The organism is Chromobacterium subtsugae (genome assembly GCF_035919665.1).
In the GTDB taxonomy this organism is placed as follows: Bacteria; Pseudomonadota; Gammaproteobacteria; order Burkholderiales; family Chromobacteriaceae; genus Chromobacterium; species Chromobacterium subtsugae.
This window is the reverse complement of record NZ_CP142381.1, coordinates 501,799-723,988: the sequence shown is the minus strand read 5'-3', so window position 1 is coordinate 723,988 and position 222,190 is coordinate 501,799. Positions and strand designations below refer to the sequence as shown.

The following is a 222,190-nucleotide window of genomic DNA, read 5'->3' as shown; positions in this document are numbered from 1 at the left end:
CCACAAGGTGCCGGGCAGATAGCCCATCTGCGCGGCCAGCACCGGGCCCACCAGCGGGCCGGCGCCGGCGATGGCGGCGAAGTGGTGGCCGAACACCACCCATTTGTTGGTGGGCACGTAGTCGAGCCCGTCGTTGAACTTCTCGGCCGGCGTCAGCCGGCGCGCGTCCAGCTCCAGCACCTTGTCGGCGATGAAGCGGCTGTAGAAGCGATAGGCGATGGCATAAACCGACAAGGCCGCCACCACCAGCCAGACCGCGTTGATCGTCTCGCCCCGGTTCAGCGCCACCATCGCGAAGGCCGTGGCCCCCGCCAGCGCCACCAGCAGCCAGACGACGCACTGCTTGAGTTGTTGCATAAGGAAGTCCTGTTCTCTCTCTCCCCCAGCTCACGCGATCGGCAGCCCATCTGCCGGTCTGCATCCGGGTGTGGTTCTACATTATTGATTCTGTCGTCATGATAGGTGAAACACAAGCCTGTCAGGCATTCAAACGCGTGTTACTATTTTTGTTCGATGACGCGGAATACGTACGCAATGGCACAACACATTCTCATCGTGGAAGACGATGCCAGGCTGGCCGAGCTGATCGCCGCCTATCTGACCAAGCACGGCTACCAGGTCAGCCTGCACGGCCGCGGCGACACCGCGCCGGCGGCCATCCTGGACACGCGTCCCGATCTGGTGGTGCTGGACGTGATGCTGCCGGGCAAGGAAGGCTTCGACGTCTGCCGTGACGTGCGCCCGCACTACGGCGGCCGCATCCTGATGATGACCGCGCGCGACGAGGATGTGGACGAAATCCTGGGCCTGGAGCTGGGCGCCGACGACTACCTGGCCAAGCCGGTGGAGCCGCGCCGGCTGCTGGCGCGCATCCGCGCGCTGCTCAGGCGCAGCGGCGCCGCCCGTCAGGACGGCGGCGGCGTGGCGGTGGAGAACGATTGCATCGCCTTCGGCCAGTTCAACATCAGCCAGGCCACCCGCGAGGCGCTATTGGGCGATGAGCAGATCGAGCTGACCACCGCCGAATTCGACCTCTTGTGGCTGCTGGCCACCCACGCCGGCCAGGTGCTGTCGCGCGACGACATCATGAGCGAATTGCGCGGCATCGGCTTCGACGGCCTCGACCGCTCGATCGACGCCCGCATCTCGCGGCTGCGCCGCAAGCTGGGCGACAACCCCGACGCGCCGGCGCGGATCAAGACCGTGCGCGGCAAAGGCTATCTGTTCTCGCGCAGCGATTGGGAATAGGCATGCCGTCGAAGAACCTGCGCAGCTGGCTCAAGCCATCGCTGGGGACCTTGTTCGCCCGCTACTTCCTGGCCACCATGCTGGTGCAGCTGTTGATCATCATCGGCTTCGGCTTCCTGGTGACCAAGCTGTACGAGAAGAGCGACCAGGTCAGCAAGCTCGAATTCATGAACGGCACCATCGCGCTGCTGCGCGACCGCCTGCAGGCGCAGCCGCCGCAGGATTGGGACGCCCAGCTGGCGGCGATGGCCAGCCGCTTCAGCTACCCGCTGAAGCTGGTCGACCAGTTGCCGGCCGAACTGGAGCGCGACGCCCGCCCGCAGCTGCGGCAAGGCAAGCCTTACCTCGACGGCGACAACCAGCTGCTGTACGCCACCCTGCCCGGCAGCCCGCGCCTGCTGGCGCTGGGGCCGCTGGACGTGCAGTCCAGCGACAGCAACTGGATCAGCGAAGACATCGAAGTGCTGCTGATCTGGATGCTGCTGTCCGGCGCCACGCTGGGCACCCTGCTCTATTTCAGCCTGCAGCCCTTGTGGAAAGACCTGCTGGAAGTGCGCCGCACCGCCGAAGTGTTCGCCGAGGGCGATTTCAGCGCCCGCGCCCGCACCGCCAAGAGCCGGCTGTTCGCGCCGCTGCCGCTGGCCTTCAACAGCATGGCCTCGCGGCTGGAGCGCCAGCTGGAGACACGCCAGGCGCTGTCGCACGCCATCGCCCACGAAATCCGCACCCCGATCGCCCGGCTGCGCTTCGGCCTGACCATGCTGGAGGAAGAAGAGGATGCGGCCGAATGGCAGCGCTACCGCGACGGCATGGAGCGCGACCTGCAGGAACTGGAAGAGCTGATCAGCACCAGCATGGAGTTCGCCAAACTCAAGCGCAGTGAAGTGCCGCTGCACCTGGAGACGATAGACCTGTTCGACTGGTTCGACGACCTGATCGACCTGGTCACCCCGTTGAAGCCGCCCGGCCTGGAATTGACGCTGGACTGCGCGCGCGAAGAAGGCGCCTTCGACCGCAAGCTGATGTACATCGCCACCCGCAACCTGCTGCTGAACGCCTTCAAGTACGCGCAGCAACAGGTCAGGATGCGGGTCTACCACCAGGGGTCGCAATTGATCATCGAAGTGGACGACGACGGCTGCGGCATTCCGGAGGCCGACCGCGAGAAGGTTTTCGAACCCTTCCTGCGCTTGGACCGCAGCCGCGACCGCGCCACCGGCGGCCACGGCCTGGGCCTGTCCTTCGTGCGGCTGATCGCCGAACACCACCTGGGCCACGCCAGCGCTGGCGCCAGCGAGCTGGGCGGCGCCCGTTTCCGCATGATCATTGCGCAACCGGACGCGCGCCAGCCATAAGTCACTCACTGTCACAATCCGCCGACAGGAAGCCAACAGACCACTTGCGCCGCCTTGCGGATAATTCACACATCTAAAACGTTAAGGATTATTGCGAATGGTTTCCTCAAGACCGGCGGCATTGCTGGTGCATGGCCTGGGTGGCACCGCCTACGATCTGGGCGCGCTCGGCCGCACACTGGAAGACGCCGACATTGTCACCCACTCTCCGGTACTGCCCGGACACGGTGGCAGCCCGGAAGATCTTCTCGGCGTCGGCTGGGAAGAGTGGGTGGAAAGCATTCGCAGCGAATACCGCGCGTTGAAGGCCAAGCACAAGGTGGTGCACCTGGCCGGCGTTTGTCTGGGCGGCCTGGTGGCGCTGGAAGTGGCGCGCCGGGAAAAGCATCAGGACAAGCTGGCGCTGTACGCGCCGCCGATGTTCCTCGATGGCTGGAGCCTGCCCAAGCTGACCTGGCTGCGCCACGCGGTGTACTGCCTGCCGCAGCTGGCCAAGAAGATGCGCGTGCCGGAAGTGTCGCCGTTCGGCATCAAGAACGCCCGCATCCGCAAAGCCATCCAGCAGCGCTTCGAGCGCGGCGACCGCTTCCACTACGCCTACATTCCGCTGATGTGCATCCGCGAAGTGGACCGCCTGCGCCGCCAGCTGATGCCGCGTCTGGCCGAAATCACCTGTCCGACGCTGATCGTCCACGCCGACGAGGACGACATCACCAGCCCGCGCTCCGCCCACTACCTGCTGCAATACCTGGGCGGCCCGGTGGACTTCATGCCGCTGTCCAACAGCTACCACATGGTGATGGTGGACAACGAGCGCGCCGAGGTGCTGCAGCGCAGCCTGAAGTTCTTCAACAGCCACGCCCGCCAGCAAAGCGCCGAGCAACCCTGCGGCTGGACGGCCTTCGCCGCCGCCTGACACCGGCCCCGCCGCGCGCTGCCGCGCAACCCGCCCGCCCCTGGCCGGCGGTTTTTTTTTATCCGCCGCCCGCATCGAACATTCCTTTGGAATTGCAAATTCCATTCAAAAAATCAAATCAAAAACAATAGCTTGCAATAGTTTGCAACCAAGCGGCGTTTGAATCATAATCGCCGCCCTCGTTAACACTTCAGCAACATTTGGCACTGGAAATGAAAAAAACACTCGCTGCTTCCGTGATGGCCCTGAGCGCCCTGAGCGCCCACGCCGCCGATCTTGGCGCCTACGCATTCGGCACTGCCGGCGCATCGTATTCCACCATCGAGCGCGGCGACAACCTGCCGAGCAGCGCCAGCGTCAACTCTGGCAAGCAAACCGACGCCGCCTGGGAAATGGGCGCCGGCTATCGCTTTGACCGCAGCCTGGCCGTCGAAGTCAGCTATGCCGATTTCGGCAAGAGCGACGCCAACTTCAACTTCTGCGGGTTCCTGTCCTGCGTCAACGGCAATCTCAGCGCCGCCACCACCGCGGTGCGCGCGTCGCTGCTGACCTTCCTGCCGATCAACGACAAGGTGGAGCTGTTCGGCCGCCTCAGCCTGAACCGCGTGCAGACCAAGGTCAGCCTCGGCAGCGACAGCCAGGACTTCAACCGCACCCGCGCCGGCTTCGGTTTCGGCGCCCACTACGCGCTGAGCAAGCAACTGGCGCTGCGCGGTGAGTTCGAATATCTGGCGGGCGCCATGGACCTGCAATACAACGGCTACTCGCTGGTCAAGACCTCCGGCCAAAGCGCGCTGAAAGCCGGCCTGAGCTACCAGTTCTAAGCCCGCTCCCGATTGCCCGCCGCCCGGCGGGCAATTTTCATTGCCCCTCCGCCTCATCGCCGCGATGTCGCCTCTGCTACAATCTGCCCCAACTTCCTTGCGAGACAGATCCCACCATGAGCCACCCGCATAGCGACGCCGTCAAATCCTTCCTGCTGGATTTGCAAGACCGCATCTGCGCGGCGCTGGAGCAGGCCGACGGCGCCGGCCAGTTCGCCGAGGACGCCTGGCGGCGCGAAGCCGGCGGCGGCGGACGCAGCCGGGTGCTGAAAGATGGCGAGGTGTTCGAGCAAGCCGGCGTCAACTTCTCCCACGTCCACGGCGACGCGTTGCCGGCTTCCGCCACCGCGCACCGGCCCGAGCTGGCCGGCCGCCGCTTCGAGGCGATGGGCGTGTCGCTGGTGATCCATCCGTCCAATCCGCACGTGCCCACCAGCCACGCCAACGTGCGCTTCTTCATCGCCGAAAAAGACGGCGAGGCGCCGGTGTGGTGGTTCGGCGGCGGCTTCGATCTGACGCCGTTCTACCCGCAAGAAGAAGACGCCGTACACTGGCATACGGTGGCGCGCGACCTGTGCGCGCCGTTCGGCGCCGAGGTCTACCCGCGCTACAAGAAATGGTGCGACGAATACTTCTACCTGAAGCACAGGAACGAGGCGCGCGGCATCGGCGGCCTGTTCTTCGACGACCTCAACGACTGGGGCTTCGAGCGGAGCTTCGACTTCATGCGAGCGGTCGGCGACGGCTTCCTGGGCGCCTACCTGCCCATCGTCGCGCGGCGCAAGGACCAGGCCTGGGGCGACCGCGAGCGCCAATTCCAGTTATACCGCCGCGGCCGCTACGTCGAATTCAACCTGGTGTGGGACCGCGGCACGCTGTTCGGCCTGCAGTCGGGCGGCCGCACCGAATCGATCCTGATGTCGATGCCGCCGCTGGCGCGCTGGGAATACGGCTACCAGCCGGAGCCGGGCAGTCCGGAAGACAAGCTGTACACCGACTTCCTGCCGCCGCGCGACTGGCTGTGACGCGGCCGGCCGGTTACAAAGCATCAACGTACAAGGCCGGCCAGATCGGTTATGCTAGCCAGTTGGCTTAAACGAACAACCCTGAAGCCCGACTTCCGATGCATACCACCTCCGGCTCCGCCACCGCCCCGCACCGGGCCCTGGAACCCGCCCTATGGCTGCTGTTCGCGCTGATCTGGTTCGGCAGCCTGGGTTATCGCGGCCTGATCCACGCCGATGAAGGCCGCTACGCGACGATCTCGCTGTTCATGCTGCACAGCGGCGACTGGGTCACCCCGCGCCTGAACGGGCTGTTGTATTTCGAAAAACCCATCCTGCAATACTGGATGGGCGCGCTCAGCTTCGCCATTTTCGGCGTCAACGAGTTCGCCGCCCGCTTCTGGCCCGGCCTGACCGGCTTCCTGAGCGTGGCCGCGGTGTCCTTGACCGCGCGCCGCCTATGGGGCGCGGCCGCCGGCCGCTACGCGGCGTTGGCCGCCGGCGGCATGGCCTGGATCGTCGCCAACAGCCACTTCCTGTCGCTGGACATGGGCGTCAGCTTCTTCCTCACCGCCGCGCTGTGCGGTTTCCTGCTGGCGCAACAAGATAACGCCAGCCGCGCGCAAACCCGCTGGGCGATGTGGATCACCTGGGCGGCGATGGCCGGCGCCACGCTGAGCAAAGGCCTGATCGGCCTGTTGATCCCCGGCGCCACGCTGGTGCTGTACAGCCTGATCAACTGGCAATGGGCGTTCTGGAAACGGATGCACTGGCTCAGCGGCCTCTCGCTGTTCTTCGCTCTCACCGCGCCGTGGTTCGTGCTGGTTTCGGAACGCAACGCCGATTTCGCCCATTTCTTTTTCATCCGCGAGCACTTCGAGCGCTTCCTCACCACCGAGCACAAGCGCACCGGCGCGCCCTGGTATTTCGTCCCCTACCTGATTCTGGGCCTGTTGCCGTGGACCACCTTGCTGCCGCGCCTCGTCAAGGATGCCTGGGCCGACCGCGCCGCCGGCCTGCGCATCGGCCGCCTGCTGCTGATCTGGTGCGTGTTCATCTTCGCCTTCTTCAGCAAGTCCAGCTCCAAGCTGCCGTCCTACATCCTGCCGATGTTCCCGGCGCTGGCGCTGATGCTGGCCTATAGCTTCGGCCGGATGCGGCCGGCAGAGCTGAAAAAGCATATCCTCCTGCCCGCGCTGCTGTGGCTGGCGCTGCTGGCCGCCTGGCCGTTCGCCGGCCGCTTCGCCAACCAGGATTCGCCGCTGGACGTGATCCAGCCCTTCGCGCACTTCATCGCCGCCGGCGCGGCGGTGTTTTTGCTCGGCTCGATTTACGCCTGGCGCGCGCTGGGGCAACAGCGGATGCTGGCCGCCATCGCCGCGTTGTCCTTCGGCAGCCTGATCGCCGTCACCTTGGCCGCCAGCGGCCACGACAGCTACGGCCGGCTCAAGGGCAGCAAGGAAATCGTCAAGCAAATCCAGCCCTACCTGACCGCGGACAGCGAAGTCTACTCGGTGCGCTACTACGATCAAACCTTCCCCTATTACGTGGGCAGGCCGGTCAAACTGGTGGATTTCGTCGATGAGTTCGAGTTCGGCGAGGGACAGGAGCCGCAGCGCTGGATGCCGCGGCTGGAGCAGTTCACCGCCGCCTGGCGCGCCGCGCCCAAGGCGGTGGCGATGCTGACCGACGGCTCCTTCCAGGAATTGCAAAAGCAAGGCCTGCCGATGAAAGTGATTTATCAGGACCCGCGGCGGATGGTGGTGGCGAAGCCTTAGCCCCCTCTCCCCCAGCCCCTTTCCCCCCAGGGGAGAGGGGAGTACGTTTTGGATAGGAATGCATGAAACTGATTGAATTCGGATTGATACTGTTCGGCGTGCTGCTCAACGCCGCCGCGCAGCTGTGTTTGAAAGCCGGCGTGCGCCAGATCGGCCACTTCGACTTTTCCGCCGCCAACGCGCTGCCGATAGGCTGGTCGCTGGCCACCAACCTGCCCATCATCGGCGGCCTGTCCTGCTACGCGGTCAGCGTGGTGGTATGGATCATGGCGCTGTCGCGGGTGGAAGTCAGCGTGGCCTACCCGATGCTGTCCATCGGCTACGTGGTCAACGCGCTGCTCGCCTACTGGATGTTCGGCGAAGCGCTGGCCGCGCAAAAACTCATCGGCATCGCCGTGATCATCGTCGGCGTGGTGCTGGTCGCCCGCAGCTGACATAGAGGTTAGACATGGAATTTCTGCCCTTCACCCGTCCCGCGATAGACGAGGACACCATCGCCGCCGTCGGCGAGGTGCTGCGCTCCGGCTGGATCACCACCGGCCCGCGCTGCCAGCAACTGGAAGCCGAGCTGTCGGCCTTTTGCGGCGGCCGCCCGGTGCGGCTGGTTTCCTCCGCCACCGCCGCGCTGGAGATGGCGCTGCAAATCGCCGGCGTCGGCCCCGGCGACGAAGTGATCACCTGCCCGCTGAGCTGGGTGGCCACCGCCAACGTGATTTTGAAAGTCGGCGCCACGCCGGTATTCGTCGACGCCGACCCGGCCAGCCGCAACATCGACCTAGCCAAGGTTGAAGCCGCGATCACCCCGCGCACCCGCGCCATCATCCCGGTGGACCTGGCCGGCCTGCCGGTGGACCGCGAGCGCCTGTACGACATCGCCCGCCGCCATGGCTTGCGCGTGGTGGAAGACGCCGCCCAATCCATGGGCGCCAGCTGGCAGGGCAGGCGCATAGGCATGGAAGGCGACCTGGTGTCGTTCAGCTTCCACGCCAACAAGAACATGACCAGCGGCGAAGGCGGCTGCCTGGTGCTGAACAACGCCGACGAGGCGCGGCTGTTCGAAAAGCTGCGGCTGCAGGGCGTCACCCGGCTGCCGGACGGCACCATGGACGTGGACGTGCTGGGCGGCAAGGCCAACCTCACCGACATCGCCGCCGCCATCGGCCTCGGCCAATTGAAAAAACTGGACGGCTTCAACGCCCGCCGCCGCGAGCTGGCCAAGCTGTATTTTGCGCATTTCGACCGTGAACTGGGCTGCGAGCTGCCGCCGGCCGACTTCGAGCAGAGCAACTGGCACATGTTCCAGCCGCTGCTGCCGCTGGCCCGCATGAGCATCAGCCGCGGCGAATTCATCGCCCGGATGAAAGCCGAGCAGATTGGCGTCGGCGTCCATTATCCGGCGATGCACCTGTTCACCCTGTTCCGCGCCAAAGGCTACGCCGAGGGCGACTACCCGGCAGCCGAAGACATCGGCGCGCGCACCGTCACTCTGCCGCTGTTCCCGGCGATGCGCGACGACGACGTGGCGCGCGTCTGCGCCGCCTTCAGCCGCGTGCTGCGTCCTGTTTTAAGCTGAGACCCATGAATACAAGCATCCATCTTTCCGTCGTCATCCCGGTCTACAACGAGCAGGACGTGCTGCAGGCGCTGTTCGACCGCCTGTACCCGGCGCTGGACGCGCTGAACGTGCGCTACGAGATCGTGTTCATCAACGACGGCAGCCGCGACAAGAGCGTGGCCATGCTGTCCGAGCAATTCAACCTGCGCCCCGACGTCACCCGGGTGGTGCTGTTCAACGGCAACTTCGGCCAGCACCGGGCCATCCTGGCCGGCTTCGAGCACAGCCGCGGCGAACGGGTGGTGACGCTGGACGCCGACCTGCAAAACCCGCCGGAAGACATCGCCGTGCTGCTGGCCGAAATGGACAAGGGCCACGACTACGTCGGCTCCATCCGCCGCCAACGCAACGACAGCCTGTGGCGCCACCTGGCCAGCCGGGCGATGAACCGCCTGCGCGAGAAGCTCACCCGCATCAAGATGACCGACCAGGGCTGCATGATGCGCGCCTACAGCCGCCGCATCATCGACACCATCAATCAGTGCAACGAGCTGCACACCTTCATCCCGGCGCTGGCCTACCAGTTCGCGCAGAACCCCACCGAGGTGACGGTCGGCCACGAGGAGCGCTTCGCCGGCGAATCCAAATACTCGCTGTACAGCCTGATCCGCCTGAACTTCGACCTGATGACCGGCTTCTCGCTGGTGCCGCTGCAGTGGTTCTCGCTGATGGGCATGGCCATTTCCGCCGGCTCCGGCCTGCTGGTGGCCTACATGCTGCTGCGCCGCCTGTTCCTGGGTCCGGAAGAAGGCGGCCTGTTCACGCTGTTCGCCATCGCGTTCTTCCTGATCGGCATCGCGCTGTTCGGCATCGGCCTGCTGGGCGAATACATCGGCCGCATCTACCAGGAAGTCCGCGCCCGCCCGCGCTACGTGATCCAGGCGGTGCTGGAGCAAGGGGACAAGCGATGAGCCGCGCCGTCGTCTTCGCCTACCACAATGTCGGCGTGCGCTGCCTGAAAGCACTGATCGGCCGAGGCGTGGAGGTGGCGCTGGTGGTGACCCACCAGGACAACCCCAACGAAAACATCTGGTTCCAGAGCGTGGCCCAAACCGCGCGCGAGCATGGCATCCCGGTGATCACGCCGGACGATCCGAACACGCCGGAAGTGGCGGCGCAGGTACAGGCCTGCCAGGCCGATTTCCTGTTTTCCTTCTACTACCGCCACATGCTGAAGGCGCCGCTGCTGGAGGCCGTCACGCGCGGCGCGTACAATATGCACGGCTCGCTGCTGCCCAAGTACCGCGGCCGGGTGCCGATCAACTGGGCCGTCATCCACGGCGAAACCGAAACCGGCGCCACGCTGCATCAAATGAACGTGAAGCCGGACAACGGCCCCATCGTCGACCAGATGGCAGTGCCCATCCTGCCCGACGACAGCGCCGACGAAGTGTTCGCCAAGGTGACGGTGGCGGCGGAGATGGTGCTGTGGCGCAGCCTGCCCGGTTTGATGGACGGCAGCGCGCCGCATGTTCAGCAAGACCTGAGCCTGGGCGGCTACTTCGGCGGCCGCAAGCCGGAAGACGGTCGCATCGACGCGCAGGCCCCGGCCCGGCGGCTGCATGATTTCGTGCGCGCGCTGACCCTGCCCTTCCCCGGTGCCTTTGCCGACACCCGCGCCGGCCGCCTGCTGCTGTGGAAAACCCTGCCGGCCGGCAGCGCCGCGCCGGCCGCGGCCGCCGAGCTGTACCGCGAAGACGGCCGCCTGTGGCTGCGCTGCGCCGACGGCGGCCGTCTGGCGGTGCTGCGCGCCGAACTGGCCGGACAGGCGCTGGACGCCGGCAATTTCGCCGCGCTGGCCGGCGGCGACGCGCTGCCCCTGGGCGGCTAAACAGAATTCGACTATTCCGCCTGCGGGCGAACGAGGAAAACCCAATGAAAAAAGTACTGATCCTGGGCGTGAACGGCTTCATCGGCCACCACCTGACCAAACGCATCATCGAGACCACCGACTGGCACATCTACGGCATGGACATGCACGATGACCGCGTGGCCGAATGGAAAGACCACCCGCGCTTCCACTTCTTCGAAGGCGACATCACCATCAACAAGGAGTGGATCGAATACCACGTGAAGAAGTGCGACGTGGTGCTGCCGCTGGTGGCCATCGCCACCCCGTCCACCTACGTCAACAACCCGCTGCGCGTGTTCGAACTGGACTTCGAGGCCAACCTGCCCATCGTCCGCCAGTGCGTGCAGTACAAGAAGCATCTGGTGTTCCCGTCCACCTCCGAAGTCTACGGCATGTGCCACGACGACGAGTTCGACCCGGAAAACTCCGAACTGATCTGCGGCCCGATCAGCAAGCCGCGCTGGATCTACTCCTGCTCCAAGCAGCTGATGGACCGCGTGATCCACGCCTACGGCATGCAGGAAGGCCTGAACTACACACTGTTCCGCCCGTTCAACTGGATCGGCGGCGGCCTGGACAACATCAACACGCCGAAGGAAGGCTCCAGCCGCGTGATCACCCAGTTCCTGGGCCACATCGTGCGCGGCGAAACCATCAAGCTGGTTGACGGCGGCCACCAGAAGCGCGCGTTCACCTATGTCGACGACGGCATCGCCGCGCTGATGAAGATCATCGAAAACAAGGACGGCAAGGCTTCCGGCCAGATCTACAACATCGGCAACCCGGCCAACAACTACTCGATCCGCGAACTGTCGCAAATGATGCTGGACCTGGCCCGCGTCTACCCGGAATACCAGCTCAACGCCGATCAGGTGAAGGTAGAGGAAACCACCTCCGGCGCCTACTACGGCAAGGGCTACCAGGACGTGCAGAACCGCGTGCCCAAGATCAGCAACACCATGGCTGACCTGGACTGGAAGCCGACCGTCACCATGGCCGACGCGCTCAAAGGCATCTACGACTACTACCGCGACCAAGTCGCCGCCAGCCGCGACCTGTCCGAGTAAGTGATCGAGCCAATGCCGGGCCCCCGCCGGGCGTTGGCCGCGGTTTCGCAGAACGGCGAGCCCGATGCCGGCAGCCGTCTGTCCAGGCAGCGCCGTCATTCCCAAAGCCGTCTCTTTCCATGAACGCCATGAAAACCTTCATTCTCAGCCTGAGCGCCGCCCTGGCGCTGCTTGCCTCTTCCGCCGGCCAAGCAGCCGACGCCGCGCAACCCCAGGACAGCGGCCAGAAACGCGCCAAGCAGTACCAGGAAATGCTGGCTGTCTATCCCTTGCTCCCGCTCCAGATTCTGCAGGGGCCCACCCAGTATCTGCTCGACACCTGCAAAAAAACCTTCCCGAACGATCAAGAGAAGATCAGCGTGGCCTTCGACCAACTGCCGCTGGCCAGCTACCAGCTGGAAGTGCGCCTCAACGGCCAAACCATCCCGGCCGGCGGCCTAATGCTGGAAAACATGAAGAAAGCGATAGGCCCGATGGAAAACAATCAGGAATCGGCATTCTATTGCAAGCATCCCGATGTCTTCATACGCCAGCTGATGCGCAGCATGGGCATCCCGGAAAGCTACAAGCAGGTGCTGGACAAGGTTCTCGCCGACTCGCCAGCCGCCCCGGCGTCCCATTAAGCTTCCGCCGTCCCGCCAACGCCGATGGCTCCAGACCTCGCCGTCGCCCCCTACACCCCGGCCTGGCCACAACGCTTCCACGCCGAACGCCGGCGGATCCTGTCCGCCCTCGGCCCGCTGGCCTGCGCCTGCCGGATCGAACACATCGGCAGCACCGCGGTGCCCGGCCTCGCCGCCAAACCCGTCATCGACATCATGCTGGGGCTGCCGAAGCTAAACGATCTCGAACCGTATTTCCCAGCGCTGGCCGCCGCCGGCTTCCACCGCCAGCCGCAAATGGCCGCCGCCATGCCGGACCGGCATTATTTCACCCAGCCCGTCCTGCCGCCGCGTCAGGCTCACCTGCATGCCGTGGCGCTGGATTCGGACTTTTGGCGCGACAAGCTGGCCTTCCGCGACGCGCTGCGCGCCGACGGCCATCTTGCGGAACACTATGCCGATTTGAAACGGCGGCTGGCGGTCACCCACGGCGGCGACCGCGCCGCCTACACCGATGCCAAGAGCGGCTTTATCGCCTCCGTGTTGGCGATGACAGCCGGAAAACCGCACGGCAAGTCCGCAACACGGTAAACTCGCCGGCGATTCCGAATACTTGAACCTGCCACAACAATGAAAAAACTCGCCCTGAAGATAGACGTCGATACCTGGCGCGGCACCCGCGAAGGCGTGCCGCTGCTGGTGGACATGCTCAAACGTCGCCAGGCGAACGCCACCTTCCTGTTCAGCCTGGGCCCGGACCACACCGGCCGCGCCATCAAGCGCGTGTTCCGCCCCGGCTTCCTGTCCAAGGTGTCGCGCACTTCGGTCGTCGAACACTACGGCATCCGCACCCTGCTGTACGGCACCGTGCTGCCGGGCCCCGACATCGGCAAGCGCGAGGCCGCGCTGCTCAGAAGCGTGCGCGACGCCGGCTTCGAAGTGGGCATTCATTGCTGGGACCACATCAAGTGGCAAGACCATGTCGCCGGCGAAGACGCGGTGTGGACCCGCGCCGAAATGCATAAGGCGGCGCGCCGCTTTCAGGAAATCTTCGGCGAGCCGCCGCGCACCCACGGCGCCGCCGGCTGGCAGATCAACGACGCCGCGCTGGCTTACCAGCAGGAACTGGGCATGCTGTACGCGTCCGACGGCCGCGGCACCCACCCGTTCCAGCCGGTGGACGCCGCCGGCCGCAACCTGGGCGTGCCGCAGCTGCCCACCACGCTGCCGACGCTGGACGAGCTGATCGGCCTGAACGGCCTGACCAACGACAATGTCCACGAACACCTGCTGCGGCTGACCGAAACCTCGCCGGACACCGGCCACGTCTACACGCTGCATGCCGAGCTGGAAGGCATGCGTCTGGCCGAAACCTTCGAGCGCCTGCTGCAAGGCTGGCAGGAGCAAAGCTACCAGCTGGTCAGCTGCCTGGACCTCTTCAACAGCCTGGACCGCGCCGCGCTCCCCAGCGGCCGCGTCATCATGGGTGAAATCCCCGGCCGCAGCGGCACGCTGGCCTTACAGTCCTGAACGTGTCCCGCTCATGAAAAAACCCGCCATCCGGCGGGTTTTTCTTGCTGCGCGCCTGAACGATCAGGCGGCTTTCGGCGAAGCGCCGAACTGGTTTTCGCCCTGCTGGCTGTCCATCACGGTGAACACGAACAGGATGATGCCACCCACCAGCGGCACGCAGCTGATCAGCATCCACCAGCCGCTGCGACCGATGTCGTGCAGGCGGCGCACCAGCAGGCCCCAGGCCGGCAGGATGGTGGCCAGCGCGTATACGGCGGTCAGGATCGGCATGCCTTTGCCCAGCACGGCGATGTCCACCACCATGGCCAGCGCGATGGCGATGGTGTGGAACAGCTGGAAAAACCAATATTCGCGGCGACGCGCGCGGCCATTCAGAGTGCAATATTTTTTCAGAGCGGACAGGTACCAGTTCATTGCTTGCCTTTATTATTCAATTCACAAAAAGCCAATCTTTATTTAAAAACATCAGCATTATTTTCAAGAAGCGGCATCATAATAGACTTATGCGCTAATGTAAATTGCCTAACCGCATCCCATTCAACTCGCCAAGCGGGAGCCTGCGATGAACCGCGCCAGTCTCGAACACGTCCTGCTGTGTTGCCTCGCCATCCACTACGCCATCCTGATCCTGTGGTTCTGCCTGTTTTTCTTCCGCCGCGCCTGGCTGTACCGGCTGCACAGCCGCTGGTTCCGGATTTCGGAGCCGGCTTTCGAGCTGCTCAACTACGGCGGCATCGGCCTCTATAAAATCCTGGTTCTGGTGTTCAACCTGGCGCCGCTCTTGGCGCTGTGGCTGACCGGGTCCTGAAAACAAAACGGCGGCGGTCGAATGACCGCCGCCGTCCGGCATGATATCGCGCCGCTTCAGCCTTCGCGCTTGTTGAGGAACAGCGTCAGGCTGAGTCCGCCTTCGCCGTCGTTGACCGACTGGATGTTCTTCAGCGTGATGCCGGAGGGCAACAACACGCTGATGCCGTGGCCGACGCCGTAGCGCGACAGCGTTTTTTCCAGCTGCTTGGCCATGCCCTTGGCCGGCAGCTTCGCCTCGTCGTCCAGCTCGAAGCCATAGGATTCGGCGGCGCTGCCCAGCGCCTCTTCCACCTGCGCGCGCGGCACGAAGCGCTCGGCGGCGTCGGTCAGCGACTTGGCCGCCACCTCCTCCTGCTGGCTCTCCACCAGCGTCAACAGCTCGTCCTTGAAGCGCGCCTGCTCCATCGGGTCCTCGATCTCGCCGCTCAGCTGCTCCACCACGCTAGCCAGCATCTTGCTGCTGGACGCCTTGTCCGGCACCCGCAGCGCCTTCAGGAAATCGTCCAGCCAGAACTTGGCCTCGCGGCTGAGGCGGTCCACTGCGTACACCGTCGGGCCGTGCTCCAGGATCAGCGCGCCCTTGTCTATCAGCCGCGGATTGATGCCGGAGGCGTGGCTGATGTCGAACACGCCGGCGCCGTCGATGATGGTGAGGAAATCGTCGCGGATTTCCGACTTGAACACCCCCAGCGCGCGCATGTCGCGGTCGCCGTCGGACAGGCCGGAGAATTCGATGATCAGCAGGTCGCCGGCGCTGATGTTGGGGTGCTGCGAGCGGCCGTACAAATGCTTGGCGATGCGCTGCGACACCGCCAGGAAATCGATCTCGCCGCGGAAGAACTGCCGCGTGTAGTGGTAGATCTCGTTCAGGTTGAGATCGGTCTCATGGACGAACTGATGTTTCTTGCGATCGGAGACGATGCCCTTCAGATAGCCGTCCAGCAGCATGCCCGACACCGCCTCGTCGACCGAAGTGGTGCGCTCAGACAATTGCAGCGGCTCGCCGCGCGTCGGGTTGCCCACCCGATGCACCACCATGCATTCCACCCTGGATTCCGCTATCACCATCGCCATCGCTCCGCAAAAGAATGCGCGATTATTGTCGCCGCTCGCCGCCTTGGCAAGGACTCTATGGCCGGGCCGGCGCCAGCGCCGCCGCCAGGAAATCCACCAGCAGCCTCACCTTGGGGCTGAGCTGGCGGTTGTGCGGATACAGCGCCCAGATGCCCTCCTCCGGTTCGGCGTAATCGGCCAGCACCTCCACCAGCGCGCCGCTGGCCAGATGCGCCGCCACGTAATAATCGGGCAGCTGCGCCAGCCCCATGCCGCGCAGCGCGGCGTCGGCCAGCACCTGGGCGTTGTTGCAGCGCAGCGGCCCGCGCACCCGCACCGCCTGGCGCTTGCCGCCCGCCTGCAGATGCCAGCTATCCTGGCCCAGCAGCAGGCAGTCGTGGCCGGCCAAATCCTGCGGCCGCGCCGGCGCGCCGCGGCGCGCGAGATAGGCCGGCGCCGCGCAAATGTGGTGGCGGCGCTGCGACAGCCGGCGCGCCATCAAGGAAGAATCGGTCAGATGGCCTATCCGTATCGCCAGGTCGTAGCCGTCGTGCACCAGGTCCTGCAGTTGGTTGGACAGATTGAGGCCGACCTCCAGCTGCGGGTAGCGCTGCATGAAATCCAGCAGCAGCGGCGCGATATGGCTTTGGCCGTAAGCCAGCGGCGCGGTCAGCTTCAATTTGCCCTGCGGCGCCGCCTGCAGCCGCGACACCGCCTGCTCGGCCTCGGCCAACGATTCCAGTAGCTGGCGGCAGTGCGTCAGATACAGCCCGCCGGCCTCGGTCAGGCTGAGCTGGCGGGTGGTGCGGTACAGCAGACGCGCGCCCAGCCGCGCCTCCAACTGGCTGACCTGGCGGCTGACCTGCGCCACCGAGATCCCCAGCAACCGCGCCGCCTGGGTGAAGCTGCCGCTGTCGGCCACCGCCACGAATTCCTGGATGCCTTCCCAAGCCGCCATTATTTCCCCATGGAAAAAATCATTTACCGATTGGCCCGATTATGAATGCCGAAGAGAAAAATACAATGGCCGATTGCGCGGCGCAGGCCGCCCGACATCCCGCTAGAAAAAAGGAATCCCGCATGAGCCCGTCCGTCATCCGTTGCAAAGCCGCCGTGGCCTGGGCCGCCGGCCAGCCCTTGAGCATCGAGGAAATCGAAGTGCAGCCGCCCCAGGCCGGCGAGGTGCGCGTGAGAATGGTGGCCACCGGCGTCTGCCATACCGACGCCTTCACCCTGTCCGGCGCCGATCCGGAAGGCATCTTCCCCTGCGTCCTCGGCCATGAGGGCGGCGGCATCGTCGAATCGATCGGCCCCGGCGTCAGCAGCGTGGCGGTGGGCGACCACGTGATCCCGCTCTACACGCCGGAATGCCGCGAGTGCAAGTTCTGTCTGTCCGGCAAAACCAATCTGTGCCAGAAGATCCGCGCCACCCAAGGCAAGGGCCTGATGCCGGACGGCACCACCCGCTTCTCCAAGAACGGCCAACCCATCTACCACTACATGGGCACCTCCACTTTCAGCGAATACACGGTGCTGCCGGAAATCTCGCTGGCCAAGGTGAACCCGGCCGCGCCGCTGGAGGAAGTGTGCCTGTTGGGCTGCGGCGTCACCACCGGCATGGGCGCGGTGGTCAATACCGCCAAGGTCAAGGCCGGCGACAGCGTGGCCATCTTCGGCCTGGGTGGCATCGGCCTGTCCGCCATCATCGGCGCGCGCATGGCCGGCGCCGGCCGCATCATCGGCATCGACATCAACGAGGGCAAGTTCGAGCTGGCGAAGAAGCTGGGCGCCACCGACTGCGTCAACCCCGGTCATTTCGACAAGCCTATCCAGGACGTGATCGTGGAGATGACCGACGGCGGCGTCGACTTCTCCTTCGAATGCATAGGCAACGTCAAGGTGATGCGCGCGGCGCTGGAGTGCTGCCACAAGGGCTGGGGCGAGTCGGTAATCATCGGCGTGGCCGGCGCCGGCCAGGAAATCGCCACCCGCCCGTTCCAGCTGGTCACCGGCCGGGTGTGGCGCGGCAGCGCCTTCGGCGGCGTGCGCGGCCGCACCGAGCTGCCGGAATACGTGGAACGCTATCTGCAAGGCGAATTCCGCCTGGACGACTTCATCACCCACACCATGCCGCTGGAGCACGTCAACGAAGCGTTCGAGCTGATGCACGAGGGCAAGAGCATCCGTTCGGTGATCCATTACCGCCCGGCCGGCCAGGACGCGGTCTGATGCTGGAGAAAATCAGCGAGAACCAGGCCTTCGGCGGCTGGCAACAACAGTGGCGGCATCGTTCCGCCATGCTGGATTGCGACATGCGCTTCGGCATCTACCTGCCGCCGGCGGCGCGGTACGGCAAGGTGCCGCTGCTGCTGTGGCTGTCCGGCCTCACCTGCACTGACGAAAACTTCAGCCACAAGGCCGGCGCGCAAAGAGTGGCGGCGGAGCTGGGCATCGCGCTGGCGATGCCCGACACCAGCCCGCGCGGCGAAGGCGTGGCCGATGACGCGGCCTATGATCTGGGCCAGGGCGCCGGCTTCTACCTCAACGCGACGCAAGCGCCGTGGAGCCGCCACTACCGGATGTACGACTACGTGGCCGACGAGCTGCCGGCGTTGCTGGAAGCGCAGTTCCCGCTCAACGGCCGCCGCGCCGTCGCCGGCCACTCGATGGGCGGCCACGGCGCGCTGATCTGCTCGCTGAAGCGGCCGCAGGACTACGTGTCGGCGTCGGCCTTCAGCCCGATCTGCCGCCCGACGGCGGCGCCTTGGGGCCGCAAGGCCTTCGCCGCCTACCTGGGCGCCGATGAAAGCCGGTGGAAGGAATGGGATGCCAGCCATCTGCTGGCCGAACGCGGCTGCAGCCTGCCGCTGCGAGTGGACGTGGGCCTGGCCGACCCCTTCCTCGCCGAACAGCTGCAGCCGGAAGCGCTGGAACGCGCGGCCCAGGCCAGCGGCTGCCGGCTGGAGCTGAACCGCCACGCCGGCTACGACCACAGCTACTACTTCGTCGCCAGCTTCATCGAGGCGCAGCTGCGCTTCCACGCCCGCCATCTGTTCCCGACCTGAGCCGGACGGAAAACGCAAAAAAGCCAGGCATCGCGCCTGGCTTTTTTTCGTATCTGGTGGAGGGAGAAGGATTCGAACCTTCGAAGGCTTAGCCGCCGGATTTACAGTCCGGACCCGTTGACCGCTGGGGTAACCCCTCCAAGAGCTGGGCATTTTATTAGCCAAGCCACCAGCCGTCAAGCGCTTGCCAGCAGCGCGCTTTTCGACAGCCGGCGCGCGTCTCCGCCTTTCCCCGTTCTGCTGCGGCTTCCCTGCCGCCTCCGCAAAAATGATCATGTCATTCACATTTCCTTGCGCGGCCCGTTTTTGCATCAAATGCCGCCCACTGAAAATACCGACGACAGCACACGCCCAATCGCCGGAGAGGCCCGCCCCACGCTCAACCGCGGAAACCAAGATGCACAGCCACACAGATGTTTCGAATTCGCTGCCGCCGCCCTACCGGCTGGACGAATTCCCCCTGCTGGAAAACCTGCCTGCCGGCCTGCTGCGCCATATCAGACGCTACGCCACCCAGATCAAGGGCAAACAACGCAAGCTGCTTTTCCTGCGCGGCGACCCGGAAGACTTCATCGGCCTGGTGCTGCAGGGCAGCGTCTACCACACCTTGCAAGAGCCGGACGGGCATGAAGTCATCATTGACTACTCCCGTTCCGGCGACTTGGTAGGCGAAAGCGCGCTGCTGTATCCCGGCCTGCGCAATTACACCGCCCAGCTTAGCCGCGACTGTCAGCTGCTGTCTTTGCACCGGCGGCATTTTCGCGAACTGCAAGACGACCAGTTGCTGATGTCGCGCGTCCAGCAGTTGCTATGCAAGCGGCTGCAGCGCATCAGCAGCTTTGTCGAAACCGTCTGCCTGTATCGGCTGGAAGCCCGACTGGCCCGGCACCTGCTGGCGGAAATCGAACGGCATGGCCAAGGCGGCCCGGATGGCCCCGTTCTGCCGATCACCGTCAACCAGAGCATTCTGGCCGCCATGCTCAACGCCAGCCGGCCGCGGCTGAACACGCAGCTGAAACAGTGGCAGCACGCCGGGCTGATCCAGCTCAACCGCCAGTCGTTGCGGGTGTGCGACCCGGTTCGGCTGCGGCAAATCGCCTCTCAGGCCAGATAGGTTTGCAGGATATTTTTAAGAAAAAATATATTCATATGTCACAAACGTAACAGATTTGCCCGCCACGTCTCGCCATCCTGCAATCCCGAATGTCATGAACGGATGGCGAAATGCAAAACCAAGACACTGTCTCCCCCCCGCCAGGCCATCGCTTCGACTTGGTCTGGCGCGAAATCCATTCCAAGCTGCAACGCCGAGCCCGGCACTTGTGCAAGGGCGATGTGCACCGCGCCGACGAACTGCTGTCGGATACCGCCCTCAAGGTCCATCTCTACCTGCAGCACTCGCCGGACAAGGTGCAGAACCTGGCCGGCTTCCTGTTCCTGGCGCTGAACCACGCCTTCCTCGACCTCGTCCGCCGCAAAAGCCGGGAAAGCCGCGTCATCGATACCGATACCGACCTCGACAGCGACCCGGTCCATGCCCACGCCGGCAACGCTCCCACGCCGGAGCAGCAGCTGTCGCTGAAACAGCAGCTGGCCCGGATGGATGCCGCGCTTGCCAGCCTGAAACCGGAACAACAGCTGCTGTTCCGGCTGAAGTTCGAGCAGGACCTGCCGTATTCGCAAATCGCCAGCCAGCTGGGCATCAACGAGGCGCTGGCGCGCAAACGGGTGGAGCTGCTACGCAAGGCGCTGCGCAAACACTTGGAGGCGGACTTCGCGGCCGCATCTGCTACCCGTCCTGCCGAGCAACGGTTGAACCATTCCGTCGAGAATCAAAGGATGCCAGCGATATGAGCTGTCTCTTCCCCGCGACCTTGCCCGGCGTCCTCGCCTTGTGCGCGCTACTTGCGTCGCTGCTGGAGCGAGCTTTGGTCCGACTGCTGCTCCGCTTTGACTGCGGCTTCCCCTGGTTCGAACTGTGCGGCTTCGGCATTGCCTACCTGATGAGCTTACTGCTGTGGCTTTATCCGATGGCCACCCTGCTGCCGACACTATTGCCGCTGTCCCTGGACGCGGTTTTAGCCGCCTTGCTCATCATCGGCCTAGCCGGCCTGCTGCGCCATGGCCGGACGTTATCGCTGCCGGCCCCTTGCAGTCAGCCGCACCGCGCCTGCCGCCTGAGCAATCTGACTGCGTCCCCTTACCACTCGCAACGGGGGAGGCGGCCATGACAGTCAGAGTCTCCCCTAACTGCAAGAGGAGTTTGACAAAACCATGCACCAGCGAAAACGGGCCCCGAGATGAAGGGCAACCTAGGTCTGATAAGCGGCAAAGTCCCGCCTTAGCTGCCGAAGCATGGTGATGATGTGGGCTCGGCGGGCCAGATGCGGCATACAAGAAAGCGCGCATCAAACCACGCCATTTACCCTGCCGACACTCACAAGTCCCGGTCCCCATCGTCCCTTAAGACAATGGCGACGCAAACAGCCAGAACTCGCAACCCCATATCCTAGAAAGGACATCGCATGAGCCTTCCATTCACCCTGCCGCCGGTTGTCCCATCCGAGAACGACCGCCTGCACCCGGGACAAAGCCTGCAACCCGGCCAATACATAGACTCAGCCAATGGCCAGTATCGCTTCATCTACCAGCAAGACGGCAACCTCGTCCTCTACCGCGGCTCGCACCCATTATGGGCCGCCGCCAGCAATGGTCCCACTGGCCATTGCATCATGCAGGAGGACGGCAATCTGGTGATTTACGTCAACAACACACCAATCTGGGCTTCCGGCACCAATGGGCACCCGATGGGCACTCTGGTCATGCAAAACGATGGCAATGCGGTGATTTATGGCGCCGTGTGGGCCAGTAATACGGTACAAGCCTAAACCAACACAACGCCCATCCGGCTATGGAGTAAAAATGGTAAAAGATCAAGCAATAGCAATGTTGAATAAAAACGTATTGGTCGCGCTAGCCGATACCCATTCCAAGGCAAATGCACGCCAGTTGGCATGCGAATTGATTAATGACGGCCACGTCAAGGTTTTCTTCATCGAGTTTCCAGCGAGCGCTAAGAGCGGCAATCAAGGCATCGCAAAAAAATACGGCGACACGCTCAATGCTGCCATCTCGAAAATGCTGGAGGAGCATCTAGACAGGGATGCAGCTCGAGACAGGCTGGACAGTGGTGGCTACTTCACAGGTCTAAATAAGCAAGATGCCCAACCCAATCTATTGGACTTGGCCGCGCTTTGCATCGGCAAAGGGGTACAGGTAGTAGCTTGCGATCTGTCACCCACGGACACGATGACCAAACTGGACGAGATCGCTCCGCAGTATAAGCCTCACAGCATCCACTCTGTGGTTGAGCCTTGGGGCCTGGGCGTACGCGATAAATACGCCGCAAGTATGATAGGCAACTCTCTGAAAACTGCAAAAAACGTTACGGCCGGAAAGCTGATGATGTGGGGTGCCAATCATTTGACGCTTGATGAAAGCCAAGCTACCAAAGGGAAGAGCCAGGAAGAACGCCTCAAGGATCTGGAAACAGAGCGCGGCGCAAAACTGCTAGGGCAGCTAATCCAGGATCAAGGCATCCAAGTCCAGGTGCTGGTTCCTTAACCTCCCCACATCAAGTCAACGGCCGACAGGCTTGCCGCTGTGGTCATACTCCTGCGCCTCCACAATAAGGCTCTTTCGCTGGACTAACCGATAGCTCAGATTTGCTTTTACTCCGTCCAGGCCGCCTCGACCCAAGGGTCCGGGCGGCCTCTTAATTGCGCCATTTTCACCGTCCCACGCTGCGCGCGTGAGCATGGCCAGGCAATGGCTAGTCAGCCGGCATCCAGGACGCATATCAAGTCCATCCCGCTCAGCAGCCAGCCTTAGACACGCAGCCATCCTGAGCTGCAGGGGCCACCAATTTCCGCGACTGCATTCACACCCTCTGCGACCGGTCGTCCATCTATATGAGCCAGTCATGACCATCGTGCCCTGGCCCCGATTCATTCCATACCCTCAAGGAAAAGACCTCATGTTGAGTCTTGCCACCAATCTCCAGGAGATCCTGGCTCAATCCGCACTGCTGTCGCTGCTGCTTGAGCGTTGCTGCGCCGTATTGTTCGACCCCCCAAGGCAAAAACAGCACAGCCTGAAGCTGCCGGATACCTTGCACATCCCGCTGCCACGCGGTGCCAAACTTCGCCTGCCCTTGGCTGACGCCGGCTGCCTCGCGGCTGCTTACGCTCTATGCGCCCAATTGCCCATTCATCTCATTGCCAACATGCGCCCCAACCTACTGCCGGAGCAGGCGGATGCCCTTATCAGCGCAGCCTTCATCACCGGCCTAGCCCAACTGTGGCGGCATGCCGGCCAGCGCCTACAACCCGCGGCTACGCCTTTGCCGAGCAAAGTCCTCAGTCTAGCGGGCAGCGAGCTACCGGCCTCTCCGCAGCAAGCCGCTCCGCTGCGTCGAGCTTTCCGTCTTGGCGCTTTGCAAAGTGATGAACAGCCGGCCAACACCCAATCTTCCATCAGGAGTTGAAGATGACAGCAAAACTAAGCGGCCTGGTCAGCGGCCTGAAAAAAGCCGTGATCGAAGCCCAACGCAGCGTCAGCAACCAACATATCGAAGAGCTGCAGCAGTTCTTTATTCCCGATCAAGAACAAGGCGATACGCAGAACTTCCCTGAAGGTGCCTGGACCGCGCGCATGGTGGGCATGAATGTGCCAAGAGAGGTCAGCCGCGACGGGCAGGTGACTCTAGAACACCATGAGGTGCAAGTGCCGCTGATCACGCTGCTGCCGCTCAAGAGTTTCATGATCGAAAGGGTGGAAGTGCTGACCACGCTCAATCTATCCCTCGCAGAACAGGCGGAGCACGGCGACACGGATACGGATGCAGAGGCTCCTGAAGTCATGGTTTCGATGCACCAGCAAGACGCCAATACCGCGGAAATCAAGATCGTCATCCATAGCCTGGAACCTCCTGCCGGCTACCAGCGTATCGTCGCCGCTTATGAAAAGCTTCTGAACGCCCAGCTGCCTACCTAAAACAGCTCGCGTGCTGAAGAGCGGGGGTGCCTTGCCCTCGCTTCAATCCCAACCCGAAAGGAAAACAAATGGCAGAATCCATTGATAGCGGCCTGTTGAGCATGGCTCAGCAATTCTCCGGCCTTCCGATGAAGTCGCTGATCGGCGGCCCGCTGCAAGCCGCCGCCGAGGCTCAGCAGAGCCTCGCCATGACCCAGACCAACTACATTCTGGAAACCGGTTTCAGTCGCATCACCGACAAAAATGGCAAGCTGGTAGGCTACAAGCCGATTACCGCGGCCATCGAACTGGCCGGCACACGCCCGGTAGTCGGCACAGACGGCAAGGTCACCCCGGCCAACTCCGCTCTGACGCTGGACTTCCCGATTCTGACGATGATGCCGATCCCATCCATGGCAGTGACCTCGGTGGACATCACCTTCGACATGGAAGTGAAGTCCAGCTATACCCACGAAACCACTGACGACTCGTCCTCCAAATTGCACGTGGACTCGACCTGGGATGCCAAGGCTGGCTGGGGCTGCTTCAGCGTGGAGGTCAAGGGCTCGGTGGCTTACGACTCCTCCAACTCCCATTCCGACACGCAGAGCTATCAAAAGAGCAACGACGCCCGCTATCACGTTGAAGTCAAGGCGGAGCAACAACCCTTGCCGGACGGTATCAAGATGCTGCTGCAAGCCTTCAGCAAAAACATGGACATGGCCATGACCCCGATTACCGTGGGCGGCTAACCTGCCATGCCTTAATTTTTACGCCTTTGCCGCTCCCATTTCCACTAGGAGCGGCTTTTCCCCGCTTGCTCTGCAGCCATACAGAGGAATGCCAGGATGAATCCCATGCTCCTTCAATTCATATCCATGCCATCCGCAGTTCAGATCGCAGCCTGGGCCGCGACTGGCTGCACGCTATCTATCGCCATCTATTTTTTGATGCGTACATTCATCCCTCACCACATTACGGAACAACAAAGTGATGAAGTGGGTGTCATTATCGCTGTAGTGGGCATTTTCTACGGGTTGATCATCGCAGCGCTGCTTGTACGCGCCATCACGCATTTTGACAATTCGGTGGAGGTGGCGGAGCGAGAGGCTAATCAAACCAACGCGTTATACCGGCTGAGCGCGCAAGGACTGCCGCAGATCACCCCTCGAATCGGCCTGGGCCTACAACGCTACCTTATGGACGTGATCAATAAGGAATGGCAACTACAGCAAAAGGGAGAGGACGTTCCTGTCGCCTCTTCTGCATTAGGGCAACTCAGCCGAATATTGGCGTCGGTCAGCCCCTCTAATTCCAAGGAGATGGAATATCTACGTCAAGCTCAAAATCAACTTAACGATTTATATATCAGCCGCCATTCACGTCTGTTCAATCAAAGCATGACCATCCCTTTGGAAATATGGAGCATCTGTTTAATCGGCGAAATCCTGCTGATATTTTTTGCCTGGATGATGCATGTACCAAGCAAAGGAATTCATTTCTTTCTAACCTGTGCAATGGCCTCATCCATCTCCATCGTACTAGCCATCATTCTGATCTATGACACACCGTTTTACGGTGATATCAGCGTCTCACCCGAGCCATACCAAAAAGCCCTGCAGGCCATCGCCACAGGCAGACTGGATAATTGACCCTATTCACCAAACGGCGCTGTTGCATAAATCCTGAACAGGTCGAGGTTCCCCTTTCCCTAAACGGATTTACGCCACAGCCACCGTACAAGGACGGCCCAGCATGCTGAAGCGGTTCAAGATGGCTGCGCGCACTTGCAGCTCTGCCACTTGACCATCGAAACGCCGGGCCGTCACCCTTTCACCCAACCGTTTGAAGCAATACATCTTGGTTTCCACCAAGCTGCGGCGATGGTAGCCGCTCCAGCGCTTCCAGATCGCCCGGCCTAGTCGTTTGGTCGCCCGCAGAATCTCATTCCACGCCAGCACACCCAGTGAACTTCCTTTCCATGGCCTCGCATTCTTGCGGGTCGGAATGCACCCGATCGCGCCTCGTGCGGCAATCGCCTCATGGCATGCCTTGGTATCGAAAGCCCCGTCGCCGCTCACGCAGGCTATCGGCTCGTCGGCCGGAATTTGCGTCAATAGCGAAGGCAACATTTGCGCATCGCCCTGGCGGTTGTCCGTCACCTCGATGGCGCGGATTTGCCGGGTTTCCGCATCGATGCCCAGATGCACTTTGCGCCATTGCCGGCGATATTCAGCGCCATGCTTCTTGGTTTTCCACTCACCTTCGCCCAGCATCTTGATGCCTGTGCTATCCACCAGCAGATGCAGCGCGCCTGAGCTTTTCTGGTAGGGAATCTTGACCTGCAGCGTCTGCTGCCGCCTGGATAGCGTGCTGTAGTCGGGGACGTCCCAGTCCAGACCCGCCAACTTGAGCAGGCTTTGGATGAAGCCGATGGTTGGTCTGTCCCACTCCCCATGGACAGAGGGTTAAGCACTAAGCTCTGAACGGCGGCGTTCGAATTCAATCGGGGTCAGATACCCCAGGGTTGAATGACGTCGTTGGTGATTGTAAAAGCGGATGTAATCAAACACATCCGTACGCGCCTCCTCGTAGCTCCGGTAGTGGGTCAGATAAACACGTTCCGACTTCAATGAACGGAAGAAGCTCTCCATCGCTGCATTATCCCAGCAGTTCCCGGTGCGGGAGTGGCTCGGTACCATTCCGTGCCGTTTCAGCAATGCCTGGTAGTCAAAGGCACAGTACTGACTCCCGCGGTCCGAATGCAGAATCACCTCTCCTGAAGGCTGGCGGCGCGCCACTGCCATCGTCAGGGCAGCATGCACCAGTTCTTGCTGCATTCGATGATGCATGGCCCAGCCCACTATCGCCCGGGAGTACAAGTCGAGCACCACCGCCAGGTACAGCCACCCTTCACCGGTCCGGATATAGGTCATATCCGACACCCAACGCTGATTGATGTCGCCACCAGCAGCAAATTGTCGCTGCAGCAGATTAGGCGCCACGGGTAGAAGGTGTTGACCACCACTGACGGGTCGACAATGTTTACGAGTTCTAACCCTGATACCGTTTCGCCGCATCAGGCCCGCGATGCGATGCCGCCCGCAGGCGAAGCCCTGTGCAAGAAGTTCGGCATGAATACGCCGATGGCCATAAATACCATTGACCTCGGCATGCACCAGCCGGATTTCACGTAGTAGTTGTCGGTTCGCCATCTCTCGCGCCGAAGGTGGGCGGTGTAGCCACGCATAGTAGCCACTGCGGGACACACGAAACAGTTGGCACATCGGGGCTACCGGGTAGCGGTCCGACAGCGCCTGAATCGCGCGGAATTTCACTTCATGGGTTGCGAGAAGATGGCGAGCGCCTTTTTTAGGACATCGCGCTCCATGGTAACGCGGGCCAGTTCATCCCGCAGTCGCTTGAGCTCGGCGGCTTCACCGGTCTGTTTGCCTCGGCCAGGGAAGGCATCGGGTCCTGCGTCTTGGAGTTGACGCTTCCACTTGCCCAGCAGCGACTCGGTAATGTCGAAGGCTTGGGCAACATGCCGTAACGGGGTGCCGGCAAGTACCTGCTCAACCGCTTCGCGCTTGAGGGCCTCCGGGAAAGTACGTCTGGTCTTGATCATGAACACTGCTCCTTGGTGGGGATTATCCACCTTAAGTTAGTGTCCACGGGGAATGGGACAGACCAAACAATATCATCACCGCAAAACAAGTAGGGAGAACGGGCGGACCCAATTAGCCATACCCCCGCGCCGATCACCTCCCTTCAACACCCTTGCGTCTCCCGCCGCCACGCTTCCGACTATCCGTATCCCGATACATTCTGCGGGTATGGCCTTTGGCCAACCCACGCTACGAAATGCCACAGCCCCAATCGGCGAGATGATGCCAAACTCAGACTTCTCGGTGACCACCAGCTAGCGCGAGTTGGCTCCGGGCCATGCCCGCGATCTAGGCGACTCCTCCTCTCTTGCAGACACGTCCATCCTCCCCCTCGCCCACACGGTATGCCGCAAAGTATTGTTCGCGAGGCCTACCTGACTCCAGCCTCGACACTATTCACGACTGGCCTCCATCGCCGTCCCATCAACACCTGCCACGCGGCTTGGTGTTCGCCGCGCGCGCCATCAACCGAGATGCCCTCATGGACCCCGCCGATCAGGACAACAACACCGCCCCGCCGACCGGTCTCTTGCGCGGCAGCATTCCGGAACTGGGCAAAAGCCCGGTGCATTTGCTATCCGCCATCGTGGCGCTGGCCGCGGACAAATTGTGGGATGTGATGCTGCTGGACATGGCCAAGGCGATGGCGCTGCCGGACAAAATCCGCTTCTTCCTGCTGACCGGCCTGCTGTTGTTGCTGCTCACCATGGCCAGCGCGGCGCTGACGCAGATGTGGGTGGACAAGGACGATGCCGGCATGGCGCTGGCCAAGGGGCTGGCGATGGGCATTCTGGCCGGGCTGCCCTACTCCTTCGGCGCCACCGAGCTAGGGCTGATTTTCGTCGGCTGGTCCGGCATCAACGAGCTGCAAAAGCTGAACAAATAGACCGTCAACACCAGGAGAACCACCATGCGCCTTACCTTCTTCAAGCGCGGCATGCCCGTTGCGCTGATTTTCATCGCCAGCGGATTGGCCCATGCCGCCGCGCCGCTGCTCGCCCTGGGCGCGGACGCCAAGCAGAACACCGTGTCCGGCTTGTCTTCCGGCGCTTTCATGGCCGCGCAGTTCAGCGTGGCCAACTCCGCCCGCGTAGCCGGCGCCGGCATCGTCGCCGGCGGGCCGTTCTACTGCGCCGGCCTGGGCAGCCTGAACGGCCCGGAACGCTTCCTGATGACCGCCACCAGCCAATGCATGCGCCCGCTGGGCGCGGCTCCGTCCGGCGCGGCGGCCTGGCAGGCGGCGCAGCAGTTCGCCAAACAGGGCCTGATAGATCCGGTGGACAACATCAAGCGCCAACGGCTGTACATCTTCACCGGCGCGTCGGACAGCATCGTACTGCCCAAAGTGGTGGCGCAGACCCGGGCCTTTTACCAGAGCGCCGGCGTGCCGGACGCCCAGGTCCGCTACGTGGACAACATCAACGCCGGCCACGCGCTGATCACCGCCAACGCCTCGGACCTGAAATGCCCGGCCAACGCCGCGCCCAATCTCAACAACTGCGGCTTCGTCCAGTCGCAGGACATCCTGCGCCAGCTGTACGGCCAGTTGAAGCCGCCCGCCGCCAAACTGTCCGGCCAACTGAAGGATTTCGACCAGACAGAGTTCTCCAAGAAAGGGTATACAGGGCTGTCCGACATCGGCCACGTTTACATCCCGGCCGCCTGCGCCAAGGACAGCTGTCGCGTGCATGTGGCCTTCCATGGCTGCACTCAGGAAGACAGCCGCATCGGCAACCGCTTCTACGCCACCACCGGTTACAACGAGATCGCCGACAGCAACCGCATCGTGGTGCTGTACCCGCAGATCCGCACCGATCCCAAACGCAACCCGCAGGGCTGCTGGGATTTCTGGGGCTACAGCAGCAAAGACCCAAGCAACCCCGACTACTACGCCAAGAGCGCGCCGCAGATGTCTGCCGTCCGCGCGATGGTGGACCGCCTGAACAGCCCCCGCAAATGAAGGAGAAAGCCATGGATCCCCAATTCCTGTCCGCCTGGCTCCAGAACGTGAATGACAGCTGGCAGCGGCTGGCTCAAACCGGCCTGCCCGATGAGCGGGAGTGGAAAGGCGCGCTCAAGGCTTGGCTGGACGGCGGCCAGCGGCTGTCGGAATGGCAGCAGGAAGCGCAGCGGCAATGGACCGAAGACTGGCGCGCGCGCGCGGGCGCGGACTCGTTGCTGGCCTTCTACCGCCAATGCGACGAAGTCTGCACCGAATTCGTCCGGCAAAACCTGCTCTGGCAGCTGGAGTGGAGCGCCGGGCTGCGGCGCCAGGCCGGCGAGTTGGCGGGCTCTCTGCTGCAGACGCGGGGCGAAGGCGACGCGCTGCTGGCGCTCAACGCCGCCGTCCAGGGCGGACGAAAGGACTGGGACGAAAAACTGGAGATGTTGCAGCAGACGCTGAGCGAACTGTCGCCGGCGCTGGCGCAAAACCTGCAGCAATGGCTGGCGCCGCCGGAGAAAGACGAGCCCGCCGCGCCCCACGCGGCGGGATAGCACCCCGATCACCCTCAAATGGAGAAAACGCCATGAAAACCAACGCAGCCGGCATCAGCCTGATCAAACAATTCGAGGGCGTCCGCCTTACCGCCTATCAGGACATTGTGGGCGTCTGGACCATAGGCTACGGCCATACCGGCCCCGAAGTGAAAAAGGGCCTAACCATCACCCAGCAACAGGCCGACCAGTTGCTGGCCGCCGATCTGCAAACCTTCGAAACCGGCGTCGGCAAAGCGGTGACCGTGCCGCTGAACGCCAACCAGTTCTCCGCGCTGGTCAGCTTCAGCTACAACTTGGGCCTAGCCAATCTGCAAAGCTCAACCCTGCTGCGCCTGCTGAACCAAGGCGACTACGCCGGTGCCGCCGCGCAGTTTCCGCGCTGGGACCGGGCTGGCGGCCAAGTCGTGACCGGCCTGCTGCGGCGCCGACAAGCAGAGCAAACATTGTTCCAGGCACCGGCCATCGCCTGACTCTTCAAGCTCACCCTTCCCCTATGTTCCAATAAACAGCCTGCCAGCTCGCTGCGCGGGCTGTTTTCACACTCATATTCTCCGGAGAAATATCATACGTAACCCCTTACATGCCAAGACTGTCCAGACTTCTAACAAACGCCGGAAGGCATTAGACCAAGGCGGGCTCCCGCGTGAAAACATCCTGAGAACGATCCAGACTAGCTCGTCCAAAGCCTTGCAAGTGCAAGAAGCAGAGCAACAGGCCATTCCCAAACTGCGGGAAGGCCGCAAGATCCTATCCAAGCGACGGCTTGCTGCCATGCAGCCCATGGCCAATAGCTTGAAACCGAATAGCCCGCTAGCGATGGCGCAGATAGCCAACCATCTATTCAACCTTGCGCGCAAGCAAGGTGGAAAACTGCTTAATTTAGCCCATTGAACCAACAACGACAGGCGCTAGTAGCCCAAGTAGCCCAGAAACAAAGGAAGTCGCAGCAGCGGCCGGCACGACAGGTATCTGTGGCCAACGCCGTGCAAGCTGACGCGGCCAACCTTCACAAGCCGCATACCCCTCCGTCCATTCAGCAACACTGACAATCAGCCGTGGATAACGGCAACACCCTGGCCCAAGCCGCCGCCAATATGGGCGTGATGCAGATCTACAGCATAAACACCATGGCCGCCGCCGGCACCGAAAAAGTCTCGCAAGGCGGCATCGCTGACAACCTGACCAGCCTGCTGACCGTACTGCAGAGCTTCCGAATCGCTGATCCTCCCCCGAGCTTTCTTGTGCACTTCCCCACGCCCCGGCAACGGGGCGCTTTTTTTATCCGCCGCCGCGCGCGGCGCCCGCCTGGAAAGCCTCGGCGATGGCCTCCACCGCCGCCCGCACCCGCGCCACCCGCTGCAAATCGGGATGCAGCACCAGCCACATGTCCACCGGATCGGTCCGCTCCGGCCACACCCGCTCCAGCCCGGCGTCCTGATCCGCGAGGAAACAGGACAGCATGGCGATGCCCATGCCAGCCAACGCCGCCTGCCGCAGGGCCAACTGCGAATTGGCCTGCAGCGCGATGCGCGCCTGGTCCACGCTTTCGCCGCACAGCCGCTGCCAATGGCGCGGCACGGTGTCGCGCGGGAACATCAGCAGCTCGTGGCCGGCGAAGCCGTCGCCGGGCAGCGGCCGCCCGCGCCGCGCCAGGTAATCCGGCGACGCATACAGGCTCATGTCGATGGCGGCCAGCTTGCGCACCAGCACCTCGCCCTTGTCCGGCCGCAGGCTGCGGATGGCGAAATCCACCTCGCCGGCCGCCACATCGCTGAGCGACAAGCCGGTCAGCAGCGTGAACTCCAGCTCCGGGTGCCGCCGCGACAGCTCCGCCAGCGCCGGAATGACGAAGGCTTCGGCCACGGTGTCGGTGGCGGCGATGCGCACCGGCCCGGCCAGTTGGCGGTCGCTGTGCGCGGCCTTGCGGCTGAAGGCGTCGGCGGCGGCCTCCATCCGTTCGGCGTCGGCCAGCAGCATCGCGCCGGATTCGCTCAATTGGTAGCCCTGCGGCATGCGCAGGAACAGCCGGCTGCCGATTTCCTCTTCAAAAGCCTGCAAGCGCCGCCCCACGGTGGCTTGGTCGACGTCCAGGCGCAAGGCGGCGGAACGCAAGGTGCCGGCGCGCGCCAGCGCCAGGAAGTAACGCGCGTTGTCCCAATTCATGCGGATCCCGCCCCAGTAAGAAAATGCAAAATTGCATCACCATTCATCATAATTGTCTATTTTTTCGCATCACGTTATCGCCTAGCATCTGCCTGTCTTGACTTTGCGCGGATCCTCCCATGCCCCACCATTCCCACCCGCAAGCCGGCTTGCCGGCCCTGCTGACGCTCAGCGCCGGCATGTTCATGGCGATACTGGACACCAATATCGTCAACCTGGCGCTGCCCGAGCTGCAGCGCGGCCTGCACGCCAGCCTCAGCCAGCTCACCTGGGTAGTGGACGCTTACGTGCTGACCTTCGCCGGCCTGATGCTCAGCGCCGGCTGGCTGGCCGACCGCCTGGGCGCGCGCAAGGTGTTCGCCTGGGGACTGGGGCTGTTCGTGCTGACCTCGCTGCTGTGCGGCCTGGCCGCCAATGTGGAGCTGCTGATCGGCGCCCGCCTGCTGCAGGGCATGGCGGCGGCGCTATTCATGCCCAGTTCGCTGGGCCTGCTGCGCCATGCCTTCCCGCAACCGGCCGAACGCGCGCGCGCGGTGGGCGTCTTCGGCGGGCTGGTGGCCACCGCGGCCGCCGCCGGGCCGGTGCTGGGCGGGCTGATCCTGGGGCCATTGGGCTGGCGCGGCGCGTTTCTGGTCAATGTGCCGGTGGGCCTGGCCGCGCTCTTGGCCACCGCGCGCGCGGTGCCGGCCCAGCCGCCCGCGCCCGGACGCCGACCTGATGTTCCCGGCCAGCTGTCCGGCATGCTGACGCTGCTCTTGGCCAGCTGCGCGCTGATAGAAGGCCCGCGCCTGGCCGGCGGCTGGCAGCTGCCGGCGCTGCTGGCCGCCAGCGCCGCCTCGGCCTGCTTGTTCTGCCTGCTTGAACGCGGCAATCCGCAGGCGATGGTGCCGCCGCAACTGTTCCGCCATCCGGCTTTCGCCGCCGCCAACTGGGTGGGCTTCGCCATCGGCGCCGCTTACTTCGGCAGCCTGCTGCTGCTCAGCCTGTATCTGCAGCAAGGCTTGCGGATGGACGCGCTGCGGGCGGGACTGGCGCTGCTGCCGCTGGCGCTGTGCCTGACCGCCGGCAATATCGCCGCCGGGCGGTTGCTGCCCAGGATGGGCGCGCGCCGCCAGATCCGCGACGGCCTGCTGCTGGCCGCCGCCGGCTACCTGCTGCTGGCGCTGGCCAGCCGCCTCGGCCTGCCCTGGCTGCTGGCGGCGATGCTGCCGCTGGCGCTGGGCACCGCGCTGGCCATCGCGCCGATGACGGCGACAGTGCTGGAGAGCGCGCCGCCGCAAATGGGCAGCACCGCGTCCGCCGTGCTCAACGCCATCCGCCAGGCCGGGGCTCTGGTAGGCACCGCCGGCGCGGCGCTGGTCGCCGGCCGCTGCGCGGACCTGGGCCAGGCGCTGCTGTACGGCATGGCGCTGGCGGCGCTGCTCTCGCTGAGCGGCGCGCTGGCGGCCGGACGGATTCCCCGTCCCGACGGCCTGCGCGGCCTGGAGGCGGCCGCGCCCAGCCCCGTCACAAGATGACGCGCCTCGCCGCCGCCTCCCATTGCCGGCGCAGGCCAAGGCGGCAGCCGGCGGCGCGTTCGCGTTGAAACAACCACGGGTACAAACGGTATAGATAGCGCATCTTTGGCCGCGCCCTTCATGACATGTTGATGATGGATGTCAGAATAGCCGCTACAATGTTCCAAATAAACGCGCAATCCAGAACCAATTGTCCAGATATGAAAACAATGCCCTCCCCCGACAACCTGCTGGCCTTCGACGCGCTGGCGCGCGCCGGCAGTTTCACCGCCGCCGCCGACCTGCAGGGCTGCCACAAGAGCCTGATCAGCGCCCGCGTCAAGGAACTGGAACGCGAGCTGGGCGCGGTGCTGGTGCTGCGCAGCACGCGCAAAATGGCGCTGACCGAGGCCGGCGAGCGGCTGCGGCCCCACGCGGCGCGGCTTAGGGAAACGATGGCGCAGGCGCGGATGGCGGTGGACCAGACCCAAAGCGGCCTGGCCGGGCCGCTGGCAATCAGCACCACCTCGTCGCTGGCGCAATACGTGCTGGGGCCGGTATTGAGCGAACTGGCCACCCGCTATCCCGATTTGACCCTGTCGCTGCGGGTGAACAACCGGCTGCAAGACCCGGTGGCCGATGTGCTGGACTTCTGCCTGCGCTCGGCGCGCTCGCACAAGGTGCACGATGAAAACCTGGTGGCCAGGCTGGCGGGCTACGCCAGCGAAAACCTGTACGCGTCCCCCGGCTATCTGGCGCGCCACCCGCCGCTGCGGCAGCCGGCCGACCTGTCCCGGCACCGTTTGTTGGTGATGGAGTCGGAACAGCGCGATGGGCTGCTGTTGAAAAAGGGGGAGCAGCTGTTGCGCCAACCCATCGCGGCGCAGCTGTATCTGGATCATTACCCGCTGCGGGCGGAGCTGGCGCTGGCCAGCCAGGGCATCACCCTGCTCGCCGACTACACCGTAGAGCGGCATCTGGCGCGCGGCGAGCTGGTTCGAGTGCTGCCGGAATGGCATTGCGACTACTGGCCCATCTACCTGGTGCATCCGTTCCGCACCCCGCTCACCTGCAAATACCAGACCTTCATCGACTTCGTCTTGCCGCGGGTGGCGGCGGCATTGCCGGACAACCGCGCTCAGGCGGGCAGCGACGGCCGCGCCAGCAGCACCCGGTAAAACTCGACGAAGGCGCGCGCCGCCGCCGGCGCGTGGCGGCCAGGCGGAAACACCGCGTAGACGCCGCCCTTGGGCAAGGTCCACTGCGGCAATAGGTGAACCAGCCTGCCCTGGCGGATGTCCTCCTGCACGCTGAACGAATCCAGCACCGACACGCCGGCGCCGGCCAGCAGCAAGGCGCGCAGCGAAGCGGCCGAATCCACCTTGATCCGCGCCTTCATCCGCACCGCCTGCTCCTCGCCGCCCGGCCCGGCAAACGGCCAGCTCAGCGGCGTTTTCAGCAGCGTCAGCGCCACCCAGTCGTGCTCGGCCAGATCCTGCGGCCGCTCGGGATGGCCGCGCGCTTGCAGATACGCCGGCGACGCCACCGGCAACTGAGCGAATTCCCCCAGCTTCAGCGCCCTGAGCGAAGAGTCTCGCAGCATGCCCAGGCGGATGGCCAGGTCCATGCCGGACGCCACCAGATCCACCATATGGTCGCTGGCGTGCAGCTCCAGCTGCAGGCCAGGGTGCTGGCGGATGAACTGGGTGGCCGCCGGCGCCACCGATTCCGCCATGTGGCTGACCGGCGCGGTCAGCCGCAGCGTGCCGGACAGCGCCGCCGCGCCGTGGCCGGCCTGCAGCAGCGCGTCGCGCAAGGTTGCCAGCGCCGGCTGCGCGTCCAGGTACAGCGCCTGCCCGGCCTCGGTCAGCTTTACCCGCCGCGTGGTGCGGTTGAACAGCGTGGCTCCCAGCTGCGTCTCCAGCCGCCCCACCTGCAGGCTGACGTTGGCCTTGGTCATCCCCAGCCGCTCGGCGGCGGCGGTGAAGCCGCCGGCTTCGGCCACCGCCACGAAGATCTGCAGTCCTTCCAGATTGTTCTCTACGCCTCGCGCCATATCAACTGTCAATTTTTCGATAACAATCAATTATGGTTTCAGCCGTTTATCGAATCAATCGAAAAGCGCATGATGCATTCCATCAGCGCTGCGACGCGGCGCCCCCATCCGATAGCAAACTAAGGAGTCTCACCATGAAAATCGCACTGATCGGCGCCAGCGGCTATGTCGGTTCCGCCCTGTTGCAAGAAGCCCTGTCCCGCGGCCACCACGTCACCGCGCTGGTTTCCCGTCCGGAACGCATCGAAGCGCAAGCCAACCTGGCCGCCGCCAAAGTCGACGTGCAGGACAGCGCCCAGCTGGCGGAACAACTGAAGGGCTTCGACGCCGTGCTCAGCGCCTTCAGCGGCCACGCCCAGGCAGAGCAGTTCGACTACTTCGTCAAGGGCATCCGCTCCATCATCGCCGCGGCCAAGGCCGCCCAGGCTCCGCGCCTGCTGGTGGTCGGCGGCGCCGGCAGCCTGGAAGTGGCCCCCGGCGTGCAGCTGGTGGACACCCCGGAATTCCCTGAGCAATGGAAGGCCTCGGCGCTGGGCGCCCGCGAAGCGCTGAACCTGCTGCGCGCCGAAACCGAGCTGAACTGGACGCTGCTGAGCCCGTCGGCGATGCTGCAGCCGGGCCAACGCACCGGCCAGTTCCGCCTGGGCAAGGACCAGCTGCTGGTCGACGCCGCAGGCAACAGCCACATCTCGGTGGAGGACTACGCCGTCGCCATGATCGACGAGCTGGAAAAAGGCGAGCATCAGCGCAGCCGCTTCACCGTCGGCTACTGATCGCCCATCAACGGGGAGGCCAGACAGCCTCCCCGGTTTCCTGCAGATGGCGCCAGCGCCAGTTGGCGCCGTCCCGGAACAGCACGGCGGTCGCGTGGCGGCCGTTGCCGCTGCCGTCGCCCAAGGCCTGCGTTTCGTAGTAGGCCACCGTTGCGGTGTCGCCATCTCCCATCAGCAGCGTCATCCGCTCCAGCGTGATTTCCAGCCCCGGCCGGCTGCCTGCCGCGCCCTGGAAGAAGGCCCGCAGCCCCTGCCAGTCCAGCCGCGCGCCGTTTGGCGCCACCATGGCGAAGCCGGCGTCGAAATCCATCATCAGCGCGGCCAGCGCCTCCTCTCCATGCGGCCCGTCGCCCAGCCAGCGCGCGATCTGCGCCAAAGTGTCGCGAACCTGCGCCCATACCGCCAATTCTTCATTCTTCATCACGCTTCTCCCATTTGAGGACGATTCAATAAACGCAATACCTCCGCATTGCCTATCCGGCTGCCCAGCCACAAGGGCGGCAACATGGCCAAGGCGGCGGCCAGAAAACACAGATGGAAGGCCCGCACCGCCAACTCCCGCGCCGCGGGCGCCCCCGGATCGGCGATGCCTTGCCCGGCAAGCAGCAGATTCAGCAACACGCAAGCCAACGCCATGCCGACGCAGAAGCTCACCTGGCGGTTGATGTTCCACAAGGCGCTGGCCTCGCCCATCCGCGCCGGCGCCACTCCCAGGAAGGCCGTGCTCTGGCTGGCGCTGCTGCACAAGGTGCCGCCCAGGCCCATCAGCGCGTAGCTGCCGGCCAGCCAGGGCAGCTGCCCGGAGCGGTCTATCGCCAGCAAGCTCAGGAAACCGATGCCCTGCGCCAGCGGGCCGGCCATCAGCAACGGCCTCGGCCCCAGGCGGCGGTAACCGCGCCCGGTCAGCGCGATCGCGGCGAACGCGCCCAACGACCACGGCAGCATCAACAGCCCGGCCGCGGAAGCCGACACGCCCAGCACCTGCTGCAGATACAGCATCGCCACCAGGCTGACGCCCATGAAGGCGCCCGGCACCAGCAGATACATCAGCATCGACATCCGCAGCAGCGGATCGCGCAGCAATTCCAGCCGCAGGATGGGCCGCGGATGCCGGCGGCTATGCCGCGCGTAAGCGGCGCCCAACGCCAGGCCCGCCGCCAGCAGCGCGCCGCCGCGCGCCCAGGTGGACGGCTGCGCCAGATCGCCCAGCCCTTGCAAGGCCAGCAACAATGCCAGGCTGCCCAGCAGCAGGCCGAGCCAATCCAGGCCGGCGGCCGGCTCCGGCTCGCGCTCGTCCCGCAGCCACCACAGCGCCAGCACCAGCGGCACGATGGCCAGCGGCAGGTTGAGCCAGAAAATCCAGCGCCAGCCCAACGCGTCCAGCGCCAGCCCGCCCAGCGTCGGCGACAAGGCCGGCGCCAGCTGGCCCACCAGCAAAATCATCGCGGTCAGGCCCGGCCGCTCCGCCGGCCGGTACAAGCGATAGGTCATGGTCTGGCCCAGCGGAATCAGCAAGCCGCCGCCCAAGCCCTGCAGCGCGCGCCAGGCGATCAGCGCGCCGAGCGAGCCGGCCTGCGCCGCGCCGGCCGAGCCCGCCATGAACAGCAGCAGCGAGGCGACGAACACCCGCTTGCCGCCCCAGCGCGCCGCCAGCCAGTTGCCCAACGGAATCACCGCGGTCAGCCCCAGAATGTAGGCGGTGCCCACCCAGGCCAGCTCCGCCACATCGCGATGAAAGGTGCGGGCGATGTCGGGAAAGGCGACATTGCCGACGAAAAGATTGGCCAGATCGATGAAAAACCCCAACAGGTACACTGCGGCCACGCGTTTGCGATACTCCATGCATCCAACCTCCTTGCTTGACGGAGGCCAGCTTAGTCTCGCCCGATGGCCGGAAAAACCACTGGCAATCGATTAAACTGTCAAAATAATTTTGACAATAAGGTCCTTCTGGACATGAGCCTGCAACGCTTCCGCATCTTCGCCGCCATCGTGGAAAGCGGCTCGCTGACCGCCGCCGCCGAGGCGCTGGGCCACAGCAAGGCGGTGGTCAGCTTCAACCTGAAACAGCTGGAGGCCGAGCTGGGCGTGGCGCTGCTGACCCGCAGCACGCGCCGGCTGCAGTTGACCGAAACCGGCCGGCGCTTCTACCAGGACTGCCTGCATGTGCTGCGCATGGCGCAGACGGCGATGGACGATGCGCGCCGCGGCCACGGCGGCCTGCAGGGCACTCTGAGCGTGAGCACCACACCGGAATACGGCCGCCGCCGGGTGATACCGGCGCTGGCGGCCTTCTCCCTGCTGCATCCGCGGCTGGCGGTGCGGCTGGAGTCGTCGTCGCGGCATGCCGACCTGATTTCGCAGCAAGTGGACGTGGCGATCCGGCTGGGCTCGCTGAGCGACTCCAGCTACCGCGCGCGGCTGCTGGAGGAATTCGACATCTGGCCGGTGGCCTCGCCCGGCTATCTGGCGCAGCCGGACAAGCAAGTGGAAAGCGTGGACGGGCTCGCCCGCGCCGACTGGCTGGCGCACAGCCGGCTGGCGGCGCCGCTGCGCTGGAAACTGACGGGAAAAGACGGGGAAGCGATGCTGGACGCGGGCGACGCGCCGCGCATCGTCGCCGACACCTCGGGCGCATTGCTGGACTTCGCGCGCCAGGGCTGCGGCGTGGCGCTGCTGCCGGACTGGCAGGTAACAGACGATGTGGCCGCCGGTGCGCTGGCGCGCCTGCTGCCGGATTGGGCATTTCCACGCCAAGGCGTGTACGCGGTCTACCCGGACACCCGCCACCTGCCGGAAAAAGTGCGCGCCTTCATCGACTTTTTCGCCGACTACCTCGCGCCGCGGCAAGGGGAAGGCTGAGCCTTCCACCTTCCTGCAACCGGTCATGGTTGTGAATCCGCTACGCGGATAATGCTTTTCATAGCCGGGCCTGCCACCCGGCGGCAGGCTTGAAGGGGCCGGTGGCGCACCAAATACGCGGTTTCTGACCAGCCAAGCCTAAAAAACGGGCAGAAGATCGTTAGCAGATTCTTACAGCTTGAAGCGCGACACCACGCCCTCCAGCGACTGCGACAAGCGCTCCAGATCGGCCACCACCTGGCCGGCGCGGCCGATTTCGGCGTCAGATTGCAGCGCCTGCGACGACATCTGCTCGGCGGTGCGCGCCATGTCTTCGGTGGCCTTGGACTGCTCGCTGGCGGCGTCGCGGATTTCCGCCGCCTGGCGCACCACCAGCTGCATGCTGGAACGGATCTCGGCGATCTGGCGCTGCGCTTCTTCGGCCAGCTCCACGCCGCCCTGCACCGCGCCATAAGTCTTCGCCACCCGCTCGCGCGCCTGGCCCGAGCCCTGCTGCATGCCGCCGACCATGTCGTCGATCTCCACCGTGGCCTGGCTGGTGCGCTCGGCGAGCTTCCTCACCTCGTCCGCCACCACCGCGAAGCCGCGGCCCTGCTCGCCGGCTCGCGCCGCCTCGATCGCCGCGTTCAACGCCAGCAGATTGGTCTGGTCGGCGATGTCCTTGATCACGCCGGCGATGCTGCCCACCTGGGCGGAGCGGCGCTCCAGCTCTTCCATCACCGTCTTCACCTCGTCCATCGACGAAGCGACAGAGCCGATCTCGACGCTGACCTTGCCCACCGCCTGCGCGCTCTGTTCCGACAGCGCGCCGGCCTGCTGCACCGCCTCGGCGGTGCCGTGGCAATTGCCGGCGATGTGGCTGACGCTGACCGACAGCTGCTCGATGGTGGCGGCGGTGGTTTCGCTGAGGTCGGCGTTGTGGCGCGAGCCGGCGGACAGGCGCTCGGTCATCCGCGCCAGCTCGCCGGCGCTGCGGTGCAGCTGGCCGCTTTGTTCGCGCACCTGCAGGAACATCGCGCGCAGCTGCTCCATGAACTGGTTGAACGCCGCCGCAACCTGGCCGGTTTCATCGCGGCTGTCGGCCGGCAGGCGCATGGTCAGGTCGCCGTGGCCGGAGCTGAGCGCGCGCATCGCGTCGCGCAGTTGCACCAGCGGCCGGCTGATGAAGCCGGACACCTGCCAGATCACCAGCAGCGACAGCAGCAGCACCACCGCGTCAATCGCCGCCACCCACCAGATGGTGCGCGTCACCGCGCCGTAGACTTCGCCGGCGTCCATTTCCACCACCACGAACCAGTCGGCGTTGGGCATATAGCTGGAGGCGGCGATGGTCGGGCCATTGGGGCCGTCGAAATGCGCCAGGTTGAAGCCGGACTTGTTCAGCAGCTGCGGCGCGATCGCCGACAGGCCAGGCAGCTCTGCCAGCATGGTTTTCTTCTGCATCGCCGCCGGATCGCGGTGCAGCCGCACCTGGCCGGCGGCGTCCACCACGTAGACCTGGCCGCGCTCGCCCACCGCCATCTTGCGCACGCGCTCGGCCATCTGGGTGACGTCGAAGCCTAATGCCGCCACCGCGCGGTGGCCGGCCTGGCCCTTGTTGGCCAGCACGTTGACGAACATCATCACCTGCTGCTTGCCGGTTTCCGAGCCCAGCGTGAACTGGCTGTCGCGGCCGGAGGCCAGGAAGTCGGCCAGCCACTTGTCGTTGCCCTTGGGGTCGGCCTTGACCGTGGCGTGGTCGATGTAGATGTTGAGCGTGGCTTCGGAAGTCCAGGAGATGATGGACGCGCCCGAGGTCTGCATCAGCGCCTTGGCGTAGCGCTGCCAGGGGCCGACGCCGGATTCGGGCTCGCCGGCCGCGGTCCAGTCCAGCAGATAGGTGTTGGCCGCCAGCTGGCGGGTCTGGCTCAAGGGCAGCGCGATGGAGGCGTCCAGCTCGTTGCGTATGCCCTCCACCGTCGCCTTCAGCTCATGCTGCTCCAGGCGCTCGGTCAGCGCCGCCTGGAACATGCGGGTGGAGACCGCGCCGGCGATGGCCAGCGCGATGAGCAGGATCAGCGCGACGCTGACCAGGATTTTCTGTTTGACCGACCAGTTCTTGAACATGCTTGCGGCTTACCCGAAAAAGGACTGAAACCGTCCGGCGCCAGGCCCGGACACAACAGCGGCCGGCCGCGGCCCTTGGGTTTGCCACCCAAGCGGACCGCGCCAGCCGGAAGAATGCGGCGCTGCGCCGCATCGGCAGGCACAGCCAGCTTGAAGCCGCGCCTGCGGAATATCGGCGGCAATTGTAACAAGCCCGCCTATGTTCAATATGAATATTTGCGGCAAAACTTCTTCAGATTGAGGGATTGGCGCAACACCGCCTCAAGCGCGGCGCGCCGGCTCGCTGTCGTGCAGGAAGCGGGTGTAGATGTCGCGTGGCGGCTGCAGGCCGCATTCGGCCAGCACGCGGCCCGCCGCGCCGCGATGGTAGCCGCCGTGGGTGATCACCTGCAGCAGCATCTCCGCCCGGCTCATCCGGCCATGGCCGCCATCGGTGAAGGTGAAATCGATGGCCTCGGCCAGCTCGGCCGCGGTCAGCGAGGATGAGTATTCCACATACCAGGCATCGGTTTCGCGCACCGCGGCCAGCAGCGCCGCCAATTCGGGCGTGTCCGGGGTGTTGGTGGCGGCGTAGCAATGCGGCTGCCGCGTCAGGTTGCCGCGGAAGATCCGGTCCACCACGTGGATGTGGTTGAGGATGCGGATGGCGAGATGGCGCTTGTCCGGATGGGCCGCGCCATCCAGCCGCGCCGCCTCCGCATGCAGCTCTTCATCGGCCCAGGCCTTGTAACGGAACAAGGAGGGAAACAGCTCGGGGAAACTCATCTTGCGGCCTTTCGCGCCGGGCGGCGCTGGGGTGGGACAAGTTTCCCATTGTCTCACAGCGGACTTTCCGATGTCATCGCGCGCCGTAGGCGATCAGGAACACCTCCACCGCCGACGCCACCCAGGCTGGCCGGCTCTCCTTGGGCGCCAGTTGATCCACCAGGCCGGTGATCAGCGCCACCTGGCATTCGGCATGCACCAGGCCGTGGAAATGCATCGCCGCGGTCCACGGCGAGGCTTCGCGCAGGCGGCCGGCCTGCATCTCGGCGGCCATGAACTCGGCCAGCTTGCCCCAGCCGACCTTCGGCCCGTTTTCATAAAACAACAGCCCCACCTCGGAGCGGCTGCCGCTGCCCATCACGATGGCGCGCAGCGCGCGCAATTCAGGACTGAACAGATTGTCCAGGTAGGCCTCGCCGAAATCCTGCAGCACCGCCGCCAGATCGCCGCCGGGCACCAGCTTGACGTAGACCTTGGACATTTCCCCGGCCAGGCAAGCCATCACCTCCAGGAACAGCTCTTCCTTGGACGAAAAATAGTTGTACAGCGTGGCCTTGGAGCCGCCGGCCCGGGTGGAGATTTCCGACATCGACGCCGCCTCGTAGCCGCGCTCCAGAAACACCTCGGTCGCCGCGGCGATGATCGCCTGACGCTTGCTTTCGCTTTTTGTGCGCATACCCACCTTAATACTGAACCGTACGGTTCAATTTTCCTTGACATCGCCGCTAGCTTGGAAATATAACTATACCGTACCGTACAGTTAAAACCAACAGCAAACGGATCGAGACCATGAGAACCGCTAAATTTTTCCCGCCGCGGCCGCTGTCCATCGGCCTATTGGCCGCGCTGGCGCTGCTGGGCGGCTGCGCCGCCGTGCCGGACATGGGTCCGGCGCCGCAGATCAAACCGCTGCAACCATACCAGAATACGCAAAGCCTGCCTTCTGAACAGGGTCAATGGGCCGCTGGCCAATGGTGGCGCAAATACGGCGATGCGCAGCTGAACAAGCTGATGGACGAAGCGCTGAGCCAGGCGCCCGACCTCGCCGCCGCCCGCGCCCGCGTCGAGCGCGCCGAGGGCCTGGCGCAGCAGGCCGGCGCCGCGCGGCTGCCCAGCGCGGACCTGAACGCGGCGATCAACCGCGACAAGCAAAGCTACAACAACGGCATGCCGGCGCCGATAGGCTTCAACAGCAGCGGCCGCGCCACGCTGGACTTCAGCTACGAGCTGGACTTCTGGGGCAAGAACCGCGCGTCGGTCGCCGCCGCCACTTCCGAGCTGACCGCGGCCCGCGCCGACTCCGCCCAGGCGCGGCTGATGCTGACCACCTCGCTGGCCGCCGGCTACGCCGAGCTGGCGCGGCTGTTCGCCGAGCGCGACGCCGCCGCCCAGGCGTTGGACGTGCGCAGCCACACCGCGCAGCTGATGAGCGAACGCCAGCGCCAGGGCATGGAAACGCTGGGCAGCGCGCGCCAGGCAGAGTCGCGCGAGGCGGCCGCCCGCGCCGACCTGGCCGCCGCCGACGAAAACATCGTCCTGCAGCGCCATAGCCTGGCGGCGCTGATCGGCGCCGGGCCGGACCGCGGCCTGGCCATCGCCCGCCCCGCCGCCGGCTTGTTTCGCGAACAGCGGCTCCCCGACACGCTGGCGGCGGAACTGCTGGGCCGCCGACCGGATCTGGCGGCCGCCCGTCTCCGCGCCGAAGCCGCGGCCAAGCGCATCGATGCCGCCGAGGCCCAGTTCTACCCCAACGTCAATCTCACCGCCTTCGTCGGCGCCCAGTCTTTGGGACTGGGACTGTTCGACAAGGCCGGTTCCGGCATAGCCGGCGTCGGCCCGGCGATCAATCTGCCTATCTTCCGCGGCGGCCAGTTGCAGGGCCAATACCGCGCCGCGCGCGGCGACTACGACGCCGCCGTCGCCAGCTACGACGCCGCGCTGAGCCAGGCCTTGCGCGAAACCGCCGACGCCGTGGCCAGCCAGGCCGCGCTCACGCCGCAGCTGGAGCAGCGCCGGCTGGCGCTGCAAACCGCCGACGAAGCCTACCGCGTCAGCCAGAACCGCTATCAGGGCGGGCTGGCCAACTACCTGGACGTGCTGAACGCCGAAGACGGCGTCATCGCCAGCCGCCGCAGCCTGGCCGCGCTGGACGCGCGCCGCTTCGCGCTGGACGTCGCCCTGATCAAAGCCCTGGGCGGCGGCTACCAACAAACCGAACCACAGGCCGCCCGCTGAGGCCGCCGGCAATCCCACACAAGGAATCCCCATCATGAGCGAAAACGTACAAGCCCTGCCGGCCTCCGAAGCGCCCGCTGCCGCAGGCCGTCCCCTGCAACGCAAGAAGCTGTTCACGCTGCTGTTCGGCGCGGTGGCCGCCGCCGCCGTCGGCTACGGCGGCTACTGGACACTGGTCGGCTCCCACCATGTCAGCACCGACAACGCCTATGTCGCCGCCGAGATCGCCCAAGTGACGCCCGAAGTGGCCGGCACCATCCAGCAGGTGAAGGTGGTCGACACCCAGCCGGTGAAAGCCGGCGACGTGCTGGTGGTACTGAACGACAGCGACGCCAAGCTGGCGCTGGCCCAGGCCGAAGCCGACCTCGCCCGCGCCGAGCGCCGGGTGAAGGGCTACTTCGCCAATGACGAGGGCCTGAGCGCCCAGGCCCAGGCGCGCAGCGCCGACGAGGCCCGCTCCGCCGCGCAGCTGGCCTCGGCCCGCGCCGACCTGGAGCGCGCGAAGCTCGACCTGCAGCGCCGCCAGGCGCTGGCGAAAAGCGGATCGGTGTCCGGCGAGGAACTGAGCAACGCGCAAAACGCCTACGCCACCGCCGCGGCCAGCCTGAAAGCCGCCGAAGCCGCCAGCCAGCAAAGCGCGGCCAACTACCGCGCCGCCGTCGGCAGCCTGAAAGCCAACCAGACGCTGACCGCCGACACCACGGTGGCAGACAACCCGGAAGTGGCGCTGGCGCGCGCCAAGCGCGATCAGGCCAGGCTGGACCTGGCGCGCACGGTGATCCGCGCCCAGGTGGACGGCGTGGTGGCCAAGCGCCAGGCGCAGGTGGGGCAGCGCGTGCAATCGGGCACGCCGCTGATGTCGGTGGTGCCGCTGCAGAACGCCCACGTCGACGCCAATTTCAAGGAAGTGCAGCTGAGCAAGGTGCGCGTCGGCCAACCGGTGGAGCTGACCGCCGACCTCTACGGCGGCAAGGTGGTCTACCACGGCAAGGTGGCCGGCCTGTCCGGCGGCTCCGGCGCCGCCTTCGCGATGATTCCGGCGCAGAACGCCACCGGCAACTGGATCAAGGTGGTGCAGCGGCTGCCGGTGCGCGTCGCGCTGGACCCGGCCGAGCTGAAGGCCCATCCGCTGCAGGTGGGCTTGTCGATGGAAGCCACCATAGACGTCAGCGAGTGAGGCCCCCATGTCTAGCGCGAATCCCGCCGTCCAGCAGCCGCTGACCGGCAATATGCTGTGGCTGGCGGCGCTGGTGCTGGCCGCCGCCAACTTCATGGTGGTGCTGGACACCACCATCGCCAACGTGTCGGTGCCGAATATCGCCGGCGGCCTGGCGGTGTCGTCCAGCCAGGGCACCTATGTGATCACCTCCTACGCGGTGGCCGAGGCCATCATCGTGCCGCTGACCGGCTGGCTGGCGGCGCGCCTCGGCACCGTGCGGCTGTTCGTCGGCTCGATGCTGCTGTTCGGCCTGTTCTCCATGCTGTGCGGCCTGGCCGGCTCGCTGGAGACGCTGGTGCTGTTCCGCGTGCTGCAAGGCCTGGCCGGCGGCCCGCTGATGCCGATGTCGCAGACGCTGCTGCTGCAGATCTTCCCCAAGCAGAAGGCCGGCGCGGCGATAGGCCTGTGGAGCATGACCACGCTGGTGGCGCCCATCATGGGCCCCATCCTCGGCGGCACGCTGTGCGACCAGGCCAGCTGGCCGTGGATCTTCTACATCAACGTGCCGATCGCGCTGGGTTGCGGCTTTCTGGGCTGGAGCCTGCTCAAGCGCTACCAGAGCCAGGTGCTCAAGCTGCGGATAGACGTGGTGGGCCTGGCGCTGCTGATGGTGTGGGTGGCTTCGCTGCAGCTGATGCTGGACAAGGGCAAGGAGCTGGATTGGTTCGGCTCGCCCATCATCGTCGGCCTGGCCATCGCCGCGCTGGTCGGCTTCGCCGCCTTCCTGATCTGGGAGCTGACCGAGGCGCAGCCCATCGTCGACCTCAGGGTATTCCGCCACCGCGGCTTCTGGGCCAGCGTGCTGACCATCTCCCTGGCCTTCGGCTCCTTCTTCGGCGCCACGGTGCTGACGCCGCAGTGGCTGCAGGCCTATATGGGCTACACCGCCACCCAGGCCGGCTACGCCACCGCGATGAGCGGCATCCTGGCGGTGATGGTGGCGCCGGTCGCCGCCAAGCTGTCCACCAAGCTCGACCCGCGCAAGCTGGTGTTCTGCGGCGTGATGTGGCTGGGCTGCGTCACGCTGTACCGCAGTTTCTCCACCACCGACATGGGTTTCTGGCAGGTGGCGCTGCCGCTGCTGTTCCAGGGCCTGGGCATGCCGTTCTTCTTCGTGCCGCTGACCGGCCTGGCGCTGGCCAGCGTCGAGCCGGCGGAAGTGGCCTCGGCGGCCGGCCTGATGAGCTTCATGCGCACGCTGTCCGGCGCCTTCGCCACCTCGCTGGTGACCACCGCCTGGGACGACAAGGCCAATTACAACCATGCCGAGCTGGTCGGCATGGTGGACGGCGGCGGCGACGCGCTGCGCGCGCTGACCGGCAGCGGCCTGTCCGACAGCACGGCCTGGGGCACCATCGAGCAAGCGCTGCAGGCGCAAAGCATCATGCTGTCCACCAACCAGATCTTCTGGCTGGCCGGCCTGTCCTTCATCGTCGCCGCCTGCGCGATCTGGCTGGCGCCCCGGCCCAGCCGCGTCGCCGACACCAGCCAGGCCCACTGAGCCATCCCGTTTTCACCAGCTTGCCCCGCGCCCTTGTGGCCGGGGCTTTTTTTCGTCCTGTATCGAAGGCCAGTCTTTACATACGGCCACCATCTTGTAACAGACGTTTACATATACAGCGTGCTATCAATATGCCGACAAAATAACTCATGCCGGCGCTGCCGGCGGCGCCTCCGCCTTTCATTCAACGCAGACAGGAAACCCCCAGCAATGAAACATTCGATCCAGCGGCTGGCGCTCGCCGCCGCCGCCGCCGCGCTCGCCTGCCAGGCCGCCGCCGCCGCGCCGCTGCAGCCCATCCGCCATGACGCCTTCGCCCAGGCCTGCCAGGCGCTATGGGGCAGCGCAAGCGCCCGCAGCCATTGGGTGAAGGACGACGGCCAGGGCGGCCTCGCCTATGCGCCGCTGAACGGCGACGGCGACCGCATCATGGACTTCTCCAGCGCCGGCTACATGGGCGGCGGCGTGGCGCTGCCGGCCGCGCCGGTGAAGGCGACGGTTAAACCCAGCGGCAACGCGGCCGGCGACCTCGCCAACATCCAGGCCGCCATCGCCAAGGTGGCCGCCTTGCCGGCGGTGAACGGCGTGCGCGGCGCGGTGCTGCTGGCGTCCGGCACCTTCCTGCTGAATGGGCCGATTCAACTGAATCAGGATGGGGTGGTGCTGCGCGGCAGCGGCTCCGGCGCAGGCGGCACCGTGCTGAAGGCGCAAGGCAGCGGCCACGCGATGCTGAGCCTGGGCGGCGCCAGCGCCAGCCTAACGCCGGTCGGTTCCACCGCCATCATCAGCGACAGCTATGTGCCGTCCGGCAGCCGCGTCATCCACGTGGCCAGCGCCTCCGGCTTCCAGCCCGGCGACGCGGTGATGGTGCGGCGCCGCGCCAGCGCCGAATGGATCCACTTCATGGACATGGACCAGCTGGTCCGCGACGGCCAGGCCCAGACCTGGATCAACGCCGGCAACAACAACGAAATCTGGCTGCGCACCGTCGCCGCCGTCAGCGGCAACCAGCTGACGCTGGACATCCCGCTGTCCGACTCCTTCGACAGCGGCTACCTGGGAACGAACGGCGGCAGCGTGCAGAAATACCAGGCCAGCGGCATCGCCGCCCAGATCGGCGCCGAACACCTGGCGCTGGAAGGCCTGCCCAACGGCAGCGGCACCGACTACGGCGTCGCCAACCTGGACAATCTGGCCGACGGCTGGCTCAACGACATCCAGGCGCACAACTTCACCAACGGCGTGGTGGTCGGCAAGCAGGCGCGCCGCCTCACCTTGGAAAGCATCGCGCTGAATCACGACCACAACAACGTCGATTGCAAGGGCGCCAAGGCCTTCGAATTCAGCATCGCCGGCAGCCAAGTGCTGGTGGACCGCAGCGCGTCCACCGGCAGCAAGAAGTCGTTCTACTACGCCACCCAGGCCCAGGCCGGCGGCCCCAACGTGCTGCTGCATTTCAGCGGCCGCGCCGAAGCCTGCGGCAATATCGAACCGCACCAGCGCTGGGCCACCGGCCTGTTGGTGGACAACGCCGACATCAGCGGCGCGATCGCGCTGGGCAACCGCGGCGCCGATGGCAGCGGCCACGGCTGGAGCATGGGCTGGGGCGTGGCGTGGAATGCCAAGGCCGACCAGCTGGCCATCGCCGCGCCGCCCGGCGCCACCAACTGGGCGATCGGCAGCAGCGGCGCGCTGACGCCCAATGTGCCGGACGCCCAGGGCGTGCCGGTGCCGCCCAAGCTGGGGACAGTCGACTCGGTCAACGTCCGCGTCGGTCCGGACAGCCTGTACCTGATGCAGCTGTGCCAGCGGCTGGGGCCGCAGGCGGTGAAGAACATCGGCTATTGATGGATGTTTGAAATGAAATGATAAGAGGCCCAAACGGGCCTCTTTCGCGTTCAAAACGGCGCGCGCCTCAGTGCAAGTCTCCGTTTTCCCACATCTGCGCCAGCCGCTCCGGCCAGAACAGCTTGGGCAACTGCAGCACCGCCGGCGTCGACGGATGGGTCAGAATCGGATACCAGCGCCCGGTGATGCGCGCATTCGGCGCATAACGGCGGAAGAACATCGCGGTGGACGCCTCGACGGGACGCTCGGACCAGGCCTGCGGCAAGGTCATGCTCAGGCAGCGGCCCATTTCGTCGGTCACCAGCTGGGCCAGCCGCGCCCGCTCCTCGTCCGCCTGCTCAGTGTTCTTCAACTGGTACAAATCGCTGGCCAACACCGCCAGCGCTTGCGGCTGGCGATCGAAATACGGGTCGCCGGAATGCAGCAGCAACAGCGGGTGATCATAGCCGCCAACCTCGAACAGCAAGCGGTTGGCCTGCACCAGCGCGGCCCAGCGCACGCTGCCGTGGTTGAACAGCAGCCTCTGCTGGCGATAGATTTCCTGCAGGCCGTCCTCTGCCGCGATGAAGGTTGGCGGATGGGTGTACAGCAGGCGCCCGCACACGCCGTGCCACCATCTGGGACGCTTGGCGAAATTGCGCCGGGTTTGCGCCAACAGCTCGCCCATCGAGGTATCGACAAAAAACTCCGGCTTATTCATCGCGCGTCAGCACTTCCAGCAACTCGATCTCGAACACCAGATTGGAATGGGCCGGAATGCGGTCGCCGATCTGGCGCTCGCCATAGGCCAGGTGCGCCGGCACCCACAGCTTGCGCTTGCCGCCCACTCTCATGCCCATCATCCCCTGGTCCCAGCCCTTGATCACGCGGCCGGTGCCGATCACGCACTGGAACGGCCGGCCCTTGTCGATGGAGGAGTCGAACTGGGTCCCATCCTCCAGCCAGCCGGTGTAATGGGTGGTGATCAGAGCGCCGCGCACGGCTTCCTTGCCCTCGCCCACCACCAGGTCTTCCATCTTCAATTCTTCGCTCATTGCTCTTCATCCACCAACGCCGCGCGGGCGCAAACCGCTATTGTACTCCGCGCGGCGAGCGATGGATCAGGCGTCCCAGGCCGGGGCGAAATCCGGATCGGCGATGCGGCCGCCGTCTTCCAGCTTGGCGATGCGCGCCATGTCGTCCTCGTCCAGGCGCAGCGTCAGCGCGTCCAGATTGGCCGCCAGATTGGCGCGTTTGGTCGACGACGGAATCACCGCGATGTCCTGCCGCAGCTGCCAGGCCAAGGCCACCTGCGCCGCCGTCGCGCCATGCTTCTGGCCGATGGTTTGCAGAACCGGATCGCTGACAACGCGACCGTAGGCCAGCGGCATGTAGCCGGTCAGCGCGATGCCGTGCTCGCGGCAAAAATCGCGCACCTTCAGGTTTTGCAGGTAGGGATGCACTTCCAGCTGGTGGGTGCCGATGGCGTCGGCGCCGACGGCGTCCATCGCCTGCTTCAGGTGGGCGATGGTGAAGTTGGACACGCCGATGTCGCGGGTCAGGCCCAGTTGCTTCGCCTCCGCCAGCTGCTCCATGTACACCGCCACCGGCACTTCGTCCTTGGGCGACGGCCAATGGATCAGCGTCATGTCCACGTTGTCCAGGCCCAGCTTGTCCAGGCTCTCGCGCAGGCTGGGGATCAGCAGGCCGGGGCCGAACTTGTCGGTCCAGATCTTGGTGGTGACGTAGAGTTCGCCGCGCGGCACGCCGCCCTTGGCGATGGCGCGGCCGACATCGGCCTCGTTGCGGTAGATCTGCGCGGTGTCGATGTGGCGGTAGCCCAGCTCCAGGCCCATCGCCACCGATTCTTCAGCTTGTTGATCCTTCAGGCGGAAGGTGCCCACGCCCAGTTTCGGCATTTTCATCATGCGTTTCCTTTTGCGATGTGAGGCCGAGCGGCGCGCGCCCGGCGAGAGAATCAGATGCGGCCGGCGGCAACCGTCATGCCCGAAGCATGGCCGGCATCCAGCCTACCCGACCAGGCGGTCAACAGCCAGGCCCCCAGCACGATCAATGCGCCTATCCAAGGCGTGGCCATCAGCCCCAGGCTGGCCACCACGTGGCCGCCCAGCCAGGCGCCGCCGGCTATGCCGACATTGAAAGCCGCGATATTGAGGCCGGAGGCCACGTCCACCGCCTGCGGCACCCGCGCCCTGGCCTGCGACACCACGTACAGCTGCAGTCCGGCCACGTTGCCGAAGGCCACCGCGCCCCAGGCCAGCACCGTCAGCGCCACCAGCCACTTGGAGCCGGCGGTGAAGGTCAGGGCCAGCAGCACCAGCGCCAAGCCCGCGAAAATGATCTTCAGCGCGGCCACCGGCCCCTTGCGGTCGGCCAGGCGGCCGCCCCAGATATTGCCGATGGCTACCGACACGCCGTACAGCAGCATGATCAGCGCCACCGCGCCCGGCGCGAAGCCGCTCACAGTCTCCAGCATCGGCGCAAGGAAAGTGAAAGCGGTGAAGGAGCCGCCGTAGCCCAGCGCCGTCATCGCGTACACCAGCAGCAGCCGCGGCTGCGCCAGCACCGCCAGCTGGCTGGACAGCGAAGCCGGCGCCGGCTTGGGCAGATTGGACGGCACCAGCGCCAGGCTGCCCAGCAGCGCCACAACACCCAGCAGCGACACCGCCAGAAAGGTGGCCTGCCAGCCGAAATGCTGGCCGATGAAGGTGCCCAGCGGCACGCCGGTCACCAGCGCCACGGTCAGGCCGGAGAACATCAGCGCGATGGCGCTGGCGCCCTTGTCCTTGGGCACCAGGCCGGTGGCCAGCGTCGAACCTATCGAGAAGAACACGCCGTGCGCCAGGCCGGTCAGCAGCCGGGCGGCAATCAGCGCCTGGTAGCCCGGCGCCTGCCAGGCCACCAGATTGCCGACGGTGAACAAGGCCATCAGCCCGATCAACAGCCATTTGCGCGGCAGGCGGCCGGTCAGCGCGGTCAGCAGCGGCGCGCCGACGGCCACGCCCAGCGCGTACAGGCTGACCAACAGGCCGGCCGACGGCAGCGACACGCCGAGGCTGGCGGAGATGGTGGGAATCAGGCCGACGATGACGAATTCCGTCGTGCCGATGGCGAAGGCGCTGAGCGTCAGCGCCCAAAGTGCGAGAGGCATGATGCGCTCCGGTTGGGAATCAGGACGCCGATTGTCCGCGCTTGCCTTCCGCGGAAAAATGGGCTGTAGTGACAAGATCTTTTGCGTAAAAATTGATAATGCTGAGCACGGAAAGCCTGATTACCTTTATCGCCATCATGGATTGCGGCTCGTTCACCGCCGCCGCCGAGCAACTGGGCGTCACCGCGTCCAATGTCAGCCGCAGCCTGGCGCAGCTGGAAAAGCAGCTGGGCGTGCGCCTGCTCACCCGCACCACGCGGCGGCTGGAGCTGACCGAGGAAGGCGCCTGGCTGCTGGAGCGCGCCCGCGCCATCGCGCAAAGTCTGGACGACGCCGAACAGCAGCTGCAGGCCGCGGCGGCGCGCCCGTCCGGCCTGGTGCGCGTCAACGCCGCCATCCCAGTGCTGAATCATCTGCTGGCGCCGCTGCTGGCCGGTTTCCAGGCGCGCTATCCCGACATCCGGCTGGAGCTGACCGGCGCCGAAGCCGTGGTGGATTTGATAGAGGAACGCGCGGACCTGGCGATACGCGTCGGCCCGCTGGCCGACTCGACGCTGAACGCGCGGCTGCTGTGCGAAAGCCCGCTGCGCATCGTCGCCGCGCCCGGCTATCTGCGGCAACGCGGCCATCCCCGAAGCGCGGCGGACTTGCCGGGCCACCGCCTGCTCGGCTTCACCAGCCCGGCCACGCTGAACCTGTGGCCGCTGGGCGCGCGCGGCCTGAAAGTGTCGCCGTCGCCGGCCGCCTCCAGCGGCGCCACGCTGCGCGCGCTGGCGCTGCAAGGCTGCGGCATCGCCTGCCTGGCGGACTTTCTGGTGGGGCCGGACATCGCCGCCGGCCGCTTGGCGGACATCCGCTTGCCGGAACAGCAGGACTGGAAACAGCCGATCTGGGCGGTGTTCTACAAACAGGGCCGGCCGCAACCGCGCGTCGCCTGCCTGGTGGACTACCTGGCGGCGGCGCTGGCGGAGCCGGCCGGCGGCTCCCCGCCCGCAAGCCAGCACGCCGCCGCGGCCGCCAACCCTTCCCCCGCCCATCCAACATGAAACGGCTGCCTCCCCTGTTGCTGGCCTGTTGGGCCGTCAGCGCCACTGCAGCCTCGGTGGTGGTGGGCGTCGGCGACCAGGCGTTTCCGCCATACAAGCTGGGCAACCAGACGCTGGACCCGCGCCGCCCGGGCCTGTCGGTGGAGCTGGTTCGCCTCGCCAGCCAAAGCTGCGGACTGCAGGCCGATTTCCGGCTGCTGCCCGGCGCCCGGCTGTTGAAGGAATTGGAAAACGGCAATGTCGACGCGGTGATGATGCTTTCCTACACGCCTGAACGCGCCCGCTTCGCCGTCTATCCGCTGCGCAGCGGGCTGCCGGACGAAGCCCGCCGGCTAGCGACGCTCAGCTACGTGCTGTACGCGCTCAAGGGCAGCCGGCTGGCCTGGGATGGCCATCATCTGTCCAATCAAAAACGCGCCATCGGCACCAACGCCGGCTGGTCCATCAACCTGGATCTGCAGCGCATGGGGATTCCGGCCGAGGCCGCCAACAGCGTCGAACAGAATTTCGACAAGCTGCTCAGCCGCCATATCGACGGCTACGCGGTGCACGAATCGCTGGGCGACGCGTACCTGGCGCGCCATCCGGCGCTGCCGGCGCGCAAGCTGTCGCCGCCTATCAGCACCAAGCCCTACTTCCTGCCGTTTTCGCGCCGCTACGCCGCCACGCAGCCCAGGCAGATGCAGTGCGTCTGGCAAGCCATCGCCGCCAATCGCGACGAATTGCTGCGGCGGCGCATCGCCGCTTATCTGGACGACAAGCGCTGAAACGGGGCGATATTCGGTCAGCGGAGCGATAACACTGCCCGCCGGGATGAAAAACACGCCGGCGCGACGGCGCCGCGGGCGATAGCGAACCTGGGAAAATTAGAACAAACAACAGCAAACGCCGCTCGCAGGCCAGCGAACAGCCAAACGCCAACAGGCGGATATGAAGGATATGAGGCGGAATTTACCTGCGCTGCTTAAGCTGCACCAACGCCATCACGATCAGCAACAGCAGCAGGATGGCTGCCACGCCAATAGGCGCCAGCCCCCACCAAACACTGTTGCCGGAAAGATACGCCACCAGCGCAATCAACAAGCTCAACAAGATGAAAATCTTCATTCGCATACACTACCTGGGGCCCCGCCATGACAGTCGAACGACGCCTCGACACAGCCTGGCCCGTGCTGGAAAAACAAAAATAGTTACACTTATTCAATATGTTACATCAGAAACCAGCCATCGTTCCCTCTATGGCGGCATTCAATAATAGGTACTTAAAATAGTATGCATTGTGAAATATGATATCACGCCAAACCTACTGACGGCTGATGCCATCCGCGCGCTTGCGCCGACACGCATAGCCATCATTCTGCCAGTCGCCCCACCCCGCATGCTACAGACGGCTCATCTCCCGCGCGGCTCCACCAGCCGTCATTGCCGCTAAGCTCTCTCCCCTGCACTACAATACCAAAAGCATAAATCTCCCTATCTTTGTCCGCGGGAACTTCGCCGGAGAACGCACTTCCTAGCAATAAGCGCGCCATCAGCAGCACCGTATCGCCATACCGCATCCATCCCGGAATCCACTGGAGAAACGCCATGCAATTGAACGGAAAAGTCGCCCTGATCACCGGAGCCGCCAGCGGCATAGGCAAGGAAATCGCCATTGTGTACGCCAAGGCCGGCGCGGCGGTGGCCATCGCCGACATCAATCTGGACGCCGCCCGCAAGACCGCCGACGAAATCGCCTCCGCCGGCGGCAAGGCAATCGGCGTGGCGATGGACGTCACCAACGAGGACGCGGTCAACCAGGGCACCCAGCAGGTGGTGGACGCCTTCGGCCGGCTGGACATCCTGGTGTCCAACGCCGGCATCCAGATCGTCAATCCCATCGTCAACTACAGCTTCGCCGACTGGAAAAAGATGCAGGCCATCCACGTGGACGGCGCCTTCCTCACCACCAAGGCCGCGCTGCAGCACATGTACAAGGACAAGCAAGGCGGCGTGGTGATCTACATGGGATCGGTGCACTCGCACGAGGCCTCGCCGCTGAAATCGGCCTACGTCGCTGCCAAGCACGCGCTCTTGGGCCTGGCCCGGGTGCTGGCCAAGGAAGGCGCGCCCTACAATGTGCGCTCGCACGTGATCTGCCCCGGCTTCGTGCGCACGCCGCTGGTGGACAAGCAGATTCCGGAACAGGCGAAGGAGCTGGGCATCAGCGAGGACGAAGTCGTCAAGCGCGTGATGCTGGGCAATACCGTCGACGGCGTGTTCACCACGGTGGACGATGTGGCGCAGACCGCGCTGTTCCTGGCCGCCTTCCCCAGCGCCGCGCTGACCGGACAATCTTTCGTGGTCAGCCACGGCTGGTTCATGCAATAAGGGGCCGGCATGGCGCAAACCAAGCTCAACCCGGCCTGCCACGTCGACGCCGGCATCCACCACAGCCCCGCCCTGCCCGCCGGCCACCGCTACCAGGTGGTGGCGCTGGTGCTGCAAGGCGGCGGCGCGCTGGGCGCTTATCAGGCCGGCGTCTACCAGGGGCTGGCCGAGGCGAACCTGCACCCCAACTGGGTGGCCGGCATCTCCATCGGCGCCCTCAACGCCGCCATCATCGCCGGCAACCCGCCCGAAACGCGCGCCGACAAGCTGGAGCAGTTCTGGAACACCATCAGCCGCCAGCCGCTGCTGCCGCCCAGCCCGCACAATCTGCTGGACCTGGGGCAGACGCTGCCGCCGTCGCTGCAGGGCCTGTTCAACGGCTGGGAAGCCTGGCGCGCGCTGACCGAAGGCCAGAACGGCTTCTTCGTGCCGCGCAAGCTGGTCGGCGCCGGCAGCCTGCTGCGCCCCGGCAACGCCAGTTTCTACGACACCTCGCCGCTGAAGAGCACGCTGGAAAAGCTGGTGGATTTCGACCGCCTCAACGACAGCGGCGAAATGCGGGTGTCGGTGGGCGCGGTGAACGTGAGAAGCGGCAACTTCGTCTACTTCGACAACACCCGCGAAAGGCTGCGCGCCGAGCACTTCATGGCCTCCGGCGCGCTGCCGCCGGGCTTTCCAGCGGTGGAGATAGACGGCGAGCACTACTGGGACGGCGGCATGGTGTCCAACACCCCGCTGCAGCAGGTGCTGACGGCCCAGCCGCGCAAGCATTCGCTGGTGTTCCAGGTGGACCTGTGGAACGCGCGCGGCGCGCTGCCGGAAGACTTGTCCAAGGTGGCGCTGCGGCAGAAGGACATCCAGTTCTCCAGCCGCACCCGGATGATCACCGGCTATATGCAGGAAGCCCAGCAGTTTCGCCAGATGCTGCGCGAAGTGCTGGAACTGGTGCCGGAGGAGAAGCGGCAGGCGCCGGCCTACCGACGCGCCGCCCAGCAAGCCTGCGACCGGCTGTTCAACGTCATCCACCTGATCTATCAGGACAAACCCTGCGAAGGCCACTACAAGGACTACCAGTTCAGCGCCAGCACCATGCGCGAACACTGGCAGAGCGGACTATCCGATATCCGCCGCAGCCTCAGCCACCCCGACTGGCTGCAGATGCCGCCGCCGGACCGGCCCTTCACCACCCACGACGTGCACCGGCTCCACCAAGCCTGAGTCCCGCCTGCCCGCCGCCGCTTTGCTATGCTTGAGCGGTGGCGATCAGCGGATGGGCGGTGACAAGCGTGGCGGCCTGGCTCAAAACGATGGTGGCGGCCGCGCTGGCGCTGGCCTGCCCGGCGAGCGCCGCGGCGGAGCCGGTCTGGCTGCTGACCGAAAACGACGCGCCATTCAACCTGCCCGACAAGCGCGGCGGCGTCACCGGCATCATCAGCGAAATGGTGATGGAAATGTTCCGCCGCGCCGGCATCGCCTACCGCATCGACCTGCTGCCCTGGGCGCGCGCCTACCAGCTGGCGCAAACCGATCCCCGCGCCTGCCTGTTCGCCACCACCCGCACCGCCGAGCGGGAAAAACGCTTCGTCTGGATCGGCCCGCTGCTGCAAAACGACTGGGCGGTTTTCGCCGGCCCGCGCAGCCCGGCCGGCCCCCAGGACATGGCCAGCCTGCGCGGCTACGCCATCGGCGGCTATCGCGGCGACGCGGTGGCGCAGTATCTGATAGACCGGGGATACAAGCTGGACATCGTTTCGGACGACGTGCTGAACCTGCGCAAGCTGCAAGCCGGCCACATCGACTTCTGGGCGTCCGGCGTCTACCACGCCCACTATCTGGCTGAACACGAACACCTGGGCCCGCTGCGCCAGGTGGCGGTGTTCTCCACCAGCTACCTCTACCTGGCCTGCCATCCGCAAACGCCGTTCCGGCGCGTGTCCCGCCTGAACGCCGCGCTGGAAGCCATGCGGAACGACGGCTTCATGGACAGCGTCAAAAAGCGCTATCTGGACCCGCCCTGACACCGCGCCGGCGCGGCATCGCCCGCGTCAAACCCCGCCACGCGCAAGAAGGACAAAACGCATCAGGCTGCCGCGCGCAACGCCCGCGCCACCCGGCAACGGCTGGGCTTGCCGCTTTCGGCCTGGCGCAGCAGCCAGTAGCCATAGCCCTGAGCCAGGCCAAACGCCGCTTCCATCGCCGCAAATCCCCAAACGATGGCGACGCCGTCCATCGCCAGCAGGTAGTACAGCTGCCAGGCAAAAAACAGGCCGCGGGCGAAAGCATCGTACAGGCCGAACTCGGCCTCCGGCCGGCGCAAACGCAGCACCGACCAAACCACCACCACGCTGCCCAGCAGATTGGCGAACAGAACGTGGATGGGCGCAAACGCCGGCAGAGGCGAAATCTTTCCCAGCAGCGCATGCACGACAGCGAATGTCCACGGGGTGGCGAAGGCCGCCGTGGCGATCAGGTCGTAGATCGCGCTGAGCCGGACGAGCCGCAGGTATTGGGTACGCATAGTCGAATCCTTGCTTGTTCAGAATGAGGGGCTTGAAGCTTTCCGGCTTCAGCATGGGAAGAAGCTAGCCTGGCGGCAATGCCGCGAGAGCCGCCGATATCCGCGAACGGCGCGCAGGCCTGGCGTTTCAGCGCCGTCCAGCGCAGCTGCGCGGGCCTTTCGCTCCTAGCCGCGACAATTATCTAGAGCAAATATTCTTTTGCCAATCCTGCATGGCGAATATCTTCGCCGCGCTTCCTCCACCTGGCTTGCCCGTGCTCGATATCATGGACTGACCCGGCGCGCGCAGGCATTGCAGTCATCCCGTCGCAATACGATCGGCAAAAAACGCTATGCCCAAATTCACCGGATCCCGGCTACTGACAGAAACTGTCAGCGCCGGCGAATACGATGGCATCGCCTTAGGTCAACCATTGGAATATGAACCATGCGTCTTTACTACCATCCTCTTTCTTCTTGCAGCCGCCGTCCGCCTAGGTCGAAAAGCGGACATCTGAAGAATTGATATGACATAACTAAAGAAGAAGGGGCCAGCGGCCCCTTCTCTGTTGTCAGGCTCCGACGAACTTTATTCGGATCCGACGGACTTTATTCGCTCTAGTCAAAGCTGAAATACAGCGCTTACTCCACTGTCACCGACTTCGCCAGGTTCCGCGGCTTGTCGACATCCGTGCCGCGCGACAGCGCGACATGGTAGGCCAGCATCTGCACCGGGATGGTGTGGACGATGGGGCTGAGGATGCCGACGTGGCGCGGGGTGCGGATCACGTGCACGCCGTCGGATTCGCTGAAGTGGCTGTCGGCGTCGGCGAACACGAACAGCTCGCCGCCGCGGGCGCGCACTTCCTGCATGTTCGACTTCACTTTTTCCAGCAACGCGTCGTTGGGGGCGATCACCACCACCGGCATGTTTTCGTCCACCAGCGCCAGCGGGCCATGCTTGAGTTCCCCGGCCGGGTAGGCTTCGGCGTGGATGTAGGAGATTTCCTTCAGTTTCAGCGCGCCTTCCAGCGCGATCGGGTAATGCAGGCCGCGGCCGAGGAACAACGCGTCGTCCTTGGCGGCGAAGCGCTCGGACCAGGCCTTGATCTGCGGCTCCAGATTCAGCGCATGCTGCACGCTGCCCGGCAGGTGGCGCAGTTCGTCCAGGTATTGCGCTTCCATTTCAGCCGATACGCGGCCGCGGGTCTTGCCCAGGGTGGCGGCCAGCGCGAACAGGCCCACCAGCTGGGTGGTGAAAGCCTTGGTGGAGGCCACGCCGATTTCGGCGCCGGCGCGGGTGTAGAACACCAGATCGCTGGCGCGCGGGATGGCGGATTCGCGCACATTGCAGATGGACAGCGCGTACTGGTGGCCCAGTTCTTTGGCGTACTTCAGCGCCTCCATGGTGTCCAGCGTTTCGCCGGACTGGGAGATGGTGACGATCAGGTACTTGGGGTTGGCGAAGGCGTCGCGGTAGCGGTATTCGCTGGCGATTTCCACATCGCACGGCAGGCCGGCGATGCTTTCGATCCAGTATTTGGCGGTGAGGCCGGCGTAGTAGCTGGTGCCGCAGGCCAGGATTTTCACGCCTTCCAGCTGCGGCAGGATGCCGGCGGCGGCATCGCCGAACAGCTCGGGGTTGAAGCCGTAGTCCTGCACCGCTTCGATGGTGTCGGACAGCGCCTTCGGCTGCTCGTGGATTTCTTTCTGCATGAAGTGGCTGTACGGGCCCAGTTCAAGGGATGCCAGCGACACGTCGGACAGATGCACCGGGCGCTCGATGGCCTGGTCGTACTTGTCGATCAGCTTGACGCCGTCGCGGGTGAGGTGGCCGATGTCGCCCTCTTCCAGAAAGATCACGCGGCGGGTGGCGGACAGGATGGCGGAGACATCGGAGGCGATGAAGTTTTCGCCTTCGCCCAGGCCCACCAGCAGCGGGCAGCCCATGCGGGCGCACACCAGTTCGTCCGGGCGGTCCAGCGCGATCACGCCGATGGCGTAAGCGCCGGTCAGCTCGCGGGTGGCCTTTTTCACCGCGTCGAACAGGCTGTCGCCGGCCTGATAGTAATGATGCACCAGATGGGCGATCACTTCGGTGTCCGTTTGCGATTCGAAGGCGTAGCCCAGATCCTTCAGGCGCTGGCGCTGCTGTTCGTGGTTTTCGATGATGCCGTTGTGCACCACAGCGATCTTGCCGAAGGAGATGTGCGGATGGGCGTTGTATTCGGTCACGCCGCCGTGGGTGGCCCAGCGGGTGTGGCCGATGCCGAGCTGGCCTTGCAGGCTTTCCTCGGCGGCGGCGCTTTCCATTTCGGCGACGCGGCCGACGCGGCGCACCCGGCGGATTTCGTCGCCGGCCAGCACGGCCACGCCGGCCGAATCGTAGCCGCGGTATTCCAGACGCTTCAGGCCATCCACCAGGATGGGAACGATATTACGCTTGGCGATGGCGCCAACGATGCCACACATTATTTTCTCCTTGCACTGCTGTCTTGAACTGCGGGCGCGCAAATCAGCGTCACGCCCTTCGCTTGAATCTTGTCTCTGGCGTCCTGCGCCAGGCCGTCGTCGGTCACCAGGGTGTGGATCTTGTCCCACGGCAACTCCAGATTGGGAATGCGGCGGCCTATCTTTTCCGACTCCACCATCACGATCACCTCGCGCGCCACTTCGGCCATCACGCGGGACAGGCCCACCAGTTCGTTGAAGGTGGTGGTGCCGCGCGCGAGGTCTATGCCGTCGGCGCCGATGAACAGCTGGTCGAAATCGTAGGACCGCAGCGCCTGCTCGGCGATCTGGCCCTGGAACGATTCCGAATGCGGGTCCCAGGTGCCGCCGGTCATCAGCAGGATGGGTTCGTTCTCCAGCTCGCGCAGTTGGCCGGCCACATTCAGCGAGTTGGTCATCACCACCAGGCCGCGCTTGCTGCCCAGCAGCGGAATCATCGCGCTGGTGGTGGTGCCGCTGTCGACGATCACGCGGTTGTGGTCGCGGATGCGTTCCGCCGCCGCGCGGGCAATCGCCTGCTTTCTTTTCGAAACCTGCCCGACATCCGGCTCGGCCGCCATTTCGCTGGGCAACGACACCGCGCCGCCATAGCGGCGCAGCAGCAGGCCGCCGGTTTCCAGCAGCGCCAGGTCCTTGCGGATGGTGACCTCGGAGGTGGCGAAACGCTGGGTCAGCTCTTCCACGCTGACCTCGCCGCGCTCCTGCACCAGGGTCGCGATGGCATGGCGGCGTTGCTGGGTGTTTCGTTTCGTCATATTAAGTTTCGTTTCGAAAGTTTTTGCATGATAACGCTCAATCGCATGAAAGACAAGATGTCCCTAAAGCCCGCTCTCCAAGACCTTGCCTCCTCGGTCTCAGCTATCTGGACATAATTCATTCGTCATCGAAAAATCAAAATCCTGCCTATTCACCTCATGCAAAGGGAGCCCGCCATGTTCGGCCAGCCCGCTTCGCCCACACCTTCCCAACGAGAGCAGGCCCTGCAAATCCTGGCCCGGACCGGGATCGGCAAAGCCAACTATGCGCCGCCATTATTCCGGCTGCTATGGCGCTTGCAGGCGAACTGCCCGCCGCCGCATTTCCTGCCGTTCTGGCAGGCAGCTCTGCTGTTAGGCTTATTTCTGGGCCCAAGCTGGGCCGGATTGATGTGGCTGTTGAGCCATCTACTGGCGTGGCCGCAGCCAAGCCTGCCGATTTTGTCCGTCGCCGCACTGGTCATCGGCGCGCTGTTTGGCTTGAGCATGGCGCTTTATTACGCATATGGCCGCCGCAAATACCGGCTGCCAACATGGGAAGCGCTCGCATCGCCCCTTGCCGCCCACAAGCGAGCATGAACATCGCGTCCAAAGAAAAACGCCCTGTTCCGGGAGGGGGAAACAGGGCGCTGCGGCGTGAGTGAATGGCGGCAATTGCCGCTGTCAGGCCTCAGGACTTTTTCTGCGGCCGCTTCCAGCCCGGAATCGTCACCTGGCGCGCGCGCGCCACGGTCAGCTCGCCGGCCGGGGCGGTCTTGTTGATCACCGAGCCGGCGGCGATGGTCGCGCCGTCTTCCAGCGTCACCGGCGCCACCATCAAGGTGCCGGAGCCGACGAATACATCGTCGCCGATCACGGTCTTGAACTTGTTGACGCCATCGTAGTTGCAGGTGACGGAACCGGCGCCGACGTTCACCTTGCGGCCGATTTCCGCGTCGCCGATATAGGTCAGATGGTTGACCTTGGAGCCATCGCCGATCTTGCTCTTCTTCACTTCGACGAAGTTGCCGATGTGCACATGGCCGGCCAGGTCGGCGCCAGGACGCAGGCGGGCGTACGGCCCGATCCGGCATTCCTCGCCTACCGTGGCGTCTTCCAGATGCGAGAACGGCGCGATCTGGCTGCCGGCGGCGATCTTGACGTTTTTCAGCACGCAGTTGGCGCCGATAAGCACCTTGTCGCCCAGCTCCACCACGCCTTCGAACACGCAGCCCACGTCGATGCTGACGTCCATGCCGTGTTTCAGCTCGCCGCGGATGTCGATGCGCGCCGGATCGGCCAGCGTCACGCCGGCTTCCAGCAAGGCGCGCGCCTGGTTGGTCTGCAGGATGCGCTCCAGCTCGGCCAGCTGCAGCTTGTTGTTGACGCCGGCGGCTTCCCAGCTGGCATCGACGCTGGCGCTTTCCACCGCCACGCCGTCTTTCACCGCCAGCTCCAGCACGTCGGTCAGATAGTATTCGCCCTGGGCGTTGCCGTTGTTCAGCGCGTTCAGCCAGCCGGCCAATTGCGCGTTCGGCAGCGCCATCATGCCGGTGTTGATCTCGCGGATGGCCAGTTGCTCCGCCGTGCAGTCCTTGTGCTCGACGATGGCTTTGAGCTTGCCGTCGGCGCCGCGCAGCATGCGGCCGTAGCCGGTGGCGTCGGCCAGCACGTCGGTCAGCACCGCCATGCCGCTGCCGGCAGCGTCGATCAGCCGTTGCAGCGTGGAGGCGCGGGTCAGCGGCACGTCGCCGTACAACACCAGGGTTTTGCCGTCTTGCGGCAGGTGGGGCAAGGCCATTTTCAACGCATGGCCGGTGCCGAGTTGTTCGGTTTGTTCGGCCCAGACGATATCGGCGTCCGGAATCCGGGCGCGCACCTGGTCGCCGCCGTGGCCGTACACCACCACCAGGCGGGAAGGATTGAGGCCGCGCGCGGTGCGGATCACCCGCGCCAGCATCGGCTCGCCCGCTATCGGGTGCAGCACTTTCGGCATAGTGGAATACATGCGCTTGCCTTTGCCGGCGGCAAGAATAACGATGCTGAGACTATCCATGATGATTTTTTTGCTTGGGCCAAAAACGGAAAAAGGCTGCCACTTGCGTGGCAGCCTGCACTATACACGATTACATCTCGCGCATTCAGTGAGCGCGCTTCTTGAGGTAGTCCAGCGTCTTGAGCTCGGCAATCGCCACCGCCAGTGCGGCGTGGGCTTTGGCCGTGCTCATGTCGTCGGTCGCGTGCTTGAGGGCGTCCTCGGCAGCGCGTTTCGCCTCATTGGCGCGGGCCTCATCGAGATCCTCGCCGCGGATCGCCGTATCGGCGAGCACGGTGATCAGGCTCGGCTGCACTTCCATCATGCCGCCGGACACCGCCACCAGTACTTCTTCCTTGCTGTCCGGCACGCGAAGGCGCAGGACACCAGGCTTGATACGGGTCAGGAGCGGCACGTGTTGCGGGTAGACGCCGATCTCGCCTTCGGTAGCCGGCGCGACGACGAATTCCGCCTCGCCGGAGAAGATGAGTTGCTCGGTGCTAACCACTTCCACACGCATCTTGGACATCCGCCCTCTCCTTAGTTAAGGGTCTTGGCTTTCTCGGCAGCTTCTTCGATCGAACCCACCATGTAGAACGCTTGTTCCGGCAGGTGGTCGTATTCGCCAGCGAGAATGGCCTTGAAGCCCTTGATGGTTTCGCGCAGCGGCACGTATTTGCCCGGGGAACCGGTAAACACTTCGGCTACGTGGAACGGCTGGGACAGGAAGCGCTGGATCTTACGGGCGCGAGCCACGACCAGTTTGTCTTCCTCGGACAGTTCGTCCATACCCAGAATCGCGATGATGTCGCGCAGTTCCTTGTAGCGCTGCAGGGTGGACTGCACGCCGCGGGCGATGGTGTAGTGCTCGTCGCCTACGACCAGCGGGTCCAGCTGGCGCGAGGTGGAGTCGAGCGGGTCCACGGCCGGGTAGATACCCAGCGAGGCGATGTCGCGCGACAGAACCACGGTTGCGTCCAAGTGGGCGAAGGTGGTCGCCGGAGACGGGTCGGTCAAGTCATCCGCAGGGACGTATACGGCCTGGATGGAGGTAATGGAACCATCCTTGGTCGAGGTAATACGTTCTTGCAGACGGCCCATTTCCTCGGCCAGCGTCGGCTGGTAACCCACCGCGGACGGCATACGGCCCAGCAGAGCGGACACTTCGGTACCGGCCAGGGTGTAGCGGTAGATGTTGTCCACGAACAACAGAACGTCGCGGCCCTTGCCGTTTTCGTCCTTCTCGTCGCGGAAATGCTCGGCCATGGTCAGGCCGGTCAGGGCCACGCGCAGACGGTTGCCCGGCGGCTCGTTCATCTGACCGTACACCATCGCTACCTTGTCCAGAACGTTGGAGTCCTTCATTTCGTGGTAGAAGTCGTTACCTTCACGGGTACGCTCACCCACGCCAGCGAACACGGACAGACCCGAGTGGGCCTTGGCGATGTTGTTGATCAATTCCATCATGTTGACGGTCTTGCCCACACCGGCGCCGCCGAACAGGCCTACCTTGCCACCCTTGGCGAACGGGCACAGCAGGTCGATTACCTTGATGCCGGTTTCCAGGATGTCGGAGGCGGCCGACAGTTCGTCGAACTTCGGCGCAGCTTGGTGAATGGCGCGACGCGCTTCGGTCGCTACCGGACCGGCTTCGTCCACCGGGTTGCCCAGTACGTCCATGATGCGGCCGAGGGTGGCGGCGCCAACCGGCACCGAAATCGGTGCGCCGGTGCTGGCTACGGCCATGCCACGCTTCAGACCGTCGGAGCTGCCCATCGCAATGGTACGGACCACGCCGTCGCCCAGCTGTTGCTGAACTTCGAGCGTCAGGTCGGCGTCTACCAGCTTCAGGGCATCATAAACCTTCGGCATGGCGTCGCGCGGAAATTCCACGTCGATCACCGCGCCAATGATTTGTACGATTTTGCCTTGGCTCATTATCGCTTCCTAAAAATAAACTTTTACAGTTCCGTTGACGGTTACACCGCCGCGGCACCGGCCACGATTTCCGACAGCTCGGTCGTAATCGCCGCTTGACGCGCCTTGTTGTACACCAGGCGCAGCTGCTTGATGGTGTTGCCCGCGTTGTCGGTGGCGGCTTTCATCGCCACCATCCGCGCGGCCTGCTCGGAAGCCATGTTCTCGGCCAGAGCCTGGTACACCACCGATTCCAGATAACGGCGCACCAGGAACTCCATCAGCGTCGGCGCATCCGGCTCGTACAGGTAATCCCACGAGTGCGAATGCTCCACCACCATGTGGTGCGGGGTCAGCGGAAGCAGCTGTTCGAGTGCCGGCTCCTGCTTCATGGTATTCACGAAGCTGGAGTAGACGATGTAGACCGCGTCCAGTTCGCCTTCGGCGTACTGCTTGAACAGAACCGTAAGCGGGCCAATCAGTTTTTCCATCTTCGGCGTATCGCCGAGATGAACCGCGCTTGCCACCACGTTCAGACGAGCGCGCTGGGCAGCTCCCAGGCCTTTTTGGCCCAGGCAGCAAACGTCGATTTCGACGTTCTGATCCTGCAGTTCCTTGACCTTGGCGAAGAAGCGCTTGAACGAGTTCACGTTCAAGCCGCCGCATAGGCCCTTGTCGGAGGAAACCAGGATGATGCCGGCGCGCTTGATCGTCTCGCGACGGGCAAGCAAGGGGTGACCAAGTTCCGCGTTCGCCTGAGCGAGGTGCGCCATAACCGTGCGCACCTTCTCGGCGTAAGGACGGGCAGCGCGCATACGCTCTTGCGTTTTGCGCATCTTCGAGGTCGACACCATCTGCATAGCGCGGGTGATCTTCTGCGTGTTTTGCACGCTGCGGATCTTGGTGAGAATCTCTTTACCGACTGCCATATCCTGAACCTTTCTTTAGCAACGACTTATCGTCTAAGGCTCAGTTGAAGCTGTAGCCAGCCTTGAACGATTCCATCGCCTTGGCCAGTACCTTCTCGTTGTCGGCAGACAGATCACCGGAAGCGTTCACGGCCTGCAGCACTTCGGCGTGGTTGGCACGCACGTTGGCCAGGAACTCGGCTTCGAAGGCCAGGGCCTTCTTCACCGGAACGTCTTCGTACGAGCCCTTGTTCACCGCCCACAGGGTCAGCGCCATTTCCGCGGTCGACAGGGTGGAGAACTGCTTCTGCTTCATCAGTTCGGTCACCACTTCGCCGTGCGACAGCTGCTTGCGGGTGGCTTCGTCCAGATCGGAAGCGAACTGCGCGAACGCAGCCAGCTCGCGGTACTGGGCCAGAGCCAGACGGATACCGCCGCCGAGCTTCTTGATCACCTTGGTCTGAGCGGCGCCGCCCACGCGCGATACCGAGATACCGGCGTTGATGGCCGGACGGATGCCCGCGTTGAACAGGTCGGTTTCCAAGAAGATCTGGCCGTCGGTAATCGAAATCACGTTGGTCGGAACGAACGCGGAAACGTCGCCAGCCTGGGTTTCGATGATAGGCAGAGCGGTCAGCGAACCGGTTTTGCCCTTCACGGCGCCGCCAGTCAGCTTCTCCACTTCGTCTTCGTTGATGCGCGCGGCGCGCTCCAGCAGACGGGAGTGGAGGTAGAACACGTCGCCCGGATAGGCTTCGCGGCCCGGCGGACGGCGCAGCAGCAGCGAGATCTGACGGTAGGCGACGGCTTGCTTGGACAGGTCGTCGTACACGATCAGCGCGTCTTCGCCGATGTCGCGGAAGTATTCGCCCATCGCGCAGCCGGAGTACGGAGCGATGAACTGCAGGGCGGCGGCTTCGGAAGCGGTGGCGGCCACGATGATGGTGTGACCCATCGCGCCGTGCTCTTCCAGCTTGCGAACCACGTTGGCGATGGAGGAAGCCTTCTGACCTACGGCTACGTAGATGCAGATGACGCCATTGCCCTTCTGGTTGATGATGGCGTCCAGCGCCACGGCGGTCTTGCCGGTCTGACGGTCGCCAATGATCAGCTCACGCTGGCCGCGGCCAACCGGAACCATGGAGTCGATCGACTTCAGGCCGGTCTGCATCGGCTGCGATACCGATTGACGCGCGATCACGCCCGGAGCGATCTTTTCGATCGGGGACGATTTCGTGGCGTTGACCGGGCCTTTGCCGTCGATAGGCTGACCCAGAGCGTTGACCACGCGGCCAATCAGCTCCGGACCCACCGGCACTTCCAGAATGCGGCCGGTGCACTTGACTTCGTCGCCTTCGGAGATGTGCTCGTACTCGCCCAGAACCACGGCGCCGACAGAGTCGCGCTCCAGGTTCATCGCGAGGCCAAAGGTGTTGCCCGGAAATTCGAGCATTTCGCCCTGCATCACGTCGGCCAGGCCGTGGATGCGGACGATACCGTCGGTCACGGAGATAACCGTGCCCTTGGTGCGAACTTCAGCGCCTTCAGCCAGATTCTGGATCTTGGCCTTGATCAGATCGCTGATTTCAGAGGGGTTCAACTGCATGATCTCTCCTAATTCTTGAGGCTTGCTGCCATTGCTTGCAGTTTGCCGCGCACGGAAGCGTCGATGACATCGTCGCCAACCAGCACACGCACCCCGCCAATCAGGTCGGGGTTTTCACGCACGTCAAGACGCACGGTCTTGCCGTACTTCTTGGAAAGCGTGGTGGTCAGTTCGGCTTGTTGTGCATCGGACATGGCAAAAGCGGACTCCACCTGGGCGTCCACTATGTCTTCCGATTGCGCCTTCAGCAGTTCAAACTGCGCGGCGATTTCCGGCAGCAGCGTCAAACGGGCGTTCTCGATCAGCGCGGCGATGAAGCGTTTCACGTCTTCGTTGCCGCGGCCGCCGAGCACATCCAGCATCAGCGCCTCAACCTCTTGTGCGGTATGTTTCGGATTGGTGACTACCTGCGCCAGATCCGGGTTGTTCACCATGGCAGCCAGCCACGACAGCGCATCCGACCACTGATCGAGGCTACGCTGTTCGGTGGCCAGGCTGTATACCGCTTCGGCGTAGGGCCTTGCGACGGTAATGAGTTCTGCCATGAGTTAATTAAAACTCCGCTTTGATGGAGGCAAGCAGGTCGGCGTGCTTGGCGGCGTCGATTTCCTTGCGCAGGATCTTCTCTGCGCCGGCGACGGCCAGTTCGGCCACCTGCGCGCGCAGGGATTCCTTGGCGCGCAGCACTTCCTGATCGATTTCCGACTTGGCGTCGGCCACGATGCGGGCACCTTCGGTGCGGGCCGCGTCCTTGGCTTCGTCCACGATCTGGTTGGCGCGCTTCTCGGCTGCAACCACGATCTCGGTAGCTTGCTGCTTGGCCTTGCGGATTTCGTCCGCAACGCGCTTTTCAGCCGCTTCCAGATCCTGCTTGCCGCGTTCCGCAGCGGCCAAGCCATCAGCGATACGCTTGGCCCGCTCATCCATCATGTTGGTAAGCGGAGGCCAAACAAACTTCATGGTGAACCATACCAGGATGGCGAACGTGATCGCCTGGCCCAGTAGTGTTACGTTGAATTCCACGCTTGTTTTCCTCCAGAGTATGACTACAACAACCGTTTACACGTATCCGTAGGCAGACGGATTAGTGGGCAGCCTTGACAACGGCCAGAGCGGCAGCCAGGAACGGGTTGTTGAAGGTGAACAGCATGGCAACACCGACACCAATCATGGAGATCGCGTCAAGCAGACCGGCGATGATGAACAGCTTGGTTTGCAGAACCGGGATCATTTCCGGCTGACGAGCGGAGGACTCGAGGAACTTGCCGCCCAGAATGGCGAAACCGATAGCGGTGCCCAGAGCGCCCAGACCAATGATCAGGGCTGCAGCGATAGCGGTCATCGACTGGATCTGAGAAACGAGTGCTTCCATTGTGTATCTCCTAAGACTTAAAGCAAGGATGGTTGGTAAAAAAGTATGGTGAATCTACAGGTAAATCAGTGCGCTTCCACTGCCAGGCTCAGGTACACGATGGTCAGCATCATGAACACGAAGGCCTGCAGGGTGATGATCAGGATGTGGAAGATCGCCCACGGCGCGCCCAGCACCCACTGCAGGCCCCAGGGCAGCAGCGCGATCAGGATGAAGATCAATTCGCCGGCGTACAGGTTGCCGAACAGACGAAGAGACAGCGAAATCGGCTTGGCGGCCAGCTCTACCAGCTGGAACGCGAAGTTCAGCGGGGCCAGGATCACGGCGCCCACCGGGTGGGAGCTGTGGAACGGCGCGGTCAACAGTTCCTTGCCCCAGCCGCCCAGGCCCTTGGCCTTGATCGAGAAGCCGACGATCAGGATCAGCACCGACAGCGACATGGCGAAAGTGGAGTTCACGTCGGCGGACGGCACCACGCGGAAGTACACGTGATGCGGCTCCAGGCCGAAGAAGGTGTAGCCGATCCATTGCGCGGCCATCGGGAACAGATCCACCGGGAACAGGTCCATGAAGTTCATCAGGAACACCCAGCAGAAGATGGTCAGCGCCAGCGGGGCGATCATCTTGCTCTTGCCGTGGAACACTTCGCGCACCTGGGTCTGCACCAGCTCGATGATCATCTCGACGAACAATTGCAGACGGCCCGGCGCTTCGATGCTGGCGCGGCGCGCCACCATGGCGAACACGCCTACGAACAGGAAGCCGAGCAGCAGGGAGATGGAGAAGGTGTCGACGTGCAGGCTCCAGAAGCCGGCCGACGGGTCCGAGTTCCAGAACGTGAGGTGGTGCTTGATGTAATCAGTTGCGTTGCTTGCCATCGCTCTTTTCTCAATTTTTGATTAGAAGCCCGAAACCGTAGCCGGAGATGGCGGCAAAGAACCCACCGAGAAAGCCGACTACGGACAAATCCTTGAAACCAGCCAAAACCGCGCCACTTAGTAGTACGGTCAGGCAAAACTTTACCGCTTCGGCCAGAAAATGCGCCTTGATCAACGCCGCGGGAGGAACATGCCGCTTGGCATAGGCGATCCTGGCGTACACCAGGGCCGGCACCAGCACCACGATCCCGCCCAGCAAGGTGGACACTGCCACCACCAGGCTGCCGGCGCCGACAAGCAGCGAAATCAGCACTGCCAGCCCGACCAGGCTGGCCTGCAGGCGCAGCACGCGCCTCACTTCCGGATTTACCATGACTGCCAGTGCAAAAAAACCGCTGGATTATAGGCTTTGCGCTTGAGTTGCGTCAACTTCGCCGCCAGGCCTATTTTGCGGCGCAACATTCTCATTTTTGAGGTTTTTTCTGCAGTTTCTCCAGCAGCGCGTCCAGCTCGTCCAGGCTGGCATATTCTATGACCAGCCTGCCGTTTCCGCCGTTTGCATGACGAATGCTGACCTTGGCGCCTATCGCTTCCGACACCTGGTTTTCCAGCCGCTCGACATCGGGATCGACGCGATTTTGTTGCGCGGCAACTGTGGTTTTTTGCGCATCATGCTGTTGCACTCGGCGCTCCACCTCGCGCACCGACATCCCCTTGCGCACCACCTCCTGCGCCAGCTCCAGCTGCGCGACGGTGGGCAGAGACAGCAAAGCGCGGGCGTGGCCCATCTCCAGTTGGCCTTCGTGCATCATCTGCTGCAGCGGTTGCGGCAGCACCAACAGGCGCAGCAGGTTGGACACCGCGCTGCGCGAACGGCCGACCGCGTCGGCGGCGGACTCGTGGGTGAGGCCGAATTCGTCGATCAGGCGCTTGATGCCCTGCGCCTCTTCGATCGGATCCAGCTCCTGGCGCTGGATGTTCTCGATCAGCGCCATCGCCAGCGCCGCTTCGTCGGGCACGCTCTTGATCACCACCGGCACTTCGACGAGACCGGCCTTGCGCGACGCGCGCCAGCGGCGCTCGCCGGCGATCAGCTCGTAGTCGCCCAGGCCCAGATCGCGGACGATCAGCGGCTGGATGATGCCCTGCACGCGGATGGAAGCCGCCAGCTCCTCCAGCGCGGTTTCGTCCATGAAACTGCGCGGCTGGTATTTGCCGGGGCGGATGCTGTCGATGGGAAGGGAAGTCAGTCTGTCGTCCACCGTGTCGACGGTGGACAGGAGCGCGTCGAGTCCGCGCCCCAATCCTTTGAGTTTGGCCATATTGTCAGACGGTGGGAGTTGCGGTTGCGGGTTCTAGTCGTTCAATCAGCTCTTGCGCCAGCGTCAGGTAAGCCTGCGCGCCGCGCGAGTTGCGATCGTAGACCAGCCCCGGCAAGCCGTGGCTGGGCGCCTCGGCCAGGCGCACATTGCGCGGGATGACGGTCTGGAACACCTTGTCGCCGAAGTGGCGCGCCAGCTGCGCCGACACTTGTTGCGACAGATTGTTGCGGGCGTCGAACATGGTGCGCAGCAAGCCCATGATCTCGATCTTGGGGTTGACCGCCAGCCGCACCTTGCGCAGCGTGGACACCAGGTCGGACAAGCCTTCCAGCGCGTAGTATTCGCACACCATCGGAATCAGCACGCTGTGCGCGGCTACCAGGCCGTTCAGGGTCAGCAGGTTCAGCGACGGCGGGCAGTCGATCAGCACGTAGTCGTACTGGTCCTCCACCTCGGCCAGCGCGTTCTTCAGCCGCGCCTCGCGCGCCAGTTCGTTGACCAGCTCCAGCTCGGCGCCGCCCAGATCGCGATTGGCCGGCAGCACGTGGTAGCCGCCCGCCTTGGCGTCCTGGCGCGCCTCCTCCACGCCGGCCTCGCCCAGCAGCACGTCGTAGCCGGATTTCTCCAGCGACTGCTTGGCGATGCCGCTGCCCATGGTGGCGTTGCCCTGCGGGTCCAGATCGACGATCAGCACCCGCTTGCCCAGCTCGGCCAGTCCGGCCGCCAGATTGACGACGGTGGTGGTCTTGCCCACCCCGCCCTTCTGATTGGCCACCGCGATCACGCGTGGATTCATTGCAGCACCATCCTCACCAGATGGCGTTCGGCGTCCAGCCCCGGCACCGTTACCGGCAGCACCTCCGAAACCGCCACGCCTTGCGGCAGCAAGGCGATTTCCTCATACGGATACACGCCCTTCATCGCCACGTACTGGCCGTCTTCAGCCATCAGGTGGCGGGTCAGCTTGACGAACTCGGCCAGTTCCGAGAACGCGCGGCTGGTGATGCGATCGAACTTCTGCTCCGGCTGATAGGCCTCGACGCGGCCGGTCACCACCTGGACGTTGGCCAGGCCCAATTCCACCACCACCTGGCGCAGGAAGGTGGTTTTCTTGTGGTTAGAGTCCAACAGCACCACCTGCATATCCGGCCGCGCGATGGCGGTGGGAATGCCCGGCATGCCGCCGCCGGAGCCGACGTCCAGCATGCGCGCGCCGCCGGCCAGGTGCGGCACCAGGCTCAGGCTGTCCAGCAAATGATAGCTGACCATCCGCTCTTCCTGGCGGATGGCGGTGAGATTGTAAGTCTGGTTCCATTTCACTAGCAGCGCTAGGTAGCGCTGCAGCAAAACCTGCTGCGATTCAGTGAAGTCCAGGGCCAGCGCGGCCAGCCCTTGCTGCAATTCTGCGATATGTTGTGTCATGCGGTTTTCGTGGCGTCGGTGAAGCCGCGCTTCAGGTGCACCATCAACAGGGCGACGGCGGCCGGGGTGATGCCCTGGATGCGCGAAGCCTGGCCCATGGTTTCCGGGCGCTGCTGGTTCAGCTTCTGCTGCACTTCCTTGGACAGGCCCTTCACCAGACTGTAGTCGATGTCGCCCGGCAGACGGATGTCTTCCAGATTGTCGCGGCGCGCCAGCTCTTCGTTCTGGCGGTTGATGTATCCCTGGTATTTGACCTGAATTTCCACCTGCTCGGCAACCACCTCGTCAAGCTCCGGCGCGCCGGCCGCGGCGTCCGGCACCGACATCAGGTCGCGGTAGGCGACATTGGGGCGCTTGAGCAGGTCGGACAGCGTGTATTCGCGTTCGATGGGCTTGCCCAACACGTTCGCCAGCGCGTCCGGGGCCTGCAGTTTGGACGGATGCAGCCAGGTAGTCGCCAGCCGCGCCTTTTCCGCCTCGACGGCATCGCGCTTGCGGCAGAAGGCGTCCCATTGCGCATCGCCGACCAGGCCCAGCTTGCGGCCCATTTCGGTCAGGCGCAGGTCGGCGTTGTCTTCGCGCAGCTGCAGGCGGAATTCGGCGCGGCTGGTGAACATGCGGTACGGCTCGGACACGCCCTTGGTGATCAGGTCGTCGACCAGCACGCCGAGGTAGCCCTCGTCGCGGCGCGGGCACCAGGCGGCTTGCTCACGCACGTACAAGCCGGCATTGAGGCCAGCCAGCAGGCCCTGGGCGGCGGCTTCTTCATAGCCGGTGGTGCCGTTGATCTGGCCAGCGAAGAACAGGCCCTGAATGGCCTTGGTCTCCAGCGAGGCCTTCAGGCCGCGCGGGTCGAAGTAGTCGTACTCGATGGCGTAGCCGGGGCGCAGGATGTGGGCGTTTTCCATGCCGCGGATCGAGCGCACGGCGGCCAGCTGGATGTCGAACGGCAGACTGGTGGAGATGCCGTTCGGATAGAATTCGTGGGTGGTCAGGCCTTCCGGTTCCAGGAACACCTGGTGGCTGTCCTTGTCGGCGAAACGGTTGATCTTGTCTTCGATCGACGGGCAATAGCGCGGGCCGACGCCTTCGATCACGCCGGTGAACATCGGGCTGCGGTCGAAGCCGCTGCGGATGATGTCGTGGGTGCGCTCGTTGGTGTGGGTGATCCAGCACGGCAACTGCTTGGGGTGCATGTCGCGCTTGCCGCGGTAGGAGAACACCGGCTCCGGCGTGTCGCCCGGCTGCTCTTCCATCACGGAAAAATCGACGCTGCGGCCGTCGATGCGCGGCGGCGTGCCGGTTTTGAGCCGGCCCACCGGCAGGTTCAATTCGCGCAGGCGCGCGCCCAGCGTGCTGGCCGCCTGGTCGCCGGCGCGGCCGCCGGTGTAGTTTTCCAGGCCGACGTGGATCTTGCCGGACAGGAAGGTGCCGGCGGTCAGCACCACGGTCTTGGCGCGGAAGGTGATGCCGATGGCGGTGATGGCGCCGGCGACGCGGTCGCCGTCCATCAACAGGTCGTCCACCGGCTGCTGGAACAGCGTCAGGTTGGGCTGGTTTTCCAGCATCTCGCGGATGGCGGCCTTGTACAGGATGCGGTCGGCCTGCGCGCGGGTGGCGCGCACCGCCGGGCCTTTGGAGGCGTTGAGCGTGCGGAACTGGATGCCGCCGATGTCGGTGGCCAGCGCCATCGCGCCGCCCAGCGCGTCCACCTCTTTCACCAGATGGCCCTTGCCGATGCCGCCGATCGACGGGTTGCACGACATCTGACCCAGGGTCTCGATATTGTGCGTCAGAAGGAGGGTGGCGCACCCCATGCGCGCCGCGGCCAGCGCGGCCTCGGTGCCGGCGTGACCGCCGCCCACCACTATCACGTCGAAGCTTGTCGGATAAATCATGGCTGAAAGAGCAAATCTGGCGGAAAAACGGCCTATTCTACGCCAAAACGGTTTAGCTGATAAGTCCTTGATTTCAATAAATCCAAGCGCGTAACGCTATCGTCAAGCCACGGTCATCACAAGGTCATCGCGCGGACATTAGCGCGTCAAACAGCCCCCCTAGCATGTGGCTCATCACCACAGGGGGCAAAACATGCTGCTAAATGAACAGCTTGCAGGCAGAAGCAAACCGCGGCTGGCCGTGCGCCTGGCCGCCGGCGCCGAAGACATCCGCCGCGCGCAGAAGCTGCGCTACGACATTTTCGCCGGCGAAATGGGCGCGGAACTGGCGTCGCGGGATTTGGGCATAGATTGCGACGAATACGACGAGCTGTGCGACCACCTGATCGTCGAGGACCACAACAGCGGCATGGTGGTCGGCACCTACCGAATGCTGTCCCCCGCCAACGCGCGCCGCGCGCCGCGCCTGTACTCCGAGCATGAATTCGACCTGTCCCGCCTTTCCCATCTGCGCGATGGCTTGATTGAAATGGGACGTTCCTGCGTGCACCGCGACTTCCGCTCCGGCGCGGTGATCGCGCTGCTGTGGTCGGGCCTGGCCGACTACGTGAGCCAGCGAGGCGGCGAATACCTGGCCGGCTGCGCCAGCGTGTCGCTGACCGACGGCGGCCACCAGGCGGTCAGCCTGTATCGCCAGCTGGAGGGCCAATACCTGGCGCCGGCGGAATGGCGGGTGTTTCCGCACTTGCCGCTGCCGCTGGACCGAGTGGTGGACGACACCGCGCCGGTGCCGCTGCCGCCGCTGATCAAGGGCTATCTGCGCGCCGGCGCCCACGTCTGCGGCGAGCCGGCCTGGGACCCGGACTTCAACTGCGCCGACTTCTTCATGCTGCTGCCGATGAGCCGGCTGAACGCGCGCTACAACAAGCACTTCATCGGTTGAGTCCGCGGGGCGCGCGCCCCGCGCCGCGGCCCGCGGATGCTACAATCCGGGCATGACTTACGCTTTCGAAGCGGTGGGCGTGATCCGCTCGCCCTACCGCGAAAAATTCGGCATCCCGCGCCAGCCGTCGCTGGTCAACGCCGCCCGCGTCACCCTGGAATTGCTGCCGCCCTACAACCACCCCGACTGCGTGCGCGGCTTGTCCGAGTTTTCCCATGTCTGGATCAGCTTCATCTTCCACCAGACCATGGCGCGCGGCTGGCAACCGCTGGTGCGCCCGCCCCGCCTGGGCGGCAACGCCAAGGTGGGGGTGTTCGCCAGCCGCGCCACCCATCGGCCCAATCCGTTGGGCTTGTCGCTGGTGGAGCTGGCAGGCGTGGAGTGCGGCAACGGCGTGCGGCTGCATCTGGCCGGCGCCGACCTGCTGGACGGCACGCCGGTGGTGGACATCAAGCCTTATATTCCGTTCGTGGAATCGCGGCCACAAGCCCGCGGCGGCTTCGTCGACGGCCCGCCGCCGCAGCTGACGGTGCGATGGAGCGAACAGGCGCTGCGGCAGCTGGCCGCGCTGGCCGCGCCGCCCGATCTGGCGCTGCTGGTGGAGCAAGTGCTGGCGCAGGACCCACGGCCCGCTTACCAGGACGACCCCGGTCGCGTCTACGGCGTGTCGCTGTATTGCTACAATATCCGCTTCGGCATCCGCGAAGACATCGCCACGGTGCTTGAAATTATTGAATAAAACCAAAACTAATTCGCATCTCCCCGGTCATACCCGGGCAACTCAAACCACTCAGGAAAATAAAACATGACCACTCGCGCGAAGACGATCGTACTCGCCTTCACCATGGTTTCCGTGTTGGCCACTCCCTTTGCCGAAGCCGCGCGCCTCGGCAAGGGCAAGAGCGCAGGCATGCAGCGCTCCGCCCCCACCCGCACCTATCAACCCAGCACCCCGGCGCCGCAACCGATGGCCGCGCCGGCTCCGCGTCCGGGCGCGCCGGCCCAGGCCGCGCCGCAGAAATCCGGCCCGGGCATCGGCACCGCGCTGGCAGCCGGCGCCGTCGGCGCCGCGGCCGGCTACATGATCGGCTCTTCCGGCAACGAGAAGCAGGCCGCTCCGGCGCAGCAAAACGCCGCGCCGGTCGAACAACCCGCCCAGCAGGCCGCGCAATCGGCCCCGGCCCAACAGGAAAAAGGCGGCATGCCCTGGGGCATGCTGGCGCTGCTGGGCCTGGCCCTGGTCGGCGGCATGATGTTCTTCCGCCGCAAAGCGGGCAATCCGGCCGCCAACGCGCCGCAACCGGCCGGCATGCCGCAGGGCATGAACAGCCAGGCCGGCGGTTTCGACGCCGTGCCCAAGATCGGCTCCGGCCTTGACAACGGCAACAGCGGCTTCGGCGGCGGCTTCAACAGCGCGGCGCCGGCCGGCGGCGCGCCTGCGCGCCTGCCCGACGGCACCGAAACCCCCAACTTCCTGCGCCAGGCCAAGGCTACCTTCCTGCACCTGCAAAGCCTGAACACGCCGGAAAGCCTGGAGGAAGTGCGCAAGTACTTGACGCCGGAACTGTTCGAAGCGCTGCGCGGCGACATCGCCGACAACGGCGCCGTGGCCGACTTCCCGCAGCTGGACTGCCAGCTGTCCGACGCCAGCGTCGAGAACGGCCGCTACATCGCCAGCGTGCGCTTCTCCGGCCAGGTCAGCGAAGAAGTGAACGCCCCGCTGGCGCCGTTTGGCGAAACCTGGCACTACATCAAGGATGGCAACACCGGCGGCAAGTGGCTGGTGGCAGGCATCCAGCAAGACTGAGGCTGGCCCGGCGGGATGTGGTTTTTCCCGCCGGCTTAACACTCGTTGACGACGGGCCCTGGGGCCCGTTTTTTATTTTAACGGCCATGCACTAAACTGGAATGCCGATTGCTTGAGCAGCGGGGATACGGACCAACAGAGCCCGGACACAAGGAGGCAGTATCGCCATGACAGCATTCGAGCACGCCGGCCTGAAAATCGGCAGCCACTTTCAGCCCATCTACAGCCTGGCGCATCGGCGCAGCATAGGCGTGGAGGCGCTGTTGCGTGCCGAGCAGGGCGATGTCGCGCTCAGCCCCGCCGAGGCCTTCTACACCGCCGTCTCGCCGGAAAAGCGCCACCAGCTGGACCTGGCCGTCTGCCAGGCGCACATCCAGCGCTTTCTGCAGCTGCCGTCCGATCAGCCGCGCTGGCTGTTTCTCAACCTCGACGCCGCCTCGCTGTCGCGCCCCGACCGCGCGATGGCGCTGGTCAACAACATCCGCCAGGCCGGCCTGGAGCCGCACAAGGTGGTGCTGGAAGTGCTGGAGCACGTGCTGGAAGTGGACGAGGCGCTGATCGAAGGCGTCAACATCCTGAAGAACAACGGCTTCATGATCGCCATCGACGACTTCGGCGTCGGCCACTCCAACCTGGAGCGGGTATGCCAGCTGGAGCCCAGCCTGGTGAAATTCGACCGCCAGCTGCTGCGCAACGCCATCCAGCAGCCGCGCAGCCGCAGCCTGCTGACCAGGCTGGTGCGGCTGATGCACGAGATTGGTGCGATGGTGGTGGTGGAAGGCATAGAAACCGAACGCGACGTGCTGGTGGCGATGGATTCCGGCTGCGACCTGATCCAGGGCTACTTCATCGCCCACCCGGCCGAGCAGCCTACCAGCGACGAGATCATCACCCCCAAGCTGGACGAACGCTGGGACGAACTGATGGCGCACGCGCTGCTCAAGCGCAAGCTCACCCGCCGCCAGATCGAGCTGGCGCGGCAATGCTTCGTGCAAAGCGCCATCTCGCTGATGCAGGGCACCCCGTTCGACCTGGCCGCCAAACCCATGCTCAGCCTGCCGGACGTGATCCGCTGCTTCCTGCTGGACAGCGAGGGCCGGCAGATAGGCCGCAACCTCAACAGCCGCCAGTCCACCGCCGCCACCGACCCGCGCTACGCGCCGCTGGCCGACACCACCGGCGCGGTGTGGTCGCGCCGCAGCTATTTCCAGCACGCGGTGGACCAGCCCGGCGTGCTGTACATGAGCGAGCCCTACCTGTCGATGACCGACCCGCGCTCCTGCGTGACGATGTCGATGGCGATAGAGATCGACGAATACATGCACGTGCTGTGCGCCGACCTGCTGGTGCCGCAGGCCAGCACCGTATGAAAAAGGGCGGCCTGCTGGCCGCCCTGCCGTCCGGCTAGATCACCTCAGCCGGCAGCTTGATGTCTTCCATTTCCTGCAAAATCGGCTTTTTGCCGGAACAATACACCGTAGCCGCCCACTTCTCTTTCACATACACATGCACGCCGGCCTCGACCGGCAGGCTTTCGACATTCCTGTCAACACCCCAGAAAACGGTGTAAACCGTATCGCCGTTCGGCACATTCACGGTATAGGACGGCGAACCCACGCCAGTCCACTGCCCCGTGCTCGCGCGCTTGCGCTCCACGCTCAGCGCGATTTCCGGCGCGCCTGGCTTGCCGAAGGCATAGCGGATGGTTTTGCCCGCATCGCACAGCTCCACCTTCTTGCCGGCCTTGGTCGTGCAGGCGAACACCGTCTTCGCCCCGGCTCCGCAGTCCGCCCAGGCCAAAACCGGCAGCAAGGCCAGCGGCAACAACAGCTTGTTTTTCATTTTTCTCTCTCGTTTCATCACGCAGCAGGGCCGATGCGCCCCGCAAAAAAAACGGCGGCCCGCATGGACCGCCGCTTCCCTTGCCCCGCCTTACTGCGCCGGGGTCACATCCTGGATGTATTCGAACAGCGTCACCACCTTCTGCACGCCGGCGGTTTCGCTGGCCACCCGCGCCGCCTCGGCGCCCTCGCCCTGGGTCACCAGGCCCAGCAGGTAAACCACGCCCGCCTCGCTCACCACCTTGACGTTGTTGGGATTGACGCCCTTGCCATCCAGCAGCCGCGCGCGCACCTTGCTGGTGAGCCAGGTATCGTTGCTGCGCTCGGAAAAACCGGATACCGGCGCCACCACCGTGTAGTTGTAGACGCGGCGCACATTGGGAATGCCGCGCACGATCAGCTCGGCCTGCTGGCGCGCCTCATCGCTGGGCACTTCGCCGGTGAGCAGCACCGCGCGGTTGAAGCTGGTGCGGTTGACGTGGGAAGACGGCAGGCGGCTGGCAATCTGCTCGCCGGACTTCAGCTCGATCGCCTGATCGTCGACATAGGCGCCGCTGGTGCGACGGTCGGACGCCACCAGCGCCCCGCCGGCTGCGCCCGCGGCCACCAGGCCGACGCAACCGCTCAACACGCTGGCGCAACCGGCGGCCAGCAACCATGCGAATACGCTACGCTTCATTTCATTCCCCTCCCAACAGCATGCAGTCGATGGCGTCGCACAGCGCGTGGATCAGCAGGATGTGCACTTCCTGGATCCGGCAGGTGCGCAGCGACGGCACGTTCAAATGAATATCTTCCGGCGACAGGATTTCCGTGATCTTGCCGCCGTCCTTGCCGGTGAGCGCGATCACGCTCATGCCGCGCTCGTGGGCGGCGTAGATCGCCTCGATCACGTTGGCGGAGTTGCCGGAAGTGGAGATCGCCAGCAGCAGGTCGTTGGTATGGCCCAGCGCCCGCACCTGCTTGGAGAACACCATGTCGAAATCGTAATCGTTGCCGATGGCGGTGAGCGCCGACGTGTCGGTGGCCAGCGAAATCGCCGCCAGGCCCGGACGCTCCTTCTCGAAACGGCCCACCATCTCGGCGGCGAAATGCTGGGCGTCGGCGGCGGAACCGCCATTGCCGCAAGCCAGAATCTTGCCCTCGTTCATCAGGCAGGCCACCATCCGCTCCGCGGCGGCCGCCACGCCAGGCGACAGCAGCTCCATCGCCTCCTGCTTGGCGGCGATGCTTTCCAGGAAATGGCCGTTGACCCGGTCAATCAGATCCATTGGGGGATCCCTTCTCTCAAACTTACTGCGTGAAAATGTTCTTCAGCCACTGCGGCTTGGCGCCGCCCACGCTCACCACCGCGTCAAAGCGGCAGGGCGCATCGATCTTGTGGCTGGCTAGATAGACCTCGGCGGCCAGCAGCAGTTTCCGCTGCTTGGCCTGGGTAATGCTGTCGGCGGCGCTGCCGAAGCGGCTGCCGCCGCGATGGCGGACTTCGATGAACACCAGGCACGCGCCCTCGCGCATGATCAGGTCGATCTCGCCGCCGCGGCAATGCCAGTTGCGCGCCACCAGTTGCAGGCCCTGGGCCTGCAGCAGCGCCAGCGCGCGGTCTTCGGCTTCGCGGCCGGCCTGGTTCATCGCAGCGCGTTGCCGCCCATCACGCCGGCCGGCAGCTGGCGCTCGAACACCCGGTCGCGCCCCAGCTTCAAGTCGCCGGTCACGCCATCCAGGCGGATGACCGCGCCGGGGCGGGCGGCCGCCATCTGCACCGCCAGCCGGTAGGCGTCGATGCCCAGCGCGTACAGCCGCTCGGTTTGCGGCGTCAACGCGGCGGCCGGGCGCGGGTAGCGCTTCACCGCCGGATGGTCCGGCATCAGGAACCACGGCATGTCGATGAAGCGCACGCCGGCCAGCTCCGGCTGATTGCCGCCGATATTCAATTGCGAGGTGCCGTACACCGGCATGTCCGGCGTCAGCGCCGCCTTCAGCTTCGCCGCCTGGGCGGCGTCCAGCGCAAGCGCCAGCGCATCGGCCTGGCCGCTGGCCTCCAGCAGCGCCGGCAGGTTGCCGCCGTCAAACGGCCGGCGCTGCGCGTCCTTGCCGGTCAGCGCGCGCCATTCGTCGGCAAACGCCTTGGCCAGCCGCTGCGACAACGCGTCGCCGCCCTCCACCAGGAGCGGATTGACGCGGCCGTCGTCGCGCATCAGCCGCGCCAGCTGGCGGGCTTCGCCCTCCACCACCAGCGACAGCGAAAACAGCTTGGGATTGGCCGCCGCCTGGCGGTCGATCGAATTGAGCGCGATGGTGGGCACCGTCACCGCTGGCGCCAATTGGGCGATGGCCTCGCGCGACAGCGGGCCGATCACCACGTTGACGCCGTCGGCCACCGCGGCGCGGTAGCGCTGCACCACGTTGTCGGTGGTGGCGTCCACGCTCACCAGCTCGGCGTTCTGCTCCACCTGCGCCGCCGCCTCCACGCCGCTGCGCACCACCGCCGCGGCCTCGCCCAGCGCCGACGATTCCATCGGCAAGATCACGCCTATGCGCACCCGGGCGCGGGCCGCGCTCCTGGCCGCCGGCGCGCTGGCTAGCGCCGCCAATGGCGCGGCCGCCACGGGTTGGGCCGGCGCCAGCCGCGGCGTCTGGCCCGGCGGCGCGCTCAGCGCGCGGATCGGCGCGCTATTGCTTTGAATGATATAGTCGGGGGTTTGCGCCATCGCCGGCGCCAACCAAGTCAACAAGACGCCAACCAACAGCGGAGTCAGTCTTTGCATACGTCGTTCGCCCACCTGCTTGATGCTGCCAGGGAAAGTTTCTGTCGCGGCACATTATATGTGGTGGCCACGCCCATTGGAAATCTGGCCGACATCAGCGCCCGCGCCCTGGCGGTCTTCGAAGCGGCCGACGTCGTCTGCGCCGAGGATACGCGGGTTACCGGCCAGTTGCTATCCGCATATGGCATCCGCGCCAAGCGCCTGGTCAGCCTGCGCGAACACAACGAGCGCGGCATGGCCGAACAAGTGGTGCGCTGGTTGGGCGAAGGCCAGATTGTGGCCCAGGTGTCCGACGCCGGCACCCCGGCGGTGTCCGACCCCGGCGCGCGGCTGGTGGAAGCCGTGCGCGCCGCCGGCCACCCGGTGCGCCCGCTGCCCGGCGCCAGCGCCGTGATCGCCGCGCTGTCCGCCAGCGGCTTCACCGCCCCCACCTTCCTGTTTCACGGCTTTTTGCCGCCCAAAAGCGGCGAGCGCCGCAAGACGCTGCAGCAATGGCTGGACGCGCCCCACCTCACCATCTGCTACGAAGCGCCGCACCGCATCGTCGACGCGCTGCAGGACATCGTGGCGGAACTGGGCGGCGAACGCCGGGTGATGATAGCCCGCGAGCTGACCAAAACCTTTGAAACCTTCCACGCGCTGCCGGCGGCGGAACTGCTGGAATGGGTGAAGGCCGACAGCAACCAGCAGCGCGGCGAAATCGCGCTGATCCTGGACGCCGCGCCGGCCGCAGCCCCCGGCGCAGACGACATGCCGGCCGAAGCGCTGCGCGTGCTGCAGCTGCTGGCGGCGGAGCTGCCCACCAAGCAGGCCGCCACCCTGGCCGCCCAGATCACCGGCGCCAACCGCAAGCAGCTGTACGACCACGCGCTAAAACTGAAAAAAGACTGAGCGCCAACTATTTACAAGCCGTTGGCGCAAGGTTAATATCCGTGTCTCGCAGGTGTCGCCCGGATGGCGAAATTGGTAGACGCAGGGGATTCAAAATCCCCCGCCGCAAGGCGTGTCGGTTCGAGTCCGACTCTGGGCACCACAAGACATCATGCAACGCAAAACAACCGCACGGCGCAAGCCCTGCGGTTTTTTGTTGTCTATCTTAGGCCGAAGCCTCCTCCTAGGCAGGGCTGAGATGTTGCCTTCCCCCCGCATTCCACCTGGCATGCCTCAATCGAAGCCATTCCTATCGACTAGCGCGGCTCGCGCCCTGCCCCGATCTACTAGCATCAACGGTTGCCAACGCTCACTGCGCTTAGACCCGCTAACAAAACCTGTCGATAAATCGCAGGCATATCAATGAGAAAGCCAGCTTGAGCAAGGCGTAATGCGTATCCAGCCGCCGCTCGAAGCGGATGCGCAATTTGCCGAAGCCAGCTAGCCAAGAATGGGTACGCTCTACCACCCAGCGATGGCGACCTAGTCTCTCGCTGCTTTCCACCCCGCGACGAGCAATTCGCACCAAGATTCCGCGTCGGCTCAGGTGTTCACGGCAACGACGGTAGTCGTAGCCTTTGTCGGCATGCAGCTTGTAAGGCTTTTGCCTGGGCCGTCCTGGCAAACCAGGAACGGCAGGAATCGCATCGACCAAAGTTTCGAAGACCATGGAGTCGTGCCGGTTGGCGCCGGTAATGCTCAGTGCCAGTGGCAAACCTCGGCGATCTACGATGATGTGCCGTTTGCTGCCGCATTTACCTCGATCGGTGGGGTTGGGGCCGGTCTCTTGGCCCCCCGGGGGCTGGCAACGCTAGCCCCATCAATGCTGGCCCGGCTCCAATCAATTTGATCGTGTTGGCGCAGTTGTATCAGCAGAGCCAGGTGTAGGCGGTCCCAAATGCCTTGCGCTTGCCAATCCCGCAGCCTTCGCCAACAGGTCATTCCACTGCCAAAGCCGAGTTCCTGCGGGAGGTCCTCCCAAGGAATGCCGGTGGTGAGAACAAACAAGATGCCGTTGAGGACTGCAAAATCATCCAGCCGCGGCCGCCCACCCTGGCGGGAGCGCGGTGGCGGAGGAAGTAGCAGCTGCAAAGACTTCCAGAGCTTCTGACTGACGACTTTTCGTTTCATCCTCGCTAGATGTGGTTGGGCCTATCTGGCATCAAGGGGTTTTGTTAGCGGGTCTTAGGGTAAAATCCACGGTTTCGGGGGGATTTTAGGTGTGTGTGCCTGGCTGGGCGGCAGGGAAGACGCGGTTTACAATCGATAGCTAACGGCCAAAAGCAGCCGCACAATATTAAGGTCAAGAGTTGGGGGCATTCGATGGAACACGTTATTATATATTTTACGCACAGTATCCGAGACATTATTCCTTATAGCGATTTTATTAATAAGTTACGCCCAATTCTTGAGAAAAACGGGGTTAGAGAGTATTTGGGAGATGACATGGCAATTGACGGTGGAGATGCCGAGGCGGTCTTTTCCTGTCATAGCGCACAAACCCTCTATGACAGCATTCAAGGTGATCTTGAACTACTTCCATTCATGAGAGGTGCAAAGGTTACTTTTTTCTTTGGGGCACTGGATTTAGACGTTCCCCAAGAAGAGTTCTTTATATAAAACTTAGCTCTCATTGGCATGTACATTCCCCCATTGGGTCGAAGACAATCGTGTTAAATGAAGGTAATGATGGCAGCTAGCGGCCAGAAGCCACCCTTCTGGACTGCACTCGAAAGCAGCCACTCCATCTGTTATATGGACCCCAGTGTCGGTATAAAAACTGTTAGCGATTTTTTATGACAAATCTTTCTATCGGCATGACTCTCCAAGTAATCGAAATAGATCAGTCAAAAATTGTTTGTGCCGATTGGCTGAACGAGCGCGGGCCATGTAAAGGCGATGTGGTTCTAGTCGAAAACGTTTCTGATATGGATGGAGAAAAAACAATTCGCTTACTTTGCGAGCCCCGGGTGGGCTTTCTTGAGTGGCGTATCGATGTTTGCGAGTCAGGGCTTCAGTTTGAGGCGATTTGAGCCGTTTCCCGATGCATTAGGCCACTCCCTCCTGTCGCTGGATGCTGCGCGATAAAGCACCACACAGTGCCCTTTTCCTTTTAGGTTCCTGAACGTCCGCGTCTACAGGTCAGCAACAACCGACTTGGGTCGCCTGCAGCCACTAGCTTTAGACCGCTCCCGGCTAGAAGCAGCCAGTGGGAAAGTCACCCAAAATGATTAAGGATTTAGCCAAAACTGACATCACATGGGAGGTTAGGATAGCTAAATGAGTTATCTAGACTCAAACTGTTTTCTTTGGAAATAGGTACGTTAAATAACCGCTATGAGAATTGAGTGCAACTGAATTGTTTAGAAAATTTTTTGGCGAGAAGCCTGTTCAAACGCTTGAACAAAACACCTCTGCAATTGAGATTGTAGGCGACATCCAGGGGCAAGGAGTAAATGCCCTTCGTATGGAGCTTGCCATCCGCCTATTACGCTTTCCGGCCATACAAAATGCATACCTGGCTCGAGTCAAGTACAAAAGCGAGCAAACAATTCGAGTATTGTTTGTAATTTCAGCTGAAGGTATCACTGAGGCCAAGAAGCATGAAATCGCAGGCGCATGCTCTGGCGTTATTCCGTTGGATATTCTGTTTCTAGAAGCCCTGCCAGAACACATGGCGAGCGATATTAAAACCAATTGCAATCCATTGCTCATTGAAGGCCTGAGTCTATTCGAGTGTCCGCTAATTGTGTGCCGCGGTGCTAACACTGAGATGCCATCTGACTGGCTAGAAGCAATTGCTTTTTATTATGTTTCTGCTGAGAACTATGAAAATGCACTGATCAAAGCAGTCGAGCTTATTCGCTCAGAAGGTTACGAATTCAAAACAGTCTTCAACGGCAAGGTTAATCAGCTTGACCCAAAAAAATGGTGGGAAGAGCACGTCCTGGCAACAAAATGGAGTCAATATGCAGAGCATTTTCCTTCGCAGGCTGCAATGGACGCCATAGTAGCCACCGGTGGTGTGTTCAAAGCCCCTATGCTCGGGTGGAAAAATAAGGAACCCCAATAAAGTTCCACTCAAGCTTACCGACAGTCATTGAACGAACCGTTCACCGCATAATGACTGCTTTTGGTCGAAAGCTGCCATTTCAGAATGTGTATATTTTTCGTATAGACCCATTTCCCACATCATTAAAAAATAAATAATAACAATGATTTAATCAAACTTTTCGATAGAGACTCTGGCACCACAAGACATCATGCAACGCAAAACAATCGCACGGCGCAAGCCCCGCGGTTTTTTGTTGTCTGTTTCGGGCCGGGGCCCCTCCCCCTAGGCAGGGCTGAGATGTTGCCCTCCCCCGCATTTCCCTGCCCGACATGCCTCAAGCGAGGCCATACCTATCTACTAGCTCGGCTCGTGCTCTGCCCCAATCCACTAGCAGCTACGGTTAACTAACGCTCACTGTGCTTAGGTTGTCTCGGTAAACGTTGGGCTTCGTGTTACTCAGCCCAACCTTGTATCTTGCAATCGGTAGTGGTGAGCCGCCACTGCCTGGAGCCGAAGCAGCTTGGGCCCAACCTTAAGGCCAGACCTTGAGCCGTAGATAAAGCCTTCGACTCCACCTCATCGCCAAATCCGACACTGAACGGTAGCCAAGGGTTCGACCCTGCATGCACAAGGCAAATGGGCGATTAGGCATTTTCCGTGAGGACCCGCTTTATGCATTATCTCGGAATAGACGTAGCCAAAGCCAAACTGGACTGCACTCTTTTGCTGGATGCCGCCAACAAACGCAAAGCCAAATGCGTGAGCAACGATAAAACCGGCATTCATGCTCTGTTGTCATGGCTGACCAAGCAAGGCCTGGAGCCCCGGCAGGTTCATGCCGTGATGGAAGGCACCGGCGTGTATCACGAACAAGCAGCCATCGCCTTGTGCGATGCCGGTGTGATCGTTTCCATCATCAACCCGGCGCAAATCCGCGACTTCGCTAAAGGCTTGGCGATTCGAACCAAGACCGATGGCGTAGATAGTTTGGTCCTGGCGCGTTATGGAGCCTTGCTCCAACCTATGGCCTGGATTCCTCCCAGCCGGCAAGCCCGTGCGCTACAGGCGTTGCTGGCTCGGCGCGAGGCGCTGCAGCAGGATCTTCGCCGTGAGCTGAATCGGCAAGAAAAAGCCGAAGCCACCGATACACCAGAGCTGATTCAGCAGTCGCTGATCGAGTCGATTGCGTTTATCGGAACACAACTGGCCAAGTTGCAGCAGGATATCGACGACCATATTGACCGTCACCCGGAATTGAAAGCGGACCTGGCCCTGTTGAGCAGCATTCCGGCCATTGGCCCGCAGTCGGGCAGCAATCTTCTGGCCATCATGCATACCCATCATTTCGTCAGCGCCGAGCAATTGGCCGCATATCTCGGTTTGGTGCCAGTGGAACGTCAATCAGGCAGTTCGCTCTTGGGCCGAGCTCACCTATCCAAAGCTGGGCCAGCGCGCCTTCGAGCCGTGCTGTATATGGCAGCAGTGGTCGCCATACGATACAACCCACATGTTAAGGCGCTGTATCACCGATTATTAGCGCGGGGCAAGACGAAAATGTCCGCCCTGGGAGCAGCTATGCGCAAGCTTGTCCATCTGTGCTTTGGCGTGCTGAAAACACGCCAACCTTACCGGGCCGACTACGCAAGAGCCGCTTGACGTGAAAGACGGTATCTACGGCCCTGGCTTTGGCAAGTTTTTATTTAATGTATCACTCCGCTTTTGTTGAATCTTTCCATCTTTATCTCTATGACGGCCATCCAGTCCAGGCTCTTTCATTTCGCACCATTCCTTTCATAAAAACTTCTCAATGACAAACAGCCATATCATTTTAGATTATCATTTTTTAAATTCATAATAGATGTTGAAATTTAACAAAAACAGCTTTCCGATCAGGCTTAGATAAATTTAGATTAATTTATATGCTTTAATTAAACCATTAGAAAAATTAAAATCTCCCTTACTCATCATTTCAATATATTCACCGCGACTCTTAAAGCAAATCGTTTACAGCTAAAAATTATATAAAATAGCTTTCTTCAATCTTTATATCAATTTTAATCTCTTGAAAATCACACAAAGGCAGCTATTATTTGAATAATATGAAGTAAAGGAGATCACCTTGAGAAACTCACTTATTAATAAAAAATTCCGCAGAGAGGTGACAATATATCTTCTAAAAGATAGATATAAATCAGATATAGAGAAAAAATTCCCACCCCACAATGGAATACAACTTTCAGAAAAACTTCCATTTTCCGGATACTTTTTCCCAATGCCATCAGCTCCGGAAACACCTGAATGGGTTTTAATAATACAAACAATTCTAAAAGATGATTCATTTGAATTAAAAGGACAACATCCAGGAGGGATAATATTTCTTCATTACAAATTAAAATTCTATGCAATTACATTTGGTCATGCTTGGTCTTCAATAAAACCAAATTGGGCAGAACCGGATTTTGGGAAAAGAGTTACCTTGAATGCAATCACGCGCAACAAGCTTTGCGAACTAAAAGCAGAGCAAGTTTTTGCTGCCTGGCACTCATCCAATGAACGAGCACCAGTACCAACTGATTTTGCGACATTTGACATTGCGGCGGATCGAGATTTAGTTTATTCAATAGAAGGGCAGCCAGAAAAAAATATAGCAGAAATCCTAGGTCACTCAATTAAAGGAGGAGCATCTTTAAAAGTGACAATTGATTTTTCAGAAATAACGGATGCTCTTAACTTGATTTTCGAACTTGAAGAGTCTAAAGACTACAAGGAAAGATGGCCAGAACTAGATAACTTAACCATTATAAAAGACAATGAAATCACAAAAAAACTTGATGAGATATTAGACAATGAGATTCAAGATGCTGACGCTGTAAAAAAAATAATCTTAACAGTGCCAACAATGAAACGTAGTGAATCATTAACTCCAAGTGGTTATTACATAGGGCCACTAAGAAAGAAGGGGAAACATACTCACCCCACTAATTACTATTTAACAATACAAAGCTGGCTAAGTATGTTAAGTAGCAAAGGAAAAAAGGCCAACATTGACAACGCTAACCATACAACCGTGCACATTTTCAACTCTGAGAATAAGGAAATATCAAAATGTACTTTATATGAATGCATTGCATTTGAAACTTGCCTAGAAAATAATGGAAAAAATAGAAGCTACATTCTCTCAGGTGGAAAATGGTATGAAGCATCTGATGATTTCATAAAAAGAATCAATCGTGAAATTGAGAAAATACCAGCCATTGAAAACCACCCACTAAGAGAATGGGGGAATGAGTGCGAAAAAGATTACAATGAACTTTGCTCTAATCCAAGCAAAGGAGTTTACAGCTTTGATGCTAAAAATATTTTCGTCGGAGACAAAAAATCTCAATTTGAGTTTTGCGACATATTGGACATGCAATCGAAAACACTTTTTTTTGTCAAAAACATAGGTGCATCAAATCACTGCAGCCATCTTAGCGAGCAAGTCAACAGAACAGTTGATCTTTTTTTCAGTCTTGATGATTTTTTTAGAAAAAAACTAGCCGAGAAGGTAGAACAGAAATACCCAGAACTTGGGACCGAATGGCTAAAAGACAAACCGCAATCATTTGACTACACACTTTGCTTAGTCTCAATGGGAAGAGATATTAACAACTTGCCTTTATTTGCAAAATGTAGTCTTGCAAGATTATTTAAAGAGCTAAGTATAAAAAATTATAAAGTTTATTTTATTCGCGTATAAATATTTAAACTTACTCATCCAAACTAGATTAAAATAGTAATGGGAAAAATTTAAAAATACGCATTCAAAATTAAATGAATCTACTAAGGAACTGAGACAAATCACCTCGACGAAGACAGTACCTTGACTTGATTATGGTCAATAAACTCATCAAGACAGCAGAGCTTTTGTTAGCCTACCGTCACCAAGGCTAAACCCTTGGGGTACATAAGAGGTATTTAACAAAAATAAATAAAATATAAATCAATTCAATTGTTTGTAATTTTAAGTTGATTCCTGTCGAGGGCCATGGAATAGCTTTCAAAAATTAAACTAAATAAATTCAATACATTAGAGAACTAATTCTATCCTTTCAAAGACTACCGACCTTCACACCGTCTTGAGTCCAATCAAGCTGACTTTGACCAAAGGCGCATCAATGTTGGTACATTTGTTGGTATTTAATTTTTAAAATTAGAAATAATCCAACAATTTCAATTGCTTGAGTAATGTTTTCGAGAGAGACTCTGTCCCGCGATGTTTGCGCAGGGCGAGTTCAGCCTCACCTCGAGCCTTGGCCCCCCGCGGGCGCCCAAAGCCAGACTAGGATATTTGGCGGTGGCACATCCGGGTAAATATCCCTCCCTGCCGCCGGGCAGTCCCGGCTATGAAAATCATCATCCGCGCAGCGGACTCTACGTACTGCCTCAAAGCACAGCCCTATTCCTGCCCCAACTGCTTGCCTGGCAAGCCTTCCAGCCGGATAATCTCAATCGTGCCGTTCAATAGCGGCACCGGGATTGGCGTCCCGCATTCAGGCGGACTTCTGTGCAAGGCTGAGCCTTGTCGCGTCCGTACACCATTGCACGTCCTCTATGGCGGGCCATGGTGGGAGCATCTATGATGTGCCGCTCCTGGATCGGTACGCCAATCCCGCCATGTGCCTGCCACCCCTACTTGGCGTTGGGGTTGGCAGGGTTAAGCACCTATCCAGGAGGGTTTTGCCATGCCTTGCATCACCCGCAGTCCGTCGCACCTCGCGCTTTCCCTGAAGAACCGTCATCCCGCCCGCAGCCGCTGGCTGCTGCACAACCAAGCCCCCACGCATCCGCCCAGCCTGCTGGCGATGACCCGGCTGCACGAAGCCTTTGCCGCCTTGCAGGCGCAATTGGCCGGCCAGGATCAATCCATGGTTAGAGAGCCGGCCGCGCGCGTCGCGCATTTGTGCCACGACATCGAGCAGGCGGTGGTGGAGTCCATTTGCCACCTGTCCCATGGCCAGTTGGGCTTGCAATCCGTGATCGATTTGCTGGCTTGCCTGGGAGATGATGTGCGCCTGCCATCCAGCCGCATCACGGAGTTGCTGTCGCCGCTGGACAAGCGCATGCATGAGTCGCTAACGCTGCTTACCCGCGTGCTCTAAACCCCGCCTCGTAAACACAACAGCCAGCCCGCTTCAATGGGCTGGCTGTTTTGGTTTTGGCGAAGCTTGGAGACGGCGCAATGCCACGCGGGAAAGGCGGCTGCATCGGCAGGTTTCTAGCCGGGTATGCACCCTACGCTTGCTGACGCCACGGCAACGAGCCCCATTCACAGCGCGGCTGCGTCACGCCGCCCATGGCCCGTCGGCCTGTTTATCGTCATAATCCGCCGTTTCACATCAAGCGGCGCCGCCCATGAAACCCCTCATCGCCACCTTCCTGCTGCTGTGCTGCGGCTTCGTCCAGGCTCAGGACTTTCCGGCCGGCGTATACGGCCACGAATACACCGCGCAAGCTGGCGAACCCGTCTGGAACATACGCAAGGTTGGCGATGGACTCGCGTTGAGCGGCAATGCCGGGACCGCGCCTGTATTGCTGCACAGCTTATCGGCAGAGGAACGGGCCGTTTTCTGGCAAAAAATGGGATGGCCGGCGGCGGGCAGCGCGGCGGCGCAATGCGCCAGCAATGGCGACGATCTGTTTTGCCAGGTGCCCAAGCGCGTTCGCGCCGGCATTGCCTGGCTGAAAGACAATGAGTCAGACTTTTTCTATTACAGCGAGATCGGCGGCGTGATGGAAATCAGCCGGCTCCCGCCGCGCTGATTCCCCCGCCGCCTCCCCGCTCAAACAGGCGGGGCGGCCCACCGCCGCGTCAGCGCCCCATCTTGCGCAAGGCCGCCGCCCGCGCCTCGAACTGGGCGAAGCGCTGGTCCAGCCGCTGCCGTTGTCGCGCCTTGTCCGCCGGGCTGAGGAAAGCATAGCGGATGCTGTTGTAGACGGTGCGCTTCAGTTCGTCGTACGAGGGCTGGTAGCGGCTGACGTACAGCAGGTATTCATTGCTGATGTCGCTGCGCGACACGCCTTCGTCGTCGGTGGAGATCACGAACGGCACGCCGTACTTGCGGTACAGCAGGATGGGATGCGCGGCGCCCTGCACGCCCAGGATGAACTGGTTGCTGGTGAGGTTGATTTCCACCGCCACGTCGCGGCGGCGCATCTCGTTCAGCAGGCTGTCCGGCCGGCTTTCGTGGCCGACGTCAATGCCGTGGCCTATCCGCTGCGCGCCAGCCAGCTCCACCGCCAGCCGGATATGGTCGCGCAGGCCCTCCGGCGGCACCATGCCCAGCACCAGCTCGCCGGCGTGCAGCGCCAGCTTCACATCGGGAAAGCGCTGTTTGAGGAAATGGATCATGCGCATGTGCAGCGCGTAATCGCGCATCGCCACAATGCCGTTTTCCGGGCCGACGATGTTCAGCCCCACCACCAGCGGGTTGTCGTGCGCGGCGGCGAAGCCGGCGTAGAGGCCGGCGAAGGTGGCCGACGGCTTGTTGTTGCGCGAGACATAGGTCTGGAAGCGCAGCGTGAAGTCGTCGTCGTCCATGCCCTGGGCGAAGCCGGCCAGATCCTGCCGGTAACGCTGGACTTGCTCGGCGGTGGAGGCGTCGGCCGCCAGCGCCGCCGCGGCCAGGCCCAGCGCCTGCTCGATGGCGGCCGGGGCGGCGTCCGGGGCCAGGCTGTCCAGATTGGCGGCCAGCGCGCTGTTGCCGGACGGCGCGCCGCGCAGCATGGTTTCCAGATATTGCAGGTTTTCCGCCTTGGCCCGCGTTTTCAGCAGTTGCAGGCCTTCGCGCGGCGAATAGCCGGAAACGCCGCCGAAATAGCCGAAGGTATCGAAAAACTGCTTGTCCGGCGGCGGCTGGTCATGGCTGTGGTTGTCGAAATCCTTGTCCGACCAAAGCGTCAGCAACTTGCGGTACAGCGCGTTGTCGTCCTTGATCTGGCTGCCGCTCAGGCAGGGCGCGCCCGGCTGCGCCTGCTCCGGCTTGGTTTCTATTCTCAGCGTGGCCTGGTAGACGCAGTACTTCTGCTTGTCCACCCAGTCCAGATAGGTTTCGGCGTACAGCGCGCCGGTGTAGTGGTGATGCAGATCGCCGCCCTTGGGCAGCATGTTCATCAGCATGCCCAGTTCGGCCACCCGTCCCTTGTCGGCCAGCAGCTGCTGGTAATAAGCGCGCGCCGCCTGGTAATTCGTCTTTTGCTGCGCCGCGCCCAGCGGCGCTTCCGCCCGCGCGCCCAGCGGCAGCAGCGCCAGCGACAGTTGCAGGCAGGCCAAAGCCAGTATCGATTTCACATTCGCTCCCATTCGCATTTTGACGACGGCATAACCGTAACAGCAGCGCAGGGAAACCGGAAGGATGGCGGCGTGGCAGCATGGCCAGCTGGACAAAGGCCAAGCGGCCAGACAAGAAGCGTACCAGCCGTAACAAAAAATAACGAAAACAGCTATTTAGGCCAGCTATAAAAGACCGATATAAGGCACAAGCAGTCCCGATCATCTCACCATGGAGCGATGCATAGCGGCAAACTCAGGCGAACCTTCCGATCCCGCACTTTGATTGGTTGCGCCGCGCCACACCGCCATCCGCAGCACCCACCAGACCGCTATTCCGGCCAGGACTCCGGCAACGGTCACACTGCGAGACGACAGGCGGCAGCGACGCCAGATTGCCAGCGCTCTGCGCGACAACATCAACTCAGGCCATCCCAGCAGGATGGCCTTTGTTATGGCCAGGCGGGCCATGCCCCGCGGGTTTTACCAAACTTTTACCGTTTGCGCCGGCACTCGGCGGCCGGCGGCGGTCTATTCCTGTTTCGCCATCTTGCGCAGGAAAGCCGCCACATGCTGCAAAACTACTTCCCCATCCTGTTGTTCATTCTGATCGGCCTGCTGGTCGGCGTCGTGCCGCTGCTGCTGGGCAAGCTGCTGGGCCCCAACCGGCCGGATGCGGAAAAATTGTCGCCGTACGAATGCGGCTTTGCCGCGTTTGAGGACGCGCGGATGCGCTTCGACGTCCGCTACTACCTGGTGGCCATCCTATTCATCCTGTTCGATCTGGAAGTGGCCTTCATGATTCCGTGGGCGGTGACGCTGAAAGACGGGCTGGGCCTGTTCGGCCTGGGCGCGATGGCGGTGTTCCTCGCCATCCTCACCGTGGGCTTTGTCTACGAATGGAAAAAAGGCGCGCTCAATTGGGATTGAGCGCGCCAAAGAGGCCATCCGGGGCGGGATGGCCTGGAGCCCGGTTTATCAGGCCAGCAGGTGGCCCAGGAAGGCGTAGGCCAAGCCGAAGTAGATGAACACGCCCAGCATGTCCATGATGGAGGTGATCAGCGGCGAGCTGAGCGTGGCCGGGTCGGTGCCCAGGCGCTTGGCCAGGAAGGGCAGCATCGCGCCGATCACGCCGCCGGCCAGCGTGCACAGCATCATGCTCAGGCCCACCACCAGCAGGATGTCGGCGCCGACGCCCTTGCTGAAGTGCGACAGCACCATGTCCAGCAGCGCCACCGCCACGCCCAGCGCCGCCGCCACCGGCAGTTCGCGCCGGATGACGAAGGCGACGTCGCGCCAGTTCAGCTTGAGCTGGCCCAGCGCCATCGAGCGGATCACCAGCGTGGCCGACTGGCTGCCGGCGTTGCCGCCCATGTCGACGATGGGCGCGATGAAGGCGGCCAGAATCACCACATTGCTCAGCAGCTCTTCCTGCTGGGCGACGAAGGTGCTGGTGATGGCGCCGAACACCGTCAGGATCAGCAGCCAGAACACCCGCACCGAGAACATGCGCCGGACGCTGGAATGCACCACGTCCAGATTGCCCTTGTCCAGCGGCGCGGCGCCGCCGAAGCTGGCCAGCCGGCCGGTGTCGTCCTCGCGCTCGATGTCCATCGCGTCGTCGATGGTGACGATGCCTATCATCCGCTGCGCCTCGTCCAGCACCGGCAGCGCCAGCAGCTCGTAATGGCGGATCAGGTCGGCGGCGCGGTGGCGCGCCCAGCCGGCCTCGGCGTAGGCCGGATTGTGCTGCATCAGCTCGGCCACGCTGGTTTCCAGCGGCGCCAGCACCAGCTCGCGCAGCGGCAGCGTGCCCAGCAGCTGGTGCTCGTGGCCGACGATGTAGATCACCTCGATCTGCTGCCGGTCGCCGGCGCGCAGCGCGGCCATCGCCTCCGCCGCGGTCAGCTGCGGCGAGATGGCGGCGTAGTCGGAGCTGGTGACCGAACCCACCGTGTCCTCGCCATAGCTGGCCAGCTTGAGAATGTCGTCGCGCACCATCCGCCCCAGCGCCGGCAGCAGCCGGCTTTGCTCGTTCTGGCTCAGCCGCTTGTAGAGGTCGGCGCGCAGGTCGGACGGCAGGCGCTCGAACACCGCCACCACCGCCGGCTGCGGCAGCCGCTGCAGCAGCTCGTCCTGCTGCTCGGCCGGCAGCAGCGCCAGCACGTCGGCGGCCAGCTTGGGCCGCATCGCCTGCAGCAAGCGCGACACCGCCTCCGGCGGATGCGCACCCAGCGCCTCCACCACGTCGGCCAGCGGCAGCGCGCGGGTCAGCCGGTCGAAAGCCTGGTCGTCAAAAGCGCGCAGCTGGGCGCGGATCGATACTTGCAGTTGTTCCTGGTTCATCGCTTGGTCCTGTGCGAATGTCCGCGGCGCGGCCGATAACACCGGCGCGCCGGGGGAAGAAATGCTTGCCGCAATGAATGAGGCGCGACAAGCCGCATCGCCCTATTCGCGCTGGCGATGTTTATTTCTTCCGCAATATTGAATACGGGGTGGTTTTATCAGTCGACAAGCCAATTAAAAACCGATGCCAGGCCATTGAATGGAAATTCAAAAGCAGCCATGCATCAGGCATTGCGCAAACTGAATGGGCGGGGTCGGCCGGGCGCTGCGCCGGCCGCCGAAAAGGCGGGATCAGGCGGCTGGGCGCGCGGGCCGACACGGTCGAGGTTCTGGCTCTTCTGGCATCGCTGCCTCCGTGTGGTGTAGAAATGAAACCCTGCCGCGGGCGCTGCGCCCGGAGCGAGGGAAATTATTTAATGTTCAGGAACAACGAGATAACGACACGACATAGGCGCAGCGAGGCCTGGGTGCGTCGCCGCCGCAGGGGCGGAATCGGGAAGGGCGCGATCTGGCCGATGGCCATGGGCATCCGCATCCTGGCTTTGCAGGATGCGGCAGAAGAAATCAGTTCTGCGGAATCCGGCAAAGCGGCGTGGCGATCGAAGATCGACTACTGCCGTCGTTGTTCACGATGAACCTTTGCTTTGTGGATAATGGCGCAAACTATAAACCAGCTATTAATTCGAATCAAACTTTGTAATGGCGGTTTTACATTTCTCTTATTTAATGGGCGGATATTATATTCCCCCTCTTTATTCAGCCATGCCATGGCGATGAGGCTCGCCATTTTTCATATCCATTCTTTATTTCAAATAAATAACCATACGCCGCAAACTTGCCGCTCGCCATGCTCGGCAAGCGGAAAATCAACTGTCATTCCGCTGTGATATCATGGCTCCACACCACTACAAGCCATGTCCGAATGGCACACGCTCCGTGAAACCCATCGCTCGCGCCAACCTTATCCTGATGGCGGCCGCCCTGCTGTCGTTCGCCTGCGCGCCGCTTCGCGCCGCCGACGCTAGCGACGCCGCCCATGCCGCCAACCGCCCCGCCGCGGTGTTCAACCACGGCGTGGCGGTGTTCGAGCAGCAGCGCGAGCTGGCGCCGCGCGCCAGCCTGCGCTTTCGCGTGCTGCACGGCGGCGGCGGCGCGTTGACGCTGTGGCTGAAAAGCCCGGCCGGCCAGATGCCCTTGCCGCTGACGCCGGACTCCACCTTCAACCCCACCGCGCTGTCCGACGGCCAAAGCATCGTGGCGGCGCCGGACAACCATGCCGGGCCGCTGGCCTGGCGGCCGGACATCCGCAGCCCCGGCCTGCCGCCGCACAGCCGCCGGCTGGGCGATTTGCGGCTGGAATGCCTGGTGGACCAGCAAAGCGGCCTCAATCCGCAGGAGCCGCGCGCCAATTGCCTGCCGCCGGCGCGCCAGGCCGACTGCCTGGAACAGATGGGCGATTGCCTGCGCGGCGCCTCGCTGGCCCTGCTGGCGCAATGGCACGCGATGCACCGGCTGCAATGGGCCCGCGCCACCGGCCAGCCGCAGCCGGCGCGCTACCTGTTCATCGCCAAGCATCCGCTGGCCGCCATCCAGCTGGCGCACGGCGAGCATAGGCTGACGCTGCCAGCCGGCTGGCTGCACGGCGGCGGCGCGCAAAACGGCGCGTCCTGGCCATACCCGCGCGAATACCTGTATTCACTGCCGCTGGACGCGGTCGAGTGGCCGGACGACACGCTGGTGACCTTCGGCGACGCCGCCAAATCCTGACGCGGCGTGGACGCGCCGATACAGTCAATACGCGGATAATTGTGTAACATTCAGCATCATCCCCCCGCAGCCCGCGCCATGATCGTCCGCAACACCTCCTCCTGGTTCCGTCTGCTGTTCGTCTGGCACGGTTCGGTGCTGCCGCGCATCCTGCCGCGGTTGCTGCTGGTTTTCGCGCTGGCCATCCTCGCCTCCTCCATTCGCCATTGGTGGCTGACCAGCCTGGCCGATTCGGCGCTGAGCATCCCCACCTTCACACTGCTGGGGGTGTCGCTGGCCATCTTCCTGGGCTTTCGCAATTCGGTGAGTTACGACCGCTTCTGGGAAGCGCGCAAGCTGTGGGGCAGCCTGGTGATCGCCAGCCGCTCGCTGGCGCGGCAGATGATTTCGCTGACCGGCGCCGGGCCGGACAGCCGGCGTGTGGCCGACGGCTGCTGCGCCTTCGCCTACGCCTTGAAGGAACAGGTGCGCGGCCAGCAGGACGACGCGCCGCTGGAAAGGCTGCTGCCGGCCGACGTGTTCCAGCGGGTGCGCGCCGGCCGCTATCGCCCGGCTTTGATTCTGCTGTGGCTGGGCGAGGAAGCCGCCCGCCTGCAGCGCGAAGGCGCGCTCAGCGAGCGGCAATGGCAGGCGCTGGACCGCAGCCTGAATACCCTGTCGGAAGTGCTGGGCGGCTGCGAGCGCATCGCCACCACGCCCATTCCCTTCACATACCGAGTGCTGCTCAACCGCACCGTCACCCTGTACTGCCTGCTGCTGCCGGCGGGGCTGGTCAGCAGCATAGGCTGGCTGACGCCGCCGATCGCGGTGTTCATCTCCTACACCTATTTCGCGCTGGAGCAGATCGCGGAAGAGCTGGAAGACCCGTTCGGCTTCGAAGGCAACGACCTGCCGCTGGCCGCGCTGTGCCACGGCATCGAGTCGTCGCTGCGCGAGATGCAAGGCCTGCCGCTGCTGGACGAGCCTGCCCCGCGCCAGGGCATTTACCTGCAGTAAGCCGGTCAGCGCAGGCGTTCGCGCACCGTTTCCTCGCGCAGCAGCAAGTGGCTATTGGCCAGCAGATCGGCCAGCGACACGATGCCGACCAGCCGCATGCTGTCCGGGCCGTCCACCACCGGCAGCCGGCCGACGCCCAATTGCGCCATCCGCCCGGCCGCGTGGCGCGCGCTCATGCCGGCCAGCAGCGCCTGATCGCCGGATAGCGGCTCCGCCCACACCACGCAGGGCTGGCGGCTGGCCGCCGCCTCCTGCAGCCGCCGGCGCAGCAGCACCCCCACCACCTTGCCGTCGCGCAGCACCGGATAGCCGTTATGGCCGCGCGGGCCGAAGAATTGGCGCCAGGCGTCCGCCGCCGGCAGCGCGCCGTCTATCGCCACCGCCGCGCGCGTCATCACGTCGGCCACGTTCAGCCGCTCCAAGGGATCGACGCTGTACTCGCGGTGGATGTGCAGACCGCGGCGGGCGATCTTCTCGGTCATGATCGACCGTTTCAGCGCCAGCGCCGTCACCGCGCAGGCGACGGCGGTGGTCAGCGTCAGCGGCAACAGCGCCGTGGCGTCGCCGGTCAGGCCGAAGGCGAACACGATGGCGGCGAGCGGCGCGCCCAGCACGCTGCCCAATACCCCCGCCATGCAGGCCAGCGCCCATAATTCCGGCGAACCGCCCGGCAAGGCCGGCGCCAGCGCCGCGCCCAGGCCGGCCCCCAGCATCAGCAAGGGCGCCAGCACGCCGCCCGAGGTGCCCGAGCCCAGCGCCAGCAGCCAGATCACGGCTTTCACCGCCAACAGCGCCAGCAGCGCGCCCAGCAGCAGCCGGTTGTGCAGCAGGTCGCCGATCACGTCGTAGCCCACCCCCAGCGCGCGCGGCTGCAGCCTGCCGCCGATGCCGACCGCCAGCCCGCCCAGCGCCGGCCACCACATCCAGTGCAGGCGCAGCTTGCCGAAGCCGTCCTCCACCCGGTACAGCCCCCAGGTCAGCAAGGCCGCCAGGGCGCCGCAGGCCAGGCCGGCCAACAGGCAGGAGCCCAGCGCCGCCAGCGTGGCCGGCGGCGTGCTCAGCGGAAACAGCGGCCCGGCGGCGAAGCACAGCCCGCGCAGAAAGCCGGCGCAGGCGCAAGCCAGCGCCACCGGCAGCAGGCTGCGCGGCCGCAGTTCGAACAGCAGCAGCTCCACCGCCAGCAGCATCGCCGCCACCGGCGTGCCGAACACGGCGGTCATGCCGGCGCAGGCGCCGGCCACCAGCAGCGTCTTGCGCTCCGCCGCGGTCAGGTGCAGGCGCTGCGCCAGCAGCGAGCCCAAGGAGCCGCCGGTCATGATGATGGGGCCTTCGGCGCCGAACGGCCCGCCGCTGCCGATGACGATGCCGGACGACAAGGGCTTGAGCAGCGCCACCTTGGGCGACATCCGGCTCTGGCCGAACAGGATGGCCTCCATCGCCTCCGGAATGCCGTGGCCGCGGATCTTGTCGCTGCCGTAGCGCGCGATCAAGCCCACCAGCAGCCCGCCCGCCACCGGCGCGGCGATGGCCCAGGCGCCCAGCGCGTGGCCGGCCGGCCCGCGATCGGCCAGCGACAGCGTCTGGTAATAGAACAGATTGGTGCACAGCCGGATCAGGTCCAGCAGCGCCGCCGCCGCCAGCGTGCTGACCGCGCCGGCCAGCAAGGCCAGTCCGGACAGCAACAGCAGCCGCCGGTCCACCGAATAATCGCGCCGCGCCGCGCTCATTTGCCGCCGTCCCCGTCGTTGAAGGCGGTGATGCGCGACACCCGGAACACGTCGCGCAGCGAGCGCAGCTCCGCCTCGTGCCGCGCCGCCAGCCGCGCGAGATGGCCTTCGCCGGCCGCGGTCAGATGCACCTCCACCTGGCGGCGGTCGTGCTCGCTCTTGCGCCGCGCCACCAGGCCCAGTTCCTCGCAGCGGGTCAGCAGCGCCACCGCGCCGTGATGCAGGATCTGCAGCCGCTCGGCCAGTTCGCCCACCGTCGCCCAATCGCGCCCCGGCACCCCGCGCACATGCAGCAATAGCAGGTATTGCTGCGGCGTCAGTCCCTCGCTTTTAGCCGCCTCTTCGCTGAAATGCAGGAAGCGGCGCAGCTGATAGCGGAATTCCGACAAGGCCTCGTATTGCTGCTTGCCCATGCCGACAGCCGGCGCGGCGGTGTGTTCCATGGCGTTTCCACGCTCCACATATATCATAATATGATATTTATACCCGACCGCGCCTTAGCCTGCAATATGCATCACAATATGATATATATGCCGGTCACGGCCGCAAACGGCATGGAACCACACCACGATGCGACATCTGAAACGGCACTGCGGCGACTGGCTGCGCGGCTTCTGGCCGCAAGCCATCGCAGCCAGCCCGCGTGACCGGCTGGCCGGCAGCCTGGGCGCGGCTTTCGGCCTGATCGCCGCCGCCTGGCTCAGCCGCCACGCGCTGGGCGAGGCCAATCCCTGGTTCATCGCGCCGATGGGCGCGTCGGCGGTGCTGCTGTTCGCGGTGCCGGCCAGCCCGCTGGCCCAGCCCTGGTCCATCATCGGCGGCAATCTGTGCGCGTCGCTGGTGGGGGTGAGCTGCGCGCGGCTGATCGGCGACCCGGCGCTGGCCGCCGGCGCGGCCGCCGCCCTCGCCATCGCGCTGATGTTCCCGCTGCGCTGCCTGCATCCGCCCAGCGGCGCGGTGGCGCTGACCGCGGTGCTGGGCGGCCCGGCGGTGGCCAGGCTGGGCTACGGCTTCGTCTGGCATCCTGTGCTGCTCAATTCGCTGCTGCTGGCCGCGGCGGCGCTGCTGTTCAATCGCCTGGCCGGCCGCCGTTACCCGCATAACCAGTCCGCGGCGCCCACCCCCAGCGAGCGCGTCGGCGTCAGCCGCGCCGACCTGCACGCCGCGCTGGCGGAGCGCGGCGAAGTGGTGGACGTCAGCGAGGACGATCTGGAGGACATCCTGCAGCGCGCCGAGGAAAGGCTCCACCAGCGCCGCTTCGGCGCGCTGCGCTGCGCCGACTTCATGGCGCGCGAGGTGCTGAGCGTAGGCGCCGACGCCCGCTGCGCCGACGCGCTGGCTTTGTTGCGAGCCCACCGTTTCGAAGCGCTGCCGGTCACCGCGTCCGACGGCAGGCTGCTGGGCGAAATCACCCTGCGCGGGCTGCTGGCCGAAGCCGTCCGTCCCGACGCCCGCGTCGGGCAATGGATGGACCCGCGTCCGCACACCTCAAGCCCGGACGACCCGATCGAGCGGCTGATCCACCCGTTCGCCGACCGCGGCGTGGCGCGCAGCATGGTGGTGGACGCCGATGGCCGGCTGCTGGGCCTGGTGGGCCAGGGCGACCTGATCGCCGCGCTGTTCCGCGAGCAACTGGAGCGGCCGGCCTGAACGCCTATCGGCTATACCGAAATCTGCCGGACGCCATCGCGCCGCTGGCCATGACAATGGCCTTTGCATAGAATGTGCACTCTCAAACCGCCGCGCCGCCAAGACCCGCCCATGAGCCTGCCCCGCCTGCTGTTTTCCTTCGTCCTGCGCCATCTGCGCCCCTACTGTCTGGCCGCGCTGATGCTGGCGGCGGTGGCGGCGCTGACCGTGATGATCCCGCGCGAAGTCGGCCGCATCGTCGACGCGCTGGTGGCGCACCGGCTGGCCGGCGGCGATCTGCTGCGGGAGCTGGCCAAGCTGCTGGCCATGGGCCTGGCCATCTATTTTCTGCGCGTGGGCTGGCGGCTGCAGCTGTTTTCCACCTCCTACCAGTTGGGCGTGGAGCTGCGCACCCGGCTGTACCGCCAGCTGTCGCGCCAGGGGCCGGCGTTTTTCCAGCGCCAGCGCACCGGCGACCTGATGGCGCGCGCCACCAATGACATCGATTCGGTGGAGATGGCCGCCGGCGAGGCGATACTGGCCGGCTTCGACGGCCTGCTGACCCTGGTGCTGGTGCTGGCGATGATGACGCTGAGCGTGGATTGGCGGCTGGCGCTGGCGGCCTTGCTGCCCTTCCCCTTCATGGCCTGGGCTTTCTCCCGCATTTCCAACCACATCCACCGCGAATGGGGCGAGGCGCTGTCGCGCTTCGGTCGGCTGAACGACCACGTGCAGGAAACATTGAGCGGCGTGCGCACGCTGCGCTCGCTGGGGCTGGAGGCGCGCAACGACGCCGAATTGTCGCGGCTGGCCGCCGCCGCCGCCGACAGCAGTTTCGAAGCGCAGCGCTGGGAGGCGGCGTTCGAGCCGGCTGTCGGCGTGTCGCTGGTCAGCGCCTCGGTCATCGCGCTGTCGGTCGGCGGCTACCTGGTATGGCATGGCCAGCTGACCATAGGCGCGCTGACCAGCTTCAATATGTATCTGGTGCAGCTGATCTGGCCGATGTTCGCCGCCGGCTGGGTGCTGTCGCTGCTGCAGCGCGGCTCGGCCGCCTGGCAGCGGCTGCAGCCGGCGCTGGAGGCCGAGCCGGACGTCGCCGACGCCGGCGGCCGCGCCGAGCTCGTCCCCGGCGCGCTGCATTTCGACAGTCTGACCTTCCATTACGCGCCCGAGGCCGCCGCCGCGCTGAGCCAGGTTTCGATCGACCTGCCGCCGGGGCGCACGCTGGGGGTGGTCGGCCCCACCGGCAGCGGCAAGTCCACGCTGCTGAAGCTGTTGCTGCGGCAATATCCGCTGCAGCAGGGCGCCATCCGCTGGGACGGCGCCGACATCGCCGACTATCGCCTGGCGACGCTGCGCGCCGCCATCAGCTGGGTGCCGCAAGAGGCCTTTCTGTTTTCCGCCAGCGTGGCGGAAAACATCGCGCTGGCTCGGCCCGACGCCAGCCAGGCCGACATCGAGCGCGTGGCGCGCCTGGCGGCGGTGCACGACGACATCCTGCGCCTGCCCCAGGGCTACGCCACCCCGGTGGGCGAAAAGGGCGTGGCGCTGTCCGGCGGCCAGCGCCAGCGCGTCGCCATCGCCCGCGCGCTGCTGGCCGACGCGCCGCTATTGCTGCTGGACGACGCCTTGTCGGCGGTGGATACCCAGACCGAGACGCAAATCCTGCAGCACCTGCGCGAAGCGCGGCGCGGCCGCAGCGTGATCATCGTCAGCCACCGGCTGTCGGCGGTGGCCGACGCCGACCACATCGTAGCGCTGCACCACGGCCGCATCGCCGAACAAGGCAGCCACGAGCAACTGCTGCAACGCGACGGCTGGTACGCCAGCCAATGGCGCTATCAACAACTGGAGGCCAGCCTGGATGAAATCTGACGCCACCCGCACCCAAAGCCGCGAGGCCGTCGCCCTGCTGACCGACGCCGCCCGCCCCGACCTGCGCCATCTGTGGCTGGGCGGCGGCTGGCTGCTGATCGCCGCCCTGCTGGAAGCGGCCGCGCCGCTGCTGGGCAAGATCTTCATCGACAGCTACCTGCTGCCGCACCGGCTGGAATGGTCGCCCGTCGTCGGCCTGCTGGCCGGCAGCCTGGCGCTGGGCGTCATCGCCGCCGTGCTGCGCTACCGGCAGCTGGTGCGGCTGGCCGGCGTGGCCATGCGCGCGGTGCTGCGCCTGCGCGAGCGGGTGTACGGCCATGTGATCCGGCTGCCGATGGCCTTCTTCGACCAGGCCATCACCGGCCAGCTGGTCAGCCGCGTCACCAACGACACCGAGTCGGTCAAAGCGCTGTACGTGCAGGCGCTGTTCGTCATCCTCAACAGCAGCATCGTGGTGCTGGGCGCGCTGGCGGCGATGGCCTGGCTGGACTGGCGGCTGATGCTGGTGACGCTGCTGCTGTTCCCGGCCACTTTCTTCATCGTCTGGCTGTACCAGCGGCTGAGCGCGCCGTCGGTGGCGCGCGCCCGCGCGCTGCGCAGCGACATCAACGCGCAGATGGCGGAATCGATAGCCGGCATCGCCGTGCTGCAGGCCAGCAACGCCGAGAGCCGCTTCGTCTCCCGCTTCGACGACACCAACCAGCGTTATTACCAGGCGCGGCTGCGCGAATTGAACGCCAACGCCTGGCTGCTGCGCCCGGCGCTGGACCTGTTGAACGTGCTGCTGTTGATCGCGGTGATCTACAGCTACGGCCAGCGCGAGCTGGGCGGGGTGGAAATCGGCGTGCTGTACGCCTTCGTCGGCTACATCGGCCGGGTGGTGGAGCCGCTGATCCAGATCACCTTGCAGTTCGGCCAGCTGCAACAGGCGGTGGTGGCGGCCAGCCGCGTCAGCCACCTGCTGCGGGAAACCGCCGCGCCGCAGTCGGCCGCCGACGGCGCCATCGCCGCCGGCGCGGTCAGCTTCCGCGGCCTGCGCTTCGGCTACCAGCCGGAACACCCGGTGCTGCACGAGCTGAGCCTGGAGATTCCGGCCGGCGGCTTCGTCGGCATCGTCGGCCACACCGGCAGCGGCAAATCGACGCTGCTGTCGCTGCTGCTGCGCTTCTACCGGCCGCAGCAGGGACAAATCCTGATCGACGGCCAGCCGCTGGACGATATCGGCGACGCCGCCTTCCGCGCCGGCGTCGGCCTGGTGCCGCAAGACCCGTTCCTGCTGGCCGCCAGCGCCCGCGAAAACATCGACATGGGCCGCAACCTGCCGCAGAGCGAAATCGAGGAAGCCGCCCGCGCCGCCGGCGTGCACGAGCTGATCCTGTCGCTGGAGAACGGCTACGACAGCGATATGGGCGAGAGCGGCGCGCGGCTGTCCAGCGGCCAGAAGCAGCTGATCGCCATCGCCCGCGCGCTGGCCGGCAAGCCGCGCATCCTGCTGCTGGACGAGGCCACCTCGCACATCGACAGCGAGACCGAGCGGCTGGTGCAGCAGGCGCTGGCCAAGCTGGCCGGCAAGATCACCCTGATCTCCATCGCCCACCGCCTGTCCACCATCCGCGACGCCGACGCCATCATCGTGCTGAACCACGGCCGCATCGCCGAAACCGGCGACCACGAGCAGCTGATGCAGCTGGGCGGCATCTACCAGCGGCTGTACCTGCTGCAGCAGATGCAGACCGAGGACGAGGCGTGAGCCTGGATGCGCGCGCGGCCATCCGCGCCGAGGTGGCCGCCATCACGCCACTGGACGCGCTGGAGGCCCAACACCGCCAGGCCGCGCTGGATTGGATAGACTCCGGCGCGGAATTGTGGCGGCGAGCGAAGCCGGCCACGCCGCCGGTGCATTTGTCGACCTATTTCGCGCTGAAGGACGATGCCGGCCTGCTGCTGGTGGACCATCGCATCGCCGGCTTGTGGCTGCCAGCCGGCGGCCACGCTGAACCCGGCGAGCACCCGCGCGATACGGTGGTCCGCGAGCTGTTCGAAGAACTGGGCGTGAAAGGCTTGCCGGTGCCAGCCGCCTCGTTTCTCACTTGCACCAAAGTCGCCGGCGGCCATACCGATGTGACGCTATGGTATGCGCTGCCGATTTCGCGCTCCCTGCCGCTGCGCCATGGCCAGGAAGAATTCCGCGAAGCGCGCTGGTTTGATTTCGACCAGATGCCTCCCGCCAGCGAGCCGCATCTCGCGCGCTTTGCCGCCAAACTGGCTAAGATAGACGCCTGAACGCGGGCCCTGGCCCTTTCACACTACCGGAGCCCCCATGTCCCGCCTGCCCTTCCTCGCCAGCCTGCTCTTGCTGTCGCTGGCCTCCCTCTCCTGCCGCGCCGACGACGGCAAGGACCTCGACCTGTCGATCAGCACCGAGCTGATGACCCGGCAGACCGCTTACGGCAATTCCTCGCGGCTGCAGCCCAGCGTGGACATGCAGTACCGCACCCGCTTCGGCGCCTTGTACATCCAGGATGGCGAAGGCGGCTGGGCGCTGCCGGCGCCGGCCGGCTGGGTGTCGCTGGGCGTGGCCAGCGAGCCTGCCTGGAGCCTGGGCGGCGGCGTGTCGCAGAGCCTGGCCATCGCCCGCTACGGCTTCGACCTGCCGCGCGACGGCAGCCTGTCCTTCGGCTACGCCAGCCGCATCGGCGACAGCCACCCCGGCCAACTGCTGGTGGCCAGCCTGGACGCGCCGCTGGGCGACTGGATGGGCCAGAAGTTTTCAGTGCTGGGCTGGGCCAGCCTGGCCAACCAGAAGCGCCGGCTGGGTTTGAATCACCATGACGACGGATCTGGCTGGCAGCTGGAGCAAAGCAATCTGTTGCTGGTGATGTCGCACCCGCTCTCCCGCCACTGGACGCTGGACCTGGGCGCCGGCAGCCGCTGGGCGGCGGAAAACACCGGCGAGCATACCGCCGGCTGGCAGACGCTGCTGGGTTTCACCTGGAAACTGTGATGCGCTTCGATCCGCTGCCGCCGGAGGACTGCCTGATAGACAGCCACTGCCACCTGGACGCGCCGGAGCTGGCGGCGGACGTGGACGGCGTGGTGGCGCGCGCGCGCGCGGCCGGCGTCGGCCAACTGCTGGTGCCGGCGGTGACGGCCGGCACTTTCGCCGACGTGCTGGCGATGCGCGAACGCTACGGCTGCTGGATCGCCTTCGGCCTGCACCCCATCTATCTGGACCAGCACCTGGACGAGCACTTGGCGCTGCTGGACGCCGCGCTGGCAGAGCACGCGCCGGTCGCCGTCGGCGAGATCGGACTGGATTTCTACTTGCCCGAGCTGGAGCCGGCGCGGCAGGAAAAACTCTTGGTCGAGCAATTGAAGCTGGCGCGCAAGCACGGCCTGCCGGTGGTGCTGCACGTGCGGCGCTCGGTGGACCGGGTGCTGAAACACCTGCGCGAACAGAAGGTGGAATGCGGCATCGCCCACGCCTTCAACGGCAGCGAACAGCAGGCGCAGGCCTTCATCCGCCAGGGCTTCAAGCTGGGCTTCGGCGGCACGATGACCTACAGCGGCTCGCGCCGCATCCGCGCGCTGGCCGCCACCCTGCCGCTCTCCAGCCTGGCATTGGAAACCGACGCGCCCGACATCCGGCCGGAATACGCGCAGGACACGCCGAACGAGCCGTTCCAACTGGCCCGCTTCGTCGAGGTGCTGGCCGAATTGCGCGGCATGGCGGCCGCGCCGCTGCGGCGGGCGCTGCGCGAAAACACCCTGGCGGCGCTGGCCTTGCGCTGAGCGCCGGCCCAGCGAAAAGCCCCGGACCTGCCGGGGCTTTTTTGCGACGGGCGCAGCCGCGGCCGCTCAGGTGCGGAAACGCTGCAGGCAGCCGTCCAGTTCGTGCGACAGCGTCTGCAGCCGCGACGCCAGCGTGCTGGCTTCGCCGGCGGCCTGGTTGGTCTGGCCGTTCATCTGCGCGATCTGCTCGACGTTGCGCGCCACTTCCTGGCTGGCGTGGCTTTGCTCGGTGATGGCGCTGGCGATGTCGGTGATGCGCTCCACCGAATGCTCGGCCAGCTCGCGGATCTGTCCCAGCGCGTCGGCGACGCTGGAGGCGCTGACCACGCCGGTTTCGATGCGGCTGTTGGCCTGCTGCATGCTCTGGTAGGCGCGCTGGGTGTCGGCCAGCACGCCGTCGATATGGCTGGAGATCTCGGTGGTGGCCTGGCTGGTGCGTTCGGCCAGCTTGCGCACTTCGTCGGCGACGACGGCGAAGCCGCGCCCCATCTCGCCGGCGCGCGCCGCCTCGATCGCCGCGTTCAGCGCCAACAGATTGGTCTGGTCGGCGATGTCGTGGATCACCCGCACGATGTCGCCGATATCGGCCGAGCGCTGGTTCAGGCCTTCCATCACCGCGGCGGTTTCGGTGATGCTGCTGGCGATCTGGCGGATTTCGCCGGCCGCCTTCTGCGCCAGCTCGTTGCCCGCCGACGCCTGCTCCATCGTCAGGCGCGCCTGGCGCTCCACGTCCTGGGTGCTGTCTGCCACCAGATTGATGCTGACCGACATCTGCTCGATCGCCGCGGCGCCGCTGGCGGCGGCCTCGGACTGCCGCGCCGACGCCGACGACACGTGCTCGCTGACCTGGCTGAGCTGGCCGGCGGCCTGGGCCAGGCTGGTCGAGTGGCCCTGCGACTCCACCACCACCGCCCGCACCGTGTCCACCAGTTTGGTCAGCGAGCCGGCGACGTTGCCCAGCTCGTTCTGGCCGAAATCGGGCAGTTGCAGCCTGAGGTTGCGCTGGTCGGCCAGCTCATGGCTGCTATCGCGCATCTGCAGCAGCGGCTGGCGGATGGAGGCGATGATGATCCAGGCCACCAGCGCGCCGGCCGCCAGCGCCACGGCGATTTCCACCAGCAGCTGGTTGCGCACGCTGGCGGCGGTGGCGTCGATCTGGTCGTCCAGCTGGCCCACCGCATCGGCCGCCACCTTGCCCAGCGCCTCGCTGACGCTTTCCATCTGGTGGATGTTGTCCTTGTACTGATCCAGCTGCTTGTTGGCGTCGGCGGTGGCGGTGACCTGCTTGCCTTCCACCATGCCGGACACCTTGCCGACGCCGTCGGCGTAGCCGGCCAGCAGCGTCGACAGCTTGTTCAGCTGCTGAGCGGCGTCGTCGTTGAGCGGATGGCCGCCGGCCTGCTGGATGGCCTTCTGCGCGCCCGCCTGCGCGCTCTTCCACTTGCCCAGGTATTCGGCGCGCTTGGCGTCGTCGGCGATATTGATGAAGTAGTCTTTTTCGAAGCGGCGCAGATTGCCCATATTGCGCTGCAATTCGACGATGTCCGTGTAGAACAGCAGGTCATGCGAGCTGACCTCCTCCACCCGCTTGGAGATCTTGTTCAGACCCAGCTGGGTCAGACAACCGGTCAAGATCAGGGCCGCCAACAATAGCCCGAAGCCCAGGGTGATCCTGGCCGCGATAGACAAATTCCGCATGGTATTTCCCCATACCCGATGAGATTGAACCTGGCCGGGCTGAGCCCGATCCGTTTTAGTGCTGCGATTCTAGTTGACGACTGTCGTTACAAACCAGTTACAACATCCCCAACGGTTAAATTCACGCCGTCGCAGTATCAAAAAGCTCAAAAAAAAGCCGGCAGCATGGGCCGCCGGCTTTTTCGCGCGCGTGTCGCAGCTCAAGCTCTGCGCTTGAAGCTCCTGGCAAATCCCAATACACAGATAAAGAATAGTGTACTAAGCAGAACTTCACCCAAGGCAAAGCGTCCGGCGAGGCCGGGGTCCGCCCAGCCGCGCATCACCCCTTCGCTGAAAAAAGCCAGGATGAACATGCTGGACCATTGATAGGTATAGAGCCGGCCGGCCAGGATGCCGCGCAGCGGCAGCAACAGCAGCAAGGCCTTGAACGCCAGGAAGGAGCCGCCCGGACGCAGCGGCGCCAGCCACAGCTCCCAGGCCAGCGTCAGCAGGATCAGCGCGATCAGCGCCGCCGACGCGCCGCGGCGGAAGAAGTCGCGGCTCATGGCGCCGATTCGGCCTGTTCGCGCGCGCGCGCCTTGCGCTCCATCAGCGCCGCCGCCAGGACCCCCACTTCGAACAGCAGCCACAGCGGCACCGCCAGCATGGTCTGCGACAGCACGTCCGGCGGCGTGACGATGGCGGCCACCACGAAGGCGCCGACGATCACGTAAGGCCGCGCCTCGCGCAGCTTGGCCACCGTCACCACGCCCATCCGCGTCAGCAGGATCACGATCACCGGCACCTCAAAGGTGGTGCCGAAGGCGAGGAACATGCCGAGCACGAAGGACAGGTATTTGTCGATGTCGGTCATCATGCTCACCCCCGCCGGCGTCACCGCCGACATGAAGTGGAACACCACCGGAAACACCAGGAAATAAGCGAAGCTCATCCCCAGGAGGAACAGCAGCAGGCTGGCCAGCACCAAGGGCAGGACCAGCTTTTTCTCATGGCTGTAAAGCCCGGGCGCGACAAAGGCCCACACCTGGTACAGCGTGTTGGGCAGCGACACCAGGAAGGCCACCAGCATGGTCACCTTCATCGGCACGAAGAAGGTGGACGTGACTTCGGTGGCGATCATGCTGCCGCCCTGCGGCAGCGCGTCCAGCAAAGGCTTGGCCAGCAGATGGTAGATGTCGGACGACCAATGGAACAGGCCGAGGAAGACCAGGGCGATGCCCAACAGGGCGCGCACCAGCCGGGTGCGCAGCTCGATCAGGTGCGCGAGCAGCGGTTGTTCGTTCATTCGCGGGCTTGGGAGGCGGAGGGTTGGGAAGCGGGCGGATGGTGCGGCGGCAGATCGTCGAACAGGTCGAGCTGGTTTTCGTCGCGCGGCGCGGCGGCTTCGGCCGCGGCCGGCGCCTCGGCCGCTTCTTCGGGATGCAGGCTCTGGTGTATCGTGCGCTCGGCCTCGAACAGCGGGCCGGCGGCCTCGTCGACCAGCGCGCGCGCTTCGGCGGCATGGCCATCCACCGCCTGCCGCACTTCATTCACTTCCGCTTCCAGCTGGCCGCGGAAGGTATGGGCGGCATCCTGCAAGTCCTGGCGCAGGCTGTCCAGCCCGCTCAGGTTGGCCTGCTGGTGGATGTCGGCCTTCACCGTGGCGACGAAACGCTGCGCGCGCGCCACCAGCGCCCCCACGGTGCGGGCCACGGTGGGCAGGCGCTCCGGCCCCAGCACCACCAGCGCCACCACGCCGATCAGGACGAATTCGCCGAAACTGATGTCAAGCACGCCGCGTCACCGTGCTTATTTCTTGTCGGCTTCGCCGTCGATGATGCGGCCGGTCTGCTCGGGAGGCTGCTGCGCGCCGCCCTTGCCTTCGTTCATGCCTTCCTTGAAGCCCTTGACCGCGTTGCCCAGATCCTTGCCGATATTGGGCAGCTTCTTGGTGCCGAACACCAGTACCACGATCAGCAGCACGATCAGCCAGTGCCAGATGCTGAGAGAACCCATTTTCACTTTCCTTATTTCAGAAACGGGCGGCGCCGCGCGACGCCCAGGCGCGCTCAGCCCTTGTGGCCGAACACGTGCACATGCAGGTGGAACACTTCCTGGCCGCCGCCGCGGCCGGTGTTGATGCCGGTCTTGAAGCCGGACTCCAGGCCCTGCTCCTTGGCCAGCTTCGGCGCCAGCGTCAGAATCCGGCCCAGCACCGCCTCATGCTCGGGACCGCAATGGGCCAGCGAATCGACGTGCAGCTTGGGAATGATCATGAAATGCACCGGCGCGATCGGACGAATGTCGTGAAAGGCCAGCACGTCGTCGTCTTCGTAAACCTTGTTGGCGGGAATCTGTCCCGCCACGATCTTGCAGAAAAGGCAGTCGCTCATCTTGTATCCCGTATCAGGCGGAGGGTTTGCGCGAGGCTTTCTCGTCCAGCCCGGAAATGCCTTCGCGGCGATGCAGCTCCATCACCACGTCTTCCGGACGCAGGCCATGATATGTCAACAGCACCATGGTATGGAACCACAGATCGGCGACTTCGCGCACCAGGTGCAGTTTATCCTTGTCCTTGGAGGCCATCAGCGTTTCCGCGGCCTCTTCCGCCACCTTCTTCAGGATGGCGTCCTCGCCCTTGTGGAACAGCGAAGCCACGTAGGACGATTGCGGAGCGGCCTCGCGCCGCGCCTCCAGCGTATCGGCGATGTTTTTCAACACATCCGGGGTCATATCGATATCCTTTGCGCCGAAATCCGGCGATTATGCGGGCCCGGCATGGCGCGCTGATGACAGCGCGGCCCGGCCAGCCATTCTAACCCGTCCGCCTGCCGCGGCGTTGATCGGCGGCAACTCAGCCGTGATAGATGCTGTGCGGATCCTTCAGCACGGCGTCGACGATGGTCCAGCCGCCATTCTCGAAACGGCGGTAAAAACAGCTTTCCCGTCCGGTATGACAGGCGATGCCGCCGATTTGTTCTATCTGCATCACGATGACGTCGCCGTCGCAGTCCAACCGCAACTCCTTCACCGTCTGCAGGTGGCCGGACTCCTCGCCTTTTTTCCATAGTTTCTGCCGCGAGCGGCTGAAATAATGCGCGATGCCGGTGTCGGCGGTCAGCTGCAGGCTTTCGCGGTTCATCCACGCCACCATCAGCACCCGGCCGCTGGCCGCGTCCTGGGCGATGGCGGTCACCAGGCCCTTGTCGTCCCACTTCACTTCATCCAGCCAGCTCATAGCCGCACCTCGATGCCGGCGGCGCGCATCGCCTCTTTGGCCTGGGCCACCGTGTATTCGCCGAAGTGGAAGATGCTGGCGGCCAGCACCGCGTCGGCGTGGCCTTCCTTCACCCCGTCCACCAGGTGCTGCAGATTGCCGACGCCGCCGGAGGCGATCACCGGAATGCCCACCGCGTCGGACACCGCGCGCGTCAGCGGCAGGTTGAAGCCGGACTTGGTGCCGTCGCGGTCCATGCTGGTGAGCAGGATTTCGCCGGCGCCCAGCTCTTGCATCTTGCGCGCCCACTCGACGGCGTCCAGCCCGGTGCGGTTGCGGCCGCCGTGGGTGAACACTTCCCAGCGGTCGTTCTCCGGCGTCACCGCCTTGGCGTCCAGCGCCACCACGATGCATTGGTTGCCGAAATGGTCGGCCGCCTCCTGCACGAATTCGGGATGGGTGACCGCGGCGGTGTTGATGCTGACCTTGTCGGCGCCGGCGTTGAGCAGGCGGCGGATATCTGCCAGCGTGCGCACGCCGCCGCCCACCGTCAGCGGGATGAAGACCTGGTCGGCCACCGCCTCGATCACGTGCAGGATGATGTCGCGCTGGTCTGAGCTTGCGGTGATGTCGAGGAAGGTGAGTTCATCGGCGCCCTGCTCGTTGTAGCGGCGGGCGATTTCCACCGGGTCGCCGGCGTCGCGCAGGCCGACGAAGTTGACGCCTTTGACCACCCGGCCGGCGGTCACGTCAAGACAGGGAATGATGCGTTTGGCAAGCATGTGAGTATCCGCAAAACCGGCAGCGCGCCGACGCCGGGAACGCTCCCGGCGGCGGACGCGCCGCCTGCAGCCGTTTTTATTCGGCCAGTTCGTCCGCCAGCGTCTGCGCGGCAGCGAAATCAATGCTGCCCTCGTAGATCGCGCGGCCGGTGATGGCGCCTTCGATGCCCTCTTCCTCCACCGCGCACAGCGCGCGGATGTCGTCGAGGTTGGTCAGGCCGCCGGAGGCGATCACCGGGATGGTCAGCGCCTGCGCCAGCTTGACGGTGGCTTCGATGTTGACGCCGTTCATCATGCCGTCGCGGCCGATGTCGGTGTAGATCACCGAGTTGACGCCGTAATCCTGGAAGCGCTTGGCCAGATCGATCACATTGTGATTGGTGATCTTGGCCCAGCCATCGATCGCCACCATGCCGTCCTTGGCGTCCAGGCCGACGATGACCTGGCCGGGGAAGGCGTCGCAGGCGTCATGCAGGAAGCCCGGCGTCTTGACGGCGGCGGTGCCGATGATCACATAGGACAGGCCCATGTCGAGGTAGGCCTCGATGGTGTCCAGATCGCGGATGCCGCCCCCCAGCTGCACCGGCATGTCCTCGCCGACCTCGCCGAGGATGTCGCGGATCACCGCCAGGTTTTTGGGTTTGCCGGCGAAGGCGCCGTTGAGGTCCACCAGATGCAACCGGCGCGCGCCCTGGTCGCGCCAGTGGGCGGCAACCTTGACCGGATCGTCGGAGAAAATGGTGGCATCGTCCATCGCGCCCTGTCTCAGGCGCACGCATTGACCGTCTTTCAGGTCTATCGCGGGTATCAGCAGCATGGTGCTAAGTCGAAACGTAAGTTAAACATTGCCGTCCCAGGCCAGGAAGTTCTTCATCATCTGAAGTCCGGCCCGGTGGCTCTTCTCGGTGTGAAACTGTGTGGCGAATATATTGCCACGCCCGACGATACAGGAAAAACGCTCGGGATAATCACTTTCCGCCAGGCTCAGCGACGCGTCGCCGGGCGCAAAGTGGTAACTATGCACAAAATAGAAGCGCTCGCCATCGGCGATGCCGGCGAACATCGGGTGGGCGCGGCGCTGGTAAACCTGGTTCCAGCCCATGTGCGGCACCTTCAGGCGCTCGCCGCCGGCGACCAGGCCGTCGGCGAAGCGCACCACCTTGCCCGCAAACAGGCCCAGGCCGGCTGTGTCGCCTTCCTCGCTATGATCGAACAATAGCTGCGCGCCGACGCAGATTCCAAAAAACGGCTTGCTCTGCGTGGTTTCACGGACCGCGTCGGCCAGGCCGTGGCGGTTCAATTCGCGCATGCAGTCGGGCATCGCGCCCTGGCCGGGGAAGACCACCTTGTCCGCCTTCACCACCGCTTCCGGGTCGCGGGTGAGGAAAATATCGGCGCCGGTTTCGTTGACGGCCTGCAGGGACTTCAGCACCGAGTGCAGATTGCCCATGCCGTAGTCGATGACTGCGACTTTCATCTTGCTACCTGCTCATATTCGGGTTGGAACCACTCCGCGGCGCGGCTCATATGCTCAGCGTGCCCTTGGTGGACGGCGTGATGCCGGCCATCCGCTCGTCGTGCTCGCAGGCCATCCGCAGCGCGCGGCCGAATGCCTTGAAGATGGTTTCGGCCTGGTGGTGGCTGTTGTGGCCGCGCAGATTGTCGATGTGCAGCGTGACCATGCTGTGGTTGACGAAGCCGTGGAAAAACTCGGAGAACAGGTCGACATCGAACTGGCCGATGCTGGCGCGGGTGTAGTCGACGTGGTAGACCAGGCCCGGGCGGCCGGACAGGTCGATCACCACCCGGCTCAGCGCCTCGTCCAGCGGCACGTAGGCGTGGCCATAGCGGCGGATGCCCTTCTTGTCGCCGATGGCGCGGGCGAAGGCCTGGCCCAGCGTGATGCCGATGTCTTCCACCGTGTGGTGGGCGTCGATGTGCAGGTCGCCCACCGCCTTGACGTCGAGGTCGATCAGGCCGTGGCGGGCGATCTGGTCCATCATGTGGTCGAGGAAGGGCACGCCGGTTTCAAAGCGGCCCTGGCCTGTGCCGTCCAGATTCAGCATGACGGTGATCTGGGTTTCCAGCGTGTTGCGGGTGACGGTTGCGGTTCTCATGGCTTCAGGCGAAAAAACGTTGGATGGCGGACAGCAGCGCGGCGTTCTCATCCGGACTGCCCACGGTCAGGCGCAGGCAGTGGTCCAGCAACGGGTGGCTGCCGTGCAGCTGCTTGATCAGGATGCCGGACGCCTTCAGGTGCTGGAACAGCGCCGGCGCGTCCGGCGCGCGGACGGTGAGGAAGTTGGCCTCGGACGCGAACACCGCCAACTGCGGCAACGCCGACAGCGCATCGCTCAGGCGGGCGCGTTCGGCGCGCAATTCGGCGGCCTGGCGGTTGAACACGTCCAGGTGCTTCAGCGCGAACTTCGCGGCGGCGAGGGTCAGCACGTTGACGTTGTACGGCGGCCGCACCTTGTTCAGCTGCTCGATCCAGGCCGGGCTGGCCGCGGCGTAGCCGAGGCGGATGCCGGCCAGGCCCAGCTTGGACAGGGTGCGCATCACCAACAGGTTGTCCAGCTCGCCGGCCAGATCCATGAAGCTGTCGGAGGCGAAGCTCTGGTAAGCCTCGTCCACCACCACCAGCCCCGGCGCGGCGCGGCAGATCGCCAGCACCTCGTCGCGGGCGTAGCGCGGACCGGTCGGGTTGTTGGGATAGGACACGAACACCACCGCCGGCTGTTCGCGCTCGATGGCGGCCAGCGTGGCCGGCAGGTTCAGCGTGAAATCGCCGTTCAGCGGCACGCCGACATACTGCAGGCCGGAGAACAGCGCGTTCATCTTGTACATCACGAACGACGGCTCCAGCGCCAGCAATTTGGCGCCGGGGCGCGCCAACGCCTGGGTGACCAGCGTGATCAGCTCATCCGAGCCGTTGCCGAGCACGATGTCGGCGCCGGCCGGAATGGCGAAGGCGGCGCGCAGATCGTCCTTCAGGCCGCCGCCGTTGGCGTCCGGATAGCGGTTCAGCGCCACCTGGGCCAGTTCGGCGGCCAGCGCGTGCTGCAATTCGATCGGCAGCGGCCACGGGTTTTCCATCGCGTCCAGCTTGATCAAGCCGGCGGCCGGCGCCACATGGTAGGCGCCGATGGCGGCGATCTCGTCGCGGACGAGTTGCTTGGCGGTCAGTTTGGTCGTCATCGTGTGTCTGCGGCGCGGCGCGCCGTCATGAGCCCGCGGGCGGGCAAAAAAACATCGTAACGCGTCGGCGCGCGGCGGGCTACCGCCGCGCGGCCAGGAAGCCGCGCCTGTTGCGGCGCGGGCACGGCGCTTACTTGTCCAGCCGCAGTTCGGCGGCGCGGGCGTGGGCGGTCAGGCCCTCGCCATGCGCCAGCAGGCTGGCGATGCGGCCGAGCTTCTGCGCGCCGGCCTGCGACACGCGGATCAGGCTGCTGCGTTTCTGGAAATCGTACACGCCCAGCGGGCTGGCGAACCGCGCGGTGCGGCTGGTCGGCAGCACGTGGTTGGGGCCGGCGCAGTAGTCGCCCAGGCTTTCCGAAGTGAAGCGGCCCATGAAGATGGCGCCGGCGTGGCGCAGCTGCGGCAGCAGCGCGTCCGGATCGGCCACCGACAGTTCCAGGTGCTCCGGCGCGATGTAATTGCTGATCTCGCAGGCTTCGGCCAGGTCGGCCACCTGGATCAGCGCGCCGCGGTTGCCGAGGCTGGCCTCGATGATGGCGCGGCGCGGCATGGCCGGCATGAGCTTCTGGATGCTGGCTTCCACCCGCGCGATGTAATCGGCCGACGGGCACAGCAGGATGGCTTGGGCAATCTCGTCGTGCTCGGCCTGGCTGAACAAGTCCATCGCCACCCAGTCCGGATCGGTGTCGCCATCGCAGATCACCAGGATTTCCGACGGGCCGGCCACCATGTCTATGCCCACCACGCCGAACACCCGGCGCTTGGCGGCGGCGACGTAGGCGTTGCCGGGGCCGGTGATCTTGTCCACCTGCGGCACGGTTGCGGTGCCGTAAGCCAGCGCCGCCACCGCCTGCGCGCCGCCGACGGTGAATACCTTGTCGACGCCGGCGATATAGGCCGCCGCCAGCACCAGATCATTGCGCTCGCCGCCCGGGGTCGGCACCACCATGATGATTTCGCCGACGCCGGCCACTTTGGCCGGCAGCGCGTTCATCAGCACCGAGCTGGGATAAGCCGCCTTGCCGCCCGGCACATAGATGCCGACGCGGTCGAGCGGCGTCACCTGCTGGCCCAGCAGAGTGCCGTCTTCGTCTTCATAGCTCCAGGAGTGGGCCAGCTGCTTTTCATGGTAGCGGCGCACGCGTTCGGCGGCGGCGGTCAGCGCGTCGCGCACGTCGGCCGGCAGCCGCGCGAACGCCGCCTCCAGCTGCTCGCGCGACAATGTCAGGTCGGCCATGGAGGCCGCCTGCATGCGGTCGAAACGGTTGGTGTACTCCACCAGCGCCGCGTCGCCGCGATGATGGACATCGGCGCAGATGGCCGCCACGGCGGCGTCCACTGCGGGGTCCTGCGCGGTTTCGAAGGCCAGCAGCGCTTGGAGGCGCGCGGCGAAGTCGGGCTGGGAGGAGGACAGTTTCAACATGATGATTCTCTGATGCTTGGAGTCTGAACAGTTGGCAACGCCGGCCGCAGGCATACGGTTGACCGCTACCCGGCCGGCATGCGGATGAATCAGGCCGGCACGGCGCCGGCGAAGGCGTCCAGCACCGGCTGGATCGCGTCGTATTTCAGTTTCAGCGCGGCCTGGTTCACCACCAGGCGCGAGCTGATGTCGATGATGTGCTCGACCGCCGCCAGCTTGTTGGCGCGCAGCGTGCCGCCGGTGGACACCAGGTCGACGATGGCGTCGGCCAGGCCGACCAGCGGCGCCAGCTCCATCGAGCCGTACAGCTTGATGATGTCGACGTGCACGCCCTTCTTGGCGAAGTGCTCGCGGGCGATCTGCGGGTATTTGGTGGCGATCTTCAACCGCGCGCCCTGGCGCACGGCGGCGTCGTAATCGAAGCCTTCCTGCACCGCCACCATCATCTTGCACTTGGCGATGTTCAGGTCCAGCGGCTGATACAGGCCGGCGCCGCCGTGCTCGATCAGCACGTCGCGGCCGGCGATGCCGAGATCGGCCGCGCCGTACTGCACATAGGTGGGCACGTCGGAGGCGCGCACGATCACCAGCTGCACGTCCGGATGGTTGGTGCCGATGATCAGCTTGCGCGAGGATTCCGGGTTTTCCGCCGGCACAATGCCGGCAGCCGCCAGCAGCGGCAGCGTTTCTTCAAAAATGCGGCCCTTGGACAGGGCGATGGTCAGCTTCATGATGTTCTACTGCGGTAAAAGTATGTGGATCGTGTGGAATCAGCCGACCAGCGCCCGGCGTTCGCGCTCCAGGAAGCCGACATAGCGCTGGATCAGGGTTTCCATCTGCGGCGTGAGGTTGAGATAGGAGCAGCCTATCCGCATCGCCTCGTTGCCGTTGCGCATGCGCGCGGTCAGCCGGTGGCGCACCTCGATGCCGAGGTTGAGCGTGCCGAACGGCTTCAGGTCTATCGTGCATTGGCGGTACTGCTGGCCGATGTCGAAACCGGTGGTGGACACGCCGGGCAGCCACAGACTCATGCCGCCCAGGCTGATGTCGAACAGCGCCAGGTCGATCGCGCGCTGGCCGAAGTCGGCGACATGGCAGAACACCGGGGTGCCCAGCGGCGTCTGGATGCGGAAAAACTCGCGCCGCTGCAGCTTGATCACCTGTTCGGGCAGCTTGCAGAGAAAAGCCGGCCGCCCCTCCAGCATCACCTTGCTCACCTGCCCGGTGACGAACTGGGTTTTCACTCCTTCCGGCGAGCAGACGAAGACATTGCGCTCGCTGTTCAGCACCTGGGCATTGGTATCCTCTTCCGCGCCCCAGTCAAACGTGAACAGACCTGTCTGGAAGTCGACATCGAGCAGGCGCGTCAGGATGAAGCTTTTCCCCTTGTTGGCGAAAACCGTCACCATGTGGCCGTGCTTGGCGATGCTCGCCAGGTGCTGCGCGATCTCCGCCGGCGTGGCCAGGGTGAACTTGGCCAGATCCAGCGGCTGATGCGAGCCTGTCGGGCTGCCGGGAGAGGTGTCGTTGCTCACGATGTTCCGACCTTCATGTCTGCGAATGAGAGTGATACGCCCAGTTTAGCGTAACAACTGCTGGATATCATAAGCAAGGTTGGCTGCCGGCGTGCCATAAGCCTGAAACACCCTCAGCTTGCCTTTCTGGTCCAGCAGATAGGAACCCGCGCTGTGGTCCACGCTGTAGCCGCCACCCGGCGTCGGCACTTTCTGCGCCACCACCTTGTATTGCTTCTTCACTTTTTCGATCTGCTCCGGCGTGCCGGTCAAGCCGATGAAGCGCTTGTCGAAGTGCGGCACGTAGCCGGCCAGCACCTTGGGCGTGTCGCGCTCCGGGTCGACGCTGACGAACAGCACCTGCACCTTGTCGGCGTCGGCGCCCAGCTGCTTCATCACCGACGCGTATTCCAGCATGGTGGTCGGGCACACATCCGGACAATTGGTGTAGCCGAAGAACAGCGCCACCACCTTGCCATGGAAAGCCTCCAGGCCAAGCGGCTTGCCGTGGAAATCGGTCAGCGTGAAATTGCCGCCCATGGAATCGTCATCGATCGCCGTGCCTTTGAAATTGACGGCGGGCGCACAGGCCGACAGCGCGAACGCCGTCAGCAGGCCAAGCAACAACTGCAGGAATTTGGACATCAGGTAAGCGGTATCAGACAGTAGTGGTCGATCAGTAAAGCCGCGAACAGCCAGGTCAGATACCAGATCGACCAGCGGAACGTGCGGCGCGCCAGAGCGTCAGCATACTGGCGATGCAGGCTGACAGCAAGAAACAGCAGCCTGGCGTCCAGCAGCAATACCGCTGCCATGTAAATCCGGCCCGACTCACCCAAAGCCACTGGCAGCAAGGTGATCGCCGACAGCAGCAGCGTGTACAGCACGATGGACAAGGTGGTGTAGCGCTGGCCGTGGGTGACCGGCAGCATCGGCAGATTGGCGCGGGCGTAGTCGTCGCGGCGGTACAGCGCCAGCGCCCAGAAATGCGGCGGCGTCCAGGCGTAGATGATCAGGAACAGCACCAGCGCGAAGGCGCTGATCTCGCCGCTGACCGCCGCCCAGCCCAGCACTGGCGGCATGGCGCCGCTGGCGCCGCCGATCACGATGTTCTGCGGCGTGTTCGGCTTGAGCAGCAGGGTGTAGACGATGGCGTAGCCGACAAAGGTGGCCAGCGTCAGCCAAGCCGTCAGCGCGTTGCAGCCGGCAAACAGCAGCAGCAGGCCCATGCCGCCCAGCGCCAGCGCCGCCAGCAGGGTTTCCAGGCCGCCGATCTCGCCGGTGACGGTGGCGCGCCAGGCGGTGCGGCGCATGCGGGCGTCGACGCCGCGCTCCACCAGGCAGTTGATCATCGCCGCCGCCGCCGCCACCAGCGCGATGCCCAGAGTCGCCGCCGCCAGCACCGCGGGGTCGGGCAGCCCCGGGCTGGCGAGAAACATGCCGATCACCGCGCAGAACACGATCAGCGCCACCACCCTGGGCTTGGACAGCTGCCACAAGGCCTGCGCGTGCTGCCGCCACAGCGGCAAACTCAATTCGCTCATCTGCCCTCTCCCGGTCTGGTGACGCCGGTCATGACGGCCGGCGTCACCCGCGCCGCCGGCCTGAGTTCAGCCGCGCGCGGCCGCAGCCGCGACAGCAGCAATAAAGCGGCCATCAGCAGCAGCGCCGCGCCGGCGTTATGCGCCACCGCCAGCGGCAAAGGCAGCTGCAGCAACACGTTGGCGATGCCCAGGCCCACCTGCAGCAGCCAAGCCGCGGCCAGCCAGGCCAGATGGCGCCGCAGCGGCGGCAGCCGCCAGCCCAGCGCCAGCACCGACAGCAGCAGCAGCGACACCAGCAGCGCGCCCAGCCGGTGCAGCCAATGGATGGTCACCAGACTGGCGAAATCCAGCAGGCTGCCGTCCGGCGCCTCGCCCAGCTCGCGCAGCAGATGGAAGGCATGATCGAACCGCAGGGCCGGCCAGGCGTCGCCGTTGCAGCCGGGAAACCCCTGGCAAGCCAGCGCCGCGTAATTGCTGGACACCCAGCCGCCCAGCGCCAGCTGCAGCGCCAGCGCCGACGCCAGCAGGCCGGACAGACGGCCCAGCAGCGGCGGCGCTGTCACCGCGGCCAGCCGCGGCGATGCCGCCATCCACGCCAGGATCTGCAGCACGCCCATGCCGCCCAGCAGATGCGAGGTGACGATGGCCGGCTTCAACAACAGGGTGACCGTCAGCATGCCCAGCAGGCCCTGCGTCAGCACCACACCCAGCAACAACGCAGCCGGCAGCCGCTGCCGGCCGGTGCGCCAGGCCTGCCAAGCGATCAATACGATCAGCGCGCCCAGGCTGCCGGCCAGGTAGCGGTGCAGCATCTCCTTCCAGGCCTTGTCCAGGCTGACCGGCCCATCCGGCGCCAGCGCCTGGGCCTGCTGGATGGCAAGCGCCGCATGCGACGGCGACAACTGGCCGTAGCATCCGGGCCAGTCTGGACAGCCGAGGCCGGCATGGGACAATCTGACATAGGCGCCGAACGGCACCACGACCGCGGCCAGCAGCAAGGCCAGCCAAACCAGTTTTCGCATGGCAAAAGTCCCCTATCGCGCAACGCGTCCGCCGGCCAGCCGCCGGCTCAGCCCAAGCCGTTGTTCACCTTCAGCACCTTCGCCACTTCATCGATGATCCGCCGCGGGTCGGCGCCGTCCTGGTAGAACATCACCTGATTGCCCAGCGGGTCCACCAGGTAAAAGCCCTGATTGCCCGCCGGCAGCGCCTGAGCGGAAATGTGAGGCAGCCTGTGCGGAACATCGTCCATCGCCGCCGCCCGCGGCGACACCAGCAGCGCCACCCGGGTCAGCCGGGATGCCGCCTCTCCTTGCGCCCGTTCGATCTGCCGCATCGCATACCAGCGCTGCCGGCAGCGGTTATGGCAGTCCGCGCCCAGCACCGAGGCCAGCACCCACTTGCCGCGCGGCCACTCCGGCTGGCCGGACGCGGCGAAGGGATGGGTGGGCAACAACTGGCCGTAGCTGCGTCCGCCTCCCGGCGGCAGCAGCGCATAGGCCAGCCACGCCGCCACCACCGGCGCCAGGCATAGCAGGGCCATCGCGATCAGCGCTCTTTGTCCGCGCTTAATGGACTTCATGTCGGCGTCTCCACATCAGCCAGCTCAAGCCGGTCAGGCAAAATCCCAACAACAGCCACTGGATGGCGTAGGCGTAATGTCGATCCGGCATGAACTCCGGCACCACCGGCCAGTGCAGCAGCGGGTCGGGAGAGTTCTCCAGCACCACCACGCCCTGGAACCAATGCCCGGGGTAACGGCGGCGCAGCGCCGCCTCGTCCACCTCGTCCACCGGTCCCGCCGTGCCCTTGGCCGCGCCGGACAGGACGAAATGATGGGGCGTCGGCATCCGGTAGCCCTGCGGCTGAATCTGTTCCGGCGGAAAGTCAGGCATTTTGGCGCCGTCCACCAGCCATCCCAAATCCAGCAACACCAGTGAACGGTCCGGCCCCTGCCGCCAGGGCTGCAGGATGCGGCGGCCGCTCTGGCCGCCCAGATAGCTGTTGCGCAGCTCGATGACCGGTCCGGCCGGCTCGCCCTGCGCCAGCCGCACCCGGGTGAAGGCCGGCGGCGGCTCCGCCTCCCGGTACACCAGGCCAACCGGCGCGGTGCTCATCGCGCTGGTCAGCGAGCGCATCAGCACTTCCTTGTCTTGACCCCGCTGCCACTGCCATACTGCCAATGCATAAGGCAATAAGGTGATCAGCAGGAGCAGCAGCCATAGCGTCCGCTGCCACCCTGGCCGGCGCTGCTTCTTTTCCGAATCGGAATGTGTGGAGGATACGGTCATGAAACTCGTCATCCTGTTCTTGCTTGTCTGCATCGTCCTGGCGTTGTTCTGGGGGCTGACCGGACTGCTCAAAGCCGAGCATGGCTCCCAACGTCTGGTCAGATCGCTGACCCTGCGGGTCGGGCTCTCCATCGGCCTGTTCCTGTTATTGCTGCTGGGCGCGCTGTTCGGCTGGTGGCGCCCGCACCAGGTTTGACTGCCGCCCCCCGTTCATAGCCAGTAAACGAAGATGAACAGCAGCAGCCATACCACATCGACGAAGTGCCAGTACCAGCTGGCCGCCTCGAAGGCGAAATGCTGGCTGGCGTCGAAATGCCCGTTCAACGCGCGCAACCACACCACCAGCAAGATGATGGAACCCAGCAGCACGTGCAGGCCGTGGAAGCCGGTCAGCATGAAGAAGGTCATGCCGTAGGCGCCGGAAGCCAGCGTCAGATGCAGCGTGGAAAACGCATGGCCGTACTCGTGCAGCTGCAGCGTCAGAAAAGAGAAGCCCAGCAGCACCGTCAGCAGCAATCCCAGCTTGAATTGCTCGCGCTTGCCTTGCAGCAGCCCCCAGTGCGCCCAGGTGACGGTGGCGCCGGAGCTGAGCAGGATCAGCGTATTGAACGCCGGCAGCCCCCAGGCCTCCATCGCCTGGTAAGCCTCGGTGATGCCCGGCCCGGTGGCCAGCGGCCACGACGCCTGGAAGTCCGGGTACAGCATCTTGTAGTCCAGCGAGCCCAGCAGCGGCACCGACACCGTACGCACCCAGAACAGCGCGCCGAAGAAGGCGCCGAAGAACATCACCTCGGAAAAGATGAACCAGCCCATCCCCCAGCGGAAGGACATGTCCTCGCGCCCTAGGTAAACGCCATGGCGGCTTTCGCGGATCACATCGCCGAACCAGCCCACCAGCATGAACACTAGGATCAGGAAGCCCAGCCCCAGCGACAGCTTGCCCAACAGCAGGCCGTTGACCGCGAAAGCCGCGCCCAGGCCGATGAAGAACAGCGCCACCGCCCCCACCATGGGCCAGCGCGACGGCGGCGGCACGAAATATCGGTCCTGCTCGGCGACGGACGCCATTTGCTCAGTTGACATGTCTTCCTCCTAGCTGGTCACCCAGGACACCACCAACAGCAACAGCGCGATCAGCCCCGCCATCAGCAGCAGGGCCGTCGCGATCAACTGCCACGGCTTCAAGATCTGATCCACCCTGGCCGCGGAACCCTTGCGCACGCCGATGAAAGCGCCCAGCACCGCCCGCACTCCTTGCACCCAGCTCATGACTTGCCTCCCTGCCCCGGCACATCGAACACGGTGTAAGCCAGCGTGATGCTGGCGATCGAGGCCGGCAGCTTGCGGTCGATCACGAACACCACCGGAAAGGTGCGGGTCTGTCCCGGCAGGAAACGCTGCTGGGTGAAGCAGAAGCACTCCAGTTTCTTCACATACTGCGCGGCCTCGCCGGGCAGGTAGCGCGGCAGCGCCTGGCCGACCACCTCGCGCGGGCTGGCATTGGTGATCTGGTACTGCACCTGGACGAAGGTGCCGGGTTTGACCTTCAGATGCCTGGTCAGCGGTCTGACCTGCCATGGCAAGCCCGCCTGCACCGTGGCGTCGAAGGTCATGTCGACTTCGGCGCCGCCGGCCGCCAGGTCGCCGCTGGACAGCTCGTCCGCCTTCACCACATCGTTCAGGCCGGTCTGCTCGCAGACGATCCGGTACAGCGGAATCATGCCCCAGGCGAAGCCGAACATCAGCGCGGCGATCACCATCAACCGCCCCATCAGGCGGAAGTTGCGGCGCTGCGTCCTGGCGGCCGTGTCCATTGCGTCATCCTCAATGCGCGCGCGGCTCGCCTGGCAGGTGGGACAGGATCACGCCGTTCTCCCCGACCTCGAGCTTGGGCGCCTGCTCGAAGCTGTGGTAGGGCGCCGGGGTCGGCAGCTCCCACTCCAGCGTGTTGGCGCCCTCCCACGGCCTTTGCGGCGCGACCGCGCCGTGCCGCAGCGAATGCAGGATGTTGTACAGGAAGATCAGCTGGCCCAGGCCGAACATGAAGGCGCCGACGCTGGCGATCTGGTTGAATTCGGTGAACTGCAGCGCGTAGTCGGGAATCCGCCGCGGCATGCCCGCCAGCCCGAGGAAGTGCATCGGGAAGAAGGTGACGTTGAACCAGATCATCGACCACCAGAAATGCAGCTTGCCCAGCCTCTCGCTGTACATCCGGCCGCTCATCTTGGGAAACCAGTAATAGATGGCGGAGAACAGGCTGAACAGCGCGCCGGCCACCAGCACATAGTGGAAATGCGCCACCACGTAGTAGCTGGCGTGCAGCTGGATGTCCACCGCCGCCACGCTGAGGGTGATGCCGGACAGCCCGCCGATGGTGAACAGCAGGATGAAGCCGATGGAGAACAGCATCGGCGTCTCGAACGTCATGCTGCCTTCCCACATGGTGGCGATCCAGTTGAACACCTTTACCCCGGTGGGCACCGCGATCAGCATCGTCGCGTACATGAAGAACAGCTGGGCGGTGGCCGGCATGCCGGTGGCGAACATGTGGTGCGCCCACACCATGAACGACAGCACGCCGATGGAGCTGGTGGCGTAAACCATCGAGGTGTAGCCGAACAGGGGCTTGCGCGCGAAGGTCGGAATCACCTGGCTGACGATGCCGAAGGCCGGCAGCGCCATGATGTAGACCTCGGGGTGGCCGAAGAACCAGAACACATGCTGGTAGAGAATGGGGTCGCCGCCGCCGGCGGCGTTGAAGAAGTGGCTGCCGAAGTGGCGGTCGGCCAGCACCATGGTCACCACCCCGGCCAGCACCGGCATCACCGCGATGATTAAATAGGCGGTGATCAGGCTGGCCCAGGCGAACATCGGCATCTTCATCATCGTCATGCCCGGCGCCCGCAGGTTGAGGATGGTGACGATGATGTTGATCGAGCCCATGATGGAGCTGATACCCAGAATGTGGATGGCGAAGATGGTCATATCCATCCCCACACCCATCTGGGTGGACAGGGGCGCGTACAGCGTCCAGCCGGCTGCCGCCGCGCCGCCCGGCACCGCGAACGACATGAGCAGCAGCAGCGCCGCCGGCGGCAACAGCCAGAAGCTCCAGTTGTTCATCCGCGCGAAAGCCATGTCCGGCGCGCCTATCATCAGCGGCAGCATCCAGTTGGCCATGCCGGTGAAGGCCGGCATGATGGCGCCGAACACCATGATCAGGCCGTGCAGCGTGGTCAGCTGGTTGAACAGCTCCGGCTGGAAGAAGCGCAGGCCGGGGCTGAACAACTCGGCGCGTATGCACAGCGCCAGCACGCCGCCGGACAGGAACATGGTGAAGGAGAACCACAGGTACATCGTGCCGATGTCCTTGTGGTTGGTGGCCATCAGCCAGCGCGCGATGCCGTGCGGCTTGCCGTGGTGGGCGCCGCCGGCGTGGGTGGTTTCTGCGATTGCCATGACGTCTCCTTATGCCGCTTTGCCGCGCGCGGCCTTCACTTCTTTGGGCTGCACCGCCTGGCCGGTATGGTTGCCCCAGCTGTTGCGCTCGTAGGTGATCACCGCCGCGATGTCGGTATCGGACAGCTGCTTGCCCCAGGCCGCCATCGCCGGGTTCTTCTTGCCGCCGAACAGCACGATCTCGATATGGGCGGCCTTGTCGCCGGTGGCGATGGGCGAGCCGTCCAGCGCGGGGAAAGTGCCGGGAATGCCCTTGCCGTTGGCCTGATGGCAAGGAATGCAGTTCTGGGTGTAGATCTTCTCGCCGCGGGCCTTCAGGTCCTCCAGCTTCCACACCTTGTTGGGATCGTCGGCGCTGGCCGCCATCTGCTTGATCTTGGCCTCGCGCCACTTGGCGTAGTCGTCCGGCGACTTGGCCACCACCACGATGGGCATGAAGCCGTGGTCCTTGCCGCACAGTTCTGAACACTGGCCGCGGTAGGTGCCCGGCTGTTCTATCAGCATCCAGCTGTCGCGCAGGAAGCCGGGCACCGCGTCCTGCTTGACGCCCAGCTGCGGCACCCACCAGGAGTGGATGACGTCGTTGGCGGTCAGCAGCAGGCGGATCTTGCGGTTGGTCGGCACCACCAGCGGCTCGTCCACCTCCAGCAGGTAATTGGCCGGCCGCGGGATCTTGCCCTCTATCGCCTCGCGCGGCGTGGACAAGTGGCTGACGAAGCCGAAGTTGTCATCCAGATAGTCGTAGCGCCACTTCCACTGGTAGCCGGTGACCTTGATGGTCATGTCCTCGTTGCGAGTGCCTTTCTGGGCCAGCACCGCCCGGGTGGCGGGCAGGGCGATCAGTACCAGGATCAGCAGCGGCACCACGGTCCAGATGATTTCCACCGTGGTGTTTTCGTGGAACTGCTTGGCCTGGTGCCCGGCCGACTTGCGGTGGCGGATGATGGAGTACAGCATCACCAGGAACACCACGGCGAAGATGACGCCGGTGATGATCAGCAGCAGGGTGTGCAGATGGTATTCGGTGCGCGCCAGCGGGGTGACCGGCGCCTGCAGGTTGAATTCCGCCGCCGCCGCGCTTTGCGCGGCCAGCAGCAAACAGCACAGAATGCGCAAACAAGACATGTCGCCCCCCTGGTGGTCAAATGACCGACACAATGAAATGCATGCACAGCCGCCGGTTAGGCCCGGCATGCTTTCATCGTAGGAGCTAAGTCAGGAAAAACAAGAAGCTGTCATGACGCGGCGCAATGCCGCGGGACAAGAGGATAAGCCGCGGCCTGAACGCTGCCGCCGCAGCCGATCGGGCCCGTTGCGGCACAGCCATTCGCCGGGCGGCGCGCGCCGCCGCGTCGGCATGCCAGGCCTCGGGCCATCCGGCGGCGCGTTTGGACGCGGCCCGCCAACATGCGCCTGCTGGCCGGAGTGACAGGCCGGATGCGAGTCGCACAGCGGCCGTCATCGCCTAGCCATGGGGTCAGCGGCGCTTGCCGTCGGCCAGCCCATCCGCCAGCGCGGGCAGTTCCTTGAGAAAGGCCTCGCGCGAGCGCACGCCTGGGGTGCCCGGCAGTTTGCCATCGTCCTGGATCAGGCGGGCGAATATCAGCCGGCGCTCTCCCTGCTCGGCCCAGCCGACGAACCAGCCATACGGGTGCGCCAGATCCTGCTTGCCGTTCCGCAGCCAGGGGTAAGCCATGCCGGTTTTGCCGCGCACGTTCCAGCCGCCGGGCAGCGCGGTTTGTTCGACGATGCTGCGCGCCAACCGTTGCGCCTCTGGCGAGGCCGGCAGCCGGTGGTGCAGCAGATTGTCGAGGAAAGCCACTTGCTCCAACGGCGACACTTTCAGCGAAGAGCCGATCCAAGCCCGCTCCAGGCCATTGTTCTTGCCGGGATCGCCGGAGAAATCGGCATTGCCGTAGCCGAATGCCCCCGCGTAGCGGCCCAGCGCCTCGGCGCCCAGGCGGTGGGTGATCTGCTGCGAATACCACACTACCGAATATTTCAGCCAGCGCGTCGGATCGGTGTCCTGCCGCCACGCCTCGCCGCCCCAGTCGACATAACCCTGGCGGTAGGGCAGCGCCGGCGCATGCTCGCTCTTGAGAAAGCCGGCATCGTATCCCATCACCGCCAGCGGGATCTTGAATGTGGACGCCGGCGAGACGCGATCGCGGCAATCGCCCTGCTGCAGCAGGATGGCGCCGCTGTGGCCATCGGCCACCGCCGTGCAAATCGTCTTGGCCTGGGCTGGCGCGAGGGCGCAGACGGCTGCCAGCCAGCCTGCCGCCAGCGCGATCGGGTGCTTCATTGAATTTCCTTGTCCGGATGATCAGAGTAGATATCTGTCAGCCAGCCGGCGCGGATGTTCCCGACGCCGCGGCGAATCATGGCTGGTACGGGATTTCCAGCAGCATCGGCGCCGGGATATGGCGCTTGAGGGTTTCCAGATTCTCGTCATACGCGGCCTGCCGCGGCTGCGGACAATTGGCCACCCAGCCGGCCAGCGCCAGGCCGCTGCCCTGGATGGCGCGCGCCGTCAGCAACGCGTGGTTGATGCATCCCAGCCGCATGCCCACCACCAGGATCACCGGCAGGGCCAAATCCCGCGCCAAATCCTCCATGAACAGCGCATCGGTCAATGGCGCCAGCCAACCGCCCGCGCCTTCGACCAGCACGATGTCGGCCTGCGCCGCCAGTTGCTCATAATGCTGGCGGATGCGCGCCAAGTCGATCTCCACTCCCGCCTGGCGCGCGGCGATGTGCGGCGACACCGGCGGCAAAAAGCGGTAGGGATTCATCAGCTCCAGATCGGTTTGCCCAGTGGCGGCGGTCAAACGCGCCACATCGTCGTTATGCCAGCGGCCATCCGGCAAAATCTCGCAACCGGACGCCACCGGCTTCATCGCCAGCACCGATCTGCCTTGCCCCCGGTAATGGCGGATCAGCTCGACTGCGGAATGGGTTTTGCCGATCTCGGTATCGGTGCCGGTGATGAAATAGCCCTGGCTCATTGCGGTATGTCCTGTGGTGAAACCGCCGGAAAACGGCGAAACAGCGGCAGTTCTACACCAGCGCGCGCCAGTCTTCCAGTATTTCCACCATCGATTCGCCCGCATCCACCCTGACATTCACCCCCAGCGGCAGGGTGAGCATCGGGTGGGTATGGCAGCAGTCGAAGTCGGCGAGTATGGGCAGCGGCAGGCCATCCAGCACCTCCAGCAGAATGTCGGACGGTCTGCGGCCAGTGCCGCAATCATCGAAACCCTCATGCTTGCCCAGCAAAACCGCGCCGGCTTTGTCGAATATCCCGGCCAGCTTCAGCATGGCGAGGTTCTTCTCCACCGTGGCCGCATCTTTCAGGCCATCCTCCAACAACAGGATGTCCCCTTGGCGGATAGGCGGAAAATATTCGCTGGCGAGAAAGCCGTACAGCGTATTGAGATTGCCGCCTATCAGGCGGCCCTCAGCGCGGCCAGGTTGAATGCAGCGCCACTGGTTGGCTTGCAGCGTCTTGGGCCGATCCTGGCTCTCCCACGGCAGACGTTCATCGCTCCAATGCGCGGGCATCCGCAATGCGTATGGATAGGACGGCTCCCCCATCGCCAATGCTGCAAAAGCCCGCCAGGTCTCCTCCACCAGCGGCGGAAACTCGCCCAGCGACGCGACCAGCGCAGGGCCATAAAAAGTCGGGACTCCGGTTTTCGCATACAGGGCCAGCAGGATCGCGGTGGCGTCGGAATAGCCGACCACGATCTTGGGATCGCGGCGGAAGGCGTCATAGTCCAGATAAGGCAGCATCGCATTGCTGTTGCTGCCGCCAATGGTGGACATGATGCAACGCACCTCGGGGTTGCGCAGCAAGGCATTGAACTCCGCCGCCCGCTCGCGGGCGCTGCCGGAACGGTAGCCGTCGTCGGCGCCGGTCAACGCGCCGGGCAGGAAACGCAATCCCTGCCTGCCGACAAACTCCACCGCGCGCCGGTAACGCGCCGGCTGCCTCGCCGTGATGGGAAAAGAAGGACTGAAACAGGCGAGCATATCGCCCGGCTGCAAATGACGCATCGCGCTGTCTCCGGATAGTGGCATAAATCCTAGGTCTAGCCACAAGCAATAACCCGAACGTCATGCAAGAATCAAGCTCCACAACTAATCTATGACAGAGAGGAGCCGGATATGAACGAAAACGAAGCCTTCGCGACGCTGGCCGGCATGGGCATCATGATGCTGGTGGTCGCGGGCGCGCTGGCGCTGGCGGTCAGCATCTTCTACTACCTGACGCTGCACCAGACGATGAACGCGATCAGCGAGGTCAACCGGCCGCTGGCCGGCGGCCTGGTCTGGCTGGCGCTGATCCCCTTCGTCGGCGTGATCTGGTACATGGTCTACATCATCCTGCTGTCCAACGCGCTGAAACGGGAGGCGGCGCAACGCGGCCTGCCCGGCGACGGCGCCGCCGGCGTCAGCCTGGCGCTGGCCATCCTGCTGGCGCTGTGCTTCGTGCCCTACGCCAATCTGATCGCGGTGATTCCCGCCATCGCGCTGTGGGTGATCCACTGGGCGAGGATGGCCGGCTACCGCAAGCTGCTGCAGGCGGCGCAGCCGGCATTGGCGACCTGATGGCAGCGCCGGCGGCATGGCAACGCCGACCTCGTGGGTCGGCGCTGTGCCGTCTGCCTTGTGAGCCGTGGCGCAATAGGTTGGCCGGATAGGCCTGCGGATTTCACGCGGGATGGAGTGAAAGCCTGTTCGGTCTGGCAGGGCGGGCCGGCGGGCGCAACGACAAGAACGGGATGGAAAACCTTGCCGCCTCCCCCGGTCCGCGCTGCCGCGCCGGGAAATCGAAAAATCAGACTATGGCCTGGGCGTGCACCTTCACTTCGCTGGAGAGCTTGTTCAGCGCCGACAGATAGGCCTTGGCGCTGGCGACGATGATGTCGGTGTCGGCGCCCTGGCCGTTGACGATGCGGCCGTCCTGCTGCAGGCGCACGGTGACCTCGCCTTGCGACTCGGTGCCCTTGGTGATGGCGTTGACCGAATACAGCTGCAGCTCGGCGCCGCTGTGGGCGATGCTTTCTATCGCCTTGAACGCGGCGTCCACCGGGCCGGAGCCGCTGGATTCGGCATGGCGCTCCTGGCCGCTCTCGGCGAACACGATGCTGGCCTGCGGCGCCTCGCCGGTTTCGGTGGCGATGCGCAGCGACACGAACTTGTAATGCTCCTGCTCGATCGCCACCATTTCGTCCGACACCAGCGCGTGCAGGTCTTCGTCGAAGATCTCGCGCTTCTTGTCGGCCAGCTCCTTGAAGCGGGCGAAGGCGGCGTTCAGCGCCTCTTCGCTGTCCAGCACGATGCCCAGCTCGGCCAGCTTGGTCTTGAAGGCGTTGCGGCCGGACAACTTGCCCAGCGTCAGGCGGTTGGCGCTCCAGCCCACCGACTCGGCCGACATGATTTCATAGGTTTCGCGGTGCTTGAGCACGCCGTCCTGGTGGATGCCGGACTCGTGGGCGAAGGCGTTGGCGCCGACGATGGCCTTGTTCGGCTGCACCGGGTAGCCAGTGACGGTGGACACCAGCTTGGATGCCGGCACGATCTGGGTGGCATCGACCGCGCTGTCGACGCCGAACACGTCGCGGCGGGTCTTCACCGCCATCACGATTTCTTCCAGGCTGGCGTTGCCGGCGCGCTCGCCCAGGCCGTTGATGGTGCACTCCACCTGGCGCGCGCCGCCCAGCACCGCCGCCAGGCTGTTGGCCACCGCCATGCCCAGATCGTTGTGGCAATGCGCCGACCACACCACCCGGTCGCCGCCCGGCGTGCGGGCGATAAGCTCGCGGAAGAAAGCCTCGGTCAGGCGCGGCACAGCGTAGCCGACGGTGTCCGGCACATTCAGCGTGGTGGCGCCGGCCTTGATCACTTCGCCGAAGATGCGGGCCAGGAAGTCGATGTCGGAGCGCAGCGCGTCCTCGGCGGAGAACTCGACGTCGTCGGTGTATTCGCGGGCGATCTTCACCGCCTTCACCGCCGCGTCCACCACCTCGTCCGGACTCATCCGCAGCTTCTTTTCCATGTGGATGGGGCTAGTGGCGATGAAAGTATGGATGCGGCCGCGCGCGGCCGGCTTGATGGCTTCGCCGGCGGCGCGCACGTCGCGCTCGTTGGCGCGGGCCAGGCTACAGACGGTGGATTCCTTGATCACCTCGGCGATCGCATGGATGGCGTCGAAGTCGCCCGGGCTGGCGGCGGCGAAGCCGGCCTCGATGATGTCCACGCCCAGCCGCTCCAGCTGGCGCGCGATGCGGATTTTCTCTTCCTTGGTCATCGATGCGCCCGGCGACTGCTCGCCGTCGCGCAAGGTGGTGTCGAAGATGTAAAGACGATCGCCCATATTGATAGCTCTCCCTGCTCCCTGTGCCGGCTCGCCGACCAGATAGTCGTTGAAATCAAAGCGCCTGCCCTGGCCGGCGGCCAGCTGCGCCAGTCGGCTCAGCTGCGCCAGCGGCAGGCTGCCGCGTTCCCTCCATTTGTATATCGCCGCCCGGCTCACCTGCTCGTCTGGGAACAACCGGTTCAATTCATCCGCCAGCCGCCCCGGCCCGCCGAAGTCCGCCACCAGTCGTTCTATATCCACTTGCATCGATGTGCTCCTGCAGCATGTTTTACACCACACTAACCAGAGAAGGACATGTCGTCAAATTTAATGCCAGATTTCTGTGTAAAATTCGTCACACCCAATGTCCAAACTACACAAATTAGACATTTAGTAGAATAAATCGGCAATTAGCTATCGAAAACCACCGCCTCCGTTAGCGCTTCCGCCCGTGGACAGCCGATTCGACTGGCGCCGCGCGCCATGCCGTCTCGACAATTGCGCCGCAACATGAATTCAATTAGCATTTGATTATCAAAAACATTATGTTTAACGACTGGTAGCAGCCGGCCCGCCGGATGCTGCGCCGCCCATACCAACTCATAGAGACTGATCGATGCGAAAGCTTGCCTGCCTTGTACTGATGGGAATGCCGCTGATGGCCTGCGCGGAAGGAAACGACGGCCAGACCGGCGGCGGTTTTTCCGGATCGCTGGGCTTGGGCGTCGGCTATTACCGGGTGGAAACCAATTTCTTCAAAACCCCCAGCGATGACCAGCGTTCGATTTCCAGCCTGAATTCATCCCCGGCAACGCAGCATTACGTCACCGGCGTGCCGTCCGCCAACCTGCGCTACGCGCTGCCCGGCAGCGGCACCCAGCTGTTCCTGAGCGTGGAGCCGCTGGCTACGCTGGGCGAGGGCGGCGGCCTGCAAGCCGGCGTGCGCCAGACGCTGCCGGGCGCCGGCACCCTATCTGCCGCGCTGAAATACGACCAGGCCAGCGTCTGGCGCGACCCCTACGCGCTGAATACCGAGCGCAGCGACGACAAGCTGAAAACCTACGGCTTCGCGTTCGGCTGGCACGGCATCATGGAAACGCCGTTCAGCGCCAGCTTCAGCTACGGCAAGGTCAAGATGAACCAGGAGCAAAGCGGGCAGAACCTGGGGCTGTCGGCGGCGAACCAGGCCCTGCTCGACCGCAACGGCAAGCAATACGGCGCGCAGCTCGCTTACACGCTGAAACTGGATCCGGCCGGACAGCAAAGCCTGAGTCCGGCGTTGATTTATGTCCGCAACGATCTGGACGGCAAGGCGATGAGCACCACCCGCAGCGGCCTGCAACTGGCCTATGCCTACAAGGGCGACCTCAATGAGCTGAGCGCCGCGCTGGCCATCGCCCGCACCGGCTACCAGGCCGGCAATCCGATTTTCGCCGGACGCAAGGCCGACAGCGACGACTACCTGCTGACCGCCACCTACACCCGCAAGCAGCTGTTCGGCGCCAAGGCCTGGTCGGCCTTCGTCAGCGGCGTGTATGGCCAGTCCAATTCCGACATCAGCTTCTTCGACGCCCAGGCCCGCGCGCTCAACGTCGGCATCGGCTACCGCTTCTGACCCGCTACCGGCCGCAGCCCGGCGCCAGTCCGGACTGCGGCCGCGCCCCGCCTCAAACCGGCAATGCGCAACGCCATGCGTTATAATCCGCCGTTTACATTAAATATTTTGAGAACGCCCGTGTCCGAGCGCCTGTTTGTATTGTCCCAGCACGTGATGCCCAAGCTGGCCCTCACCCGTTTCGCGGGATGCGTCGCCGGCTGGAAGGGCGGCAGCCTGACCACCGCGCTGATCCGCCGCTTCATCGCCCGTTACAACGTGGACATGAGCGAAGCGCAAAACAGCGACCCGGCGTCCTACGCCAGCTTCAACGATTTCTTCACCCGCGCGCTCAAGCCCGGCGTCCGCCCGCTCGCCGACGCGCGACAGGTCTGCCCGGTGGACGGCGCGGTCAGCCAGTTGGGGGCGATAGACAACGGCCGCATCTTCCAGGCCAAGGGCCGCGACTACAGCGCCACCGCGCTCTTGGCCGGCGACGCCGAACTGGCCGCCCGCTTCGCCGACGGCCACTTCGCCACCATCTACCTCAGCCCGCGCGACTACCACCGCATCCACATGCCCTGCGCCGGCCGGCTGCTGGAAATGACTTACGTGCCGGGCGAGCTGTACTCGGTGAACCCGGCCACCGCCCGCGGCGTGGATAGGCTGTTCGCGCGCAACGAGCGCGTGGTGTGCCTGTTCGAGGACGAGCAGGGGCAGCCGTTCGTGATGGTGCTGGTGGGCGCCACCATCGTCGGCAGCATGGCCACCGTCTGGCACGGCGTGGTCAACCCGCCGCGCCGGCCGGCGCTGGAGAAATGGGATTACCGCAGCCAGGACATCCGCCTGGCCAAGGGCGAGGAAATGGGCCGCTTCCTGCTCGGCTCCACCGTGGTGCTGCTGTACCCGGCCGGCCCGCTGCGCTTCAACCCGCAATGGCAGCCCGCCAGCCCGGTGCGGCTGGGCGAGAAAATGGCCGACTGAGCCAACATCCACAACGGCGCGCCAGCGCCGTTTTTTTTGCGCCCGGCAGCCCTGCCACGTCCCTGTCATCCGCGAACTGCGTTCCTGCTTACGTAAAAATAACTATCAAGTAGGAATACTTGATTGCCTATCCAAAAATGACAAGGCACGCCCGGCTCATGCCGCCGGGTCGGCAATCGATCAACGCCGGAGGCAGCCATGCACATCACCGATGTTTTGCGCAAAACCATCCACAACCCCGCCACCTGGAGTCAGCAGGAGCTGTACGACAATCTGCAGGCCGCGGTGGACGTGGAGCTGTGGACCATCCCGCTGTACCTGACCACCCTGTATTCGATGCAGGGCTTGAACGCCGACGATCAGCAGGCCTATCCGGGCGTGGCCAAGCTGATCGAAAGCGTGGTGATCCAGGAAATGCTGCACCTGGAGCTGATTTCCAATCTGTGCAACGCGCTGGGCTACGCGCCGCGATATCCATTCCCCAGCTATGAAGAAACCGAGGGCATTCCCTTCCTCAAACCCGACGTGCCGCCGCAATACGCCGGCTATCAAGTCAAGCTGGGGCCGCTGGACATCAACCAGCTCAAGCTGTTCTGTGTGATCGAGTTGCCCGAGCCGCCCGGCAAGCCGGACTGGAACAAGCAAACCCGCTACAACTCGATAGGCGAGCTGTACCAGGCGCTGGAAATCGCCGTCAAGGTGCAGTGGAAAGACCTGTACGTCGGCGCGGCCGCCAACACCAAGCAACAGGCCAACTTCACCGACTACGCGCAGAAAAACCAGCACGGCGCCGGTTTCAGCCAAACCATCAACAGCCTGGAGCAGGCGCTGGCGGCGATGCAGGCCATCGTCAAACAAGGCGAAGGCAACCGCGCCACCGCGGAAATCCCGCCGCGCGACCAGCCGCCGGCGGAAAATCCGGCCAATTACGACCCCAGCGATTTCGATCCGGCGCAGAGCCATTTCCTGAAATTCAATGAAATCCTCGACATCCTGCGCCTGGGGCTCACCCCCTGGATTCCCGCCGTCTACCCGCTGATTCCCCGCCCCGACAAGCAACAACTGGCGGAGCAGGAAACGGCCCAGCGCCAATTGCAGGCCGGCTTCCGCGCCTTCATGGCGCAACTGCAAACCGGCTTCAACACCGCGCAGCCCAATCAGCAAATGCCGGGCAGCTTCTACAACAGCATGTTCAATCTGCAGAACCTGATCACCGCGGTCTGGCAAACCGGCGCGGTGCCGGCCTTTCCCAGCGAGTGAGCCGGCCAGCCGCCGCCATGAAAAAAGCCGGGCATCGCCCGGCTTTCTGTTTGCCAACCCGTAAACCGATGGGTCAGTTCTTGGACTGGTCCACCAGCTTGTTCTTGGCGATCCACGGCATCATCGCGCGCAGCTCGGCGCCGACCTTCTCGATCGGGTGGGCGGCGGTCAGACGGCGGCGGGCGGTCATGGACGGGTAGTTGGTCTTGCCTTCCAGGATGAACATCTTCGCGTATTCGCCGCTCTGGATGCGGTACAGCGCCTTCTTCATCGCTTCCTTGGTGGCGGAGGTCACCACTTCCGGACCGGTCACGTACTCGCCATACTCCGCGTTGTTGGAGATCGAGTAGTTCATGTTGGCGATGCCGCCTTCGTACATCAGGTCGACGATCAGCTTCAGTTCATGCAGGCACTCGAAGTAGGCCATTTCCGGCGCGTAGCCGGCTTCCACCAGCGTCTCGAAGCCGGCCTTCACCAGCTCGACGGCGCCGCCGCAGAGCACGGCCTGCTCGCCGAACAGGTCGGTCTCGGTTTCCTCGCGGAAGTTGGTTTCGATCACGCCGCCCTTGGTGCCGCCGTTGGCCGCGGCGTAGGACAGCGCCACGTCGCGCGCCTTGCCGGATTTATCCTGGTAGACGGCGATCAAGGTCGGCACGCCGCCGCCCTTCAAGTATTCGGAACGCACGGTGTGGCCCGGGCCTTTCGGCGCCACCATGATCACGTCGACATCGGCCGGCGGCACGATCTGGTTGTAGTGGATGTTGAAGCCGTGGGCGAAGGCCAGCGCCGCGCCCTTCTTCAGGTTGGGGGCGATGTCCTTGTGGTAGACGTCCGGCTGCGATTCGTCCGGCAGCAGGATCATCACCACGTCGGCCTTCTTCACCGCCTCGGCCACTTCCTTGACCTTGTGGCCGGCCGCTTCGGCCTTCTTCCACGACGCGCCGTCCTTGCGCAGGCCTACGATGACGTCGACGCCCGATTCCTTCAGGTTCTGCGCGTGGGCATGGCCCTGCGAGCCGTAGCCGATGATGGCCACTTTCTTGCCCTTGATGATGGAGAGGTCGGCGTCTTTGTCGTAATAAACTTTCATTTCTTTGTCCTTGGTATTGGTTTGCCAAGGGGCTTGCAGCCCCCTGCTTAAATTTTCAGAACCCGTTCGCCTCGACCGATGCCGGATGCGCCGGTACGGACCGTTTCCAGGATCACTGTGCGGTCCACCGCCTCGATAAAGGCGCCGAGCTTGTCGCTCGTACCAGTCAGCTCGATGGTGTAGGTCTTTTCCGTCACGTCGATGATGCGGCCGCGGAAGATGTCGGCCATCCGCTTCATCTCCTCGCGGTCCTTGCCTACGGCGCGGACCTTGATCAGCATCATCTCGCGTTCGATGTGTTCGGATTCGTTGAGGTCTATCACCTTGACCACCTCGATCAGCTTGTTGAGCTGCTTGGTGATCTGCTCGATGACTTCGTCGGAACCGTGGGTGACGATGGTCATCCGCGACAGCGTCGGGTCCTCGGTGGTGGACACTGTCAGCGAATCGATGTTGTAGGCGCGGGCCGAAAACAGCCCCACCACGCGGGACAAGGCGCCCGCTTCGTTTTCCAGAAGTATGGATAAGATGTGTCGCATGCCGGCCGCCTTAGCACATATTGCCGTAGTCACGGTTGTTCTCGAAAGGCACCTGCTGGATGTCGCGCATGTGCGGCGGCAGGTCCATCTCATCCAGCCCCTTGCCGTTCTGGATCATCGGGAACACGTTTTCCGACTGGTCGGTGCGGAAATCCAGGAACACCAGACGCTCCTTCAGCTTGTCGCTGAACGCCTCGCGCAGCACCGGCTCGACGTCGGCCGGGCTCTCCACCTTGAAGCCGACGTGGCCGTAAGCCTCGGCGATCTTGACGAAGTCCGGCAGCGCGTCCATGTAGGACTCGGAGTAGCGGGTGCCGTAGAAGAACTCCTGCCACTGCCGCACCATGCCCAGGTAGCGGTTGTTCAGCGCCACCACCTTCACCGGGGTGTGGTACTGCTTGGCGGTGGACAGCTCCTGGATGTTCATCTGGATCGAGCCCTCGCCGGTGATGCAGGCCACCTGGGCGTTGGGGTTGGCCAGTTGCGCGCCGATCGCCGCCGGCAGACCGAAGCCCATGGTGCCGAGGCCGCCGGAGTTCAGCCATTGCTTGGGGCGGTCGAACTTGTAGTACTGCGCCGCCCACATCTGGTGCTGGCCGACGTCGGAGGTGATGATGGCCTGGCCGCCGGTGATCTCGTACAGCTGCTGCACCACCATCTGCGGCTTGATCAGCTCGCTGGACGGCGTATACAGCAGACAGTCGTGGCCGCGCCATTCCTCAATCTGCTTCCACCACTGGTTCAGCGCCGAGCCATCCGGCTTCTGGCCGGACTGCTTCAGCTGCTCCAGCATTTCCTTCAGCACCAGCTTGACGTCGCCGACGATGGGTATGTCGGCGCGCACGCGCTTGGAGATCGACGACGGGTCGACGTCGATGTGGATGATCTTCTTGGGACGGCCGAGGAAATGCGACGGCACGCTGATCACGCGGTCATCGAAACGCGCGCCGATGGCTACCAGCACGTCGCAATGCTGCATCGCCATATTGGCTTCGTAGGTGCCATGCATGCCTAGCATGCCGAGGAACTGGCGGTCCGAGCCCGGATAGGCGCCCAGGCCCATCAGCGTGTTGGTGCACGGCAGGTTCAAGGAGCGCACCAGCTCGGTCACCTCGGCCTCGGCGCGGCCCTGCACCGCGCCGCCGCCGACATAAATGAAGGGACGCTTGGCCTCAAGCAGCAGGTTGACTGCCTTCTTGATTTGTCCGCTGTGCCCGCGGGTGGCCGGCACGTAGGAGCGGATGTGCACGCTTTCCGGGTAATGGAATTCCGCGCGCTGCTGGGTGATGTCCTTCGGGATGTCCACCACCACCGGGCCAGGCCGGCCGCTCTTGGCGATGTAGAACGCCTTCTTGATGGTGGCGGCGATCTCGTTCACGTCCTTGATCAGGAAGTTGTGCTTCACACAGGGACGAGTGATGCCCACCATGTCCACTTCCTGGAACGCGTCCAGGCCGATGGCCGGCGACGGCACCTGGCCGGAGATCACCACCATCGGGATGGAGTCCATATACGCGGTGGCGATGCCGGTGACGGCATTGGTCGCGCCGGGACCGGAGGTCACCAGCGCCACGCCCACCTTGTCGCTGGAGCGCGAGTAGGCGTCGGCGGCATGCACCGCGGCCTGCTCGTGCCTGACCAGCACGTGTTTGAACTTGTCTTGCCGGAAGATGGCATCGTAGATTTCCAGTACCGCGCCGCCCGGATAGCCGAATACGAATTCGGCCCCCTCTTCCTGCAGGCAGCGGACTACTATTTCGGCGCCCGATATCTGCATATCGCCTCTATTTCATGTTGATTTCATCCCGTTTGCTCAAAGACCTTAGCGTATTGCTCAAACCATGGTCAAGCGATTTTGTGCAGGTGCAAAAAAGCGCTAAATCACGGTTATTTCAGGAGAAAAACTCGTACTAGCCTAGCGATTCCTGCTCTGTTACCATCGCAGGTTGGCATCAACCTGAAACGCACAGATGGCAAGCCGCAAGGAAATGGCCGACTTTCTGCAGTCGGTGGAAAAACGCGCCTTCAAGCAGGCGCTGTACGCGGTGCGCCAGGAAGACAATGCGCTGGACATCGTGCAGGACTCGATGATGAAGCTGGCCGACCGCTACGCGCACGCGCCTGCCGACGAACTGCCGCTGATCTTCCAGCGCATCCTGCAGAACACCATCCGCGACCACTACCGACGCAGCAAGGTGCGCAGCTTCGTCAGCACCCTATTGTCCTCGCTGATCCCCACCCATGCCGAGGACGACAGCCCGGATCCGCTGGAAACCCTGGACGTGGCCGCCGACGAGGCGCACACCAATCCTGAGCAGTGGTACCAGCGCAAGGAAGTGGCGCAGATGATAGACGCCTCCCTGCAGCTCCTGCCCGCCCGTCAACGCGAGGCCTTCCTGCTGCGTTACTGGGAAGGACTGGATGTTGCCGAAACCGCCCAGGTGATGGGGTGCTCGGAGGGCAGCGTGAAGACGCATTGCTCGCGCGCCAACCACACCCTGGCCGCCATTCTTGCGCAAAAGGGAGTACTGCTATGAATCACGCCAACGATAGCCAAGGCGACCATTTGCCGTCCCACATCACCCGCATTCTGGACACCCCCACCGCCGAACCCACCCACGCCCAGATGGAGCGCCTGAAAGTCGCCCGCGCCCGCGCGCTGCAGCGCTTCGACCAGCGCGCCGCCGAACACATCAGCCTGCAGGAAAGACTGGCGATCTGGGCACAGCGCCATACGCTGCTGCTCAAGCGCGGCGGCGCCGCGCTGGGCTTCGCCGTGGTCACCGGGGCCGGCCTGATGCTGCTGGACGGCCTGCTGGTGGAGAGCGAAGCGGTCGACGCCGCGGTGCTGTCGCAGGACCTGCCGCTCAACTCCCTGCTGGAGCCCAATTTCAGCCGGGGGCTGCATGAGTAAGACCAGACGCCTGGCCTGCTCGCTGGGCCTGGCCAGCCTCTTCGCCGCCGCCTTGGCGCAAGCTTCTCCCCTGGCGGATCCCCGCTGGGATCAATTGAACAGCGAACAGCAGCAGGTGCTGTCGCCGCTGGCGGCGGAATGGAACCGTTACGCGCCCAACAAGAAGCAGAACCTGCTCGCCATCGTCCCCCGCTTCATCGACCTGCCGCCCAAGCAGCAGCAAAGAGTGCGGCAGCGGCTCAAGGCCTGGTCGGAGCTCAGCCAGCCGCAACGCGACGAGATCCGCGCCAACTGGAAAAAATTGCAGCAGCTGCCGCCCGAGCAGCGCGAGCGCGTGATGCGGCGCCTGCGCGAGGGCGGCGCCAAACCGGAAACCCCGCAATAAGATGAACGACTTTCCCGTCCCCAGCCTGCTCCGCTGCCTGGCCAGCCTGTGCTACGAAACGCTGGTGCTGGTCGCCATCATGCTGCTGGTCGGCGCCGCGCTCACGCCGCTGCAGTTGGTGCTGGGCCAGGATTCGGCGCTGCTGCACGCGCTGATCCAGCTGGGCGTGGCCGCCGCGCTGTTCGCCTATTTCGGCTACTGCTGGACCCGCAGCGGCCAGACCGTGGCGATGAAAACCTGGCATATCCGCCTGGTGGCGGCCGATGGCCGGCTGCTTGGCTGGCAGCAGGCGCTGATGCGCTTCGCCATCGCCGCCATGCTGTTCGTCGGCCTGCCGGTGGTGTCCTACCTGGGCTGGCAACGCAGCTACGGCGACCATCCCGCCGTCAAATGGCTGGCGCTGATCTGGTGGCTGCTGCCTTTCCTCGCGCGCTACTACGACAAGGACAAGCGCCATCTGCACGACCGCCTGGCCGGCACCCGCCTGCTGGTGCTGCCCAAGCCGCCGCGCCGCTAGTCATCCCCGCAATTGCGGCGCGTCGGCCGCGAAGTCCAGCAGCGCGTCCAGCACCGCCCGCACCCGCGCCGGCAGCGCGCGCCGCTGCGGCCACACCGCGTAAACCGGCCGGGCGGCGATCTCCCACTGCTCCAGCACGCGCACCAGCCGCCCTTCCGCCAATTGCCGGTGGCAGATGCTGAGCGGGCTGACCGCGATGCCGGCCCCCGCCTCCGCCAGGCGGCGCGTCAGCAGCATGTCGTTGGCCTGCAAATCGGGCTCCGCCGGCCAGGCGGCCTCCTCGCCGGTTTCCGCATGCCGCAGCCGCCAACGCTCAAACGGCTCGGCCAGCAGCAAGCGGTGCGCCGCCAGATCGGCCGGCCGCTCCAACTTGCCGTGCGCAGCCTGATAGTCCGGCGCCGCCACCAGCATGGTGCGCACCATGCCGACCTTGCGCTGCCGCAGCGCGGCGTCCGATTGCTCCCCCACCCGCAGGGCCAGATCGGCCATGCCGCTGTATAAATCATCCAGGCTGTTGTTCAGCTTCAATTCCAGCTTGAGCCGCGGATGCTCGCGCAGCAGGCGCGTCCACACCGGCAGCAGCATGTCGTTGGCCATGCTCAGCGGCGCCAGCAGCCTCACCACGCCCTCCACCCGGTTCAGCATTCCATCCAGCGCGGCCGTTTCCCGCCGCAGCGCCGCCAATAGCGGCTTGCAGCGCTCGTAGTATTGCCAGCCCTCGTTGGTCGGCGCCAGCCGGCGCGCGCTGCGGTTCAGCAGCTTGCAGTCCAGGCCCGCCTCCAAGGCCTGCAGGCGGCGGGTCAGGGTCGGCGCCGGCATCCCCAGCCGCTTGGCCGCCGCGTTCAGGCTGCCGGCATCCACGATCGCCACGAATAGTTCCAGATCATCCAGCATGATTGCAAAAACGGAATTTGAGATTGATTTTTTGATTCTATTTTCATAATCCATGTTTGGCTAGACTGCGTTCATCCAATCGAAACCAGCCAAACCATGAACCCGACGCCGCGCCCACGCCTGCCCCTTTCGACGCGGATGCCGCTGGGCCTGGCCGCTGCCGGGGCGCTTCGATCCATCCGCCGACGGCGCTTCGGCCCATCACGCAACAGGAGCAAGACCATGAGAGTCGATTACACCCAACTGTCGCCCAAGGCTTACCAAGGCCTGCTGGCCTGCAAGAACGCGCTGGCGGAAAGCCCGCTGGGCCTGCCCTTGATCGAATTGGCGTATTTGCGGATCGCCCAGCTCAACGGCTGCGTGTTCTGCCTGAAACTGCACAGCCATGCGCTGCGCCGCAGGGGAGAAAGCCAGGAGAAGCTCGACGCGCTGGCCGGATGGGATGTGGCGGAAGAAAAGCTGTTCACGCCGCGCGAAAGAGCCGCCATCACCTGGACCGAGGCAGTCACCCGCATAGGCGAAAGCCGCGCGCCGGACAGCGTCTACCTGCCGCTGCGCGAACACTTCAGCGACGCGGAGATTTCCGACCTGACGCTGGCCATCGCGCTGATGAACGCCTTCACCCGCGTCGCGGTGGCGGTGCGGCAGTAAGCTTCAGCCTGAATGGGCCGGGTGCCACACCAGCACCCGGTTCGCCGCCGGCAGCCATGCCCGCAGCGTCAGCAAGGCCTGTTGCCGGGCCGCGTCTTCGGCAGCCGCCGGAGACAACGCCAGCAAGTCCAGCGCCTTGCGGCAATCGCCCAGATCATGCCATTGCCAGCGGCCGCCCTGCCACGGCGCGAACAGGTTCAGCCAGTAAGTGGCCGGGTCGATGTCCTGCAGCACATTGCCGCTGAAGGGCAGATTGATCTGCGGCGCGAAAATCCAGAACCAGGGAAAAGGCATGCGGCCTCCATGCGGAAGGCGGCAGGCCCGGATGGCCGCGCCGCCTCCGCTTGGTATAAGGCCGCGCGCGGCCAGGCGAAATACGTGCAAACACGATGCGCGGCGCTTATCCACAGCTTTGGCCATGGCGCGGACTTATCCACAAAAAGGCGCAGCCGCCTCGCCTGGCCCCGCGCCCCAGCCCGATTTACGCCGCGCGGCGGTACACCTCGCGGCCGGCGACATAGGTGGCCGCCACCGCGCGGTCGTCGCCCAGCATCATCTGCACGAACAGAGCCTCCGACAAGTCGCGCGCGTAGCGCATGCGGAAATCCAGCAGCGGGGTGGAGCGCAGGTTCAGCACCGCCAGGTCGGCCTCCATGCCGACCGCCACGCTGCCCACCTTGTCGGCGATGCCCAGCGCCTCGGCGCCGCCGCGGGTGGCCAGATAGAAAGCCTGCGCGGCCGACAGTGGCTTGCCGTGGCTTTGCGCCGCCATATAAGCGGCGTTCATCGTCTGCAGCATCGAGAAGCTGGTGCCGGCGCCTAGGTCGGTGCCCAGCCCCACCGCCACCGGCCGGTCGCCCAGCACGCAGCGGCGCAGGTCCAGGCTGCCGGAGCCGAGGAAGAAATTGGAGGTCGGGCAATGCGCCAGCGAGGCGCCGCTGGCGTGGAACATCTCCAGCTCGGCGTCGGACAAATGAATGCCATGGCCATAGACCGCGCGCGGCCGCAGCAAGCCGTAGCGCTGATAGACGCTGGCGTAATCGCGGCAGCCGGGGAACAGCGCTTTGACCCAGGCGATCTCGTCGAGGTTTTCCGAGATGTGCGACTGGATCGGCACGTCGGGAAACTCCGCCGCCAGCGCGCCCAGCATTTCCAATTGGCCATGGCTGGACGTCGGCGCGAAGCGCGGGGTGATCACGTATTCGGCGCGGCCCCGGCCGTGCCAGCGCTGGATCAGCGCGCGCGAATCCTCATACGCGGTCAGCGGCGTGTCCAGCAGGGCGTCCGGCGCGTGGCGGTCCATGCACACCTTGCCGGCCAGGATGCGCAGGTCTATCCGCGCCGCTTCCTGCAACAGCATCTCCACCGAGGCGGAGTGCACGGTGCCGAACACGCAGCCGGTGGTGACGCCGTTGCGCAGCTGCTCGGACAGGAACACCTGCGCCACTTCGCGCGCGTGCACTTCATCGGCGAAGCCCTGCTCGGTGACGAAGGTGTAGTGATGCAGCCAGTCCAGCAGCTGCTCGCCGAAGGCCGCCATCATTTCGGTCTGCGGATAATGGACGTGGCAGTCGATGAAGCCCGGCAGGATCAGGTGCTCGGGGTAATGCGTCAGCCGGACATCCGGCGTCAGCGTCGGCAACAGCTTGGCCGCCGGCCCGCATGCCGCGATGCGGCCGTTTTCCATCACCACCAGCGCGTCGCGCTGGAATGCCAGGCTGTCCTGCTCGGCCTCCCGGAACGGGTTGCCCCGGAAAGTCAGCACATCGCCGCGTACTGCTGTTTTCAAGCTTCGCTCCCGCCGCGTCAGGCGGCCTTGTCGCGCCGGTGCGGAAGCCTCGGCGCATTTATCTTCACATAAAGAATCTTCATGTATAAATATAGCCGCGTTTCACGCCTCTGGCAAATCCGCCGCCGCGGCGCAAGCGCCAAAGCGCTGATCTTCAACAACTTGTCTTTAGATGAAGATAGTATATTTTCAAGTCGTGATACTCTTGCGCCCGAACCCGTTTGCCGCGTTTACCTTTGGATCAGGAACCAGCAGCATGCAGCAAGTACCAGACCAGATTGACCGTATCGTCGCCCTGTGGAACGAGGTCCGCCCCGACCTGGACACCTCGTCCACCCAAGTCATCGGCCGCATCGTGCGGATGGAATACTTCATCACCCGCCGGGTGCTGCAGGACTTGTCCCGGCACAATTTAAATGTAGGCGAATTCGACGTGCTGGCGGCGCTGCGCCGCGGCGGCGAGCCCTACCAGCTGTCGCCCAACCAGTTGCAAGGCATGGTGCTGATTTCGTCCGGCGCGCTGACCAACCGCATCAACCGGCTGGAAGAAGCCGCGCTGGTCAGCCGCTCGCCCGATCCGGACGACCGCCGCGGCGTGATCGTCACCCTCACCGCCAAGGGCCTGCAGGTGATAGAAGACGCCGCCGGCCACCACCTGGCGGCGGAGGCGGAGCTGATGGAAATGCTGGACGCCGACGAGCGCGACACGCTGGCGCGGCTGCTGAAGAAGATGCTGCAGGCGCAGGAAGACTGATTCCGCGAACAGGCCGCCCCCGGGCGGCCTTGATTTCGCCCTTCGCCCGGCAAGACGACGCCACGCCGCTCACCCCAAGAGCAGCGCGCAGTTGGCGGCCAATATCAGCCAGAACAGACCCCAGCCGCAGACGACTACCCAGCGCGGCGCGGCGTGCGCGCCCATCAGCGCCCTGTCCCCGGTCATCCGCAGCAGCGGCCACATCGCCAGCGGCAGCTGCAGGCTCAGCACCACCTGGCTCCACACCAGCAGCGGGCCGACGGCACTCTCCCCCCACCAGCCGATGCCTCCCGCCGCCGGCAGCAAGGCCAGCGCGCGGGTGATCAGCCGCCGCTGGTAGCACGGAATGCGGATCTTGAGGAAGCCGTCCATGATCACCTGGCCGGCGACGGTGCCGGTCAAGGTGGCGCTTTGGCCGGCGGCCAGCAAGGCGACGCCGAACAGCAACGCCGCCAGCGAGCCGGCCAGCGGGCGGATCAGTTCGTGGGCGTCGGCGATGTCGGCCACCGCGGTATGGCCGGCGGCATGAAAGGCGCTGCCCGCAAGCACCAGGATGGCGCCGTTGACCAGCATCGCCAGCAGCAGCGAGGCGATGGTGTCGATCCGGCACAGCAGCAGCGTCTGCCGCAACGCGCCGTCTCCCCCCTCCACCCGCCGGGTCTGCACCACCGACGAATGCAGGTACAGATTGTGCGGCATGATGGTGGCGCCGACGATGCCCAGCGCCAGCACCACGGCCTTGTCCATGTCGTGCGCCGGCAAGCTGGGCGCCAGGCCGGCCGCCACCGCCGGCCAATGGGTATCCAGCAGCGCCAGTTGCGCCAGAAAGCACAGGGTGATGGTGGCGATCAGCCCCAGCACGATGGCCTCCAGCTGGCGAAAGCCCCGTCCCTTCAGCCCCAGCACGATCAGCGTGTCGAACGCGGTCAGCGCCACGCCCCACAGCAGCGGCACGCCGAACAGCAGTTTGAACGCCAGCGCGCAGCCCAGCACTTCGGCGACGTCGCAGGCGACGATGGAGACTTCGGCGCTCAGCCAGTGAAGCAGGCGGCCGGCGCGGCCGTAGCGCGCGGCGCTGGCCTGCGCCAGGTCCATGCCGGTCACCAGCCCCAGCCCGGCCGCCAGCATCTGCAACAGCATCGCGGCGATGCCGGACAGCATCACCACCCACAGCAGCTGGTAGCCGAAGCGCGAGCCGGCCTCGATGTCGGTCGCCCAGTTGCCCGGGTCCATATAGCCGACCGCCACCAGCAGGCCGGGGCCGGCGAAGCGGCGCAGGCGCTGGCTGAACGAGGCGCGCGCGTCTATGCGTATGCTGCCGTTGACCTCGGCCGGGCAGAACGGCGCGGTGGCGGTGGTGGGGAGGGAGAACATGGGGGCCGCGGGGAGAGTTCAGTTCCCCGCCAGCATAACGCGGATCAGCGGGCGCGCGGCAGATTGTCGCCGACCGCCTGCAACGCCGGCGGCGCGCTCCAGGACCACTGGCGCTTCCAGGCGCCCATCACCTGCCCCGGATATTCCGGCTTGCCCAGGCTGCCGTTGTAGCGGCCAAGCGCGCGGTAAAGATTGCCGTGCTCGATGTCGAGATAGTGGCGCAGGATGGTGCAGCCGTAACGCAGGTTGGTGGTCAGGTCGAACAGATTGTGGCGCGGATCGCCGATGTGGCGCACCCAGAACGGCATCACCTGCATCAGGCCGCGCGCGCCGGGGCTGGAGAGCGCGTATTTGTTGAAGCCGCTCTCCACCTGGATCAGTCCCAGCACCATCTGCGGATCCAGGCCGGCGCGGGTCGCCTCGTACTGGACCGCGGTGAGCAGGCGCTCGCGCATCCAGGCGTCGGGAATGCGCTTTTGCAGCCGCGCCGACATCTCGGCGAGCCAGGCCTGGCCGACGCGGGGATCGTCGAACACCAGCCTGGGCGCGTTGACGTCGGAAATCGAACGGCTCATCGCCGAGGCGACATTGGCCGACAGGGCCTCCTCCTTCTGCGCGCCGGCCCGCGCCGGCGCGTGCAGCAGCGCCAGGCAGCAGAACAGCGGGAGGAGGAGGCTCGTCTTCATCAGGCCAGCTTGGAGAGGACATGCTCCAGAATAGCATCGGCGGCGACGGCGGTGGCTTCGCTGTCGCGGCGGTGCTGGTACTCGACCTTGCCTGCCGATAGGCCGCGGTCGCCGATGGTGACGCGGTGCGGCGCGCCGATCAGCTCCCAGTCGGCGAACATCGCGCCCGGGCGCTCGCCGCGGTCGTCCAGGATCGCGTCGACGCCGCGGGCCAGCAGGTCGGCCAGCAGCTTGTCGGCGGCTTCCTTCACTGCTTCGGAGCGGTCATAGCCGACCGGGCAGATCACCACCGCGAACGGGGCGATGGCATCCGGCCAGATCATGCCCTTGTCGTCGTAGTTCTGCTCGATGGCGGCGCCCAGGATGCGGGTGACGCCGATGCCGTAGCAACCCATCTCGAACGGTTTCGGCTTGCCGTCTTCGTCCAGGAAGGTGGCGTTCATCGCCACCGAGTACTTGGTGCCCAGGTAGAACACGTGGCCGACTTCGATGCCGCGCTGGATCGCCAGCACGCCCTGGCCGTCCGGCGACGGGTCGCCTTCCACCACGTTGCGGATGTCGAACACTTCCGGCTCGGCGCAGTCGCGGCCGAAGTTGGCGCCGGTGTAGTGCTGGTCGTCCTCGTTGGCGCCGATGACGAAATCGGCCATCTTGGCGACGGTGCGGTCGGCGATCACTCGGCCCTTGAAGCCCACCGGGCCCAGCGAGCCGGGGTTGGCGCCGAAGGCGTCGCGGATGGCGGCCGGGCTGGCGAACGCCAGCGGGTTCTTGATGCCGGCGATCTTCTGCGCCTTCACCTCGTTCAGTTCGTGGTCGCCGCGCACCAGCATCAGCACGGCCTCGTCCTCTTCGCCTTCCACCACCACCGCCTTGACGGTCTGTTCGATGTCGATCTTGAGGAAATCGACCAACTCGGCGATGGTCTTGACCTTGGGCGTATGCACCTTGGCCAGCGCGGCCGCGGCCGCGGCGCGCTCGCCGGCCGGGGCCACCGCCTCGGCCAGCTCGATGTTGGCCGCGTATTCGGAAGCGGGGCAGTAGACGATGGCGTCTTCGCCGGTATCGGCGATCACCTGAAACTCATGCGAGCGGTCGCCGCCGATGGCGCCGGTATCGGCCGCCACCGCGCGGTAGGTCAGGCCGAAGCGGTCAAAGATGCGGCGGTAGGCGGCGTACATATTGTCGTAGCTCTTGCCGGCGTCTTCGGCGCTGCGGTCGAACGAGTACGCGTCCTTCATGGTGAATTCGCGGCCGCGCATCACGCCGAAACGCGGACGGCGCTCGTCGCGGAACTTGGTCTGGATCTGGTAGAAGTTCTTCGGCAGCGCGCGGTAACTGCGCAGCTCGCGGCGGGCGATGTCGGTGATCACTTCCTCGGCGGTCGGCTGCAGCGCGAAATCGCGCTCGTGGCGGTCCTGGAAGCGCAGCAGCTCGGCGCCCATCGCATCCCAGCGGCCGGTCTCCTGCCACAGCTCGGCCGGCTGCACCACCGGCAGGCTCACCTCGATGCCGCCGGCGCGGTTCATTTCCTCGCGGATGATGGCTTCCACCTTGCGCACCACGCGCAGGCCCATCGGCATCCACGAGTAGATGCCGGCTGCCTGCTTGCGGATGAAGCCGGCGCGCATCATCAGCTTCTGGCTGGTGATGTCGGCGTCGGCGGGGGCTTCTTTCAGCGTGGAGATGAAAAACTGCGATGCGCGCATGGTGCGTCCTTGGAATTCGGCTAAATGGCTTCGATTGTAGCGTTGACAGGGGCTGGCGGCCAAGCCTCGGCGGCGACGCGCGCCGGCTCGCACAGCTTTTGGCCAGTTGTTGCAGTACAACAATCGTGCGCGCACCGCGGACGCCTGCGCTTGGCTCGCCCCGGCGTCTGGAGTAACCTGCGCGCAGCCGGACCGTTTATGGCTTTTTTATTCCGCCTCCATCATCAACAATGAGGGGATGGCGGCAGCCATCGACGCCCCTCCGGGTCCCCACGCCGCTGCGGCAGCGCCAGCAGCGACGCATAACCGTTATGGAAGCTTATGCAGGATCACAATAAACAGGCGATGGCTGGCCTGACCCTGGCCGCGCTCGGCGTCGTCTACGGCGACATCGGCACCAGCCCGCTCTATACCTTGCGCGAGTGTTTCGTCAGCCAGAGCATCCCCACCACCCCGGACAACATCTTCGGCATCCTGTCGCTGATCTTCTGGTCGCTGATCTTCGTCGTGTCGATCAAGTACGTGGCCTTCGTGCTGCGCGCCGACAACCGCGGCGAAGGCGGCATCATGGCGCTGATGGCGCTGGCCCGCCATTACACCACCCATGCCGCGCGCTGGAAGATCGTCATGCTGGGGCTGTTCGGCGCGGCGCTGTTCTACGGCGACGCCATCATCACCCCGGCGGTGTCGGTGCTGTCCGCCGCCGAGGGCATGGAAGTCATCTCCTCCGGCATGGAGGCCTACGTGCTGCCGGTGGCGGTCGGCGTGCTGGTGGGGCTGTTCCTGCTGCAAAAGCACGGCACCGCCAGCGTCGGCCTGCTGTTCGGTCCGGTGATGATGGTGTGGTTCGCCATCCTCGGCATCCTCGGCCTCAACCAGATCCTGCAGCAGCCGGCGGTGCTGCAGGCGCTGAACCCCTGGCACGCGTTCGCCTTCCTGCACCAGCACGGCTTCCACGCCTTCCTGACGCTGGGCTCGGTGGTGCTGGCGCTGACCGGCGCCGAGGCGCTGTACGCCGACATGGGCCACTTCGGCAAAACGCCGATCCGCCGCGCCTGGTTCGCGCTGGTGCTGCCCGGCCTCGCGCTCAACTACTTCGGCCAGGGCGCGCTGTTGATGCGCGATCCGGCCGCCATCAAGAACCCGTTCTTCCTGCTGGCGCCGGACTGGGCGCTGCTGCCGATGATCGTGCTGGCCACGCTGGCCACGGTGATCGCGTCGCAGGCGGTGATTTCCGGCGCATACTCGCTGACGCGCCAAGCCATCCTGCTGGGCTACTGCCCGCGGCTGGAGGTGAACCACACCTCGGAGAAGGAAATCGGCCAGATCTACATGCCCTTCATCAACTGGGCGCTGCTGATCGCGGTGCTGGTGGTGGTGCTGACCTTCAAGAGCTCGTCCAGCCTGGCCGCCGCCTACGGCATCGCCGTCACCGGCACCATGCTGATCACCACCATGCTGTTCTTCGTGGTGGCGCGGGTCAACTGGCGCTGGCCGCTGCCGCTGGCGCTGGGCATCACGCTGCTGTTCGGCGTGATCGACACCGCCTTCTTCGCCGCCAACATCCACAAAGTGGCCGACGGCGGCTGGCTGCCGCTGGTGATGGGCATGGCCATCTTCACGCTGATGAGCACCTGGAAGCTGGGCCGCGAGCTGCTGTTCAAGCGCCTGCGCGAACAGGCGCTGCCGCTGGACGGTTTCATCCAGAACCTGGAAGCCTACCCGCCGGCGCGGGTGGAAGGCACCGCGGTGTTCCTGACCAGCACGCTGCACGGCGTGCCCCACGCGCTGCTGCACAACCTGAAGCACAACAAGGTGCTGCATGAGCGGGTGGTGCTGATGACGGTGCGCACCGAGGACGTGCCCTATGTGGCCGAAGACGAGCGGCTGGAAGTGGTGCAGATGTCGGCGTCGTTCTGGCGGGTGGTGGCGCGCTACGGCTTCAAGGAAGATCCGAACGTGCTGCAGGTGATGGAAATGTGCGCGAAGGAAGGCTTCGAGCTGGAGCTGATGGACACCTCGTTCTTCCTGTCGCGCGAAACCATCGTCCCCACCGAGCGGCCGGGCATGGCCCGCTGGCGCGAAAAGTTGTTCGTCTGGATGAGCAAGAACGCGATGCGCGCCACCGACTTCTTCCAGGTGCCCACCAACCGGGTGGTGGAGTTGGGCGCCCAGGTCGAACTGTAAGCCCGGCGGCCATCGCCAGGCTGTTTGCCGCGACGCGCCGCTTCCGGCGCGTCGCCCGCTTGCCCGCTGCTAGCGCCTGGCCACCCGGCGCAGCGGGCTCTCCCGCCGCGCGCCCCAGCACAGATATTGCTCGTACGCCGTGCAGAAGGCGGCCAGCACCTGCGCGATGGTCATCGGCCAGATCCTCTCCGGCAACGGCTGCACCCCCATCAATATCGGCCATTCCACATTGTCCGGCGGCATCAGGTCGCGGCGTTCGGTCGCCAGCAGCCTGGCGTCGGCCATCGCCAGCATCGCCCGGTCCTCTCCCGACAGGCTGAGGCCGAAACGGGCTTCCACCGCCGCGCCCACCCGGCCCTGCAGCGGCGAGCGTTCGTAGGAGTCCGCCCTCACCACCTCGCCGGCGTAGGCCTTGGCCGCGCCGTACAGCAAGCCGGCCAGTTGCAGCCGCGGCGGCAGGATCTCCGCCATCCGGATCGCATGCTCGGCCTCGCTGTAGAACTGGCGGCAAGCGCCGCCGAAGCGGCACAGATGCGCCAGATGATGGGCGATGTCGGCGATGTCGATATCGTCGGGCCGCGGGTCCAGCACATTGAGATAGCGGCCGGACACCGTCTGAATAAATGCATTTCTCATCAACCGCTCCATTGACTCGGCCCGCCGGCAGGCAGGCCTGCTTCACGCCCATTCCCGCGCCCGGCCGCGCCGCCGATGCCCGCATGAGCGCCATTCCGCCTCGGCCGGCCACGCGGCGCGGCGACGAAATTTATTTTGATTTAATAATTGAAATAATTAATTCCAATAGAATAGAATCGGTTCGCCCCAAATAACCGAATCTCCAGCGCCATTCATGCAACCACGCTGGCGATAAAGCCTCCATTGGAATGAACTCCGGTGTTCCGCCGACGTAAAACATTCAGGAAGAATGGCGACGGATGCCGAATATGTTCTAAGAAAGACTAATAAAACAGAAACTTGCTATGACACCAGTCATAAACCCGAAATTTAGCACAGCGCCGAACTGATTTTCCAGTGCCATTCCGGGCAGGATATTCGCGACGCTTCAATTAACGTGAATTTCTAAATTCGTAATATCGAAATTAAAACCTATTCTTGATGAGGATTCGTGTCATGCACGCAAAAGACCTCCCTAAAAACAATACTTCGCTGAATGAATTCAAGCTGAAGGCCATCAAGAAAATTCACGATCAAAAACTCACCATCAGCGCGCTGGCCCGAATGACCGGCATCAAGCAGTCCACTTTGCACAAGGGCTTGTTCGAAGAAAGGGAATTATCGTTCAGCAATGCCCACGCCATCGGCAACGCGCTGGACATCAGCCTGTCCGGCCATGGCGCCGCGCCGGGCCGGATGGCGCCGGTATTGACCCATTTGAGCCAGCTGCCGTCCTTGCGCGGCCCGGGCCTGCCGATATGGGATGAATACGTGCTGCTGCAGCATGCGCCGGGCGAAGGCGAAGCCGTTCTGGCGATAGACCGCTCGCTGTTCCGCCCCGCGCTGTTTCCGGCCCGCGCCGTCGTGCTGGTGCAAACCGGAGAGCGCGACGGGGCAAACCTGGTGTACCCGCACCACGACGCGCTTTGCCTTGGCGACAACGGCAAGCCGCCGCTGGGCAGAATCATCGGCATCACCTTCAGGAAAAACCAATGAGAACCATCAGAGAACTGGCCGGCAAATCGCTGGCCGCGGTCGACCCCATCGTCATCCTGTCCTTTTTGATCCTGATTTCCGCGATTGTGTCCAATCTGACCTCATACAAGGTCATCCAGATTTTCGGCACGGAAGCCAGCCTGGGCACCTTCACCATGCCCATCATCCTGATGCTGCTCAACCCCATCGCCGAGGTCTACGGCAAGAACCGCTCCAACCAGATCCTGTTCGCCACCTGCCTCGCCGAGATCGTCTTCGCGGTCTCCTTTACCGCGCTCAGCCAGTCGCAGCGCGACTGCGGACTGCTGCCGCTGGCCGAACGCGACCACTGCGCGGCGCTGAACCAAAGTTATGTGCTGATCAGCGAACATATCGTCAGGGGCTCGATCTCGTTCGCGCTGGGCTGCCTGATAGGCAGCCAGTTCAACACCCGTTTCCTGCTTTACCTGAAACGGCTGTGGTCCAGCCGCTTCTACTTCGTCCGCGACGTCTTCTCCTCGGTGATAGGCGAGGTGGTCTACACCGCCATCTGCTTCATGATCGCCTTTTACGGCGTGTTCCCCTTCGCCACCATCGTCAAGATCTTCGCCTTCAGCCTGATGTTCAAATTCTCGTCCACCGTGCTGCTGTCCTGGATTTCTCAATACATCGTCCAGTTGCTGTACCGCTACCAGGCCTGGCTGGAGCCGGCGCCGTCCAGCAAGAAAATCAAATTCTCCTCGCGCTACCTGCAAGTATGAAACCCATCGTCCTTGATCACCGGCCCCGCGCCGGCCAAACCGCCGCCGCGCCATTGTTCGCGCTGGAAAGCAATTACGACTACACCCGCAAATACCGCCGCCAATCGCGGCGGGTGGAGCGGGCGTCGCTGACGCTGCTGTTTTTCGCCGACCGCGTCATGCTGCTGCCGCGCAGCGCCAACGGCCTGGCCATGCTGCGGGCGCTGGCGGAGCGGCTGCCGCTGCGGCGCGACGGCGACGCCTTCAGCCTGGCGCTGGACGCCAGCGCGCCGTTGCGGCGGCGGCTGGCGCAGCTGCTTGGGCTGCTGCAGCCGTTCCAGGCCGATGCCTGCTTCGGCCTATACGGTTTCTTCACCTACGAGCTGCTCCATGCCGAACTGGGCCTGCCCTGCGATTTGCTCGGCCTGTTCCACCTGCCGGAGCAGTTAAGCGTAGACGGCCAGCCGCATGGATACTTTGTCGACCCCGAAGCCGACGACGGCCCGGCGCCGCCGCCCGACCTGGCGCGCTTCATCGATCTGGACCGCTTCGCCGCCGGCCGCAACGCCGAGCATGGGCCGATGTACCGCGCCGCCAGCCAGCAAATCGCCGACGGCCAAGTGCGCTCGGTCAACCCCAGCTTCGCCATCCGCCGCCCCACCGCCCGCAGCGCCTACCAGATTTACCAGGCGCTGCAGGCGAAAAACCTGGCGCCGTACAATCTGTTTTTCGACGCCGGCCCCTTCCAGCTGGCCGGCGCGTCGCCGGCGATGTTCCTGCGCATCCGCGGCGGCCGGGTGGAGACCAGCCCGATCTGCGGCACCGTCGCCCGGGGCCGCGACGAAACGGAAGACCGCGCGCAGATCGCCAAACTGCTGGCTTCGGAGAAAGACGATTTCGAACTGGCGGAATGCGTGCGCGCCGACCTGGCGGCCAAACAGGCCAGCTGCCGCGACGCGACGCTGCTGGCGGCCAAGGAAATAGAGAAATTCGCCAACGTGTTCCACACTTCGGCGCACGTGGCGGCCACGCTGCGGGAAGGATGCACGGCGGCCGACGCCATAGCCGACCACCTGTGGCCGGCCACCATCCTGGGCACGCCGGCCGCCGCCGCCGCGCGGCTGCTGGCCGAGCATGAAAGCCGCCACTGGTACGGCGGCGCCTTCGGCTATCTGACCGCCGCCGGCGAAGTCGACCTGGGCACCATTATCCGCAGCGCGCTGCTCCGCGACGGCGTCGCCACCACCCGCGTCGGCAGCACCCTGACCCGCCATTCCAGCGCGCTGGCTGAGCAACGCGAACTGGAAGCCAAGGCGGCGCTGATCCTGGGCGTGCTATGAAAGCGCTGACGATAGAGGACATCAGCGGCGAGGCCATCACCATCCGGCTGGTGAACACCGCCAAAACCTACCGGGTCGGACTGGACCGGCCGGTGCGGCTGCAGGATATCCGCGGGCTGGCCAAGGACGAGATTCTGCTGGCCGGCGTGGTGGCCGGCAAAGTGGCGCGCGGCAATGCCGCGCTGCTGGCGCAGTACGACTTCAGCCAGGTCGCCATAGCCGGCGACTTCCGGCTGCAAAGCGTCATTTTCGACCAGAATGTGGCCTTCGTCGCCGACGAAAACGCCAGGATCGCCATTCCCTACCGCGACCTGCCCAGCAATCTGGACGTGATCGGCAAGCTGTCCGACGAGCTGGCCTTCTACATCGGCTTCCTGTACGCCGCCTTCACGCTGCCGGACGAGGAGCTGACCTTCCAGGATCACCCCCGTCCCTACCTGACGCTGAAATAGCGCCGCTACAGCGCCAGGCCGCAGTCCGCCTGCGCGCGCGCCCAATCGAACCAGGGGCCGGGGTCGGTCTTGCGGCCGGGCGCGATGTGCTCGTGGCCGGCCAACGCCGATAGCGGCAGGTGGCGGCGCAATTCCGCGCCCAGCGCCGCCAGCGTGCGGTATTGCGCCTCGCTGAACGGCTCGAAATCGCAGCCCTCCAGCTCCACGCCTATGGAAAAGTCATTGCACTTCTCGCGGCCGCGCCAGCAGGACACCCCGGCATGCCAGGCGCGCTGCCCCACCGGCACGAACTGCAGCAATTGGCCGTCGCGGCGGATGAAGAAGTGCGACGACACCCGCAGCTGGTGGATGCCGCGGTAATACGGGTCTTCGTCCGGGTCCAGGCTGTTGCCGAACAGCTGCTGCACGCCGGGGCCGCCATAGCGGTAAGGCGGCAGGCTGATATTGTGTATCACCAGCAGCTCCGGCGCGCAGCCCGGGCTGCGCTCGTCGCAATTGGGCGAGGCCTGCTGCAGCGCGCCGCGCATCCAGCCGTCCGGGGCCAGCGACAGGACCGGCGGCGCGGCCGGCCGGTAGTCCATCCGCCACAGCGCCAGCCCGTCCGGCACGCTCCAGCGCCGCTCCAGCACGAAGCCCGCCTTGTGGTAGAGCGCGATCGCCGCCTGGTTGACTTCGGCGGTGTCGACGCTGGCGCGCGTCTCGCCGTGCAACGCCCGGTTGAGCAGCCGGTAGCCCCAGCCGCAGCCGAAATGCGCAGGGTCCACCACCGTGCGTTCGATGTGCAGGCCGCCGTCCAGCCGGCGCGACGCCACCACCAGCCCGCGCAGCTCGCCGCCCTCGAACGCCGCCAGGATGCGGTCGCGGCAAGAAAGCAACGCCGCCAGGTCCGGCCACAGCAGCGGCAGCGCCGGATAGTCCAGCCATTCCACCTCGACGCGGTGGGCGGCCAGCTGCAGCCGCAGCGCCCGCTGCGCCAGCTCCGCGTCGCCGCGGTCCAACTCCTTCACTTCAAACGGCAAATCCATTCTGCTCCTCGATCGTCTATGCCCCGGACGGCATCGTACAAATCCGGCTTGTGTTCCACCGCGCAAAGCGGTATCAAGAACTTGCGTCGCGCATCGCGTAAGCGGCCGTCTTTTCCGCCGCATCGAGTTTACGCTTGAGGCGCATCATGTCCACGGTTTCGGCATGGCGTCACAATCATGCCAGAACCCACGCAGGAGACCACCCTCATGCTTACGCTCGACACCCTTGGCGGCGCCGCGGCGCCCAGCTTCGAACAGCCGCTGGAAATGCTGCAGGCCTGTCACGACAAGATCCGCCGCTTCTGCGACACCCTGGACAAGCTGCCGCCCTACATCGAAGAGCACGGCGTCGACGAAGCGGCCCGCAACGCGATCAACGACGTGGTGCGCTACTTCGACGTCGCCGGCCCCGCCCACCATACCGACGAGGAAGAAGAGCTGTTCCCGCTGATCGAGGCGCGCGTGCCCGCCGCCGCATCCAGGCTGGAGCAGCTGGCGGCCGAGCACGGCTACCTTCACTCGTGCTGGAACGCCATCCGCGACGACCTGCTGTCGCTGCGCGACGGCCGCATCCGCCAGATCAGCAAGAACGAGCTGCAGGAATTCGCCCGCCAGTACCGCGAGCACGCCGCCGCCGAGGAGGCCTGGCTCTTCCCCGCCGCCGCCAGCGCGCTGAGCGCGGAAGAGCTGCGCGCCGCCGGCGCCCGCATGGCCCAGCGCCGCCAAACCGGCGGCTGAGCCGGCGCGCTAACGCAAAACGGGTTGCCCGCTCGCGCCGGCAACCCGTTCCTTCCCGCCAGGGCGGCCGCTTAGGCCGTCAGTTTCAGCAACTGGGCGAAAGCGTCCTCGAACAGTTTCAGGCCGTCCTGCTGCAGTTTTTCGCCGACAGCGGCCAGATCGACGCCGGCGGCTTCCACTTCGGCCAGCAACGCCTGCGCCGCGTCCATGCCTTGCGGCAGCGTCAGCGCGGCGTCGCCGTGGTCGCGGAAGGCGGCCATCGTCGCGTCCGGCACGGTGTTGACGGTTTCGTCGCCGATCAGGCTTTCCACGTACAGCACGTCGCGGTAAGCCGGGTTCTTGGTGCCGGTGGACGCCCACAGCAGGAATTGCGGACGGGCGCCGGCGGCGCGCAGCTTGGCGAACTCCTCGCCGTGGAAGCGTTGCTGGTAGCGGGCGTAGGCTGCCTTGGACAGCGCGATCGCCACCTTGCCCTTGTGCTGCTCGGCCACTTGCGGATCCAGCAGGCTGTCGACGCGCGACAGGAAGAAGCTGGCCACCGCCTTGACGCCGGCCACCGGCTGGCCGTCGGCCAGGCGCGCGGACAGGCCGGCGATGTAGGCATCCCATACCGCTTCCACTTGCGGCAGCGAGAACAGCAGGGTGATGTTGACGTTGACGCCTTCGCGGGTCAGCGTCTGGAAGGCGCGAATGCCCTCGGCGGTGGCCGGAATCTTGATCATCGCGTTGGCGCGGCCGATCTCGGCCCACAGCCGGCGCGCGGCCGCCAAGGTGCCGGCTTCGTCGCGCGACAGTTCCGGCGACACTTCCAGGCTGACGTAGCCGTCGTTGCCCTGGCTGGCTTCGTATTGCGCCAGCAGCAGATCGCAGGCGGCCTGGATGTCGGCCACCACCAGCGTTTCGTAGCGCGCTTCGGCGGACAGCGCCGCGTCTTGTTTCAGCACGGCCAGCTCGCCCTGATAGCTCGCGTCGGAGCTGATCGCCTTGTAGAAGATGGCCGGATTAGAGGTGACGCCGGCGATGCCGTCTTCGGCCAGCAGGCGGGCCAGTTCGCCGGAGGCGATCAGTTCACGGGACAGATTGTCCAGCCAGATACGCTGGCCGAACGGACGGATGGCTTGCAAACGGTTCATGGTGAGGCGTCCGGGAATTGCTTGAGGTAAAGACAGACATCGTAGCGCGCCGCAACCGCCGCGCCAAGAAAATTGTCGCGGCGGCTTGCGCTGGATCGAAGACCGCTCAGGCGGCCTGGCTGTCGTTGCGGCGTTCGCGCGGGAACACCACGCTGAAGGTGCTGCCCTTGTCGGGCTCGCTCTTGATTTCCAGCCGGGCGTGATGGCGCGCCAGCACGTGCTTGACGATGGCGAGGCCGAGGCCGGTGCCGCCGCTGCCGCGCGAACGGCCGCGGTCCACCCGGTAGAAGCGCTCGGTCAGCCGCGGGATATGCTCGCGCGGGATGCCGATCCCAGTGTCGCTGACCGAGAAGCGCAGCTGCTCGCCCTCCTCCTGCCAGGCCAGCGTGATGCTGCCGCCTTCCGGCGTGTAGCGCACCGCGTTGGACACCAGGTTGCCGAAGGCCGAATGCAGCTCCTGGCCGCTGCCCCACAGGCCGGCGTCGCAACAGCCGGACAGCTTGACCTGATGCCGCCCCTGGGACAGGCCCTCGGCCTCCACCATCAGCGTGTCCAGCATGTCGCGCATGTCCACTTTTTCCGAACTCGCCGCCTTGGGGCTGTTCTCCAGCCGCGACAGCGCCAGCAGATCTTCCACCAGGCTTTGCATCCGCCGCGACTGCTCCAGCATCATCGGCAGGAACTGGCGGAAGGTGCGGTCGTCCACCTCCGGCATGTCGCCCAGCGTCTCCAGGAAGCCGCCCACCACCGTCAGCGGCGTGCGCAGCTCGTGCGAGACGTTGGCGACGAAATCGCGGTGCACCGTTTGCACCCGCTCCAGCTGGGTGATGTCGCGGGTCAGCAGCAGCTTGCGGGTGGAGTCGAACGGCACCAGCTGCAGCGAAATCACCAGTTCGCGCGGCTGGACGAAGTTCAGCACCAGCGGCTGGCTGAAGCTGGCGTTCTTCATATAGCTGTGGAACGATGGCTGGCGGATCAGGTTGAGGATCTGGTTGCCGACGTCGCGCTTGCGGTCCAACCCCAGATGCTCCACCGCCATCGGATTCACCCATTCGATGCGGTCATGCTCGTCCAACACCACCACGCCGTCCGGCATCGCCTCGCCGGCGTTGATGAAGCGCTCCAGCACGTGAGTCAGCTTCTTCTTGCTCTGGCTCTGGTTGCGCATGGTGCGGTACAGCGTCATGAACACCGAATGCCAGACGCCGAAGCCGTCCGGCACCCGCTCCGGCACCGGATGGCGCAGCCAGCGCAGCAGCAGCGCGATGTGGTAGAGGTTGAAGGCCAGCCATGCCCCCAGCGTGATCGCCAGCGCCAGCAGCGCGTCAGTGGCCGAGGACAGCGCCCAGAAGCCGCCGCTGACGACGACGATGCCCGTCAGCCACAGCAGGGTCCGTTGCAGAAATTCGCGCATCAAGCCTCACTGTTGCACGGAGAAGCGGTAGCCGGTGCCGCGCACGGTCTGGATCAGGCCGTCGTGCTGAGTGCCCTCCAGCGCGCTGCGCAGCCGGCGGATGTGCACGTCCACGGTGCGCTCCTCGACAAAGACATGATCGCCCCACACCTGGTCCAGCAGCTGGGCGCGCGAGTGCACGCGCTCCGGGTGGGTCATGAAGAAATGCAGCAGGCGGAATTCTGTCGGCCCCAGGTCGATCACGCTGCCGTTGCCGGTGACGCGGTGGGTCACCGGGTCCAGCCGCAGGCCCTGCACGTCCACCGCGTCGTCGGTCATCTGCGGCGCGCGGCGGCGCAGCACCGCCTTGATGCGGGCCAACAGCTCGCGCGGCGAGAACGGCTTGGTGATGTAGTCGTCGGCGCCGGTTTCCAGGCCGACGATCTTGTCCTGCTCATCGGAGCGGGCGGTCAGCATGATAATGGGAATGTGGCGGGTGCGCTCGTCGGCGCGCAGGCGCTTGGCCACGTCGACGCCGCTGGCGCCCGGCAGCATCCAGTCCAGCAGCACCAGGTCGGGCAGCGCGTTTCTGACCAGGGTCAGCGCGGCTTCGGCGGTGCCGGCGCGCAGCACATGGTGGCCAGCCTGGGCCAGGTTGAAGGCGATCAGCTCCTGAATCGCCGGTTCGTCTTCGACAAGCAAGATATTGGCGGCCATGGTCGGCTATCCTCGTTTGATTGTGTGGCAAGGATACAAACGCTTGATGACAGTAATATGACATGTCTTGGTCAGTTCCCGCGCCCGGATTGTCCGCGATCCGGCCCGCCGCCGCCAGACAAAAAAAACGGGCCTGCCAGATGGGCAGACCCGGAATGGTCGTCGTCAAAAACGTTTGATCTGACAAGAGACCAGGGACAAAGAGATCACCAGGACAGTCTCAAATGAGGGGGTCGAGCGACTCGCTCATCCGCAACCAATCTTGGACGGAGACCGCGGCGGGACGTGCCGCTTTCTCCTTGATACGGGCTGCATTCTACGTAGCAAATGCCGGGCCATACCCATTCATTCATTGGATTTTTTCTTTTTTTGCCTTCTTTTTGATGTTTATTTTGTCATATTTCATTAGAATCGAAACATGGACAGATTTGATCGCAAAATCCTCGCTGCACTGCACGAAAATGCCAGAATCAGCTTCGCCGAACTGGCGCGCCGGGTAAACCTTTCCGCCCCCGCGGTGGCCGACCGGGTGGCCAAACTGGAGCAAGCCGGCGTGATCACCGGCTACCGCGCCCAGATCGATCCCGGCCGGGTCGGCCTGCCGATTTCCTGCCTGATCGAACTGACAGTCAAGCATCTGGAGTACTACCTGGTGATCGAGCAGATCCGCAACACTCCCGAGGTGATCGAGTGCGCGTCCATCACCGGCACCAGCGGCCTGATGATCAAGGTGGCGGTGGACACCATGGCCTCGCTGCAGGCATTGATCGCCCGGCTGATGCAGTTCGGCGACACCAAGACCTCCATCATCATCGACATGCCGGTGGCGCCGCGGATGCCGGCGCTGCAGCAGGACGACTAGGCGATAAAAAAGGCCGGGGCCCTCGCGGGCGCCGGCCGGAACAGAGTACAACTCTCCCTTACATACTTCTCAACCCGCCACGTGCCGCACGAAGCGCAGCATATTGCAGGTGTAGCCGTATTCGTTGTCGTACCAGGCCACCACCTTGATGAAGGTCTTGTCCAGCGCGATGCCGGCGTCGGCGTCGAAGGTGGACGGCGCGGTGTTGCCGACGAAGTCGGTGGACACCACTTTTTCGTCGGTGTAGCCCAGCACGCCCTTCAGCGCGCCCTGGGACGCCTCTTTCATCGCCTTGCAGATGTCGGCGTAGTCGGCTTCCTTCTCCAGCTCCACCGTCAGGTCCACCACCGACACGTCGGAGGTCGGCACGCGGAAGGCCATGCCGGTCAGCTTCTTGTTCAGCTCCGGGATCACCTTGCCCACCGCCTTGGCGGCGCCGGTGGACGAGGGGATGATGTTTTCCAGGATGCCGCGGCCGCCGCGCCAGTCCTTGCTGGACGGGCCGTCAACGGTCTTCTGGGTGGCGGTGGCGGCGTGCACGGTGCTCATCAGGCCGCGCTTGATGCCCCAGTTGTCGTGCAGCACCTTGGCCACCGGAGCCAGACAGTTGGTGGTGCAAGACGCGGCGGAGACGATGGCCTCGCCGGCGTATTTTTCGTGGTTGACGCCGTAGACGAACATCGGGGTGTCGTCCTTGGACGGCGCCGACTGCACCACTTTCCTGGCGCCGGCTTCGATATGCTTCTGGCAGCTTTCCTGGGTCAGGAAGAAGCCGGTGCATTCGATGACGATGTCGGCGCCGATCTCGTTCCATTTCAGGTTGGCCGGGTCTTTTTCGGCGGTCAGGCGGATGGTCTTGCCGTTGACGATCAGGCTATTGCCTTCCACCTTGACCTCGCCGTTGAAGCGGCCGTGCACCGAATCGTACTTCAGCATGTAGGCCAGGTATTCCGGGTCGAGCAGATCGTTGATGCCGACTACTTCGATTTCAGGAAAATCCTTGGCGATTGCGCGGAACGCCATGCGACCGATACGACCGAAACCGTTGATACCGACTTTGATAGTCATGAGGAAGTCTCCTTATCACCTTGTAATGCTCAATGAACGACCCGGCGGCGATCCGTGCCGCGGCCGCCGAGAATGCCGATTCCGTGGGCGGGCGCCCTTGCCGCCAGGCGGCGGACTGTGGCCGCCGGCCGCGCCGCGGCGCCCGGAAAACAAAACAGCGCAAGGCCATCTCGTGCCTTGCGCTGTCACTTTCCACCCATTTGACCTTGTAATCAACTCGCTACATCAAGAGTTGGCGAAATTGCCGTTTCATCCTTGCAAAACAGCGGCGTAGGGGCTTGCGTCTCCCTGCAGAATGATGTGCAGCAGCGTGGCCGAAACTGCGGTGACGCCGCTGGCGCCCAGCTGGCGCAGCGCGTCCTGGTCGACGCGGCCGCTGTCGGCCACCTCCACCCGCAGCCGGCTGCCGGCCACCGCCTCCACCTTGCGCACATTGTCGGCGCCGCCCAGCGCGGCCAGCCAGCGCACCTTGTCTATGCTGGCGCCGTTGGCGGCGGCGGTGGACACCAGCGTCTCGGCGGCGGCTTGCGGCGCGGCGGCGGCCGCGCCCAGCGCGTTGCGGATCTCGTCGGCGATCAGATCGGCCTCCGGCCCCAGCACCACCTGCACGCTGCCGGCGGCCGGACGGATCAGCCCGCGCGAGCCCAGCGCCTTCAGCGCGGCCTCGTCCACCTTGTCATTGCTGACCACCAGCAGGCGCAGCCGGGTGGTGCAGGCGTCGACGTTCTTCAGGTTGGCGGCGCCGCCCAGCGCGGTGATGAAGCCGCGCGCGCGCTCGGTGCCCTTGACGCCGGCGGCAACGGCCACCGCGCCGTCCTCGCGGCCCGGGGTCTTCAGGTCGAACTTCTTGATGAAGAACACGAACAGGCCGTAGTACACCACGAAGTAGACCGCGCCCACCGGCAGCAGATACCACGGATGGGTGGAGATGCCGAAGCCCAGCACGTAGTCGAACAGGCCGGCGGAGAAGCCGAAGCCAAGCTTGACGTCGAGCGCGTGCATGATGGCCATCGACAGGCCGGTCAGCAGCGCGTGGATCGCGTACAGCGCCGGCGCCAGGAACATGAAGGCGAATTCGACCGGCTCGGTGACGCCGGTCAGCATCGCGGTCAGCGCCAGCGAAAACAGCAGGCCGCCGACCGCCGCCTTGTTTTCCGGCTTGGCGGTGCGATACATCGCCAGGCAGGCCGCCGGCAGGCCGAACATCATCACCGGGAAGAAGCCGGCCATGAACATGCCGGCCGTCTTGTCGCCGGCGAAGAAGCGGGTCAGGTCGCCGTGCACCACCTTGCCGGTGGCGTCGGTGAAGTCGCCCAGCTGGAACCAGAAGATGTTGTTGAGGATATGGTGCAGGCCGGTGACGATCAGCAGGCGGTTGAGCACGCCGAACACGAAGGCGCCGACTTCGCCCAGGCCTATCATCCAGTGGCCGGTGTTGTCGATGGCGTTCTGCACCGGCATCCAGATGTAGCCGAGCGCCGCGCCCAGGATCAGCGCGGCGAAGCCGGTGGCGATGGGCACGAAGCGCTTGCCGCCGAAGAAGGCCAGGTAGCTGGGCAGCGCGATGTCCTTGTAGCGGTTGTACAGCGCGCCGGCCACCAGGCCGGACAGGATGCCGGACAGCACGCCCATATTGATCTTGGCGTCTATCGTCTTCAGCACCGCGGTGATCACCAGGTAGCCGATGGCGCCGGCCAGGCCGGAGGTGCCGTTATTGTCCTTGGCGAAGCCGACCGCCACGCCGATGGCGAAGATCAGCGCCAGATTGCCGAAAATGGCGTCGCCGGCCTGGGCCATCATCTTGATGTCCAAGAGGTCGGGCTGACCCAGCCGCAGCAGCAGGCCGGCCACCGGCAACACGGCGATCGGCAGCATCAGGGCGCGCCCCAATTGCTGGATGCCGGCAAACTTGTTCAGAGTACTCACAACATATCTCCCAGGTTAATCTGGCGCCGTCTTGTCTCGCGGCGGCTCACCAGCACATCACGCAACGCTCCTCACGCCCGCCTCAGGCGGCGGGCCACAACTCCACTATCCTGCCGCGCACTTCCTGCGCGGAGCTCAATCCCAGCAGGCGCTCGGCCTCGCTCTGGCATTGCCGTTGCGACAAGCCGCGCACCAGGCTCTTCACCTCCGGCACCAGCCGCGGGCTGACCGACAGCTCGGCCACGCCCAGCCCCAGCAATACCGGCACCGCCTGCGGATCGGACGCCATCGCGCCGCACACCCCCACCCATTTGCCGTGCCGTTTGGCGCCTTCCACCGCGATGGCGATCAGGCGCAGCAGGCCCGGATGCAGCGAATCGATGCGGGCGGCCAGCGTGGCGTTGCAACGGTCCATCGCCAGCGTGTACTGGGTCAGGTCGTTGCTGCCTATCGACAGGAAATCGGCGTGCTTGGCCAACTGGTCGGCCAGCAGCGCCGCCGACGGCACCTCCACCATCACCCCCAGCTGCGGCCGTTCGGCCAACTGCATTTCCACCGCCAGCTGCTCGATGCGCTCGCGCAGCCGGATCAGTTCGCCGACGTCGGCGATCATCGGCACCAGGATGCGCAGCCGCGCCAGCGGCTTCACCGCCAACAGCGCGCGCAATTGGGTGTCCAGCATCTCCGGATAGGCGAAGCCGGCGCGGATGCCTCTTAGGCCCAGCGCCGGATTCGGCTCCGGCGGCAATTGCAGGTAAGGCACGTCCTTGTCGCCGCCGACATCCAGCGTGCGGATGATGGCGTTGCGGCCGTCCAGCGCGTCCAGCACCGCCTGATAGGCGGCGGTCTGCTCGGCCTCGGTCGGCGCGTCGCGGCGGTCGATGAACAGGAATTCGGTGCGCAGCAGGCCCACCGCGTCGGCGCCGTGCGCCACGCCTTCGCGGGCGTCGTCGGCGTTGGCGATGTTGACCGCCACCTCGATCGCCACGCCGTCCTGGGTGATGGCCGGCGCGCTGGCCGACGCCTGCATCGAGCGCAGGCGCGCCGCCAGCTGCTCGATTTGCGCGCGCGCGGCGGCCAGCTCGGCCGCGTCCGGCTGCGGATTGGCGAGGCCGGCGCGCGCGTCCAGGATCAGTTGCTGGCCGTGGCGCAGCGTCAGCGCGGCGGGGCCGCAGGCCACCAGCGCCGGAATGCCCATCGCCCGCGCCAGGATGGCGACGTGGCCGCTGGCGCCGCCGGCGGCGGTGACGATGCCGGCCACCTTGCCGCGCGGCAGGCGGGTCAATTCGGACGGCGCCAGATCGTCGGCCACCAGGATGGACGCGTCGAACAGCTCGGGCGCGGAGCCGGCGTCGCCGTACAGCGCGCGCAGCAGCTGCCGCTCGATGTCTTTCAGATCGGCCACCCGCTCGGCCAACAGCTGGTTGCCCAGGCCGGCCAGCACCTCGCATTGCGCGCGGATGGATTGGCGCGCGGCCAAGCCGGCGCTCAGGCCGGCGTCGATGCCGCGCCCGGCCGCCGCCAGCAGCTCCGGATCGTCCAGCAGAGCCAGATGGGCGGCGAAGATGTCGCTCTCGGCGGTGGCGCCGCGGCGCAGCGCCTCGTCTATGCCGCGCTGAATGTCGGCGCGCACCGCCGCCTGCGCGTCCAGCAGCGCGGCGCGTTCCGCCTGCGCGCCGGCGCCGCGCTCCGGCAGCGGCATGTCGAAAGCATCCAGCCGCACCGCCTGGCCGATGGCCAGGCCCGGCGCGGCGGCGACGCCGGCGATGCGGCCCGCCACCTGGGCGGCCGCGGCGCTAGCGGCCGGCGCGTGGCCGGCGCCGCTATGGGTTTGCAACACGGCTATCACCGCCGCCAGCGCGGCGTCGGCGTCGGCGCCGCTGGCGGCTACCGCCACCACGTCGTTTTCGGCCACCCCCAGGCTCATCAGCGCCACCACGCTGCGCGCGTTGGCCTGCTTGCCGTTGAATTCGATGACGATGTCGGCGGCGAATGCCTTGGCTGCCTGCTGCACCCGCGCCGACGGCCGCGCGTGCAGGCCGCCCTCATGGCGCACCACCGCCTCGCCGCGGCGTTCCGGGCCGCCGGCGGCGCCGCGGGGGGAGACATCCCCGCGGGCCGCCAGAGTCAGGAAGCGCGTCCGGCCGGCTTCGACCAAGCCTTCGGCGCGGAGGGGAAAATCAAACTGCTCGGAATTGGCGATCACCACCATGGTCTGCAGCGACGGCGCGCGGCGCGCCACCGCGTCCAGGTCCACCTCGATCAGCGGCTGGCCCTGGAACACGCGCTCGCCGGCCCGCACCAGCGGCTGGAAGCCCTGGCCCTCCAGCTTGACGGTGTCGATGCCGATATGGATCAGCACCTCGGCGCCGTTGTCGGCGGTCAGCGTCAGCGCGTGGCCGGTACGGGCCAGCTGGCTGACCGTCCCGCTACAGGGCGCGAGCAGCGTGGACGACAGCGGCTCCAGCGCCAGGCCGTCGCCCGCCATCAGGCCGGCGAACACCGGATCGGGCACTTGGGACAGCGGCACGGCCGGGCCGGTGAACGGCGCCAGCAGATCTAGCGTGGTGGTCATCGCGATTCCTTATTCCATTCTTTTTATTCCGGGACGCCGCGGCGTCCCGGCGGAAAACCCGCCCCGCTCAGCGGGTGCAGGTGACTTTGGACAGATGGCGCGGCAGGTCCGGATTCAGGCCGCGCGCCTCGGACAAGCGCGCCGCCATCAGGTAGAAGCTCTGGATCGCCAGCAGCGGGTCCAGCGCCTCGTCGTCGGCCAGCGCCAGCGTCAGGTCGCGGCTGGCGACATCGGCCGGCGCGGCCAGCAACACCTTGGCGCCTCGGCCGCGCATCTCGGCCGCCAGATCGATCAGGCCCTGTTGTTCCGGGCCGCGCGGCGCGAAGATCAGCAGCGGGTAGCCGTCGTCGATCAGCGCCATCGGGCCGTGCTTGATCTCGGCGCCGGAGAAGGCCTCGGCCTGGATCGCGCAGGTTTCCTTGAATTTCAGCGCCGCCTCCAGCGCCACCGCGAAGCCCAGGCCGCGGCCGACCACCATGATGCGTTCGGCCGGCTGCAGCACCTCGATGGCGGCGGACCAGTCCTGGGCGGCGGCTTCGGTCAGACGCTGCGGCAGATTTTCCAGCGCGGCCAACAGCGCCTCGTCGGCCTGCCAGTGCGCCACCAAGCGGGCGACGGCGGACAGCGCGGTGATGTAGCTCTTGGTGGCGGCGACGCTCTTTTCCTCGCCGGCGCACAGCGGCACCGCCCAGTCGCTGGCCTCGGCCAGCGGCGACTGCTGCTTGTTGACCAGCGCCACGGTGTGCGCGCCGGCCGCGGACAGCGCCTTGACGGTGTCCACCAGGTCCGGGCTTTGGCCCGACTGCGACACGGCGACCGCCAATTGCCCTTCCACCGCCAGCGGCGCGCGGTGCAGCGTCACCAGCGACATCGGCAGCGACACCACCGGAATGCCGAGGCGCTGCATCACCAGGTAGGCGAAGTAGTTGGCCGCGTGGTCGGAACTGCCGCGCGCCACCGTCAGCGCGAGCTTAGGCGCGATGCGGGCCAGCTCGCGCCCCAGCGCGGCCAGGCCTTCATCGGCGTACATATGTTGCGCGGACACCGCCTCGGCGGCGTACAGCGCTTCTTCAAGCATCAACGAGGCCAATCTCTTCTCCCTCTACGTAGACTTGCTGCAAATTCAGGTCGGCATCCAGCGCCACGATGTCGGCCCAGGCGCCGGGGGCCAGGCGGCCGCGCTCGGACAAGCCCAGGTAGTCGGCCGGGTACAGCGACAGGCGGTGGCTGGCGTCGGCCAGCGGCAGGCCGATCTTCACCAGGTTGCGCAGCGCCTGGTCCATGGTCAGCGTGCTGCCGGCCAAGGTGCCGTCGGCCAGCCTCACCCCGCCCATGCATTTGGTCACGGAGTGGGAGCCCAGCTTGTACTCGCCGTCCGGCATGCCGGCGGCGGCGGTGGAATCGGTCACGCAGTAGAGGCGCGGAATGGCGCGCAGCGCGGTGCGGATCGCGCCCGGATGCACGTGGAGCAAGTCGGGGATCAGCTCGGCGTATTCGGCGTGCGCCAGCGCGGCGCCCACCACGCCGGGCTCGCGGTGATGCAGGCCGGTCATCGCGTTGAACAGGTGGGTGAAGCCGGACGCGCCCTGCTCCAGCGCCTCCACCGCCTGCTCGTAGCTGCCCAGGGTGTGGCCCATCTGCACCCGCACGCCTTGCGCGGACAACGTGCGGATGATGTCGAGATGGCCGGGGATTTCCGGCGCCAGCGTGATCAGCGAGATCGGGGCCAGCGCGCGGTAGGCGTCGATTTGCGCCATCGCCGCCTGACAGGCGTCGTCGGGCTGCGCGCCCAGCTTGCCCGGGTTGATGTACGGGCCTTCCAGGTGCACGCCCAGCACCCGGCTGCCCGCCGGCGCCCTTTCCTTGCAGTTGCGGCCCAGATCGGCCAGCACGCGGCTGATTTCCTCCGGCGGCGCCGTCATGGTGGTGGCGAGCAAGGAGGTGGTGCCGAAGCGGGCATGCAGCCGGGCGACATGGGAGATGGCGTTGCCGCCCTCCATGATGTCCACCCCGCCGCCGCCGTGCACGTGCAGGTCGATGAAGCCGGGCAGGATATAGCGTTCCGGCTGCCGGCCAGACGCCAGCTTGGCGTCTATCTCTGCGATGCGGCCATCGGCCGCCAGGCGCACGACGCCGTCCATCCACCCGGAGGCGGTGAGGATGCGGCCCTGCAAGGTCAGGTTCTGGGTCATCGTTTCAGTTCGGCTACAAAATCGTAATAATCGTTGCGGCAGTAAGTGTCGGTGAGCTCGATCGCCACATTGTCGGCATTGAAGCCGATCCGGGTGATCAGCAGCATCGCCTCGCCGGGCCGGATGCCGGCCAGCGTGGCGACGTCGCCCGAGGCGTTCACCGCCCGGATGTGCTGCAGCGCGCGCACCACCGAATGTCCCGCCGCGTCCAGGTGGGCGTATAAAGACGTGCCCACCGCCTGCGGATCCGGCAGATACGCCACCGGCATCGTGCTCATTTCAATCGCCATCACCACGCCGTCGGCCAGCCGCTGCCGCTTCAGCCGCGCCACCATCGAGGTCGGCGACAGTCCCAGGCGGATCACTTCCTCGTTGCTGGGCGGGAACACGCCGCGCTCAAGCCACACCGACGACGGCACGAAGCCGCGCAGCCGCAGCTGCTCGGTAAAGCCGGTCAAGCGCGACAGCGGCTGCTCCAGCCTGGGCGTGATGAAGGTGCCCGAGCCCTGGCGCCGGCGGATCATGCCCTGCTCCAGCAGCACATCCATCGCCTTGCGCGCCGTGACGCGCGAAATGCCCAGCTCTTCCGAAAACGTCCGTTCCGACGGCAGCGCCTCGTCCGCCTGCCACCAGCCGGCGTTGATCGCATCGGCCAGTTTGCGCGACAGCTGCAGGTACAGCGGGGTGCTCAGGTTTTCATCGGGTTTCAATGCCAGCCAGCGGTTTTCCATGGTCGTCTGCAAGTGGTCTGAAAATTGCAGTGTAAGCCTAGTCTTCCGCCTCCGGTATCCCGCAGCCGCCGCAATGGCTGGCTTACCCTGCGGAAGTTAATACCACATTAATACCACGTCAATACCATTTGTCAGATCATCGCCGCTTAATATCGGCCGCATGGCAACAAAACGACAGCGCGCGGATTCATGGCGGGGAAAAGTGGAAATTTGGCCAGGGAGAGGCGGGAACGCAGGACTGGCGCGGCGCGATCTTTGCAAGAATCAAGCCAGCGTGGCCTCACGGCCAGTTGGCCGTCATTAATACCAGTTTGTAAACTTGCATTTAAAATTTGCATCAAATTTTAAATCGCCAACTCGTTTTGGCGTACTGGATCAGCCCCGCTGATGACTGTGCATTTGCATACCACTACAACAAGGAGCTTGTAATGAAACTGCATTGGCAACTCCCCGCCGTGATGACGCTAAGCTGCCTGAGCGCGCCGCTATGGGCGCATGGCACCATGGAAGTTCCGATCAACCGCACTTACAGCTGCTTCCTGGAAGGCCCGGAAGCGCCGAAAACCGCCGCCTGCCAGGCGGCCAGGCAAGTCGGCGGCACCCAGGCGATGTACGACTGGAACGGCATCAACCAGAATCCGCAGGGCGACAACCACCAGGCGGCGGTGCCGGACGGCACGCTGTGCGGCGGCGGCAAGGCCGAATTCAAAGGCTTCAACCTGGCCCGCCGCGACTGGCGCGCCACCAGCATCGTGCCGGACGCCAACGGCAATTACGAATTCATCTACAAGGCCACCGCGCCGCACGCCACCAAGTACTTCAAGTTCTACATCACCAAGAACGGCTGGAATCCGGACCTGCCGCTGAAATGGTCGGACCTGCAACTGTTCGGCACCGTCAACGGCAATCCGCAGCAGGACGCCGCCAAGCGCTACCACATGACGCTGAAGCTGCCGCAGGGCAAGACCGGCCAGCACATCATCTTCAACGTCTGGAAGCGTTCCGACAGCGAGGAGGCCTTCTACTCGTGCTCCGACGTCAGCTTCGGCGGCGGCGACGCCGCGCCGCCGGCCGCCAATCCGTGGAAGGAAATCGGCAACGTCGCCGCGCGCGAAAACCTGCCGGCCGGCAGCAGCGCCACGCTGCGGGTGTTCGACAGCCAGGGCCGCGACGCCGAGAAGCACTCGGTGGCGCTGAACGCCGCCAGCGGCCAGGCCGCCAACTGGCCGTACGCGCTGGCGCTCAAGGTCAACGCCGCCTCGCCGGCCATCCGCATCGGCGTGCTGAAATCGCAGCAGCGCGCCGTATCCATCGTGCCGGTGAAGGATGCCACCGCCAACCGCGTCTACCTGAACGACAGCTACAAGGGCTACAGCTTCGCGGTCGATCTGAAGAAGGGCGACGGCGGCGCGACGCCGCCCGCCGCCAACGCCTGGCAGGAAGGCGGCAAATACGCGACCGGCCAGGTCGTCAGCTACCAGGGCCGCCAGTACCGCTGCCTGCAGGCCCACACCGCCTGGGCCGGCGCCGGCTGGACGCCGTCCACCCAAGCCACGCTGTGGCAGGCGCTCTGACGCTCCGTCCATGAAAAACGCCGCTCCGAAGAGCGGCGTTTTTTCGTCATTTGCGCCAGCTGATCAGCACCACCGCGGTGACGATCACCACCATCGCCAGCATCTCGTGGACGCCGACCCGCTCGCCGAGGAACAGCGCGCCCAGCAGCACCGCGATCACCGGATTGACATAGGCGTAGCTGGTGGCCGCCGCCGCCGATACCGTCTTCAGCAGGTAGAGGTAGGCGCTGTAGGCGATCATCGAACCGAACACCGTCAGGTACAGCAGCGCCCCCCAGCCTTCCACGCCGGGCCAGGCGGCGAGGCGCTCGCCGACGGCGCAGCTCGACGCCAGCAACGCCAGGCCGCCGAAAATCATGGTCCAGGCGCTGCCCATCGCGCCGGCCGGCTGCGGCAGCTTCTTGCTCCAGGCCGAGCCCAGCGCCCAGCCGGCCGAGGCCAGGATCAGCAGCGCCGCGCCGCGCGGGCTGGCGCTGAGGCTGGAGCCCAGGTTCAACAGCACGATGCCGCATACGCCCAAGCCCATGCCGGCCCACTCCAGCGGCCGCGAGCGGTGGCCGAACAAGCGGGCGAACAGCAGCGTGAACAGCGGCACCGTGGCGATCACCAGCGCCGCCACGCCCGACGACACCTCGCGTTCGGCCACCGTCACCAGGCCGTTGCCTATCGCCGGCATCAGCACCCCCAGCAGCGCCGCGCCGCCCAGCTGGCGCGCGTCCGGCCACGGCGTCCGCTTCCACGCCAGATACCCCAGCACCAGGCTGCCGGCCAGCAAAAAGCGGATGCCGGCCATCAACAGCGGCGGCCAGGATTCGACGCCGATGCGGATGACCAGATAGGTGGAGCCCCAGACCAGGTAAAGGGCGAGGAAAGCGGCCAGCGTCAGCGGCGCGAGACGTGAAAAAGGCATGGTTCGATCCGTAAATTCCAAGATCAAACCATGCCGGATGCAAGCCGAAACGGCAAGGGTCTTAACGCGTCGCCAGCCGCTGCAGGATGTTGGAGAACTCTTCCATATAGGTGTCGAAACGGGTGGCCAGGCGGTCGACGTCGGTGGCGAAGCGGTTGTAGGCCACCACCGCCGGAATGGCCGCGAACAGGCCGATGGCGGTGGCCACCAGCGCCTCGGCGATGCCGGGTGCCACGGTGCTCAGCGTGGCCTGGCCGGCGTTGCCCAGGCCGATGAAGGCATGCATGATGCCCCACACCGTGCCGAACAGGCCGACATAGGGGCTGACCGAGCCGACCGTCGCCAGGAAGGAGGTGTGGCTGTCCAGCGTATCCAGCTCGCGCTGCGCCGCCGCCCGCATCGCCCGGCGCGAACCGTCCATGATGTCGGACAGCTCGGCGCCGCCGCGGCCGCGCTGCTTGAGAAATTCGGCGAAGCCGGACTGGAAGATGCGCTCCATGCCGGCGGTGTCGCTGCGGCGGCACACGTCTTCGTACAGGCGGTTCAGATCCGCCCCGCTCCAGAAGTTGCGCTCGAACTCCTCGCTGTGGCGCTTGGCGGCGCTCAACGCCGCGATCTTGCTGAAAATCAGCGCCCACGACAGCAGGGAAGTCAGCGCCAGTCCCGCCATCACCAGCTGCACCATCAGGCTGGCGTTCAGGATCAGGCTAATAAATGAAATCTGTTGCACGGCGTTTTCCTCAATTCACATGCGGCCTAGCGTAACACGCGGCCGCTTTCCAGATCGATGATGGTGGACGGTTTGCGACGCTTGCCGATGCGGCCCGGCAAGGTCAGCACCCTGTCCTTGAAGGCCATGCGACAGGCGCGCGCCCGCTTCAGCGATTTCTGCCCGGCGCGGTTGGCCGAAGTCGACACCAGCGCCGTCCCCAGGCTGCGGCACAGCGCCGCCGCCTCGCCGTGGGCGGTCACCCGCACCGCTATCTTGTCGTGCCGGCCGCGCAGCGCCGGCGGCACCCGCCGCGACGCCGGCAGCAAAAAGGTATATGGACCCGGCCAATGGCGTTCCAGTTCCGCGCGCTGCGCGGCATTCAGCGGCTTGACCAGATGGCGGATCTGCTCGAAATCGGCGGCGATGACGATCAGGCCCTTGTGATTGGGCCGCGCCTTGATCGCCAGCACCCGGCGTATCGCGCGGACGTCGAGCGGATGGCAGCCGAGGCCGTAGCAGGATTCGGTGGAATAGGCGATCACGCCGCCATGGCGCAATTGCGCGCGCGCCCTTTGCTGCAGGCGTCTGCCTGGCAGACGCGGCAAGGGGCTGGAACCGGACTTCATGATTGATCGGATCGGAACGAAAACGGGAAGCCGCCATTGTACCGGCAACGGAGGAAAAGCACAGGCGGGAATTGAGCGCGAACAGACGGGGAAGGAACACCGGAATCGACTACAGGCCATCGTCCGACTCCGGTGTCGAACCATGCCTCAATGCAACAGCAAATCCTCGTGGTCTTCGGGGACATCTTCCGGCGCGGCGCGCCAGGCATAACAGCGCGGCGGCGGGCCGGCTTCGGTGTTGAACTGCTTCAGCCAGTAGGCCAGGCGGCGCCAGCAACGGCGCTCGTGCGTCAGGAAATGCATCAAGCGGCTGCGACTTCCAGGCTCCGGTTCTGCCGGCAGGCTGGCTTCATTGTCGGGAACATACATGGCGACACCCCTTGCGAAATGCCGGATGGGCATGCTGTCAATGTATGTCGCCGGACATCAATCCTTCATCTAAATCGCGCGCCAGCGCATCAAAATCGCATAAAAACCAGCCGGCGCGAAAGAAAACAGCGCCTGATGGCGCTGTTTTCCCTACGGCGGCGAGACGCTCAGACCTTGCGGCCTATCGCCCGCGCGCCGATGTCGCGGCGATACTGCTTGCCGGCGAAATCGATGGCGTCGGCCAACAGATAGGCCTTGCCCTGCGCCATCTTGACGCTGTCGCCCAGCCCCACCGCGCACAGCACGCGGCCGCCGTGGCTGCGCAGCTGCTGCTCGCCGTCCAGCGCGGTGCCGGCATGGAACACCACGCCGTCGTCGGTCTCATGCGGAATGCCGTGGATGGCGTCGCCCTTGCGCGGCGCGTCCGGATAGCCGGCGGCGGCCAGCACCACCCCCAGCGCCACGCGGCGGTCCCATTCGGCCTCCACCTTGTCCAGCCGGCCGTTGACGCCGGCTTCCAGCAGCATGGTGAAGTCGGTTTTCAGCCGCGCCATGATGGGCTGGGTTTCCGGATCGCCGAAACGGCAGTTGAACTCGATGGTGTGCGGCTTGCCGTCGGCGTCTATCATCAGGCCGGCGTACAGGAAGCCGGTATACGGATGGCCGTCCTTCTTCATGCCCAGCACGGTGGGGTTGATGATTTCGCGCATCACGCGGTTATGCACCGCCGGCGTCACCACCGGCGCCGGGCTGTAGGCGCCCATGCCGCCGGTGTTCGGGCCCATGTCGTGGTCCAGCAAGCGCTTGTGGTCCTGGCTGGTGGCCATCGGCAGCACATGCTCGCCGTCCACCATCACGATGAAGCTGGCCTCCTCGCCCTGCAGGAAGTCCTCTATCACCACGCGGCTGCCGGCCGAGCCCATCTTGTTGCCCAGCAGCATGTCGTCGATGGCGGCGTGCGCCTCGTCCAGCGTCATCGCCACCACCACGCCCTTGCCGGCGGCCAGGCCGTCGGCCTTGATCACGATGGGCGCGCCCTTGTCGTTGACATAGGCGTGCGCCTCGGTGGCGCTGGCGAAGGTGCGGTAAGCGGCGGTGGGGATGCCGTGGCGCTGCATGAAGGCCTTGGCGAAATCCTTGGAGCTTTCCAGCTGCGCGCAGTACTGGCTGGGGCCGAAAATCTTCAGCCCCTCGCTGCGGAAGGCGTCCACCACGCCGGCCGCCAGCGGCGCTTCCGGCCCCACCACGGTGAGGTCCACCTTTTCCTGTTTGGCGAAAGCCAGCCAGGCGTCGACGCTGTTGAGATCGACATTGGTCAGATTGGGGTCAAGCGCGGTTCCGGCATTGCCCGGCGCGACAAACACCTTGGACACGCGCCTGGATTTGGCGATGCGCCAGGCCAGCGCGTGTTCGCGGCCGCCGGAGCCGATCACGAGAACTTTCATGGGTGAGATCCTATTTTGGGCGGACGGCGGCCTGCTGGCCGCCCGTCTACGCCATCACTCGGCATTACCTGAATAGCATAACGCCAAGCTTGTTTCATTGCCGCCGTTTCCGTCGCGGCCACGGCGGCCGCGGCCTGCTCAGTGGCGGAAATGGCGCACGCCGGTCAACACCAGCGCGATGCCGTGCTCGTCGGCGGCGGCGAACACTTCGTCGTCGCGCATCGAGCCGCCCGGCTGGATGATGGCCTTGATGCCCTGTTCGGCGATCACGTCTATGCCGTCGCGGAACGGGAAGAAGGCGTCAGACGCCGCCACCGCGCCGGCCAGGCTCAAACCGGCGTCCTGCGCCTTGCGGGCGGCGATGCGGGTGGAGTCGACGCGGCTCATCTGGCCGGCGCCGATGCCGGCGGTCTGGCCGTTCTTGCAAAACACGATGGCGTTGGACTTGACGTACTTGGCCACGCGCCAGGCGAACAGCAGGTCCGACATCTCCTGCGGCGTCGGCTGGCGCTTGCTGACCACGCGCAGCTCTTCCGGCGTCACGTTGCGGATGTCCGGCGTCTGCACCAGCACGCCGCCGCCGACCCGCTTCAGTTCGAAGCGGTTGGCGCCGGTCTCCAGCGGGATTTCCAGCACCCGCACGTTTTTCTTGGCGGCGATGATGGCCTTGGCTTCTGCGGTGAAGGACGGCGCGATCAGCACCTCCAGGAACTGGCCGGTCACGGCTTCCACCGTGGCGGCGTCCACCGGGCGGTTGAAGGCGATGATGCCGCCAAAGGCGCTGGTGGTGTCGGTGGCGAAGGCCAGCTTGTAGGCTGCCAGCGTATCCGGGCCGACCGCCACGCCGCACGGGTTGGCGTGCTTGACGATGACGCAGGCGGTGTCGTCGAAGGTCTTCACCGCCTCCCAGGCGGCGTCGGCGTCGGCGATATTGTTGTACGACAGCTCCTTGCCCTGCAGCTGCTGGTAGTGGGCGATGCTGCCGGCGGCCGGGTCCAGGTCGCGGTAGAAGGCGGCGGCCTGGTGCGGGTTTTCGCCGTAGCGCATGTCCTGCACCTTGATGAACTGGGCGTTCAGGCGGTTCGGGAAGGCGACGCGCTCCGGCTTGCCCGCCACCACGCCGTCGGCCAGGCTGGTCAGGTAGTTGGAGATGGCCCCGTCGTAGGCGGCGGTGTGGGTGAACGCCTTCTTGGCCAGCTCGAAGCGGGTGGCCTTGGCCAGCCGGCCGTCGTTGGCCTTCATCTCGGCCGCCAGCGCCGGGTAGTCGGCGCTGTCGGTGACGATGGCGACGTGCGCCCAGTTCTTGGCGGCGGAGCGCACCATGGTCGGGCCGCCGATGTCGATGTTTTCGATCGCGTCCTCCAGCGAACAGTCCGGATTGGCGATGGTGGCTTCGAACGGATAGAGATTCACGCACACCAGGTCGATGTTGCCGATGCCGTGCTCAGCCATGGTGGACACGTGCTCGGGCAGGTCGCGGCGGCCCAGGATGCCGCCATGCACCTTGGGATGCAGGGTCTTCACCCGGCCGTCCAGCATTTCCGGAAAGCCGGTGTAGTCGGACACCTCGGTCACCGGCAGGCCGGCGTCCAGCAGCAGCTTGGCGGTGCCGCCGGTGGACAGGATGTGCACGCCCAGGCTTGCCAGCTCGCGGGCAAATTCCAGAACACCGCTCTTGTCGGACACGCTGATCAGCGCTCGTTCGATCTTGGTCATGATTCTCTACCGCTTTGGCTATGGATAAACACGAAAAAACCGGTTTGGTCGGGCTGCCGCGCAACCCGTCCCGCTGGCCCGGCCCCGCGCCGGGGCCTGACAAAAAAAACCGGCCATCCCTGGGTAGGCATGGCCGGTTATCTTCAAATCAAATCATACGACTTCATCTTCTTGCGCAGCGTGTTGCGGTTCAAGCCCAGCAACTCCGCCGCTCGCGTCTGATTGCCCTGGGTGTGTATCAGCACCACCTCCAGCAGCGGCTTCTCGACACAGGCGAGCACCATGTCGTAGATGGCGGACGGCGCCTCGCCGTCAAGATCGCGGAAATACTGCTCCATCGCAATCCGTACCGACTGCGCGATATGTTCGTTGTTTTGCATGTTTATTATTGGTGTCCAGATTTCGGGGTCCCCAGGAAGCCCGTGCCGCCATGCCTCGGTTTCAGTCAGCATAGCCGCAGGCCTCTCCCTCCACGCCGGCTTCCCGGTCGTGGTCCATCCTGTCTGCATCCTCGGCCAGGTAAACCAGGCGATCGGATTGCTCGCCCAGCCGTGCAAAATAGTCCGCCACCGCCAGACGCTGCTCGTCCGTGCTCTCCAGCCGGTACATCTGCTGGCGGAACTCGTTGCTGCCGGCCAGGCCCTTGGTGTACCAGGCGATGTGCTTGCGGGCGATGCGGCAGCCCGAATATTCGCCGTAAAACCGGTATAGCTCGTCCAGATGGCCCAGCAGCAAGTGGCGGATTTCCTCCACCTCCGGCGCCGGCAGCGTCGCGCCGGTGTCCAGGTAATGCTGGATCTCGCGGAAGATCCACGGCCGCCCCTGCGCGGCGCGGCCTATCATGATGGCGTCGGCGCCAGTGTAGTCCAACACCCGGCGCGCCTTCTCCGGCGAATCGATGTCGCCGTTGGCCACCACCGGGATCGACACCGCCTGCTTGACCGCGCGTATCGTGTCGTACTCGGCGTCGCCGCGGTACATGTCCTCGCGGGTGCGGCCATGCAGCGCCAGCGCCGCGATGCCGGCGTTCTCCGCCATCCGCGCCACCTGCAGCGCGGTCTTCGCCTCGCGGCTCCAGCCGGTGCGGGTTTTCAGCGTCACCGGCACGTCCACCGCCTTCACCACCGCCTCCAGGATGCGGCCGACATTGTCCAGATCGCGCAGCAACGCCGAGCCGGCCGCCACATTGCACACTTTCTTCGCCGGGCATCCCATATTGATGTCGATGATCTGCGCGCCGTGCTCGACATTCAGGCGCGCCGCCTCGGCCAGCATCTGCGGATCGCCGCCGGCGATCTGCACCACGATGGGCTCGACCTCGCCTTCGTGATCGGCGCGGCGCAGCGTTTTCGCGGTGGTCCACAGGGCCTTGTTGGCGGTGATCATCTCCGACACCGCCATGCCGGCGCCCAGCCGTTTGCACAACATGCGGAAAGGCCTGTCCGTCACCCCGGCCATCGGTGCCACGATCAGCCGGTTTTTCAGTTGGTAGGGACCTATCTGCATGACAGTTTCAATACGGGTAAGGGCTGGGAAGGGTCGGTATTGTATAGCGTTTCGCCCGGGGCGGGAAAAATTTTTGCTTATTTTTTAGGCAGAGTCGATAGCCGCGAGTAATCGGCTGCGGGAATGGGGTGGAAGTCAGTCGATAAGCCGGGTTCTGTCGTTGGACAGTCATTCCTCTAGACCTGCCGTTGCCGACAGGTTCAAGCAACCTACCCGGGGACAACGCGAGCCGCGTTAGCGCCCCCCTATTTGGTCTTGCTCCGGATGGGGTTTAGCCTGCCGTCCGTGTCGCCACGTCCGCGGTGCGCTCTTACCGCGAGCGGGTTGCCCCGCCCGTCCGGGCCGGCTTGCGCCTCCCGGTACACCTTTTCACCCTTGCCTGATCCGCCCTTGCGGGTTTTTGTCGGGACAAGCCCTCCAAAAAGACTTTGTCGACCTTGCGGTCGACAAGTCCGGCCATCGGCGGTTCAGCTCTCTGTTCCACTTTCCGTCGCCTCGCGGCGCCCGGTCGTTAACCGGCATCCTGCTCTATGGAGCCCGGACTTTCCTCCCCGCCCTTGCGGGCGCGGCGACTGTCTGACTGACTTCCGGTCGCGATTCTAACGGAAATCCGCCGGCGCCGCCCGACAATCTTTCATGACATTCAGGATAATCCCGTATACTGACCATCCCTTTTCGAAGTCCCGAGACCGTGATGGAGTTGAACCAAGCCAGGCTGTCGCGCTTGCAGCTGTTCGGCACCCTGGCCATCGTGTTTGCGCTGGCCCTCACCCTGACCAGCTATTTCCTGATGATGAGCTGGCACGATTTCCAATCCGGACGGCAAAACATAGAGCAAGAGGCCTCCGCGCGCGCGCGCGACAACCTGCGGGCCTATACCGACCACGCCGCGCTGCTGCTGTCGGCGCTGCGCGAACGCACCAACGACACCGTCCGCCACCAGCTGCAGGAGCAGGTGGACCAGGCCTGGAGCCTGGCCGACGCCATCTGGCGCCGAGAACACGGCCGCCGCGGCGAACAGGACGCGCAGCGGCTGATCGTCGAGGCGCTGCGCCCGCTGCGCTACTTCAACGGCCGCGGCTACTTCTTCATCGACACCCTGGACGGCCGCTGCGTGCTGCTGCCCACCGCGCCGGCGCGCGAAGGCACCTCGCTGCTGGCCAACCGCGACGACCGCGGCCGCTACATCATGCGCGGCCTGATCGACTCGGTGGCCAACCCAGACGGCCGCGGCTTCTCCGCCTACCGCTGGTATCTGCCCGGCGGCAACCGCATGGACGACAAGATCACCTATGCCCGCCGCTTCCCGCCTTACAACTGGCTGATAGGCAGCGGCGAATACATCAGCAACGTGGAAGCCGCGCTGCAGCAGCAGGGCCTGGACACGCTGGCGCGGATGCGCTTCGGCCAGGACGGCGGCGAATTGATGATCATCGACCGCCAGGGCGTGATCCGCCTCTATCCGACCCGGCCGTCGCTGGTCGGCAAATCCTACCAGACGCTGCCGGCGGCCGAGCGCGACCGCGCGCTGCAGCTGATCCAGCGCGGCAAGCACGGCGGCTTCCTCGAATACAGCCGCCAGGACGAGGCCGGCGCCGCCGCCGAATCCTATCTCGCCTACACCCGCCAGCTGCCGGGCTGGGACTGGACCCTGGTCACCAGCCTGCGGGTGCAGACGATACAGGACGACGGCCTGCGCGCCGCGCAGCGGCTGAAAAGCCGGCTGGCCGAGCGCATCGTCGCCACGCTGGGCATGACGCTGGTGGCGATGCTGTGCGCCGGCCTGCTGTGCTGGTATTTCGTGCGCTGGGTCAGCGCGCTGGTGCGGCGCTACCAGCACGATCTGGCGCAAAGCCACCTGTCGCTGAAGGAGCAGGCGCGCGAACTGAAGCTCAGCCACTTCATGATCGACAACGCCACCGACCTGGTGGCGCTGCAAAGCAGCCAGGGCGAGGTGGTGTACTGCAACCTGGCGCTGCGACGCCGGCCGCAGCTGGTGGACGACCTGTTCCGCCATCCGCCCGGCGCCTTCCCGCTGACTTTCGAAACCCGCCACGACGGCGACGACGGCGAGCTGTTCCTGGAAATCACCGTCAACCAGCTGCGCTATCAGGGCGACAGCTATCTGTGCGCCACCGCGCGCGACATCAGCGGCCGCCGCCAGACCGAGCGCCAGCTGAGGCTGGCCGCCCAGGTGTTCGAATCCAGCAACGAAGCCATCCTGATCTCCGACCCGGACAACCGCATCCTCACCGTCAACCGCGCCTTCTGCCACATCACCGGCTACAGCGAGGACGAAGTGCTGGGCCGCAAACCATCGCTGCTGTTCTCCGGCCGCCACGAGCCCGCCTTCTTCCAGCAGCTGTGGCAGACCCTGCGCCAGCGCGGCCAATGGGCCGGGGAAATCTGGAACCAGCGCAAGAACGGCGAACACTTCCCGTGCTGGGTCAACATCAGCGTGCTGCAGGACGCCCAGGGCGCGATCAGCCACTTCGTCGCGCTGTTCACCGACATTTCCGAACGCAAGGAGCAGGAGGCCCGGGTGCAGCACATGGCGGAATACGACGCGCTGACCGACCTGCCCAACCGCGTGCTGGTCAACGACCGCCTGCACCAGGCGATACGCCAGGCCGAGCTGCAGCACAACCAGCTGGCGGTGCTGTTCGTCGACCTCGACCACTTCAAGAACATCAACGACACGCTGGGCCACAGCGCCGGCGACGAACTGCTGAAGGAAGTGGCGCGGCGGCTGGCCGGCGCGGTGCGCGGCCTCGACACCGTCGGCCGCACCGGCGGCGACGAATTCGTGCTGATCCTGCCGGCGATCAATCAGCCGAGCGAGGCGGCGCAGATCGCCGAACGCATCCTGCGCACGCTGCAGCAGCCGTTCCAGATCGGCGAGCACTCGCTGGTGGTCAGTTGCAGCATAGGCATCAGCCTGATGCCGGACGACGGCAGCGACATCCAGAACCTGCTGATGAACGCCGACCTGGCGATGTACCACGCCAAGGCGCACGGCCGGAACACCTTCCGCTTCTACACCCGCGAGATGAATACCCAGGTGGCGGAGCGGCTGTTGATGGAAAACCGGCTGCGGCGGGCGATGGAGCAGCAGCAGCTGTACCTGGTGTACCAGCCGCAATACGACATGGCCGGCAACCGCCTGCTGGGCTGCGAAGCGCTGCTGCGCTGGCGCGATCCGGACGAGGGCCTGATCATGCCCGGCCGCTTCATCCCGGTGGCGGAAGACACCGGCCTGATCGTGCCGCTGGGGCGCTGGGTGCTGAACGAAGCCTGCCGCCAGGCCAGCCAGTGGCTGCGCGACGGCCTGGGGCCGATCCGGGTGGCGGTCAACGTGTCCGCCCACCAGCTGATGCGCCACGACTTCATCGACGACGTGCGCGACGCGCTGCAGAAGAACAGCCTGCCCGGCCACTGCCTGGAGCTGGAGGTGACGGAAAGCACGCTGATGGCCGACGCCGACCTGGCCTCGCGCCAGCTGGCGGTGATCAAGGCGATGGGGGTGCGGCTGTCGGTGGACGACTTCGGCACCGGCTATTCCAGCCTGGCCTACCTGAAGCGCTTCGCGCCGGACACGGTGAAGATAGACCGCTCCTTCATCACCGACCTGCCCGGCGACGAGGAAAACGCCGCCATCGTCAGCGCCATCATCCACCTGGCCGGCGCGCTGGGCATGGAAACGCTGGCGGAAGGCGTGGAAAACGAAACCCAGCAGCACTTCCTGGAAACGCTGGGCTGCGAGGCGATGCAGGGCTACCTGCTGGGCACCCCGCTGGCCGAAGAATTGATGACGCGGCGGCTGGAGGCCCAGCAACCGCTGCAGCCGGCCTAGCCGCCGGCAGGCGTCACAGCGCTTCCAGCTGCGCCTGGTCAATGATGCCGGCGATGGCCGCCAGCTGCTTCATCGACATCTGGTGTTCGTCCTCATTGGCCGCCGCGCAGGCCGGCTCCAGCACCAGCACCCGGTAGTCGCGGTCGTGCGCGTCGCGCGCCGCCGCCTGCACCGCCCAGGTGCTGCTGACGCCGGCGATCACCAGCCGCTCGACGCGCTGCGCCCGCAGCACCGCCTCCAGGCCGGTGGCGTAAAACGGGCTGATGCGGTGCTTCACCACCACCGCGTCTTCCGGCGCCACATCCAGCTCCGGATGGAAATCGGTGCCCGGCCCGGCCAGGTTCAGCGCCTGCAGCGCCTGGGCGCGGCTGAAGATGGCCGATCCCTCCGGCATTTCGGCGTAATTCGGCGAAAACCCCACCTTGACATGGATGATCGGCCAGCCCTGCCGGCGCGCCAGCGCGATGGCGCGGTTGGCCGCCGCGATCACGCCGCGCTCGGCGGCATGGCCGGCGCAGCGCGCCGTCTTGCCCGTCGGGTGCATGATGTCGATGATGTAGTCCAGCGTCAGCAGCGCGGTTTTCATGGTTCACTCTCCGAATACTCTCGATCGCGGCGGCGAAGGACCGCCGCCCTGTCAATCCTCGCGCGCCAGCCGCTCCAGCAAGGCGCCGGCGCGCAGCAGCAGCGCGCGGTCGGCGTCGCCCAGTCCATCCAGCCGCGCCTGCAGCCAGCCATCGCGCAGCTGGCGATTGCGCTGCAAGGCCGCGGCGCCTGCCGCCGACAACTGCACGCGCACCCGCCGGCCATCCTCCGGATCAGGCAGGCGGCGAATCAGCCCGCCGCCCTCCAACTCGCGCAGCAGCCCGGCCAGATTGGACGAGCGCAGGCTTTCGCCGCGCGCCAGCTCGGTGGGCGTCGCCTCTCCGCCGGCGCGGTCTATCGCGCCCAGCACCGCCAGCAAGCCGAAAGGCAGCACATCCTGGCTCGCCTGCTGGCGCAAGCGGCGCGTCATCGTCATCAGCTGCATCCGCAGCCGGGTCGCCTCGGCGATGTGGGCGCTATCGTCTTTCATCATTTATCTACTATTACATAGCTATTCAATTATAGCAATTTTACCGAAAAAGGCCCCGAGGAAGCCAGGCCCAGGCCGATTGCCCAGCGGACCGTCACGCCGCCGGCAGACGGTCCGTACCCATCATGCCCTCTGCGTCGCCACGTGCTCGCCGGCCTTCAGCATCGCGATCTTCACATCGGCGAAATTCAATACCCTGTAAGCCAGGCCCAGCGCCAGCAACTCAACCAGATAATCGCGTCCGAAAATGGCCGCGCCCTCCCAGTCCGACCCCTTCTCGCCCAAGATGGATGGACAAGTCACCAGGACGCGCTTGCCCTGTATCGTGTCCAAGGCGAAATCATCGTCCTCTATTCTCTGAACCAGATGTGTTGATGCCATCTAATGCCACCTCAACTCGATAACTCATCGGAGCAGACGCCGCGCCAGGCCAAACATCCACCCGGCGCGGCATCCGATTGCTTACACACGCGATACTCAACCACCGTCAAACATGCCAATGTCAATCAATACTAAGACAATTCCAACACTACCTACTTGTCTCTGCAATAGACAGCCCAGTCATGACCAAAATGGCGTCTCGCGGCTTGGCCATCCCGACCTTCGCTCGACAGGCATACGATATCAGGCAAATTAATCTCAATGCCATAAAATTTGCAATTTACGCACACAAAAAAATAAAAATGTGCGCTTTACGCAATCGGCAACCAAGCCATGTCATGGCAAATTTGTAGCATCAATGATTTGCTGATAGCATTTCGACCCGCCAACCGCAGACGAAAATGCCGACATGATCGACGACTTCAAGTCATATTTCCTGGGCCGCCTGGCCCAGCTGCTAGAGTCGCGCGGCATTGCGGAGCGCGAACGCACGCTGTGGCTGAAGACCCTGCTGGGCATCGACCTATCCAGTGCGAATCGCAAATTGAAGGGCGGAATCGCCTTCAATATCGAAGAACTGGCCAAGGTATCCCGGGCGGTGAGTTGCTCCAGCGATTACTTGCTTGGCCTGAAAGACGAAGCCTCCGCTACCCGTCCGCCCGGCCATGCCTTCGATGGCCTTGGCGTGCGCGCCACGCTGGACTGCGACCGGTTGCCCGCGCAGGACACCATGACTGTCGCGGCTCGCCACCTTGGCGACCCTGATGAAAAAGCGTTGATTGCCTGGATATCGCGCAATGAGAGTGCGCTAAACGCACAAGTTGTCGCCTGGAAGCCTGTCGGCGGCAGCGGCTGGAAAATGGCGGAACGCGCGGACGCGCCTTCCGATGCGACCTTGCACCGGGTATACGCGCGCCTCGCGCTGGATCCCGCCATCAGCGCCTACCGGATCGCGGTGCTGGATGATAGGGCCGAAACGGCGGAAGTGATGCAAGGCTTTCTGGAACAGGCCGGCTACATCGCCGACACCTACACCCGGACAGACGAGCTGGCCAAAGCGCTGCGGCAGACCCGCTACGACGCTTTCGTGCTGGACTGGTCGATGGGCCGCGGCGAAACCACCGAATCGCTGATGGAAGACATCCGCCAGAACCATGCCGCCGACACGCCCATCATCCTGATCACCGGCGAAGCCAGCGAACTGGAGATAGAACGCGCCATCGACCGCCACGGCGTGCGCTACTTTCAGAAAACCGGGCTGTTCAAGCCCATCATCGCCCAGTTGAAAAAGGATTTGCGCGAATTGGCTTGAAACCGATCAGACCAGCTCAACCGGCAGTCTGGCGATGAAGGTAGACCCCTTGCCCACTTCGCTGCCGGCGAGAAACACCTCGCCCTGCATCAGTACGGCGATCTTGCGGACAATCGCCAAACCCATGCCCGCGCCGCCGCGATTGGCGCCCTTGGCTTGGGTAAAAGCCTCGAACAGACAAGCCTGCTCGCTCTCGGGGATCCCGATGCCGGTATCACTGACCGTTAGCGTCAGACAGGCTCGCGGCGCGACGCCCTCCAATTCCAACGCCACCCGCACCTCGCCGGCGTCGGTATAGCGCAAGGCGTTGGAGATCAAATTGCTGGCCACTTGGCGGATTCTGGTCATGTCGGCATGCGCCTCGACCCCGGCCACGCCCGCCGCGGCAAAAGACAGCGCCACCCCCTTGGCCGCGGCGACCTGGCGAAACTCCCCCACCACGCTGCCCAGCAGCTGGCCGGGCTCGAACCGCGTCGGCCGCAAAATCATCCTTCCCGCGTCCAGCCGTCCCATATCCAGCAAATCCTGCATCAGCTTGGACAGGTAGTCGGCGGCAGTCCTGACATTGGCGATCGTCCGCAACACCCTGGGCTCCCGCTCCATGTCGGACAACAACTCGACCCCGCCCTGTATCGTGTGCAGCGGCGTCAGGATTTCGTGGCTGACGGTAGACAACATGGTGGAGCGCGCCAGCGCCGTCTGCACCGCCTCTTCCTGGGCCTGCTTGGCTGCGGCGATCATCTCGCGCTGCAGCTCGATGATCTCCTGGCGCCGTATCGCCTTCCATAGCTCCCGCGCCAGAAACACCACCAGCACCGCCCAGATGATCAGGCTGACCAAGGCGAAATTGCGCAGCCTCAGCGTCTGTTCGATCGATGCATCGCGCAGCCGGACCTCTTCGTGATGAGCGGCTATCACCAAATCGGCGATCACCGGCGACATGTCGTTCAACTCCTGCTGCAGCGCGGCCAGGGCGGCGGCATCGCTCCGCGTCGCCGGAAACAGGATCTTGCCGCGCCGCATGAAGCCGGCGATCTGCTCCAGCAAGGCCGCGTAATCGGCGTTCTTGCGCAATTGCGGAGAAACCGAGCGGTTCAGCACCAGGTATTTTGATTCCAGCACATCGTAGGCGACCTGCAAATCTTCAAAGGTTTCGATATGCAGCGCATAAGCGTTGATCTCGCCATACAGGCGCTGCACCGCGTACCGATATTGCGATGCCGCCCAGTAATAGCCCTCCCCTGGGCCCGCGGCCTGCTCCAGCGCCTGCTTGGAAAACAGCGTGCTTTGCACGTAAAAGAAGCACAACATCGGCAACAAGACCGCCAGGCAGAAAAACATCAGCCACTGCCGCCCCTGCTGCACCGGAAGCGGAATTCTCATCAACGCACCACGATGGTCTTGATTTGCCAGGCAAGCTTGGCGTCGGCTTTGACTTTCTGCAATTCGGCGAAATCGCTGACCGGATACATCATCCACAGCGGGCCGAAATCCCGCCTCTCCAACGGCTTGCCATTGATGAACCTGGCCATGATGGGATGGTATTTGTCCAGATCGCTCAGCGGCAGGATCACTTTGTATTCATCGTAAGTGACCAGTTCTATCTTCGAACCGCGCGCGCCGACCGCGCGCAGAATGTCGCTGAGCCCTGGGCCGGAAAACACCGACCTCGGCGTCCAGGTGGTTCGCGTGGTGATGGTGCGCTGCGGCAAGCGCAACAGCTCGCTTTCGGTGAAGCGGTATTCGCTGCGGCCGGCGTCGTTGAACATGCCTGCTCCGCCCCTGACCGTCAGCATGACATCGGCGGGCGAGGCCATCGCCGCGCCGGACCAGGCCAGCAGCATCCCCGCCAGCAATCGTTTCATTCCATCCCTCATTTCGCCTCCCGCCGATTCATTACTCCGTCGTAAAGACGAACTACCGACAAGCCTATCATCATGAATCCAGGGTGGCGATGCCCAAGCCGCTTATTTGCCGACTATCACCACCGTGCAAGTCTGCCCGGCGATCAGCGGCTGGCCCTGCGGCTGCTCGTCCAGCTGGATGCGCACCGGCACCCGCTGCGCCAGCCGCACCCAGTTGAACGTGGGGTTGACGTCGGCCAGCAGCTCGCGGCCGGTGCCGGCGTCGCGATCGGTGATGCCGCGGGCGATGCTGGCGATATGGCCGCGCAGGCGCTGGCCGCTGCTCATCAGCGTCACCTCGGCCTTGGCGCCCACCTTCAGCATCGGCAGCTTGGTTTCCTCGAAATAGCCGTCGACATAGAAAGAGCCGCCGTCGATCAGCGCCAGCCGGGGCGCGCCGGTGGCTGCGAAGTCGCCGACATGGACGTTGAGGTTGGTGACATAGCCGTCGGTCGGCGCGCGCACCACCGTGCGCTGCAGGTTCAGCGCGGCCAGCTCGCGCGCGGCCACCGCCGCCTGGTACTGCGACACCGCGGCGGCGGCGGCGAAATCGGCGCTTTCGCGGCTTTCGGTGGAGACGATGGCGCTGTCCAGGCTGGCGCGGCGCGCCGCCTCCTTGCCGCGGCGGCTCTTGTCGGCCTGGTGGCCGGCCAGCGTCGCCTCGGCCTGCGCCAGCGCCGCGCGGTAGCGGCTGGGGTCGATGACGAACAGCACGTCACCGCGGCGCACCGGCTGGTTGTCCTTCACCGCCACCTGGGTGACGATGCCGGACACGTCGGCGGCGATGGTGACCACGTCGGCCTTCACCCTGCCGTCGCGGGTCCACGGCGACAGCATGTAGTGGTCCCACAGCGTTTTTCCGGCCCAGACGGCGGCGGCCAGCAACAGCAGGGTGATCAGGTAGCGGGTAATCGATTTGGCGATCATGGAAAAGAATCCGGTAGGCATTGTCAACGGTAAAGCGGCAGCGCCAGCGCGCTGAAAATCACGATCAGCAGGCACCAGCGGAACAGCGCCGGATGCCACACCTTCTCATATACCCCCAGCCGGCCCAGCGCCCAGTCCAGGCCGATCTGCAGCAGCATGCCCAACACGAACAAGGGCAGCAAGGTCGGCATCAGGATGCCGAATACGGCGATTTCATGCGGCATGGCCGTCTCCCGCCGGCGCGCCGGCTTCCGGCTGCGGCATGGCGTCCAGCAGCGAAGTATGGATCAGATGCAGCGTGGCCAGCGCCCGGTTCAGGCTGGCCGCGGCCTCCGGCAGCGCCACCGCCAGCTGCGCGCGTATCGGCGGCCCCGCCGCCAGCAGCGCCGCCATCGCCCGCCGCAATTGCGGCGGCTGCGGCGCGGCGAAATAGTCGGCCAGCGCCGCCACGCTGGCATCGAGCCCGCGCCGCACCGGCTCCTGCCCGGCGTCGCGGGCCAGCTGGCGCAGATCGATGATGGCCAGCCCCAATTCGAGCAAGGTGATCGCCTGGCTGATGGTGGCCTGGCGCGCCGGATCGCCGGCCTCGCCCGGCGCGGCGTTCAATTGGTTCAGCAGGTCGCGCACGCGGTTGCCGTAGCGCTGCTTCAGGTGCGGCAGGCCGGCGCGGCAGGCGTTCAGCGCCTCGCGCCACAGCGCCGCGGCGATGTGGCGGCGCGAGCCCATGGTGTGCTCCGGCAGCACCAGCACGAAGAACATCCCCGCCAGCGCCAGGCCCAGCAGGCGGGCGATGCCGTCGTTGAGAAAGGCCACCACGTCGTAGCTCATCATGTTTTCCGGGTTCACCGCCTGCGCCATCAACAGGGTGATGCCGGTGCCGACGCCGGCGGTTTTCGGCCAGCATTTCAGGTAGCAGCCCAAAACCAGGAAGGGCGACATCGCCAGCGCCAACAGCGCAAAGCTGTCGGCCTGGTTCAAGAGCTTGAAGGTGCAGACGTAGGCCAGCGGCGTGGCCAGCGCGAAGCCGACCAGGATCTGCTTCACCATCAGCAAGGGCCGCGGCGACGACGAGGCCAGGCCGCAGAAGATGGTGGCCAGCAGCACCGCGCCCAGCGCGCTGGGCCAGGCCAGCCAGTACCAGGCGACGGACAGCGTCAACAGCGTCAGCGCCGCCCGCGCGCCGCTGGCCAGCGCGATGGCGGCCGGGGTGCGCGCCGAATAGGCCAGCGCCTCCACTTGCAGCGGGTTGCGCTGGCGAAAGCCGTGGTACACCGCGGTGAAGGTGTGCATTTCTTCGACGAAGCGCAGCAGCAGCTCGCTGGCGGTGTCGAACTCGATGCGCAGGCTTTCGTCGTGCGGCTGCGCCAGCAGCTGCTCGCGCGCCGCGGCCAGATCCTGGCGCAGCCCCGGGCGGACGGCATCCAGCCGCGCCAGCGTCGGCCCGGCCTCCAGCGCGGTGCGCGCCGGGCCGTCGTCATTGCTCAGCGCCGCCGCCGCCCGCTGGAACAGCGGGTAGAACAGACTGGGCAGCGGCGACGCCGGATCGCGGCGCAGCCGCTCCATCTGCCGGTGCAATGTATGAAAGGTGGTCAGCGCCGCCATGAAGGTGGCGTTGAAGGCGTGCAGCTGGTTGCTGCGCGCGCGCACGTTGCCGGCCTCGAAGAACGCGGCGGCGCGGCCCGCCTCCAGCGCGGCGATGTCGGAGGCGAAGCGCAGCTGGGTGGCCTCCAGCGTCGCCGCGTCCAGCCTTTGCGTCAGCGCCTCCTGGCACAGCAGCACGAAGCCGTGGTAGCGGCCGCGCACGGTGCGCACCACCAGGTCGGCCTGGTGGCGCGGGAAGATGAAATCGTTGATCACCGCGCAGCAGAGGATGCCCAGCGAGATTTCCGACACCCGCGTCACCGCCAGGTTGAACACCGCCAGCGGATGGTTCAGCGCCGGCAGCGCGATCATGCAGGCGGTGTAGCCCGACAGCACGAAAGCGTAGGAGCGCGAGTCGCGGTACAGCGTGGCCCCGCCGGTGCAGACGCCTACCCACAGCGCCAGGCTGATCAGCAACAGCGCCGCCTGGCCGTCGAACAGGCCGACGAAGCCCAGCGCCGCGGCGCTGCCCACCAGCGTGCCCAGAATCCGGTAGGCGCTTTTCTCCAGCACCGCGCCGCTGCGCGGGAAGGTGACGATGAACACCGTGGTCATCGCCGAGCTCGGCGAATCGAAGCCGAGGCGGAAGGCGATCCACAGCGAGGCGAAGGCCGCCAGCAGCGTCTTGGCGACGAAGCTCCAGTTTTCGCCCTCGCTGGCCAGCCAGTCGCGGCCGACGCGCCTGCCGGCCGCCAGCAGGCCGGCGCTCATTGCGGCTTGCCCTCGGCCGGCGGCTGGCTCACCGCCACGCCGCCGCCCAGCGCGCTCATCAGCGCGGCGAAGCTGTCCAGCCGCTCGCTGCGTATCCGCGCCAGCTGCTGCTGCGCCGCCAGCAGCGCCAGGCGCGCGGCGATCACATTGTCCTGGTCGGACAGGCCGGCGCGGTAGCCCTGCTGCGCCAGCCGGAACGCCTTCTGCGCCGAGGCCAGCGCCAGTTCGGTCTGTTTCTGCTGTCCGGCTTGCGACTCCACCTTGGCGATGGCGCCGGCCACCTCGTTCAGCGCGCGCACCACGCTGGCGTTATAGCTGTCCACCGCCGCATCGTAGGCGGCGGTTTGAGCCGACAACGCGCTGCGCAGCCGGCCGCCCTCGAAGATGGGCAGGCTGATCGCCGGGCCGATGCCGCGCACCGCGGTGGAGGCCGACGGGAAATTGTCGAAGCCTATCGCCTGGAAGCCGGCGAAGGCCATCAGATTGATGTTCGGGTAGAAAGCCGCCTTGGCCGCGTCTATCTTGCGGGCCTCCGCCTCCACTTTCCAGCGCTGGGCGGACACGTCGGGCCGGCGGCCCACCAGTTCGGCCGGCAGCGCGCTGGGCAGCCGCGGCGCGGCGTCGTCCAGCTTCAGCGTCGGCCGCCGCAGCGCCTCGCCGACGGCCGGCCCCTGGCCGCACAGCGCGGCCAACTGGTTGCGCAGCAGCTCGATGGCTTCGTCCACTTGCTCGATCTGGTTGCGCGCGGCCGGCAGCCGCGACTCCAGCAACACCACTTCGGCTTCGGCGGCCAGGCCGGCGGCCTTGCGCTTCTTCGCCAGCTGCCAGCTGCGTTCGCGCTGCGCCAGATTGTCCTGCAGCAGGTCTTTCTCGGCGTACTGCAGCGCCAGCTGCACATAGGCGCGCACCACCGCGGCGCTGAGGTTCAGGCGCGCCAGCTGCGCTTCGGCCGCCAGCACCTGCGCCTCGTCCAGCGCCGCGGACAACGCGGCGCGCTGCCGGCCCCATAAGTCGAGGTCGTAGCTGGCGTTGAGGGCGGCGTGGTTGTACCAGGAATAGTTGCCGGCTTCGGGCGGCGGGATGAAGTCCTGCTCGGAATAGCGCTGGCGGGTGAACGAGGCCTCGCCGGCCGCTTGCGGCCGGGTGGCGGATTCGGCCACGCCGGCCAGCGCCTGGGCCTGGCGCAGCCGCGCCGCGGCGGCGCGCAGGCCGGGATTGCCGGCCAGGGCGGCCGTCACCAGCTGGTCCAGCTGCGCGTCGTGCAGCTGATGCCACCAGTCGGCCTGCGGCCAGCCCGCCTTGGCCGCCGCCTCCTGTATCCGCTTGCCGGCGCTGAGGCTATCGGCGTCCAGCAGCCGCGACTGCGGCCCGCCGGCGCCCGGATCGGCGCAACCCGCCGCCAGCAAGGCCAAACCCGCAATCCATACCGTGTAGAACCGCTGCATCTATCGCACCAATGGCCAAACGCAAAATGAAAGGCCGCCGGCGATATGCCGGCGGCCCCGATTCCAGCGGCAGTCGGCGCCAGCCGACGGCGGCCTGCTAGCTTGTACTATCTCCGGCCATTTTAGCACCTGCGCATGACAACAGCGTCAAACTGTTAGACATTTTCTAATCGAAACGCAGCGTATAGCGCGACTCGGCCGACATCGCGGTGCCGGCGCGCAGCACCACCGACCAGCCCTTGGACAGCTGGTAAGCGAGCTTCACCGCCTGGTCGGCGCTGCTGATGCCGTATTCATAGCCCAGGTACAGCTCGCGCGTCAGCTGGCGGCCTACCGTCACCACCTGCTCGGCCGGGCTCACCGTGCCGTTGGACAGCGTCTTTTCCTTGCGGCTGGAAACGCCCAGATCGTCGAACAGGCCGATGTGGTCGTTGATCGAACCGGCCAGCATCATGCCGGCCGAGGCCGCCAGGTCGTTGTTATCGCGGTCGCCGCTGGCGGCGCGGCCCAACACCAGCCAGGCCAGCTTGTCCTTGTCCGCCATCGGGTCGTCGGTGATCAGCCGCACCTTGGGTGCCGCCACCGAACCGGTCACCTCCACCCCAGCCCCCACCGGCGACAGCCGGCGCTTGGCCTGCACATTGAGCAGCGGATTGTCCAGCGGGCCATTGAAGGTGATGGCGCCGAAGGTGATGTCCAGGTCCTGGCCGTAAGCCTTGTAGCGGCCCTTGTCCACCTTGACCTGGCCCCTGGCCGCCGGTGCCTCGCCCGGATTGGCGCTGACGTGCACCAGGCCCGACAGCTCCACGTCCAGCCCCTGGCCGGAGAAGCGGAAGCGCTCGCCCAGATCCAGATCCAGCGCCACCGTCAGCGGCATGGTGGCGAAGGCCGAAGGCTCGGCCGCCGGCCGCCCCACCACCACCACGTCGGCGCCCAGGTCGGGCGCGCCCAGCTTGGGCAGGCCCACCCGGCCCTGGTCGGCGCGGATGCGGCCGCTCAACGACAGCCGGCCGCCGACGAAGGCCAGCTCGCTCTGGCCGGATACCACCAGACGGCGGTTGGGGCGGTCGAACACGCTGAACTTCTGCAGCGACACCTTGACCCGCGCATCCGGCTGGGCGTCGCTGAAATCAAGCGAGCCGCTGGCGTTGACTTCGCCCTTGCCGCTGACGAAGCGCAGCTGCTGCAGCGTCAGCTGGCGGCCGTCCACCCGCGCCAGCAGGCTGCCGTCGGACAGCGACACCCCGGTGCGGCGGTCGGCCAGCTTCAGCTTGTCGCCGCGGATCTGCCCCTGCGCCTGCGGCATCTGCAGCGGGCCGCCCAAATCGAGATTGGCCGCCAGCTGTCCGCCCAGCTCCAGCCCCGGGCCGGACAGCTCGGCCAGCGCCGCCAGCGACGGCAGGCTGGCGCGCAGATTGCCGGACAGCGGCGTGTGGCCGTCGATGCGGCCGCCGTTCCACGGCAGGCTGCCCTGGCCCTGCGCCTGGGCGAAGCGGCTGTCCACGCTGACATTGAAGGCCAGCTGCCTGCTGTCCAGGTCCAGTTCCGCCCGCGCCGTCTTCAGGCCCAGCGCGACATGCCGGCCCTTGTCCAGCGGCAGCTGCACGTCGCCGCCGCTGCGCCACAGCGCCAGCTTGCCGATGCCGGCGGGGCTGAGGCTCCAATCGGCGTCGAATTGCAGGTTCTGCTCCAGCGGCAGCTTCAGCCATGGCCCCAATTCGCTCAGGCGCAGGCCGCGCGCGCTGCCGCCGCCGCTGAGCGCGCCGTTCGCCTGGCGCGTCAATTCCGCCAGATTCAGACTGCCGCCCAGCAAGGCCAGCCGCGCCGCGCCCAGTCGCGCCTGGCCGTCTGCGCCCAGTGTCAGATCTGCCGGCGCCTGCAGGCTGAGGCCGGGCTTGCCGGCCAGCTCCAATTTTTGCAGGCTGCCCTGCCAGCGGTTGTCCAGGCTCAAGCCGCCCGCCGCCGCCAGCTGCAGCGCGTAATTCTGTTGCTCCAGCTGGAAACGGCCATCCAATTGCAGGCTGTGGCGGGCGCGGGTGCCCGACGCGCGCGCGCGCAGCTGCTCGGCGCTGACGCCGCCGGCCTGCAGCGCCGCCACGTCCAGGCTCAGCTGGAAGGGGCTGGCCTGGTCGGCCTTGATGTTGCCGGCGAACTGCATCGACTGCAGCGCCACGCCGCCCGGCAGGCGCAGCCGCTGCGCCTGCAGCTTGGCGCTCAGCACCGGTATCTTCGGCACGCCGGCCAGCTCGCCCTGGCCTTGCACGACGCCGGCGAAGCCGGGGCCCAGCAAGGACAGATTGGGCGCGTTGACCGCCAGCTTGAGCTTGTCGCCCGGCACGCCGTAGCTGCCGCTGGCCTGCAGGCGGTTGTCCGCCAGCTTCAGATCCAGCAACAGCTGTTTCAGCCGCGCCTCGCCCAGCAATACGCTGGCGTTGCCGGACAGCGGCGCGCCCGACAGCCGGCTGGGCGCCAGTTGCAGCTTGGCGCCCACTTCCATCGGCTCGGCCAGCTGGCCGGCCATCTTCAGCGTGGCGTTGAGATCGCCGCTGGGCAGGCCGTCGCGCAGCCGCGCTGGGTCGGCGTGCACCAGCTTGCCGTTCAATTCGAATAGCCGCTTGCCGGACAGGCCCAGCTTGCCGTTGACGCTGGCCGCGCCGCTGCCCGCGCCCAATTCCAGTTTTTTCAGCAGCAAGGCCGGCTGCTGGCCGCCCGACAGCTCGGCCAGCGCGCTCGCCTGCAGCCATTTGCCTTTCAGTTGCGCGGCGAAGCGCGGCGCGGCGAACGCGCCCTCGGCGGTCAGCCGGCCGCTGATCACGTCGTCCGGCGCCGACGCGTGCAGCTGACGCAGCGACAGCTGGCTCAGGTCCAGCGCCAGCTTCATCCGGTCGGGCTTGACCTCGCCCACCAGGCCCAGCTTGCCGCCGCCCAGCTCGGCGTGGCTGTTGAACAGCTCCAGCGCCTGCTCGTCGGCGCGGAATTCGCCGGCCAGCAGCGACAGCGGCAGCCGTTGCGCCGACAGCGCGCCCGGCTCGGTGTTGACCAGCGTCAGGCCGCCTTTCACCCGCTGGCCGGCGTCGGGCTCGGCGAACACCGCGAAGCTGAGCCGCGCCTTCGGCCAATCGGGCAGGATGGCTTGCGGATTGATGTTGCCGACGCGGGCATCCAGCCGGACCAGCCGGTTGAACGGATTGGCGTCGAACGGCCGCAGCGCGCCGGCGATGTCGACGCTGACGCCCTTGCCGTCCATTTCGCCGGAGAAGGCCGGCTTGAGCAGGTCGCCGGACAGGTCGAGCCTGGCCTTCACCGGCACCTGCTCCAGCTCGCCCTTGGCGGACAACTGGCCGGACAGCGCGAACGGCGAGGCCGCCGACAGCGTCAGGCCGGCGCGGGCCTCGCCCCATGGCGAATCCAGCCGCTGCAATTGCAGGCGGTGGCGCGCGCCGTCGTAATCGTAGGCGGCCTGCAGCCGGTACAGGCTGAAATGCGCCGGCTCCAGCGTCAGGCTGGCCAGGTTCAGCTGGTCCACCTTCAGCCGCAGCGGCAAGGCCAGCGTGCGCGGCGCGGCCAGCGGCGCGCTTTTCTGTTCGGGCGCGGGCCGGCTCAACACCCGCACATGGCCGACGTCCAGCCGGCTGATGCGCAGCTCGCCGCGCGACAGCGCCGCCGGCTGCCAGTCCAGCCGCAGCGATTCGATGTCGACATCGTCGGCGCCGCCGCGCAGGCGGATGTCGCGCAGCGCGAAGCCGCGCCACAGCGTGCCCTGGGTCGCGCCCACGCTCAGCCGCTGGCCGCTGAGCCAGTCCAGTTTGCCCAGCGCCCAGGCGAAGCCGGCCGGGCTGGCGCTGATCCAGCCCAGGCCGGCCAGCAACAGCGCCAGCGTCAAGGCCAGGCAGGAAAACGCCAGCCGCCAGCGGCGCGGGCGCGGCGGCGCGGCGGGCGGCGCCTGCGGCGTTTCGGGGGGAAGATCGTGATGTTCGCTCATGCTTGCGGCGGTTTAGAAAGCCAGGCCCAGGCTGAGGTTCCAGCGTATCTTGCCGTCCCCCTCCGCCTTGGCGATATCAAAAGACAGCGGCGCCACCGGGCTCATCCAGCGCACGCCGACGCCGTTGGCGCGCATGGTCTGGAAGCCTTTCCAGCTGTCGGCGGCGTTGCCGGCGTCGCTGAACAGCGCCAGATACCAGTCCGGCTTCACCGGAATCTGGTATTCGACGCTGCCGGTGGCCACCACCCTGCCGCCCAGCACCGAGCCGTTGGGGCCGGGCAGGCCCAGGCTCTGGTAGTCGTAGCCGCGCACGCTGTTGGCGCCGCCGGCGCGGAACAGCAGCGCCGAAGGCACTTGCGCGCCCTCCTTGGCCCAGACCTGGCCCAGCTCCAGCCGGGCGACGAAGGTGCCGTACTTGGGGAAGGGCGACCAGTAGCCGACCGCGCGGCCATAGGCGCGCACCATGGATGTGGACGACGCCAGCGCGCCCAGCGAGCCGGACAGCTGACCGTCCAGCAGATAGCCGCTGCGCGGCCGCATCAGGTCGTCCACCGCGCGCTGGGTCCAGCCGTACACCAGCTGGGTGACGTGGGTGTCGCTCGACGTGACGCCGCCGGCCTCGGCGCTTTCCTTGAGGAATTCCACCCCCAGCCGCGCCTCGATATTGCCGCGGCTGCGCAGGCGCCAGGCGCCGGCGTCCATGGTATTGGTCTTCACCCCCTGCACGTTTTCCGACTTGAAGGCGCTGGTCAGCGAGTGCGAATAGCCGTCGGACTCGCGCGGGAAGCCCAGGCCGAAGCTCAGCGACTGCTGCTCGCGCTTCCAGTCCACCAGCGCCGAGCCGGTCCAGCCCTGCTGGAACAGATTGTAGTGGTCGTAACCCACCCGCACGCCGGGGCCGACGTCGGAATCGTAAGTGAGGCCCAGCTCCAGCTTTTTCTTCGGCAGCTCCACCACGTCCACCGTCACCGGCACCTGGTTGTCGACGATGTGGTCGAAATCGGCGCTGACGATCACCGAGGAGAACTGCGGCGACTGCTCCAGCGCCGACTGGAAGGCCAGCACCTTGTCCTGGTGGTAGGGCGAGCCGGGGTTGAAATCGGCCATGCCGGTGGCCAGTTTTTCCGGGTAGCGCTTCAGGCCGTTGACCTTGATCGCGCCGAAGCGGATCAGCGGGCCGCTGTCCACCGCCACGTCGAGCGTGGCGCGGCGGGTGGCCGGGTCTATCCTGGCTTCGCTCTTGACGATGCGCGCCTTGGGAAAGCGGTCGGCCTGCACCCGGCGCAGCACCGCGCGCTTGCCGGCGTCCCAGTCGGCCTGGCGGTAGGGCGCGCCCATCGGCAGCGTCCAGGCTTCCAGCACCTGGGCGAAACGCTGCTGGTAGTCGCTTTCCTGGCGGACCGCGCCGTCCAGCCGGATCACCACGTCGTCGATCAGCACCGGCTCGCCTGGGGAAACCTTCACCTTCACCCGATTGCCGCCTTCCAGCGTCGCCTCCACCTTGGCGCCGAAATAGCCCTCGGTTTCCAGCAGTTTTTTGGCGTCGTCCGGCGTGCTCTTCACCAGCGCCTCCAGCCAGCTCTGGTCGATGTCCGGATCGCGCTGGTTTTCCACCAGCTCCAGGTTGTCGCGCAGCAATTGCGCCAGATTGGACGGCGCGTCTATCTCCACCATGTAGTCGAGCGCGGCCTGGGCCTGGCCGGCCAGCAAAATGGCCGCCAACGCCAACAGCCGCCGGCCTGGTATACGGCGGCGGCGATGCGAGCGAGCGAAAACGAGGGAAGCGCTTGGCATGGTCCGGTTCATTGGGGAATGCTGCATGGTAACGGAAGTCGGCCGGACTGGCGACGGCAAACGATTGTCGAACAAGGGGTGTCAGACAAGCGCGCGCGCCAGGTAGTTCAATGGCGGACAATATGATGGAAAACTGGAAAACCGGGCCTGCCCGCGCCGTTAACGGTCGGTGACGCTGACCGATCCAACCAGCGCGAACAAGGCCTGGACATCATCGGCGTCCGGCTGGAACGCGGGGGCATGAAAATCGCCAGCCTTGCCATCGCGCCGGAACAGCAGATGGACGTTGCGCGCCTGCGCGGGCTCTCCGTCCCGCTCGGCGCGGACCAGGCAGGAGACTTGCACGCCCGCCGGCAGCGCATTGGCGCGGACGCTGGACGCCGCCACCAGAGGCGATGACCGCAGCTTGCGCAGGAAGCAGCGGCAGATCGGCTCGTTGGACTCCTCCCCTCGCAAGAAGGCGGCTCGACAAACAGTGAAACGTTCAACTTGCCCGCTGCGGCCGCGTAAACAAAGCGGTCTGGCTGCGCAACGGCTTCCATTCCGGCGCGTCGAAACGCACCTGCCAGCCGGCATCGGGCGCCGCGATGGCGATCGGCTGGGCCGTGGCCGCAAACGGCGATAAAAGACAAGCAAGCCAAATCAACGATTTCATTTCGTTCCCATCATGCATGTCAATCCGTGGGCGGCGCGCCATTCACCGGCCTTCGCGGCAGTCTCCCAGATAAGCCCGCAGCAGGCGGACCAGCTCCCGCCGCACGCCGGCCTCCGCCAGCCTGCCGCGCCTGGCCGCATTGTGGACCACGCCTTCGATGGCGGAGGATATCGTCTGCGCCGCCAGCTCGTCATCCTCGTCCCGCGCCACGCCGCGGCAACCGGCGACGATCGCGCGGTAGCGCCGCAGGTATTCCGCCTGGAAAGCGTCGCCGGCGGCGCGCATCTCGTCCGGCACCGGCACGTCCAGCAACGCCCGGTGCAGGGCCGGGCAGCCGCCGTGGACGGCGATCATGCCGTCCACCAGGCGCTCCAGCGGACACTCCGGCCGCCCCAGGCCATCGCAGACCCGCTGCAAAGCGGCCAGCACCTCGTCGAAATGGCGGCGGCGGATGGCGTCGACCAGCACGATCTTGTTCGGGAAATACTGATACAGCGAACCGATGCTGACCCCGGCCACGCCAGCGACCTCGCTGGTGGTGAACCCGCCCCAGCCGCGCGCGCCCAGAACGCGAGCCCCGGCCTCGACAATGACGTCCACCGTGGCCCGGGAACGGGCCTGGCGCGGGGCTTTGCGCATCGCCAGCCGCGGCCCGGAAATGCGAATGGACATGCCGGCCTCCTCCGCGAACAATATCAATGATGCGGCATCCTATTACTCACATGGAAAGGTTAGCATCATGAGCGCAAGCAGACTATTGGCGCGGCTGTTCCGCTACCAGGCGTGGGCGAACGATGACATGCTGCGGGCGCTGGCGGCACTGGACCCCGGCCGGCACGCCGAGGAACGCCAGCTCGGCCTGCGGCTGATGAACCACTGCCTGGTGGTGAACCAGATCTTCGCCGCCCATCTCGCCGGCCGCAGCCACGGCTTCGCCGCCGACAACACCCCCGACACCCCGGCCCCAGAAGCGCTGCGGCGCGAGCTGGCAGCCGTCGACCGCTGGTATCTGGACTACGCCGAAGCCGCCACCCCGGATCTGCTGGCCCAGCCGCTGCCGTTCACCTTCACCGACGGCGATCCGGGCTTCATGAGCCACGAGGACATCCTCGCCCACGTGGTCACCCACAACGGTTATCACCGCGGCGAGGCCGGACGGCTGCTGCGCCAGGCGAACGACCGCGCCCCGCTGCGCGGCGAGCTGCCGTGGGACACCTACGCCGTTCACCTGCACCGCGCCGAGCCGGAACGCCGGCGGCAAGGCCGCGCCGCGCCGTAACTTTCCGCTCAATCATGCCGTGGCCATTGCCGTTTGGAATAGCCGCGGCCAATGGTTTACCGATAGCGGGACATTTCCGCGCGCCGCCCCGCGGCCGCGGCAAAACCATCTATCGTGAATCAGGCGGGCCCGGGCCCGCCGCCATCCGCCTTGCAGCCAGGCCAATCCCGGCACCGCCTCGTCTTGCGCGCAAAGCTTGTGAATGTCTAGCCACCCGGCGAGGCCGCCATGTTCGACAAAAGCGACAAAAGCATCATTCTGAAAACCATCATGGTGGCCGCCCCCATCCTGATCTGCATGGGCCTGCTGCCGGTGCTATCGTTTTACATCGAAAAACTGGAGGAAAACGGCCGCGCCGAAATCGTCGACTACATCGCCATCGCCCAGGCGGCGATGGCGGTGAAATTCGACGCCGCCGACCTCAACGGCTGGCAAACCGGCTACGCCTTCGACATCATCCGCCACATCGATGGCGCCACCCGAAACGATGCCGTGTCCCGCGCCGAATTCCTGCGCTCCGCCGGCAATTTCCGCCGCGACATCCAGGCGCTGCGCGCGATGCCGCTGGCCGCCGACCAGCGCAACCTGCTGCACGAGGTGCAGCAGGATTTCGACAGCTTCATGGCGCTGGACGCCCGCATCATCGCCATGTACCGCGGCGGCGCGCCCGCCGCCCGCGACAAGGCGTCCAACCTGGTGATGGGCGAGGAAATCCAGATCTTCAACCACATCTCGCAGAACACCAACGCGCTGGCGGTATCCATCACGCTGGACCTGATGAAGAAAGTGGCGCAGTCCAACTCCTACGGCATCGTCGCCCGCTGGATGATGCTGGTGATGTGGATCATCGCCAGCGCGATGGGCATTCTGCTGGTGCGGCTGCTGCACAAGTGGCTGGGCCAAATGCGCAGCCTGATGCAAAAGCTGGAATCGCTGGCCGGCACCGACGAACTGACCCAGTTGCCCAACCGCCGCACCTGGGACATCCAGATCGAAATGATGCTGGCCGCCGCCAAGCGCTACCGCCAGCCCATCGCGGTGGCGCTGTTCGATCTGGACCACTTCAAGCAGTTCAACGACAGCCACGGCCACCCGGAAGGCGACCGCCTGCTGCGGGAAGTGTCCATCTTGATCAAGTCGCGGATGCGGCAGTCGGACCTGTTCGCCCGCTTCGGCGGCGAGGAGTTCGTGCTGGCGCTGATGGACTGCGACCTGCCGCAGGCGGTGACCCGCATCGACTCGCTGCGCCGCAACCTGCCGGACAACCAGACCTTCTCGGTGGGCGTCACGCTGTGGGCGGAGGGCGAGCGCATCCACAATACCCTGGCGCGGGCGGACAAGGCGCTGTACCAAGCCAAGGACGGCGGCCGCGACCGGGTGGTGGGGGTGGAGCCGCCGGGGGGCAGAATCGAAGGACGCTAGGCGGCCAGCTAAACCAGCCCTTCGGCCAATTGCCCCAGCGCAAAGATGCCGCGCGCCGGCCGCGGCATCTCCGCCGGCCAAGCGTGAAAGCCGCTCAGCCACACCGGCGCCATCCCCGCCCCTGCGGCGCCGATCACGTCATTGAGCGGATGGTCGCCGACATACCAGCACGCCGCCGGCTCTACCCCCAGCGCCTGGGCCGCCAGCCGGAAAATCGCCGCGTCCGGCTTGCCTACTCCTGCCGATTCGGAGCTGACAGTCAGCTCGATGGCCGATGCGAACGGCAGCCGCGCCACTTTCTCCAGCCGGGTGCGATGACTGCCATTGGAAATCACGCCGATGCGGACGCCCCGCGCCAGAAGAGCGGCAACCGCCTCCGCCGCGCCCGGCATCGCCGCGGTGCAAACCGCGTTGTAGCGCTCCCAATGATCCAGCAGCGCCTCCTGCTCCACCGCTTGCCGCCAGACGATCTGCGTTTTCAAGCCATGGGAAACCGCCTGCTTGATCGAACCATGCGGCGAGCCGGCGGGCAAATAGCCGCCGTTGTCGCAACGCTTGATCACCTCTGCCACCTGCTCTGCCCCGCCGGAACCGATGGCGTGGCCGAAATCGCGCCAGAACTGAAGGGCGTAAAGATCGATGCTGTCATTCCGGTGCACCAGGGTGTTGTCCAGATCGAAGAAAACGGCTTGGGGCAGCGTCATGCCACGTCCGCCGCATCCACCAGGCCACCATATTCCGCCGAATACGCATAGCGGCCATCCCTCGCGCCGGCCACAAAGTCCGCGAAGTACGCCTCGAATTGCCGCCACAACGCATCCATGTTCAACCTTTCCTTCCGCTATGCGGAAATCGTCCCGCGCCAAAGAAAACGGGGCCGCCATCAGCCTGCCCCGCGTCATCCAACCCGCTTTGCGCTCAACCGGCAATCCGCCCCATCCGTTCCGCCAGCCGCAAATGGCAGGCGGAAGCCAGTTTGACCAAGTCGGTATTGTTCACCGGCATCCTGCCCGGTTCGGCGATCAACTCCGCCAAGCCTTCCAGCGTGGCGACGGAGCTGGTCAGGCCGATCAGCTTGCCATGCGGCCAGCGCTGCTTGTTGTGGCGCTCGTAATCCAGGGCCACCACCCAGCGCGAATGCTGCCACGGCCCGGGGCCGCGCAGCACCGCCTCCATCACCGCCCGCCCCACCTGCTGCGCCGCCTCGGCGGCCAAGGCCAGCGCCAGATGCAGACTCTCCGCCGTGGTGGCCGGCCCGCCTGCATGCAGCAAGGCCGGCCGGGTTTCCTCCTGCCACCAGCGCCGCAAACGACGCGCGCCCGGTTTCTTGATTCTTCTGACCACCTCGTCCAGCTCGCCTTCGGACAGGCACAGCACCGGCTCGTCCTCGCCGGCCAGCAGCAACAAACGGCCGGCCGGTTGTTCCAGCGTGCGCAGCAGGTCTTCCACTGCTTGTTTCATCGAAGCGGCGATTTCGTCGGCGACGAACCAGAAGCCTTCTTCGCGGCGGATGACGCGCAGCGGGAAGTTTTTGGCGTAGTCGAGGCGGAGGGGAAGGTTTACGGAGAGGTCGAGGTGGTGGTTCATGGCTGGGCCTCCTGGCGAGGATTGCGACCATGACCAGCGTTCAAACTAGAAGCAACGCTGTCGTAATGGAAGGAAAGATGGGGAGAGCTGCGCGAAGAGACGAATACAACAAAACGAGCATCCATGATGAAGCTCCTAGTGTTTTATCCAAACGGAAGCCCCCTGTTCAGAGGGGCGGCCAGGTACTTGAACACCGACACTAGACGGCCCGCTGCCTTAGCCCTTGCGGACTGTTGTTCGACAGACGCGCTACCCGGCCATAAGCTGCGGACGCACCAAAGGCATGGCGCAATCAAAACCTATGGACGCAAAAAACCCCGTCTGTCGGGCGAGGCAACCGCTAGTGTGTCAGGTGTGTTCAGCACCGAGGGAAATTCTATCAGCGGGGAGTAATTGGAACAACGGAACTAAGCCTATTAGCCAGGGCTTGCTTGGATCAAAGTGGCTCTTCATACCGTAGTGTTCCGCCAGGAGGCGGGCCAGGGAGCTGCGCGGCCAGCCCCCCCGGCACCCCCTAGCCGCCCCAACAGCGCTGCGAAACCCCGCCCCCAAGGCCATTTCCAAGGAGCCGCCGGAACTAGCCGCGCGCTACCGTCGCGCGGCGTCGAACAACCGGCGTCTTAAAACCTTGGAAATAGCCTTGGTGTCGGCTTGCGCTGATGGGGGTAATAGCGCGTTGGTTTGGTTTCGCGTCTATTAGGGTCCACTACTTACAAAGTACGCAATATATGTCTTTGGCGTTTTTATTAAAGAGTACTACGTGTTTATACATATGATTTTCCCAATGAAATTGTTTTTATGGAAACTATGATGGGGTGACAAGCAACCCTTGGCGGAAGCTTAAATCGTATTAGCAAGCTTGGATAATTAATATTTTTTTACCATTGCAATGGCATGCCTAGATTATGAATAACCATAGCATCGGGATTTTATATTTAGGAGGTGAGTATGAACAACTATAAGGCCAATATGGCTTTCGAAGACCAAATTAGAAGCCTCGCTGATGCCTATTGGAAGCTGTCACCAGGTACATGCAAACCTGAGATATTTACTTTAGAGAATGGAAAAAGTGTAGAAATTGATGCCGTAGTTAGGACAAGGGACCTTACAGTCCTTATTTGTGCAACAACCTCATCCAAGAAAGATAAGATATCAGAAGATGTCAATCGGCTATGTAAAGTAAAATCAATAGAGCAACGTAGAGATTCTCAAAAAGATATATTAATGAAAGTAATAACAAGGGATAAAATCGACGCACTTCAGATTACTCATTGTAGGAAAAATGAAGTGCAATGCTTAACTAAAAATGATTTTTTGAAGAAATTTTTTGATGCTGGGAAGTATATATCATTGAGAGAGAATTATCCCTTTGGATCTGTTGAAGATCCTAAAGATGGCAACTTTCATTTGGATGATGAGTACGTACAAATACCATTATTCTTAACCAGAGAAGATGGGAAGGAGGAGCGCATTTATTTATCCAATATTGTCGATAGCTTGATGAGGGGTGAGCTGTTTGTGATTGAGGCACCTTTTGGAGCGGGAAAAAGCTTAACGTGCAAAGAAATATTTAAGAGGATTTCTAGAAAATATCACAATCAGGAAATCTCAACTTGCCCAATGGTAATTAATTTGCGAGATCATTGGGGGCAAGACGATGAAGAAATTCTTACAAAACATGCCCGGCAAATAGGATATGCAAACCATGATGAGTTAATGATCGGTTTTCGAGCTGGAATGTGTTTGCCACTTATAGATGGTTTCGATGAGATAGGAGTTGTAGGCATTGCTAAAATTGATGATAAAAATTTCATGAGGCAAGCTAGAATAAATTCTTTATCTGGAGTGAAATCACTAATATCAAAAATACCACTAGGTGTTGGAATGCTCATTGTTGGACGTGATCATTATTTTGATGGCAGGAAAGAGTTAGAAAGCTCACTTGGACTGGTTGGTAAAAAATATCATCACATAAGGATTGGAGAATTTGGTGAAACAGAAATTAAACACTTATTAAAAGGAAGAATAGAATTTGATAGTTTGCCTGACTGGATACCGAAAAAACCTTTGTTTTTGACATACCTGATTAAGCAAGAGCTTCTTAGTGATGCCTTAGGGATTGCAGATGGAACTGATTGGGGCAGCGCATGGTGTAAATTAATAGATTATATTGCAATCAGAGAAGCTTCAATATCAAAAATAGCGATAGAGAAGGATGCCGTACTGAATGTACTAGCTGAGTTATCTTTAGAGGTTCGTAGAACACCTAGTGGAACAGGTCCTATTACACCTCATATCTTGGTGGAAGTCCTGACGAGAGTGACGGGGCAGGCGCCAACAAATCAGGCCTTAGTATCTTTACAGAAGCTTCCTGGTCTTACAACTCGTGGTGGAGATGCATCTGAGAGAGAATTCTTGGACTCTGATATGCTTTATGCCTTACAAGGAATATGTTTGCATAATCATATCCTGTCTAATACCTACCCTAATTCAGCGAAAGGCTGGATAAAAGGTCTAGACAAGAGATCAGTTGCAACGGCATGCCACAAACTAAGAGAGAGTGCGATATCTACTGAAACAGTTATATCTATTATGAGAGACAAAACAGGGCTAGAGCAGTTCTGTGCAGATTTATTTCAGATAGTAGTTTCTTTGACTTCAGACACTGGGGGTGTAGCTAATTTCCATAATTTTGAAATAGAGGACAGCATTATAGAAACACTTTCACTGGAAGAGGTTAAGATTGAGAATATAGCATTTAAAAATGTTCAAATAAATAAGATGGAATTAGATTTGGAAATGATCGGAAATGGTGTTTCATTTGATGGATGTTTAATCTCAAAGGTAATTGGAATCTCAGGTTTACATGAAATTCCAAGGCCTACTTTCTCCACAAACACTATAATCGATGAGTTTCAGAACATACCTACAAATGCGGCAATTGTTGCAGCGGAAAATATTCCGAACGAGAGGAAGGCAATTCTAACGATACTAAAAAAGGTATATAGCCAATCAGGGGGCGGTAGAAAGATCAATGCATTAAAGCGCGGGGTACCGCAGTCGTTGCATAAAGATATTGATAATGCAATAAAGAAAATGGAACGGTCTAATCTAATTAGAGTGGGTAATATTATTTACCCTATTAGGTCTAATAGTGATAGAGCAAGAACAATTTTGCAAAACCCATTCACATCCAAAGATGAAGTTTTCGACTAATAAGACCCAATTCGGAAAGTTAGGCTTCGTCGCGCCCTATATTCCCGCAGCTGTAGCGCGTAGGGTGCGTCACCTCAAAGGGGCGATGCACCTTATCAGGTAGAGCCGAACCGACGCGCCCCATGTCCCCATCAGCGCAAGCCGGCTCCGAAGCCATTCCCAAGGATTTAAGCCGCCGGTTGTTCGACGCGGGGCGACGTTAGCGCGCGGCTAGTTCCGGCGGCTCCTTGGGAATGGTTTTGAAGACGGGGTTTCGCCGCGCTGTTGGGGTCGCCTAGGGGTGTCGGGGAGCTGGCGAGACAGCTCCCTGACCTGTCCGGCGGGCAGCCCCGCCATGAAAATCATCCTCCGCGAAGCGGACACCAAACCACACACCGTGCGCGGTAAACGTTGGGCTTCGCTACGCTCAGCGCCAACCTACACTCCAACGAATCCCAGGCCATCTGAAACATAGAACCGCACCAGCTCGCCGACATCCCCCATCAGCGCAAGCCGGCTTCGAAGCCATTCCCAAGGTTTTAAGCCGCCGGTTGTTCGACGCGGGGCGACGTTAGCGCCCCGCTAGTTCCGGCGGCTCCTTGGGAATGGTTTTGGAGACGGGGTTTCGCCGCGCTGTTGGGGTCGCCTAGGGGTGTCGGGGAGCTGGCGAGACAGCTCCCTGACCTGTCCGGCGGGCAGCCCCGCCATGAAAATCATCGTCCGCGAAGCGGACACCAAACCACACACCGTGCGCGGTAAACGTTGGGCTTCGCTGCGCTCAGCACCAACCTACACGCCAGCGAAATCCCAGGCCATCTTGAGCACAAAACCGAACCGACTCGCCACCATTCCCCATCAGCGCAAACCCGGTAAGTTGGGCTCCATCGTAGGTTGGCGCTGAGCGCAGCGAAGCCCAACGTTCACCGCGCCCTACTCCTGCAACTGCACCACAACACCTTCCCCTGCCCAATCCGCAGGCAACCACCCTTGCCTGACATAGCGATGGAAGCTGGAATACGGCCAATCCGCCACCCGCTCCGCATGGCCATGCTTGACCGGGTTGTAATGGATGTAATCCACATGCGCCTGCAAATCCGCCTCATCCCGAATCTGATGCTCCCAATACCGCCGCTGCCAGATGCCGCGCTCCCGCTTGCGCTCTCGACTCTCCCGGATGCGTTCGACTTTGGGCAGACTGCGCGAAAACGCCGCCTTGATCAGCGCCATTCTTGTCGCGTAATCCGCGTCGCCCTGCGGCAAGGCCCATACCGCATGGAAATGATCCGGCAACACCACCATGGCGACGATCTCAAATGGATGGCGGTTCCGCACTTGGCGAACAACCTGCCGCAAAACGTCGATATGGCGAGTCAGATAATCTTGTCGCCGATCCGCCAAGTTGACGGTGAAGAACCATGTGCCGCCTTCTGCCATTGAACGACGATAACGCATGGATTGCCTCCAGCACACCCGCGGTAAACGTTGGGCTTCGCTGCGCTCAGCGCCAACCTACACGCCAACGAATCCCAGGCCATCTGAAACATAGAACCGCACCAACTCGCCGACATCCCCATCAGCGCAAGCCGGCTCCGAAGCCATTCCCAATGGTTTTAAGCCGCCGGCTGTTCGACGCCGCGCGACGTTAGCGCCCTCGCGAAGCGGACACAAAACCTTCGACTGCACGCAAGCCATCTAGCGTCGCCCCTTCTCCCGCGAGGTAAAAGGGGCTTCGCAACCCGGAAGCGCTCTGCGCTCAGCTACACGGCCAACCAGATACGACAGTATCCATCCGCTGCCGCATCGCCTCGTTATCCCCTCTTGCGCAAACGGCGGCGAATCACCAGCAAGCTAGAGGCCGCGACAACGGCGGTCGAGAAAATCACCATATGAAGCGGCTTGACCTGGAAAAGATAGGGCTGCAGGTAAGCCAGCCCGACGATGACTAGATACAAAATGGCAAGCGCGATGGCAATCGCCAGCCCCGCTGCCACTACATGATTACGCATGCCCACTCCTTTGAGATTCCACCCAGCGCTCGCCAGCGAAGCGGGGCTTGGCAAAGGCGGAATGCCCGCGATGCGGTCTTCCACCCTGAAAAATTCACTCATCATATCACTCAACCACACAACAAAAAGGGCAAGCCCCAAGGCTTGCCCTTTCTTCGTCTGACGGCGGTCAAACCGCCAATCAAACCTTACTTCTTGCGTTGCGGCGGCAGGTCCGTGCAGGTGCCGTGCGCCACTTCCGCCGCCATGCCGATAGACTCGCCCATCGTCGGGTGCGGGTGGATGGTCTTGCCGATGTCGGTCGCGTCGCAACCCATCTCGATCGCCAGGCACACCTCGCCGATCATGTCGCCGGCGTGCGGGCCGACGATGCCGCCGCCGATGATCTGGTGGCTTTCGGCGTCGAAGATCAGCTTGGTGAAGCCTTCGTCGCGGCCGTTGGCGATGGCGCGGCCGGAGGCGGCCCACGGGAACACGCCCTTCTCGATCTTCAGGCCTTGCTTCTTGGCCTCGTCTTCGGTCACGCCCACCCAGGCCACTTCCGGATCGGTGTAGGCCACGCCCGGAATCACGCGGGCGTCGAAGTAGGCCTTCTGGCCGGCGCAGTTTTCCGCCGCCACGTGGCCTTCATGCACGCCCTTGTGCGCCAGCATCGGCTGGCCGACGATGTCGCCGATGGCGAAGATGTGCGGCACGTTGGTGCGCTGCTGCTTGTCCACCTGGATGAAGCCGCGGTCGGTCACCGCGATGCCGGCGTTTTCCGCGCCGATCAGCTTGCCGTTCGGCGCGCGGCCGGTGGCGTACAGCACCAGGTCGTAGCGTTGCGCTTCCTTCGGGGCTTGCTCGCCCTCGAAAGTCACCCATACGCCGTCTTCCTTCGGCTCCACGGCCACGGTCTTGGTATTCAGCATGATGTTGTCGAAGCGGTGCGCGTTCCACTTCTGCCATACCTTGACCAGGTCGCGGTCTGCGCCCTGCATCAGGCCGTCCAGCATTTCCACCACGTCCAGGCGCGCGCCCAGCGTGGAGTAGACAGTGCCCATTTCCAGGCCGATGATGCCGCCGCCGATGATCAGCATGCGTTTGGCGACGCCCTTCAGCTCCAGCGCGCCGGTGGAGTCCACCACGCGCGGGTCGTTCGGGATGAACGGCAGCTTCACCACGCGGGAGCCGGCGGCGATGATGGCGTTCTTGAACTTGACGATCTTCTTCTCGCCCGACTCTTCGCGGCCTTGGCCGGTGGTCAGCGAGACTTCGATGTGGTGCGGGTCGATGAAGTGGCCGTTGCCGCGCACGATTTCCACCTTGCGCGCCTTGGCCATGCCGCCCAGGCCGCCGGTCAGCTTGGCGATGACCTTTTCCTTGTAGCCGCGCAGCATGTCGATGTCCACTTCCGGCTTGCCGAACTTGATGCCGTTGGCGGCCAGGTGGCTCACTTCGTCGATCACCGCGGCGTTGTGCAGCAGCGCCTTGGACGGGATGCAGCCCACGTTCAGGCACACGCCGCCCAGGGTGGCGTAGCGCTCGACGATGACCACTTTCAGGCCCAGGTCGGCCGCGCGGAAGGCGGCGGAGTAACCGCCGGGACCGCCGCCCAACACCATCACGTCGCATTCCACGTCGGCGCCGCCGCTATGGGAGGCGGCGACCGGCGCGGCTTGCGGCGCGAAGCCGGCCTGGGTGGTGGCGGAGGCGACGCCGGTGGTTTCCACCGGTTTCACTTCGGCCGGAGCCGCGGCGGCTGCGCCGGCGGCTTCCAGGATGACGACCACGTCGCCCTCGGACACTTTGCCGCCCACGGCGACGCGCACTTCCTTGACGGTGCCGGCGGCTTCGGCCGGCACTTCCATGGTGGCTTTGTCGGTTTCCAGCGTGATCAGGCTGGCTTCTTTTTCAATCACGTCGCCCGGTTTGACGAACACTTCGATCACGTCCACGTTGTTGTGGCCGCCGATGTCCGGGACTTTCAATTCGATCAGATTGCTCATGGTTTTCCATCCGCAATGTTGGGAGGCCGGCGCAAAGCCGGCCGCCTCGAGTCTGGCTGATTCTGCAGGGTGGAACCTCCCCCCGCATCCTGCGACAAGAAGGCGGAACGCCCCGGCCAAGCCGAGGCTTCCGCCCCGCCGTTACAGGATCAGACGGCGCACGTCGGTCAGCAGCTTGCCCAGGTGCACGGTGAAGCGCGCGGCGGCCGCGCCGTCGATCACGCGGTGATCGAAGGACAGGCTCAGCGGGCACATCAGGCGCGGCGCGAATTCCTTGCCGTTCCACACCGGCTTGATCTGCGATTTGCAGACGCCGAGGATGGCCACTTCCGGCGCGTTCACGATAGGCGTGAAGCTGGTGCCGCCGATGCCGCCCAGCGACGAGATGGTGAAGGTCGCGCCTTGCATGTCGGTCGGCTTCAGCTTGCCTTCGCGGGCCAGCTTGGACAGGTCGGTCAGTTCCTGGGCGATCTGGCGCAGGCCCTTCTTGTCCGCGTCCTTGATCACCGGCACCACCAGGCCGTTAGGCGTGTCGGCGGCGAAGCCGATGTGGTAGTACTGCTTCAGCACCAGGTTGTCGCCGTCCAGCGAGGCGTTGAAGTTCGGGAAAGCCTTCAGCGCTTCGGCGGCGGCCTTGATGATGAAGGCCAGCGGGCTGATCTTCAGGCCGGACTTTTCCCATTCCTTGCCCACGGTCTTGCGGAAGTCTTCCAGCTCGGTGATGTCGCACTCGTCGTTGAACGTGACGTGCGGGATCATCACCCAGTTGCGCGACAGGTTGGCGCCGGAAATCTTCTGGATGCGCGACAGCGGCTTGGTTTCGATCGGGCCGAACTTGGCGAAGTCCACCTTCGGCCACGGCAAGAGGTCCAGACCCACGCCGGAGCCGGCCGGCGCGGCGGCCGGGGCCAGGATGGCCGGGTTCTGCATCACGCCCTTGACGAAGGCCTTGACGTCGTCTTCGGTGACGCGGCCCTTGCGGCCGTTGCCTTTCACCTTGCCCAGGTCCACGCCCAGTTCGCGCGCCAGACGGCGCACGGACGGACCGGCGTGGGCCTTGGAGAAGGCGATTTCGTCGATGGCGGCGGACACGGCGGCGGCTACCGGCGCCACGGCCGGAGCGGCTGCAGGCGCGGCGGCAACCGGGGCCGGAGCGGCCGGGGCTGCTGCCGGAGCCGGCGCAGCGGCTGCCGGGGCGGACGCGGCGACAGCGCCTTCCACCACGACGATCAGGTCGCCTTCGCTGACCTTGTCGCCCACCTTGATTTTCACTTCCACCACACGGCCGGCGGCGGTGGCCGGCACTTCCATGGTGGCCTTGTCGGTTTCTAGCGTGATCAGGCTGTCGTCGACGGCGATTTCGTCGCCCACTTTGACCGTCACTTCGATCACGTCGACGCCGTTATGGCCGCCGATGTCCGGCACGCGGATTTCGCTGCGGCCGGATGCGGCAGGCGCTGCCGGCGCGGCGGCCGGAGCGGCGGCCGGAGCGGCGGCCGGAGCGGCGGCGACCGGAGCCGGGGCAGCGGCCGGAGCGGCTGCGGGCGCCGGCGCGGCGGCTGCCGGGGCCGGAGCGGACGCGGTAGCGCCCACTTCGATGATGGCGATCACGTCGCCTTCGGAAATCTTGCCGCCCACGACGGCTTTCACTTCCTTGACCACGCCGGCGGCTTCCGCCGGCACTTCCATGGTGGCCTTGTCGGTTTCCAGGGTGATCAGGGAATCGTCCACGGACACGGTCTGGCCCGGGGCGATGAATACTTCGATGATGTCTACGTTGCTGTGACCGCCGATGTCGGGCACTTTCAGTTCGATCAGATTGCTCATGAGCTTTCCATTCGTAGGGCGGAAGCCCCTGTCGGGGCGTTCCGCCGGATATCCGCTACAGATTCGCTTGCCTTGCCAAAACGGAAGCTCCCGGCCTGGGCCGGGGCTTCCGTCCTGGAATCACACCTTCCAGCTCGGCAGCTTGTCAGTCTTGATGCCGTACTTGGCGATGGCTTCCGCCACCTTGGCGCCGTCGATCTTGCCGTCGCGGGCCAGGGCGGACAGGGCCGCCAGCGCCACGTGGTAGCGATCCACCTCGAAGAAGGAGCGCAGGTTGGCGCGGCTGTCCGAGCGGCCGAAGCCATCGGTGCCCAGCACGACGTAGCGGCCCGGCACGTAGGCGCGGATCTGGTCGGCGTAGTTGCGGATGTAGTCGGTCGCGGCGATCACCGGGCCGTTGCGGCCGGCCAGCTGCTGTTCGACGTAGGAGGACTGGGCCTCGGCGGTCGGGTTCAGCAGGTTGTGGCGCTCGGCTTCCATGCCGTCGCGGCGCAGCTGGTTGAAGGAGGTCACGCTCCAGATGTCGGCGCCGATGCCGAAGTCGGCCTTCAGCAGGTCGGCCGCGGCCATCACTTCGCGCAGGATGGTGCCGGAGCCCATCAGCTGCACCTTGACCTTGGCGTCGCCGCCGTCCTGCAGCAGGTACATGCCCTTCAGGATGCCCTCTTCCGCGCCTGCCGGCATCGCCGGGTGAACGTAGTTTTCGTTCATCAGGGTCAGGTAGTAGAAGACGTCCTCTTGTTCCGCATACATGCGGCGCATGCCGTCCTGCACGATCACGGCCAGCTCGTAGGCGAAGGTCGGGTCGTAGCTGATGCAGTTCGGGATCAGGCCGGCCTGGATGTGGCTGTGGCCGTCTTCGTGCTGCAGGCCTTCGCCGTTCAGCGTGGTGCGGCCGGCGGTGCCGCCCAGCAGGAAGCCGCGGGCGCGCATGTCGCCGGCAGCCCAGGCCAGGTCGCCGATGCGCTGGAAGCCGAACATCGAGTAGTAGATGTAGAACGGGATCATCGGCTGGCTGCTGTTGGCGTAGCTGGTCGCCGCGGCGATCCAGTCGGCCATCGCACCCGGCTCGTTGATGCCTTCCTGCAGGATCTGGCCGTCCTTGGATTCCTTGTAGAACATCAGCTGGTCATGGTCCTGCGGCACGTAGTTCTGACCCTGGGTGGACCAGATGCCGTACTGGCGGAACATGCCTTCCATGCCGAAGGTGCGGGACTCGTCCGGCACGATCGGCACCACGCGCTTGCCGATGTTCTTGTCCTTCATGATGGTGCCCAGCATGCGGACGAAGGCCATCGTGGTGGAGAACTCGCGGTCGCCCGACGCTTGCAGCTGCGCGTCGAAGGCGGACAGTTCCGGCACCGCCAGCGGGTGGTTGACCGGATTGCGGGCCGGCAGGTAGCCGCCCAGCGCCGCGCGGCGTTCGCGCATGTACTTCATTTCCGGGCTGTCTTCGGCCGGCAGGTAATACGGCACATTCGGCAGGTCCTCGTCGGACACCGGGATGCCGAAGCGGTCGCGGAAGTTGCGCAGGCTTTCCAGGTCCATCTTCTTGGCCTGGTGGGCGATGTTCTTGGCTTCGCCGGACGCGCCCATGCCGTAACCCTTGATGGTCTTGGCCAGGATCACGGTCGGACGGCCGTTGGCGTTGTGGGTGGCTTCGTGGTAGGCCGCGTACACCTTGTGCGGATCATGGCCGCCGCGGTTGAGGTTCCACACCTCTTCGTCGGACATGTTGGCCACCATCTCGCGCAGCTCCGGGTATTTGCCGAAGAAGTGCTCGCGCACGTAGCCGCCGTCCTTGGACTTGAAGGTCTGGTAGTCGCCGTCCACGCACTCGTCCATGCGCTTCTTCAGCAGGCCCTTGGTGTCCATGGCCAGCAGCGGGTCCCAACGGGAGCCCCAGATCACTTTCAGCACGTTCCAGCCGGAACCGCGGAAGTCGCCTTCCAGTTCCTGGATGATCTTGCCGTTGCCGCGCACCGGGCCGTCCAGGCGCTGCAGGTTGCAGTTGATCACGAACACCAGGTTGTCCAGGCCTTCGCGCGCGGCCATGGCGATGGCGCCCAGCGATTCCGGCTCGTCCATCTCGCCGTCGCCGCAGAAGCACCACACCTTGCGGCCCATGGTCTTGGCCAGGCCGCGGCTTTCCAGGTACTTCAGGAAGCGGGCTTGGTAGATGGCCATCAGCGGGCCCAGGCCCATCGATACGGTCGGGAACTGCCAGAAGTCCTTCATCAGCCACGGGTGCGGATAGGAGGACAGGCCCTTGCCGTCAACTTCCTGGCGGAAGTTGTCCATCTGCTCGGCGGAGAGGCGGCCTTCCATGAAGGCGCGGGCGTACACGCCTGGGGCGATGTGGCCCTGGAAGTAGATCAGGTCGCCGTCCTGGTTTTCATTCTGGGCGCGCCAGAAATGGTTGAAGCCGACGTCGTACAACGTGGCGGAGGATTGGTAGGAGGCGATGTGGCCGCCCAGCTCCAGATCCTTCTTGCCGGCGCGCAGCACCATGGCGGCGGCGTTCCAGCGATTGATCGAGCGGATGCGGTGTTCCATCTCGTGGTTGCCCGGCGACTTGGCTTCCTTGCCGACCGGGATGGTGTTCAGGTACGCGGTGGTCGCGTCAAACGGCAGGTGGGCACCACGGCGGCGGGTGCGCTCCACCAGCTTTTCCAACAGGTAATGCGCGCGTTCCGGGCCTTCGTTATCCAGCACCGACTCAAGCGCTTCAGTCCATTCCTGGGTTTCCAACGGATCGATATCGTCAGGGAAAGTTGCAGCCATCTCTGGTCCTCACAGCGGGTGACATCGGGGACCGCGTCGTTGCAAGCCGGCCCCGCGTTTATGCTATTGGCTCGGAATCGAGCCAAATATTTGATTTGAGATTATAAACGAACACATTCGCAAATAAAAATGTTCATTTGCGAATGTGTTCGCTACGACCCAGCCAGTGTACGTCCGGATGGATTCGCAAAGGAATAGCCGGAAGCGACTAAGACAGCGGGAAGTCGTGAAAAAAACCGATGCTGCGCCGCGTCATGTTGTTTTTTTGCGATAACACGGCGCGAACTTGAAACAATTGTTTCAATTCCGCGCAGCCTTGCGCTCGTCCTTGGCCAGTTTTTCCACCTCGCGCAGCCGCGCCTCCAGCATCGAGCGCAGGTAGAAGTCGTCGCCCTTGGCCTTGCTGGCCAGCTGGTACTGCTCCAGCGCCGACGAATAGCGCTGCTCGTAATAGAAGGCGTTGCCCAGCGCCTCGTGGTAGCGCAGCGGGTCGCGGTCGGCGTAGAGCTTGGCCTCGCGCCGGTACAGCGCCGGGTCGCCGCTGCGGTCGTTCAATTGCTGGCGCAGCAGCTTCTGCGCGCCGGCGCGGTCGCCGCTGTCCAGCGCGACGTCGATCAGCGCCAATTGCAGCGCCACGTTGCGCGGGAAGGCGGCCAGGCCGTCGCGGGCCGCCGCCGCCGCCGCGCTCCAGTCGCGGCCGTCGCGGGCGATCTCCACTTCCAGCCCGTGCAGCATCGGGTTGTCCGGCAGCTTGGCGCGCGCCTTGGCCAGCGCCTCGCCGGCGCCCTTGCGGTCATGCTGCAGCAACTTGGCGCGCGCCAGGCCGTACCAGCTGGCGCCTTCGCTCAGGTACAGGCCGCGCTGCAACGTGCTGTTGTAGTAGAACAGCGCCTCTTCCGGCGTCATGGTCAGCGTGCGCAGCTTTTCGCGCACCAGCAGGTAGTCGATGCTGTCGGCGCGCATCCGCACCGGGTAGTCGAGCGCGCGGTTCTGCGCTTCGCTGATCCGCTCCACCGTCACCGGGTGGGTGCGCAGGAAGGCGTAGGCCATGGTGTCGCTGTAGCGGCCCGCCTGCTCCAGCCGCTGGAAGAAGGTGGCCATGTAGCGCACGTCGTAGCCGGCGTTGCTCATGAACTGCATGCCGACGCGGTCGGCCTCGCGCTCGAAATCGCGCGAGAACGCCAGCTGGCGCGAAATCGACAAGCCCATGCCGGCCGACACCGCGCCCATCGCGCCGTCGCCGCTGCCGGCTTTGGCCGCCAGCGCGGCGGCGATGATGGTGCCCAGCAGCAGCAGCGGGCTGGTGGCGCTGTTGGCCGCCTGCATCCGCGCGATGTGGCGCTGGGCGACGTGGGCGGTTTCGTGGCCCATCACCGCCGCCAGCTCGCCCTCGCTCTGGGTGGCCAGGATCAGGCCGATGTTGACGCCGATGTAGCCGCCGGGCATCGCGAAGGCGTTGATGCCGGTGTCGGCGACGCAAAAATAGGTGAAATGGATGCCGGGCAGCGTCACCGACGACGACAGCTTGCCGCCGATGTCGTTCAGGTAGGCGCTGATCTCGGCGTCGTCCAGCACGTCGCCGGCCTCGCGCATCGCGCGCAGCGCGTCGCGGCCGATGCGGGACTCGTCGGACAGGGACAGGGAGGCGTCGGAAATCTCGCCCAGGTCGGGCAGGTCGGCGCGGACGGTCAGCGGCTGCGCCAGCACCGAGGCCAGCAGCGCGCACAGCAGGCGGCGTTTCATCATGGGGCTTATGATAGCCGCGAAGCGATGAAAGTTGCATGCCCGCGCACTTGATCAAAGCTAAACAAATGTTGCCCATCCGCCGCGCTGTCATGACGGGCGGATTCCAGCTAGACTCGATCGTTGTCGAGGACTCCCGCGCCCAAGCCATGCCCATCCTTCCCGCCGCCCCGCCCCGGCTCACCGCCGGCGGCCGCGCCGACTTCGGCGTCTACCAGGGCACCGTGTCCGACCTCAGCTGGGACGGCCTGGCCATGAGCCGCTGGCAGCGGCTGGGCCGCCGGCTGCGCCACAAACGCTGGCAGTACGCCGCCATCGCCGGCGAGCGCTTCTTCATCGCGATGGCGGTGGTGGACGTGGGCTGGAGCGGCACCGCCTTCGCCTACCTGTTCGACCGCCGCAGCGGCCGGGTGGCGGCCGCTGCCAGCGCCGACGCGCTGCCCGGCGCCGGCCCCCGCGTCGCCGATCGGGCCTTTGGCGACGCCCGCTTCCGCGCGCCCGGCAAGCGCTTCGAATTCACCCGCGACGGTGACGCGCTGCGGCTGCGGCTGGACAGCCGGGCGCTGCAGCTGGACGCGACGATCGCGCTGGCCGGCATGCCGCCGGTGCTGGCGGTGATCGCGCCAGCCAACTACCTGGCCCACAGCACCCACAAGAGCGGCGGCCTGGCGGTGAGCGGCGAGGCGCGCTGCGCGGCCGGCCGCTATTCGCTGGACGGCGCAACCGCCTCGCTCGACTACTCCAACGGCCTCTTGGCGCGCGAAACCGGCTGGCGCTGGGCCAGCGCCCACTCGCGGCGCTTCGGCTTCAACCTGCAGCAAGGCTATATGGGCGACGCGGAAAACGCGGTGTGGCTGGACGGCCGGCTGTTCCGCGTCGGCGCCGCCGCCTTCGACTACCAGCCCGGCGATCCGCTGGCGCCGTGGCGCGTCGCCACCGCGGACGGCCTGCTCGACCTGGTCTTCACGCCGGAAGGCGCGCGGCGCGAGGACAAGAACCTGATCATCGCCGCCAGCCGCTACGTGCAGCCGATAGGCCGCTTCGACGGCGCGCTGATCGACCCGGACAGCGGCGAGCGCCACGCGGTGCGCGATCTCGTCGGCGTCACCGAGGACCATCTGTCGCGCTGGTAGACTCTTTTAAAGAAAGCAAAGCTTGCGATGCTGTTGTTGTTGAAACTGCTGCTGGTGCCGGCGCTGATCGGCCTGATCAGCCTGGCGGCGAAAAAATGGGGCCCGGGCGTGGCCGGCGCGCTGGCCGGCTTTCCGGTGATTACCGGCTCCATCCTGTTCATCCTGAGCCTGGAACAAGACGCCGCCTTCGTGCGCGAGGCGTCGCTGGCCGCCGCGCTGGGCACCAGCGCCAACCTGGTGTTCGGCATCGCCTACAGCTGGACCGCGCGCCAGGCGCGCTGGCCGGCGTGCCTGGCGGCGGGCCTGCTGGCCTACGCGCTGGCGGTGGCGCTGGGACACTGGGCACAGCCGTCCGGCTGGCAAAGCGCCGTTTTCGGCGTTCTTTTCCTGCCGGTGGCGGGCAAGCTGTTTCCCATGCCGCCGCAGACGCCGGATTCGCCGCCGCGCAGCGCCGGCATGGCGCCGCGGATGCTGGCCGGCGCCGCGCTGGTGCTGGCCATCACCAGCCTGTCGGCACGGCTGGGCCCCAGCCTCAGCGGCCTGCTAGCGGTATTCCCGGTGCTGGGCTCGGTGCTGGCGGTGTTCAGCCACCTCAGCGCCGGCCCGGCGACGACGATACGGCTGCTACGCGGCATGGTGCGCGGCTTCTACGCCTTCGTCGCCTTTTGCGTCGCGCTGGCCGCCGCGCTGAGCGCCTGGCCCGCGTCCGCCGCCTTCGGCGCCGCGCTGGGCTTGGCCATCGCGGTGCAAATCCTGATGATGTGGCTGGGACGCCGGCATCATTGAGATGGCAAAACGCCCCGCGGCCAAGGCCTGCGGGGCGTTGCGAAAGCCGCGGGCGGGACTCAGCGCGCGCCGATGGGCAGCACGGTTCGGCCGTACTGCTCGTTCAGCACCGTGGCCATCGCCAGGTAGATGGCGCTGGCGCCGCAGATAATGCCTTCGAAACCGGCGATCATGCCGATGACGGCGCTGCCGGTGAAATCGCGCGCCGCCAGCAGGAAGAACAGCACGGTCAGCGAGGCGAACACGAACTGCTTCGCGCGCGGATAGTTGACAGTGCCCAGCAGCATGAACAGCGTGAACACGCCCCACATCAGCAGATACCAGCCCATGTAGCCGACCGGCGTGGCGTCGGCCAGGCCGGTCTTGGGCAAGACGATCAGCAGCACCAGGCTCAGCCAGAACAGGCCGTAGGACAAAAAGGCGGTGACGCCGAAGGTGTTGCCGCGGCGGAATTCCATGATGCCGGCGACGATCTGCGCCAGGCCGCCGTAGCACAGGCCCATCGCCAGGATCATCGAGCTGATCGGGAAGAAGCCGGCGTTGTGGATATTGAGAAGTACAGTGGTCATGCCGAAGCCCATCAGGCCCAGCGGGGCCGGGTTGGCCAATTTTTCGTTCACGGAGCGCTCCAAAATAAGCAAGCAGTAATATTCAAGGAGGCGCGATTCTAGGCAAGCCGACGCGGCGCGGCAAGGAGATTCGTCAAACTCTGTATAATTAGAATAAGGACTTACCCCGCTTGCAATCGCCGGCATCGCCTCCATCTCCAGCGATTCGTCGGCCGCGAATTTTTGTCCGATTCCGCCGACTGGTGGTAGCATGCCGCCCGGAATAGAGTAAAACTTCCAGAGCGAATTCACCTGTGCGCCCGCTGGACGCACAGGTGAATCCGTCCCGATATCCGCACAGGAAACCGCACCCATGGACCGACTGCATACCCTGCTCGAACACAATCGCGCCTTCGTGGAAAACCGCGAATACGAGCAATACAAAACCGACAAGTTTCCCGGCAAGGGCCTGGCCATCCTGGCCTGCATGGACGCCCGCCTGGTGGAGCTGCTGCCCAAGGCGATGGGCCTGAAGAACGGCGACGCCAAGCTGATCAAGAACGCCGGCGCGCTGATCACCCACCAGTGGGGTTCGGTGATGCGCAGCCTGATCGTCGCCGTCTACGAGCTGCGCGCCGAGGAAATCTGCGTGGTGGCCCACCACGACTGCGGCATGCGCGCGATCGACCCGCACAAGATCCTCACCCATGCCCAGGAGCGCGGCGTCAGCGAAGACACCATCGCCACGCTGCGCGGCGCCGGCATCGACCTGGACAACTGGCTGAAAGGCTTCGACAACGTCGCCGACAGCGTGCGCCACTCGGTGAACACCATCCGCAACCACCCGCTGATGCCGAAAGACATCCCGGTGCACGGCATGGTGATCCACCCGTCCACCGGCCGCCTGGAAGTCGTGGTCAGCGGCTACGGCGAAGAGGGCGCGCCGGCCGCATGAGCCCGCGCATCGGGGTGTTCGGCGGCACCTTCGACCCCATCCACCAGGCCCACCTCCGGATGGCTGCCGCCTTCGCCGACGAACTGGCGCTGGAGCGGGTGCTGCTGATTCCCGCCGGCCAACCCTACCACCGCGCGCGCGGCGCGCGTGCCAGCCCCGAGCAAAGGCTGGAAATGGTGCGCCTGGCCATCGCCGGCGACCCCAGGCTGCAGGCGGACGATCGCGAAATCCGCCGCGGCCGCCCGGCCTATACCGTGGAGACGCTGCGCGAATTGCGCGGCGAGCTGGGCCAGGACGCCGAGCTGTGGTTCCTGATGGGCGGCGACTCGCTGGCCACGCTCGACAGCTGGAAGGACTGGACCCAGTTGTTCCAGCTGGCCAACCTGGCCGTCGCCATGCGCCCCGGCTTCGACTGGCAGACTCTGCCGGCCGAGGTGCGGCGCGAGTGGCAGGCCCGCCAAGTCCATGATTTTTCAAATCGAACGGCTTCCGGTACAATCCGCTCCCTGGCTCTGCCGCCGCTCGATCTGTCCGCCACCCGCCTGAGGGCCCGGCTGGCGTCCGGGCAAACGGCCGAGGGCCTGATCGACCCGGCCGTGCTGGCCTACATCCGCCAGCAGCGGCTATACCAATGAACGGGCGGCGGACAAGCCGCCCTCGCTCTTTTGTGGTACCTCTTGCCGGCTCCTGCGCCTGCTACGTACCGGCACAGGAAAAGGAATCATGGAAATTCAAGCAATCAGCAAACTGGCCGTCGAGGCCCTGGAAGACATCAAGGGCAAGGACATCATCGAGCTGGACACCAGCAAGCTCACCTCGCTGTTCCAGCGCATGATCGTCGCCACCGGCGACTCCAACCGCCAGGTGAAGGCGTTGGCCAACAATGTTCAGGTCACCCTGAAGGAAGCCGGCGTGGACATCGTCGGCAGCGAAGGCCACGAGAGCGGCGAGTGGGTGCTGGTGGACGCCGGCGACGTGGTGATCCACGTGATGCTGCCGGCCGTGCGCGACTACTACGACATCGAGGCGCTGTGGGGCGGCCAGAAGCCCAGCTTCGCCGCCGGCGCCGCCAAGCCGTGGTCGGCGGTCTGACACGCTGACCCGACAAGGGCGGGCATCAGGCCCGCCCTTTGTTTTTCCATCCGCACAAGCCCCTTCCCGATGAAAATCACCATACTCGCCGTCGGCACCAAGATGCCGCGCTGGGTGGACGAAGCCTATTCCGACTACGCCAAGCGCTTCGGCCGCGACATCACGCTGGAACTGAAAGAGATCAAGCCGGAAAAACGCGGCGGCGGCGTCACCGCCGAAAAGGGCATCGCCGCCGAGCACGAACGGCTGATCGCCGCCATCCCGCCGCGCGCGCGGCTGGTGGTGATGGACGAGCGCGGCAAGAACTGGACCTCGGTCAAGCTGGCCGAAGGCCTGAAAGAATGGATGGCCGGCGGCGACGACGTGGTCTTCATCATCGGCGGCGCCGACGGCCTGTCGGCTGAGCTGAAGCAGCGCGCCGACGTGCTGCTGCAGTTGTCGGCGATGACGCTGCCGCACGGCATGGTGCGGGTGATGCTGGCCGAGCAGATCTACCGCGCCTACTCGATACTCAACAACCACCCCTACCACCGCGAATGACAAAGCCGCGCCCAAGCGCGGCTGGATTGCGCG

The 222,190-nt window shown here is 64.7% G+C and carries 225 protein-coding genes, 2 tRNA genes, 1 other RNA gene and 1 pseudogene (1 of these 229 cut by a window edge); 98 read left to right on the top strand and 131 right to left on the bottom strand.

Going from position 1 to position 222,190, the window contains the following annotated elements:
- A protein-coding gene (locus U6115_RS03610; protein ID WP_043576838.1) for a carbon starvation CstA family protein crosses the window boundary here: on the bottom strand, positions 1–357 show its 5' portion. 1,710 nt of this gene lie to the left of the window's left edge; only the first 357 of its 2,067 coding nucleotides appear in the window; the start codon lies at positions 355–357; its stop codon lies beyond the left edge, outside the window.
- Between the two features lie 177 nt (positions 358–534).
- On the opposite strand from U6115_RS03610, the gene U6115_RS03605 reads away from it, so the two are divergent.
- The 14 genes from U6115_RS03605 to U6115_RS03540 all read left to right on the top strand — a co-directional run bounded on the left by U6115_RS03605 (position 535) and on the right by U6115_RS03540 (position 13,791).
- The gene (locus U6115_RS03605; protein WP_043576835.1) at positions 535–1,248 is read left to right on the top strand and encodes a winged helix-turn-helix domain-containing protein; all 714 of its coding nucleotides are present in this window, start codon (positions 535–537) and stop codon (positions 1,246–1,248) included.
- A 2-nt stretch (positions 1,249–1,250) separates the two neighbouring features.
- The gene (locus tag U6115_RS03600; protein ID WP_043576833.1) at positions 1,251–2,603 is read left to right on the top strand and encodes an ATP-binding protein; all 1,353 of its coding nucleotides are present in this window, start codon (positions 1,251–1,253) and stop codon (positions 2,601–2,603) included.
- A 97-nt stretch (positions 2,604–2,700) separates the two neighbouring features.
- Positions 2,701–3,519 carry an alpha/beta hydrolase gene (locus tag U6115_RS03595; protein WP_043576830.1) on the top strand — a complete coding sequence of 273 codons (819 nt, stop codon included), beginning with the start codon at positions 2,701–2,703 and terminating at the stop codon, positions 3,517–3,519.
- 212 nt (positions 3,520–3,731) lie between these two features.
- Positions 3,732–4,343, top strand: coding sequence for a porin (locus tag U6115_RS03590; protein ID WP_080770256.1), 612 nt, complete (start codon positions 3,732–3,734; stop codon positions 4,341–4,343).
- Between the two features lie 116 nt (positions 4,344–4,459).
- A complete protein-coding gene (gene hemF, locus U6115_RS03585) occupies positions 4,460–5,368 on the top strand; it encodes an oxygen-dependent coproporphyrinogen oxidase (protein ID WP_043576827.1) in 909 nt (302 codons plus the stop codon).
- 98 nt (positions 5,369–5,466) lie between these two features.
- Positions 5,467–7,125, top strand: a complete 1,659-nt coding sequence (locus U6115_RS03580; protein ID WP_043576823.1) for a glycosyltransferase family 39 protein — start codon at positions 5,467–5,469, stop codon at positions 7,123–7,125.
- A 62-nt stretch (positions 7,126–7,187) separates the two neighbouring features.
- On the top strand, positions 7,188–7,559 hold the full coding sequence (locus tag U6115_RS03575) for an SMR family transporter (protein WP_043576820.1): 372 nt from the start codon (positions 7,188–7,190) through the stop codon (positions 7,557–7,559).
- A gap of 14 nt (positions 7,560–7,573) precedes the next feature.
- Positions 7,574–8,698 (top strand): DegT/DnrJ/EryC1/StrS family aminotransferase, encoded by a 1,125-nt coding sequence (locus U6115_RS03570; RefSeq protein WP_043576818.1) that lies wholly within the window; start codon positions 7,574–7,576, stop codon positions 8,696–8,698.
- 5 nt (positions 8,699–8,703) lie between these two features.
- On the top strand, positions 8,704–9,651 hold the full coding sequence (locus U6115_RS03565) for a glycosyltransferase (protein WP_043576815.1): 948 nt from the start codon (positions 8,704–8,706) through the stop codon (positions 9,649–9,651).
- A complete protein-coding gene (locus tag U6115_RS03560) occupies positions 9,648–10,571 on the top strand; it encodes a formyltransferase (protein WP_043576813.1) in 924 nt (307 codons plus the stop codon). Before U6115_RS03565 ends, U6115_RS03560 begins: the two co-directional genes overlap by 4 nt.
- A 44-nt stretch (positions 10,572–10,615) precedes the next feature.
- Positions 10,616–11,659 (top strand): bifunctional UDP-4-keto-pentose/UDP-xylose synthase, encoded by a 1,044-nt coding sequence (locus U6115_RS03555; protein WP_047248609.1) that lies wholly within the window; start codon positions 10,616–10,618, stop codon positions 11,657–11,659.
- Between the two features lie 128 nt (positions 11,660–11,787).
- Complete coding sequence (locus U6115_RS03550; protein ID WP_146008378.1) at positions 11,788–12,282, top strand: hypothetical protein; 495 nt, start codon at positions 11,788–11,790, stop codon at positions 12,280–12,282.
- A gap of 24 nt (positions 12,283–12,306) precedes the next feature.
- Positions 12,307–12,852 (top strand): GrpB family protein, encoded by a 546-nt coding sequence (locus U6115_RS03545; RefSeq protein WP_043576809.1) that lies wholly within the window; start codon positions 12,307–12,309, stop codon positions 12,850–12,852.
- A gap of 39 nt (positions 12,853–12,891) precedes the next feature.
- A complete protein-coding gene (locus U6115_RS03540) occupies positions 12,892–13,791 on the top strand; it encodes a 4-deoxy-4-formamido-L-arabinose-phosphoundecaprenol deformylase (RefSeq protein ID WP_043576806.1) in 900 nt (299 codons plus the stop codon).
- A 63-nt stretch (positions 13,792–13,854) separates the two neighbouring features.
- Here the strand turns inward: U6115_RS03540 and U6115_RS03535 are convergent, their stop codons facing one another.
- Positions 13,855–14,208: a DUF805 domain-containing protein gene (locus U6115_RS03535; RefSeq protein WP_043576804.1), complete on the bottom strand. Its 354-nt coding sequence runs from the start codon at positions 14,206–14,208 to the stop codon at positions 13,855–13,857.
- A gap of 148 nt (positions 14,209–14,356) precedes the next feature.
- Between U6115_RS03535 and U6115_RS03530 the strand changes: the two genes are divergently transcribed.
- Positions 14,357–14,602, top strand: a complete 246-nt coding sequence (locus U6115_RS03530; RefSeq protein ID WP_043576802.1) for a DUF6868 family protein — start codon at positions 14,357–14,359, stop codon at positions 14,600–14,602.
- A 56-nt stretch (positions 14,603–14,658) separates the two neighbouring features.
- Here the strand turns inward: U6115_RS03530 and U6115_RS03525 are convergent, their stop codons facing one another.
- A complete protein-coding gene (locus U6115_RS03525; protein WP_043577155.1) occupies positions 14,659–15,672 on the bottom strand; it encodes a nucleoid-associated protein in 1,014 nt (337 codons plus the stop codon).
- 61 nt (positions 15,673–15,733) lie between these two features.
- Entirely contained in the window at positions 15,734–16,615 is an 882-nt protein-coding gene (locus U6115_RS03520) for a LysR family transcriptional regulator (RefSeq protein ID WP_043576801.1), read from the bottom strand.
- Positions 16,616–16,737: 122 nt separating this feature from the next.
- Here U6115_RS03520 and U6115_RS03515 point away from each other — a divergent pair, with 122 nt between their 5' ends.
- Together U6115_RS03515 and fghA are read left to right on the top strand one after the other, a co-directional pair.
- Positions 16,738–17,886: an S-(hydroxymethyl)glutathione dehydrogenase/class III alcohol dehydrogenase gene (locus U6115_RS03515; RefSeq protein WP_043576799.1), complete on the top strand. Its 1,149-nt coding sequence runs from the start codon at positions 16,738–16,740 to the stop codon at positions 17,884–17,886.
- 2 nt (positions 17,887–17,888) lie between these two features.
- On the top strand, positions 17,889–18,722 hold the full coding sequence (gene fghA / locus U6115_RS03510) for an S-formylglutathione hydrolase (RefSeq protein ID WP_181243206.1): 834 nt from the start codon (positions 17,889–17,891) through the stop codon (positions 18,720–18,722).
- A 54-nt stretch (positions 18,723–18,776) separates the two neighbouring features.
- Here the strand turns inward: fghA and U6115_RS03505 are convergent.
- A tRNA-Tyr gene (locus tag U6115_RS03505) sits at positions 18,777–18,862 on the bottom strand.
- 257 nt (positions 18,863–19,119) lie between these two features.
- On the opposite strand from U6115_RS03505, the gene U6115_RS03500 reads away from it, so the two are divergent.
- The 9 genes from U6115_RS03500 (at position 19,120) to U6115_RS03460 (ending at position 25,408) form a co-directional block, all read left to right on the top strand.
- A complete protein-coding gene (locus U6115_RS03500; protein WP_043576797.1) occupies positions 19,120–19,836 on the top strand; it encodes a Crp/Fnr family transcriptional regulator in 717 nt (238 codons plus the stop codon).
- A 110-nt stretch (positions 19,837–19,946) separates the two neighbouring features.
- Complete coding sequence (locus U6115_RS03495) at positions 19,947–20,576, top strand: RNA polymerase sigma factor (RefSeq protein ID WP_047244271.1); 630 nt, start codon at positions 19,947–19,949, stop codon at positions 20,574–20,576.
- Entirely contained in the window at positions 20,573–20,953 is a 381-nt protein-coding gene (locus U6115_RS03490) for a hypothetical protein (protein ID WP_043576795.1), read from the top strand. The genes U6115_RS03495 and U6115_RS03490 overlap by 4 nt, the downstream gene beginning before the upstream one ends.
- A 294-nt stretch (positions 20,954–21,247) precedes the next feature.
- Entirely contained in the window at positions 21,248–21,610 is a 363-nt protein-coding gene (locus tag U6115_RS03485) for a hypothetical protein (RefSeq protein WP_047238542.1), read from the top strand.
- Between the two features lie 34 nt (positions 21,611–21,644).
- Complete coding sequence (locus U6115_RS03480; protein WP_146008379.1) at positions 21,645–22,346, top strand: hypothetical protein; 702 nt, start codon at positions 21,645–21,647, stop codon at positions 22,344–22,346.
- 358 nt (positions 22,347–22,704) lie between these two features.
- A complete protein-coding gene (locus tag U6115_RS03475) occupies positions 22,705–23,268 on the top strand; it encodes a hypothetical protein (protein WP_146008380.1) in 564 nt (187 codons plus the stop codon).
- A 2-nt stretch (positions 23,269–23,270) separates the two neighbouring features.
- Entirely contained in the window at positions 23,271–23,777 is a 507-nt protein-coding gene (locus U6115_RS03470; protein ID WP_043576786.1) for a DUF2589 domain-containing protein, read from the top strand.
- Between the two features lie 68 nt (positions 23,778–23,845).
- A complete protein-coding gene (locus U6115_RS03465) occupies positions 23,846–24,508 on the top strand; it encodes a DUF2589 domain-containing protein (protein ID WP_197465999.1) in 663 nt (220 codons plus the stop codon).
- A 96-nt stretch (positions 24,509–24,604) separates the two neighbouring features.
- The gene (locus U6115_RS03460; protein ID WP_043576783.1) at positions 24,605–25,408 is read left to right on the top strand and encodes a bestrophin-like domain; all 804 of its coding nucleotides are present in this window, start codon (positions 24,605–24,607) and stop codon (positions 25,406–25,408) included.
- A 69-nt stretch (positions 25,409–25,477) separates the two neighbouring features.
- Here the strand turns inward: U6115_RS03460 and U6115_RS03455 are convergent.
- The 3 genes and pseudogenes from U6115_RS03455 to U6115_RS03445 form a co-directional block, all read right to left on the bottom strand.
- Positions 25,478–26,200, bottom strand: a pseudogene (locus U6115_RS03455) (IS5 family transposase); the annotation flags it as partial.
- 24 nt (positions 26,201–26,224) lie between these two features.
- Positions 26,225–27,094, bottom strand: coding sequence for an IS3 family transposase (locus U6115_RS03450; protein ID WP_101527471.1), 870 nt, complete (start codon positions 27,092–27,094; stop codon positions 26,225–26,227).
- Entirely contained in the window at positions 27,091–27,384 is a 294-nt protein-coding gene (locus U6115_RS03445) for a transposase (protein WP_043580908.1), read from the bottom strand. The genes U6115_RS03450 and U6115_RS03445 overlap by 4 nt, the downstream gene beginning before the upstream one ends.
- 521 nt (positions 27,385–27,905) lie before the next feature.
- Here U6115_RS03445 and U6115_RS03440 point away from each other — a divergent pair.
- From U6115_RS03440 to U6115_RS03425, 4 genes are read left to right on the top strand one after another with little or no spacing between them, the layout of a single operon-like run.
- Complete coding sequence (locus U6115_RS03440) at positions 27,906–28,310, top strand: hypothetical protein (RefSeq protein WP_146008381.1); 405 nt, start codon at positions 27,906–27,908, stop codon at positions 28,308–28,310.
- 24 nt (positions 28,311–28,334) lie between these two features.
- Entirely contained in the window at positions 28,335–29,384 is a 1,050-nt protein-coding gene (locus U6115_RS03435) for an extracellular catalytic domain type 2 short-chain-length polyhydroxyalkanoate depolymerase (protein ID WP_043581466.1), read from the top strand.
- A gap of 11 nt (positions 29,385–29,395) precedes the next feature.
- Positions 29,396–29,920, top strand: a complete 525-nt coding sequence (locus U6115_RS03430) for a hypothetical protein (protein WP_043581469.1) — start codon at positions 29,396–29,398, stop codon at positions 29,918–29,920.
- Between the two features lie 32 nt (positions 29,921–29,952).
- Positions 29,953–30,393: a lysozyme gene (locus U6115_RS03425; RefSeq protein ID WP_043581474.1), complete on the top strand. Its 441-nt coding sequence runs from the start codon at positions 29,953–29,955 to the stop codon at positions 30,391–30,393.
- 579 nt (positions 30,394–30,972) lie between these two features.
- Here U6115_RS03425 and U6115_RS03420 read toward each other — a convergent pair.
- Positions 30,973–31,170, bottom strand: a complete 198-nt coding sequence (locus U6115_RS03420; protein ID WP_173427786.1) for a hypothetical protein — start codon at positions 31,168–31,170, stop codon at positions 30,973–30,975.
- Between the two features lie 31 nt (positions 31,171–31,201).
- Positions 31,202–32,086 (bottom strand): LysR family transcriptional regulator, encoded by an 885-nt coding sequence (locus U6115_RS03415; RefSeq protein WP_043581475.1) that lies wholly within the window; start codon positions 32,084–32,086, stop codon positions 31,202–31,204.
- Between the two features lie 119 nt (positions 32,087–32,205).
- Between U6115_RS03415 and U6115_RS03410 the strand changes: the two genes are divergently transcribed.
- On the top strand, positions 32,206–33,603 hold the full coding sequence (locus U6115_RS03410) for an MFS transporter (RefSeq protein ID WP_052258470.1): 1,398 nt from the start codon (positions 32,206–32,208) through the stop codon (positions 33,601–33,603).
- A 209-nt stretch (positions 33,604–33,812) separates the two neighbouring features.
- A complete protein-coding gene (locus U6115_RS03405) occupies positions 33,813–34,760 on the top strand; it encodes a LysR family transcriptional regulator (protein WP_052258471.1) in 948 nt (315 codons plus the stop codon).
- Here U6115_RS03405 and U6115_RS03400 read toward each other — a convergent pair.
- On the bottom strand, positions 34,721–35,638 hold the full coding sequence (locus U6115_RS03400) for a LysR family transcriptional regulator (protein WP_043581479.1): 918 nt from the start codon (positions 35,636–35,638) through the stop codon (positions 34,721–34,723). The genes U6115_RS03405 and U6115_RS03400 overlap by 40 nt on opposite strands.
- Before the next feature lie 134 nt (positions 35,639–35,772).
- Between U6115_RS03400 and U6115_RS03395 the strand changes: the two genes are divergently transcribed.
- The gene (locus U6115_RS03395; protein ID WP_043581480.1) at positions 35,773–36,411 is read left to right on the top strand and encodes an NAD(P)-dependent oxidoreductase; all 639 of its coding nucleotides are present in this window, start codon (positions 35,773–35,775) and stop codon (positions 36,409–36,411) included.
- Between the two features lie 7 nt (positions 36,412–36,418).
- Here U6115_RS03395 and U6115_RS03390 read toward each other — a convergent pair whose 3' ends face one another.
- Together U6115_RS03390 and U6115_RS03385 are read right to left on the bottom strand one after the other, a co-directional pair.
- A complete protein-coding gene (locus U6115_RS03390; RefSeq protein ID WP_052258472.1) occupies positions 36,419–36,832 on the bottom strand; it encodes a hypothetical protein in 414 nt (137 codons plus the stop codon).
- Entirely contained in the window at positions 36,832–38,253 is a 1,422-nt protein-coding gene (locus U6115_RS03385) for an MFS transporter (RefSeq protein WP_043581488.1), read from the bottom strand. Before U6115_RS03385 ends, U6115_RS03390 begins: the two co-directional genes overlap by 1 nt.
- A gap of 114 nt (positions 38,254–38,367) precedes the next feature.
- Between U6115_RS03385 and U6115_RS03380 the strand changes: the two genes are divergently transcribed.
- Positions 38,368–39,273 carry a LysR family transcriptional regulator gene (locus U6115_RS03380; RefSeq protein WP_043581489.1) on the top strand — a complete coding sequence of 302 codons (906 nt, stop codon included), beginning with the start codon at positions 38,368–38,370 and terminating at the stop codon, positions 39,271–39,273.
- 171 nt (positions 39,274–39,444) lie between these two features.
- On the opposite strand, the gene U6115_RS03375 is transcribed toward U6115_RS03380, so the two are convergent.
- From U6115_RS03375 to U6115_RS03365, 3 genes are all read right to left on the bottom strand, one after another.
- Positions 39,445–41,379 carry a methyl-accepting chemotaxis protein gene (locus tag U6115_RS03375; protein WP_047238063.1) on the bottom strand — a complete coding sequence of 645 codons (1,935 nt, stop codon included), beginning with the start codon at positions 41,377–41,379 and terminating at the stop codon, positions 39,445–39,447.
- Between the two features lie 261 nt (positions 41,380–41,640).
- Positions 41,641–42,144 (bottom strand): DinB family protein, encoded by a 504-nt coding sequence (locus tag U6115_RS03370; RefSeq protein ID WP_043580985.1) that lies wholly within the window; start codon positions 42,142–42,144, stop codon positions 41,641–41,643.
- Positions 42,145–42,217: 73 nt separating this feature from the next.
- Complete coding sequence (locus tag U6115_RS03365) at positions 42,218–42,820, bottom strand: TetR/AcrR family transcriptional regulator (protein WP_043580988.1); 603 nt, start codon at positions 42,818–42,820, stop codon at positions 42,218–42,220.
- Positions 42,821–42,933: 113 nt separating this feature from the next.
- Here U6115_RS03365 and U6115_RS03360 point away from each other — a divergent pair, with 113 nt between their 5' ends.
- From U6115_RS03360 to U6115_RS03345, 4 genes are all read left to right on the top strand, one after another.
- The gene (locus U6115_RS03360; RefSeq protein ID WP_043580990.1) at positions 42,934–44,379 is read left to right on the top strand and encodes an efflux transporter outer membrane subunit; all 1,446 of its coding nucleotides are present in this window, start codon (positions 42,934–42,936) and stop codon (positions 44,377–44,379) included.
- A gap of 34 nt (positions 44,380–44,413) precedes the next feature.
- On the top strand, positions 44,414–45,556 hold the full coding sequence (locus U6115_RS03355; protein WP_043580992.1) for an HlyD family secretion protein: 1,143 nt from the start codon (positions 44,414–44,416) through the stop codon (positions 45,554–45,556).
- A 7-nt stretch (positions 45,557–45,563) separates the two neighbouring features.
- A complete protein-coding gene (locus tag U6115_RS03350; RefSeq protein WP_043580994.1) occupies positions 45,564–47,099 on the top strand; it encodes a DHA2 family efflux MFS transporter permease subunit in 1,536 nt (511 codons plus the stop codon).
- Between the two features lie 210 nt (positions 47,100–47,309).
- Positions 47,310–48,947 carry a hypothetical protein gene (locus U6115_RS03345; RefSeq protein WP_052258438.1) on the top strand — a complete coding sequence of 546 codons (1,638 nt, stop codon included), beginning with the start codon at positions 47,310–47,312 and terminating at the stop codon, positions 48,945–48,947.
- 67 nt (positions 48,948–49,014) lie between these two features.
- On the opposite strand, the gene U6115_RS03340 is transcribed toward U6115_RS03345, so the two are convergent.
- The 4 genes from U6115_RS03340 to U6115_RS03325 all read right to left on the bottom strand — a co-directional run bounded on the left by U6115_RS03340 (position 49,015) and on the right by U6115_RS03325 (position 52,098).
- Positions 49,015–49,647, bottom strand: a complete 633-nt coding sequence (locus U6115_RS03340; RefSeq protein WP_146008382.1) for a hypothetical protein — start codon at positions 49,645–49,647, stop codon at positions 49,015–49,017.
- The gene (locus tag U6115_RS03335; RefSeq protein WP_043580999.1) at positions 49,640–49,981 is read right to left on the bottom strand and encodes an FKBP-type peptidyl-prolyl cis-trans isomerase; all 342 of its coding nucleotides are present in this window, start codon (positions 49,979–49,981) and stop codon (positions 49,640–49,642) included. The genes U6115_RS03340 and U6115_RS03335 overlap by 8 nt, the downstream gene beginning before the upstream one ends.
- A gap of 66 nt (positions 49,982–50,047) precedes the next feature.
- Positions 50,048–50,851, bottom strand: coding sequence for a 2,5-didehydrogluconate reductase DkgB (gene dkgB, locus U6115_RS03330; RefSeq protein WP_101527477.1), 804 nt, complete (start codon positions 50,849–50,851; stop codon positions 50,048–50,050).
- Between the two features lie 53 nt (positions 50,852–50,904).
- Entirely contained in the window at positions 50,905–52,098 is a 1,194-nt protein-coding gene (locus tag U6115_RS03325; protein WP_043581002.1) for an MFS transporter, read from the bottom strand.
- A 98-nt stretch (positions 52,099–52,196) separates the two neighbouring features.
- Between U6115_RS03325 and U6115_RS03320 the strand changes: the two genes are divergently transcribed.
- The gene (locus U6115_RS03320; RefSeq protein WP_043581003.1) at positions 52,197–53,144 is read left to right on the top strand and encodes a LysR family transcriptional regulator; all 948 of its coding nucleotides are present in this window, start codon (positions 52,197–52,199) and stop codon (positions 53,142–53,144) included.
- Positions 53,141–53,911: a substrate-binding periplasmic protein gene (locus tag U6115_RS03315; RefSeq protein WP_043581004.1), complete on the top strand. Its 771-nt coding sequence runs from the start codon at positions 53,141–53,143 to the stop codon at positions 53,909–53,911. Before U6115_RS03320 ends, U6115_RS03315 begins: the two co-directional genes overlap by 4 nt.
- A gap of 184 nt (positions 53,912–54,095) precedes the next feature.
- On the opposite strand, the gene U6115_RS03310 is transcribed toward U6115_RS03315, so the two are convergent.
- Positions 54,096–54,251, bottom strand: a complete 156-nt coding sequence (locus U6115_RS03310) for a DUF3309 domain-containing protein (protein WP_101527478.1) — start codon at positions 54,249–54,251, stop codon at positions 54,096–54,098.
- 480 nt (positions 54,252–54,731) lie between these two features.
- Here U6115_RS03310 and U6115_RS03305 point away from each other — a divergent pair, with 480 nt between their 5' ends.
- The 3 genes from U6115_RS03305 to U6115_RS03295 are packed head-to-tail and all read left to right on the top strand — an operon-like array spanning position 54,732 to position 57,532.
- Positions 54,732–55,514, top strand: coding sequence for a 3-hydroxybutyrate dehydrogenase (locus U6115_RS03305; RefSeq protein WP_043581005.1), 783 nt, complete (start codon positions 54,732–54,734; stop codon positions 55,512–55,514).
- 9 nt (positions 55,515–55,523) lie between these two features.
- Positions 55,524–56,732 (top strand): patatin-like phospholipase family protein, encoded by a 1,209-nt coding sequence (locus U6115_RS03300; protein ID WP_043581006.1) that lies wholly within the window; start codon positions 55,524–55,526, stop codon positions 56,730–56,732.
- A 59-nt stretch (positions 56,733–56,791) separates the two neighbouring features.
- Entirely contained in the window at positions 56,792–57,532 is a 741-nt protein-coding gene (locus U6115_RS03295; RefSeq protein WP_146008383.1) for a substrate-binding periplasmic protein, read from the top strand.
- 62 nt (positions 57,533–57,594) lie between these two features.
- Here U6115_RS03295 and U6115_RS03290 read toward each other — a convergent pair whose 3' ends face one another.
- The 3 genes from U6115_RS03290 to U6115_RS03280 all read right to left on the bottom strand — a co-directional run bounded on the left by U6115_RS03290 (position 57,595) and on the right by U6115_RS03280 (position 61,277).
- A complete protein-coding gene (locus U6115_RS03290) occupies positions 57,595–58,032 on the bottom strand; it encodes a hypothetical protein (protein ID WP_197466036.1) in 438 nt (145 codons plus the stop codon).
- A 621-nt stretch (positions 58,033–58,653) separates the two neighbouring features.
- Entirely contained in the window at positions 58,654–60,483 is a 1,830-nt protein-coding gene (gene glmS, locus U6115_RS03285) for a glutamine--fructose-6-phosphate transaminase (isomerizing) (protein WP_043581008.1), read from the bottom strand.
- Entirely contained in the window at positions 60,483–61,277 is a 795-nt protein-coding gene (locus U6115_RS03280; protein WP_043581009.1) for a DeoR/GlpR family DNA-binding transcription regulator, read from the bottom strand. Before U6115_RS03280 ends, glmS begins: the two co-directional genes overlap by 1 nt.
- Positions 61,278–61,454: 177 nt before the next feature.
- On the opposite strand from U6115_RS03280, the gene U6115_RS03275 reads away from it, so the two are divergent.
- Positions 61,455–61,856 carry a DUF6404 family protein gene (locus U6115_RS03275; protein WP_043581052.1) on the top strand — a complete coding sequence of 134 codons (402 nt, stop codon included), beginning with the start codon at positions 61,455–61,457 and terminating at the stop codon, positions 61,854–61,856.
- A gap of 91 nt (positions 61,857–61,947) precedes the next feature.
- Here U6115_RS03275 and glmU read toward each other — a convergent pair whose 3' ends face one another.
- The 14 genes from glmU to mnmG all read right to left on the bottom strand — a co-directional run bounded on the left by glmU (position 61,948) and on the right by mnmG (position 74,614).
- Positions 61,948–63,312: a bifunctional UDP-N-acetylglucosamine diphosphorylase/glucosamine-1-phosphate N-acetyltransferase GlmU gene (gene glmU / locus U6115_RS03270; RefSeq protein WP_043581010.1), complete on the bottom strand. Its 1,365-nt coding sequence runs from the start codon at positions 63,310–63,312 to the stop codon at positions 61,948–61,950.
- Positions 63,313–63,397: 85 nt separating this feature from the next.
- Positions 63,398–63,820 (bottom strand): F0F1 ATP synthase subunit epsilon, encoded by a 423-nt coding sequence (locus U6115_RS03265; protein WP_043581011.1) that lies wholly within the window; start codon positions 63,818–63,820, stop codon positions 63,398–63,400.
- Between the two features lie 11 nt (positions 63,821–63,831).
- Positions 63,832–65,229, bottom strand: coding sequence for a F0F1 ATP synthase subunit beta (gene atpD, locus U6115_RS03260; RefSeq protein ID WP_043581012.1), 1,398 nt, complete (start codon positions 65,227–65,229; stop codon positions 63,832–63,834).
- Positions 65,230–65,270: 41 nt separating this feature from the next.
- Positions 65,271–66,137, bottom strand: coding sequence for a F0F1 ATP synthase subunit gamma (atpG, locus tag U6115_RS03255; RefSeq protein ID WP_043581013.1), 867 nt, complete (start codon positions 66,135–66,137; stop codon positions 65,271–65,273).
- Positions 66,138–66,177: 40 nt separating this feature from the next.
- A complete protein-coding gene (gene atpA, locus U6115_RS03250) occupies positions 66,178–67,722 on the bottom strand; it encodes a F0F1 ATP synthase subunit alpha (protein ID WP_043581014.1) in 1,545 nt (514 codons plus the stop codon).
- Positions 67,723–67,730: 8 nt separating this feature from the next.
- Positions 67,731–68,267: a F0F1 ATP synthase subunit delta gene (locus U6115_RS03245; RefSeq protein ID WP_043581015.1), complete on the bottom strand. Its 537-nt coding sequence runs from the start codon at positions 68,265–68,267 to the stop codon at positions 67,731–67,733.
- A gap of 7 nt (positions 68,268–68,274) precedes the next feature.
- On the bottom strand, positions 68,275–68,745 hold the full coding sequence (locus U6115_RS03240; RefSeq protein WP_043581016.1) for a F0F1 ATP synthase subunit B: 471 nt from the start codon (positions 68,743–68,745) through the stop codon (positions 68,275–68,277).
- 61 nt (positions 68,746–68,806) lie between these two features.
- Positions 68,807–69,094, bottom strand: a complete 288-nt coding sequence (gene atpE / locus U6115_RS03235) for a F0F1 ATP synthase subunit C (protein WP_043581017.1) — start codon at positions 69,092–69,094, stop codon at positions 68,807–68,809.
- A gap of 65 nt (positions 69,095–69,159) precedes the next feature.
- On the bottom strand, positions 69,160–69,972 hold the full coding sequence (atpB, locus tag U6115_RS03230) for a F0F1 ATP synthase subunit A (protein ID WP_043581018.1): 813 nt from the start codon (positions 69,970–69,972) through the stop codon (positions 69,160–69,162).
- A gap of 10 nt (positions 69,973–69,982) precedes the next feature.
- The gene (locus U6115_RS03225) at positions 69,983–70,321 is read right to left on the bottom strand and encodes an ATP synthase subunit I (RefSeq protein WP_230623458.1); all 339 of its coding nucleotides are present in this window, start codon (positions 70,319–70,321) and stop codon (positions 69,983–69,985) included.
- 115 nt (positions 70,322–70,436) lie between these two features.
- Positions 70,437–71,294: a ParB/RepB/Spo0J family partition protein gene (locus U6115_RS03220; RefSeq protein WP_043581022.1), complete on the bottom strand. Its 858-nt coding sequence runs from the start codon at positions 71,292–71,294 to the stop codon at positions 70,437–70,439.
- Positions 71,295–71,298: 4 nt separating this feature from the next.
- Complete coding sequence (locus U6115_RS03215; RefSeq protein WP_043581024.1) at positions 71,299–72,090, bottom strand: ParA family protein; 792 nt, start codon at positions 72,088–72,090, stop codon at positions 71,299–71,301.
- The gene (gene rsmG / locus U6115_RS03210; protein ID WP_043581025.1) at positions 72,087–72,716 is read right to left on the bottom strand and encodes a 16S rRNA (guanine(527)-N(7))-methyltransferase RsmG; all 630 of its coding nucleotides are present in this window, start codon (positions 72,714–72,716) and stop codon (positions 72,087–72,089) included. The genes U6115_RS03215 and rsmG overlap by 4 nt, the downstream gene beginning before the upstream one ends.
- Positions 72,713–74,614: a tRNA uridine-5-carboxymethylaminomethyl(34) synthesis enzyme MnmG gene (gene mnmG, locus U6115_RS03205; RefSeq protein ID WP_043581028.1), complete on the bottom strand. Its 1,902-nt coding sequence runs from the start codon at positions 74,612–74,614 to the stop codon at positions 72,713–72,715. The genes rsmG and mnmG overlap by 4 nt, the downstream gene beginning before the upstream one ends.
- 193 nt (positions 74,615–74,807) lie before the next feature.
- Here mnmG and U6115_RS03200 point away from each other — a divergent pair, with 193 nt between their 5' ends.
- From U6115_RS03200 to U6115_RS03185, 4 genes are all read left to right on the top strand, one after another.
- Positions 74,808–75,557: a GNAT family N-acetyltransferase gene (locus tag U6115_RS03200; protein WP_043581029.1), complete on the top strand. Its 750-nt coding sequence runs from the start codon at positions 74,808–74,810 to the stop codon at positions 75,555–75,557.
- 52 nt (positions 75,558–75,609) lie between these two features.
- On the top strand, positions 75,610–76,296 hold the full coding sequence (tsaA, locus tag U6115_RS03195) for a tRNA (N6-threonylcarbamoyladenosine(37)-N6)-methyltransferase TrmO (protein ID WP_043581031.1): 687 nt from the start codon (positions 75,610–75,612) through the stop codon (positions 76,294–76,296).
- Between the two features lie 66 nt (positions 76,297–76,362).
- Positions 76,363–77,364, top strand: a complete 1,002-nt coding sequence (locus U6115_RS03190; protein ID WP_043581033.1) for a Tim44 domain-containing protein — start codon at positions 76,363–76,365, stop codon at positions 77,362–77,364.
- A 167-nt stretch (positions 77,365–77,531) separates the two neighbouring features.
- On the top strand, positions 77,532–78,734 hold the full coding sequence (locus U6115_RS03185) for a sensor domain-containing phosphodiesterase (protein WP_043581035.1): 1,203 nt from the start codon (positions 77,532–77,534) through the stop codon (positions 78,732–78,734).
- A gap of 34 nt (positions 78,735–78,768) precedes the next feature.
- Here U6115_RS03185 and U6115_RS03180 read toward each other — a convergent pair whose 3' ends face one another.
- From U6115_RS03180 to U6115_RS03160, 5 genes are all read right to left on the bottom strand, one after another.
- Positions 78,769–79,206, bottom strand: coding sequence for a hypothetical protein (locus tag U6115_RS03180; RefSeq protein ID WP_043581037.1), 438 nt, complete (start codon positions 79,204–79,206; stop codon positions 78,769–78,771).
- A gap of 90 nt (positions 79,207–79,296) precedes the next feature.
- Positions 79,297–79,884, bottom strand: a complete 588-nt coding sequence (locus U6115_RS03175; protein WP_043581039.1) for a BON domain-containing protein — start codon at positions 79,882–79,884, stop codon at positions 79,297–79,299.
- A 1-nt stretch (position 79,885) separates the two neighbouring features.
- Positions 79,886–80,476, bottom strand: a complete 591-nt coding sequence (locus U6115_RS03170; RefSeq protein WP_043581041.1) for a phosphoheptose isomerase — start codon at positions 80,474–80,476, stop codon at positions 79,886–79,888.
- A 22-nt stretch (positions 80,477–80,498) separates the two neighbouring features.
- Positions 80,499–80,837 carry a YraN family protein gene (locus tag U6115_RS03165; protein WP_043581043.1) on the bottom strand — a complete coding sequence of 113 codons (339 nt, stop codon included), beginning with the start codon at positions 80,835–80,837 and terminating at the stop codon, positions 80,499–80,501.
- Positions 80,834–81,973: a penicillin-binding protein activator gene (locus U6115_RS03160; protein WP_043581045.1), complete on the bottom strand. Its 1,140-nt coding sequence runs from the start codon at positions 81,971–81,973 to the stop codon at positions 80,834–80,836. Before U6115_RS03160 ends, U6115_RS03165 begins: the two co-directional genes overlap by 4 nt.
- A gap of 60 nt (positions 81,974–82,033) precedes the next feature.
- Here U6115_RS03160 and rsmI point away from each other — a divergent pair, with 60 nt between their 5' ends.
- Together rsmI and U6115_RS03150 are read left to right on the top strand one after the other, a co-directional pair.
- A complete protein-coding gene (gene rsmI, locus U6115_RS03155; RefSeq protein WP_043581047.1) occupies positions 82,034–82,864 on the top strand; it encodes a 16S rRNA (cytidine(1402)-2'-O)-methyltransferase in 831 nt (276 codons plus the stop codon).
- Positions 82,865–82,921: 57 nt separating this feature from the next.
- Positions 82,922–83,006: transfer RNA gene (locus tag U6115_RS03150), tRNA-Leu, on the top strand.
- A gap of 225 nt (positions 83,007–83,231) precedes the next feature.
- On the opposite strand, the gene U6115_RS03145 is transcribed toward U6115_RS03150, so the two are convergent.
- Positions 83,232–84,034 (bottom strand): IS5 family transposase gene (locus tag U6115_RS03145; RefSeq protein WP_101527479.1). Its coding sequence is split into 2 segments (ribosomal slippage): positions 83,232–83,707 and positions 83,707–84,034, totalling 804 coding nucleotides; the frame shifts between segments, so codons are not numbered across the junction.
- Between the two features lie 192 nt (positions 84,035–84,226).
- On the opposite strand from U6115_RS03145, the gene U6115_RS03140 reads away from it, so the two are divergent.
- The 7 genes from U6115_RS03140 (at position 84,227) to U6115_RS03110 (ending at position 91,760) form a co-directional block, all read left to right on the top strand.
- The gene (locus tag U6115_RS03140; protein ID WP_146008384.1) at positions 84,227–84,523 is read left to right on the top strand and encodes a hypothetical protein; all 297 of its coding nucleotides are present in this window, start codon (positions 84,227–84,229) and stop codon (positions 84,521–84,523) included.
- A gap of 176 nt (positions 84,524–84,699) precedes the next feature.
- Entirely contained in the window at positions 84,700–84,936 is a 237-nt protein-coding gene (locus U6115_RS03135) for a hypothetical protein (RefSeq protein WP_146008385.1), read from the top strand.
- A gap of 311 nt (positions 84,937–85,247) precedes the next feature.
- Entirely contained in the window at positions 85,248–85,976 is a 729-nt protein-coding gene (locus tag U6115_RS03130) for a hypothetical protein (RefSeq protein ID WP_059184236.1), read from the top strand.
- Between the two features lie 654 nt (positions 85,977–86,630).
- Positions 86,631–87,614, top strand: a complete 984-nt coding sequence (locus U6115_RS03125; protein WP_047239015.1) for an IS110 family RNA-guided transposase — start codon at positions 86,631–86,633, stop codon at positions 87,612–87,614.
- Between the two features lie 463 nt (positions 87,615–88,077).
- Entirely contained in the window at positions 88,078–89,697 is a 1,620-nt protein-coding gene (locus U6115_RS03120; RefSeq protein ID WP_181243192.1) for a TIGR04141 family sporadically distributed protein, read from the top strand.
- Positions 89,698–90,682: 985 nt separating this feature from the next.
- The gene (locus U6115_RS03115; RefSeq protein WP_043578471.1) at positions 90,683–91,099 is read left to right on the top strand and encodes a DUF1484 family protein; all 417 of its coding nucleotides are present in this window, start codon (positions 90,683–90,685) and stop codon (positions 91,097–91,099) included.
- A 253-nt stretch (positions 91,100–91,352) separates the two neighbouring features.
- On the top strand, positions 91,353–91,760 hold the full coding sequence (locus U6115_RS03110) for a hypothetical protein (protein WP_043578468.1): 408 nt from the start codon (positions 91,353–91,355) through the stop codon (positions 91,758–91,760).
- 49 nt (positions 91,761–91,809) lie between these two features.
- Here U6115_RS03110 and U6115_RS03105 read toward each other — a convergent pair whose 3' ends face one another.
- Complete coding sequence (locus tag U6115_RS03105; RefSeq protein WP_197465950.1) at positions 91,810–93,288, bottom strand: adenosine deaminase family protein; 1,479 nt, start codon at positions 93,286–93,288, stop codon at positions 91,810–91,812.
- Between the two features lie 549 nt (positions 93,289–93,837).
- On the opposite strand from U6115_RS03105, the gene ndhC reads away from it, so the two are divergent.
- Positions 93,838–94,197 (top strand): NADH-quinone oxidoreductase subunit A, encoded by a 360-nt coding sequence (ndhC, locus tag U6115_RS03100; RefSeq protein WP_043578462.1) that lies wholly within the window; start codon positions 93,838–93,840, stop codon positions 94,195–94,197.
- Positions 94,198–94,245: 48 nt separating this feature from the next.
- Here ndhC and mgtE read toward each other — a convergent pair whose 3' ends face one another.
- Positions 94,246–95,613 (bottom strand): magnesium transporter, encoded by a 1,368-nt coding sequence (gene mgtE, locus U6115_RS03095; protein WP_043578459.1) that lies wholly within the window; start codon positions 95,611–95,613, stop codon positions 94,246–94,248.
- 77 nt (positions 95,614–95,690) lie between these two features.
- On the opposite strand from mgtE, the gene U6115_RS03090 reads away from it, so the two are divergent.
- The 3 genes from U6115_RS03090 to U6115_RS03080 all read left to right on the top strand — a co-directional run bounded on the left by U6115_RS03090 (position 95,691) and on the right by U6115_RS03080 (position 98,376).
- Positions 95,691–96,248: a hypothetical protein gene (locus tag U6115_RS03090; protein WP_146008386.1), complete on the top strand. Its 558-nt coding sequence runs from the start codon at positions 95,691–95,693 to the stop codon at positions 96,246–96,248.
- A 301-nt stretch (positions 96,249–96,549) separates the two neighbouring features.
- On the top strand, positions 96,550–97,380 hold the full coding sequence (locus U6115_RS03085; protein WP_146008387.1) for a hypothetical protein: 831 nt from the start codon (positions 96,550–96,552) through the stop codon (positions 97,378–97,380).
- 78 nt (positions 97,381–97,458) lie between these two features.
- Positions 97,459–98,376, top strand: a complete 918-nt coding sequence (locus U6115_RS03080) for a bestrophin family protein (protein ID WP_043578455.1) — start codon at positions 97,459–97,461, stop codon at positions 98,374–98,376.
- 5 nt (positions 98,377–98,381) lie between these two features.
- On the opposite strand, the gene U6115_RS03075 is transcribed toward U6115_RS03080, so the two are convergent.
- The gene (locus U6115_RS03075; RefSeq protein ID WP_043578452.1) at positions 98,382–100,103 is read right to left on the bottom strand and encodes a chloride channel protein; all 1,722 of its coding nucleotides are present in this window, start codon (positions 100,101–100,103) and stop codon (positions 98,382–98,384) included.
- Positions 100,100–100,546, bottom strand: coding sequence for a MarR family winged helix-turn-helix transcriptional regulator (locus tag U6115_RS03070; RefSeq protein ID WP_043578449.1), 447 nt, complete (start codon positions 100,544–100,546; stop codon positions 100,100–100,102). The genes U6115_RS03075 and U6115_RS03070 overlap by 4 nt, the downstream gene beginning before the upstream one ends.
- Before the next feature lie 127 nt (positions 100,547–100,673).
- Between U6115_RS03070 and U6115_RS03065 the strand changes: the two genes are divergently transcribed.
- The 6 genes from U6115_RS03065 to U6115_RS03040 all read left to right on the top strand — a co-directional run bounded on the left by U6115_RS03065 (position 100,674) and on the right by U6115_RS03040 (position 107,399).
- Entirely contained in the window at positions 100,674–101,753 is a 1,080-nt protein-coding gene (locus tag U6115_RS03065) for an HPP family protein (RefSeq protein WP_043578446.1), read from the top strand.
- A gap of 111 nt (positions 101,754–101,864) precedes the next feature.
- Entirely contained in the window at positions 101,865–103,607 is a 1,743-nt protein-coding gene (locus U6115_RS03060) for an ABC transporter transmembrane domain-containing protein (RefSeq protein WP_043578443.1), read from the top strand.
- Positions 103,597–105,357, top strand: a complete 1,761-nt coding sequence (locus tag U6115_RS03055; RefSeq protein WP_043578440.1) for an ABC transporter ATP-binding protein — start codon at positions 103,597–103,599, stop codon at positions 105,355–105,357. The genes U6115_RS03060 and U6115_RS03055 overlap by 11 nt, the downstream gene beginning before the upstream one ends.
- A complete protein-coding gene (locus U6115_RS03050; RefSeq protein WP_043578435.1) occupies positions 105,354–105,890 on the top strand; it encodes an NUDIX domain-containing protein in 537 nt (178 codons plus the stop codon). The genes U6115_RS03055 and U6115_RS03050 overlap by 4 nt, the downstream gene beginning before the upstream one ends.
- A 37-nt stretch (positions 105,891–105,927) precedes the next feature.
- Entirely contained in the window at positions 105,928–106,611 is a 684-nt protein-coding gene (locus U6115_RS03045) for a hypothetical protein (protein WP_043578432.1), read from the top strand.
- A complete protein-coding gene (locus tag U6115_RS03040; RefSeq protein ID WP_043578429.1) occupies positions 106,611–107,399 on the top strand; it encodes a TatD family hydrolase in 789 nt (262 codons plus the stop codon). Before U6115_RS03045 ends, U6115_RS03040 begins: the two co-directional genes overlap by 1 nt.
- A gap of 66 nt (positions 107,400–107,465) precedes the next feature.
- Here U6115_RS03040 and U6115_RS03035 read toward each other — a convergent pair whose 3' ends face one another.
- The 21 genes from U6115_RS03035 to U6115_RS02935 all read right to left on the bottom strand — a co-directional run bounded on the left by U6115_RS03035 (position 107,466) and on the right by U6115_RS02935 (position 123,045).
- Complete coding sequence (locus tag U6115_RS03035; protein WP_043578426.1) at positions 107,466–109,097, bottom strand: methyl-accepting chemotaxis protein; 1,632 nt, start codon at positions 109,095–109,097, stop codon at positions 107,466–107,468.
- A 200-nt stretch (positions 109,098–109,297) separates the two neighbouring features.
- Positions 109,298–109,642 carry a DUF2069 domain-containing protein gene (locus tag U6115_RS03030; RefSeq protein WP_043578423.1) on the bottom strand — a complete coding sequence of 115 codons (345 nt, stop codon included), beginning with the start codon at positions 109,640–109,642 and terminating at the stop codon, positions 109,298–109,300.
- Positions 109,639–110,382, bottom strand: a complete 744-nt coding sequence (gene tatC / locus U6115_RS03025; protein ID WP_043578419.1) for a twin-arginine translocase subunit TatC — start codon at positions 110,380–110,382, stop codon at positions 109,639–109,641. The genes U6115_RS03030 and tatC overlap by 4 nt, the downstream gene beginning before the upstream one ends.
- The gene (gene tatB, locus U6115_RS22765; protein WP_043578411.1) at positions 110,379–110,870 is read right to left on the bottom strand and encodes a Sec-independent protein translocase protein TatB; all 492 of its coding nucleotides are present in this window, start codon (positions 110,868–110,870) and stop codon (positions 110,379–110,381) included. Before tatB ends, tatC begins: the two co-directional genes overlap by 4 nt.
- Positions 110,871–110,885: 15 nt before the next feature.
- Positions 110,886–111,092, bottom strand: a complete 207-nt coding sequence (gene tatA / locus U6115_RS03015) for a Sec-independent protein translocase subunit TatA (protein ID WP_043578407.1) — start codon at positions 111,090–111,092, stop codon at positions 110,886–110,888.
- Between the two features lie 53 nt (positions 111,093–111,145).
- Positions 111,146–111,469 carry a histidine triad nucleotide-binding protein gene (locus tag U6115_RS03010; RefSeq protein WP_043578405.1) on the bottom strand — a complete coding sequence of 108 codons (324 nt, stop codon included), beginning with the start codon at positions 111,467–111,469 and terminating at the stop codon, positions 111,146–111,148.
- Positions 111,470–111,482: 13 nt separating this feature from the next.
- Positions 111,483–111,809 carry a phosphoribosyl-ATP diphosphatase gene (locus U6115_RS03005; protein ID WP_043578402.1) on the bottom strand — a complete coding sequence of 109 codons (327 nt, stop codon included), beginning with the start codon at positions 111,807–111,809 and terminating at the stop codon, positions 111,483–111,485.
- A gap of 121 nt (positions 111,810–111,930) precedes the next feature.
- Complete coding sequence (gene hisI, locus U6115_RS03000) at positions 111,931–112,314, bottom strand: phosphoribosyl-AMP cyclohydrolase (protein WP_043578399.1); 384 nt, start codon at positions 112,312–112,314, stop codon at positions 111,931–111,933.
- Complete coding sequence (gene hisF / locus U6115_RS02995) at positions 112,311–113,075, bottom strand: imidazole glycerol phosphate synthase subunit HisF (RefSeq protein ID WP_043578396.1); 765 nt, start codon at positions 113,073–113,075, stop codon at positions 112,311–112,313. The genes hisI and hisF overlap by 4 nt, the downstream gene beginning before the upstream one ends.
- Positions 113,076–113,151: 76 nt before the next feature.
- On the bottom strand, positions 113,152–113,892 hold the full coding sequence (gene hisA / locus U6115_RS02990) for a 1-(5-phosphoribosyl)-5-[(5-phosphoribosylamino)methylideneamino]imidazole-4-carboxamide isomerase (RefSeq protein WP_043578393.1): 741 nt from the start codon (positions 113,890–113,892) through the stop codon (positions 113,152–113,154).
- Between the two features lie 21 nt (positions 113,893–113,913).
- The gene (gene hisH, locus U6115_RS02985; RefSeq protein ID WP_043578390.1) at positions 113,914–114,552 is read right to left on the bottom strand and encodes an imidazole glycerol phosphate synthase subunit HisH; all 639 of its coding nucleotides are present in this window, start codon (positions 114,550–114,552) and stop codon (positions 113,914–113,916) included.
- 46 nt (positions 114,553–114,598) lie between these two features.
- Complete coding sequence (gene hisB / locus U6115_RS02980) at positions 114,599–115,192, bottom strand: imidazoleglycerol-phosphate dehydratase HisB (protein WP_043578387.1); 594 nt, start codon at positions 115,190–115,192, stop codon at positions 114,599–114,601.
- 4 nt (positions 115,193–115,196) lie between these two features.
- Positions 115,197–116,273 carry a histidinol-phosphate transaminase gene (gene hisC / locus U6115_RS02975; RefSeq protein ID WP_043578385.1) on the bottom strand — a complete coding sequence of 359 codons (1,077 nt, stop codon included), beginning with the start codon at positions 116,271–116,273 and terminating at the stop codon, positions 115,197–115,199.
- A 130-nt stretch (positions 116,274–116,403) separates the two neighbouring features.
- A complete protein-coding gene (hisD, locus tag U6115_RS02970; RefSeq protein ID WP_043578382.1) occupies positions 116,404–117,696 on the bottom strand; it encodes a histidinol dehydrogenase in 1,293 nt (430 codons plus the stop codon).
- A gap of 89 nt (positions 117,697–117,785) precedes the next feature.
- Complete coding sequence (gene hisG, locus U6115_RS02965) at positions 117,786–118,427, bottom strand: ATP phosphoribosyltransferase (protein ID WP_043578379.1); 642 nt, start codon at positions 118,425–118,427, stop codon at positions 117,786–117,788.
- A gap of 39 nt (positions 118,428–118,466) precedes the next feature.
- Complete coding sequence (locus tag U6115_RS02960; RefSeq protein WP_052258222.1) at positions 118,467–119,231, bottom strand: flagellar brake protein; 765 nt, start codon at positions 119,229–119,231, stop codon at positions 118,467–118,469.
- A gap of 45 nt (positions 119,232–119,276) precedes the next feature.
- The gene (locus tag U6115_RS02955; RefSeq protein WP_043578376.1) at positions 119,277–119,855 is read right to left on the bottom strand and encodes an SCO family protein; all 579 of its coding nucleotides are present in this window, start codon (positions 119,853–119,855) and stop codon (positions 119,277–119,279) included.
- On the bottom strand, positions 119,855–120,754 hold the full coding sequence (locus U6115_RS02950) for a heme o synthase (RefSeq protein WP_043578374.1): 900 nt from the start codon (positions 120,752–120,754) through the stop codon (positions 119,855–119,857). The genes U6115_RS02955 and U6115_RS02950 overlap by 1 nt, the downstream gene beginning before the upstream one ends.
- On the bottom strand, positions 120,751–121,776 hold the full coding sequence (locus U6115_RS02945) for a COX15/CtaA family protein (RefSeq protein WP_043578371.1): 1,026 nt from the start codon (positions 121,774–121,776) through the stop codon (positions 120,751–120,753). The genes U6115_RS02950 and U6115_RS02945 overlap by 4 nt, the downstream gene beginning before the upstream one ends.
- A gap of 47 nt (positions 121,777–121,823) precedes the next feature.
- The gene (locus U6115_RS02940; protein ID WP_047236578.1) at positions 121,824–122,336 is read right to left on the bottom strand and encodes a hypothetical protein; all 513 of its coding nucleotides are present in this window, start codon (positions 122,334–122,336) and stop codon (positions 121,824–121,826) included.
- Positions 122,323–123,045, bottom strand: coding sequence for an SURF1 family protein (locus U6115_RS02935; protein ID WP_052258221.1), 723 nt, complete (start codon positions 123,043–123,045; stop codon positions 122,323–122,325). Before U6115_RS02935 ends, U6115_RS02940 begins: the two co-directional genes overlap by 14 nt.
- Between U6115_RS02935 and U6115_RS02930 the strand changes: the two genes are divergently transcribed.
- Positions 123,044–123,241 (top strand): DUF2909 family protein, encoded by a 198-nt coding sequence (locus U6115_RS02930; RefSeq protein WP_043578367.1) that lies wholly within the window; start codon positions 123,044–123,046, stop codon positions 123,239–123,241. The genes U6115_RS02935 and U6115_RS02930 overlap by 2 nt on opposite strands.
- Before the next feature lie 14 nt (positions 123,242–123,255).
- Here U6115_RS02930 and U6115_RS02925 read toward each other — a convergent pair whose 3' ends face one another.
- The 8 genes from U6115_RS02925 to U6115_RS02890 form a co-directional block, all read right to left on the bottom strand.
- Entirely contained in the window at positions 123,256–124,128 is an 873-nt protein-coding gene (locus tag U6115_RS02925; protein WP_326912745.1) for a cytochrome c oxidase subunit 3, read from the bottom strand.
- Between the two features lie 9 nt (positions 124,129–124,137).
- Complete coding sequence (locus U6115_RS02920; protein ID WP_076098003.1) at positions 124,138–124,314, bottom strand: DUF2970 domain-containing protein; 177 nt, start codon at positions 124,312–124,314, stop codon at positions 124,138–124,140.
- Positions 124,311–124,859 carry a cytochrome c oxidase assembly protein gene (locus U6115_RS02915; RefSeq protein ID WP_043578361.1) on the bottom strand — a complete coding sequence of 183 codons (549 nt, stop codon included), beginning with the start codon at positions 124,857–124,859 and terminating at the stop codon, positions 124,311–124,313. The genes U6115_RS02920 and U6115_RS02915 overlap by 4 nt, the downstream gene beginning before the upstream one ends.
- Before the next feature lie 10 nt (positions 124,860–124,869).
- Complete coding sequence (gene ctaD / locus U6115_RS02910) at positions 124,870–126,504, bottom strand: cytochrome c oxidase subunit I (protein ID WP_043578356.1); 1,635 nt, start codon at positions 126,502–126,504, stop codon at positions 124,870–124,872.
- Between the two features lie 9 nt (positions 126,505–126,513).
- Complete coding sequence (gene coxB, locus U6115_RS02905) at positions 126,514–127,629, bottom strand: cytochrome c oxidase subunit II (protein ID WP_043578353.1); 1,116 nt, start codon at positions 127,627–127,629, stop codon at positions 126,514–126,516.
- A 352-nt stretch (positions 127,630–127,981) separates the two neighbouring features.
- Positions 127,982–128,809 (bottom strand): class D beta-lactamase, encoded by an 828-nt coding sequence (gene blaOXA / locus U6115_RS02900; protein WP_043578348.1) that lies wholly within the window; start codon positions 128,807–128,809, stop codon positions 127,982–127,984.
- Between the two features lie 76 nt (positions 128,810–128,885).
- Positions 128,886–129,512 (bottom strand): dethiobiotin synthase, encoded by a 627-nt coding sequence (bioD, locus tag U6115_RS02895; protein ID WP_043578344.1) that lies wholly within the window; start codon positions 129,510–129,512, stop codon positions 128,886–128,888.
- Positions 129,513–129,564: 52 nt separating this feature from the next.
- Positions 129,565–130,563, bottom strand: a complete 999-nt coding sequence (locus tag U6115_RS02890; RefSeq protein ID WP_101527480.1) for a S66 family peptidase — start codon at positions 130,561–130,563, stop codon at positions 129,565–129,567.
- Positions 130,564–130,674: 111 nt separating this feature from the next.
- On the opposite strand from U6115_RS02890, the gene U6115_RS02885 reads away from it, so the two are divergent.
- A complete protein-coding gene (locus U6115_RS02885; protein ID WP_043578338.1) occupies positions 130,675–131,118 on the top strand; it encodes a hypothetical protein in 444 nt (147 codons plus the stop codon).
- A 229-nt stretch (positions 131,119–131,347) separates the two neighbouring features.
- Here the strand turns inward: U6115_RS02885 and U6115_RS02880 are convergent, their stop codons facing one another.
- Positions 131,348–133,135, bottom strand: a complete 1,788-nt coding sequence (locus U6115_RS02880) for a 2-isopropylmalate synthase (RefSeq protein WP_043578335.1) — start codon at positions 133,133–133,135, stop codon at positions 131,348–131,350.
- A gap of 349 nt (positions 133,136–133,484) precedes the next feature.
- On the opposite strand from U6115_RS02880, the gene U6115_RS02875 reads away from it, so the two are divergent.
- From U6115_RS02875 to U6115_RS02865, 3 genes are all read left to right on the top strand, one after another.
- Positions 133,485–134,483, top strand: coding sequence for a DUF2860 family protein (locus U6115_RS02875; RefSeq protein WP_080509358.1), 999 nt, complete (start codon positions 133,485–133,487; stop codon positions 134,481–134,483).
- A 120-nt stretch (positions 134,484–134,603) separates the two neighbouring features.
- Positions 134,604–135,446: an archaetidylserine decarboxylase gene (gene asd, locus U6115_RS02870; RefSeq protein ID WP_043578328.1), complete on the top strand. Its 843-nt coding sequence runs from the start codon at positions 134,604–134,606 to the stop codon at positions 135,444–135,446.
- 198 nt (positions 135,447–135,644) lie between these two features.
- Positions 135,645–136,706 carry a ferritin-like domain-containing protein gene (locus tag U6115_RS02865; RefSeq protein ID WP_052258218.1) on the top strand — a complete coding sequence of 354 codons (1,062 nt, stop codon included), beginning with the start codon at positions 135,645–135,647 and terminating at the stop codon, positions 136,704–136,706.
- Positions 136,707–136,779: 73 nt separating this feature from the next.
- Here U6115_RS02865 and ilvC read toward each other — a convergent pair whose 3' ends face one another.
- The 3 genes from ilvC to ilvB are packed head-to-tail and all read right to left on the bottom strand — an operon-like array spanning position 136,780 to position 140,112.
- The gene (gene ilvC, locus U6115_RS02860) at positions 136,780–137,835 is read right to left on the bottom strand and encodes a ketol-acid reductoisomerase (protein WP_255361839.1); all 1,056 of its coding nucleotides are present in this window, start codon (positions 137,833–137,835) and stop codon (positions 136,780–136,782) included.
- Between the two features lie 8 nt (positions 137,836–137,843).
- Positions 137,844–138,335 carry an acetolactate synthase small subunit gene (gene ilvN / locus U6115_RS02855; RefSeq protein ID WP_011134142.1) on the bottom strand — a complete coding sequence of 164 codons (492 nt, stop codon included), beginning with the start codon at positions 138,333–138,335 and terminating at the stop codon, positions 137,844–137,846.
- A 10-nt stretch (positions 138,336–138,345) separates the two neighbouring features.
- Positions 138,346–140,112, bottom strand: coding sequence for a biosynthetic-type acetolactate synthase large subunit (ilvB, locus tag U6115_RS02850; protein ID WP_043578322.1), 1,767 nt, complete (start codon positions 140,110–140,112; stop codon positions 138,346–138,348).
- Positions 140,113–140,305: 193 nt separating this feature from the next.
- Here ilvB and U6115_RS02845 point away from each other — a divergent pair, with 193 nt between their 5' ends.
- From U6115_RS02845 to U6115_RS02830, 4 genes are read left to right on the top strand one after another with little or no spacing between them, the layout of a single operon-like run.
- Positions 140,306–140,872: an RNA polymerase sigma factor gene (locus U6115_RS02845; protein WP_043578319.1), complete on the top strand. Its 567-nt coding sequence runs from the start codon at positions 140,306–140,308 to the stop codon at positions 140,870–140,872.
- Positions 140,869–141,249 carry a DUF3619 family protein gene (locus U6115_RS02840; protein ID WP_043578316.1) on the top strand — a complete coding sequence of 127 codons (381 nt, stop codon included), beginning with the start codon at positions 140,869–140,871 and terminating at the stop codon, positions 141,247–141,249. The genes U6115_RS02845 and U6115_RS02840 overlap by 4 nt, the downstream gene beginning before the upstream one ends.
- Positions 141,242–141,634, top strand: a complete 393-nt coding sequence (locus tag U6115_RS02835; protein WP_043578313.1) for a DUF3106 domain-containing protein — start codon at positions 141,242–141,244, stop codon at positions 141,632–141,634. Before U6115_RS02840 ends, U6115_RS02835 begins: the two co-directional genes overlap by 8 nt.
- Position 141,635: 1 nt before the next feature.
- A complete protein-coding gene (locus U6115_RS02830; RefSeq protein WP_043578310.1) occupies positions 141,636–142,151 on the top strand; it encodes an RDD family protein in 516 nt (171 codons plus the stop codon).
- On the opposite strand, the gene U6115_RS02825 is transcribed toward U6115_RS02830, so the two are convergent.
- Entirely contained in the window at positions 142,152–143,045 is an 894-nt protein-coding gene (locus U6115_RS02825; protein WP_043578307.1) for a LysR family transcriptional regulator, read from the bottom strand.
- 222 nt (positions 143,046–143,267) lie between these two features.
- Between U6115_RS02825 and U6115_RS02820 the strand changes: the two genes are divergently transcribed.
- Entirely contained in the window at positions 143,268–143,696 is a 429-nt protein-coding gene (locus U6115_RS02820; RefSeq protein ID WP_043578304.1) for a carboxymuconolactone decarboxylase family protein, read from the top strand.
- Between the two features lie 3 nt (positions 143,697–143,699).
- Here U6115_RS02820 and U6115_RS02815 read toward each other — a convergent pair whose 3' ends face one another.
- Positions 143,700–143,990: a hypothetical protein gene (locus U6115_RS02815; protein WP_043578302.1), complete on the bottom strand. Its 291-nt coding sequence runs from the start codon at positions 143,988–143,990 to the stop codon at positions 143,700–143,702.
- 187 nt (positions 143,991–144,177) lie between these two features.
- Positions 144,178–145,485 (bottom strand): guanine deaminase, encoded by a 1,308-nt coding sequence (gene guaD / locus U6115_RS02810; RefSeq protein ID WP_043578299.1) that lies wholly within the window; start codon positions 145,483–145,485, stop codon positions 144,178–144,180.
- 256 nt (positions 145,486–145,741) lie between these two features.
- Between guaD and U6115_RS02805 the strand changes: the two genes are divergently transcribed.
- Positions 145,742–146,239 (top strand): MarR family winged helix-turn-helix transcriptional regulator, encoded by a 498-nt coding sequence (locus U6115_RS02805; RefSeq protein ID WP_043578296.1) that lies wholly within the window; start codon positions 145,742–145,744, stop codon positions 146,237–146,239.
- A 69-nt stretch (positions 146,240–146,308) separates the two neighbouring features.
- Here U6115_RS02805 and U6115_RS02800 read toward each other — a convergent pair whose 3' ends face one another.
- From U6115_RS02800 to U6115_RS02790, 3 genes are read right to left on the bottom strand one after another with little or no spacing between them, the layout of a single operon-like run.
- Entirely contained in the window at positions 146,309–147,613 is a 1,305-nt protein-coding gene (locus tag U6115_RS02800; RefSeq protein WP_043578293.1) for an Nramp family divalent metal transporter, read from the bottom strand.
- Positions 147,614–147,657: 44 nt separating this feature from the next.
- Positions 147,658–148,299 carry a lytic transglycosylase domain-containing protein gene (locus U6115_RS02795; protein ID WP_043578290.1) on the bottom strand — a complete coding sequence of 214 codons (642 nt, stop codon included), beginning with the start codon at positions 148,297–148,299 and terminating at the stop codon, positions 147,658–147,660.
- On the bottom strand, positions 148,299–150,005 hold the full coding sequence (locus U6115_RS02790) for a proline--tRNA ligase (protein WP_043578287.1): 1,707 nt from the start codon (positions 150,003–150,005) through the stop codon (positions 148,299–148,301). Before U6115_RS02790 ends, U6115_RS02795 begins: the two co-directional genes overlap by 1 nt.
- A gap of 321 nt (positions 150,006–150,326) precedes the next feature.
- Between U6115_RS02790 and kup the strand changes: the two genes are divergently transcribed.
- Positions 150,327–152,192 (top strand): low affinity potassium transporter Kup, encoded by a 1,866-nt coding sequence (kup, locus tag U6115_RS02785; RefSeq protein WP_043578284.1) that lies wholly within the window; start codon positions 150,327–150,329, stop codon positions 152,190–152,192.
- Between the two features lie 69 nt (positions 152,193–152,261).
- Here the strand turns inward: kup and U6115_RS02780 are convergent, their stop codons facing one another.
- Positions 152,262–152,828, bottom strand: coding sequence for a hypothetical protein (locus U6115_RS02780; protein WP_043578281.1), 567 nt, complete (start codon positions 152,826–152,828; stop codon positions 152,262–152,264).
- A gap of 495 nt (positions 152,829–153,323) precedes the next feature.
- Between U6115_RS02780 and U6115_RS02775 the strand changes: the two genes are divergently transcribed.
- From U6115_RS02775 to U6115_RS02760, 4 genes are read left to right on the top strand one after another with little or no spacing between them, the layout of a single operon-like run.
- Entirely contained in the window at positions 153,324–153,863 is a 540-nt protein-coding gene (locus U6115_RS02775; RefSeq protein ID WP_043578278.1) for a helix-turn-helix domain-containing protein, read from the top strand.
- Positions 153,860–154,603 (top strand): queuosine precursor transporter, encoded by a 744-nt coding sequence (locus U6115_RS02770; protein ID WP_043578275.1) that lies wholly within the window; start codon positions 153,860–153,862, stop codon positions 154,601–154,603. The genes U6115_RS02775 and U6115_RS02770 overlap by 4 nt, the downstream gene beginning before the upstream one ends.
- On the top strand, positions 154,600–155,922 hold the full coding sequence (locus U6115_RS02765) for a chorismate-binding protein (RefSeq protein WP_043578272.1): 1,323 nt from the start codon (positions 154,600–154,602) through the stop codon (positions 155,920–155,922). The genes U6115_RS02770 and U6115_RS02765 overlap by 4 nt, the downstream gene beginning before the upstream one ends.
- A complete protein-coding gene (locus U6115_RS02760) occupies positions 155,919–156,374 on the top strand; it encodes a hypothetical protein (protein ID WP_043578269.1) in 456 nt (151 codons plus the stop codon). The genes U6115_RS02765 and U6115_RS02760 overlap by 4 nt, the downstream gene beginning before the upstream one ends.
- A 5-nt stretch (positions 156,375–156,379) precedes the next feature.
- Here the strand turns inward: U6115_RS02760 and ampD are convergent, their stop codons facing one another.
- Positions 156,380–157,399: a 1,6-anhydro-N-acetylmuramyl-L-alanine amidase AmpD gene (gene ampD, locus U6115_RS02755; protein WP_043578266.1), complete on the bottom strand. Its 1,020-nt coding sequence runs from the start codon at positions 157,397–157,399 to the stop codon at positions 156,380–156,382.
- 207 nt (positions 157,400–157,606) lie between these two features.
- On the opposite strand from ampD, the gene U6115_RS02750 reads away from it, so the two are divergent.
- Positions 157,607–158,137 (top strand): hemerythrin domain-containing protein, encoded by a 531-nt coding sequence (locus tag U6115_RS02750; RefSeq protein ID WP_043578264.1) that lies wholly within the window; start codon positions 157,607–157,609, stop codon positions 158,135–158,137.
- 71 nt (positions 158,138–158,208) lie between these two features.
- Here the strand turns inward: U6115_RS02750 and tal are convergent, their stop codons facing one another.
- From tal to phoB, 3 genes are all read right to left on the bottom strand, one after another.
- Positions 158,209–159,270 (bottom strand): transaldolase, encoded by a 1,062-nt coding sequence (gene tal / locus U6115_RS02745; RefSeq protein ID WP_043578261.1) that lies wholly within the window; start codon positions 159,268–159,270, stop codon positions 158,209–158,211.
- Between the two features lie 106 nt (positions 159,271–159,376).
- Positions 159,377–160,684: a phosphate regulon sensor histidine kinase PhoR gene (phoR, locus tag U6115_RS02740; protein WP_043578258.1), complete on the bottom strand. Its 1,308-nt coding sequence runs from the start codon at positions 160,682–160,684 to the stop codon at positions 159,377–159,379.
- A gap of 6 nt (positions 160,685–160,690) precedes the next feature.
- The gene (gene phoB, locus U6115_RS02735) at positions 160,691–161,380 is read right to left on the bottom strand and encodes a phosphate regulon transcriptional regulator PhoB (RefSeq protein ID WP_043578256.1); all 690 of its coding nucleotides are present in this window, start codon (positions 161,378–161,380) and stop codon (positions 160,691–160,693) included.
- A gap of 418 nt (positions 161,381–161,798) precedes the next feature.
- On the opposite strand from phoB, the gene U6115_RS02730 reads away from it, so the two are divergent.
- The gene (locus U6115_RS02730; RefSeq protein WP_043578253.1) at positions 161,799–162,242 is read left to right on the top strand and encodes an Lrp/AsnC family transcriptional regulator; all 444 of its coding nucleotides are present in this window, start codon (positions 161,799–161,801) and stop codon (positions 162,240–162,242) included.
- Positions 162,243–162,311: 69 nt separating this feature from the next.
- On the opposite strand, the gene gap is transcribed toward U6115_RS02730, so the two are convergent.
- From gap to U6115_RS02700, 6 genes are all read right to left on the bottom strand, one after another.
- On the bottom strand, positions 162,312–163,310 hold the full coding sequence (gene gap / locus U6115_RS02725; RefSeq protein ID WP_043578250.1) for a type I glyceraldehyde-3-phosphate dehydrogenase: 999 nt from the start codon (positions 163,308–163,310) through the stop codon (positions 162,312–162,314).
- A gap of 249 nt (positions 163,311–163,559) precedes the next feature.
- A complete protein-coding gene (gene nagE / locus U6115_RS02720) occupies positions 163,560–165,236 on the bottom strand; it encodes an N-acetylglucosamine-specific PTS transporter subunit IIBC (RefSeq protein WP_043578247.1) in 1,677 nt (558 codons plus the stop codon).
- Between the two features lie 82 nt (positions 165,237–165,318).
- Complete coding sequence (gene ptsP / locus U6115_RS02715; RefSeq protein ID WP_043578244.1) at positions 165,319–167,811, bottom strand: phosphoenolpyruvate--protein phosphotransferase; 2,493 nt, start codon at positions 167,809–167,811, stop codon at positions 165,319–165,321.
- Positions 167,812–167,878: 67 nt separating this feature from the next.
- Positions 167,879–168,901 carry an SIS domain-containing protein gene (locus U6115_RS02710; protein ID WP_076097999.1) on the bottom strand — a complete coding sequence of 341 codons (1,023 nt, stop codon included), beginning with the start codon at positions 168,899–168,901 and terminating at the stop codon, positions 167,879–167,881.
- Positions 168,882–170,003: an N-acetylglucosamine-6-phosphate deacetylase gene (gene nagA / locus U6115_RS02705; RefSeq protein ID WP_043578235.1), complete on the bottom strand. Its 1,122-nt coding sequence runs from the start codon at positions 170,001–170,003 to the stop codon at positions 168,882–168,884. Before nagA ends, U6115_RS02710 begins: the two co-directional genes overlap by 20 nt.
- Positions 170,000–170,734: a GntR family transcriptional regulator gene (locus tag U6115_RS02700; RefSeq protein ID WP_043578231.1), complete on the bottom strand. Its 735-nt coding sequence runs from the start codon at positions 170,732–170,734 to the stop codon at positions 170,000–170,002. The genes nagA and U6115_RS02700 overlap by 4 nt, the downstream gene beginning before the upstream one ends.
- Positions 170,735–171,162: 428 nt before the next feature.
- On the opposite strand from U6115_RS02700, the gene U6115_RS02695 reads away from it, so the two are divergent.
- Entirely contained in the window at positions 171,163–172,308 is a 1,146-nt protein-coding gene (locus U6115_RS02695; protein ID WP_043578230.1) for a lytic polysaccharide monooxygenase, read from the top strand.
- Between the two features lie 46 nt (positions 172,309–172,354).
- On the opposite strand, the gene yedA is transcribed toward U6115_RS02695, so the two are convergent.
- The 9 genes from yedA to rnpB form a co-directional block, all read right to left on the bottom strand.
- Positions 172,355–173,218 carry a drug/metabolite exporter YedA gene (gene yedA / locus U6115_RS02690; RefSeq protein WP_043578227.1) on the bottom strand — a complete coding sequence of 288 codons (864 nt, stop codon included), beginning with the start codon at positions 173,216–173,218 and terminating at the stop codon, positions 172,355–172,357.
- Between the two features lie 61 nt (positions 173,219–173,279).
- On the bottom strand, positions 173,280–173,948 hold the full coding sequence (tolQ, locus tag U6115_RS02685; protein WP_043578225.1) for a protein TolQ: 669 nt from the start codon (positions 173,946–173,948) through the stop codon (positions 173,280–173,282).
- A gap of 26 nt (positions 173,949–173,974) precedes the next feature.
- Positions 173,975–174,556, bottom strand: coding sequence for an L-threonylcarbamoyladenylate synthase (locus tag U6115_RS02680; protein ID WP_172670391.1), 582 nt, complete (start codon positions 174,554–174,556; stop codon positions 173,975–173,977).
- A gap of 147 nt (positions 174,557–174,703) precedes the next feature.
- Positions 174,704–174,925, bottom strand: a complete 222-nt coding sequence (locus tag U6115_RS02675; RefSeq protein ID WP_146008388.1) for a hypothetical protein — start codon at positions 174,923–174,925, stop codon at positions 174,704–174,706.
- 167 nt (positions 174,926–175,092) lie between these two features.
- Positions 175,093–176,370: a phosphoribosylamine--glycine ligase gene (purD, locus tag U6115_RS02670; RefSeq protein ID WP_043578223.1), complete on the bottom strand. Its 1,278-nt coding sequence runs from the start codon at positions 176,368–176,370 to the stop codon at positions 175,093–175,095.
- Between the two features lie 138 nt (positions 176,371–176,508).
- Complete coding sequence (gene purH / locus U6115_RS02665) at positions 176,509–178,086, bottom strand: bifunctional phosphoribosylaminoimidazolecarboxamide formyltransferase/IMP cyclohydrolase (RefSeq protein WP_043578220.1); 1,578 nt, start codon at positions 178,084–178,086, stop codon at positions 176,509–176,511.
- Positions 178,087–178,229: 143 nt separating this feature from the next.
- Positions 178,230–178,466 carry a helix-turn-helix domain-containing protein gene (locus tag U6115_RS02660; protein WP_043578218.1) on the bottom strand — a complete coding sequence of 79 codons (237 nt, stop codon included), beginning with the start codon at positions 178,464–178,466 and terminating at the stop codon, positions 178,230–178,232.
- Between the two features lie 61 nt (positions 178,467–178,527).
- Positions 178,528–179,592, bottom strand: coding sequence for a tRNA dihydrouridine synthase DusB (gene dusB / locus U6115_RS02655; protein WP_047237098.1), 1,065 nt, complete (start codon positions 179,590–179,592; stop codon positions 178,528–178,530).
- 127 nt (positions 179,593–179,719) lie between these two features.
- Positions 179,720–180,180: RNase P RNA component class A (gene rnpB, locus U6115_RS02650), an RNA gene on the bottom strand.
- A gap of 106 nt (positions 180,181–180,286) precedes the next feature.
- Between rnpB and U6115_RS02645 the strand changes: the two genes are divergently transcribed.
- Positions 180,287–183,445: a bifunctional diguanylate cyclase/phosphodiesterase gene (locus U6115_RS02645; protein WP_043578215.1), complete on the top strand. Its 3,159-nt coding sequence runs from the start codon at positions 180,287–180,289 to the stop codon at positions 183,443–183,445.
- A 13-nt stretch (positions 183,446–183,458) separates the two neighbouring features.
- Here the strand turns inward: U6115_RS02645 and U6115_RS02640 are convergent, their stop codons facing one another.
- From U6115_RS02640 to U6115_RS02630, 3 genes are all read right to left on the bottom strand, one after another.
- Complete coding sequence (locus tag U6115_RS02640) at positions 183,459–184,031, bottom strand: cysteine hydrolase family protein (RefSeq protein ID WP_043578213.1); 573 nt, start codon at positions 184,029–184,031, stop codon at positions 183,459–183,461.
- Positions 184,032–184,082: 51 nt separating this feature from the next.
- A complete protein-coding gene (locus tag U6115_RS02635; RefSeq protein ID WP_197465949.1) occupies positions 184,083–184,523 on the bottom strand; it encodes a MarR family transcriptional regulator in 441 nt (146 codons plus the stop codon).
- A 120-nt stretch (positions 184,524–184,643) separates the two neighbouring features.
- The gene (locus tag U6115_RS02630) at positions 184,644–184,901 is read right to left on the bottom strand and encodes a hypothetical protein (protein ID WP_043578210.1); all 258 of its coding nucleotides are present in this window, start codon (positions 184,899–184,901) and stop codon (positions 184,644–184,646) included.
- A gap of 409 nt (positions 184,902–185,310) precedes the next feature.
- On the opposite strand from U6115_RS02630, the gene U6115_RS02625 reads away from it, so the two are divergent.
- Positions 185,311–186,213, top strand: a complete 903-nt coding sequence (locus U6115_RS02625; RefSeq protein WP_052258216.1) for a helix-turn-helix domain-containing protein — start codon at positions 185,311–185,313, stop codon at positions 186,211–186,213.
- Positions 186,214–186,219: 6 nt separating this feature from the next.
- Here the strand turns inward: U6115_RS02625 and U6115_RS02620 are convergent, their stop codons facing one another.
- The 11 genes from U6115_RS02620 to U6115_RS02570 form a co-directional block, all read right to left on the bottom strand.
- Positions 186,220–187,596 carry a sensor histidine kinase gene (locus U6115_RS02620; RefSeq protein ID WP_043578209.1) on the bottom strand — a complete coding sequence of 459 codons (1,377 nt, stop codon included), beginning with the start codon at positions 187,594–187,596 and terminating at the stop codon, positions 186,220–186,222.
- The gene (locus tag U6115_RS02615; RefSeq protein ID WP_043578206.1) at positions 187,596–188,078 is read right to left on the bottom strand and encodes a putative pterin-binding protein; all 483 of its coding nucleotides are present in this window, start codon (positions 188,076–188,078) and stop codon (positions 187,596–187,598) included. Before U6115_RS02615 ends, U6115_RS02620 begins: the two co-directional genes overlap by 1 nt.
- Positions 188,079–188,180: 102 nt before the next feature.
- Positions 188,181–189,044, bottom strand: coding sequence for an efflux RND transporter periplasmic adaptor subunit (locus U6115_RS02610; protein WP_043578204.1), 864 nt, complete (start codon positions 189,042–189,044; stop codon positions 188,181–188,183).
- Positions 189,045–189,067: 23 nt separating this feature from the next.
- Positions 189,068–189,268, bottom strand: a complete 201-nt coding sequence (locus U6115_RS02605) for a DUF1656 domain-containing protein (protein WP_043578200.1) — start codon at positions 189,266–189,268, stop codon at positions 189,068–189,070.
- Positions 189,258–191,396: an FUSC family protein gene (locus U6115_RS02600; protein ID WP_043578197.1), complete on the bottom strand. Its 2,139-nt coding sequence runs from the start codon at positions 191,394–191,396 to the stop codon at positions 189,258–189,260. Before U6115_RS02600 ends, U6115_RS02605 begins: the two co-directional genes overlap by 11 nt.
- Entirely contained in the window at positions 191,393–192,841 is a 1,449-nt protein-coding gene (locus U6115_RS02595) for an efflux transporter outer membrane subunit (RefSeq protein WP_043578194.1), read from the bottom strand. The genes U6115_RS02600 and U6115_RS02595 overlap by 4 nt, the downstream gene beginning before the upstream one ends.
- Before the next feature lie 166 nt (positions 192,842–193,007).
- Positions 193,008–196,823, bottom strand: a complete 3,816-nt coding sequence (locus U6115_RS02590; RefSeq protein WP_043578191.1) for a translocation/assembly module TamB domain-containing protein — start codon at positions 196,821–196,823, stop codon at positions 193,008–193,010.
- 12 nt (positions 196,824–196,835) lie between these two features.
- On the bottom strand, positions 196,836–198,545 hold the full coding sequence (locus U6115_RS02585; protein ID WP_230623414.1) for an autotransporter assembly complex protein TamA: 1,710 nt from the start codon (positions 198,543–198,545) through the stop codon (positions 196,836–196,838).
- A 231-nt stretch (positions 198,546–198,776) separates the two neighbouring features.
- Complete coding sequence (locus tag U6115_RS02580; protein WP_043578189.1) at positions 198,777–199,073, bottom strand: hypothetical protein; 297 nt, start codon at positions 199,071–199,073, stop codon at positions 198,777–198,779.
- Positions 199,074–199,101: 28 nt separating this feature from the next.
- On the bottom strand, positions 199,102–199,272 hold the full coding sequence (locus U6115_RS02575) for a hypothetical protein (RefSeq protein ID WP_155294751.1): 171 nt from the start codon (positions 199,270–199,272) through the stop codon (positions 199,102–199,104).
- A 42-nt stretch (positions 199,273–199,314) separates the two neighbouring features.
- Entirely contained in the window at positions 199,315–199,944 is a 630-nt protein-coding gene (locus U6115_RS02570) for a TetR/AcrR family transcriptional regulator (RefSeq protein WP_043578488.1), read from the bottom strand.
- A gap of 67 nt (positions 199,945–200,011) precedes the next feature.
- Between U6115_RS02570 and U6115_RS02565 the strand changes: the two genes are divergently transcribed.
- Positions 200,012–200,551 (top strand): DinB family protein, encoded by a 540-nt coding sequence (locus tag U6115_RS02565; protein ID WP_043578185.1) that lies wholly within the window; start codon positions 200,012–200,014, stop codon positions 200,549–200,551.
- A gap of 228 nt (positions 200,552–200,779) precedes the next feature.
- The gene (locus U6115_RS02560) at positions 200,780–201,973 is read left to right on the top strand and encodes a GGDEF domain-containing protein (protein WP_052258212.1); all 1,194 of its coding nucleotides are present in this window, start codon (positions 200,780–200,782) and stop codon (positions 201,971–201,973) included.
- 8 nt (positions 201,974–201,981) lie between these two features.
- On the opposite strand, the gene U6115_RS02555 is transcribed toward U6115_RS02560, so the two are convergent.
- The 3 genes from U6115_RS02555 to U6115_RS02545 form a co-directional block, all read right to left on the bottom strand.
- Positions 201,982–202,677, bottom strand: a complete 696-nt coding sequence (locus tag U6115_RS02555) for an HAD family hydrolase (protein WP_043578183.1) — start codon at positions 202,675–202,677, stop codon at positions 201,982–201,984.
- On the bottom strand, positions 202,674–202,796 hold the full coding sequence (locus U6115_RS02550) for a hypothetical protein (protein ID WP_255361834.1): 123 nt from the start codon (positions 202,794–202,796) through the stop codon (positions 202,674–202,676). The genes U6115_RS02555 and U6115_RS02550 overlap by 4 nt, the downstream gene beginning before the upstream one ends.
- Before the next feature lie 95 nt (positions 202,797–202,891).
- Positions 202,892–203,560: a BRO-N domain-containing protein gene (locus tag U6115_RS02545; RefSeq protein ID WP_043578180.1), complete on the bottom strand. Its 669-nt coding sequence runs from the start codon at positions 203,558–203,560 to the stop codon at positions 202,892–202,894.
- 948 nt (positions 203,561–204,508) lie between these two features.
- On the opposite strand from U6115_RS02545, the gene U6115_RS02540 reads away from it, so the two are divergent.
- Positions 204,509–206,776 carry a hypothetical protein gene (locus U6115_RS02540; protein ID WP_146008390.1) on the top strand — a complete coding sequence of 756 codons (2,268 nt, stop codon included), beginning with the start codon at positions 204,509–204,511 and terminating at the stop codon, positions 206,774–206,776.
- A gap of 685 nt (positions 206,777–207,461) precedes the next feature.
- Positions 207,462–207,656: a hypothetical protein gene (locus U6115_RS02535; RefSeq protein WP_146008391.1), complete on the top strand. Its 195-nt coding sequence runs from the start codon at positions 207,462–207,464 to the stop codon at positions 207,654–207,656.
- Between the two features lie 29 nt (positions 207,657–207,685).
- Here U6115_RS02535 and U6115_RS02530 read toward each other — a convergent pair whose 3' ends face one another.
- From U6115_RS02530 to U6115_RS02505, 6 genes are all read right to left on the bottom strand, one after another.
- Positions 207,686–208,207: an REP-associated tyrosine transposase gene (locus tag U6115_RS02530; RefSeq protein WP_043578972.1), complete on the bottom strand. Its 522-nt coding sequence runs from the start codon at positions 208,205–208,207 to the stop codon at positions 207,686–207,688.
- Between the two features lie 356 nt (positions 208,208–208,563).
- On the bottom strand, positions 208,564–208,866 hold the full coding sequence (locus U6115_RS02525; RefSeq protein ID WP_043578969.1) for a hypothetical protein: 303 nt from the start codon (positions 208,864–208,866) through the stop codon (positions 208,564–208,566).
- Positions 208,867–208,949: 83 nt separating this feature from the next.
- Entirely contained in the window at positions 208,950–210,749 is a 1,800-nt protein-coding gene (gene lpdA, locus U6115_RS02520) for a dihydrolipoyl dehydrogenase (RefSeq protein ID WP_043578966.1), read from the bottom strand.
- Between the two features lie 141 nt (positions 210,750–210,890).
- Positions 210,891–212,576: a dihydrolipoyllysine-residue acetyltransferase gene (gene aceF / locus U6115_RS02515; protein ID WP_043578961.1), complete on the bottom strand. Its 1,686-nt coding sequence runs from the start codon at positions 212,574–212,576 to the stop codon at positions 210,891–210,893.
- Between the two features lie 120 nt (positions 212,577–212,696).
- On the bottom strand, positions 212,697–215,360 hold the full coding sequence (gene aceE, locus U6115_RS02510) for a pyruvate dehydrogenase (acetyl-transferring), homodimeric type (protein ID WP_043578958.1): 2,664 nt from the start codon (positions 215,358–215,360) through the stop codon (positions 212,697–212,699).
- A 300-nt stretch (positions 215,361–215,660) separates the two neighbouring features.
- Complete coding sequence (locus U6115_RS02505; RefSeq protein ID WP_230623417.1) at positions 215,661–217,106, bottom strand: M48 family metalloprotease; 1,446 nt, start codon at positions 217,104–217,106, stop codon at positions 215,661–215,663.
- Positions 217,107–217,252: 146 nt separating this feature from the next.
- Here U6115_RS02505 and U6115_RS02500 point away from each other — a divergent pair, with 146 nt between their 5' ends.
- Together U6115_RS02500 and U6115_RS02495 are read left to right on the top strand one after the other, a co-directional pair.
- A complete protein-coding gene (locus tag U6115_RS02500; protein WP_043579001.1) occupies positions 217,253–218,236 on the top strand; it encodes a DUF2804 domain-containing protein in 984 nt (327 codons plus the stop codon).
- Between the two features lie 27 nt (positions 218,237–218,263).
- Positions 218,264–219,022, top strand: a complete 759-nt coding sequence (locus U6115_RS02495; RefSeq protein WP_052258255.1) for a hypothetical protein — start codon at positions 218,264–218,266, stop codon at positions 219,020–219,022.
- A 59-nt stretch (positions 219,023–219,081) separates the two neighbouring features.
- Here the strand turns inward: U6115_RS02495 and U6115_RS02490 are convergent, their stop codons facing one another.
- The gene (locus U6115_RS02490) at positions 219,082–219,642 is read right to left on the bottom strand and encodes an acetate uptake transporter (protein ID WP_043578996.1); all 561 of its coding nucleotides are present in this window, start codon (positions 219,640–219,642) and stop codon (positions 219,082–219,084) included.
- A gap of 301 nt (positions 219,643–219,943) precedes the next feature.
- Between U6115_RS02490 and U6115_RS02485 the strand changes: the two genes are divergently transcribed.
- From U6115_RS02485 to rlmH, 4 genes are all read left to right on the top strand, one after another.
- Positions 219,944–220,525 carry a beta-class carbonic anhydrase gene (locus U6115_RS02485; protein ID WP_043578955.1) on the top strand — a complete coding sequence of 194 codons (582 nt, stop codon included), beginning with the start codon at positions 219,944–219,946 and terminating at the stop codon, positions 220,523–220,525.
- Entirely contained in the window at positions 220,522–221,160 is a 639-nt protein-coding gene (gene nadD / locus U6115_RS02480) for a nicotinate-nucleotide adenylyltransferase (protein ID WP_043578952.1), read from the top strand. The genes U6115_RS02485 and nadD overlap by 4 nt, the downstream gene beginning before the upstream one ends.
- Positions 221,161–221,248: 88 nt before the next feature.
- Positions 221,249–221,617 carry a ribosome silencing factor gene (gene rsfS, locus U6115_RS02475; RefSeq protein ID WP_043578948.1) on the top strand — a complete coding sequence of 123 codons (369 nt, stop codon included), beginning with the start codon at positions 221,249–221,251 and terminating at the stop codon, positions 221,615–221,617.
- A gap of 69 nt (positions 221,618–221,686) precedes the next feature.
- Positions 221,687–222,157, top strand: a complete 471-nt coding sequence (gene rlmH, locus U6115_RS02470) for a 23S rRNA (pseudouridine(1915)-N(3))-methyltransferase RlmH (RefSeq protein ID WP_043578945.1) — start codon at positions 221,687–221,689, stop codon at positions 222,155–222,157.
- Positions 222,158–222,190: the final 33 nt, after the last annotated feature.

Excerpts from the sequence above, each read along its gene's own strand:
- U6115_RS03490 (WP_043576795.1), top strand. The coding sequence starts at position 20,573 with ATGAGCTGTCTCTTCCCCGCGACCTTGCCCGGCGTCCTCGCCTTGTGC.
- U6115_RS02500 (WP_043579001.1), top strand. The coding sequence starts at position 217,253 with ATGCCCATCCTTCCCGCCGCCCCGCCCCGGCTCACCGCCGGCGGCCGC.
- U6115_RS02545 (WP_043578180.1), bottom strand. The coding sequence starts at position 203,560 with ATGAACCACCACCTCGACCTCTCCGTAAACCTTCCCCTCCGCCTCGAC.
- U6115_RS02800 (WP_043578293.1), bottom strand. The coding sequence starts at position 147,613 with ATGTTCTCCCTCCCCACCACCGCCACCGCGCCGTTCTGCCCGGCCGAG.
- U6115_RS03595 (WP_043576830.1), top strand. The coding sequence starts at position 2,701 with ATGGTTTCCTCAAGACCGGCGGCATTGCTGGTGCATGGCCTGGGTGGC.
- lpdA (WP_043578966.1), bottom strand. The coding sequence starts at position 210,749 with ATGAGCAATCTGATCGAATTGAAAGTCCCGGACATCGGCGGCCACAAC.
- phoR (WP_043578258.1), bottom strand. The coding sequence starts at position 160,684 with ATGCGCGAATTTCTGCAACGGACCCTGCTGTGGCTGACGGGCATCGTC.
- U6115_RS03345 (WP_052258438.1), top strand. The coding sequence starts at position 47,310 with ATGAAACATTCGATCCAGCGGCTGGCGCTCGCCGCCGCCGCCGCCGCG.
- U6115_RS02700 (WP_043578231.1), bottom strand. The coding sequence starts at position 170,734 with ATGGAAAACCGCTGGCTGGCATTGAAACCCGATGAAAACCTGAGCACC.
- U6115_RS02825 (WP_043578307.1), bottom strand. The coding sequence starts at position 143,045 with ATGCTGGATGATCTGGAACTATTCGTGGCGATCGTGGATGCCGGCAGC.
- U6115_RS02945 (WP_043578371.1), bottom strand. The coding sequence starts at position 121,776 with ATGCGAAAACTGGTTTGGCTGGCCTTGCTGCTGGCCGCGGTCGTGGTG.
- ptsP (WP_043578244.1), bottom strand. The coding sequence starts at position 167,811 with ATGACCACCACGCTAGATCTGCTGGCGCCGTTCACCGGCCCGGCCGTG.
- U6115_RS03060 (WP_043578443.1), top strand. The coding sequence starts at position 101,865 with ATGAGCCTGCCCCGCCTGCTGTTTTCCTTCGTCCTGCGCCATCTGCGC.
- ndhC (WP_043578462.1), top strand. The coding sequence starts at position 93,838 with ATGCTGCAAAACTACTTCCCCATCCTGTTGTTCATTCTGATCGGCCTG.
- bioD (WP_043578344.1), bottom strand. The coding sequence starts at position 129,512 with ATGAGCCAGGGCTATTTCATCACCGGCACCGATACCGAGATCGGCAAA.
- hemF (WP_043576827.1), top strand. The coding sequence starts at position 4,460 with ATGAGCCACCCGCATAGCGACGCCGTCAAATCCTTCCTGCTGGATTTG.
- U6115_RS03070 (WP_043578449.1), bottom strand. The coding sequence starts at position 100,546 with ATGGAACACACCGCCGCGCCGGCTGTCGGCATGGGCAAGCAGCAATAC.
- U6115_RS03160 (WP_043581045.1), bottom strand. The coding sequence starts at position 81,973 with ATGCAAAGACTGACTCCGCTGTTGGTTGGCGTCTTGTTGACTTGGTTG.
- U6115_RS02695 (WP_043578230.1), top strand. The coding sequence starts at position 171,163 with ATGAAACTGCATTGGCAACTCCCCGCCGTGATGACGCTAAGCTGCCTG.
- tatA (WP_043578407.1), bottom strand. The coding sequence starts at position 111,092 with ATGGGTTCTCTCAGCATCTGGCACTGGCTGATCGTGCTGCTGATCGTG.
- U6115_RS02865 (WP_052258218.1), top strand. The coding sequence starts at position 135,645 with ATGCACATCACCGATGTTTTGCGCAAAACCATCCACAACCCCGCCACC.
- U6115_RS02605 (WP_043578200.1), bottom strand. The coding sequence starts at position 189,268 with ATGCCGCATGAAATCGCCGTATTCGGCATCCTGATGCCGACCTTGCTG.
- ilvN (WP_011134142.1), bottom strand. The coding sequence starts at position 138,335 with ATGCGACACATCTTATCCATACTTCTGGAAAACGAAGCGGGCGCCTTG.
- U6115_RS03325 (WP_043581002.1), bottom strand. The coding sequence starts at position 52,098 with ATGCCTCTCGCACTTTGGGCGCTGACGCTCAGCGCCTTCGCCATCGGC.
- glmS (WP_043581008.1), bottom strand. The coding sequence starts at position 60,483 with ATGTGTGGCATCGTTGGCGCCATCGCCAAGCGTAATATCGTTCCCATC.
- U6115_RS03410 (WP_052258470.1), top strand. The coding sequence starts at position 32,206 with ATGCCCCACCATTCCCACCCGCAAGCCGGCTTGCCGGCCCTGCTGACG.
- atpE (WP_043581017.1), bottom strand. The coding sequence starts at position 69,094 with ATGGAAGCACTCGTTTCTCAGATCCAGTCGATGACCGCTATCGCTGCA.
- U6115_RS02770 (WP_043578275.1), top strand. The coding sequence starts at position 153,860 with ATGAGAACCATCAGAGAACTGGCCGGCAAATCGCTGGCCGCGGTCGAC.
- U6115_RS03165 (WP_043581043.1), bottom strand. The coding sequence starts at position 80,837 with ATGAACCAGGCCGGCCGCGAAGCCGAAGACCGCGCGCTGGCGCTGCTG.
- ilvB (WP_043578322.1), bottom strand. The coding sequence starts at position 140,112 with ATGCAGATATCGGGCGCCGAAATAGTAGTCCGCTGCCTGCAGGAAGAG.
- U6115_RS03080 (WP_043578455.1), top strand. The coding sequence starts at position 97,459 with ATGATCGTCCGCAACACCTCCTCCTGGTTCCGTCTGCTGTTCGTCTGG.
- U6115_RS03435 (WP_043581466.1), top strand. The coding sequence starts at position 28,335 with ATGCGCCTTACCTTCTTCAAGCGCGGCATGCCCGTTGCGCTGATTTTC.
- U6115_RS03525 (WP_043577155.1), bottom strand. The coding sequence starts at position 15,672 with ATGGTGATAGCGGAATCCAGGGTGGAATGCATGGTGGTGCATCGGGTG.
- U6115_RS02610 (WP_043578204.1), bottom strand. The coding sequence starts at position 189,044 with ATGATCGCCAAATCGATTACCCGCTACCTGATCACCCTGCTGTTGCTG.
- U6115_RS02730 (WP_043578253.1), top strand. The coding sequence starts at position 161,799 with ATGGACAGATTTGATCGCAAAATCCTCGCTGCACTGCACGAAAATGCC.
- hisB (WP_043578387.1), bottom strand. The coding sequence starts at position 115,192 with ATGAGAACCGCAACCGTCACCCGCAACACGCTGGAAACCCAGATCACC.
- U6115_RS02550 (WP_255361834.1), bottom strand. The coding sequence starts at position 202,796 with ATGGATGCGTTGTGGCGGCAATTCGAGGCGTACTTCGCGGACTTTGTG.
- U6115_RS03175 (WP_043581039.1), bottom strand. The coding sequence starts at position 79,884 with ATGAAGCGTAGCGTATTCGCATGGTTGCTGGCCGCCGGTTGCGCCAGC.
- U6115_RS02930 (WP_043578367.1), top strand. The coding sequence starts at position 123,044 with ATGAAACTCGTCATCCTGTTCTTGCTTGTCTGCATCGTCCTGGCGTTG.
- U6115_RS03570 (WP_043576818.1), top strand. The coding sequence starts at position 7,574 with ATGGAATTTCTGCCCTTCACCCGTCCCGCGATAGACGAGGACACCATC.
- U6115_RS03545 (WP_043576809.1), top strand. The coding sequence starts at position 12,307 with ATGGCTCCAGACCTCGCCGTCGCCCCCTACACCCCGGCCTGGCCACAA.
- U6115_RS03385 (WP_043581488.1), bottom strand. The coding sequence starts at position 38,253 with ATGGAGTATCGCAAACGCGTGGCCGCAGTGTACCTGTTGGGGTTTTTC.
- tal (WP_043578261.1), bottom strand. The coding sequence starts at position 159,270 with ATGAACCGTTTGCAAGCCATCCGTCCGTTCGGCCAGCGTATCTGGCTG.
- U6115_RS02635 (WP_197465949.1), bottom strand. The coding sequence starts at position 184,523 with ATGATGAAAGACGATAGCGCCCACATCGCCGAGGCGACCCGGCTGCGG.
- hisF (WP_043578396.1), bottom strand. The coding sequence starts at position 113,075 with ATGCTTGCCAAACGCATCATTCCCTGTCTTGACGTGACCGCCGGCCGG.
- U6115_RS03535 (WP_043576804.1), bottom strand. The coding sequence starts at position 14,208 with ATGAACTGGTACCTGTCCGCTCTGAAAAAATATTGCACTCTGAATGGC.
- U6115_RS02875 (WP_080509358.1), top strand. The coding sequence starts at position 133,485 with ATGCGAAAGCTTGCCTGCCTTGTACTGATGGGAATGCCGCTGATGGCC.
- U6115_RS03485 (WP_047238542.1), top strand. The coding sequence starts at position 21,248 with ATGAGCCTTCCATTCACCCTGCCGCCGGTTGTCCCATCCGAGAACGAC.
- tsaA (WP_043581031.1), top strand. The coding sequence starts at position 75,610 with ATGACTTACGCTTTCGAAGCGGTGGGCGTGATCCGCTCGCCCTACCGC.
- U6115_RS03560 (WP_043576813.1), top strand. The coding sequence starts at position 9,648 with ATGAGCCGCGCCGTCGTCTTCGCCTACCACAATGTCGGCGTGCGCTGC.
- U6115_RS02915 (WP_043578361.1), bottom strand. The coding sequence starts at position 124,859 with ATGGACACGGCCGCCAGGACGCAGCGCCGCAACTTCCGCCTGATGGGG.
- U6115_RS03010 (WP_043578405.1), bottom strand. The coding sequence starts at position 111,469 with ATGAGCGACTGCCTTTTCTGCAAGATCGTGGCGGGACAGATTCCCGCC.
- U6115_RS03275 (WP_043581052.1), top strand. The coding sequence starts at position 61,455 with ATGTTCGGCCAGCCCGCTTCGCCCACACCTTCCCAACGAGAGCAGGCC.
- U6115_RS03515 (WP_043576799.1), top strand. The coding sequence starts at position 16,738 with ATGAGCCCGTCCGTCATCCGTTGCAAAGCCGCCGTGGCCTGGGCCGCC.
- U6115_RS03565 (WP_043576815.1), top strand. The coding sequence starts at position 8,704 with ATGAATACAAGCATCCATCTTTCCGTCGTCATCCCGGTCTACAACGAG.
- U6115_RS03125 (WP_047239015.1), top strand. The coding sequence starts at position 86,631 with ATGCATTATCTCGGAATAGACGTAGCCAAAGCCAAACTGGACTGCACT.
- rsmG (WP_043581025.1), bottom strand. The coding sequence starts at position 72,716 with ATGACACAACATATCGCAGAATTGCAGCAAGGGCTGGCCGCGCTGGCC.
- coxB (WP_043578353.1), bottom strand. The coding sequence starts at position 127,629 with ATGTCTTGTTTGCGCATTCTGTGCTGTTTGCTGCTGGCCGCGCAAAGC.
- dusB (WP_047237098.1), bottom strand. The coding sequence starts at position 179,592 with ATGCAGATAGGTCCCTACCAACTGAAAAACCGGCTGATCGTGGCACCG.
- U6115_RS03335 (WP_043580999.1), bottom strand. The coding sequence starts at position 49,981 with ATGAGCGAAGAATTGAAGATGGAAGACCTGGTGGTGGGCGAGGGCAAG.
- U6115_RS02955 (WP_043578376.1), bottom strand. The coding sequence starts at position 119,855 with ATGTCCAAATTCCTGCAGTTGTTGCTTGGCCTGCTGACGGCGTTCGCG.
- U6115_RS03350 (WP_043580994.1), top strand. The coding sequence starts at position 45,564 with ATGTCTAGCGCGAATCCCGCCGTCCAGCAGCCGCTGACCGGCAATATG.
- U6115_RS03520 (WP_043576801.1), bottom strand. The coding sequence starts at position 16,615 with ATGGCGGCTTGGGAAGGCATCCAGGAATTCGTGGCGGTGGCCGACAGC.
- U6115_RS03340 (WP_146008382.1), bottom strand. The coding sequence starts at position 49,647 with ATGAATAAGCCGGAGTTTTTTGTCGATACCTCGATGGGCGAGCTGTTG.
- U6115_RS02645 (WP_043578215.1), top strand. The coding sequence starts at position 180,287 with ATGGAGTTGAACCAAGCCAGGCTGTCGCGCTTGCAGCTGTTCGGCACC.
- hisC (WP_043578385.1), bottom strand. The coding sequence starts at position 116,273 with ATGACGACCAAACTGACCGCCAAGCAACTCGTCCGCGACGAGATCGCC.
- glmU (WP_043581010.1), bottom strand. The coding sequence starts at position 63,312 with ATGGATAGTCTCAGCATCGTTATTCTTGCCGCCGGCAAAGGCAAGCGC.
- U6115_RS02560 (WP_052258212.1), top strand. The coding sequence starts at position 200,780 with ATGTTCGACAAAAGCGACAAAAGCATCATTCTGAAAACCATCATGGTG.
- U6115_RS02780 (WP_043578281.1), bottom strand. The coding sequence starts at position 152,828 with ATGAGAAATGCATTTATTCAGACGGTGTCCGGCCGCTATCTCAATGTG.
- U6115_RS02760 (WP_043578269.1), top strand. The coding sequence starts at position 155,919 with ATGAAAGCGCTGACGATAGAGGACATCAGCGGCGAGGCCATCACCATC.
- U6115_RS02530 (WP_043578972.1), bottom strand. The coding sequence starts at position 208,207 with ATGCGTTATCGTCGTTCAATGGCAGAAGGCGGCACATGGTTCTTCACC.
- U6115_RS02935 (WP_052258221.1), bottom strand. The coding sequence starts at position 123,045 with ATGACCGTATCCTCCACACATTCCGATTCGGAAAAGAAGCAGCGCCGG.
- U6115_RS03245 (WP_043581015.1), bottom strand. The coding sequence starts at position 68,267 with ATGGCAGAACTCATTACCGTCGCAAGGCCCTACGCCGAAGCGGTATAC.
- U6115_RS02805 (WP_043578296.1), top strand. The coding sequence starts at position 145,742 with ATGCAGCAAGTACCAGACCAGATTGACCGTATCGTCGCCCTGTGGAAC.
- U6115_RS02590 (WP_043578191.1), bottom strand. The coding sequence starts at position 196,823 with ATGAGCGAACATCACGATCTTCCCCCCGAAACGCCGCAGGCGCCGCCC.
- U6115_RS03415 (WP_043581475.1), bottom strand. The coding sequence starts at position 32,086 with ATGAATTGGGACAACGCGCGTTACTTCCTGGCGCTGGCGCGCGCCGGC.
- U6115_RS02540 (WP_146008390.1), top strand. The coding sequence starts at position 204,509 with ATGAACAACTATAAGGCCAATATGGCTTTCGAAGACCAAATTAGAAGC.
- U6115_RS03470 (WP_043576786.1), top strand. The coding sequence starts at position 23,271 with ATGACAGCAAAACTAAGCGGCCTGGTCAGCGGCCTGAAAAAAGCCGTG.
- U6115_RS03605 (WP_043576835.1), top strand. The coding sequence starts at position 535 with ATGGCACAACACATTCTCATCGTGGAAGACGATGCCAGGCTGGCCGAG.
- U6115_RS02625 (WP_052258216.1), top strand. The coding sequence starts at position 185,311 with ATGATCGACGACTTCAAGTCATATTTCCTGGGCCGCCTGGCCCAGCTG.
- nagA (WP_043578235.1), bottom strand. The coding sequence starts at position 170,003 with ATGACCCAGAACCTGACCTTGCAGGGCCGCATCCTCACCGCCTCCGGG.
- U6115_RS03355 (WP_043580992.1), top strand. The coding sequence starts at position 44,414 with ATGAGCGAAAACGTACAAGCCCTGCCGGCCTCCGAAGCGCCCGCTGCC.
- kup (WP_043578284.1), top strand. The coding sequence starts at position 150,327 with ATGCAGGATCACAATAAACAGGCGATGGCTGGCCTGACCCTGGCCGCG.
- U6115_RS02660 (WP_043578218.1), bottom strand. The coding sequence starts at position 178,466 with ATGCAAAACAACGAACATATCGCGCAGTCGGTACGGATTGCGATGGAG.
- U6115_RS03220 (WP_043581022.1), bottom strand. The coding sequence starts at position 71,294 with ATGGCCAAACTCAAAGGATTGGGGCGCGGACTCGACGCGCTCCTGTCC.
- blaOXA (WP_043578348.1), bottom strand. The coding sequence starts at position 128,809 with ATGAAGCACCCGATCGCGCTGGCGGCAGGCTGGCTGGCAGCCGTCTGC.
- U6115_RS02835 (WP_043578313.1), top strand. The coding sequence starts at position 141,242 with ATGAGTAAGACCAGACGCCTGGCCTGCTCGCTGGGCCTGGCCAGCCTC.
- U6115_RS02640 (WP_043578213.1), bottom strand. The coding sequence starts at position 184,031 with ATGAAAACCGCGCTGCTGACGCTGGACTACATCATCGACATCATGCAC.
- U6115_RS03440 (WP_146008381.1), top strand. The coding sequence starts at position 27,906 with ATGGACCCCGCCGATCAGGACAACAACACCGCCCCGCCGACCGGTCTC.
- U6115_RS02495 (WP_052258255.1), top strand. The coding sequence starts at position 218,264 with ATGCTGTTGTTGTTGAAACTGCTGCTGGTGCCGGCGCTGATCGGCCTG.
- U6115_RS03090 (WP_146008386.1), top strand. The coding sequence starts at position 95,691 with ATGAGGCGCGACAAGCCGCATCGCCCTATTCGCGCTGGCGATGTTTAT.
- dkgB (WP_101527477.1), bottom strand. The coding sequence starts at position 50,851 with ATGAAAATGCCGAAACTGGGCGTGGGCACCTTCCGCCTGAAGGATCAA.
- U6115_RS03425 (WP_043581474.1), top strand. The coding sequence starts at position 29,953 with ATGAAAACCAACGCAGCCGGCATCAGCCTGATCAAACAATTCGAGGGC.
- gap (WP_043578250.1), bottom strand. The coding sequence starts at position 163,310 with ATGACTATCAAAGTCGGTATCAACGGTTTCGGTCGTATCGGTCGCATG.
- U6115_RS02820 (WP_043578304.1), top strand. The coding sequence starts at position 143,268 with ATGAGAGTCGATTACACCCAACTGTCGCCCAAGGCTTACCAAGGCCTG.
- tatC (WP_043578419.1), bottom strand. The coding sequence starts at position 110,382 with ATGAACGAACAACCGCTGCTCGCGCACCTGATCGAGCTGCGCACCCGG.
- U6115_RS02795 (WP_043578290.1), bottom strand. The coding sequence starts at position 148,299 with ATGAAGACGAGCCTCCTCCTCCCGCTGTTCTGCTGCCTGGCGCTGCTG.
- U6115_RS02680 (WP_172670391.1), bottom strand. The coding sequence starts at position 174,556 with ATGAAGTCCGGTTCCAGCCCCTTGCCGCGTCTGCCAGGCAGACGCCTG.
- U6115_RS03460 (WP_043576783.1), top strand. The coding sequence starts at position 24,605 with ATGAATCCCATGCTCCTTCAATTCATATCCATGCCATCCGCAGTTCAG.
- U6115_RS03075 (WP_043578452.1), bottom strand. The coding sequence starts at position 100,103 with ATGAGCGCGGCGCGGCGCGATTATTCGGTGGACCGGCGGCTGCTGTTG.
- mgtE (WP_043578459.1), bottom strand. The coding sequence starts at position 95,613 with ATGAACCAGGAACAACTGCAAGTATCGATCCGCGCCCAGCTGCGCGCT.
- U6115_RS03290 (WP_197466036.1), bottom strand. The coding sequence starts at position 58,032 with ATGCGTACCCAATACCTGCGGCTCGTCCGGCTCAGCGCGATCTACGAC.
- rlmH (WP_043578945.1), top strand. The coding sequence starts at position 221,687 with ATGAAAATCACCATACTCGCCGTCGGCACCAAGATGCCGCGCTGGGTG.
- nadD (WP_043578952.1), top strand. The coding sequence starts at position 220,522 with ATGAGCCCGCGCATCGGGGTGTTCGGCGGCACCTTCGACCCCATCCAC.
- U6115_RS03465 (WP_197465999.1), top strand. The coding sequence starts at position 23,846 with ATGGCAGAATCCATTGATAGCGGCCTGTTGAGCATGGCTCAGCAATTC.
- U6115_RS03035 (WP_043578426.1), bottom strand. The coding sequence starts at position 109,097 with ATGCGGAATTTGTCTATCGCGGCCAGGATCACCCTGGGCTTCGGGCTA.
- U6115_RS02885 (WP_043578338.1), top strand. The coding sequence starts at position 130,675 with ATGAACGAAAACGAAGCCTTCGCGACGCTGGCCGGCATGGGCATCATG.
- U6115_RS02925 (WP_326912745.1), bottom strand. The coding sequence starts at position 124,128 with ATGTCAACTGAGCAAATGGCGTCCGTCGCCGAGCAGGACCGATATTTC.
- U6115_RS03315 (WP_043581004.1), top strand. The coding sequence starts at position 53,141 with ATGAAACGGCTGCCTCCCCTGTTGCTGGCCTGTTGGGCCGTCAGCGCC.
- U6115_RS03430 (WP_043581469.1), top strand. The coding sequence starts at position 29,396 with ATGGATCCCCAATTCCTGTCCGCCTGGCTCCAGAACGTGAATGACAGC.
- aceF (WP_043578961.1), bottom strand. The coding sequence starts at position 212,576 with ATGAGCAATCTGATCGAACTGAAAGTGCCCGACATCGGCGGTCACAGC.
- atpB (WP_043581018.1), bottom strand. The coding sequence starts at position 69,972 with ATGGCAAGCAACGCAACTGATTACATCAAGCACCACCTCACGTTCTGG.
- rsfS (WP_043578948.1), top strand. The coding sequence starts at position 221,249 with ATGGAAATTCAAGCAATCAGCAAACTGGCCGTCGAGGCCCTGGAAGAC.
- U6115_RS02555 (WP_043578183.1), bottom strand. The coding sequence starts at position 202,677 with ATGACGCTGCCCCAAGCCGTTTTCTTCGATCTGGACAACACCCTGGTG.
- U6115_RS02600 (WP_043578197.1), bottom strand. The coding sequence starts at position 191,396 with ATGAGCGCCGGCCTGCTGGCGGCCGGCAGGCGCGTCGGCCGCGACTGG.
- ctaD (WP_043578356.1), bottom strand. The coding sequence starts at position 126,504 with ATGGCAATCGCAGAAACCACCCACGCCGGCGGCGCCCACCACGGCAAG.
- U6115_RS02630 (WP_043578210.1), bottom strand. The coding sequence starts at position 184,901 with ATGGCATCAACACATCTGGTTCAGAGAATAGAGGACGATGATTTCGCC.
- U6115_RS03395 (WP_043581480.1), top strand. The coding sequence starts at position 35,773 with ATGAAAATCGCACTGATCGGCGCCAGCGGCTATGTCGGTTCCGCCCTG.
- atpA (WP_043581014.1), bottom strand. The coding sequence starts at position 67,722 with ATGCAGTTGAACCCCTCTGAAATCAGCGATCTGATCAAGGCCAAGATC.
- U6115_RS03375 (WP_047238063.1), bottom strand. The coding sequence starts at position 41,379 with ATGTTCAAGAACTGGTCGGTCAAACAGAAAATCCTGGTCAGCGTCGCG.
- U6115_RS03405 (WP_052258471.1), top strand. The coding sequence starts at position 33,813 with ATGCCCTCCCCCGACAACCTGCTGGCCTTCGACGCGCTGGCGCGCGCC.
- U6115_RS03575 (WP_043576820.1), top strand. The coding sequence starts at position 7,188 with ATGAAACTGATTGAATTCGGATTGATACTGTTCGGCGTGCTGCTCAAC.
- U6115_RS02775 (WP_043578278.1), top strand. The coding sequence starts at position 153,324 with ATGCACGCAAAAGACCTCCCTAAAAACAATACTTCGCTGAATGAATTC.
- U6115_RS03215 (WP_043581024.1), bottom strand. The coding sequence starts at position 72,090 with ATGAATCCACGCGTGATCGCGGTGGCCAATCAGAAGGGCGGGGTGGGC.
- U6115_RS02575 (WP_155294751.1), bottom strand. The coding sequence starts at position 199,272 with ATGAAATCGTTGATTTGGCTTGCTTGTCTTTTATCGCCGTTTGCGGCC.
- U6115_RS02505 (WP_230623417.1), bottom strand. The coding sequence starts at position 217,106 with ATGATGAAACGCCGCCTGCTGTGCGCGCTGCTGGCCTCGGTGCTGGCG.
- U6115_RS03540 (WP_043576806.1), top strand. The coding sequence starts at position 12,892 with ATGAAAAAACTCGCCCTGAAGATAGACGTCGATACCTGGCGCGGCACC.
- U6115_RS02920 (WP_076098003.1), bottom strand. The coding sequence starts at position 124,314 with ATGAGCTGGGTGCAAGGAGTGCGGGCGGTGCTGGGCGCTTTCATCGGC.
- U6115_RS02570 (WP_043578488.1), bottom strand. The coding sequence starts at position 199,944 with ATGTCCATTCGCATTTCCGGGCCGCGGCTGGCGATGCGCAAAGCCCCG.
- U6115_RS02535 (WP_146008391.1), top strand. The coding sequence starts at position 207,462 with ATGAAAATCATCGTCCGCGAAGCGGACACCAAACCACACACCGTGCGC.
- U6115_RS03200 (WP_043581029.1), top strand. The coding sequence starts at position 74,808 with ATGCTGCTAAATGAACAGCTTGCAGGCAGAAGCAAACCGCGGCTGGCC.
- U6115_RS02750 (WP_043578264.1), top strand. The coding sequence starts at position 157,607 with ATGCTTACGCTCGACACCCTTGGCGGCGCCGCGGCGCCCAGCTTCGAA.
- U6115_RS03040 (WP_043578429.1), top strand. The coding sequence starts at position 106,611 with ATGCGCTTCGATCCGCTGCCGCCGGAGGACTGCCTGATAGACAGCCAC.
- hisH (WP_043578390.1), bottom strand. The coding sequence starts at position 114,552 with ATGAAAGTCGCAGTCATCGACTACGGCATGGGCAATCTGCACTCGGTG.
- U6115_RS03370 (WP_043580985.1), bottom strand. The coding sequence starts at position 42,144 with ATGAGTTTCCCCGAGCTGTTTCCCTCCTTGTTCCGTTACAAGGCCTGG.
- U6115_RS02675 (WP_146008388.1), bottom strand. The coding sequence starts at position 174,925 with ATGTATGTTCCCGACAATGAAGCCAGCCTGCCGGCAGAACCGGAGCCT.
- U6115_RS03140 (WP_146008384.1), top strand. The coding sequence starts at position 84,227 with ATGGAACACGTTATTATATATTTTACGCACAGTATCCGAGACATTATT.
- U6115_RS03320 (WP_043581003.1), top strand. The coding sequence starts at position 52,197 with ATGCTGAGCACGGAAAGCCTGATTACCTTTATCGCCATCATGGATTGC.
- U6115_RS02845 (WP_043578319.1), top strand. The coding sequence starts at position 140,306 with ATGGCAAGCCGCAAGGAAATGGCCGACTTTCTGCAGTCGGTGGAAAAA.
- hisG (WP_043578379.1), bottom strand. The coding sequence starts at position 118,427 with ATGAAGCTGACCATCGCCCTGTCCAAGGGCCGCATTTTTGAAGAAACG.
- U6115_RS03180 (WP_043581037.1), bottom strand. The coding sequence starts at position 79,206 with ATGAAAAACAAGCTGTTGTTGCCGCTGGCCTTGCTGCCGGTTTTGGCC.
- U6115_RS02565 (WP_043578185.1), top strand. The coding sequence starts at position 200,012 with ATGAGCGCAAGCAGACTATTGGCGCGGCTGTTCCGCTACCAGGCGTGG.
- U6115_RS03555 (WP_047248609.1), top strand. The coding sequence starts at position 10,616 with ATGAAAAAAGTACTGATCCTGGGCGTGAACGGCTTCATCGGCCACCAC.
- U6115_RS03280 (WP_043581009.1), bottom strand. The coding sequence starts at position 61,277 with ATGACGAAACGAAACACCCAGCAACGCCGCCATGCCATCGCGACCCTG.
- aceE (WP_043578958.1), bottom strand. The coding sequence starts at position 215,360 with ATGGCTGCAACTTTCCCTGACGATATCGATCCGTTGGAAACCCAGGAA.
- U6115_RS02890 (WP_101527480.1), bottom strand. The coding sequence starts at position 130,563 with ATGCGTCATTTGCAGCCGGGCGATATGCTCGCCTGTTTCAGTCCTTCT.
- mnmG (WP_043581028.1), bottom strand. The coding sequence starts at position 74,614 with ATGATTTATCCGACAAGCTTCGACGTGATAGTGGTGGGCGGCGGTCAC.
- U6115_RS02595 (WP_043578194.1), bottom strand. The coding sequence starts at position 192,841 with ATGCAGCGGTTCTACACGGTATGGATTGCGGGTTTGGCCTTGCTGGCG.
- U6115_RS03110 (WP_043578468.1), top strand. The coding sequence starts at position 91,353 with ATGAAACCCCTCATCGCCACCTTCCTGCTGCTGTGCTGCGGCTTCGTC.
- U6115_RS02840 (WP_043578316.1), top strand. The coding sequence starts at position 140,869 with ATGAATCACGCCAACGATAGCCAAGGCGACCATTTGCCGTCCCACATC.
- U6115_RS03475 (WP_146008380.1), top strand. The coding sequence starts at position 22,705 with ATGACCATCGTGCCCTGGCCCCGATTCATTCCATACCCTCAAGGAAAA.
- U6115_RS03480 (WP_146008379.1), top strand. The coding sequence starts at position 21,645 with ATGGTAAAAGATCAAGCAATAGCAATGTTGAATAAAAACGTATTGGTC.
- U6115_RS02830 (WP_043578310.1), top strand. The coding sequence starts at position 141,636 with ATGAACGACTTTCCCGTCCCCAGCCTGCTCCGCTGCCTGGCCAGCCTG.
- yedA (WP_043578227.1), bottom strand. The coding sequence starts at position 173,218 with ATGCCTTTTTCACGTCTCGCGCCGCTGACGCTGGCCGCTTTCCTCGCC.
- phoB (WP_043578256.1), bottom strand. The coding sequence starts at position 161,380 with ATGGCCGCCAATATCTTGCTTGTCGAAGACGAACCGGCGATTCAGGAG.
- U6115_RS03115 (WP_043578471.1), top strand. The coding sequence starts at position 90,683 with ATGCCTTGCATCACCCGCAGTCCGTCGCACCTCGCGCTTTCCCTGAAG.
- U6115_RS02940 (WP_047236578.1), bottom strand. The coding sequence starts at position 122,336 with ATGAAGTCCATTAAGCGCGGACAAAGAGCGCTGATCGCGATGGCCCTG.
- U6115_RS03445 (WP_043580908.1), bottom strand. The coding sequence starts at position 27,384 with ATGATCAAGACCAGACGTACTTTCCCGGAGGCCCTCAAGCGCGAAGCG.
- U6115_RS03390 (WP_052258472.1), bottom strand. The coding sequence starts at position 36,832 with ATGAAGAATGAAGAATTGGCGGTATGGGCGCAGGTTCGCGACACTTTG.
- atpD (WP_043581012.1), bottom strand. The coding sequence starts at position 65,229 with ATGAGCCAAGGCAAAATCGTACAAATCATTGGCGCGGTGATCGACGTG.
- U6115_RS03550 (WP_146008378.1), top strand. The coding sequence starts at position 11,788 with ATGAAAACCTTCATTCTCAGCCTGAGCGCCGCCCTGGCGCTGCTTGCC.
- U6115_RS03065 (WP_043578446.1), top strand. The coding sequence starts at position 100,674 with ATGCGACATCTGAAACGGCACTGCGGCGACTGGCTGCGCGGCTTCTGG.
- U6115_RS02615 (WP_043578206.1), bottom strand. The coding sequence starts at position 188,078 with ATGAAACGATTGCTGGCGGGGATGCTGCTGGCCTGGTCCGGCGCGGCG.
- ampD (WP_043578266.1), bottom strand. The coding sequence starts at position 157,399 with ATGGATTTGCCGTTTGAAGTGAAGGAGTTGGACCGCGGCGACGCGGAG.
- U6115_RS03530 (WP_043576802.1), top strand. The coding sequence starts at position 14,357 with ATGAACCGCGCCAGTCTCGAACACGTCCTGCTGTGTTGCCTCGCCATC.
- U6115_RS03005 (WP_043578402.1), bottom strand. The coding sequence starts at position 111,809 with ATGACCCCGGATGTGTTGAAAAACATCGCCGATACGCTGGAGGCGCGG.
- U6115_RS03380 (WP_043581489.1), top strand. The coding sequence starts at position 38,368 with ATGAGCCTGCAACGCTTCCGCATCTTCGCCGCCATCGTGGAAAGCGGC.
- U6115_RS02790 (WP_043578287.1), bottom strand. The coding sequence starts at position 150,005 with ATGCGCGCATCGCAGTTTTTCATCTCCACGCTGAAAGAAGCCCCCGCC.
- purH (WP_043578220.1), bottom strand. The coding sequence starts at position 178,086 with ATGACCAAGATCGAACGAGCGCTGATCAGCGTGTCCGACAAGAGCGGT.
- U6115_RS03185 (WP_043581035.1), top strand. The coding sequence starts at position 77,532 with ATGACAGCATTCGAGCACGCCGGCCTGAAAATCGGCAGCCACTTTCAG.
- U6115_RS02880 (WP_043578335.1), bottom strand. The coding sequence starts at position 133,135 with ATGCAAGTGGATATAGAACGACTGGTGGCGGACTTCGGCGGGCCGGGG.
- U6115_RS03580 (WP_043576823.1), top strand. The coding sequence starts at position 5,467 with ATGCATACCACCTCCGGCTCCGCCACCGCCCCGCACCGGGCCCTGGAA.
- U6115_RS02620 (WP_043578209.1), bottom strand. The coding sequence starts at position 187,596 with ATGAGAATTCCGCTTCCGGTGCAGCAGGGGCGGCAGTGGCTGATGTTT.
- U6115_RS03310 (WP_101527478.1), bottom strand. The coding sequence starts at position 54,251 with ATGAAGATTTTCATCTTGTTGAGCTTGTTGATTGCGCTGGTGGCGTAT.
- U6115_RS03305 (WP_043581005.1), top strand. The coding sequence starts at position 54,732 with ATGCAATTGAACGGAAAAGTCGCCCTGATCACCGGAGCCGCCAGCGGC.
- U6115_RS03590 (WP_080770256.1), top strand. The coding sequence starts at position 3,732 with ATGAAAAAAACACTCGCTGCTTCCGTGATGGCCCTGAGCGCCCTGAGC.
- purD (WP_043578223.1), bottom strand. The coding sequence starts at position 176,370 with ATGAAAGTTCTCGTGATCGGCTCCGGCGGCCGCGAACACGCGCTGGCC.
- U6115_RS02765 (WP_043578272.1), top strand. The coding sequence starts at position 154,600 with ATGAAACCCATCGTCCTTGATCACCGGCCCCGCGCCGGCCAAACCGCC.
- hisI (WP_043578399.1), bottom strand. The coding sequence starts at position 112,314 with ATGAGCTGGCTGGATGAAGTGAAGTGGGACGACAAGGGCCTGGTGACC.
- hisA (WP_043578393.1), bottom strand. The coding sequence starts at position 113,892 with ATGCTGCTGATACCCGCGATAGACCTGAAAGACGGTCAATGCGTGCGC.
- U6115_RS03495 (WP_047244271.1), top strand. The coding sequence starts at position 19,947 with ATGCAAAACCAAGACACTGTCTCCCCCCCGCCAGGCCATCGCTTCGAC.
- U6115_RS03500 (WP_043576797.1), top strand. The coding sequence starts at position 19,120 with ATGCACAGCCACACAGATGTTTCGAATTCGCTGCCGCCGCCCTACCGG.
- U6115_RS03360 (WP_043580990.1), top strand. The coding sequence starts at position 42,934 with ATGAGAACCGCTAAATTTTTCCCGCCGCGGCCGCTGTCCATCGGCCTA.
- U6115_RS02950 (WP_043578374.1), bottom strand. The coding sequence starts at position 120,754 with ATGAGCGAATTGAGTTTGCCGCTGTGGCGGCAGCACGCGCAGGCCTTG.
- hisD (WP_043578382.1), bottom strand. The coding sequence starts at position 117,696 with ATGTTGAAACTGTCCTCCTCCCAGCCCGACTTCGCCGCGCGCCTCCAA.
- U6115_RS03365 (WP_043580988.1), bottom strand. The coding sequence starts at position 42,820 with ATGCGCACAAAAAGCGAAAGCAAGCGTCAGGCGATCATCGCCGCGGCG.
- U6115_RS03030 (WP_043578423.1), bottom strand. The coding sequence starts at position 109,642 with ATGAGCCGCGACTTCTTCCGCCGCGGCGCGTCGGCGGCGCTGATCGCG.
- U6115_RS02525 (WP_043578969.1), bottom strand. The coding sequence starts at position 208,866 with ATGATGAGTGAATTTTTCAGGGTGGAAGACCGCATCGCGGGCATTCCG.
- U6115_RS03300 (WP_043581006.1), top strand. The coding sequence starts at position 55,524 with ATGGCGCAAACCAAGCTCAACCCGGCCTGCCACGTCGACGCCGGCATC.
- U6115_RS03135 (WP_146008385.1), top strand. The coding sequence starts at position 84,700 with ATGACAAATCTTTCTATCGGCATGACTCTCCAAGTAATCGAAATAGAT.
- U6115_RS03055 (WP_043578440.1), top strand. The coding sequence starts at position 103,597 with ATGAAATCTGACGCCACCCGCACCCAAAGCCGCGAGGCCGTCGCCCTG.
- U6115_RS02815 (WP_043578302.1), bottom strand. The coding sequence starts at position 143,990 with ATGCCTTTTCCCTGGTTCTGGATTTTCGCGCCGCAGATCAATCTGCCC.
- U6115_RS03600 (WP_043576833.1), top strand. The coding sequence starts at position 1,251 with ATGCCGTCGAAGAACCTGCGCAGCTGGCTCAAGCCATCGCTGGGGACC.
- atpG (WP_043581013.1), bottom strand. The coding sequence starts at position 66,137 with ATGGCAGTCGGTAAAGAGATTCTCACCAAGATCCGCAGCGTGCAAAAC.
- U6115_RS03265 (WP_043581011.1), bottom strand. The coding sequence starts at position 63,820 with ATGTCCAAGATGCGTGTGGAAGTGGTTAGCACCGAGCAACTCATCTTC.
- U6115_RS03190 (WP_043581033.1), top strand. The coding sequence starts at position 76,363 with ATGACCACTCGCGCGAAGACGATCGTACTCGCCTTCACCATGGTTTCC.
- U6115_RS03170 (WP_043581041.1), bottom strand. The coding sequence starts at position 80,476 with ATGGATCTGATTGACCGGGTCAACGGCCATTTCCTGGAAAGCATCGCC.
- U6115_RS03400 (WP_043581479.1), bottom strand. The coding sequence starts at position 35,638 with ATGGCGCGAGGCGTAGAGAACAATCTGGAAGGACTGCAGATCTTCGTG.
- U6115_RS03045 (WP_043578432.1), top strand. The coding sequence starts at position 105,928 with ATGTCCCGCCTGCCCTTCCTCGCCAGCCTGCTCTTGCTGTCGCTGGCC.
- U6115_RS02485 (WP_043578955.1), top strand. The coding sequence starts at position 219,944 with ATGGACCGACTGCATACCCTGCTCGAACACAATCGCGCCTTCGTGGAA.